We start from the raw sequence: 230,686 nt of genomic DNA on the forward strand, positions 1-230,686 counted from the left end.
TAATTGGCCATCTTCGACATTTGTTGCAGATAGAATTCTAATCCGGATGGGCTGTCTGCCTCATGCCGTATGCTCACCTTCATCAGGTCTTGCTTTAAATTCATATTCACGGCCAGATCACTGCTTTTAGCCAAACGCATCTCCTGAACGCTCATTTTTTGCTGCGTACTGTCGGGCAGTGCACCGTATAGGTTCATGACCGTATCTTTAGCCATGGCAAATTGAGGAGTTGCCGTAAGCGAATCAGACAACAAATTATGGAGAATAGCTACCGCCCGGCTCATGTCAAAATCATAAACCACCTCGCAGGTACCGTTCGGTCTGAAGTTATATCGCTCCACTATATCCACGCACGAATTGAGCGTAAAGGCGAGCGCAACTATAATGAAAATGTAAAGTTTTTTCATATAACTCATTCATAGGTAATTATACAAATATATAATGAAGGCTTGAAGTTTTTAAAAATATTGATCCGCCCCTTATTTTGTATATTTGCCAATTCATCATGGCACATCATATACCAGAGAATGGCACAATGCTTCCTTTAATGGAAGATTTTTACACCATACAAGGCGAGGGTTACAATAGCGGGAAAGCGGCCTATTTTATCAGGCTCGGCGGCTGCGATGTGGGTTGCCATTGGTGTGATGTGAAGGAAAGCTGGGATGCCGAATTACACCCCCTTACCGCTACCGACGCCATCGTTCAGAACGCGCTAAAATACCCTTCAAAAAATGTCGTGGTCACCGGTGGTGAGCCACTTATCTATAACCTTGACTACCTGACCGATCAACTGCATACGAACGGAATCAAGACGTTCATAGAGACCTCAGGAGCTTATCCGCTATCAGGTCAATGGGACTGGATCTGCCTTTCGCCAAAAAAGTTCAAAGCGCCTACGCCGGATGTGAGCGCTTTTGCACATGAACTTAAGGTGATCGTGTTCAATAAGTCCGACTTTGCCTGGGCCGAAGAGCATGCTAAGCGCGTATCGCCCAACTGCAAGCTATTCCTTCAACCCGAATGGTCAAAGCATGCCGAAATGACCCCGCTGATCGTTGATTATGTGATGGCCAATCCGCAATGGGAGGTTTCGCTGCAAACGCATAAATACATGAACATTCCGTAACAAAGCCGGCTAACTTTACGTAAAAGTCTTGTTATGCGGTGTCGTTTCTTTTACCTATTGCTGTTAACAGGCTTCTCTGCCATCGCCCAGAACCGGGAGTATACCTCGCATAATAGCGCGGCGGTCTCCTATTACCAAAAAGCGAATGGTTTTTTGGACAGACAAGATCGTGCTAACGCGATAGTACAATTAAAGAATGCGCTGTCTGTCGACAGCAACTTTATTGAGGCCAACATTCAGCTGGCCGATATGTATCGTAGTTTGCAGCAGCCTAAAGCTGCAGTTCCGCATTACCGCAAGGCACTTGACCTGAACCCAAACTTTGACCGGGGCGTCTATTTAAAACTCGGCGAAAGTGAGGTGAATATCGGGCAGTATAAACAAGCCCTCATTCATCTGGAGAAATTCATCACCTACCCTGACCTTACCGCCCAGAACCGTTTTTATGCACGCAAGCTCATTGCCGACTGCAATTTCAGCATCAACGCATTAGAACACCCGGTGCCTTTCAAGCCGGTGAACTTAGGACCCGAGATCAACTCGGCTAATGACGAATATCTTCCGGTCTCTACCGCCGACGAGCGCACGCTCATCTTCACCCGTAAGATCGCCAATAACGAGGACTTTTATAGAAGCATTAAACAAGCTGATAATAAGTGGAGCCGTGCAGCCTACTTAAGTAAACAGATCAATACTGCGGAGTACAATGAAGGCGCACAAGCGATATCACAGGACGGTAAATATCTTTTCTTTACAGGCTGTAACCGTCCCGACGGACAAGGACGCTGCGACATATATGTATCGCAACGCAAAGGCGATGATTGGAGTAAGCCCTTCAACCTGAGCGCGCCGATCAATAGCCCTGGCTGGGAGTCACAACCGTCCATCAGTGCCGATGGCCGCACCATTTACTTTGTGAGCAACCGAAAAGGTGGCTATGGAGGGTATGATATTTGGAAGTGTAGATTGGGTAACAAGGGCTGGTCTGACCCTGAGAATTTAGGCCCTAACGTGAACACGCCTTATGATGAGCAATCGCCTTTCATTCATCCCGATGACAGCACTTTATACTTTTGCTCCAACGGCTGGCCTGGATTAGGCAACAAGGACCTATTTGTGAGCAGGCTCAGTCATGCTGGGAAATGGCAAAAGCCTGATAACCTTGGGTATCCCATCAACTCCTACGGCGATGAGAACGGCATGAGCATTAGCACCAGTGGTAGCTACGCCTACTTTGCCTCCAATAGTTTGGGTGGTTACGGCGGGTTCGATATCTACATGTTCGAGTTACCTCCGGGTGCTCGTCCGCATGCCGTGACCTATGTGCAAGGTATGATCGTGGATGCTGTGACCAAACGCCCCTTGGAAGCCAATGTAGAGATCGTGGATCTGGCCACTAATATGCCGGTGTACCAAAACGCCACCACACATAACCAAGGCGACTTTTTAGCGACCTTGGTAACTGGGCGCAACTACGGGCTGACCATCTCAAAAAATGGTTACCTTTTCGCGTCCGAAAACTTTTCGCTCATAGGTCAGGAGGCTCATAAGCCTTTCAATATCGAAGTACCTTTGAACACTATCGAGGTCGGTCGGTCGGCTGTGTTAAAGAACATCTTTTTTGATATCAACCGGTATGACCTCAAACCCGAATCAAGGTCGGCGTTGCGCTACCTGATCGATTTTATGGCTATAAATCCAACTGTTAGCATCGAGATATCGGGCCATACCGATAACGTTGGTAATGACAAGATCAATCAGACACTATCAGAGAACCGCGCAAAGGCTGTTTACGACTACTTGGTGAACAACGGTGTGAATGCTGCCAAATTGAAATATAAAGGCTATGGCAAGCTACAACCAGTGGCAGCTAACAACAATGATGAGAATCGAGCTCGCAATCGCCGCACGGAGTTCAAGATCATTGCAAAATAGCCAGATCACTTGGCCTTTTCCACGTTGAACACTTGCTCTTGATATACCACTCCCCTGTTAGTGATACCTTGTACTATGACCTTGAAAGCATCTGTGATATCGCTGGTATAAAAGTTAACATGAGTAAGTTCATTCGCTTTTACCTTAAGCAGATATTTCCAATAAATGGTTGACACGTACTCGGGCGCTGAGGGATTGGCCACTGCGTAATCAGAACCATAGAACTCTTTGGCTATATATATGCCGGGTATGGTTTTGTTAGCCTCTTCCTTGCGCTTATCGGTCAAAATGCAACCTTGGTATAGGCGCCCCTGATAAACATGACCTAGTATTGGTGCCGAGCCCATGCCAGGGTGATTACGGCAATTCAAGATACCATACATGCAAACGTAATCACCGCACTCATTAGGGCCTGAATTTGGTCCATAAAGCGAGTTGTCTTTACGCGCGGATACGCCGACCGCTTTTAACTGTATGGTGCGCCCCAAGGTAGGCAGAACGAAATTATCGGTCTCAATAGTTGATAGTGGCCTTTCATAGCTTTGAGGGCGCCATTGATGAGCAAGTGTTTTGTTCAGCGCGACATAAGGGTCGTTGATAGTAAGCTGGTAAGACCTATCAGAGGTGGACAGAAATCTGATGGGCTTGTCCTGGGTGTTGATCAGCGACCGGTGATCAAGGTCGAAGTATCCCCGGCTATCCGTACTGAGCAACGAAGTAGATGAATCACGAAAGAGAATGATATTGCCCGGCTTTTTCAACGCCCTGCCATTGATGGTCAAGGTACCGTTGTAGGCAAGGGAGACGTTCTTTGATGCCGTATCAGCTGCCCTGGCATATAGAAGGTCGGGCCAGGTATACCGCCTCCAACCTTTGACCAGTAGTATTCGCTCCAGCACTTGCCTGTCTTGAGGAGCGTTACCAAGATAATGTTGCTTTAACGGCAGGTCGCCTATATCACTTTTCAAGTAAAAGTAGTTCTCGATATCGTTCTGCTTTTTGATCTCGATCCGGTTACTTTGCACGCAAGCCACTGATACCAGTGCCAGATCGGTACTATCACTCTTCATACCTAAGGCAAGGTCCACTTTTTCGCGTGTGTGGTATAGCTGCTTGTTGGTTTGGATAGTAAGATGCTGCTGATCACCATAATGTGCAAAGAACAGGCGTTCGGCAAAAGGGCGCCCGGTACTGTCGGTAAGCGTGACCTCGGCTATGCCGCGCGGCAGGTCATTCAGCGCGACCTGCACTTTGCGTGGTTTTAGCGCATCCACCCTCACGGGTACACAAAAAAATTCCTGCTGGTAATTGTGCACGTTCAGGTAAACCATTCCGTTGACACTGCTGCGCACATAAAGACCAAGCGTGTCATTCACGATGGAATTGACCAAGCTGATACCCATACCATTTGGCAAGGCATCAGGAAGCCGGTACACGGTATCCTTTTGCGAAATAGCCACCAGTTTCATGGTGTAACGATGTCCAGGGTTGGGTATCAATTTAAAGCTACCCAAGCCATAAGCATCAGTACTTAGGGTGTCGATCGGTTTACGGTCATCGAACAAGATACCTGAAACACGGAGAGGCTGGTTATTGTCGCCCAACGCCTCCCATCCTATCCTTGTTGGTATGTGCTCGATCAACTGGCCTCCTTCGGGATAGAACCGTACCTTGGCCATACCCCTGGGCCTTGGTAAGGGCATATACAGGTACTGACTGCTCTTCTTGGACCTGATCGTTGTCTTGACCATATTCTTGCCCGGCGGTACCGTTATGGTAGTTAGGCCTGCCTTGTCTGTAACGGTGCGCGCTTGTATCACCGCAGCATCATTGCCGGTAAGTAAATAGCTCACTTGTGCATTGGCCAACGGCAATAGGTCGTTCCCGTTGACCACCAGCTGAACATTGCGCGGCTTATTCGACGCACTTAAAGCGGTATCTTGTAATGAAAGTATGGCTTTGAAAGTAGGCGCGGTGGTGGTCCTAATGGTAATTGGCTGGGTGAACAACGCATCGGGTTTACCGTTCACCTGCCTATTGGTGTAAACCATGAACGTGTAATTACCAGGCGGAATGGTATCGCTCAGCAAGATGTTCCCAAAACCAACGCTGTTGTTCATCACGAACCGCTCTTGTACCGGTATCTCGTGGTCCACATCGTTCACCAAGCTAACCGACAGTGTGTGGTGGTCATCAGGCCTATCGCTGCTAAGCAGGTAGGCCGTGAACCAAACGTTCTCATTGTTGGTGTAAATGGTCTTATCAAAATGAACAAATAGTTTGGCGGAAGGTACCGTTCGCCGGTAAATGTCCATCTTGCGCTGAAGAGTATCCCACAGCCGTGTTGGATGTTGGCCCATGGCGTTGATACAGCACATCAGCATCATCAGTATACAGGCACCGGTGTACCAGTTTCGTTCACGCCATATCATAAAATTCAGGTAGAGGCAGAATGCCCGTGGCAATGATACAAAAAAAGGGAACCAAACGGCTCCCTTTCAATAATTTATGGTTCGAGCATTAGTTGCCCAGTTCCGACATGAATTTGATGCGCATCAATTGTATCTCTTCGCGGGTGTAATCGTTAACGCCCAGATCAACTAGTGCATCATCTATCGAATCTACCTCTGCGGTGCGGAAGTAGTCGTACACCTCTTCCTGCTTGTCCTCATCGATCACCTCATCAATGTAGTAGTTGAGGTTTAACTTAGTTCCCGAGTTAACGATAGATTCCACCTCACGCAGGATCTCCTCATAACTCAACCCTTTTGATGATGCGATATCTTCGAGGTCTAAATGACGGTCGATGTTCTGAATGATGTAAACCTTCAGTGCAGAGCGGTTGGCAGCACTCTTGATCACCATATCCACCGGACGGTCGATATCATTATCCTCAACATATTTTTTGATCAGCTCTGTGAACGGGCCGCCAAATTTTGCGGCCTTACCTGCACCCACACCCGATATCTGTTTCAACTCATCGGTGTTGATCGGGTAATGCGTGCACATCTCCTCTAACGATGGGTCTTGGAAGATGACGAACGGCGGCAAATTCTTTTGCTTGGCGATCTTCTTCCGCAGATCTTTCAGCATTTGAAGCAATTGCGTATCCAAAGCGCCGGTGCCGGTCTTTGGTCCGTCATCGTGGTCGTCATCGTCGGCTGCCTCCATTGGTTTGTTGAGCACAAAACGCAGGCTGAAAGGATTGTCCAAAAAGTTGTGGCCCTTATCGGTCAGCTTCAGCAAGCCATAGTTATCAATGTCTTTGGAAAGGAAATTATCCAGCAGCGCCTGACGTAACAATGAGTTCCAAAGGTTCTTACCTTCTTCTTTACCCGAGCCGAACACATCAAGCAAATGATGCTCATAGTGATGCACGTTAGGGCTATCGTCTCCCATCAGCACATCAGTGATATGATGGTCGTCGAACTTTTCGCCCAGTTGTTTGATCAGGCTCAGTGCACGATGTAATTGAGCTTCAGCATCAAATGTACTGCGCTCGCTGCTACAGTTATCGCACATGCCGCTGCATTTTGACGCGTCAAAGTCCTCACCAAAGTAGTGCAGGATCTGCTTACGGCGGCACACGGCCGACTCAGCATAATCGATCACTTCCTTCAATATCTGCGTACCTATCTCACGTTCCGAAACAGGCTTGTCCTTCATGAATTTTTGCAGCTTATCTACATCCTTTTCGGAGTAGAAGGCCACACAGATGCCCTCGCCACCATCGCGGCCCGCACGACCGGTCTCTTGGTAGTAGCCTTCCATGCTCTTAGGCACATCATGGTGGATCACGTAGCGCACATCAGGTTTATCGATGCCCATACCGAAGGCAATGGTAGCAACGATCACTTCTACATCTTCCATCAGGAACTTGTCCTGCGTTTCGGCACGCACTTTGGCATCAAGACCAGCATGGTAAGGCAAAGCTTTAACACCGTTCAGGTTAAGGGCCTCGGCCACTTCTTCTACCTTTTTACGGCTCAGGCAGTAAACGATGCCTGACTTACCCTGATGTTGTTTAATAAATTTAACGATCTCTTTAAGCACATTGCGTTTGGCACGTACTTCATAGAACAGGTTAGAACGGTTGAACGATGATTTGTACACCGTAGCGTTGTTCATTTGCAGGTTCTTCTGTATATCGTGCTGAACCTTAGGCGTGGCCGTTGCCGTGAGGGCGATGATAGGTATGTTCTCGCCAAGGTTAGCGATCACCTGGCGTATCTTACGGTACTCGGGGCGGAAATCATGCCCCCACTCCGATATACAATGCGCCTCATCCACCGCCACGAACGACAGTTTGTTCAAACGCAAAAAATCGATATTATCTTGCTTGGTAAGCGATTCGGGAGCTACGTATAGAAGTTTGGTCTTGCCCGCAAGTACATCCTCTTTTACTTTAGCGGTCTCGGTCTTGGTAAGTGATGAATTAAGGAAGTGGGCCACACTATCAGAATTACAGAAGGCCCTTAGCTGATCCACCTGATTTTTCATCAGCGCGATCAGCGGTGATATCACGATGGCGGTGCCCTCGGTCATTAAAGCGGGCAACTGATAACACATTGATTTTCCACCGCCGGTGGGCATGATCACAAAGGTGTCATTACCGGCCATGATGTTAGTTATGATCGCTTCCTGCTCACCTTTGAAGTTATCAAATCCAAAAAAGTTCTGCAGGTTATCAAAGAGCGATTTTTTTGTCTCGATCATTATAGGTCAAAAAAAAGAAAATAAAGTTCACACTTTCAAGGCTAAAAACAGTTTATTAATGCCGGAGCGGCAGCACAGAGAGTAAACTTAAATTTGAACTCAGATGATGTTTTAGCCGTTTTTGCGCCTTGACAAATATTAACTAAATATAAAGGTAATTTATTATTAAAACCGAATATTTTTTACATTTTTGACGGCGTTGTTACACAACACAATACCCTGCATCGACATGAACAAAAACTATTATGCCATCATTATGGCAGGTGGTATCGGCAGCCGCTTTTGGCCTATCAGCCGCACCTCACATCCTAAACAATTCATTGATATTTTAGGCACCGGAAAAACGCTGATCCAAAACACTTACGACCGCTTTTTGAAGATCTGCCCTAAAGAGAATATCTATGTAGTGACCAACGAGATCTATACCGACCTCATTAAGACGCAACTGCCCGACATGACCGATGCGCAGATCCTGACCGAGCCGGTAATGCGTAACACCGCCCCTTGCGTGGCGTACGGTTGTTACAAGATCGAGAGCATGAACCCTGATGCAGTGATCGTGGTTGCCCCTTCAGATCACCTGATCCTGAACGAGGCCGGCTTTGTAAGCTCTATCGAGGATTCGCTAAAGACCGCCGAGGAGCACAAGTGCCTGGTAACGCTGGGTATTATGCCATCTCGCCCTGATACTGGTTACGGTTACATTCAATTCAACGAGGAAGTGATCGATGGCAAATTCCACAAAGTGAAGACCTTTACCGAGAAACCTACGCTGGACATTGCCAAAACCTTCATTCAAAGCGGCGACTTTTTGTGGAACGCAGGTATCTTCATCTGGTCGGCCAAAGCCATCGTTGATGCATTTGACAAGCACCTGCCTGACATGCACGAGATATTTGCCGATGCACGTTCAGTATACAACAGCGATAACGAGCGTACACACGTGCATGCTGCCTACCAGCGTTGCACCAACATATCGATCGATTATGGCATCATGGAGAAGGCCGACAACGTGTACGTATTGCCATCTGAGTTCGGTTGGAGCGACCTGGGCACCTGGGCTTCGGTATACCAACTGGCCGATAAGGACTACGTAGGTAACGCGGTCATCCCTGCCGAGAAAGTCATCATGTACGATTCATCGAACTGTATGGTGAACATGCCTGATGAAAAACTGGTGATCATTAAAGGTCTGCATGATTACATCGTAGTAGAATCGAACAATACCCTGCTGATCTGCCCTAAAGATGACGAGCAGAATGTGAAGCAGGTAGTTGCTGATGTGAAGCAAAAATTTGGCACCAAATACATTTAAGCATTTGATCTGAAGATCAAATGTCTGATAATAACGACCGCCTCGTACTTGATTTATGAGGCGGTTTTTCGTTTAGGACATTTCCGTATGATGTTCATACTTTGATATGCCGATCACAAATCGTTATTTGGTTGTAATAAACTAACCTTACAAAACATGAAAGCGATCCACCCATGGATCAACTTCAACGGCAACGCCGAAGAAGCGTTCACTTTTTACCGGTCAGTATTCGGTGGCGAATTTATCAAGATCACCAGATTTAAGGACCTTTCGGGTCCTGACATCAACATCCCAGAGGATGAAGCAGAAAAGATCATGTACATAGGCCTGCCGTTGGGCAAGAATAATGTATTGGTAGCCAATGATATCCCATCGGCGCTGGGCAAGGTAAGTGAAACAGAGAATCGATCGAAGATATATGTGAACGCAGAAAGCCGCGAGGAAGCTGATCACATCTTCAGCGGCTTATCGGCCGGTGGCGAAGTGGAAGGACCGATCGGCGATAGCCCGTGGGGTACCTACGCCGGAATGTTCAGAGATAAATACGGCATTGAATGGATCATCGAATTCGACCCAAGTCAAGGATAGACCAGTGTTTATCTTCTTTTGGGCGGATCCCCATTATTGGGTCCGCTGTCTTATCGCTTCGTAGAGGATCACCCCTGCCGATACCGACACGTTGAGTGAGCCTATCTCGCCGAACATGGGGATCCTGGCCAGATGGTCGGCTATGCGGATAATGTCGTTCCGGATACCATCTTCTTCAGATCCCATAATGATGGCCGTTGGAGCAGTGTAGTCAGGTTTGTAAATATAGTCGTTGGTCTTTTCCGTACAGCAAACCAATTGAAGGCCTGATTCCTGTAGAAAGCGCACCGTTTGCATAAAATTGTCATGGCGGCAAACCGGGATCTTGTATAATGCGCCGGCCGAGGTCTTCACCGCATCGGCATTGATCTGGGCCGAACCTTTTGCCGGTATCACGATTGCATGCACGCCCGAACATTCAGCGGTACGCGCTATGGCGCCCATATTACGTACGTCGGTTATGCTGTCTAACACTAATATCAGCGGCACCTCCCCTTTCTCGAATACCTGCGGAATGATATCTTCCACTTTTTGATAAATGATCGGTGATATCACCGCCACAGCGCCTTGGTGATTCTTGGGCGTCATGCGGTGCAGCTTCTCGATCGGCACGTATTGCACCGGTAACTGGTACTCGTTAATGATCTGCTTCAGCTCCTGGAACAAGCCGCCGGTAAGACCGCGCTGCAGGTACAGCGCCTCTATCTCCTTACCCGATACCACCGCTTCAATAATGGCGCGGATGCCAAAAATAAGGTTGTCGTTCTTTTTGTGAGCTGTATAGTTACCTGCCATATAAGCGCTAAATAATGAGGCAACAAAAGTACGCATAATTATGCTCAAAAGCCGTTATTATTATAGTCCTTGTAAGCCCTAAACATAACTAATACGAATAACATTTTATGTTTTTGAACACTAAGCAGTTAAAAATCTTTCCACACTTAAAGTGAATAAATTAAATATATCCGTGAAGAATGGGCATCTGTAAATTTCTATTTTTGCTCCCCCCGGTATTTTGGGGAACGATTACACACCATGATATTTGAGAACAGTAACAAGACCAACAATGGCGACCGCCGCACCCGAAACTTTACCCAGAACAATATGGTGTCGGGCAAGTTGCCACCTCAGGCCCGCGACCTGGAGGAAGCAGTGCTGGGTGCTTTGATGCTGGAAAAGGATGCCTTATCATCGGTGATCGACGTGTTGAAGCCTGAGGTATTTTACGTGGAGAGCCATCAAAAGATCTTTGCCGCTATACGTACCTTATTTGAAAAGACATCTCCTGTTGATATCCTTACCGTGACCGCGCAACTGCGTATGCAGGGCGAACTGGAAATGGTGGGTGGCGCGTTCTACATCACCGAGCTGACCAACCGTGTAGCATCGGCCGCTAACATCGAATACCACGCGCGGATCATTATTCAGAAATACATTCAGCGCGAACTGATCCGTATCAGTACGGATATCATCAATATCGCTTACGAAGATACTACCGATATATTAGAGCTATTGGACAGGGCCGAAAAGAACCTGTTCGACATTGCCCAGAACAACCTCCGCCGTGACTCTCGCAAAATGGACGACCTGATGCAGGAGACCCTGAAAGAGATCGAGGAGTTAAAGAATAAAACGGATGGTCTTACCGGTATAGGTACCGGCTTTACCGATCTTGACCGGATCACTTCGGGCTGGCAAAAGTCTGACCTGGTGATCATAGCGGCTCGTCCGGCGATGGGTAAAACGGCCTTCGTGCTAAGCTGCGCACGTAACGCCGCAGTGGATTTTAACAAGCCGGTGGTCGTGTTCTCGTTGGAGATGTCGTCAGTACAGCTGGTAAATCGTTTGATATCAGGTGAGGCCGAGATCGAGCAGGAAAAGATCCGTAAGGGTAAGATGGAAGAATGGGAATGGCAGCAGATCCACTCCAAGATCGGCCGTTTGGAAGCTGCCCCATTGATCATTGACGACACCCCGGGTCTGAATATCTTCGAGTTCAGGGCCAAATGCCGTAGGCTCAAATCACAGCACGATATCCAGCTCATCATTATTGACTACTTGCAACTGATGACCGGTAAAGTTGACGGTAAAGGCGGCGGTAACCGTGAGCAAGAGATCGGTAGTATATCGCGTGCGCTTAAGATGGTGGCCAAGGAATTACAAGTACCGGTGATCGCCCTTTCGCAGTTGAGCCGTGCCGTTGAGAGTCGCCCTGGAGGATCTAAACGCCCTATGCTGTCCGACTTACGTGAATCGGGTTCGATCGAGCAGGATGCGGATATGGTATTGTTCCTTTATCGTCCTGAATATTACGGCCTGGAGTACGACGAAGATAACAACCCGACCAAAGGCGTGGGCGAAGTGATCATTGCCAAGCACCGTAACGGTGAGACCGGTACCGTGCGTTTGAAATTCGTGGGCAAGTACGTAAAATTCACCGACCTCGAGACCAGTATGGACAGCTACTTACCGCCATCAGGCGCATCATTAGGCATAGCACCGTCACAAGGCTTCGACAGCAACCCCGGCAATATCATCATTCGCCCATCGAGAATGGACGATATGGATGATGATGCTCCATTTTAAAATATCAACCCCAACAGGACGCCTATCAAGATCACGATGGGCGTTTTCATTTTAGTGAAGTATAGCAGGCAAAAGGCCCCTGCCATTACCAGGTAAGCCGTCCAGTTGAGGCCAAATGGCGCGACCAGCAAGATCAGTGCAGTGCCCATGAAACCTACCGCCACCGCATTGATCCCGCTCAGCGAATTCTTGATCCGGGTGATCTTTTTAAGATCTTCCCAAAAGGGCACGATGAACAGGATGAGGATCAACCCTGGCAGGTTGATGCCGATAACGGCCACAATGCTGCCAATGACCTCCCCTGCTATTCCGTAACCTTTGTTGCCTAATGTGATCGCCCCGACGAACGAGGTGAATGCGAACGTAGGCCCCGGCAAGGCTTGTTGAAGGGCATACCCTGATAAAAACTCAATGTTGGACAAGTAGTGCTTCAATTCAACAAATTCGGTATACATAAGGGGGACCAACACCTGCCCTCCGCCAAAGATCAGTATCCCGTTGCGGTAAAAGTTCTCGAACAAACGTACCGGCAAACTGAAAGGCGACGTACGGTTGATGAGTGCACCCAGTGCCGCAAAGAACAATAAGATGCCGATGAAATACCCCACTTTACGCGGGTTGACATTGGAGAAAAGCTTAACCCGAATGGCATCTTCCACTGGTTGTGTTTCTAATGCAGAGGAAATGATCCCGCCCAGCAAGATCAGTATCGGAAACGCATATGGATTTTGCAAGATGAGCGTAGCAATGAGTGAGCCGATGGCCAGGTACATGCTCACCTTGGTCTTGATGATCTTTTGCGCAAAGGTGACCGCTGCATAAGCCACTATACCCACGGCCGCAGGTCGCACATATTGCAATACGGCATCCGACCGTCCGCTTGCCGCAAAGGCCTTGTACTGGATCGCGGCAATGCACATAATGGCCGCTGAAGGTAACACCCATATCAAAAAGGTGATCAGCGCCATGCCCAGCCCTCCTACCTTCCAGGCTATACCAATAAGTGTTTGTGTTGATGATGGTCCCGGCAGCACCTGCGATAAGGCGCTCAGTTCCATCAATTCATCCTCGGTGATGTACCGACGCTTCTCTACAAAATCGCGCAGTAAAATGGCCACATGCGCTTGCGGTCCGCCGAAAGTGCTCAGGGTATACACCAATGCGTCGCGCAGGAAAAGTAGTTTGCGGGAGGTCATCAAATGTGCCATTTATTGATGTTTAGATGCGCGCCTTTACTTGTACATCTGCACATCCTTTCATCAATAGTCATCGTCGTCATACAAGCCCGATGCTTGGTTATATGCCGACCGCAGTTCGGCCAAGGCATGGTTATCGCGCTTTTGTTGAGTGATCATGATACCTTGCTGATAGATGCGCAAAGCATCTTCCTTACGGCCAAGGGTCTCATAAAGCTTACCCAAATGGTAATAAGTACCTGTGTAATTCGGGTGATTGGTCACCAGGCCTTCGTAAAACTGAAGCGCCTTTTCGGTATCGTTCAGTCTGAGGTACTCGGTGGCCAGGGCGTACTGCAAGAACTCGTCGTTGGGTTCGGCCTCAAAAAATTCAAGAAGCTTTTGTAAGCGGGTCTCCTGCATTTTAAACTCTGTGTTTTTTACCGTATTTTTGCTTACAAGCCGGTCATCGATACCAGCTATTGCTACAAATGTAACGTTTGGCAGCAATTACATCAACCTTATTAATGCATTGCGTTGTGCCCTTGTTATTTACAATTAAATGTCACCGGCTGATCAACAAACCCGCCCCGATCAGGTTAATGATGTAATTTACTTTATTTAAATGGTTAGCGGCATCGTTTATGCTATGCTATCTGCAAAGGCTATATAGTTGTGATGGGTAATAACACTAAAAAGATCGAACTGGATATCGTTGGTTTATCATACAGCCAAACCCAATCAGGTGCTTATGCACTGGTTTTGGGCGAGGTAAATGGCCGCCGCCGCTTACCGATCATTATTGGGAGTTTTGAAGCGCAGGCCATCGCTATCGAGATCGAGAAGATGACACCTAGCCGTCCGCTTACCCATGACCTGTTCAAGAACTTTGCGCAGGCTTATAACATCAAGGTGCAGGAGATCATCATCTATAACCTGGTCGATGGTATCTTTTATGCCAAGCTCATGTGCACCGATGGAAAGAAGAACGTGGAGATAGACGCCCGCACATCTGACGCTATTGCCATGGCCGTACGTTTCGAGTGCCCGATATACACCTATGAGTTTATCCTTTCTACCGCTGGTATCGTGATAGAGGGTAACGACTTTGTTTACCTCGAGAACATCAGCGAGGCCACTGAGGACAAGACCGAGACCACCGGCAATACAACTAATTACCGCTCCCTGAGCGTGGATGAGCTAAAAAGCCTTCTATCTGAAGCTATCAACGAGGAGGCTTACGAGAAGGCCGCCAAGATCCGCGACGAGCTGAACAAGCGTAAAGCATCGTAGTACTACATCCCTCTTATCTCATTCATCTGTAAGTTTTCAAGTGCCTTAAACAGACGGCAACGGCGGCATTACCGTATTGTGTATTTTGGATTTTAGCATTTGGTAATATTTGGTTAATTTTCGGCTCTAATTAACTAACTATTATTCTTTTTAACTGCGCCATACTATATGAATATTAGGTTCCGCTTGATACTGATGAATTTTATGCAATTCTTTATCTGGGGGGCCTGGCTGCTCACCATTGGTGCATATTGGTTCCAGAACAAGCATTGGTCAGGAGCGCAGTTCGGCGCTATCTTCTCTACCATGGGTATTTCGGCCATCTTTATGCCGGCCCTTACCGGTATCATTTCCGACCGATTCATCAATGCCGAAAAGCTTTACGGCATTATGCATATACTGGGCTCGGCAGCTTTGTTCTGCCTGCCTATGGTCACAGACCCATCAACGTTCTTTTGGGTGATGCTGATCAATATGTTCTTTTACATGCCTACGCTTTCATTATCCATCACGGTAGCTTATTCGGCTTTAAAGGGTGAGGGTTTGGACGTGGTGAAAGACTATCCACCTATTCGTATATGGGGTACTATCGGCTTTATCGTGGCCTTGTGGACCGTAAGCCTTACCCACAACGAGACCTCGGCCAATCAATTCTATATCGCGTCGGCGATAGCGCTGGCTTTGGGTCTGTATGCCTTTACACTTCCACCGTGTCCTCCTTTGCTGAAAAGGACAAGCAACAAGTCGTTGGTGGATGCTTTGGGTTTAAATGCTTTTGCCCTGTTCAAAACGCCTAAATTCGCGATCTTCTTTGCATTTTCGTTATTATTGGGTGCGGCCCTCCAGCTTACCAATGCCTATGGAGATACCTACATTCATGATTTTGCTTCGGTGGATGCTTACAAGGACACCATCGCGGTGAAATATCCGGCGATCATCATGTCCATCTCGCAGATATCGGAGACCTTGTTCATCCTGGCTATTCCCTTCTTTTTGAGGAAGTTCGGTATCAAGTATGTGATGTTGTTCAGTATGCTGGCCTGGGTGCTGCGTTTCGGATTGTTCGCGTTCGGCGACCCTGCTCAGGGCTTGTGGATGATCATCGCTTCATGCATCGTTTATGGTATGGCTTTCGATTTTTTCAACATATCGGGCTCATTGTTCGTGGAGACGCAGGCCTCACCTGAGATACGCGGCAGTGCACAAGGCCTGTTCATGATGATGGTGAACGGTTTCGGTGCCTTTTTTGGCAGCATAGCCAGCGGCAAACTGATCGATGCGTACTTCACCCTACCCAACAACGGTAAGGATTGGCATGGCATCTGGCTCAGCTTTGCGGCCTACGCCCTGGTGATCTCGATCATCTTCCCATTCGTATTCAGGTACAAGCATAATGCGGCTTTGGAGGCTGCAATTAAGCACGCTTAACACCGATCACCAATTTCATAATTTCAACCGATGATCAGCACTTTTGGTGTTGATCATCGGTTGAACCCTTACTTTCAAGTGTTACATTTCACTGTTACAGCGTTACATTTGGTGTTACATTTCCTTAAAAATGTCGCTTTTTCTAGAAAAAGTTGGGTTTTTACGAAATTCGCAACGCCAAAAAGTGGGGAAATTTGGGGAATTCTGTTACATGGATGTAACAGCTAAAACGCCGTTTTGGATTGAGATCAGCCGACCTCCTACCTCACGCACTCCGCCCTCAAAAAATCGTCGCAACTTATTGCTGACCGTTCAGTTTGCGGATCACCCTGGCTGGGTTGCCTACGGCTAAGGAATTGTCCGGAATATCTTTGGTCACCACGGCTCCGGCACCGATCACGCAGCCATTGCCTATGGTCACGCCCGGGCAAATGATCGCGTTGCCACCTATCCAGCAGTCGTTGCCTATGGTCACCGGTTCGCCGTTCTCTTTACTGCGGCGCAGCTCGGCATCCAGTGGGTGGCTTGCGGTGTAGATCTGTACGCCGGGCGCGCAAAACACGTTATCACCGATATTTACAGGCGCCACATCCAGCACCACACAATTCACATTAAAGTACACGTTGTCGCCACAAGTGATGTTGTAGCCGTAATCACAATGAAACGGCGGCTCTATATAAAGGTTGCCCGGTTGGTTCGGGATCAATTCCTGAAGAATGGCCCTGGTGTTGTCACTTACCACATATTCGGTCACATTGAGGCGATGAAGTAATCGCTTACAATCGGTACGGTCCTTTACCAGTTCGGGGTCATTAGCGATGTAATACTCGCCGCTGATCATTTTTTGTTTTTCGGTAAGCATGGAGGATATGTGTATACAGCGTTGAACTTGGATTCCTGATCTGTAATTATAAACTTGTCATGTTGAACGCAGTGAAACATCTTATACCACTCACAGATCGCGAGCTTCTTTAACGTTTAAGTTCCTTCGCTTTGCTCAGGATGACAGATGGGATGACGATGGTCTGTGACAAAACACGCTACGGCCTTCATGGCGTGTAGGTTCCTTCGCTTTGCTCAGCATGACAGAGTGGATGCGGTGACCTTACTTTTTGTCGATCACTTTAGCCACCAGGAAGTGTTTGCCGTCCTGCTCGGGTGCGTTCAGCAGGGCCTCTTCATGGGTGATCTCTTGTTTCACTACGTCAGGGCGCAGTACGTTCACTTCATCGGTCATGTAAACCAGTGGTTCCACGTTGCTAGTGTCCACCTCGTTCAGCTTGGCCATAAAGTCCAGTATCTTGTTCATGTCGCCAACAAGTTCCTGCGTTTCCTGCTCGCTCACTTCCAAACGGGCCAGGTGGGCTATCTTGGCAACGGTATCTTTATCTATTTGCATAACTTTCAAATGTATGATTTATCAGGCTATATACCTCGTCGCGCAGGCGGTCAGCGTCCTCCACGGTCAGGTTAGCGGTCTCGATCGGTTTATGTACTTTGATATGGCATATCCCCGGCCTGCTGCCCCGCTCCAGACCAGTGTCCCAAAGCACGTCCCAGGTATTTAGCGAGGTGACCGGTATAATAGGTATCTGGTGCTCAATGGCCAGGCGGAAAGGCCCGTTCTTAAATTCGTGCAGTTTAGGTGGAAAATCGTCCGGGATCTTACCTTCAGGAAAGATCACCATGCTCATACCCTGCTGTAAACGCTCGGCCGCGCTTTTGAACGCCCTGAACGATGACATCTTACTCTCGCGGTTCACCGGAATGTCTATGGTTTGAAAGAACAGCTTGGTCACCATGTTCTTGAGCAGTTCCTGTTTACCAATAAAGCAAAAGTTGTTCTTCACCATCAGGCTCATGGCCGTAATATCAAGGTTGGAGGTATGGTTCGGGCAAATGATGTACGGGCGGCTCCAATCTATCGGCTGCTCATACTCGAATTTGTAGAAGATGCCGGCAATGGTAGAGCTACAGAACCCGCATACCTTGCGGAAAAAGTTCATGGCCGGATAGCGCTGGGGCTTGCGCGAAAAGAAGTACAAAAAAGGCCAGAAAATGATGAAGAAAGCGGCCACACTGTAGCGGTAAAAACGGGCGTGGAGTTTCTTCAATGGAATTTTCATGACCGTCAAAAATATAAAAATTCCTTACTTTCGCGCCATTATGGAAACTGTTGTTAGTGGTATTCGGTCTACAGGTAACCTGCATTTAGGTAACTATTATGGTGCTATCCAGAACTTTATCAAAATGCAGCACGAGTACGATTGCTATTTTTTTATAGCCGATCTGCACTCGCTCACCACACACCCTACCCCTGCCAACCTGCACGGCAACGTGAAACAGGTACTGATCGAGTACCTGGCGGCCGGCATCGACCCCGAAAGATCGACCATATACGTACAAAGCGATGTGCCTGAGGTGGCCGAGCTGTATCTGTACCTCAATATGAACGCGTACCTGGGCGAATTGGAACGCTCAACCTCGTTCAAAGATAAGGTACGGGCTAACCCCGACAACGTGAACGCCGGATTACTCACCTACCCGGTGCTAATGGCGGCCGACATCCTCATCCATAAAGCTACTAAGGTGCCGGTGGGTAAAGACCAGGAGCAACACCTGGAAATGGCCCGTACCTTTGGCAACCGCTTTAACCGTTTATACAACAACGAGTACTTCCCTGAGCCCTATGCGTTCAGCTATAGCGATAAGCTGGTGAAGATACCGGGTTTGGATGGCAAAGGTAAAATGGGCAAATCTGAAGGCGAAGGCAATGCCGTTTACCTGAGCGACAGCCCCGAAGTGATCCGCAAAAAGGTAATGAAAGCCGTTACCGACAGCGGCCCCACCGTTGAGAACCAGCAAAAGCCCGACGAGATACAGAACCTTTTCGACCTGATGAAGGTAGTATCGACCGCAGACACTTACACGCACTTTGATAACCTGTACAATACCTGCCAGGTACGTTACGGCGACCTGAAAAAGCAACTGGCCGAGGACATGGTGAATGCCACCGCGCCGATCCGCGATCGCATCAACGACATTGCCAACGATGCCGAATACCTGAGCCGCGTAGCCCGCTTAGGCGCCGACAAGGCCCGCGAAAGCGCATCACGCACCATCAAAGAGGTGCGCGAGATCATTGGGTTCAGGAAGTTTTAACACCCCACCCAAACCCTCCCCAAAGGGAGGGCTTCAATTAAAAAACTTATATTAGCACAAATAAAATCAAGGTACTCCCCTGTGGGGAGGATACAGGAGGGGTCACATGCACATAGCGATCGTTGGAAATATTGGCGCCGGTAAAACTACTTTAACGGGTTTGCTGGCCAAGAATTACGGATGGGAACCACAGTATGAGGCGGTGGATGATAATCCTTATCTGGAAGACTTTTATGCCGACATGAAGCGCTGGAGCTTTAACCTGCAGATCTACTTCTTGAACAGCCGTTTCAGGCAGATCACCGATATACAGCAAAGCGACAAGAACATTATTCAGGATCGTACCATTTATGAGGATGCCTACATATTTGCAGAGAACCTGCATGATATGGACCTGATGGACACCCGCGACTTTGAGAACTACCAATCCATTTTCGAGAACATCACTTCGTTCATCAGGCCACCTGACCTGTTGGTTTACCTGAAAGCCTCTATACCAAAGCTGGTGAATAACATACACCGCCGTGGCCGCGAGTACGAGATCGGTATCCGATTGGATTATCTATCCAAACTGAACGAGAAATATAACAAGTGGATAGACGGTTACAACTTAGGCAAGCTGCTGGTGATCGATATGGATAACCTCGACTTTGCCAATAACACCGAAGACCTGGCCACCATCATCGAACGCATAGAAGGACAGATCAACGGGTTGTTTTAGACCCGGTCAGTGAGTGGTTGAATGGTGAATAGTTAAGTTGTTCAGGGCTCAACCAACTTCGCTAACCATTCAACTCAATAAACCTCATAACCACTAACTATTAGCCATGAAGATCTTAGGCATTATCCCTGCACGTTACGCCAGTACCCGTTTTCCGGGTAAGCCATTGGTTGATATCACCGGTAAGGTGATGATCCAGCGCGTTTATGAGCAGTGCGTAAAATGCCCGAGCTTGGACGAGGTGATCGTGGCTACGGATGATACCCGCATTTTAGATCACATTCACTCTTTTGGAGGCAAAGCGGTAATGACCTCGCCCGACCACCAAAGCGGCACCGACCGTTGCGCCGAAGTGGCGGCCAACCATCCAGAGTACCAGATCGTGATCAACATACAGGGCGATGAACCTTACATCGACCCGGTGCAGATCAGTAAGGTGGCCGCGTGCTTTACCTCGACAGATACGCAGATCGCCACGCTGATCAAAAAGATCACTGATGCTGCTGACCTACATAATAGTAATTCGCCCAAAGTGATCGTCAACAAACTGTCGGAAGCTATTTACTTTTCGCGGTCGGCTATACCGCATTTGCGCGGGCACGACGCCGGGAACTGGTTCGGCCATTTCGACTACTTTAAACACATCGGCATCTATGGTTTCCGGTCGGAGGTATTACAGGCCGTGACCAAGCTTCCTATCTCATCTTTAGAGAAAGCCGAGAGCCTCGAGCAATTACGCTGGATCGAGAACGGTTACCGGATCAAAGTGGCCGAGACCGAATTGGAAACGCAAGCGGTAGATACGCCCGAGGATCTGCAAAAGATCTTGAATAAGTGATCGGCGAGTATTAGCTTTGAGCACTAATTGATCACTATGCTTAAACCTTTCACCATCCTGGCAACAGCAATGTTGCTTGTGTGCGGTATAGCCGCCCATGCCCAGGACACTGCGACGGTCCACGTTGATACTTCCTCTACCCCCAAATTTCAAGACATTATCGTCACGTCAGCGGGCGACACGATACCCTGCGAGACCAGGCATCCTTTTATGGGCGTTATGCGTTACCGTACGGCCGATATGCCCGAGTTCAAGAAGATCGACATCAAAGGGATCAAATACTACACTTTCCAAAATAAGGAGATACGGTTCAAGGCCGCTTTGCTGCCCAAAAAGTCAAAGCCTACTTTTTTACGACTTGTAGAGGAAGGGAAGATCACCTTGTATCTGCACGAGGTATATCATTACATTTACATGGGGGCATCATACACCACTACCACCTGGTATGCCACCAAGGGCGATGATGTATTGAAAGAGATCAAGACCACAGGCATATCCGGAAAGTCAAGGAAAGAGCGCCAGGCCGTATTTGCTGATATGCTAGCCGACCAACCCATCGTACTGAAATTATATGAGGATGCCGATAGCTTCACCTTCAGCACACTGAGAGGTATCGTTAATTTGTACAACTCGGGGCGTGCTATAGCCCGGCAGTAACCAGCTTACTTAACGCTTCAAACATTCATTGGCTTGGCAGGTTTCTATGTTTACATGACACCAGCTAAGCTTTTTATTTTCAGCCTTTTCATCATCACGTGCGCTTCGTGCAGCAGAACTAAAGGTCCGTTGGCCATTTTTAAAAAGCTTTCGCCACATGACACCTATGCACAACGCTTAAAGGATGCCGGGCTGGATAAGAGCGCCATGGGCTCCGCCTGGTTGCAAAAGAGCACCGAGGTATCTGCCAAAGCGCTTAACATCAGTGTTCCGTATAAAGAGACCGGCTACTTTGCCGCTGAAAATATTCCATCGGCGTCCTTACGTTTTGATGCGCGACGGGGGCAAAAGATAAGGGTATCGCTCAGCAAAAAGCCTCAGCAGAACTTTGCCATCTATCTGGACCTGTACCACGAGGTGAATACGGCCGAGACCGAACTGGTAGCCTCGGCCGACACTAACTGTACGGGTTTCGACCACGAGATCGAGCGTAATGGTAAGTACATCTTGCGCCTGCAGCCCGAACTGCTTAAAAGCGGAGAATACACGTTGATCATCACGTCTGGGCCGTCGCTTAGTTTCCCCGTATCGCAAACTGGCAAGCCTAACATCGGCAGCTTTTGGGGCGATGGCCGCGACAATGGTGGACGCAAGCATGAAGGGGTCGACATATTTGCGCCTAAACACACGCCTGCCATTGCCGCATCTGATGGTACGGTATCGAACGTTGGCGAGAACAGGTTGGGCGGCCTGGTGGTTTTCATGCACCCCACCGATCGCGATTACACGCTTTATTATGCCCACTTGGATAAGCAATTAGTGCAAAGCGGCCAGCAGGTACGCATTGGCGATACCATTGGCCTGATAGGTAATACCGGTAATGCCCGCACCACGCCGCCACACCTTCACTTTGGCGTCTACACCAACGGTGGTGCCATTGATCCGCTACCTTTTGTTGACCGAAAGATCAGGGAACCAAAACCCATAACAGCAGCTACTGATGTGCTTAATGCAACGGTTCGTACCTCTAACAGGAACAGCAACTTATACATCGAACCTAACACCACCGCTTACATCCGGCAAAGCATACCGGTGAGCACCGTGATGCAGGTGGAGGCCGCTACTGACGGTTGGTACAAGATCAGCTTGCCTGATGGCACCAACGGCTACATACAAAGCCGTGAGGTGGCTGCCACCACTACCCTGCGCAAGCTCAGCTTAAAGCAACAACAGCCATTGTTGGATGCGCCCGACAGCGCAAACGCCGCCCAGAGGTCGTTACTCCGAACTGGCGACCAAGTGAACATCAAAGGCTCGTTTCGTAACTATTATTTGGTGACCGACAGCCGCGATAATACCGGTTGGATAGAAGCCGTACGGTAACCATTTTACAGCAAGCCAGTTATGTTTTAAAGGCCATGTTCCTGACCTTTTGGTGACCACATATTTTTACACACACCCGTCCTACCCCAAAAAAATTCTTACTTTTGCATCCCGTACACATACCATTGGTTCGGGAAGAGCTGTCCCGCGCCATGACCCATCATTATCATGACGAAATATATATTTGTTACGGGCGGCGTTACCTCGTCGTTAGGAAAAGGGATCATTTCGGCCTCTTTGGCTAAACTCCTTCAGTCGCGCGGTTACCGCGTTACCATCCAAAAATTTGACCCTTACATCAACATCGACCCGGGAACACTGAACCCTTATGAGCATGGTGAGTGTTATGTGACCGAGGATGGCGCCGAGACCGACCTTGACCTTGGCCATTACGAGCGTTTCCTCAATACCCCTACTTCGCAATCCAACAATATCACTACCGGCCGCATTTACCAAAATGTGATCAACCGTGAGCGCGAAGGTGCTTTTTTGGGTAAAACTGTACAGGTGGTACCCCACATTACCGACGAGATCAAACGCAACTTCAAGATCCTGGGCGAGAATGGCGAGTACGACATCGTGATCACCGAGATCGGTGGCACCGTGGGTGATATCGAATCCTTACCATTTGTGGAGGCAGTGCGCCAGTTCCGTTGGGAAGTAGGGTCGAGCAATTCATTGGTGATCCACCTTACCCTGGTACCTTTCCTGGCCGCAGCCGGCGAATTAAAGACCAAGCCCACCCAGCACTCGGTAAAAATGTTACTGGAGTACGGTATCCAACCTGATATTCTGGTTTGTCGTACGGAGCACCATCTGACCGCCGATCTGCGTAAAAAGATAGCCCTGTTCTGTAACGTGAACATCAACGCGGTGATCGAGTCTATCGATGCACCGTCGATATATGACGTGCCGTTGCTGATGCTGAAAGAGCAATTGGACAAAACGGTATTAACCAAACTGAAACTTCCTAACAAGAACGAGCCTGACCTGGAAAGCTGGAAAGACTTCCTGGGCCGTTTGAAGAACCCTACTGCCGAGGTACGTGTGGGCTTGGTTGGCAAATATGTGGAGCTGCCTGATGCTTACAAATCCATCGTGGAAGCTTTCGTACACGCCGGTGCCAAGAACGAATGCAAGGTGAAGGTGAGCTACATCCACTCCGAGCAACTGACCCCTGAAAATGCGGTTGAAAAGCTGCGTGGTCTGCATGGTGTGTTAGTGGCCCCTGGCTTTGGTCAGCGTGGTTTTGAAGGTAAGATCGAGGCGATCCGTTATGTACGCGAGAACAATATCCCGTTCTTTGGTATATGCCTGGGCATGCAGTGCGCCGTGGTCGAATTCGGTCGCCATGTGCTGCATTTAGAGGCTGCCAACAGCGTGGAGATGGACGGCCATACCACCTACCCGGTGATCAGCATGATGGAAGACCAAAAGAACGTGACCAACAAAGGTGGCACCATGCGCTTAGGTGCTTACCCTTGCGACCTTAAAAAAGGCAGCAAGGCGGCAGCCATCTACGGTAAGCTTCACATCAGCGAGCGTCACCGCCACCGTTACGAATTCAATAACGATTATTTGAAAGATTACGAGGCAGCCGGCATGATCCCTTCAGGTATCAACCCGCAAAATGGTTTGGTAGAGATAGTTGAGCTCAAGAATCACCCGTTCTTTGTAGGGTCGCAATTTCACCCTGAATTAAAGTCGACAGTTGCTGATCCTCACCCACTTTTTGTTAACTTTGTCGCCGCTTCGCTGGCTTATGCCCGCAAGAACTAATTAATTGTACGATAAATAGATAATGGATAGAAATACGTTAACAGGGCTGGTACTGATCGCGGCGATACTGATAGGTTCGTTCTTTTTGATGAAGCCTTCTGAGGAGGAGACCAAAAAAGCACGTCAGATCGAGCACCTGGATTCCCTGAAAAAAGCCGGCGCATTAAAGAAGGCCCCTGCCGTGGCCAAGAACGACACCGCTAATAAAGTGGTGGATAGCGCAGCTTTGAAAGCACCTTTTGGCGCCAGCACCGTAGGCAGCGAGCAACTGATCACTTTAGAGAACAAGGACGTTCGCGTAAAGTTGAGCACCCGCGGCGGCCGCGTCTACAGCGTTGAGCTGAAGGAATTCAAGACCTACGATAAAAAACCGTTGATCTTGTTCGACGGCACCAATAACGAGTTCGGCCTGAAATTCACTGCCGGTAGTACCGTGGTGAACACCAACGAGCGTTACTTTACCCCTACCGGTACCGATGTTAAGGTGGCCGGTACCGACAGCAGCTCAGTGACCCTGCGTTTGAGCTACAGCCCAACGCAATATGTTGATTACGTATACTCACTGGCACCTACCGGTTACAAACTGGGTTATACCATCAAGCTTACAGGTCTGGATAATGTGGTCGCCAACAGCAAAGCGCTTAACCTGAACTGGAGCGCCAGCCTGCGCAAGCAAGAAAAGGACATTAAGCAGGAACGTCAGTATTCTACCGTTTACTTCAAGAACACCGAAGATAACCCTGACTACCTGAGCCTGACCAAGGACGAGACCAAGCAGATCGCCGATCAAAAGATCGAGTGGGTATCCTTCAAACAACACTTCTTCTCGAACGTGCTGATCGCTCAGCAAGGTTTCGATAAGGTGAACCTGGCTGTTAGCACCGATATCAATTCGCCCGACGTAAGGCAAATGAAAGCTGGCCTCACGCTGATCAGCAATAACACCGGTACTTATCCAATGGAGTTCTACTTCGGTCCTAACCGTTTCAGCACCCTGCAAAAGCAAGGTCATGAGCTGGAGAAACAGATCGATCTAGGTTGGGGTCCGTTAAAATTCATCAACCGTTGGGCCGTTATCCCGGTATTTAACTTTTTGCAGAATTTCCACTGGAACATGGGCTTTGTGATCCTGGCCCTTACCGTATTGCTTAAATTGGTATTGTCGCCACTCACCTACAAATCATACCTCAGCATGGCTAAAATGCGTGTGCTGAAGCCTGAGATGGACGAGATCAAAGCTAAAGTTGGTGAGGACAACCCTACCCTGTTACAGCAGGAATACATGAAGCTGTACAAGAAGGCTGGGGTTAATCCGCTGGGTGGCTGCTTGCCATTGGTACTGCAAATGCCGATCATCTTTGCGTTCCTGCGCTTCTTCCCGAGCTTGTTCGAGCTGCGCGGCCAAAGCTTTTTATGGATGCATGACCTGTCTACCTACGATGCTTTCATCAACTTCGGTTTCACTGTACCGTTCTTAGGTGACCACCTGAGCTTGATGTGTGTGCTCATGACCATATCAACGTTGATCTACACCTACTTCAACAACCAGATATCAGGTGCTACCGGCCAAATGAAATACATTGGCTACATCAGCCCGATCATGTTCCTGGGCTTCCTGAACAGCTACCCTGCCGGTTTGAACTATTACTACTTTCTGGCCAACATGTTCACCTTTGCCCAGCAGTATATCATCCGCCTGTTCGTTGATGACAAAAAGATCCATGCACAGATCCAGGAGAACAAGAAAAAACCTGAGGATCCTAAAAAGAAGAAATCAGGTTTTCAGGCCAAGCTTGAAGAGATGATGCGCCAGCAACAACAAGCGCAGCAACAGCAAGGAAAAAAAAAGTAATTAAGTGAGTAGAGAGTAGTGAGTGGTGAGTAGTTGCCGCTCTTACAGATAAATAAGAGGCCGGAGCTGATGCTCCGGCCTTTTTTGTCTGAACCGGAATTTGAAGAATTTATACAATTTACAGAATTGCCTCCAAAGGCCTTCTAATGATAAAGAGATAGTTTATTATGAAGATTCTTAAATTCCGAAAATTCTGGTTCAGACAAGTTCTTAAAATTCCGGTCACTTTTTCGAACTAATAATATTAGCATCGCTATCTTTTTGTATTTTTGAATTGAGATGTATGCGATAGTTGATATTGAGACCACGGGGGGGCATGCCAGTGCGAATGGCATCACGGAAATTGCCATTTGTATACACGACGGCCGCGAGGTGGTGAAGCGTTACCAAACGCTGGTGAATCCGGGAAAACATATCCCGGTGTACATCCAGGCGCTTACGGGTATCAGCGAGGATATGGTGCAGGATGCCCCTACTTTTAAGGAAGTGGCTTACGATATCTTTAACCTGCTACAAGGCCACATCTTTGTTGCCCACAACGTCAATTTTGACCATTCTTTTGTTAAATATCATTTGGCCGCTGCCGGTTACGACCTGCAATGCAATAAGCTTTGCACCGTAAGGTTGAGCCGTAAGATCATCCCCGGCATGACATCATACAGCCTGGGCAAGCTTTGTCATCAGTTAGGTATCGGTAACGATGCACGCCACCGTGCCGCAGGTGATGCCAATGCAACGGCCGAGTTGTTCACCTTACTACTCAATAGCGATACGCATGGCCATATCCCTGATGCCTTAAAACAGCGTTCAAAGGAACAGACGTTGCCACCCAACCTGCACCGTAAGTTCATCGAGAAGCTGCCGGCCACACCGGGCGTTTATTATTTTCATGATAGTAAAGGCAAAGTGGTTTACGTAGGTAAGGCCATCAACATCAAAAAGCGGGTGAATAGCCACTTTGCGGGCAATAACTCCGGCCAGCAACGGCAGGATTTTATGCGCCACATACACCAGGTGAGCTACCAGGAATGCGGCACCGAATTAATGGCTCTGCTCACCGAGGCGGTGGAGATCAAACGCCTTTGGCCAAAGTTCAACCGCTCGCAAAAAAATCTTGATTTCAATTTTGGAATTTATACCTACGAGGATCAGCGTGGCTACCTGCGTATGGCGGTCGATAAGCGCCGTAAATACTCTACCCCTTCGCACACGTGCAGTTCATTATTGGAGGGCCGCAACCTGCTTACCCGACTGATCGAGCAGTATGAACTATGTCCGAAATTATGCTTCATTCAAAATAATAATGACACCTGCGTAAGCACTGCCGGTGAGCGATGCGCCTGTACCGGGCACGAAAGCGTTGAAGTTTACAATGAAAAGGTAGAGCGTGCGATCAGCGGATTGGAACAAACCCTACCCACCTTTGCCCTACGCGATGAAGGTCGTAAAGACGATGAGCACAGCTGTATTTTGATCGAGAAAGGGCGTTTATATGGCATGGGCTACATATCACATTACTTTGAAGCGAATACCCTGTCGCAGCTCAAGAACTACCTTACACCCTACGCCGGTAACGATTACATGCACAACATGATCATCAGCCATGCGGAACGCTATCCCTGGAAACGTCTTTCCTTCGATGCCGTGATGGCCGAACAATAATGAGCGTATTTGTGGTATCATTGACATCGGCCCACCATCAACCATAATTACATGAGACCAGTTCTGCTATTGTCCTTATTGCTTTGGCTGTTCAATAGCCCTCCGCACACTGGATCGCGTCAAGCATTCTATACCGACAAGTCTAACGTTAGCGTTGGTAAGCATAGTAATGATCAGCCCAAGCTCATGGAGCGTTTTGCCGATAGCCTGCACATCGGTCGGAAAGGAAAAGCGAAAGTAGAGATCAATAAGTACCGGTTGGCAGACAGCACCTATGTGACCGTCAAATTCTTTATTAGAAAAGGCTCGGCGTGGTCATTACGCAATGATCTGTCTTACCCGTGCGATGCTCCGGGCGGATTGGAAACACAGCTCAGCGACTTTAATAACGATCGGCTCAATGATCTTACCTTCGTCTCTGCAGCGTCGGCAAAGGGCGCTAACGAGGTGAGGCGGCTCTTCATATACAACGACAAGCGACAGCAATTGATCCCAATAATCAACTCGCAAGACTATCCCAACATGCTTTATAATAAACAGCTCAATTGCATAGATGCCTATTTGGTGTACGGCGGTAGCAGCACGGTGTTCGCACGCCTGCAGGGCAACCGGTTGAGTACCTTTGCTCGTGTAGACAATATGGACAACTACAGCAAGGTATACGTGATCAGCCCTTCCGGCAGGGAACGATTGATCCGTAAAGACAAGCTTAATGACCCCGATGATGCGAACATCAGGTACGTCAACTACAAGCCGTTACAAGCAAATGAATGATCAGCCTGCCATGGCGATGTAGTAATCGAGCGCGTCGGTAGGGATCTTTCTTTTTTGATACGCGTTTCCCATCAACCTCACTTTTAATGGCTCGGTGATCCCTTTCAAGTACACCATCCGGCTTTCGGCCTCTTCCTTTCGGTCGTTCAGGAGGCGATACATATCTTCCGACACCAGCAGGTCATTATTCAGTTCCTTGGTCTCGCTTTGCAGGCGGGCCGCAATGTTCACGGGCAAGCCCATCACGGTGAGGCGCTCGCTTTGGTCCATATCGTATTCGCCTACCAACACCTGGCCTTGATGCAAGCCTACGCCTATCTCGAAGTCAAGGTCAAAGTAAGGTTTAGCATAAGTGGTATTGAACACCTCCAGGTCATGGAAGATCGCCATCGAAGCGTTCATAGCGGCCTTAACGGCATCCTCTATCGGCCTGTCCATCCCGAACACGGCATAAATGCTATCGCCCACGGTCTCGATGATGCGACCACCGGCCTCACGTATCGAATCATTAAAGAGCACGAACAGTTTACGGATCACGTAGATCACATCATAAGGTGAGCGCTGCTCCATAAAGGCCGTAAAGTTGCGAATATCAAGGAACATCAGCGCCAGCTGCTTCTCCTCGCCCAGTACGGTGCATTGCGGTATCTGCTCGGCAGCACTCAAAGCGGTAGTTGTAGCATGGTGGTCTGCACGATATACGATACTGCTACCGGCCAGGCGCGACCAACCTACGTTAGGGTTATTTTCAATAGGTGGAAGCGTGGTCACGGGTGCTGTTTCTAAAACAGCGGTACGTCTTTTGGAGCAGGGTACGTTGAATCTCATAGGTAGTATTATCTTTTTGATACCTTACAAAAGTAGGCCGACGGTGAATGTTGCGATCGCAATATTCAAACAATAACTTACACAATTCACACATCCGGCCTTAAATGTAATTGCCATGACCGAACGGAGAAAACTGTGACAATTGGGCGGTACGACGGAGCTATGGTACACGCCGAAGCTCGCCCTCAACATTTATTTTACAATACCTGAACCATTGCGATTTGGGGATGCCGACGCACATCGTTATCATTGTGATCACAACCTTAAGGCTATGTTTTCCGAACCATCCTACCTGGCAGCGCGCATGGCGGCCGAGACCATTGAGACACACTTTGCCGAACATTTGGCAGCTGCGCGCAAAAGCGGCGAGACCTACGTGGCCACGGCCTTGGATGCCCGCATCATTGAATCGGTGATCGATACGGCCTTTTGGGCCAGCCTGCGCCGTGAGGAAGGCCATTCGCCCGCCATATCACTGGCTCTCTTGATGCCTGAAGAGGCCGGTAAGCCCCTCATATTTGGCCAGCGGTTAAGGTTAACTCCCAACAACCTCGTGAAGCTGGCGCCAGCCGTAGAGCAGCCCGGCATCCACTTAGGGGTATGGCACGAGAACGATGAACTTTATATATGGGGTACCACGCATACCGTGCCGGGCATTTGCTTTGTGCTGGAGGTGGTGGAACCCGGGCTGCTGGTGGTTAAGCATAAACGTTTGGCCGGCTTTGGCAAATTCGTGAACGTGGCGGTGTTACAAGGCGACCAGATCAAGGTACTGGATGAACGCTCGATGGGTATAGGTGAATGCCCTGCGCTCATGGCCTCGCTCATGAACATGTCGCTGCCATCATTAATGGGCGAATCCTTTAATATTTTGATCCAATTGGCTGCTGCCGTGCGTATCCATCGCCGGGGCGGGTTGGTATTGATCGTGCCGCGCAACAGCGAGACGTGGCAACACTCGATCGTGCACCCGATCAAATATGCGGTAACGCCGCCCTACACCGTGCTGGCCGATCTGATGGAGCAGGACGACGACCTGAAAGAGACCTTTGAGTGGCAGGAACAGTTGCTGCAAGCGATAGATATCATTGGCGGTTTCACGGCGGTAGATGGCGCCACGGTGATCACCCAGCAGTACGACCTTTTAGCCTTTGGTGCAAAGGTGGCCCGCTCGGCGGCAAGTGTACCGGTGGAACAGATCATTATGACCGAACCGGTGGCAGGCGTTCAGGCCACTCGAATACATCCGGCGCAGAACGGCGGCACACGGCACTTAGCGGCCGCTCAATTCGTGCATGATCAGCATGATGCCTTGGCTTTGGTGGCCTCGCAGGATGGGCAGTTCACCGTATTTGCCTGGTCAGAAAAATTGCAGATGGTGCATGCGCATCGTATCGATGTACTGCTACTTTAGTTACTTTCGGTTATTTTCTCATCCAGGATGCACCTTTCAATGTAAAAGGTGCCAAAAGGTATCATACACGCTATCAACACCTTCCAAGTGGTTCGGCTGAATTGCCATTTTTGCTCTACCCCTACGCTTAGTGTATTGAACACGTATAGCAGAAACAGTGCGCCATGTATGGGGCCGATGGCCTTGACCATGGCCGGATCATGTGCCATGTATTTAAGCGGAACAGCCACGAACACCAATACTATAAGCGATATCCCTTCAATATAACCGATCAATTTGAGGCGACCTATATTGCTTTTAAACAATTGTAGCATTATATTCTAAATTATAGTGAACGAAACAGAGGACGTTGCGCAAGTGGCGAGAACGGCCACGGTATGGCAATAAAGATGATCATGAGTGCGATCCCATAGCCGATCAATATGGTCTTGAATTTTTGGCGATCGGTATTTTTACGCTTGGCTAATGCTGAGGCGATGGTGATCACTATAATAGCAAGCAGCATGAGTGATATGTGTATGATACTGAAGAACACAGGCTCGGTGATCCGGTCGCTACCTACCAACCCGGCGAAAAAGGCACTTACTGCAGGGCTCTTTGAATATAATATCATCCCCGCCACTAATTGAATGTGTGCCAGCGTGGCTGTCCAATGTCGCCATGCATTATCTGTTGCGTTATGATCGCGGTGCTCGGTATACCCCCGATAAGCTCTAACGATGCTATAGATCAACGCGCCTAACACTAACCATCTTAGTGCAGAATGTAAGAAGAGAAAAAGAGTATACATATTTCAAGTTCGCAATAACGACCAAAAACATACCATTTAGTATGTTATTACCTAAATTTTTTATCTGAGTTTTTCCAGGTAGTTTTTAAACTCTTTAAGATATATCTTATAGGATGGCCTCCCTAATAATTTGCCCATGTTACGCACGCCACTGTAACCGGCCAGCACAAATGCAGCTACCTGCCGCTCATCAACGTCGGCCCTTATGCGCTGTGCCTCACGCCCTGATCTGATACATTGCTGAATGGCACTTTGCCATTGTTCAAATAATCTCAGTAAAGCCTTTTGAAACGATATATTCACGGCCGACATCTCATCCACTAAATTTACGGCGGGGCATCCATACCTGGCGTCGGAAGCTTTTGAACGGAGCAACAGACCGTCCATCATTCGGTATATCTCTTTGACCGGATCTTTGGCATTAAGCAGTGGGGTTACCATGCTGCTTAACATACCAGGGTACATTACCTCGTTGATCATCGCCAGCCCCATTTCATCCTTGTTTTTAAAGTGATAAAAGAAAGCTCCTTTGGTGACCTGCGTGGTGGCAATAATGTCGTCAATACTGGTGTTTTGATACCCATTGCGGTACACCAGCGCAAAAGCTTGCTGCAGAATATTTAAACGGGTATTTTCAGCCTTTGATAACATACTAATTAGTATGTTACAAACATAAACATTTTGATCGGTCGAGCAAAGTTTATCAGTAAACAATTGATATTGATCGAAAGACCTTCAAAAGGTCGGTTCTTTATCGAACAAAAAAGGGATGTCCCCGAACAAGTCGCTTTCCCCCAAAAGCGCCGTAAGTTCGTCGGAACATCCCTAATATTTTATATCTGCTGCCGGCCTCTTATGCCGCAGCTTTTTAACTATCTACCAGACGTAAGTGGCTACCGAGCCTGCTTTTAACATGGTGGTAGCTACAGAACCGTTGTAGTTGATGTTGAACGTTTTGTCGGCATCAGTTTTATTGATCGCGATCAGCACTGTTTTACCTTCAGGTGTACGGAATGCCACGTTGGGCACGTCATCACTGCTGTTGGTAGCGATCCTTACCGAGCCCGGCCTTACGAACTTAGCAGCATGTGCCACTACGTAATACGCTGGGTTACGGGTCACGCTATCTTGATATAGCGTGATACCACCGAGGCAAGAGGTACAACCACCCCTATCGGTATGCGGGTCGTTATTTGGGTCGGCGGCTAAGTTCCACTCGATAACCGTACGGCTCCAGTTGCGTGTGGCACCTATGGTGAGCTTGGTGATATGGTCGCGCACGTCACGGGCAAAGTTGCCCGGCGCGCCCATCCATTGCTCGGTGAAATACAGGTTCTTGTCAGGATGTGCATCATGCACCTTGCTCAGCGCATCGATCTTACCGCCGTACAGGTGAAAGGCCGAGCCATCGATGTACTTCTTGGCTTCAGGGTCGTCAAGGATAGAAATAGGGTATTCAGGCTTATCGCAATTGTGATCGTAGATGATGATTTTGGTCTTGATACCTGCCTTACGGAACACTGGCCCTAATGCCGTCTTCACAAATTTGGCCTGATCAGGCGCCAGCATCAACATGCTCGGGTTATTACCCGGGTGCAGCGGCTCGTTCTGTACGGTCATTGCATCCACGGTGATGCCGTTGGCTTTCATGACCTGTACATATTTGGCCAGGTACCTGGCGTAAACCTCAAAACACTCAGGCTTCAGGCTGCCGCCGCGGGTATCTCCGTTATCCTTCATCCAAACCGGGGCCGACCATGGCGACGCCAGTATACCGATCTTAGGGTTAACGGCCAATATCTCTTTAAGCACAGGCACCACGTTCTCTTTATCCGGCCCAAGGTCGAATTTCTCAAGCTTGAGGTCGGTCTGCCCTGCCGGAATATCGTCGTACGAGAACACATGATCGTTCAGGTCCGACGCACCCACACTCAATCTCAAATAGCTGATCCCAATGTTATTACCATCGGTAGCGAACAGTTCTTTGATCAGCGCTTTCCGGCTTTGCGGACTCATCTTCATCATCAACTGAGCACTGCCTCCGGTCAGCGTGAAACCAAATCCATCGATCGACTGATATTTTTCTTTATCGTTCACAGTGACCGTGGTCTCACCTTTATCAACGGCCTTGCTAAATATGAGTGGCTGCGCTTGCTTTTGGAACATAGCCGAGCGGTCGGCATTGGTGAGCCAAACCTCGGCCTTTTTTTGTGCATAGGAGCCGGCAGTAGCGCACAGGATCAGGCCGGCAGTAATCAGGTATCTGGTATTCATATTATTGTATCACTAAGGTAGCTATGGAATGAGGCAGCGCTTTGGTATTCACCCCTTTGCCTTTAACCCATAAGGTGTAGTTCATTTCAGTATCTATCGGGTTCATCACCACCACTGCGATCTTGCCATCGGTGTTCAGGTAGGCAGTGGTCAGTAACTTTTCGCGGCTGGCCGAACTCACGATACGCTTGGCACCCGGACGAATGTATTTACTGATGTGGCCGATATAATAGTATTCGCTGGTGTAGTGCAGGCTACCATCGCGGGTGTCGGCGTGTATGGGTGCAAAGCAAAAGTTACCTACGTGGTTAGGGCCGCCTTTTTCGTCGAGCAATACGTTCCAGTCGGTCCAGGCCACGGTGCCTGCGTTCAGGTCGTTGATCATCGAGTATCCGTATCGTTCGCCTAAGCTCCAATCATCTAAGCGGTTAAAGTCAAATTTCTCTACGCACCCCTCGGTGAACACCAGGTTCGTGTTCGGGAAAGCCTCATGTACACGGCGAGTGCTTTCAAAGTTCATTCCGGCGCCGGTCCAGGTCTCGTACCAGTGGTAGCCCACGCCCCAAACGTATTTGGCGGCCTGAGGGTCCTCTAACACGGTGCTTGCACGCTGGTACAGCAGGTCGCGGTTATGATCCCAAATGATCAGCTTTTTATCGGCCAAACCTTCTTTTTTAAGCGTCGGGCCTAAATAATTCTTGACAAAATCGCGCTCTTCTTCCGCTGTGAATACGCACGATTCCCATTTTTGAACAGCCATCGGTTCGTTCTGTACGCTGAGAGCCCAGATCGGGATGCCTTCCTTTTCATAGCTTCTGATGAACTTGGTGTACATCAATGCCCATGTCTGGCGATACTCAGGTTTCAGCTTACCACCGCGGAGCATGTTGTTGTTATCTTTCATCCAGGCTGGAGGACTCCATGGGCTCACGAACATTTTAAAGCCGCCAGCCACTTTCTGCGCATCCTTGATGAATGGGATACGATATTTTTTATCATGGCTGATGTCGAAGCTCTTTAACGACGCATCGTTATCTTTCACGTAGCTGTAAGTATCACTTGAAAAATCGCAGCTTTGGATGTGGGTACGCGCCCAACTATAGCCAATCCCCTTTTCCTTATCATAGTAAGCGGTCAGGAACTCTCTTTTCTTTTCAGGCGATAGCTTCGCGTAGGTCTCCGCTGCCGCATCGGTAAGGGCGCCACCAACGCCGATCATGGTCTGGAAGGTCTTAGATGGGTCGACAAAGATCGAGATCTGTGTCTCTACCGGTTGCTTTACCGGTGCCATGTTCAAGGTCTCGGTCAGTTTAAAGCGATCATCAGTGCCTTTGGCGGTCACGTACACTTTCACCTGATCACCGATCTTGGCCGGGGTCTTTTTAGCTGCCGTTCGGGTCTGTGCACCGGCAGTAACGGCCGAGGCCATCAGCAGGGGCATCAAAATACTGTTCTTCATATTAAGTGTTACCATATAAATGTGGCTACGGCGTTATTGCCTAATGTAGCCGTGGTTGTCTTTCCGTTGAATTTGATGTTGAAGCTCTGTTGGGCATTGGAGCTATTGAGCACGATGAGCACCTTTTTACCGTCGGCTGTTTTAAAAGCCACGTTAGGCAGGTTGGCCACCATATTGGAGCCGATACGCCTCGCCCCCGGCCTCACGAATTTGGATGCATGCGCAATGATATAGTAAGGCACATTACGCGTCACTGTGCTACCGCCAATGGTCAATGCTCCTAAACAGGTACTGCAACCGCCGTTGGTGTATGGACGGTAGTTAGGGTCGGCGGCTAAGTTCCACTCCAGTACGTTTCGGCTCCAGTTGCGGGTGGCACCAATGATCAGGTTGTTGATATGCCAGTTTAGATCACCTGTGAAGTTGCCAGGGCCACCAACCCATTGCTCGGTGAAATAGATATTCTTGTTGGGGTATGCATCATGCACTGTCGATAGCGCACTGATACTGCCTGCATAAAGGTGGAACGCTGACCCATCTACATACTGGTTAGCAGCAGGGTCGTTAAGTATAGTTATCGGATACTCAGGCACGTCGGCATTATGATCGTAAACAATGATCTTGGTGTTGATACCGGCAGCTTTAAATTGCGGACCTAAATATCCCTTGATGAACGCCGACTGATCAACGGCCTGCATCACCAGGCTCGGGTTATTGTACGGATTAAGCGGCTCGTTCTGCGGAGTAACAGCATCTATCGTGATGCCCTCTGCCTTCATGGCCTGTATATATTTGATAAAATACCTGGCGTATACATCATAGTACTCCGGCTTTAGGTTGCCGTTCTTGAAGCTGTTGTTGGTCTTCATCCAGGTAGGCGCGCTCCATGGGCAGGCCAGTATCTTGATGGCCGGGTTAATGGCAAGGATCTTTTTCAGGATCGGGATCAGGTCCACCCGCTCACGGTCGATACTGAATTTTTGCAGGTCCATATCTGTGGCCTGCCCTGCCGGAAGGTCATCATAGGTGAACGGCTCGGCACTCAGGTCAGATGCACCCAGGCTGATACGGATGTAACTCACGCCGATGTTGGAGGCATCCGTAGCAAATAGTTCTTTGATCAAGGTGTCTTTTTGTGCGGAAGGCAAGCTGTTGATCAGCGTGGCGCTACCACCGGTTAGCGTATAGCCAAACCCATCGATGGTTTGGTAAGCCTGCGTGGTATCAACCTCTATAGTGGCGTTGGTGTTGCTGTTGGTATTGAACAGCAAGGCAACGTTCTGTTTCTTAAAATAATAGGCCCCGTCAGGGTGTGTGAGCCACATGGCCACATCTGTTTTAACGGGCGTAACAACAGGTTGTGGCGTGGGTGTTACCTCACCGCCGCTGCTGCCATTACCGCTTTTTGAACACCCCCAAACCATTATCCCTAACGCAGAGGTCAGGACAACGGCAGTAATATTTTTATTTATTTTCATGATGATGAAAGTTTTGTTTACCTGGGGGAGTAAAAAATGGATAATGTATCTGCTTGTTGATCAGTGTTGGTTGATGAATGCGATGATCTGCTTTGTTTGGTCAGGATACACCGCGATCTTGTGTGTATGTAAATAATAGGCTGATACCTGTTTTGCCGCTGTGGCCTGGTAGGTGATCAGTTTTGATGGCATTGCCGGCATATGGCAGTCGATACATTTCGTATCAATAGCCGCCCCCAGCTTGGGCGCCATCTTGCAATAGTTATGGGTCTCGGTCTTGTGGCAGGTGATGCATTTTTGGGCAAAACTCAACTTACCTGTAACCTCTTTTTTGTGCGGGTCATGACAAGTGGTACAGGTCATTACCGCGCTGTTGGCGTAGCACTTACTCAAGGCTAAAAGGTTGGCCTGGTTGCCGTGTACATCAGGTGTGTTACTGCTGTTACCAAATGGCAAGGTGTATCTCGACAAGGTATCGCCCGGCTTGAAACCGAACGTGCTTTTTTGCATTTCCCTGTCGTTACCCGAATGGCAAACGGCACAAACATCTACCTTTTGCTGCCGGGTCAGGGTATCATACCTCACCATAAATTTGGCTTGCTTATCATTCGGGTTCTCCTGGTGATAGGTCACATGCTGTGCTGCCGGGCCATGGCAACGCTGGCAATCAATGCCGTATATCAAGGTCTTTTGATCAAATTCCTGTGTTACGGCAAGGCTTCCAGCCTTAACGAATCGCTTTTCAGCATAGCTGGAATGACACTCCAAACAACGGCTCACGATGGCTCTGTCAAAATTGGCCTGCTGTAACGGGAAGCCCGGGCTATTGGCCCAATTGTGTATCTCGTTGAAGTACGACAAAGGCAACTGCTTCAACACATCTCCGTCCCAGCAAGCAAAGGTGAACGCCTTGGCTCCTGCCCCGAACACCACATCGGTCCTTGCTGATCGTTGTTGTTTTCCGTTCCAATAAGCGGTTTGGTATTGTCCATCAGCCTGTTTCTCTACCCGTATTTTCAGGCTTTCATTAAATACGAACACGCTGCTATCGGCCTTTAGACCGTTGGGCAGTTGGTGATCGGTCAATGATTTGGAGGTATTGAAGTGGCTGGTATGCGCGTAGCTTTTGGACAGGTCTTTATGACACTGCATGCAACTTTTAGGGTCGGCGTATGCTGCTCCTCGACTATCGGTCTTAGTACTGGCCTTACCGGCACACTGAATTAGCGCAACGGATAAGGTAACCAGCAACAGGACACCCAAAACCACACCCAACCTCAAATTTGCCCTCATGTAGTGATCAAAAGATCAAAGCCAGGGCAGTCACAAGGCTGCCCCGGCTTTGGTCAGGTATTATTTGGTTCCTCCCCATTCTTTGTTCTGCTCGATCTTAGTATTGTTCAGCTCGCTTTGAGGTATAGGGAACACCTCGTGACGGCCGGCCACAAAACCTTTAGATTGCAATACACTGGCCGCTTTGCCCCATCGTACCAGATCCAGCCAACGATGACCTTCACCAGCCAGTTCCAGGCGGCGCTCTTTCTCAATGTTATCTTGAGTAACAGCTACCGGGTTCAGGCCTACACGGGCACGCACGGCGTTTAATAGTTGGTAAGCACGGCTACCCACGCCTACGCCTGCACCGGCGTTCATCAAACATTCGGCCTCTAACAGGTAAGTATCAGCTAAGCGGATCTCATAAATATCCTGAGGGAAATTAAGATCGTAGTTGGTACCCACGGTGGTCTTGTTCGATACACGGGCGGCGAACTTTTCCAGGAAGAAGCCTGTGTTGTTGTAACCCGGAGTGTAATTAGCCAGGTTATTATTCTTCAAGCTATCGAGGTTAGCTACGGTAGCCATGTTACGCGGATCGTAGTGAATGAAGTCAAAGAATGCTTTAGTGAACACCAGGAAGCTGTAACCTGAGTAATAGTCAGGCGCGGTGCTTACCTTTTGGCTGTAGCCACGCGGACCGCTGATAATACACAACAGGTTACCTTCGCTTTGACCGGCATCGTTCCAGTTACCTTGTGAATTAGCGCTGTGCACGATCTCAAGTACCGATTCGGTATTGAACTTATTCAACGGTTTGAACAGGTCGCCGTAGTTGCTCAATAGCTTGTAACCGTAAGTAGTATTGGTTTGGCCAGGTGCTGTACCATTCACCAATGCTAACTGGTCAGCAGCTGGCTGCCATTTCTTTTGCCACAGCAACACTTTGCCCAATACAGCTTGTGCGGCGCCTTTGGTGATACGGCCACCTTCGGTAGCGGCAGGCACAGTGTTAGGTAACGCTGGGATCGCATCGTTCAAATCCTTTTCAATGTAAGCATAGATCGCTGTTGGAGTGGTCTGCGTTACATTGTACAAGTTGGCTGGGTCTACCGTTCCCTCGATCAGCGGAATATTCTTGAAGAAACGAACCAGGTCGAAGTAGAATATCGCACGCAAAGCCTTGGTCTCGGCAATGTAGCGAGCCTTCAGGCTGGCATCCATCTGAATGCCGTTGATCTTGTCTAACAATACGTTAGCGCGGTAGATACCTGAGTAACCTCTGTTCCACAGGTAGCCTTGTGGGCCAACCTGAGCAGTTAGGGTATAGTTCGACATTACCTGAAGGTCATTAATGTCTGATGGGCCACCACCACCGGCAAGCTGGTCATCACCAGCTACGTCCATAATGGCGATCTTGTCATACAATCCACCTGATTGGAAACCGAAACGATCATATACTGACACCAGCGCAGCAAATGCATCGGCCTGTGTTTTATAGTAATTATCAAGTGTGATACGTTCCTGTGAATTTACCTCAAGCTCTTTTTTACATGAGCTGAACAACTGTGCGCTAACGGCAAGTGCAGCTATATATAAATATCTCTTTTTCATTGTTTGTCTTTTAATTAGAATCCAACATTTAAACCGAACAGAAATGAACGAGCCTGTGGATAGGCACTACGGTCGATACTGAATTGTGCACCGCCACCAGCATCGCCGGTAACACCCAGCTCAGGATCATAACCGCTGTACTTGGTAATAGTGAACAAGTTCTCGCTCAGTACATACACACGCAGTTTGCTCATGTGGATCTTGCTGGTAATGCTTTTCGGGAAAGTGTAACCCAATTGAATGGTGCGCAGGCGGAAATAAGCGCCGCTCTCCAAATAAAGGCTGGTAAACTTAGAATAGTTGCCGTTAGGGTCGCCATCAACTATACGAGGCAAAGTAGCGCCGGTGTTGCTTGGGGTCCATGCGTTCAAATATTTGGTTTGGTAGTTGGCTGCCGAGATATCCAAACGGCGCAGGCCCTGGAATATCTTGTTGCCACCCACACCGCTACCAAAGGCGGTAAAGTCAAAGTTCTTGTAACCCAGGTTCAAGGTCAAGCCGTAGCTCATGGTCGGGTTAGGGTTACCCAGGTAAGTACGGTCATCACCGTTAATGATATTATCGTTGCTCAGGTTAGCGAATTTCACGTCACCTGGTTTAGCGTTAGGTTGCAGTTTGGTCACGCCATCGGCACCTACATAGCTATCAACTTCGGCCTGGCTTTGGAAGATACCCGCCATTTGATAACCAAAGAATTGTTGGTAAGGCAAGCCCAGACCGGTACGGGTGATGTTACCTAAGTTTTGGAAGGTCGCGCTGTTATCTTCCAAGAACTGGTTGCCCGGGATCAGTTTAGAAACTTTGTTCTTGTAGAACGACATGTTGCCATTGAAACCGAAACGGAAGTCACCAAAATTCTTCCTGTAGCCCAGCTCGAACTCGATACCGGTGTTCTCCACATCGGCGATGTTCTGCGCAAAGCTGCCGTAACCGGCATAGCCAGGGATCGGTGGATTTTGCAGGATACCTGTTGTCTTTTTCTTGTAAGCATCAACGGTAAGGGTCAGGTTCTGGAACAGGGTAGCATCAAAGCCGATATCGGTCTGTGAGGTTTGCTCCCATTTCAGGTCAGGGTTGGCCGGAGCGCCTGGGCTATAACCGATGTAGATCACCTCGCTTTGAGTGGTACCGAAAGTATAGTTACGGCCACCACCAGCACCTACCAGCGGTACGTAAGAGAAATCGCCGATGCCATCGTTACCGGTAACACCGTAGCTACCACGGATCTTCAGGAAGGTTAACACATCGTTCTTAGGGAAGAAAGACTCAAGTGTTGGTACCCATCCCACTGAAGCCGAAGGGAAGTAACCGAACTTATTATTAGAACCGAAGCGTGACGAACCGTCGCGGCGGATAAGAGCCGAGAACAGGTAACGCTCATCGTAGTTGTACTGCAAACGCGAGAACAACGAGTTGATGCGGTGGTCGGTACCGTCAGAACCGCTTGCGGTACGGTTAGCAGCCAACGCATTGAAACGGAACGAAGCCTCATCAAAGGTAGTTGCAGGGATGTTGGTGTAAGTAACGGTCACGCCACGAGCGTTGTTGTCTTTGTACTCGCCCATACCCACCAATAAGGTCACATCATGCTTATTGAACTTGCGATTGTACGACAAGGTGTTCTCGATGTTCCAGTTGATGGTGTAAGTGTTGGAACGTGATAGTGATGATACACTGATCGGTGTTGAGGTATTGTAGAAAGCTACCGGGGTGAAGGTGTCGCCACCGTAGAAGGCCAGCTTGGTACCTAAGCTTGAGTGGAAACGCAGACCCGGGATAGGCTCCAGATCAAGGAAAGCGTTACCTACGATGTTATGATCCCAACCGTAGCTGCCACGACGATTTTTGATATACGCCAATGGGTTCTTCATTTCCTGCAATACGTATGGTGATATACCGTACAAACGGCCCATATCGTCACGGGTAGAAGCTGCAAGGTTAGCAGGGCTTGAAGCGATGTAAGCTGCTTGTGAAGTTGGGTCGGTGATCACTGCGGGAGTGGTCGGGTCAAGGTTAACGGCAGAGCTTAATACACCGCCGTACTCACGGTTACTTTCGCCAAAGTTACTGTTCACCGCATGGCTGTAACCCAAGTTCTCACCAAAGCTGATCCATTTTGCCGGACGATAAGTTGAGTTGATACGGATGTTGGCACGATTCCACTTAGAGATGTCCTTGGCTACGATACCACGGATGTCGTTATATGAGAACGAAGTGAAGAAAGTAGCCTTCTCGCTGCCGCCGCTCACGCTGAACTCGTGGATCTGTTTTGGTGCGCTGCTAAAGATCAGATCTTGCCAGTTGGTGCCCACACCTAATGAATTAGGATTAGCGAATGCTGGTGCCTTACCGGCAGCGATCAGCGCCTGATTACGCAGGGTAGCATATTGAGTAGCGTTCAGCAGATCCAGTTTTTTGGCTGGCGATTGAGTACCATAGTAACCGCTGTAGTTGATGTTCAATGTACCGGCTTTACCTTTTTTGGTAGTTACCAGGATAACACCTGCTGCGGCACGTGTACCGTAGATCGCGGCCGAAGCAGCATCTTTAAGTACCTCGATCGATTCGATATCGTCCTGATTCAGGTAGCCGATACCACCATTGTCGATCACCACACCGTCGATCACCCATAAAGGTTCGTTCTTACCGTTACCGAACGAAGTAAAACCACGTAAACGTACGGTAGAGGCCGAACCCGGCTGACCAGAGTTAGAAGCGATGGTCAAGCCTGATGCCCTACCTTGTAATGATTGCTCTACGCGGATCACGGGTTGGTTGGCAAGGTCTGACGCTTTAACGCCTGATATAGCGCCGGTAACAACGCTTTTCTTTTGAGTACCGTAGCCCACAACTACCACATCATTCAGGTTGTTATTGCTTTCGGTAAGGGTAACGTTAACCACGGTCTGGCTACCAATGGTAACGGTTTGCGGGGCAAAACCCACATAAGTAAAGGTCAGGGTTCCGTTAACGGCCGGAGTGATGGTGTATCTACCATTCACATCAGTAACAGAGTTATTGCTGGTGCCGTTAGCCTTAACGGTCACGCCAACAAGCGCCTCACCGTTCTTGTCGCTTACTTTACCGGTAACTACCGACTGGGCCATCGCGGCCATCGAGCATACCAGTAAGCAGATGATGAGTGTAAAAAGTTTTCTCATAAATTGTTCGGTTAAAAATTTAGGGTCCAAATTGAATTCAGGTCATGACCTGGAAAATTAAAGGATGGCGATAGCATTAGCCGTAAGCCCCCTGGCAGCGGATCGATCGGTACATGTGTTGTCGTGTTGTTTAAATTGGTTCGTACTTAAATGAGCCTGATCGGAGGGATCAATGTCATTCAACGGATCAAAAGTATTGAAATGCGATCCAAAAAAACAAGAGAAAATATTTATAAACTACTGATAATAAGTTATTTATAAAGTTTTTAATACGCTTGATGCACATCGTTCCAAACGCAATGTGCATTGATATACAGCAGAATGTGATGTTTTGGCACCACTTGCCTCTAAACCATAATACGTTTCAGTACCCTGCAAAAAAATTATTCACATTTTAACTTTTTTCACCATTTGGATGGGCACTTGATGATTATATGTCGCAAGGTTATATCTTTACGAAAAAATGGCCCTACGATCATTTTTAAGCGTATTTTTTACACTTAACCGTTTTTGTAGCGCTATTGACATGACCAATTATTAAGGCCTCAAGTAGCCCGATATTTTAACAAAATTTACTTATGATCAGAGTTTTTACCTGTCTGTTCGTATACTTTATCACGTCATTAGGTTCGGTTAGCGCGCAGGTGCCCGTTACCATTGATCAGGGCACTGATCAGCATATATTTATGCGCACAGAAGTAGAGGTGTTAAAGGAAGACGGCCATGAATTGACACTGGCCGAAGTTCAGCAGATCGACCGTGCACACGGCTTTACGCTTAATCATGAGTACTATCCCCAAAACCTTCCCAAGATCAACTATTGGTATAAGGTAAAAATTCATGTTACACAGGATATAGCTGAGAATGCCTCACTGATCGAATTCTTTGACCAAACGGTCAATGATATCACTGCCTACCTTCCACTTGCGAACGGTGGCTACTCCAAGTACCGAGCTGGGGCCGATATGCCTTTTGACACCCGGCTGTACAAGCATAAGAATCTCGAATTCAAGCTTGAGCGTTTAGCCAAAGGTGACCATATCCTGTATTTCCGTGTGCGATCACAAGACGGTGCCAACATGCTGATCGTATATCGCAGGCTTGACTATTTTGTACGCTATGCCACCACCGAATACCTTACTTACGGGCTCTTTTACGGCATCATCCTCATCTTCAGCTTCCACAACCTGCTCATGTTCATGGCCGTCAGGAAGCGGCAATACCTATATTATATATTGTATATACTCAGCGTGGGCCTTTACGAGATGACCACCGATGGTATAGCCTTTCAATATATATGGCCTAATGCCCCGCACTGGAATCAATATGCGTTCGGTGTAGCACTGTTCAGCTTGAGCATATTTGCATTGGAGTTCACCAAAGCACTGTTGCACGTTAAACGGCGCGCGCGCAGGCTGTATAAGATCATCAACACGGTGATCGTGCTACGTACCTTATTCTTCTTATACTGCCTGTTCTTCAATAAAAGTCTCTTCTATTTAAAGGTGGTCGAATTTGTTCCACTGATCATTGCATTTGCTGCGGGTGTGCGGATATGGTATACAGGTTTCAAGCCTGCACGTTTCTTCGTGCTGGGCTACACTTTTTTGACCATTGGTTTTGTGATCAAAGGTATCACCGTGTTAGGCTATGCCCGAGTGATCCCTGGGTTGATATCTAACTATAGCCTCGGCTTCAGCTTTATACTTGAGATGCTGTTCCTATCATTTGCGATAGGTGATCAGGTGCGTATCATGCGTAAGGATAAGGAAACAGCTCAAGATGAGACCATCCGCCAGATGGAGATCAACAACGAATTAAAGGATTCGATCAACAAAGAACTGGAGGTCAAGGTAGCAGAGCGAACCAAAGAGGTGATCGAAAAATCGGAAGAGATATTTAAGCAAGCGCATACGATCGAGGAACAGAACAAGGAACTCCTGGACATCAATACCCAATTGGAACAACAGGCGGCCGAGATCACGCGGATGAACGTTTTGCTTGAGAACGACAACATCCAGCTCAAGACCAACATCGAGAAAGTGACCGATGCTCGGGCGATGTCCACAGAACTGTCGTTCGAGGAGTTCAGCGCTAAATATCCCGATCAGGAAACGTGCAATAAATTCCTGGCCGATATCAAGTGGTCAAAAAGCTTCAATTGTATCAAGTGTGGTAACGAGTATTATAAGCATGGCCGCGCACCTTACAGCCGCCGTTGCACCAAATGCAATTATGAGGAATCGGTATTGTACAACACCATCTTTCAGAACAACCGTATACCTATCAATAAGGCGTTCTACATCGTTTACCTGATCTACACTACCAAAGGCGCTATATCATCCTACCAATTGTCTGAAAAACTGCAGATACGCCAAAGCACTTGCTGGCATTATGCCCTGCGCATCAAAAAAGTGTTGGAAGACCACAAAAGCCGTGGCAAAAAGAACACCAATCAAGGCTGGAGCAAATTGATACTGGAGATACCGCCAGCCAAGACGAAAGCGAACGTTGCACCCGTGATCGAGAAATAGAAAAGCCCGCCGGGCGATGTCCGGCAGGCTGTCTCAATGATAAGTGAAGGTATGTTTAGTTCATTTTAAGGTTAACGCCGCCGCCTGATGAACGTACGGATACCATGGCTCCGCCGCCATTGTACTCGCCTTCCAAACGGTTCTTTTGTTTGATGCCATTAAAGGTACCCGCCAGGTCGGCGTTCACCCTGGAGCCACGCAGATCAAGGTTCAAGCCTTTATCAGCAGGCACCAGCAGGTCGATATGACCGGCACTGGTATTCAGTTTTACGAATTTGCCCACCTGCTCAAATTGTGCGTGGATGCTGCCGCCCGAAGTCGAAGCGTCGACGCTGCAGTTCAAACGTGACAGGTTAATGCTTCCGCCTGAGGTGCTGGTGCGTAGTTCGCCGCCAATATCTTCAGCATTGATACTTCCGCCACTGGTAGATGCCTCTATCATGCCCTTTAACCCTGATAGCTTCAGGGCTCCACCACTGGTGGTAAGCTCCATCTTGCCTTCGCAATCATTGGCTCTGATACTACCTCCGCTGGTCACCAGCTCTATATCCTGTTTACAGTTCGACACATCGATACTACCACCGCTGGTTGAGCCCTTGATATGGCCATTCAACCCCATGAGATGCAGGCGACCGCCACTGGTGCTGAACTCCTGATCACCGTCAAGATCGGTCAAGGTGATCGCGCCGCCGCTGGTGTTCAGCATGGTAGCTACTGCCTTAGGCACATAAACCTTGAATGATATACTTAGCGCCTTACGCCAGTTCAGGATGCCTGAGCGGCGTTTGGCTGTGGCGTGTAACTCATGATCAGTATCAGTGATCTTCAGGTCATAGTTGTCGGCCAGGCGCTGTAAAAGCTCTTCTTTGCTGATATCTTCGTTGTAGTTGCTCGGCGCTACGTAAACTTCCAAACGTGCTTGCGAGGCATCTGTTCCGGTGACCGTGATACTACCTCCGGATGTATTGACGAACACTTGCTTGATGTTTGCTGCCGACAGCGACCGTGTTTGGTACGGCTGGGCGTTCCATTTTTCCTGTGCTTTAAGACCTAGGCTTGCTAATAAGATAAAGGCGATGGTAGTGATCTTTTTCATGTTCGGTTCACGTTAAAGGCAAGGTGATGACCAATGCTGTGATACGTTATGCCAAGCGCATACCAAACCTATAAAGCATTGATATTCAAGATATTATATTTATCCGAAGGCAAATACCGTACGAACATGAACAAAAGGTGTGCGGGAACGATACGATCGAAGGTCGGCGAGATCACGTGCTGACATGATGAATTATAGACACAACAACGAAAAAGCCCCGCTAAGCTTTTGCTTAGCGGGGCTGCTATGGTTAACGGCTTCTCGTTTGGTCTATCAGAACGGATAACGCACAAATGCCTCGATGGCCTCGTATTCGGCCAGGCCTAAGTGGTTATAGTTGGCTGCCGTTTCACGGTTGCGGTCCTCGGCACGTACCCAAAACTCACGCTTGTCATCACCAGGGAATACCGGGTGATCTTTTTGCGACTGGTGTTTGAAGATCGCGTTACGCTTGCGCAACACTTCCTGAGGCGATAACGGCACGGCCATCTCGATCTCGTAGGTCTCAAATTCATGCCACGCGCCACGGTATAACCATAACCAGCAATCTTTTACCCACTCTTCAGTTTGCTTTAGGCGTTGCAAAGCGGTAAGGATGATATTGAAGCAAACCACGTGCGTACCATGTGGATCGGCAAAATCGCCTGCGGCAAATACCTGGTGAGGTTTTACCTTTTGCAACAGGTCAACGGTCAGTTGTATATCTTCTTCACTTACCGAGTTCTTTTGCGTTTTACCGGTCTCATAGAACGGAAGCGCCATAAAATGGATATGGTCGTCTTGCAGGCCTGCGTAGCGAGCACCAGCGATAGCCTCTGTTTTACGGATAAAACCTTTAACGTTACGTATCTCCTGGGTGTCTAACTGGTTCGGGCGCTTTTGCTCAATGAACTGACGCATGTTCTCATACACCGAGCGCAGCTGGCTGTTATCGGCACCCATACTGTGTTGGAAGTCGATAGCGAATTCTACATAACGCAGCACATCGTCATCCCAAACGGCAGTGTTACCCGAGGTTTGGTAGGCCACATGTACGTCATGCCCCTGATCTACCAAACGGATGAAAGTACCACCCATCGAGATCACATCATCGTCAGGGTGCGGTGAGAAAACGATCGAGCGTTTTTTGGCAGGCTCAGCACGTTCAGGGCGTTGTGAGTCATCAGCATTAGGCTTGCCACCTGGCCAGCCTGTAATGGTATGCTGTATCTTATTAAAAATATCAATGTTGATGTTGTATACAGGCCCCTGCTCTACTGCAAGTTGCGCCATACCGTTATTATTGTAATCCTCTTCGGTAAGTTTTAAGATCGGTTTGTCAAGCGTTTTGGCCAGCCAGATCACCGCTTTCTTTTTAAGCTGATCGGCCCACACGCAATCCTTAACTAACCAAGGTGTATCAAAACGGGTAAGCTCCGAAGCGGCTGCCTCATCCAACACGAACTCAACGTTGTCAGACAATTGCAGGTAGGTAGCTGGTACATCGCCTGATATCTCGCCTTCTACCGCCTTCTTAATGATCGGTGCTTTTTTGGCGCTCCATGCCATCAGGATGATTTCGCGAGCTTTGAAGATGGTACCGATACCCATCGTGATGGCTTTGGTAGGTACGTTCTCTTTGCCACCAAAATCACGGGCGGCATCACTACGGGTCAGATCGTCAAGTGTTACCAAACGGGTACCCGAGTTAGGTGCCGAACCCGGCTCGTTGAAACCGATGTGACCAGTACGACCGATACCTAATATTTGCAGATCAAGTCCACCTAAGGCTTCGATCTGCTCCTCGTAGTCCATGCAAAATGCTTGAATAGCATCTATATCCAGGGTGCCATCAGGAATATGCACGTTGGCCTTTTCGATATCGATGTGATCAAAAAGATTTTCGTTCATGAAGGTCACGTAGCTTTGTACAGCATCCGGCTTCATAGGATAATACTCATCAAGGTTGAAGGTGATCACATTTTTAAAGCTCAAACCTTCTTCCTTATGCATTCGTACCAATTCCTGGTAAACCTTGATCGGCGTTACACCGGTGGCCAAACCTAACACGGCCGGTTTGTTAGCTTCTTGCTTGTTACGTATCAGATCGGCTATTCTTTTGGCCACTTGTTTGGCCGCTTCCTGCTGGTTGGGGTATACCGTGACGGGGAGCTTCTCGTACCTTGTTTCTTCTAATAAATTTAACCTTGCCATATGTGGTGATATAATTCTTGTGATGTGCTATGTATCATGGTCGCCGTTCGGTCAGTGCCGGTCGGTAAGGGCGTGTTCTTTGTAATTCATATTGGTAAATAATGTCGCCAAGCTCTTTGAAGAAGGGGTAACCGATCTTCTCGTAACGGTCGCCGGCAGTGGCATCAAGGTTTAGATCGATCACTGCGGCAAGCATCAGGTCTACATTATTTTTGACGTCGACAATATAAGCGTTATCCGTAAGGAAATTATATGCCCATCCCGCTTTGTTGTAATAATGGATGTATGACGGAATGCTACCTTTTCCAGCGCGGTAGCTAAAGAACTTTCCATAGCTGTCGAAGTAAGCACGGGCATCGTAAGCAGGCGATACACTTTGTGATGGCAGCATGCTCATGTAACGGTACAGAAAAGCGCGATCATCATCAGTGAGCTTGAAGCGCTGCGCTTTTTTGACCGAGGCCGGGAACAGTATAGCCTGCAACACTTGCTGCTGATCGCGCAAAGGGAAAGTGTTGTGCGTGGCCAAATTCAACGTATCGGCTTTTACCGCACCGTTAGCTTCTACTAATTTGCGCGGGATGCGATGGTCTTTGGTAAAGTCGAACTTAAAGGTACTGTATAGCATGGGCTGCTTGTACAGTGTATCATTACCTTTTACAAAGCTGATCGGGTTGGTGTAACGGTGGTCCTCGTCGGGCATCACGAAAAAGCGCCGTGGGATGTGCGTATCCGTATAGCCCATCTGTTGTAAGCGCTCATTGATGGTCTGCTGCCCAACGAACTCGAACAACCGGCTGTAAGCGTCATTGTCGCTTACCAGGAAAACTTTTTTAATATACTGACCGATGCTGGGAAGCTTATTAGTGGCCGAAGTGTCAACACGCGTCGCCGACTGTCCTTTGTGAGCGCTATCGGTGAGCATGGGGGTCTCTTTATCAACACCCTTGCTGTGCAGCCGGTCCAGCTTTTCAAGGGCCAGTGCTGCGGTAGGCAGCTTAACGGTAGAGGCCGGATAAAAATACCGGCCGGGATCTACGTTATATTCATACCTGGTGAAAGCGGGCTTGCCCTTCCTGTCTCGGTCTATCCGATTATAGATGATCTGTACGTGATAGACCTCCGGATGATCCAATATGTGACGAAATGCAGGAGAAGCCTTGGCATACAATAACTGCTGGAGCCACGCATCGGTGTGGGGCTGTGCCTGCGCTTTGGTGATGCAGGCGGCGATCAGCAATATCAGGTATGCAGGCTTCGACCAACTCATTTCACCGACCGCCTTTTTTTAACGGTTTTGCTTTTGATCATCGGCTTAGCTGCAATGACCGGTTTGGGGGCCACTTTGGCTTGTTCTTTTAAGATCGAGCGATAGACGGCTTCCTGTATGTTGCCTCTTACGTTCATGTTGAGCAGCTTCGTGTTCTCGCCGCCGTCGGGGTTCACCCTGTTGGACATGAAGATGTAGAGCAGGTCATATTTAGGGTCGGCCCAAACGCCTATGCCCGTGTATCCGGTGTGGCCGTATGCCAATGGTGAGGCGCTTAACGCCGGGTAAGGCGACTTGCTCGTGACGTTATCTTTCTCAGGCTTATCGAAGCCTAACCCTCTCCTGCTGATGTTGCTATGGTAAGCGGTGAAGTAGTCGATGGTCTCTTTTTTGAAAAGACGTACACCGTTCAATTCGCCACCATTGAGTAGCATGATGTAAAGTTTGGCCAGATCATACGCATTGCTGAACAAACCCGCATGGCCGGCCACTCCACCGAACATCGCTGCCCCCGGATCGTGTACATCACCTAATAAATGCTGCAACCTGAACATCTTTTCGTTCTCAGTAGGCGCGATCGTATTTAAGGCAACATGCTCACGCGGTTTGAAGGCGGTGGTGGTCATTCCCAAAGGAAGATAGAACGTTTGACGTACATATTCATCCAATGTTAAGCCAGTGATCTGCTCCACTACCTTACCCAAGAAGATAAAGTCGTTATCGCTGTAGACATATTTGTTCGGCGCACCCAGCTTGCTGGTGAGTATTCGTTGTTTAAGCGTATCGATCCAGTTGCTGCGCATGTACATGTGATCAGCTACCCTTACACTATACAATGCATCTGGCTGAGTGCGATAGAAACCCGGTTTAGGTTTTCCGGTCTTGATGTCGATCGTTTCGCGATAAAAAGGGATGAAGGCCACCAAACCAGCCTGGTGGAGCAGCACGTCGTTAAGCTTAAGCGCTGCCTTATCGGTGCCACGCACCCATGGCAAGTAATCACCCAGAGTACGGTTCAGGTCCAGTTTACCTTCCTCATACAATTTCATTACCGATATATTGGTGGCGCTGATCTTGGTCACCGAGGCCAGGTCAAACACCGTTTGCGGCGTCATAGCTTGTAAGCCATCATAATTCATGTGGCCATAACCTTTCAGCATACCAATTTTGCCTTTACGGGCCACCAATACTACGCAACCTGGTGTGGCGCCCTTGGCGATCGCATTGTTTGCAATGCTGTCTATGCGGGTCAGGGCCTCGTTGTCTAAACCTATGGTCGAAGCGTTCACCAATGGCAAGTACGAGCTGTTGGTCACTCCTGTGCCGTATGCAAATTTACCAACGGTCACAGGAAGTTTGCCCTTGGCTACCAAGCGGCCGGCCAGTAATTCAGAAGCTACATCGTGCATCAAGCTATCATCCTCATAACAGGCGATCAGGTTGCGGGCGTCCTGTAGGTTTTTGATCGCGTATGGATTACCGAATGCAAGGCTTACTACGTTGTTCTTTTGTTGTAACGAACGCATCAGGTCAACAGCAGGTTCGCTGATTCCAAAGTTACGGGCAGGGTATTTGGTGTATTTGTGAAGGCCAACGACAACAGTTGAATAGTTATCCCCTATCTTGCTCAGGATGTCGGCTGCTTTGGCCGCATCATCTTTGTAACTCAAATAGTAAGTGTCGGCATTGTAGCTGCGCTTCAAATTGTCGGCAAAATGGTTAGGTGCATCAATGCCGATGCCTACATAAGCGATCTTTTTGGTATTGTCTAAAACCGGCAAGGTACTGTCGCCTTGCGCCACGATGGTGATCGCGTTGGCGTACACTTCTTTTTTGATCGGTACGATGTCTTTATTCAGGTCGGCTGCGATGTTTACTGTGTCGATCGCCGTAAACACATCGAGGCCTAAGTTGTATTTGGCCATGAGGACCTTTTTCACCTTGGCATCAATATCATCCCAGGTCAGTTGATCATGCCTGATGGCCTTGCGTACCTTTTTGATGCTTCCTTTTACATCACCCGGCAAGCAAAGCATATCGTTACCGGCGATCAGCGACTGTACGGCCGCCTCGCCCTGCGGATAAAACTTCGCCACACCCTTCATCTCCAATGCATCGGTAAAGGTCAGGCCATTGAACCTGAGCTGGTCGCGAAGCAAAGTGGTCACGTTATTTTTGGAGAGCGATGTTGCCTTGTTGCGTGTAGTATCAATAGCGGGAATGTATAGGTGTGCCACCATCATACTACCCACGTGCTGATCGATCAGGGTTTTGAACGGGTACAATTCAAGCGAATCCAATTGGACCAGGCTCTTCTGGATGACCGGAAGATCCAAGTGCGAATCGACAGCCACATCGCCATGGCCCGGGAAGTGCTTGGCACAGGCCATCACGCCATTATCCTGCATACCAGCCATAATACGGCTGCCATACAAAGCCACTTTATATTTATCCTCACCGAACGACCTGAAATTGATCACCGGGTTATCGGGATTGTTATTGATGTCTACCACCGGCGCATAGTTGACCTGTATACCGGCACGCTTACATTGCAGGGCAATGGCACGGCCAACATGATAGGCGATCGCCCCATCACCTGTAGCACCAATGGTCAATTGATCAGGGAACGGCTTCACATCGCCAAAGCGCATGCCTACACCTGTCTCTCCATCTATACACACCAGTAATGGGATCTGGCTTGAGGCCTGTAGCTTATTCAAAACCTTGGCCTGATCTACCGCATTGCCCTGAAACAGGCACACCGAACCGATCTTGTATTTCTTGATCAGCTTTTCTATATCCTCCGTAAAGAATACGACATCCTTGCCCCTCTTTTCTGACAGGCGCATCACCATCAACTGGGCGATCTTTTGCCTGCGCGAAAGCTTTTTGAATTGCTGATCCACCCATTTTTGGGCGGCAATGGTATCGGGGCGTGGTTGCTGCGCGAATGATTGCAGGCTCAGTGGCAATAGTATGCTCAGTAAGGCAGCGCGGGTGACCTTTGTCATAGTAAAATTAGATGGATGAGGCATTACAAATATGCAAAAAAACGCAACACATAAAGTGTTTGAGTTGAACTTTATTGCATTTAAGCTCCTTCAAAACGGCAAACATGCAACATAATGCGATCGTGAAATATCAATGATGCATAAAAAAACCCGGTAATGAACCGGGTCTTTATTAGGTAAGGAAATTATCTGTTAGTGCTGAAGTCTAACTGCGGACGACTTGCAGATGTTGTGGAGGTAACGTTGATATCGCCCCTTGCGGTGATGGTATAGATCTTACCACCGTTCAAGGCTACCACCGAGGTCCCGTTACGTGTGATCACGTTAGTAGCAGGCGCAGATGGATATCTGGCATATAACTCATACGAACCGATCGGCACGGCCACAAAATCGCTACCCGATTTGTAGGCAATGCTATTAGCAGCTTGCGCTTCGGGCGAGGTGGTGGTAGCGTTAGACCTGATGTACAAACTCATGGGCTGAGCCGCGTTCGAGATCGCGTTCACAAAACGAATGTAAGCAACAGTGCTGTTAAATGCAGGAAGCTTATCCTCCACTATAAAAGCATCAGACTGTTTTTGCGAAGTACTATAGATGCCGCTCATGTACAGCGTGTAATTTTTACCGTTGCTCAAAGTGGTAGAAGGCACGGTCGCAATGGCAAGATTTGCATCAGCAGTGGCAGTTGATGGAATTTGTCCTTTAATGGTGTAAGTACCACCTGCGATCACCGAGTAGCCCGACTGCGGATATACTGAACCTGTTGCCGTACCGGTGGTGGTCTCGGCTCCTGCAGTACTTAACGCTCCGGTCACCTTCACATCGTTGGCAAAAAAGTTCACACCCGGTGCACCTACGCCAAAATTGAAATATTTGATCTGTGCTGTTTGACTTGCATCTACCGGTGCATCTATCTTTTGTATACTGTCCTTTTTACAAGATATCACCGTTGCCGAGATCAGCAACGCCGTTAAACCTATATAAATCTTCTTCATTTGATTAGTTTTTTTGAGTGATCCACATTTCCTTGGTGTGATAATCTCTGGCTAAAGCGCCAATGGCGTTCAGTGCTGCACTGTTGTTCACGTACTCTGAGTTGTACCTTGGACGTACGCGATATGCAGGTTTACCACCGTTATCGGCGTATAACGTCGTTGGGAACACATAGTTCTCATAAACGGCACGACCAGTAGCTGGATCAGTGTCAACATTGTAATGGTAGCGGCGCATATCCATCCAGGTCTCCACAAAACCCCATCCCCACAAAGCGATGTACTTTTGGTTCATGATCTGCGCCAGGGTTAGGTTAGCAGCAGTTGGGATCACTGTTGGTGAAGCCAGGAAAGTAGCTTTCTCTGTGGCGCTGATCGCTGGCGGAGTAGCACCAACATCTGCCTGAGATATGTTCACGTAATCGATATGTGCCGATACGCCCTTAGTGTAGGCATCTAAAGCAGTTGCCCTGTCACCTTTTTTGAACGCAGCTTCAGCTTTTATGAACTGCAATTCAGAGTAGGTCATGATCGGGTAACGGCTCTTGTCGTCAAAAATGTAACGGGTTGGCGTACCAACAGTAGGTAGTGAGGTGTAACCCCAAATATTGTTGGGAGCTGTGCCGGTAGCAAATGAAGCAATACCCGAACCGGTCACCACGCCACGATAGTTACCATCTTGGGATGGTGACAACATACGTGTCAATCGTGGATCCTGAACACCGCCGGTAACGGTACCGTTCATCATATTGAGGATGTAAACGGTTTGGCGATAGGAGGTGTAGTTGTTACGTGTTGGGCCTATAAAGTTACGGTCATCGTTAGATACACCGGTGTATTTAACCCCTGCATTATCACTGTTGCTGGCGAACGATTTATCAACAGCAGCAATAACGTCATCAGGTTTGTAAGAAGATTTGTTGCTAAAGTGATTTAAGGTCATGGCGTACAAACCGTAAGCGAACTTTAACCATTTGGTACGGTCGCCCCCGTAAACGATATCGGTCTTGCCTAAAAAGCTGGCATCTACGGCACCGTCGGTACGCTGAAGATCGGCTATAGCCATGTTCAGATTACGGATCACCTCACTGTAGGCGAACTCCTGTGAGTCATAGTCAAAATTGGTACGGGTTTGATCAAAAGCTTGTTTGATGATGATCTCGCCATGCATATCGGTCAGTTGCAACCAGCCCCATGCTTTTAAAGCGTAACCAACACCTGCAAGATCCCAGCGCTGCTCGGCCTCACTTTTATTAATCATGTTGATTAGGTTAACACCTAAGCTCCAATACACGTCGCGCCATAACTGGCCACCGTTGTCAGATGAAGGATCATAACCTTGCAGATCCCAACTTGAACCGGCACCTGTGGAGGTGATGTTCTGGGTGTAACGGCCGATCAAACGTCCGTCATAAACCGGTGACGTAGCCACCCAGTGCAGCATCGGCGATAGTAACAGGTTGGCTGTTACATCCTGCGGCGCATTGGGGTTGGTGTTAACGTCGAGATATTTTTTACAGCTGCTTGCCGATACAAGACCTGCAGCCATTAGTACGATAAATATTTTTTTCATTGTTGAGGTCTCCTAAGTTTACAGTGATACTTTCACACCGAAGTTGATACCGATAGGTATCGGGAAGTTACCAAAATCGATACCCTGGCCGCCTGAGCCACCTACTGCTGCTGTATTACCACTCACAATTGGATCAAGTCCTTTGTAATTGGTTAGGATGAACAGGTCGGTACCGGTCAGGAACACGCTTGCGTTCTTCACAAAATTCTGTCTTTTGATCAGTTTATCAGGTAAACGGTAGCTCAAAGTTACGTCCTTCAGCCTGATCCAGTTGATGCGTTTTTGTATGAACAACTCCTCGCTCATGCTGGTGTAATAAGTGTTCTGCGTGTTCGGTGTGATCACGATGTTGTTCGGTGTAGGATTAGCTGAGTTCTCACGACCATCCTGTAACACACCTTGTATCACACGTGGAGTGGTACGATCAAGTGTTTGAGTGCTCAAACCCAAAGTGGTCAGGTAGTGCTCGGTAGCGTTGAACACGTCGCCACCCTTACGCATATCCAACAGGAATGACAGCGAGAAGGTCTTGTAAGTAAAGTTGTTGGTTAAACCGATGCTAAAGTTAGGGTTACGGTCATAACCACCTGCAATGTTCACGGTAGAACGTACCGGCAAACCAGTGGTCGGGTTGATCAGGATCTGGCCGGCGTTGTTACGAATGTAAAAAGTACCGGTAAGGTTACGGGTAGATGAACCCAGGATCACACCATTACGGATACTGTTGTACAGGTAAGTATCAGAGCTGTATGATTCGGTCACACCAGCAGGTAAAGCGGTCACGATACCTTTATCGGCAAAGAAGTTAGCCAAAACGTTCCAGCTGAACTGCCTGCCCACGAAAGGTGTACCACGCAGGGTAAGCTCGATACCCTTATTTAAGGTCTTGGCACCGTTACGGTTGAACAGAATGAAACCAGTGGCGTAGCTAAAGCGCAGGTCGTTGGTGATCTGATCGCTGGTGGTCTTGCGGTACAAGGTCAGGTCTAAACCTAATCTGTCATTCAGGAACGATAACTCGGTACCCACCTCGAACGATTTAGCGAACTCTGGTTTAAGGGTTGGGTTATCACCAGTAAAGCCGTAACCATAACCACCGCCAACAGTAGATTTACTTTCGTAGGTCGATTTGTAAGCGTATGGTTTAGTGTCCTTACCTACTGCTGCAAAGGCCGCACGGATCTTACCCGAAGTAAAGATGCTGCGTAATCCTTTAAAGGCATCGGTGAACACAAAGCTGGTAGATACCGATGGATAGTAGAACGAGTAACGACCGCCTTCGAATGGAATGGTAGAGGTACGGTCATTACGTAAAGTACCGGTCACATATAAGTAATCGTTGTAGTTGAAGGTCACTTTACCGAAGAAGCTGGCTAACCTGCGTTGAGTGATGGTGGTACGGGCGTTCTTGCTGCCTGGTGCACCGTTGTTCAACGACACGAAGTTAGGGTCAAGGAAGTTCTCCATGTAGCCTGCGTCAGCGGTCGATTTCCAGTCAAGCAACGAGTTACCTAAAGTTGCATCAACTTTCAAACCTTTGGCAATAGTTTGCGGAGTAAGGTTCAACAAGTTCTGCATGGTAAAGTTGCGGTTCATATCATCAAGCACATCCAATATACCATTGCGAGAGTATCCTGACGCACTTTCAGGGTGCCTCATCACCATGTAACGGGTGGTGTAAGCATCTATACCCATGTTGGTCTTGAAGTTCAACCACTTGAATGGAGTGATCGTTAAGCCAACGTTGGTCGTGATCCTGTCGTTCTTGGTATTATTGATGTTCTTGTTGATGCTGAAGTATGGGTTATCCAACTCGGTCAAACCTAATGTACCGATCAGCCCCAGCGTACGGCGGGTGCCTGATGGATTCAGATAGTTTTGAGCATCGTCGGTGCGTGGCCATGAAAGTAAAGCCAATAACGGACCGTTAGAACCTTTTAAAGGCTGGTCGTTACTTGAGTTGCTATAGGTCATGGTCAAGTCGGTCTTCAACCACTTGTTCACGATAGCTTGTGAAGCACCTGTGATGTTCAACCTTTTGTATTGTGAATTTGGCACCACACCGTTCTGATCAACGTAAGAAGCTGACAAACGGTAGTTGATATTGTTGGTACCACCCGAAGCCGATAAGTTATGGTGCTGAGTGAAACCGGTCTTGAAGAAATTACCTACGTTATCATAGAACTTAGTACCAGCTGCCCATTCCGGACCAAAGTACTCGTAACCACCGGCCAACGAGGCCAGCACGTTGCCCGAGCCGTTAACACCTAACCCATAAACGTTTTGGATCTCTGGTGCTTTACGCAGCATCTCGACCCTAAAGCTGTTGCTGTAGTCGATCTGGCTGGTACCGGCTTTACCTCTTTTGGTAGTGATCACGATCGCACCGTTACCGGCATCGATACCGTACAAAGCCGCAGCTTCCGGACCTTTCAGTACCACTACGCTTTCGATATCTTCAGGGTTGATATCGGCGCCACGGTTACTAAAGTCAAGACCTCTGTTGCTGAAAGCAGTGGTAGAACCAGGAGCATCAGAAGCAAAAGCAGCGGTGCTGATGGTCTTGTTATCAATTGGTAAACCATCCACCACGAACAATGGCTGGTTGCTACCGCTGATAGAGCTTACACCACGGATAGTGATCGAGCTTGACGCACCCGGTACGCCTGATGAACTGGTCACCTCCACACCGGCCACACGGCCTTGTAAAGAGTTGATAAAGTTCTCACGCTGGGTGTTAGCGATGTCGGCACCTTTAACGGTCTGTTGCGAGGTACCCAATGTACGTTTTTGAGTGGTTTGACCTAAGGCCGTTACTACCACCTCGTTCAGGTTCTTGGAGTCAGGACCCATTTGCACATTAATGGTAGCACCATCAGCGGTCACAGGTTTTTCCTGGGTGAAGTAACCCACGAACGAGAACACCAGGGTTTGCCCCGCCTTGGCGTTAATAGAATAATCGCCGGCCAGACCTGATTGCGTGGCCTGATTACTGCCTTTGACCTTGATGGTAACACCCGGCAACGGTTGCCCATCGTCTCCCGAGGTCACCTTACCTGTAATGCGCGATTGAGCCAGCACGACGGTGGAGCTCAGGCATAGCAGGAAGAAAAGGATAGATAAAAGTTTCTTCATACACGGTTAGTTTAATTTGTTTCAGAAAGCATAGTTTATATATATACAATTAAAAAGAGAACGCTGGACCGGCTTACTGCCCATTTCTGTACTGGCCTCACCCCTTCCTAAAGTGATCCCCGTACATGGCACAGTACTGATCTTAATTAATAAATAATTGGCTATTGAACGTTAAGCAAATAACGAGATATCGACACCTATTTAAGCTTTTTCTAAGCTTTCAGAACCGCAAAGACCTGCAAACACCTCCGACATCTTGCTCAAATATAAACAATTTACCACACTGGCATAAAATAATTCGCACATTTTAGTTCAAACATGCAAAAAGATGCACAGTTCGACACCACAACGCAAAATATTTGAACAAAATCGATACTTTTAACAATGAATGACGATAAAATTTAAGAAAATCAAGGAATATTGCTCTAAAAGATGATGAATTATCAACAAAGTGTGTAAAATTAACACTTTTCACATCAGTTCTACAGCGTCTGCGTAGCGGGTGAGTGACGCATCTTTCGGATCAAGTTCGGTGATCAAATGTTCGATCGAATTCATGGGGCAAACGGTCATTTTTTCGGTCGAATCCAGCTTACCTGAAATGCTTAGCACCACCGATCGGTTGGCTGATTTCAACATCGCTTTTTTAACCTGCACCACCTCAAGGTCCGAGTCGGTGATCCCTTTGTCAATGTCGATAGCGTTAGCCCCTAAAAAGCACAGATCCACCTGTATCTCTGATAGCTGGTTGACCACCATTGATCCGGTGTTGATGTAAGAATCTGATAGTAGCCTCCCACCCAACAGGATCACCTCGGCGGTCGAGTACTCGATCAGCTCAAGCGCAACCAGCGGACTGATCGTAATGAAGGTGCATTGCAGTGTTTTGGGTACCAACCTGGCTAACTCCAGTATGGTGGTCCCTCCTCCTAAAAGCACATACATACCTTCTTTGATCAGGGTGAGCGCCTTCTTGGCGATCTGCATCTTGGCCTCTTTGGCGTAAGTGGTGTTTTGGGTAGAAGTATGCAAAAAGGATTTAGACACCGCGCCGCCATACACTTTCTTGATCTTAGCACTTTTAGCCAGCTCATTTAGGTCACGGCGTATGGTATCTTCTGACACATCGAGCTTAACACTAAGATCGGCAGATAATACTTTATTATGCAGGTTGATCTGCTTGATGATAAAGTTATGGCGTTCTTCTTTCAGCATATAGGTTTACAAGGTTAGCGGGAACCAAATATAGTATTTTTTACTATTTGCATGTTGTTGCGTTTTTTAAGATACGCCTGTGCTCATATTATGCTCAGTACCACTATATTTGAAGCTCATGCACGTTTATGCAGCGTAAACAATTCATCTCTTTGCTCGCGCCCCTTACTGTAGCCATGTCGACCGTCAAGGCCTCTGCATCGTTAAGTGAGCGTTCGAGAAAGTTCAAGGTACCGCCTTATCTTCAACCCGGCGACCTGATCGGGGTGACCTGCCCTGCCGGCCAGATCAGTACAGAGGACGTCATGCCTGCGGTGCGTGAAATGGAGAAATGGGGTCTCAGGGTGCGTATCGGTGCAACGGTTGGCCAGCGCGACCATGCCCTTGGCGGTACTGATGATGAACGCGCTACCGACCTGCAATACATGCTTGACGACCCTGGCATCAAAGCCATCATGTGCGCCCGGGGTGGTTACGGTGTGGTACGCATCATTGACCGTTTGAATTTCGATGGCTTCAAGGCGTCACCAAAATGGGTGATAGGCTTTAGCGACATTACCGTACTTCATGAGCACATCCATCAAAACCTGCGTTATGCAACGCTGCATAGTAAGATGTGCAATAGCTTCCCCTCAGATATGGCCAAAGCCGATGCCATCCAGATAGATACCATCGCATCCATCCAGCAAGCACTTGTGGGCAAACCCATGAGCTATACCGCTCCTGCCGCTGCTGGCAACCGCTTTGGCAAAGCTACCGGAGCGCTGATCGGTGGTAACCTCACCATCGTGGCCAGCATGACGGGAACCCATTCTGACATCGACACCAAAGGCAAGATCCTGTTTTTGGAAGATACGGGCGAGTACCTCTATAATATAGACCGCATGATGTACAACCTGCTGCGGAGCGGCAAGCTTGATCATTTAGCCGGACTGATCATTGGCGGCTTCAAACTCAAGCCTGAAGAGGGCGACGAGTTTGGGAAAGACCTGGTGACGATCGTTACCGAAAAAACAGAAAAATTCGATTATCCTGTGTGTTTTGACTTCCCGGTCGGACACCAGCGAAACAACTTTGCTTTGAAGTGTGGCGTTCTGCATCAGTTCGAAGTATCCGCTTCGGGTACCACATTACGTTCACTGTCCTGATCTTTTTTTTCAGGTGTCGACATAACATTTTGCCCCTTCCCTCTTCGAACAACTTTAATAGGAATGGCGTAGCAACCGCTATACACCTTCCTGAACTTCAATAACTACCACTTTACTGTGCTGATCTTTGCGATCATTGATCACTCCGATCAGGAATATCGCAGCAAGCATCATGCTTTGAATATAAATACGCTAAAACAAAACGTGTGCAAACATATTGAGTATGCCTATGTATTAATGTTAAGTTGATTTTATTGCCTCACACAATATTAAAGACCCATTAAAATAGGCCACACTATCGTGTATGCCGCATCCTGTTAACTAAATATTTATAAGCATGAAAAGAACATTTACAAGGGCCTTTTTCCTTGTTTTGCTATGTATCTCATCCGTTGCTGCAATGGCTCAAGACATTACAGTGAAGGGTAAGGTGACCGATGGCAGAGACAAACAACCGCTTCCCGGTGTTACCGTAAAGGTACAAGGCGGTACCGCCGGCACTCAAACCGATGCCGAAGGTAATTACACCATCACCGCTCCTGGTGGCGGCACACTAACTTTCTCATACATTGGCTACGCCTCACAAGATGTAGCTATCACAAACCGTACCATTATTAATATAGAGATGGGTTCATCGGCACGCTCACTCGAACAAGTGGTAGTAGTAGGCTACGGTACACAGCGCCGCCGCGATGTTACAGGAGCTGTGGCCAACATATCGGGCGAACAACTTGCCCGCCAGCCGGTGCAAACACCAACACAGGCCTTGCAGGGTAAGGTGAGCGGTGTGCAGGTGATCGGCTCAGGTCAGCCTAACTCGCAACCGCAACTGCGCATACGTGGTACAGGTTCGGTTCTGGGTGGCGCCAACCCGCTATATGTAGTAGATGGTGTGCTCACCGATGATATCCGTAACATCAACAACAATGATATATTGAGCATGGATGTGCTCAAGGATGCCTCGGCCGCTATATATGGTGTGCGTGGTGCCAACGGTGTGGTGATCATCACTACCCGTAAAGGCAAAAAAGGTCCGCCGGTGGTGCGCTATGACGCAAATGCCGGTTTCCGCGAATTATCTAATAAGATACAGATGGCCAACCGTGAGCAATACATTAACTACTTGCGCGATGCCAATCCAAGCATACTCACGCAGGACGCTGCACCGCTTACCATACCTGGCACTACCGACTGGTATGATGCTGTGTTGAAAAAAGGACTGCAAATGAGCCATAACCTCTCTGTAAGTGGCGGTAGCGATAATTCCACCTACTTTGTAAGTGCCAATACGTTCACTGATGATGGCTTGATCAAGACCAATGCTTTTGACCGCTACAGCTTCCGCACCAATCTGGACATCAAGATCACCGACAAGATCAACTTTGGTACTAACATGGCACTGACACGGAGCAAAGAGCGCCCAACGGCTTTAGAGGGCGTTTACAGTAGCGTGTATCGCGCCGCGCCCGTGATCCCGGCCATTAATGATGCAGGCCGCTACGGCAACACCAGTTTGTGGAACAACATGGGTAACCCTTTGCTGAGCCTCAACAACGCCAACAGCCAAACCATCAACAACCGCGTGCAGGGTAACGTTTACCTGGAGTACAAGCCGATCAAATCCTTAACGTTGCGTACCGCGTTCAATACCGATGCTTACTGGAACAAGCAACGCAATTATGTGGGCAAATTCTCGAACGATGCCAATACCTTTACCGTTGCAGGTGGATCACAGTTGGTGAACAACAGTACCTTGTTCATCCAAAATGATCAATCGTTCTGGACGGTGTGGGACAACACCGCTACCTGGAAACAGACATTTGGCAAACATGACATCACCGTGTTAGGTGGTTATACCCAGGAGTACATCAAGACAGACCTTTTCAGCGGCACCCGTCGTGACGTACCCGCCGACCAGGACCTTTGGTACCTGGACGTGGGCAACCCGGAGGTTGGCGCCACTTATGCCAACAGCGGTACCCTATTCCGTCGTTTGTCATACCTCGGTCGTGTGAACTATTCATATGCCGGTAAATATTTATTGACCGCCTCATATAGGGCCGATGGTAGCTCGCGCTTCAGCAAAAAATTCGGCTACTTCCCTACCGTGGGACTGGGCTGGGTGATCAGCGAAGAAGGTTTCATGAAGGACAGCAAACTGATCAACAACTTGAAATTGCGTGCCAGCTGGGGCCAGTTGGGTAACGACAACATCAGCCAGGGCTTGTTCGTGACCACCGCTACGCCTAACCTACCCTACTTTTACGGTAACAGCTTGAACCTGGGTACGGCCATTCAGGACATTAAGGATACGAACCTGAAATGGGAACGTACCAACCAATTGGATATCGGTTTGGAATACGGCCTATTCAACAACCGCCTGACCGGTGAAATGGATTACTACAAAAAGAAGGTGAACGATGCCTTGACCAACGTGACCATCCCAGGCATATTGGGTGATCCGGACGCCATCTATGTTACCAATGCTGCATCATACCAGAACGAAGGTGCCGAATTCTCGATCCGCTGGAATGACAAGATCGGCAAACTGGGTTACAACATTGGCGGTAACATCAACTACAACAAAAATACGGTGGTCGGCCTTAACGGTGGCCAGGCCCTGTTGGGTGGTGGTATAGGCAACCAGGGCAGCATAACCCGCACCGATAATGGCCAGCCTATCGCCAGCTACTACGTGCTACAGCAAACCGGCATATTTCAGAACCAGGCACAGATCAACGCTGCGCCAGCATATAACCTGAACGGTTACTCCAAAACGATCGGCGGCATGATGTTCGCCGACACCAACGGCGATGGTACCGTTGATGCGAACGACCGCATTTACGCCGGTTCATACCAGCCAAAATGGTATGGTGGCTTCAACCTGGGCTTAAATTATAGCAATTGGGACCTTGCTGCCGACTTTTACGGCAACTGGGGCAACAAGATCTACAATGGTCGCAAAGCATTCCGCGCCAACGGTGCCGATAACGTAGAAGCGAATTACGTGACCAACCGCTGGACACCAAGCAATCCTTCTAACGTGAACCCTCAGGTGATCACACAGAACATCCCAGCCTCTACCTATTTCGTTGAGTCGGGCGCCTTTTTACGCTTGAACAACCTGACCTTGGGTTACACCATCCCGGCCGATGCCTTAAAAAAGATGAAGATCAACCGTATCCGCATGTACCTCACCTCGCAGAACTTGTTCACCGCGAAACGCTACAGCGGCTTCACACCTGAATTGTTGAATACCGACATCCTGGCTTCGGGTGTCGACCTTAACGGGTACCCGACCACCCGCACCTTTGCATTTGGGCTTAATGTTGAATTTTAATTTGACCACCATCCATGAGAACTCTATATAGAAATACGGCCGCCTGCTTCATTGGTGCGGCACTGATATGCACCAGTTATTCGTGCACCAAATCTTTAGATATCGACCCTCAGGGTCAGATCACCCAGTCGCAGATAATAAGCGACCCTAACGTGGCCGCCAACCTGGTTACGGGCATATACAATATCTTTTTCGCAGGCGATGCCTTTGGGAACGATGTTCGCGGCTTTCAATACGTCATTTTAGGCGACATCGCGTCTGACGATGCCGACAAAGGCAGTACCCCTGCCGATTATGGCGATGCGGCGACCGTTGACGCACTGACCACCGGCGCCAGCAACGGCGTAGTGAACAACATTTGGAAAGGTTACTACCAGGCCATTGCCCGCGCTAACCAGGCACTGGCGCAACTGCAGAATGCTCAATTTGATACCACCACCAAGAACAAGCTGATCGGTGAGGCGCGTTTCCTGCGGGCTTACTTCTACTTTAACTTGGTACGCATATTTGGTGGTGTCCCATTGCTTGACCGTGTACCGGCCGCCAGTGAGGCTAACAGTCCGCAGTTCCAAACCCGCGCCACGGCTCAGGACATTTACAAATTCGTGATCGATGATCTGACCTTCGCGGCGGCTAACCTGCCTGTGATCGCGAACACCAGCGCCGATGTGGGCCGTGCCAGCAAAGGCGCAGCACAATCACTGCTTGCCAAAGTTTACCTGTACAACAAAGATTATCAGAACGCTTACCTGCAATCACAAGCGGTGATAACCAGCGGCACTTATCGTTTACAAAGCGATTTTACCACCCTGTTCCGTGCGGCCAGCAACAATAGCGCTGAGTCGATATTTGAGATACAAGCAGGCCAGAACCTGGCATGTAACGCGTCGATCGATCGTTTCTCTACTGCGCAAGGTCCACGGGCCGGAGGTAAGAACGGCTGGCAGGATCGTGGCTACGGCTTCAACAACCCATCGGTAAGCCTGGTGAACGAGTTCGAGTCAGGTGATGTAAGGAAGAACGCTACCATTATCACCATCAATCCGTCTAACGGGGCCAACTCTGTCGGTACCGTGCTTTTTGATGGTTTGCGCATCCCAACACAAGATTCGGTACAGAACTCACGTTACAACTACAAGGCATATTACAGCCGCGAGGCTGAACCTAACTGCGGCAACTTTGATCGTTTACCTAAACATGTAATGGTGATCCGTTATGCCGAGGTACTCCTGATCAATGCCGAAGCAGCTTTGCAAACCGGACAATCAGGCGTAGCCCTTACCGATGTGAACCTGGTACGTGCCCGAGCTAAAGTACCTGCACTGACCGGCGCACCTACCCTGCAACAGATCTGGCACGAACGCCGTGTGGAGCTGGCCATGGAGCAAGATCGCTTCTTTGACCTCGTTCGTCAGGAATCGGTGCAACCGGGCCGTGCGGCGGCAGCTTTTGCAGCAGATGGCGGCAAGACCTGGTCATCGACCAAGGCGCTGTTCCCGATACCACAGCAACAGATCGACCTGAGCGGTGGTAACCTGAAACAAAACCCGGGTTATTAATAACATTTAAACTCATGCCGGGTCAGAGAGATGCTCTGCCCGGCATGAGCCTTTTTATTGAAGCGTGTGGCAATGCCGCACTTACATCAGAAACATCTTTTATGCAAGCAGCTTCCTCCCTTATATGCTTTTACCTCCTATTGCTGATAAGCATCGCGCCAGCCCATGCACAGTCCCGCGTTAAAAAGAGACTTACCGATACCCAGCTACTCGACCTGATCGAACGGCAGACCTTTCAATATTTTTGGGATGGCGCCGAACCTACCTCGGGCCTGGCCCGTGAACGCTACCATGTCGATGGCGAATACCCACAGAACGATAAGGACGTGGTGGCCACCGGTGCCGCCGGTTTCGGGGTGATGAGTATCGTGGCGTCTATAGACCGTCATTACATTACCCGCAAGGCGGGTTTTGAGCGGTTGAAGAAAGCGGTCAGCTTTTTGGAAAGAACGGAGCGCCTCCACGGTGCATGGTCGCACTGGATATTGCCCGATGGCAAGGCCAAGCCCTTTGGGAAGGAAGACGATGGCGGCGACCTGGTAGAGACCGCTTACCTGGCGCAAGGCCTGTTGACCGTTCGCCAATATTTCAGGAACGGCAATGCGGCTGAGAAACAACTGGCCGCCCGTATAGATAAGCTTTACCAAGGCATTGAATGGGACTGGTACCGTAATGGCGGCAAGAACGTGCTGTACTGGCACTGGAGCCCTACCGTTGGCTGGAAAAAGAATTTCCCGCTCGAAGGTTACAACGAGTGTTTGATCACCTACATCATGGCGGCCGCTTCGCCTACGCATACCATACCGGCCGAAGTTTACCACCAGGGCTGGGCACGCAGCGGTAAGATCGACACCAACCGATCGGTATATGGCTACAAGATCCGCCTTAAACATAACGGCGCACCTTTCGGAGTGGGACCATTATTTTGGGCGCAATACTCGTACCTCGGCCTGAACCCTAAGGGGCTGACCGACCGCTACGCCGACTACTGGACCGAGAACAAGAACCATGCACTGATCCACCGCGCTTACTGCATCGAGAATCCGAAAAATTTTAAAGGTTACGGTGCCGATTGCTGGGGCCTGACGGCCAGCTATTCGGTAAATGGTTACGCGGCTCATAACCCGTCTGAAGACCTTGGTGTGATCGCGCCGACGGCTGCACTGGCCTCCTACCCTTACACGCCGGCTTATTCGCTCAAGGTGATGCGTCATTTGTATGAGGACCTTGGCGATAAGGTTTGGGGGAAGTACGGTTTTTATGATGCGTTCAGCGAAACGGCCAACTGGTATCCTAAGCGTTACCTGGGCATTGATCAGGGACCGATCGTAGTGATGATCGAGAATGGCCGTTCGGGTTTATTGTGGAAACTATTCATGAGCTGCCCTGAAGTAAAGGCTGGGCTTAAAAAATTGGGATTCAATTCGCCGTACATCAAATGAAGACGTACTATTTTTTCTTATTCTCTTTGCTGATGGCGACGGGCGTGATGGCGCAACCCACGCAGAACCGCACCTATTGCAACCCACTCAACCTTGATTATACCTACATGATCTACAACGCCGATCAGGGCCTGTCGTACCGCTCGGGTGCAGACCCGGCGGTAGTAAAATTCAGAGGTGAGTATTACATGTTCGTGACCCGCTCGCTGGGGTACTGGCACTCGGTCGACATGACCAACTGGAACTTCATCGTTCCGGAAAAATGGTACTTCCAGGGCAGCAATGCACCTGCCGCTCATAACTACAAGGATTCGGTATTGTACGTCACCGGCGACCCATCAGGCTCCATGAGTGTTTTGTATACTGATAACCCTAAAAAGGGCGACTGGAAAGCCTGCCCTTTTATCCTGAACGACCTGCAAGATCCTGACCTTTTTATCGATGATGATGGCCGCGCCTACATGTTCTGGGGGTCGTCCAACACCTACCCTATCCGCGGGCGAGAGCTGGACCGTAAGAACAACTTTAAACCCATCGGTCCGACCACGGAGCTATTCAAATTGGATGGCGACAAGCATGGTTGGGAACGCTTCGGCGAGAACCACTCCGACACTAAGCTTAAAGGCTACATGGAAGGCGCCTGGCTCACCAAGCACAACGGCAAATACTATATGCAGTACGCCGCACCTGGCACAGAGTTCAATGTTTATGGCGATGGCGTTTACGTGGCCGACAAACCATTAGGTCCGTACACCTATGCCCCTAACAACCCGGTATCATACAAGCCGGGCGGTTTCATCAACGGTGCCGGGCATGGCAGTACGGTGTTAGGTCCGGGCAATAAGTATTGGCACTACGCCTCCATGGCCGTATCGGTCAACGTGAATTGGGAAAGGCGTTTGTGTGCCTTCCCGGCTGGCTTTGATGCCGATGGGCTTATGTATACGAACACCAACTACGGCGATTATCCGCATTACGCACCCGCCATGCCATCGCGCAACGGTGAGTTCACGGGCTGGATGCTGCTATCCTACAAAAAGCCCGTCACTGCGTCAACTTCGAAAGATGCAGATCATGCGCCCGAAAAAGCTTTGGATGAAAATGTAAAGACCTTTTGGCTGGCCTCGGCTAATGATGATAAGCAATGGTTGCAGGTAGACATGCAGAATGTTGCCACTGTAAATGCATTGCAGATCAACTACAGCGACCACAAGGCAGATCTGTACGGACGTGTACCTGGTCTGCGCCATCGTTATTGGGTGGAAAGCAGTACTGATGGAAAAAATTGGAACACCATCATCGATAAAAAAGAGAGTTTTACCGATAATCCTAACGACTATGTAGAGTTGGAAGCGCCGGTGAAGGCACGGTACGTTCGCTATCACAATGTCAAGGTACCTACCGGCAGTTTGGCTATTTCTGGCTTCCGTGTATTTGGCAAGGGAACCGGTAAAGTGCCGGGTACGCCTGCGTCCTTTAAAGTGGCACGCAAAGCCGATCGTCGGGATGCCCTCCTCACCTGGAATGCTGTGAAAGGCGCTCAGGGTTATAACATCAAATGGGGCATCGCTCCCAATAGATTGTATGATTCGTGGCTGGTGTATGGGGTCGATCAATTAGACCTCAAAAGCCTGGGCACCGATCAAATGTATTATTTCACTGTTGAAGCGTTCAACGAGAATGGCATCAGTAAGCCTACCTCCGCTCAGCGCGTAAATTGATATCTAACTATGATGAACTTTAAAAAAGCATTATCCCTGATCTGTATAGGCACTGCGGGTGCTACGCTTGCCTTTGCGCAAACCAAACGCCCGGCTGTTAACACCGATGAGGCCAAAATGAATGCCTTTGTAAGCCAGCTAATGGCTAAAATGACCGTTGACGAAAAGATCGGCCAACTCAATCTGGTGACCGGCGGCGAGGCCACCACCGGATCGGTGGTAAGTACCGACGTAGAAAGCAAGATCGCCAAAGGGCAGATCGGCGGCATATTCAGCCTTACCACCCCGCAGCGCATCCGCAAAGCGCAGGAGATCGCGGTGACCAAAAGCCGTTTGAAGATACCGATGATCTTTGGCCAGGACGTGATCCACGGTTACAAGACCAGTTTCCCGATCCCTTTAGCGCTGGCCGCCAGTTGGGACCTTGACCTGATCCAGCGCACGGCCCGCGTAGCCGCCACCGAAGCGACGGCCGATGGATTGAACTGGGCCTATTCGCCCATGGTCGACATCGTTCGTGATGCGCGCTGGGGCCGTGTAGCCGAAAGCTCGGGCGAGGACGAATACCTGGGCTCACAGATCGCCAGGGTAATGGTAAAAGGCTTACAGGGTGACCTTAAAGGCAATAATACCATGATGGCTTGCGTAAAGCACTTTGCCTTATATGGTGCTGCCGAATCAGGTCGTGATTATAACACAACCGACATGAGCCTCGACCGCATGTACAACGTTTACCTCAAACCTTACAAAGCGGCTATTGACGCGGGTGCAGGCAGCGCCATGGTATCGTTCAATGATATCAACGGCACACCGGCCACGGCGAATAAATGGTTGCTGACCGATGTATTGCGCAAGCAATGGGGCTTTAAAGGGTTTGTGGTATCTGACTATACCGGCGTGAGCGAACTGATCGAGCATGGCCTGGGCGACCTGCAACAAGTATCGGCCCTGGCCTTGAAGGCCGGCACCGATATGGACATGGTGAGCGAAGGATATTTGAAGACCCTCAAAACTTCCCTGCAGCAAGGAAAGGTGACCATTGCCGACATCAATAACGCCTGCCGCTTGGTGCTGGAAGCCAAATACAAACTCGGCCTGTTCCAGGATCCGTACAAGTATTGCAGCGAGGAACGCGCCAAGACGGAGATCATGACACCGGCCAACATGAAATTCAGCCGCGATGCCGCCAGCCAAACCTTCGTATTGCTCAAGAATGCTAATAAGACCTTACCGCTTAAAAAAGCGGGGAATATAGCCGTGATCGGTCCGCTGGGTAATACCGGCGCCAACATGCCGGGCACCTGGGCAGTTAACGCCGACCTGGCCACTACCCCGTCATTGTTGGAAGGCTTAAAAGCAGTGGCCGGCAATAAGGCCAACATCACCTACAGCATGGGATCTAATTTAACGGCCGACGCTACCTTGCAAAAGAATGGCACCATGTTCGGCCGCGAGATACCACGTGATGACCGCCCTGAGGCTGAAGTGATCGAGGATGCCGTAAAGGCCGCTAAAAAAGCCGACGTGGTGATCGCAGCACTGGGCGAAGGTTCCGAAATGAGCGGTGAAAGCTCGAGCCGTACCGACATTGGCATCCCTGATGTGCAAAAACGTTTACTGGAAGCTTTACTGAAGACCGGCAAGCCGGTGGTACTGGTGTTATTCACCGGGCGCCCGCTCACCATCAAATGGGAAAGCGAGAACGTGCCGGCCATCCTGAATGTGTGGTTCGGGGGCAGCCAGGCCGCATATGCTATTGCCGATGTATTGTTCGGCGATGTAAATCCTTCAGGTAAACTGCCGATCACCTTCCCGCAAAATGTGGGTCAGGTGCCGATCTATTACAGCCACAAAAATACCGGTCGTCCGCTGGCCAAAAATGGCTGGTTCACCAAGTTCCGTTCGGACTATTTGGATGTAAGCAACGATCCGCAATACCCATTCGGTTTCGGGTTGAGTTACACCACCTTTAGCTACAGCGATGTGAAGTTAAGCAGTGCCACCCTGCGCCCGGGCAGCACCATTACCGCTACGGTGACGGTCACCAACACCGGCAGCATGGAAGGTAAAGAGACCGTGCAGTTGTACACCCGCGACTTGGTGGGTAGTACCACAAGGCCGGTAATGGAGCTAAAAGGCTTTAAAAAAGTGAGCCTTAAACCGGGCGAAAGCAAGCAGGTGAGCTTCAACATCAGCGAGGAGGACCTGAAATTTTATAATGCACAGCTTAAGTACGTGGCCGAACCGGGCGACTTTAAAGTGTTCGTTGGACCAAATTCGGCCGATGTTAAAGAGTCGAAGTTCACACTGTTGAGCAAGTGATCGCCACTATAGCGATACCCTAATGCCGAACACATCCTTCAAGGCCTGTTTGGCCGCATGATAACCACACATCCCATGAACCCCACCTCCCGGTGGGGTTGATGAGGAACAGATATATAAACCCTTGGCCGACGTGCGGTAAGGAGACCACCTGAGGGCCGGGCGGGTGAACAACTGCCCGATGTCCAGTCTGCCGCCGTTAATATCTCCCCCTATGTAATTGGGGTTATGCTCCTGCATTTGCACACTATTGAACGTATGCCTGGCCAGTATACGTTCTTTAAAACCCGGTGCAAAACGTTCCACCTGAGTTTCAATAATGTCGGTCATATTCCGTGTAGAGCCGTTGGGTACATGGCAGTAGGCCCAAGCGGTATGCTTGCCTTGTGGGGCACGAGTATGATCATACAAGCTTTGCTGTGCAAGCAACACGTAAGGCTTATCAGTATGACGGCCTTGCTTTGAGGATGCCTCCGCTGCTACGATCTCTTCTAATGTTCCGCCTAAATGTACCGTACCTGCCTTGCGGCAGTCATCAGCAGTAAAAGGTATCGGGGCATCCAACGCCCAATCTATTTTGTAAACGCCATCACCATAGCGGTAACGCTCTAATTGCCATTTATAAACGGAGGATAGCTGATGACCGGCTATCTGCAGTAACTGCCTCGGAGTAACATCAAAAAGCACCGCATGTGCCGATGGCAATTGCGCCATGGAGGTGATGTAAGTGTCGGTCTGTATACGCCCCCCAATAGACGTATAATAGGCAGCCATGGCCGAGGTTATAGATGCCGAACCACCTTCAGGAATGACCCAGCCACCTGTATGCCCGTTGGTGAGCAGCACTAAAGCGATGGCAGCGGTGGTCAGGTTGGTCAGCGGTTGGATAGCATGCGCGGCCATACCAGCGATCAGTCCACGCGCTTGGATGGTCTTAAATTTGTGAGCGAGCGTCGTAGCAGGCAGCAACGCCTTGAGGCCGAACCGCGCCAGTGCCAGCGGATGCTGAGGCAATTTGAGCGGACCCAGTATATCGGGAGCCAGTAAAGGCCAATCCTTCACGAGGGGTTTGATCAGATCAGTATATGTGTGGGCGTCGGCACCCAACCTACGGGCGGTATCCTCAACAGAGCGGGCCAGTATAGCGGCCGAACCATCATCAAAAGGATGTGCCGCATCGATACCGGGATACAAAAAACGCAGACCATGCTGATGAAGCGGCAGCGTGCTTAAGAACGGCGACCCTAAAGCTAACGGATGAATGGCCGAACAAACATCGTGTTTGAAGCCGGGCAGCGTAAGCTCTTCGGTACGCATTCCTCCCCCAATGGTGCTTTTGCCTTCGATCACCAGGGTGCTCAGTCCCTGCTGTTGCATCAAGATGGCAGCCGCCAAACCATTAGGTCCGGAACCAATGATCACCGCATCAAGGTCGCGTTTTGGAAGTTGCATCAGATATTTTTACAGGCCATGTAAAGGTACAAAGCCCTGTCAACTGAACAACTAAATGGATAAAATGCTTGAACGCATAACGTTATCTCACCTTTAATAGAGGCGTGAGGACGGATTCGAACCGTCGTACAAGGTTTTGCAGACCCCTACCTAACCACTCGGCCACTCCGCCATGGTCACCTTTAGGCCGTGCGTTTGGCTGCCAGGTAATTATTTGACCGGTACACTGAACTCAGGATCTGCTGCGTAGGCACAGCAGTGTCGATCTCGGTGTTATGGTGATGGTAAGTGACATTGAAAAAGTGATCCACCACAAAGAGAGATGGTAGCGGCACATTGCTGTTCAACCCCGCGTAAAGATCCCAGGCCGGGCTGTCTTCTGAGTACACCCCAAAAGCCTTGGCGATCTGCGCATCAACGTCGGTATGTACCGGCAACAACAGGTTATGGTTCCACAGTAACTGCTGCAATGTGCTATCATCGCCATCAGCATCGACCACTACGATGCTGCCGTCCTGGTATCTCACCTCGTTACGGATGGCATTCAACTGCTTCAGGTGCTCCAAGCCTACCGCACCCCATTGTGCCGAATAAAAGTAGACCACCAGGATCTTGCTAAGCGCCGGTGTTTTGGTGTAGCTGTTATTTCCTAAGTACGTTGGTGCTCCGGCACCGATGGCAACGTTATCGCCGGTAACGGCGGGAGTGAGTTTTTTATATTCGGTACGACCGAACTCTGTTTCTATATTGACCTCTAAATGATCGAATGCTGGGTATTGGGTGTTGGTAGCTGACATGATGAAAATGATAATAAAATAAGACAATGTTGAGGACAGACATCAGGTGGCGGAGCAAGTTCCACAACGCTTAAGTGCTCCCACTTTTCCTCGGTGCTCGGCCGATCTAGCGACAACAACACATGACCCAGCTTGAGCGGCTGTTCATGTACAATGGGCGTTGTGTGGCTAATACTCTCATGGTTCTATCTTTTATTTTCGTGTCTTGATGATACAAATATATATAATATCTACAGATTTAGTAGATTTAATTAAAGAGATGATGTAATTGTTTGATGTTCAGTAAGAAATTTTTATACGGAATCTCATTCTTTTATGCCATTACATCTTCTAAAAAGTGTTTCACCGATGTAACGATCCGGGCTTTTTTGGCATGATACGAAGGCCAGAATATTTGAGAAAAACCTGTAAAAATCTGTAAAGTGTTCTGTCTGCCTTGTTCATGAGGCTTAGTTTCGATGAACAACACGAGATGTAACAGTAACGATGACAAGCGTGCGATCGGGTAGTTCAGGGGCGATGTTGTTTAGGGTTTGTTGGCACTATATCTCTAATTTTCGTTATGTTTGGCAGTTAATTAGCTATAAGCATCACAGCCGCACATGAACAAATTCTGGACGTACTTAAAGACCAAAGATTTCAGGAATCACTTTTTAGGCGCTATAGGATCGTTACTGGCCGTTATACTTATCGCTTACCTGAGTTTGGGTTATTATACTCATCATGGTGCAGGCATACCTGTACCTAAACTAAAAGGCCTTGCCGCCGAGAATGCCTTGGCGATTTTGGAAGATCAAGGGTTTAAATATCAGATCGATTCGGTATACATACAAGATCAGCCACCAGGCACCATCATTGAGCAGGACCCGGATGCCGGTACTAATGTAAAAGAAGGCCGTACCATATACCTGACAATGGTGACCACCCAAGCCCCTCCCGTTGGCCTCCCCGACCTCGAAGAAAAGAACTATCGTGAAGCACTGGCCGTACTGGCCAATGCCGGGCTGAAGGTTGGCGATACCACCTACCGTTCAGACATAGCCCGTGATAAGGTATTGGAAGTGCATTTTGGCGGCCAAACCATTAAGACCGGCCAAAAAATACCTAAAGGCTCGATAGTTGACCTTGTATTAGGCGATGGCGCCGGTGCCACCGAGGTGGACATCCCCGACCTGACGAACCAAGACCTTGATGCAGCACGTTTTGCCCTGCGAGGCGCAGGTTTGACCGTGGGTGTGATCACCTATACAGGCAGCATAACCGATTCTACCAACTTAGTTGTGGTATCGCAATATCCTATGCGTACTGATTCGACCAGCAAGACCAGCATCGGTACCCGAGTTAATCTTACGGTTACCCAGGCTAAAGGAACACCCAATGAGCAACCAGCCACCCAGCAACAACCTCAACAACAAGAACCACCAGTACAACCCTGATGAGGAGATAGATGCTCAGGAGCTATCGACTCGTCTTGAAAATAAGGATGAGTCCTTGCTGATACTGGATGTGCGAGAGCCTATCGAGTTTCATACCTACAATATTGGTGGTACCAATATCCCGGTAGCACAATTAGAGCAGGCGCTTGAGCGTTCGAACTGGAACAAGAGCCTTGAGATCATTGTTATATGCCAGGCCGGAATCAGAAGTGAGGCCGCCTGCAACATTTTACAACAACACGGCTTTGAACATGCACGCAACTTAAAGGGCGGATTGTTAGCTTTGCAGCGGCTAAGGTCAAAAGCCTGACTGAAGCACATATGCTATAAAAGCATAACCATAAAATTTACATCTGCAATCAAGAACATATATTCATCCATATGGCTACTAAGGAACCGCGTACGGGCGGAACATTTAAAAAATTCATTATAGCACTTGTCGTGATCGTAATATTGGCCCTGGGCGTTACCGGGTTAGTATACTACCTGCGTTGGTTCGGCCCTAACGTTACCGATAAGCAAGAATACCTTTACATCCATACCGAGGCCACCTTTCCCGACGTATACCGCACCATCCGCGAAGAAGGCATCGTGAAGGATACCACCACCTTTTTATGGTCGGCACATAACATGCATTACGTTGACCGCGTAAAGCCAGGTAAATACAAGCTTACACCCGGCATGAGTAACCGCAAACTCATCAACATGCTGGCGTCGGGAAACCAGGAGCCGGTCGATCTGAAGTTCAAAGGACTCCGACTTAAGACCCAGTTCGCAGCGGCCATCTCTAAGCAATTAGAGCCTGATTCGATCGCGATCATCAGCTTGTTGGATTCAGCTCGCTTTGTAGAGAAATATGGTTTTAATACCGAAAATGTTTACACCATGTTCTTGCCCAATACTTATCAAATGTATTGGAACACCTCTGCGCAACAGTTCTTCGAGCGCATGAATAAGGAGTATGAAAAATTCTGGACGCCTGAACGTAAGCAAAAGGCCGCAGCTATTGACCTTACCCCTATTCAGGTGTCTATACTAGCCTCGATCGTTGATTGGGAAGCACTGCATGACGACGAAATGCCGACCATAGCCGGCCTCTATCTCAATCGCCTGAAAAAAGGCATGTTACTCCAGGCCGACCCTACCGTGATATTTGCAACCGGCGATTTTACGATCAAACGGGTATTGAACCGTTATCTGAGCACGCCATCGCCTTACAATACTTACCGGGTAAAGGGATTGCCTCCGGGCCCTATCATGATGCCATCTGTGAACGCTGTTAATGCGGTGTTGGACCACAAAACTCATGACTACTTGTATATGTGTGCCAAGGAAGACTTTTCGGGCTACCACAACTTTGCCAGCAATGAGGCCGAGCACAAAGCCAATGCGCGCCGTTTCCAACAGGCACTGAACGAAAGGGGCATCAAACACTAATGTTCACCCACACCACCAAATTGCGGGTCAGGTACGGCGAAACCGACCAGATGGGCTACATGTACTATGGCAACTACGCCGAGTTCTTCGAAGTAGGTCGTGTGGAAATGCTGCGCAGCCTCGGCTTGACCTATAGCGGCATGGAGGCCGACGGTATCATGATGCCTGTATTAGAGATGAAGTGCAAATACTTACGGCCCGCACGCTATGATGAAGAGATCAGCATTAAAGTGACCATGGATAAGATGCCCGGTGTGAAGATCCATTTCCGGTACGACCTTTACAACGAGCAGGAGGAACACATCCATACGGGTGAGACCTTACTGGCATTCATCAAGATGAGCACCAACCGGCCAAGCTTACCACCGCAACAATTCTTAGACAAACTTAAACCGTTTTTTGAGTAATTTTGGTCAAATGACCTGGCTGCATCGTTTCTTACTCAAAACCAGTTTATATCGCGCTTTTTTGGAGTGGACCAAGTCGGTGATCTTACCGGGGTTCAGGCCACTGCCGTTATATACCATAGCTGTGTTCTTCATAGGTGAGCTCCGCAAAAGCGCACTGATCAACCGTGCATCATCACTGGCGTTCAACTTTATGCTGGCCTTTTTTCCGGCCACCATCTTTTTATTCACGCTCATCCCTTTCGTGCCTATATCCCACTTTCAGGATACCTTGTTGCACCTGATCGAAGTGATCCTCCCGCACAATGCGTATCTGGCGTTCGAAAGTACCATGAAGGACATCATTAAGAACCAGAATGGTAAATTGCTATCGATAGGTTTCCTGTCGGCCCTTTACTTTGCATCCAACGGGGTATATAACCTCATGCAGGCCTTCAATAAATCATCACTGGTATTGGAGGATCGTACCTGGGTCAAACGCCGGTTGATATCTGTTGCCTTAACTATAGTGATCAGTTTTTCATTACTGTTCGCCATTGCGATCCTGATAGCCGGACAAGCCTTACTTAAGTTCCTGCAATCACACATGTTCCAAAGCTGGCACTTCTGGTTGCTGCTTATATCCCTGAGCCGATGGATCATTGTGATCCTGATATTTTTTGTGGTGGTATCGACCTTGTACCGTTACGGACCGGCCCACAAGCGTCGCTGGAAATTCTCGAGCCCAGGATCCATATTAGCCACTGCATTGGCCGTGACCACGTCACTTGGCTTCTCTTACTACATCAATAATTTCTCATCATACAATAAAGTGTACGGATCGATCGGTACGCTGCTGGTCATGATGATCTATATGCAACTAAATTCGCTCATTATCCTCATCGGTTTTGAATTAAATGCCAGTGTAGACCTATCAAAAAGGAGCATTAAGATCATTAAACCGCGTTTTAACACCTTTAGGACACCACGACAGCGGTCGTCACAATAAATTAATGATCTGATAATAAAAGTGTTATCTGAAACGTTAGCAAAAATTCAAAAATATTGAACATTGAGTTTGGCAATTCGGTCCAGATTTGTACTTTTGTCCCCGGAGAGATGGCAGAGTGGTCGATTGCGGCGGTCTTGAAAACCGTTGACTGTTAAAGGTCCGGGGGTTCGAATCCCTCTCTCTCCGCTGAAAGAATAAAAACGAAAAAAGCCTTAAATCAATTGATTTGAGGCTTTTTTTTCATGCCCTACCAGTTCAGGAATGACTCCCTGTTCTCTTGCGCGAACTCGGTGAACGAGCGAGGCTGATGGCCGGTTAGGCGAAGCACCTCCTCGCCAAGGTCGTGATCATGATTCTTGGCCACCACCTCTGCGTATTGTTGGATAAGCCCATTGGCTAACCAACGGGATGCTCCGGTCGCCCTTAATAACACACGGAACGCAAATGAAGGCAGGTGAACATAACGCACTTTTTTGCCTATCGCTTTAGCGATTGTCGAAGCGGCATCTTTCATATTCAATACCTCCGGACCATTCAAATAGTAGGTAGCCCTTTTGTGGTCACCTTCGGTCAACACGTGGTAGGCTACCCTGCCTATATCCTGCGCATCAATGTACCCTACCAGTCCCTTACCCCCTACCTGCGGCAGGTATCCTTTAGAGATGGGTTTGGTCATGGTCAAAAAGTTCTGCATAAAAGCGGTCGGCTTCAGTATCGTCCAGGGCATTCCCGATGCACGCATGTAATGGTCAATGTGTGCATGGGCCTGTGCCCAGGGTACGGACGACCGTAAATTTGCGTCGGAGGCTGATACCCTTACAATGTACGTTATCTGCTCTTGCCTGGCCACATCGATCGCTCGCTTTTCACTTTCAAGCTGATCTTCATTGGGCGGACTGACCAGGAACAAGGTGGTGCAGCCTTTCATGGCCGATCTAAGACCCTCTGCGTCTTTGAAGTCGCCAAGCACTGCATCCATGCCTTGAGCACGTAATTTTTGCAATTGATCCTCTTTCCGGCACATTGCCCTGAAAGCTTTCTTATTCTCACTAAGCAGTTGACAAAGCTTTTGTCCGATCACGCTTGTTGCTCCTGTTACTAAGATCATAACTTATTTATTTATAAATCAATTAAATATTAATACTGAGTTCTTTAGACACCTCTAACTATTCTGCAAACCGCAACCCAAAAGTGAACACCGGTCACTTTTGGTATAAAAATTTTTATGCCTTCATTCCATTCACCACAATGTCAGCATAGATCTCCAGCAGATCCTGTCGTTTCAGTTTGACGATCTCTTCTATAAATACCTTCTTCGCTTCTATAAAATTCATCAACCCCATACAACTCCCCCATATGATGTATGTGCAGTAAGAAGGATCCAATTCTTTTTTGATGATGCCCACTGATCGGCAACGCTCTAAATACTCGGTAAAATAGTTCTTGATCTCAGAACTGATACTGAGGTAGCTCTGTATATTGCTTTTAAAGTCGGGGCGTTCCATGTACACGAACAATTCAAAATACTTCGGATACTTAAGATAGTACCTGTAGAACGCCATCACCAGATCCTTTAAATTCTTTAAAGGATCACCTTCCTGCTCTGCGCAAGCCTTAAAATGCTCGAGCAACACACTTAATGCTTTTACGCTAAGCTCGGCAAGCACATCGTCCTTACTTTTATAGTACTTGTATATGGTCCCTTTAGCAACATCAAGGTGTGCGACCATCTTATCGATCGTGAGATCCTGAGCGCCCACCTCTAATAATACGCGGTCGGCAGCATCAATGATCTGTTGCTCTCTTTGCGACTTGGGAAGATGTTTTGTTCTCTTGACCATAAAATGACCGTCAGTCACTTTTCAACCATTAACAATTTGCTTTGTTTGAAATTTTCTTTCAGCAGCGATCTTTAGCTGTAAATTATCTTCCAAAATGATGATCGGCAAAGCGCACAAAGTTCTCCCAATCGTAAAGATTTAGGTCGTGGATGCCGGTGCGGAAGTGATAGCCGATAAATGAGTTGATGATCGGTGTATTGACCGGTGGTGGTTCGGTGGGAATGTTGACCAACCTTTGATAGAGCTTATACACCGGTAAGGCATTCACCAACGAAAGATATGAGCCTGGAGGGTCGGCCCACCGGTCTTCGGTGGCGTTGGTGGTATAAACCGGACGCGGTGCCAACAAGGCGATCAACATATGCTGATCTACCGGCAGGTCATCTACACGGTCGCTATATTGTTTATAGGTATTGGCGAACCAATAGCCGAACTGCTTGTTGATCAGGCTAACGGTCTCACCGTATCTCCGACGCGCCAAGGAGGCACCGGTACTGCCTGAACAACTGCTGAATATAAGTGCAAAACGTTGATCGAGTGCTCCAGCCCATAGTGAGGTCTTCCCTCCTCTGGAGTGCCCTACTAAAGCCACCTTATGAGCATCCACATCCTTATCGGTCTCAAAATAGTCCATTACCCGGCTGGCGGTCCAAGCCCATGCACCGATAGCTTTCATACCGTCTTCTTGGGTTAATAGTTCGGGGAAGAGCTGATCAAGCACCCCATGCTGGTAGGCGTCCTTTTTGTCGGGAGCAGCATCACCTACCTGAAAGGCCGCTATGGCATAACCTTTTTCGATCAGTAACTCGGCCGGCCAAAAGGTGCTTTTCACCGCTCGCGTGGGGTCGGTGTTCCTTTTACTGCGGTTATTGATGAGCAAGAACACGGGCGCAGGCTTTCTCATATTGTTAGGAACGAACAGCACCAGCGGTACGGTCACCTGCTTACCCTTATTCCAGATGTGAATGGCCACCTCTTTCAGGCAGGCCTTACCGCCCATGGCATCGGCCACTTTGTTGGTCAGCACGTACGTGGCACTATCAAGATCTATGGGGGTTTGCCCATACACGTTGGCCTTGAACAGGTTCACGATCTCAGGCCTCCGCTCCTTTTCCCAGTCCTTTTTGTTCTTTACCAACTGCCCATTAGCCTTCAAAAGCACGTTGGGCAACGTATACGACGGAACAGCGGCCTCATCATAGTTCACGGTCTCGCCCATAAATCTATCTGTTTTTTGGGCAAAGGTTGGGGTAATGGTCAGTATATGAAGTAACGGTGTGATCGCTATCCAACGGAATCTTTTCATTTGAATATCAGGTTGTGTATCTACATTCCTCATATCACCAATAGCGCTTTCATTCGAACAAGGCGAATAAAAGCGCTACCAGGTAGTGGGCATATTTTTATTTGATCTGCACGTTCATCAACTTCAGCCATCCTTCGGCCGTCATGTCACCGTTAACGGCGAGTTTGATGCCGGGCTTGTTGTCTTTTTGAGTATCGACGATAGCCACCGCCCAGGTGTAAGTACCTGCCGGCAGCGTCACGCCGGCCTTTAGTTCATACCTTGAGGGTGCATTCTTGAGCCAGGTAGAAGGCTCGGCCTTGTCATCTACCAATATCTTTTTGACAGCACCTGAGGCATCAAGCAAGGCAAAGGCGACTTTATATTTGTAGTTCCACTGCGGGATATTGTTAGGGAAATATCCCCAGCCCATGTTTCGCCAGCGGTGCGTAATGGTCGCCTCTTCCCCACTTATCAAATTGTCGGGTAGGTATACCTGATCGGGGTACAAGCGGTAGCCCCCCTCGGAGGTAAAGCGCTGCACCAATGAGAACGACTTGGTGAACCAGCTATCGATCTCGCCTACCCGGAAATCCATCATATTCACTGCAGCTTCTAACGACGTATCGAACTCACCCTGGCGCACATCCTCAGGATGGTCCTGACGATACTTTTTGCTGGGGTCGGTCCAGTAGCTGTGTGTGCCGGTGGTGATCCAGCCACCTTCCATAATGATCGGGCGTTTGAAGTTCCATGTCTTGGCAAAAGCTCGCTCCCAGCTCTGGTAGTAGTCGGTCATACCAAAAGCGTCCTGACGAAGACTGTAACCCTTGTTAATGGCTTTTACCAGTAATCTGTCGCTGTTCACATTGGCCGCACCCCAACTGGCTGGGTGCCCCACCAAACGGTGGTAGTTGATCACTAACGGCACCTTGGTAAAGTTCTGGCTGTACAGATCGGTCACCCAATCAAAGGCTTCCTCTTTGAGCTTTTCGGTATTGGCGCTAACGGCAGCACCTATCTCCTCGTAGATCACGTTGTGTGCCTCGCCCCATTTACCTAAGCCATACGCATCAATGAACGCCGTTTTTTGCGGGTCGTTGAAGTCTTTGGCCAGCTCTGTGATGAATTTAGCATAGTACTTTCTAAATATTGCGTCCTGCGGGTAAGGCGTTCTCCGCTGTGGGAACGATGAGTTCTCGAGGTAATACTTAGCACCGGCATCGAACACGAACTGTGGGGTATTAAGGCCCTGATCACGCCCATCTACCACGATTCGGAAAGCGATCGGCACCCCGCGAGACGCTGCCCCCCTGATCAGTTTGCCCAAACCCGAATTGGGCTCGCGCCAGGCATAAACTCCATCGCTGGGGTTCAGCTTGGCCCAGCTGGTGCGCACGTAGCATGCCGATGCGTAGTCTATAGCCTTGACCGTTTTGCCCAGGTCGGGTACATAATAGGTGTTGTCCCAATACTTCTCATCATCGGCTCCTGCGTACATCACCCACCCATTCAACGGGTTCCTGAACACGGTGCTGCGGTTGTAATTGGGTTTTACTAAAGTACCAGATATAGCGCTAGTGTCGGTCTCTGCATCTTTTTTGCAGGATATGGAAAGCACGCATAGCAATGCGGCTAACACATTAAGCAGCATTGGTCTTTTTTGGGATCTTCTCATTTTAGGTTTATATGGTGTGATGGTGTAGCCTATCTCCTGTCGGCTAGTATGGTCATGTTGCGCAGGTCAATGATTAAAACATTGGTTCCTGTAGGTATGGTGTAGTAGGAATTTCGCTGTGCACTTGTTGATCCGCCTGACAGAGGGGCGGACGTTCCCAGCGTTAATGATAACTCCTGTGCAGCACCCGCCGCAGTGAGCGGAGCACTGAACGCATAAGCCAGGTTCTTGTTATTATCGTTGCCGCCATACACGATGAATTTGGTTTTGCCAACGCGGCCACCGGTGTACACCAGCACCTGCGGATCGGCAAGGCTTACGTTACAGTCCATTTTTATAGGTGTACCAAAGCTATTGATGGCACCGTGCATCCAAAGTTCGGATACGGTGGTAGTGAAGGTGCTCCACTGCACCACCTTGGGGCTAAGCGCTTTTGCCGGCGAATAAATAGTAGCGGTTCCTTTTTGCATATTGATCACTATACGGTACTCACCCGCGGTCTCGATCTTCCAGGCGAATGGTGTTTCGCTCAGTTTAACGCCGGTAGCAGTGCCATCCTTCAATGCTGTGCTCCCATCATTGGCAGTGGCATAAAAGGTCTTGCCGCTGTTCTCCATCACGATGTTCAGGTCGCCAGGCTGCAGTTTGAGCAGGTAAGCATACTGGTTTGGATCTTCCAGCGTTTTTTGCATCTCGATCCTTTCAGCGCCTACCGCGCCGCCGCCTAAAGCCACCCTGGCCGGCACCACGTTCACGGTGATGGTACGTACTTCGGGCGCTTCAAAGGTCGGGCCGCCTTCCCATTGCGCGGTAACCCTGAACTCCAGCGTGAACGGTTTATTGGTAGCTACCTTCCACTTTTGAGCAGCCCAGTTCAGGAGCTGCTCAGACGTGAAACTTTTGCTAAATACGCCATCATCCTCATAAGTGGTGATCGCGGTAGCCGAGCCAAAATTATTGCCCACCACATCCAGCTTGGTGATGTAGGTCACCATGTGATCGTCTGACTGTGGTCGTGCTTTTTCCCACGAGAAGGTGATGATGTCTTTCGCGCGGTCATTTTCATCCAACGATATCTTCTCGGCCGAAGGACGCACCGTCAATGTTTCCTTTACCCTTTCAATGTCATTGATCTCGTGCTTGCAAGCCGCCAGCAGGGCCAGCACCAATACCATACACCCTGTTTTGAACAGGTATTTAGCTTTTTTCATGCGATTACTTCTTTGTGATATATAAGTGGTTCGGTATAAATTCTATCGCTATCTGCCGTAGCCTGGGTTCTGTGGGAACGGTGCGTCACGGTTGGCATCAATAATAGACTGTGGTATAGGCCATAGAATGTTGTTGGCCGTGATCTTACTGCTTATAGCCGTATTGTAAGTACGCACCCTTTCCACCAACTTATTCGTACGCACCAGGGTGAACCTACGGCTCTCCTCTCCTATCAATTCGCGTATGCGCTCATCCAATAGCATATCCATGGTCATTTGGCTTGCGTTGATCACTGATGCGCCGGCACGTTTGCGTACCTCGTTCACAGCTTCGGCGGCTTTACCTGGATTGTTCTGCCCCAGATAGGCTTCGGCCAGCAAAAGGTAGGTCTCGGCCAAACGGAACTTCATACGGTCCTTGTAGCTGCCGGTCAGGCTCAGGTTCTCGGCACGGCCGTAAAAGAACTTGGTAATGGCTGGGAACAAGCTTTTGGTCGAGAACCAGGTCTGTTCGGTGATATTGGCTTTTTTGCCCACCAAAGAGGTCTCGTTAGGATTGTTGTAGTACCAGTTGCGTTTGATGTTGTAGTTGGAGTTGCGGATATCGGTAGACTCGAAAATGCCGGGAACGTTGCCGGTAGCGCTGGTACCTGCTGTACCTACCCACCATTTCATGGGCGTTAATTGTGCTAAGCCACGTCCGCCTAAGGTGTCGGCCAGTACAAAACCGGTGATATCGGGGTACTTAGGATTCCAGGCACGGCGGGTCCAATCGTCAGAGTTGGTGCCGCCGCCAATGGTGTTGAATTCAAATTGCAGCACCCAGATGCTTTCCCGGTTACCGTTCTTCAAACGGTTCTGGTTGTTCTCCACGAACAGATCGCTAAAAACATCGCCTGGCTTGTCCTTGGCTGTGCCAAAACGGTTCTTCATGAGGCTATAGTTACCGCTGTTGATCACCGCTAATGCCGCTTGCTCCGCAAGTGGATACTGACCTTGCATGAGGTACATCTCGCTCAGTAAATGCAAGGCGGCCCATTTGGTCAGTTTGCCATCCCTTACCTGGTCAGGGTTAGTAGGCAGGTTATCCGATGCGAACTTCAGGTCATCAACGATGTGGCCCAGCACTTCAGCCTTAGGCGTGCGGGTGAAGTTGAGTTTGAAATCATAAAGAATGGTTTCTACGTAAGGTACATCGCCGTACAGGTACACCAATGTACGGTAAGCATAAGCCCGGAAAAAACGTGCTTCGGCCTGGAAACGTGCCTTGTCATTGGGCGAATCCCAATTGGTATTCTTATCTGCATATACCAGCATCAGGTTGGCCGACGAGATCAGGCTGTAGGCCCAGTTCCAATAGGTACCCACAAAGCGCTCGGCCGGAGTAAGCGTGAGGTTGGCGAAAGCCGTGAGCGAGGCATCGCTGTTGATCACGTCGGCAATGTCGGTACCGGCCTGTAGCGCCTCATATGGGCACGCGCCGTTGTGCAAATAAGCGCCACCCTCACCAAAAGTGTTATACTCTGAGCGGGTCAGTGCATACAGGCCCGCACTGCCCACTTCAAAGCCATAGGTGCTGGTAAAGGTATTGGTAGGCGCCAGTTCGGTCTTGAGTTCCTCGTTCAAAAATTTTTTACACCCGCCTAATGACACGAGTACGATAAGCGATAAGCTTGCTTTGATGATCTTTTTCATGTGTTACGATCGCTTTGATTAAAAATTCACGTTTAAGCCAAATACTAAAAGGCGGGCAGTTGGGTACGATGCCATCCACGTATTATCATAATTGAGTACCTGCCTGATGTTAGAGAAAGTGTACAGGTTATTGACGCTTAGGTTCATGTCAACACCGCTCAGACCTAACTTGCGTGCTACGCCGGTGTTGAGCCTGTAACCGAAGGTGATGTTCTTGATCTGCACGTAATTCACCTTTTTGTAAAAGCCATGCCCAAAGGTGTTGTTATAGCCAGGTGATACAATAGTAGCGCCTGGGTTCTCTGGTGTCCAGTAGTTAGCATTGTGTACATAGTTGGTGATGCCGAAGGTCCATGAGCCAAGATTGGCCACGTTATCATCGCGCCAAACACCGAAGGTTCCGGTGGCCAATGCCGACATATAGAAGTTCTTGTAGCTTAAACGGTTAGCTAATGACGCCGTGTAACGTGGCATTTTTGAACCAATGATCACCCTGTCGCGCGTATTGATGAAGCCATTGCCATCAACATCCTGCAATTTGGCCGAGCCGGGCGCTGCACCGGTCTGTACCTCGCGCTGGGCACCACTGGCGTCAGTATAAAAGAACTGATCCCCGCGTTGCCATATGCCCACCATGTTGTAGTCGTAAAAAACACGCAGTGGCTTACCAATGAACCAGTTGTTGTTGATATCGTCCAATCCGTCGCCACGCAATTCAATGATCTTGTCGCGGTCAAAAGAGAACACCACGGTAGAGTTCCATTTGAAATTCTTATGATCGATGTTGGTGGTGTTCAGTGTTAACTCTAAGCCTTGGTTCTGCGTCTCGCCCACGTTGTCCCAAATGCGGCTGTAGCCATTCATGATAGGCACGGTGCGGGTCATGAGTAGGTCTTTGGTCCGCGAACGGTACGCATCGATACTACCGCTGACCCGGTTGTTGAATATCTGAAAATCGATACCGATGTTACCGGTATAGGTGGTCTCCCATTTCAGGTTAGGGTTGCCTACGCCATCGCCCGCCAAATACGCGGTGTTAACAGCGGTGCCACCATCGCCCCAAATGTATTTTACACTCGAGTACAAACGATCGAGCGTACGGTAAGGTGTGATGGCCTGGTTACCGTTAGCACCGTACGAAAGGCGCAGCTTTAGCATGCCCAACCAGTTCACCTTGTTCTTCAGGAAGCTTTCCTCGCCAATATGCCAGGCCACTGCTGCCGAAGGAAAGAAAGCATACTTGTTATTGATACCGAAAACCGAGGCACCGTCAGACCGGCCCGTTAAGGTGGCGATGTAGCGGCCTTTGTAGCCATAATTCAAACGCCCCATGTATGAGATCAAGGCCGTTTCAGAAAGGCTTGAGGTATTGGTGACGTTACGTGCAGCGGTATTCATCATGAAATAGCTGGTATCATCGGTCACGAAGCCTTCGGCACTTTGCGACGCGCTCACGCTTTTGGTTTGCTGCATACTGAACAGGCCTGTTGCGTCAAAGCGGTGATCGCCCACCTGGCGCTCGTATTTCAAAATGTTCTCCCAGGTGTAGTCATTATAATGGCTGTTGCTGATACTGGCCCTGCCGCCCACCAAACCTGCCTGCTCACGACCGTCGAAGGTATCGCGGCCATAATACGTGCCTGTAAATACGCTGCGGTAATTGTAACCAAAGTTGGTGCGGGCCGATAGCCCCTTAAGCGGCAACTGGATATTGGCATAGGTAGACAAGAAAAAGTTACGGTTGATGCGGTCCTGATCAGCATTGACATTACGCATCGGATTCACGATCAGTGAGTACTCCATAGGTTCGGGCACGTAATAACCGGCGGCGTCCTTGTAGCTGCCGTAAGGGCTCTGCTTAATGGCATGCTCAATATTGGGTTGCACGCCGCCATCGCTCCGTTGAGTGAATTGCGTACCCACTCCTATGGTGAGCCATTTGTTGAATGTTTGATCAATATTGGCCGTCATGTTCAACCGGGTAAGCGTGGAGTTATACACCACACCATCCTGTTTTAAAGCGGCAACGGCAGCCATATATTTGGTAGCCTCCGTACCGCCCGATATACTGATCTGATGATCAGTGGTGATGGCCTTACGGAAGATGTACTTTTGCCAGTCGTTGGTGATGCCTTTGGTGTAATTGCCCCGCTCGGTAACGCTGATGATGTTACCGGCCACCGGGTCAAGCTGATCGCCCGTGTAGCCTTCGCGCAAGCGGCCTATATCCTGCTGGAAGCGAATGTATTCATTAGGTCCCATTACATCGATGCGTTGCATGGGTTCAGCCACTCCGATCTGGCCACGGTAACTCACCGTTGGCTTACCGGCCATCCCCCGTTTAGTTTGGATAAGGATCACCCCATTAGAGCCCCGCGAACCATAAATAGCCACCGCCGACGCATCCTTTAGTACAGTAAGGTTCTCCACGTTATTAGGATCAATATCCACCAGCGAACCGCTATAAGGTATACCATCCAGAACGATAAGCGGCGAGTTGTTGGCCGAAAGCGAGTTCTCGCCACGGATAAGCAGCGACTGATCTTGCCCCGGTGCGGCGTTGGATGTGGTGATATTAAAACCCGCTACCTGACCGACCAGACGGTCCATCAGGTTGGGGGTAGATACCATGCCCAACTGCTCCTTGCCTACCACGGCCAGGCCGCCGGTGAGGTCTTTCTTTTTGGCGGTACCGTAACCTACCACCACCAACTGGTCAAGCATCCTGTCGCCGCTCATGACCACGTTCAGCACACCTGACGTTGGCACCTTGAGTTCTTGTGCATCAAAACCTACATAGGTGAATACAAGGGTTGCCGTGGGCGATACCTGTAAGGTAAAGTTACCCTGGGTATCGGTCTGGGTGCCGGTAGAACCACCTTTGACCACCACCGAAACACCGATGAGCGGGGCCTTGCCTGAGTCGGTCACCTTTCCGGTAACTTTTATCGTATTTTGTTGGGAATAACCAGAATTTGCTGCAAATATCAGCATCACCAGCATTAGCCAGCGTTCGAATTTGATGTATACTTCTTTTCTCATTTACAATTTTTATAGGTGTGTATTTACTTCGCAATTGCCCTTAAAGGCCGGATAGGTGTTCGTTCATTCTTGGGTTCGTCTTCAAGATTGGTTCGATAGATAACAGGATCACAGGGCGCTTTGGAAGCCGCTCAGCCCCTTACGACAAGTGATCCCTCACGGTCAATTAAATTTTAGATGAATGCTTAATTGGCTATCGGTTAACCGATAGCTTCGGCTACATGGTAATTCATGCGCCCTGAGCGGGAATGGATAGAAACGGATAAATAAAAGCAGTGTAGATCATTTGCCATAATTTGGGGTCGTTTGGTTCTTGTTGTTGATGTAACTGGTGAAGCAAATTTGTTAAGTAATCGCGCCACCGTAGCCCCACATATCCGTCATTTAGGGGGTACTTTTTCGCCAAATGATGAATAATCACCCTATTCGAATGACAACCTTGACCAACTTTCAAAATCACAAACACCTGTCCAATAAACGTTTATATTAAATAGCCTTGTCATCAACCGGGTAATACTTCTTGATAGCGATCTCCCGGAAACATGAGCCATATTAATTGGAAATTAAACCAGCATAAAATAAAAAAGCAGGCACCTATGTGATGCCTGCTTTTTTATTCGAGACAGCGATATTTACTGCGCCGTTATCTCAATGATGGAACTGGTGAGCGCTTTTAAATGCCAGCTATTGAGATCGAGGCCTACTTTCATCAGGAAGTCGCCGGTGTAAACGCGGCCATTATCAGGCAGGATCGGTTTGGCGCCGGTCATCATGTTGATCTCTTCCACCTTGTATCGCTTTGCGGCATCAAGTCCCTGAAGTTTTACCCGGTTAACGGTCTCCCGTTCGCGAATATTCAAATTATAGTTGAACAGTACTCCCTTTGACCTGGCGCTGTCCACATACATGAGCACTGCACGGTTCTCCTGATAAGGCGAGATCAAACGATACAGGTCACCGTACCAGATCACGTCACTTAAACGCTTGTAGTTCTTGATCGCCTGCTTGCTGAAGGTCAGTTCTTCTGCGGTCATTTTCTTCACGTCGATATCGTAACCCAGCTTGCCCATCATGGCCACATCGGTACGGAACTTTAACGATTGTTTACCCCATGAGGTAACGTGAGATGCGATCACATTAGCTGGGTAAAAATTGCTGTAACCCCATTGTATATAAACGCGTTCCAATGGGTCGGTATCATCACTCGCCCAAAACTCAGTGAAGTATTTCAGTGCTTCATAATCGATGCGGGCACCACCGCCCGAACACAACATGATCGGCAGGTGTGGATGCTTGGCACGCAACCGCTTGAACACCTGATACAAATTAAGCACGTAGTCCGCATACAGGTTCGACTGCTTGTCCTTCAAATAAGGCGACCAGGTGTTGGTCATGATGCGGTTACAATCCCATTTAATGAACGCCAGACCCGGGTTCTTGGTGATCAGGTCGTCCATGGTCTGGTACACAAAGTCGGCCACCTTGGGGTTGGCCAGATCGAGCACCATTTGGTTGCGCTGCTCGTCCTCTTTACGGTTAGGCAGGCGCAAGATCCAGTCGGGGTGCTTTTCGTAAAGCTCACTTTTGGGGTTCACCATCTCAGGCTCGATCCATATGCCGAACTTGGTTCCCTTTGCTTCGGCCTGTTTAATCAGATTCCCTATGCCGTTGGGCAATTTGGTCTTGGTCGGTTGCCAGTCTCCCAGACCGGCCTTGTCATTACTACGAGGGTATTTGTTTCCGAACCAGCCATCGTCCAATAAAAAAAGGTCGACACCGAGGTTCACCGCATCATCGAACAGGCCGCTCAGCTTCTGTTCATCAAAGTTAAAAAAGGTGGTTTCCCAATTGTTCAATAGTACCAGGCGTGGCTTGTGCCCGTCCATAACATCATGATCACGTGCCCAGGCGTGCAGGTTACGGCTGGCCTGTCCTCTTCCATTGGCCGAATAAGTAAAGATGAAAGCTGGCGTGGTAAAGATTTTGCCAGCAGCCAAACGGTAGGCCGACGCATAGGGATTGATCCCCGATATGACACGTAAGCCGTTGTTTTGATCCGTCTCGAAGTGGAAGCGAAAGTTGCCTGTCCACGCTAAGGTGCCGACTATGACCTCGCCCGTGGTCTCGTCCGAAAGCTTGCCTAACGACAATAGGAACAGCGGACTTTGGTACATGGCTGCCCGTGTGCCCAACTTAGAGTCGATCTGTTTGATGCCGCTTGTCAGCTTCGATTCTTGCATCTTCATTTCGGCGGCCCAATCGCCGTGGTACTGGGTCAGCCAGTATTCGCGCGCATCAAAGTTGAGCATTGACGATGCATAGTCATTAAGCACGATCTCGCCCTTTTCCCCATTGATGATCTCGGTCCAGCTTTTGATCACATCCTCTTTTATGAAGGCCTGATAATGAAGTTTTACGGTGATGGGATGCTTAGGATCTTTAAGCGTAACGATGGTCTCCGTGCAACCTGCGGTCGGCCTTTCAATACTTTGTTTTGCGAACAACAGTTCGATCGACGGGTCACCATCAGCGTGGGTCACTCTGATCGCAGGTTGGAAAGAGTCTTCCATACCTCCACCTACGTAAACTTCTCTGCCTTGCGGCAAGGTCATGTTGTCGGCACTATTAAGGAGCCTGGCCCCCAGATAATTCTGATACACACGACCGTTTTTGCCTACGCTCATGATCAGCGACGTATGATCGGTCTCAACAATGATGCGCTGACCCAGCTGGGCCTGTGCAGTACCACATGCCAGCAGCAGCGCAATAAAAAGGTTGTACTTATTCATCAGGTATAATTCTATTAATGTTAATTGGCGGTTAGGGTCAATGTCTGGCTCTTGAGGCCGGTGGCCGACGCCTTGATCCGCACCTTGCCGCTCTTGCGGGTGCTACGCAAAACTAACAAACAGCGTCCATCGTTCACACGGCGGTGATCAGCAACAAAATGCTCATCGCTCATGCGGTCATTATTGGCCACGCCGGCTATTGTAGCTTCGCCACTCACCTTAAATTTAATATCGTTCGTGGCGTCCTTAACCACTGTTCCTTTACTATCCACCACGGTAACGGTCACATAGGCCAGGTCAAGGCCATTGGCCTTAAAGTGCGCAGAGTCCGTTGTCAAAATGATCTTCTCAGCCTTTCCTGCTGTTGTGGCAACATCGGTGGCGATGGTTTTGCCATCCTTGCGTGCTACCGCCTTGATGGTCCCTGGCTCATAGTTGAGCTCCCAGCTGATCTTACGCTTAGGGAAGTCTTTCAAATACTTGACTCCTACCGACCGATCGTTAACGAACAGTTCTATCTCGTCACTGGTAGTAAAAGTATACAGTGTGAGCTTCTGTCCGGCCTTCCAGTTCCAGCTGTCACTCATTTTGATCGTGTTCATAAACACATCGTTCCACACACGCGATTCACTTGCCGAGGCATCGAATACCGCGATCTTCACCATTGGCTCCTGAGTGTACAGACTTTTGATATAGTACGTGATAGGCTTCCAGTGATCACACCAGTCGATCAAACCGTTCCAGCCTTTCGACGGCCATTTGAACGATTCGCCAATGTAATCGGTACCGCCCCAATAGAACTGTCCGCAGGCGTAGCTATGGTCATAGTTAAAAAAGTTCTCGCCACCGTTATCAGTGGTCATTTCGCTGGCCAAGTAAATGAGCTGTGGGAACCTAGCACGATCGCGTTTGTAAAAGCGGGTCATGTAGTTATCGCTCATCACATCCATGTGGAAGGCCATGGGCGCAGGGCTATCCTCATCGCGTGAGGGGTACAAACCGCTGGTCACCTTGCGTGACGGGTCGAGCCGATGTACGATATCAACCATTTTATTGAGCTGGACCACAAAGGCCGTGTCCTTATATTCCTGCTTAACGGCCACCTCGTTACCAACGCTCCAGATGATCACGCTTGGATGAGATCGGTCACGCTTAACGAACCAGGCCAGATCAGGCTGCCAGTGCTGCTTAAAATCCTCGCCAGGGCCATAATACTCGCTACTCCACTTATCAAAAGCTTCATTGAACACCAAGATGCCCAGTTCATCGCACATATCCAGCACTGCTTTGGTATATGGATTATGCGCGAGTCTGACCGCATTAACGCCCATTTTTTGCAAGCCGAGCAAGCGTCGCTTAAAACCTTTATCGAACGCTGCCGCACCGAGCGGACCAAGATCATGGTGAATGTTCACGCCATTGAGGAAAACCTTGCGGCCGTTCAGGAGAAAGCCTTGCTCAGGGGTAAATTCGATCGTGCGGATACCGAAACGGCTATCATGCACATCACGTAGCTGGTCGCCCGCGCTTACATAAGTTTTAAGGTGATAAAGTTTAGGTGAGGTGATGTCCCAAATGACCGGGTTACTAATAGTGGTGTTTTGTTGGTAGTTGTAGGTTTGATGTGCCCCTAAAGGTACGACGCTCACCATCGAGGTCACCTCTTTGCCTTCGGGCGAGATGATCACTGTTCTCAGTGTGGCCAACACGTTGGTATCGGCTTGGTTGACAACCTCGGTCTGTACCGAGATCTTGGCCTTGTCATTACCTATAAACGGCGTGGTAACATAAGTACCATTCTCTGCAACGTGCAGGGCATTGTTGATGTGAATCCATACGTTACGATATATGCCTTCGCCCGTATACCAGCGCGAACTTTGCTTGTAAGTATTGTCATACCTCACAGCAATAGTGTTACTACCGCCTGCCATCACGTGCTGGGTCACATCGTAAGTAAAGCCGGTATAACCGTTGAGGTGTTTACCCAGGTATTTGCCATTCACCCAAACCTCCGCTGCACGATAAACGCCCTCGAACTCCAGGGTGATCACCTTGCCTTTGGCACTGGCCGGTACGAACAAGTTTTTGCGGTACCAGCCTATATGTCGTGGACGGAAACCGTTCTGCCTTGTGCCGCTAACCGTATCAAAACCGCCCGCAATGCTGCCATCATGCGGAAGGTTCACCTGCTGCCATTTACTATCCGCAAAGGTCTTCTCCTTAGCTGCCGGTACATCCCCTATCATGAACTTCCAATCGAAATTAATGAGGCTGTCGGTACGGGTAGCCGCCTTGGCAAAGGTCGAGATGAAACCCAATAGAACGATCAAAGCATACCTTACCAATGACCTGTTGAAATTATGCATAGTACTGGCTTTGAGTTTATTGAAGTTCGATATCGGCCTGAAGCTTGATGTCATCAGACGCAGAACCGATCATCACTTTGAACTTTCCTGGTTCAGCATCCCACTTCAGTTGCTGGTTGTAAAAAGAGAGCGTTTCCGCGTTAATGATAAAAACAATGGTCGTTGATGCGCCAGGTTCAAGTGCCACTTTGCCATAGCCCTTGAGTTTTTTGGTAGGCTGTACCACTGAGGCTACCGGGTCATGGATGTACATCTGCACCACTTCTTCACCCGCGCGGGTGCCGGTATTCGTCAGTGTTAGGCTTGCGGTGATCTTACCATTCTTTCGCATGGTCGATCGGTCAAGTTTCAGGTCTGAATATTTGAAGGTCGTATAGCTTAAGCCGTGACCAAAGGCATAACGCGGCGCGTTGGGCACATCGATGTAGCCGGTCTGGTACTGGAATACGTTAGAGTTGTATGGGTGGCCCGTTTTGTAATCGTTATACGTTAAAGGGATCTGGCCGACCGAGCGCGGGAAGGTCACCGGTAATTTTCCTGATGGGTTTACCGCACCGGTCAGTACATCGGCTATCGCATTTCCGGCTTGATCACCCAGGAACCACGCATACAGTATGGCGTTGGCCTTGGCAGCTATGTTCGAGAATATGAGCGGGCGACCGGCCATCAGCACTGCCACTACCGGCTTACCGGTGGCCTGCACTGCCGAGAAAAGCTGATCCTGGCTACCCGGTAGGCCTATATCAGCCCGTGAGCGCGATTCGCCGCTTTGGTCGTAAGCCTCGCCCAAGGCCATGATCACCAGATCAGCGTCTTTAGCTACTTTGACCGCCTCGGCAAAGCCGGTGGTATCATTGGTCTTGATGGTGGAACCTTTTGTATAAGTGATCTGCACTCCATTTCCTATTTTTTGCTTCAGTCCGCTAAGTAAGGTAACAACCCTATCAGCATCATTAGCACCGGCCCATGCGCCCTGCATATCCCGTTTTGAATCGGCCAGCGGACCGATCACAGCTATCTTTTTGAACGAGTTTTGTATAGGCAAAATGGAGGCTTCGTTCTTTAACAAAACGATAGAACGTTGGGCTACCTTAAGCGTTGCCTTAACGTGTTCAGGGTTATTTAATTCTGCCTTCTCACGTTCTTCATTACAAAAGCGATAAGGATCATCGAAAAGGCCCAACTCAAATTTTTTAGCCAGGATCCGCTTTACTGCATCGTCGATCAGTTTTATACTTACTTGTTTGGTATTAACGAGCTCTTTCAAATGTTCGATGTAGCTATAGCTCATCATGTCCATATCGCAGCCGGAAATTATCGCTTTTAGAGCGGCCTGCTTTTTGTCAGGAACGTAACCCCATTTGATCATCTGGTCTATCGAGCCCCAATCACTTACTACAAAACCGCTATATTTCCATTGCCCTTTCAAAATGTCGCGCTGTAAGTAGTTGCTGGCCGCGGTGGGTACGCCGTTAAGGGTATTAAAGGAGCTCATGAAAGTGGCAGCGCCTGCGTCAACGGCAGCTTTGAATGGCGGCAGGTAGGTTTCCCAAAGCTGGTGCTCACTCATTTCCACGTCGTTGTAATCACGACCTGATGATACGGCTCCGTAGGCGGCAAAGTGTTTGGCGCAGGCCATCACGGCGTCCAACCCACCCAGTTTATCGCCTTGAAAGCCGAGCACACGCGCCCTTGCTATGTCGTTGCCTAAATAGGTATCTTCACCAGCGCCTTCCATAATGCGACCCCAGCGCGGATCACGAGCCACATCCACCATAGGTGCAAAGGTCCAGTGCAAACCAACGGCAGCGGCCTCTTTTGCCGCGATGTGCGCCGATAGACGGATAAGGTCCATATCCCAGGTGGCCGATTCGGCCAGTGGTACCGGGAAAATGGTCTTATAGCCGTGTATCACGTCCATCCCAAAAAGCAACGGTATCTTCAAACGCGACCTCATGGCCTCCTCCTGTACATGGCGCGTGTTCTGCACGCCCTGCACGTTCAGCATGGAGCCTACTTTGCCCTGCCGTATGTCGTTCAGCATATTGGCGTTCTGCTTCACCAAGGGACCGGTCACCTCACGGCCTGAGTATTGGTTAAGCTGACCGATCTTTTCGTCAAGGGTCATGAGGCGCATCACCGAATCTACCCGCTGGTTAACGGTTTTGCGTTGTGCCTCGGCATTCAATTGGATTCCGGCGATGGCCAGAGCTATAAGGCTGATCTTTACTTTATACATTAAGATGTTATTATTCGATAGATAAGGGAAGTTTTAAGGCTTGATGACATTGACAGGTGCCTGCGGGTGCAAGATCGAGTTGACCTTTTGGGTGATCACTGTTTTAGGCAGCGTTACGCTGATGGTCTGTTTGATCTGCCTTGACGAGCTTCCGGCTTTCAGCTGGTAAGTGCCCGCTTCGGCTACCCAGGCGTTTTGCGCATTATCGAACGAGGCAAGGTATGATACCGGTATATCGAACGTAATGGTCTGTGTCGCACCGGGCTCTAACAGCCTCGTCTTGGCGAAGGCCTTAAGTTCCTGCATGGGCTTGTCCATGGTTTTGGCAGGGGCCGAAATATATAACTGCACCACCTCTTTACCCGCCACCTTGCCGGTATTGGTCACGGTTAGCGATGCGGTCACCTTATCTTTAATGGTTGATGAATTGACCTTGATCGGCCCGAAACCGAATGTGGTGTACGACAGACCATAGCCGAACTCATATGCCGGCTCTTTTTTAAAGGTATCAAAGTAGCGATAGCCCACATATATGCCTTCCTTATAATATACGTCGGTCGGTTCATCAACAGGTGTGCCCGGAAAGCTGCTGGCCGATGAAAGGTCATTATAGTTTTGTGCAAAGGTATCAGGCAATTTTCCTGATGGGTTCACTTTGCCGCTCAGCACATCGGCAATGGCATCGCCACCTTCCATACCCGGCTGCCAGGCCAGTAGTATCGCGTCAGCCTTGTCTTTCAAGCCTTTGGTATCGATAGGTGCGCAAATATTAAGCACGATGATCAGCTTTTTATGCTGGCGATGAAACGCTTCGGCGGTGCGCTCGATGAGTGAAAGTTCACTTGGTTTGAGGTAGTAATCATGATCAAGGTCACGGTCCTTGGTCTCGCCGCTGTTGCGGCCAATGGTCAGCACCGCTACCGCACATTCAGCTGCCTTTTTATTGATCAGCTCGTCAGTTACCGGGAACTCTTTGCTCCAGTTACGCCAATTGGAATTATACTGTGCATAGGGTCCTGATAGCTCTTTGTCCAGTTCAAAACCAGCATTGGTCAAACCTTTGGCCACCGATACAGTGTAAGCCTTATTCACATCGCCACTACCCATACCACCGGCTATAAGCGCATAGCTGATGTTACCGAACAGTGCCACCTTACCCTGCTTTGATGACAACGGTAAGGTCTGTGCATCATTCTTAAGCAATACCTGACCTTCGCTGGCGGCCTCTCGGGATACCAAGGCATGCGCTTTCAGATCAGGCGCATTACTGAATTTATAGTTGGCAAAGCTTGGCGTACGCACAATGATGTTCAAAATGCGTTCGACATTGGTGTTCAACACCTTTACCTCAAGCGAGTCATTTTTAACGGCAGATATGATGCGCTGGATCTGTTTATTATTGCCGGGCATGATCATGTCATTGCCGGCTTTCATTTGCTCGGTCCAATTCTTGGCCTTGCCACCCCAATCGGTCATCACATAACCCTTAAAACTCCATTCATTGCGCAGCAAGGTGGTAAGCAGGTCATGCCTTTCTGAAGTATGGGTCCCGTTCACTAAGTTGTAGGATGACATGACCGTCCACGGCGATGATCGCTTGATCGCGATCTCGAAACCTTTAAGGTATATCTCGCGCAGGGTGCGCTCGTCAATATGCACATCTACACCGGCACGGTCAGATTCCTGGTTATTAGCCACAAAATGCTTGATGGAGGTGCCTACCCCATTCGATTGTATCCCGTTGATGATACCGCCCGCTATCTCACCGGTGAGCACGGGATCTTCAGAGTAATACTCAAAGTTACGTCCGCCCAGCGGGTTGCGGTGGATATTGACTCCAGGAGCAAGTATAATATCGGCCCCGAACTCTTTGACCTCGTTGCCAAATGCCCTTCCAACACGTTCTACCAACTCGGGGTTCCAGGTGGAGGCCAGCGTGGTGCCCGACGGGAACGCGGTAGCAAAGTACCGGTGCTCATCATTCTTACGTTTCACATCCATGCGCACCCCTGCAGGCCCATCGGCCAACACTATAGCGGGGATGCCCAGACGCGGTATGGCATTGGTCACACCGGCAGCTCCGGGTATCCTGAAATTGGTGCTGCCCACCATTGAGCCATCGGCAAAGGCAGAGGGAGCTGCATCGCGCCCTCCCCCTATCACCATTAACACCTTTTCTTCAAGGGTCATGGCGGCAACTACTTCTTTAACGGTATTCTTTCCCAGCTTAGGGGCTTTGTCTTGTGCGTAGGCGGTCAAACTGGCCAAACCAACGGTAATAAGCGCGCCCACAAGCTTCAGGGGCATGGATCTTTTATTGAACATTATAGACTATTAATTATATCCTGGATTTTGGGTCAGTTTATCGGCTTTATCTATCTCCGCCTGTGGGATCGGGTACAGATAATTCTTTGCCGTGAACACCCGGTTCTCGATCACAAATGGTGAATACGAGAGCGCGGTACCCGACTTAGTGATCTTCATGCCGCGTATAGGGCCGTTAAAATAGGTCTCGCCCAGTTTCCAGCGGCGCACGTCAAAGAATCGCTGCTCTTCAAAACAAAATTCCACACGGCGCTCATTACGGATGCGTTCACGCATGGTGATCTGGCTCAAGCCAGCAGGCAGCACAGGCATCCCCGCACGAACACGTACCGCGTTCACGGCATCGTACACCGGTTGAGTAGGTCCTGATACTTCGTTAAGCGCCTCGGCGTACATCAGCAATATCTCGGCATACCTAAATAATACCCAAGGGCGGCGCACGTTGGTGATCGTGTTCACGTTGTAGGTGGCATTACTGCTCAGGAACTTGCGCATGTAATAACCTGACTTGGTGTTATTCACGTTAGTAGGCACGTTGTCCAAACCACCTTCAAAGGTCTCGACCGGGCGGCTCAGGCTGCCTGTTTTAAAGGTCGACCCATTCACGATGATGAACTGGTTCAAGCGTGGGTCACGGCCAGTGTATGGCGCCTGCGGGTTGTAACCTGAAGTAGGGTCTGTGATAGGCTTGCCGTTGGTCATCTCAAAAGCATCCACCAGATCCTGGGTAGGGTTGGTACGGCCCAAACCACCTGTAAAACCGATCGGGGCATTGTTCGACTCGATGGTGTTCACCGAGCCTGCCGGGGTAGCAAATATCACCTCCTTATTGTAAGAAGTGGCCGTGTTGGTGTAATCCCAAAGGTTAGGATAATCGGCAGCGCTTAACAACCCATGCTTGTTAAGGTCCATCAACGCTTTAGCTGCACTGGCAGCGTTTTGCCAACGGTTAACGTCGTTACTGGTGTTGTATAGCGGGCTGGCATAGATCAGCAGTGTCTTTGCTTTAAGTGCCATACCTGCTGCCTTGGTAGCGCGGCCATAGTTGGCAGCATCCCAATCACGAGTGGAGGCGGCCGCGATCTGGTTAATAGCCGAATCACAATCGGTAGTGATCGAGCGCACCACCTCCTCTACCGTGTTGCGCGGTAAATTCAGGTCCTCACCTACCACGAACGGGCGGGTGGCCAGTACGATCTGTCCGTACCTTTTGAACAGTTCATAATGGTACATGGCCCTTAGAAAGAATGCTTCTCCACGCAACCCGGTCAGATCACTTACCGGGTAAATGGTACTGGTAGGTGACCTTTGTAAGAACACGTTCGCTACCCGCAATCCGGTATATAAGTTAGTGTACTGATCGTCGAATGTGCGCAATGGCCCCCAGGTGCCGTTATTAAATATATTGATAACACTGCTTAAGTTGGAGTTCACTGCCTCATCGCTTGCGCTAGCCAGTATAGCACCGCCATCCAAATTGTAACGACCCAGCAAATAATTGTAGCCTTGATTGAGGTACTCGCGCACCCGGCGGTCAGTTATCCAAATGGATTCTTCGGTGATCGGGCCTTCGGTGTATGATGGCTCGAAAAAGTCCTTGCTGCAACCCGAAACCGCCATAAGCAGCAGGATAGCGCCGTATATATGATGTAAATGCTTCTTCATGATGTATGAGCTTGATGGATCAAAATTTTACGTTAAGGCCCAGTGTATACGTTTTGACATAAGGGTAATTGGATGCCCTCCCAGCTGTAGGAGTTTCCGGGTCGATACCGAATTCCTTCAATTTGGAGAAAGTAAGCAGGTTATATCCGCCTACAAAGAATCTGGCACGTTGCATGTGCAACTTATAGGTGAAGCTTTTAGGCAACGTTAAACCGAGCTCCACGGTACGGAGTTTCAAGTAATTGCCCGAGCGCAGCCAAAGATCAGAAGCGGCATTGTTGTTACCATTATCACTAAGTGCGAGGCGAGGAAATTTAGCAGTGGCAGCGGTAGCCGGGGTCCAGGCATCAAGCGATAACTGGTTGAGCGTGTTAGGACCCGCATAAACCGCCGACTTAATATCTACCGTACGGCCTGATACGCCCTGGAACTGGGTGCTGATATCAAATAGCTTATAGCTGATATTGAAGCCAAAACCGTAATACACATTAGGGATATCAGTGTAGTTAGTTGCGATGGCATCGCGGCTGTCAATGATGTTATCGCCATTGATATCCTTATACTTGATATCGCCCGGAACTACTAAACCGGAAAGCGATTGCTTAGGGCTTGCGTTGATCTGACCCTGCGACTGGAACAATCCATCAGAAACGTAAAAGCGTTTGTTGCTATATGAAGCCACGTTGCCAATGTTATAACCGACAGGCGACTGGTAAGAGATGGTTCCTCCCGGTAATGACTGCTCTAACAATTTATTGGCAGCGTAGGTCAGGTTACCATTGATGCTCACCTTGACCTCATGGAACGACCTTTGATAGATACCGTTCAAATCAACACCCTTACTGTTCACTTTGCCCGAGTTAACGGCACTTACCGCTACACCTAATATGCCTGGCAGGTTGGCACTGCCCAATATGTCGGTACGGGTCTCGTTGAAATAGTCGGCCGATAAGTTCAGTGAGTTATTGAAGAGACCAAGATCGGCACCAACGTTCAGGCGGTCAATCTTTTCCCAGGTGGTCAATGGGTTACCGGTAGGGCTTACCTCGTAAGCAGTGGTAGTGCTCGAGAACGACGAACCTAAGATTGGACCGGCACCACGTGTGAACAATGCGCGGTAAGGTAGGCGCACCACGTTCCCATTTGAATCATAAGTTGGACCGATGTTGCCACTGCGACCGTATGAGGCACGCAGCTTCAAATAGCTAAGTGGCGACTTGTTCTTGAAAAAGTCCTCATCAGACACCAGCCAGCCGATCGTTCCGGCCGGGAAGAAACCGAACCTGCGGCCGGGCGCGTAGTTCTCAGAACCCGAGTAGCTGCCGGTAAAGCCCAGGAAATAGCGGTTCTTGTAACCGTAATCGGCACGGGCAACGAACAAGCGCTCGTTGTAATCTATACGGTCTACCGCGGCGCTGGTGGCTTGCTGAGCCCTAACAGAAGCGTTGACCTTGTGATCACCTACTCGGCGGTCATAATCAAAACCAGCCCATATCTCGTTGTTCTTGGTACTGGTACCAAAACCCGCGAATTGGTAAGCCAGTATGGCCGGGGTACGGTATGTTTGAGCCGGGGTAACAGTTTGGTTAACTACCGAATAGTTCTGCGTAAAACCGTTGGTATAGTTACCATAGTTATCATACGAGAAGAACACATTTGCTGACAGACCCGGTGTCAGGAAGTCGAGCTTTTGTTTAGCAGATATGGTGGCCTGCAGCACGTTGGTGATCGCCTTATACACACCACTATTTTGCAATTGGCCGAGCGGGTTCACCTGGTATACCGAGGTGCCGCCGTAAGTTCCGTCCTGGTTCTGTATCGGGAAGGCATTTGGCGGCAATGTGAACAGGCTATTAAGCACTGCCGCTGTGCCGCCGCCGCCACCACCGATCGGGTCATTCCGGCGCTCACTGCGTACACCCGCCAGTAAGGAAAAGCTCAAGGTCTTGGTCACTTCATAATCCAGGTTCACCCTGAAGTTGTAGCGCTTGTAATTGGTGTTGGAGTTGTAATCATCGGTGTTGGTCTCTTTGAACAGACCGTTCTGATCATAATAGCTCACGTTAGTAAAATACCTGATCTTATCACTTCCGCCTCCTAATGATACCGCATAACGTTGTACAGGTGCCGTCCTGTTCAGGAACCGGTCGATGTAGTTATTGTTCGGGTACAGATACTGATCAGTACCATTACGGTAGGCGTTAAGCGCCGTTTGGTCATAAGCCGGTGCCTGACCGGCGTTGGTCAACGCTTGGTTGTAAAGCGTTGCGTAATCAAAAGAATTTAACGGTCTCACCAGGTTCTCCGTTCTCAGGAATCCGCCCTGAATATCAAAGTTGACATAGTTTTGATTGGCTTTACCATGGCGGGTGTTCACCAAGATCACGCCGTTGCCGCCAATAAGGCCGTACCAGTTCAACGCGGCGGCATCTTTCAATACGGTCACACTTTCTATCTCATTAAGGTCCATGTCGCTAAAATCACGCTCCACACCATCAACCAGTAAAACAGGGTTAGCGCCTTGTGCATAAGATGACTTGCCACGTACCTGGAAGCTAAAATTCTCCGTACCGGGTTGATTCCCGGTTTGCTGAACCAGAAGACCACTGAAACGGCCGGCCAGCATACTCGATAAGTTACTTACCGGGATCTTTGGAAGATCATCGGTCTTTAAAGCGCTAATCGCGTAATTAAGCTCCCGGCGGGTGCGCTTGCCGAAAGGTATATCAATGATCTCATCATAGTAAGCGGTATTGTTAACAGCGGTAAGCACGATGTTGAGCGGCGTTCGATCTTTTGCCGCCACGTGCAGTTCTTTATAACCATCGCGTTTGAACACAAGCGAGTCGTCGGCCATGCATTTGATCATGAATGTGCCACTCCTATCAGAGCTTGTGCGCAACGTTGTGCCCATCACCGCTACTTCCACAGCGTTGAGTGCAGCACCATTTGAGTCATTGACCTTACCACTGTAGGTCTTGCTGCTCAGTGTTTGGCCATGTGCCCCTACGCTGATCAGCACTGCCGAAAAGGTCAGGAACGAACCGAAACACTTTATATATTTTGTCATGTTGTTTCTTTGTTTAATGTCACCAATTAGTTCCAGCCTGGGTTTTGCTTCAATGCACCAGAGGTCTTGTTCATTTCAGCACGAGGGATAGGGTACAGATGCATATAGTCCTCAAATACCTTTTGAAAAGCAGGAAGCTCCACGACGTTGTAAGTAAAAGAATTGTCAGGGTTCTTGATCACTTTCATGCCTTTCATCGGTTGAGCCACTATAGCGGGGCCTTTTTTCCAGCGCAGGATGTCCCACCAACGCATGTCTTCAAAGGCAAATTCAACGGCACGCTCGTTCCGGATGCGGTCACGCATTTGCGCTTGAGTTAAGCCGGCCGGTAGCTTAGGCATACCCGCACGCTGCCTGATGGCATCTACCGAATTGTATACCGCCTGTACGGGGCCTTCGGCCTCGTTCAGTGCCTCCGCGTAGTTGATCAGCACCTCGGCATAGCGGTAGTAAACAAAGTTGAGCAGCGCACTGGCCGTTGAACCTGAGCGTGATGTTTCGGGCCATAGGCGTTTCAGGTAATAGCTGGTCTTGGTGATCGAGATAGCGGTGCTTATATCGGTACCGTAGGTGATCACACCTGCGGAGTTAGGATTAGTTTGCCAGGTTTGCACTGCTCTACCCTGCCATGTGGCGCCATTGTAAAGGATGTTGACATAAAAGCGGGGATCACGGTTGGTGTAAGGTGCCTGCGGATTGTACCCCGATGTAGGGTCGGTGATCGGCTTACCGTTGCTCATCTCATAAAGGTCAACGTGGTTCTGTGTAGGTGACAGATTGGATTGCTGACCGCCGTAGCTGATCGGCACTAAAAAGTCGCTGATGTAAGTACCGATGTACGAACGTCCACCGCGTGGCCATATGCGGATGTACTCTTTTGATGATGACACTTGTAGCACGTTAGCGTAGCTGGTCTCCAGCGCGAATTTGTTCAGGTTGATGATAGCCAGGGCAGCATCTGCCGCTTTTTTCCACTTGCCCAGGTCGTTGCTCGAGTTATTGAGCGGACTGGCCGCGAACAACAATACGCGAGCTTTAAGCGCCATGGCTGCAGCACCTGTTGCACGGTTGGCCTGTGCAGCTGGGTTAGGCCAGTCGGCGTTGGTTTGTGGCAACAAGGCTATGGCCTGGTCAAGATCATTCAGGATCTGGTCAAGTGTGGCCTCAAAGGATGCACGTGGCAGATCATCGGCCGCTTCGGTAAAGTCTTGCGCTTTGGTGAGCAATACTACGCCGCCAAAACGTTTGATCAGTTCTGAGTAGAAATAGGCACGCAGGTATAGCTGCTCACCTTTGATGAAGCTGGCGTTGTACTCGGCCGTCCATGGTGTTTTCTCCATGTTTTCCAGGGTAACGTTCACGTTGCGTATGCCACGGTACATTTGTGTGTAGATGGTATTCACGTCAGAGGCGCCGCCATCTAAGAATAGTCCACGATTCATCACCGCTACCTCGGTTTGAGCATTGTTAGCGATGGACTCGTCGGTGAACTGCGAGGTCATGCCTTTGTAGCCGCTTAAACGGCCGTAATCATTTATACTAAAGGTGTAGCTGTTATCGGCATAGCGTGATGCCAGCAGCGGATCTTGGAATACCTTTTCAATATCGGTTTGGATACCTACGTCGCGTTGTAAAAAGTCTTTTTTACATGCGGTGACAGATATGATGGTTATCGCGATCAGTGATAGCTTTAAGATTTTCATGTTCAGTGATTTAAGAACTTAGAAAGATAGGTTCAGTCCAAAATTGACGATCTTGGTGGTCGGGATCACGGTGGTGGCATAGTTGTAAGTACCCCCTACGATGTTGTTCTCAGGATCAACTCCGTAGAACTTGGTCCAGGTCACCAGGTTCTGACCACTCAGGATCAACGTCAAATTGCTTAGCTTCAGCTTATTCACGATCTTTTTGGGTAAGCTGTAAGCCAGCTGTACGTTACGCAACTTGATGTAAGAAGCATCCTGCAAAAAGTAATCGTTCAAGGTTTCGTTAGGATTGGGTGCCAATCCCGGACGCATGGCAGGCCACGTTGGATTCGGGTTGGTCGGTGTCCAGCGGCCCAGCATTGGCTTGTAGTACTGGTTCAATCCGCCACCATAAAAGATCACGTTCGAACTCACGTTATCAACCGCGTTAAATTGCACCGATAACTGGAAGCCTTTGTAACCTGCCTGCAAATTCAAGCCTGCATTGTACTCAGGTACGTTGGGATGGCCGATAGGCATTCTGTCCAAACTGGTGATCTGGCCATCGCCGTTAAGGTCGGCATACTTAAGATCGCCAGGGATCGACTTAACGCTCGTCACGTTGTTCACCGGGCTGTTGTCAATATCGGCCTGGTTTGCATAGTAACCTAATACATGGTACCCAAAGTAGGTACCGATAGGTGAACCGGTGCTGCGCAGGTTGGCAAGTTGTCCAGGTGCTTCGTCCAATACCTTTTGGGTGTTGCGGGCGAACATGAAGTTTCCGGTAATTGAATAGGTAAGTTTATGGTCGCGGTTCTGGTAAGTGGCCGATAGCTCATAACCACGGTTCTTATTCACACCGTAATTAGTGTTCGGAACAGTGGCGCCATATGTACCAAAGCTCGTATTGCCACGGCTGATCAATATGTCAGAGCGGCGATCGTCGAACACATCGGCAGTGAAGTTCACCTTATCATTGAACAGGGAAACATCTAAACCTAAGTTACGCTTAAGCGATATCTCGAAGCTGACCATCGGGTTACCATACTGCGTTTGGGTGTAGGTAGGTGCGCTGTATACACTGCTCGGGTTACCGAACGGCACTGAGCTACCAGCGCCAAAGTTGTCCTGGTAATAGAAACGGCCGGTACCCGGACTCGGGATACCTACTCTACCAATAGTGGCGCGCACCTTAAGCAAGGTCAACCACTCGAATTTCCTCATGAAATCTTCGTTGGCGATGTTGTAACCTAAAGTCGCCGCGGGGAAAAAGCCATAACGGTAGCCTGCTGCGTAGTTCTCCGATCCGTTGTAGGTGGCATTGGCAGTGAAGTAGTATTTGTTGGCGTAATTGTAGGTGACCTGCGATATGATACCCTGGTTAGCGAATGGAGCACTAGCGTTTACCGAGCTTTGTAACTCGCGCTGCCCGATCACGTTGGCACTAACGATATGCTCGCCAAATGAACGGTTATAGTTAAGGAATAACTGCAGGTTGGTTTTGGTGAAACCGGTACGGGTATAGGCCGGCGCTCCTAAAAAGTCGTTGTAGGAGGTTGAATACGGCGTTAAGGCCAGCGTGTTACGGTTCAATTCATAGTAGCCAGTGCTACCGCGCTGAAGTTTACCTGTGTTAAAGGTAGCATCATAACCGAACTGCGCTTTAAAGGCCAGCCCCTTGGTCACGAAGTCTAACTTTTGGTTAAAGGTGAATATACTTTCAGACACGTTAACGTCAGTGAACGCATAACCACCGTAAGTTAAATATGCGTACGGGTTAACGCTGTTGGTACCCAGCAAATTCATGTTCACGATGTGGTTGTAGGTATTGTCGAGCCCTATGATACGTGGGTCGCTTGAGTTAGTATACTCTGGGAAGAAGGGTAATCCCCATGAGGCGATCTTTAACGATCGGCCTACCAAACCCTCGATACCATTGGCTACCACGCCGCTTGGCTCGTTTGATTCGCTCATACCGGCCGGGCTGTAGCGGTGCTCATTACGGCCGGCAAGGTTCACCTCAAAGTTGGTGGAACTGGTGATGTCGAAACTTACCCTTGCCCTGAAGTTGTAGCGGTTGTAACTTGGTGTGGTGCTGTAGTTCAACGGCGTTTTGAACTTTTTGAAGTTACCATCCTCAAATTGGTGGCCGAACGAGGTGAAGTACTTTACTTTCTGAGTACCACCTGAAACGGTCAGGTTCTGTTGGTTCTGGGTCCAGCTATCGCGGATCAGTTCAGAGTACCAATCCACATCAGGGTACAACAATGGGTTGCCACTGCGGTCCTTGAACTTTTGCAGATCGGCATCACTAAAAGTGCGCGCTTCGCCTACGTTGATCTGGCCTTCAGTATACACCAACGCACTCTCATAAGCACGTAAGATCTCAGGACGAGCGGTCGGGCTCACGATACCTACGTTGGTGGTAAAAGTTACCCGGGCAGGTCCTTCTTTACCGCGCTTGGTGGTCACTACCACTACGCCGTTGGCACCTTTTAAACCGTATAGAGCTGTCGACGCAGCATCTTTAAGGATGTTGATGTTCTCGATCTCGTTCGGGTCAATGTCGCCAAAAGTGGTACGCTCTACGCCATCTACAATGATAAGGGCAGTTGCCGTTGGCGATACCCTGCCCCTGATATACAAGTTGGCAGTATTAAAGCCCGGGCGACCCTGTGATTGCTGAACGATCAGACCCGGTACGGCGCCAGCCAGCGCCTGGGTCACGTTGGTCACCGGAGCTTTTAATATCTCTTTGCCAGATATGGTACTAATGGCAGCAGTAACATCGCTACGGCGCTGCGAGGTGTAACCGTTCACCACTACCTCGGTCAGTGAGTTCTGCTTGGAGGCAAGGGTGATGCTGAGCTGTTGGTTGTTACCCACGGCCACTTCTTTATCACCAAAGCCAAGGCTCGTGATCACCAGTACGGTGCCTTTAGTTGCGTTGATGGTGAATTGTCCGGTACCATCTGTCTGCGTGCCGCTGGTGGTACCTTTTATCTTGACGCTTGCCCCAACAATGGGTTGCCCGCTTTCATCTTTCACAGTACCTTTTATCGGGGTGCCCGCCTGAAAGAATACCGCATGCGCTGATGCAGCATTACTCAGCGCCGGGCTGCTGGCCACGGCCTGACCGTGGGCACAGATCAGCAGCGCGACAGCCGATGTGATGGCCGTTGCATGCCGGGTCAATAAGTGGCGCGTGCTCTTGAATTGATGTGAGTACATTTTTTTATCATAAGTTTAAATTAGTTAATAGAGTAGCTGCTGCGCAAGCGCAGGTCAGCATTGCGCCACAGTGTATCCACTGAGCGATCAGCCTACGCATAGGCTAATACTGGCCGCAAAAAAGGGATCAACGTGTAGGTGTCAACAACGAAGTATTGTGCACTTGTTGTCAATTGGCCCATTCATGCAGGTGACATGAACATGAAGCCAGCAGGCCTGATCTGAACGTGAGGTTAAGGCCGCAGAAGGTTGTTGTAGATCTTCTACCATAATTAGTATCTGTTTGGTTTTGAATAATTGGTTGGTGAAGCAAATTTGTCGAGTAAATGCATAACCGTAGCCCCACAGATCGATCAATTAGGGGGTACATTTTCGTCAAATGATCAAAACCATCACGTTATATGCCTCTGTATATCCCTAGCTCGCCATCATGAACGAAAAGTTCGGTGCTTTACCTCAACGTCTACCGTAAAGGCCGCTAACTTAAGGCAGGCCTACTTTAAAAGCCAAACATTGGGAGTAGCTAAAATTTAATCTACTGGTTTGGAGCGAGATCTTTTTGCCTCTTGCTTAAAATTTAGCACTTATCTGATGGATCTGCCCCCCATGCGTTCGGGCGAATGGTCACAAATTCGGGTTCTCAAATATTTCTGTTTTATGAACCTAACAAGAAGGAAAAGATCAGTCCTGTTCTCGGTATTTATCTCAGCCGGCCTTACGCTCGGAGGCATGATGAATGCTCATGCGCAGGTCTCAAAATTTAAACCAGGAGCCGTGTGGCCCGACAATAACGGCGTACACATCAATGCGCACGGCGGCGGCGTTCTTTATCAGAACGGCACCTACTACTGGTTCGGCGAGCATAAGATCGGTGGTGAGGCTGGCAATGTGGCTCATGTGGGCGTGCATGCCTATTCCTCAAAAGACCTATATAATTGGAAAGACGAGGGCATTGCCCTTAAAGTATCTGATGACAAGACCAGCGACATTGCTAAAGGCTGTATCCTCGAGCGTCCTAAAGTGGTGTACAACGCCAGGACCAAAAAATATGTGATGTGGTTCCACCTGGAGCTTTTAGGTAAAGGCTATGATGCCGCCCGCACTGGCGTTGCCGTTGCCGATCGGGTGACCGGCCCGTTCAAATTTATACGTAGCTACCGCCCTAACCCGGGCCATATGCCCTACTATCCAGCCGGCACGCCTGTTGCCGAACAGATCAATGCTCAACATCCGGCCAATAAAAGTGATAGCATTTTTATGCGCGACTTCCCGGGCGGTCAAATGGCCCGTGATATGACCGTTTTTGTGGATGATGATGCCAAGGCCTATCACGTATTTTCATCAGAAGAGAACAACACCTTGCACCTTGCCGAGCTTAGCGACGATTACACCAGCCATACCGGCAAATTCGTGCGTGTCTATATCGGTCAGTCGACCGAGGCCCCGGCCATATTTAAAAGCAACGGTAAATATTATATGATCGGGTCGGGCTGCACAGGCTGGGCACCTAACCCTGCACGCTGGTTCACAGCAACTTCCATATGGGGGCCATGGACCTATAAGGGCAATCCATGTGTAGGGTCGGGCGCACAAAAGACCTTCGGTGGTCAAAGTACCCATGTGTTACCCGTTGCAGGTAAGAAAAATGCTTTTATCTTCATGGCCGACAAGTGGGAGCCAAAGAATGCGATAGACGGTCGTCATTTATGGTTACCCATTGTGTTTAAAGGCGATGACATTGAGATCAGCTGGCGCGACGAATGGAGCCTCAACTATTTTGATGAGCAGCCTGATCAAAAGCAAGCCACTCAAAAAACCAAATGACCCTGAAACAACAGCTTTTTACGACACTGATAGCGCTTATTGCGCCGATATATCTGTCAGCGCAAACGGTGAAGCCCGATACCGCCGGCGGTTACCGCTTAGTGTGGGCCGACGAATTTGATCGTAATGGGATGCCCGACAGTACCAACTGGGGCTACGAGCGCGGATTTGAGCGCAATGAGGAACTGCAATGGTACCAACCCGATAATGCCTGGTGCGAGAATGGCCGGCTGATCATAGAGGCCCGCCGCGAGACCAAAGCGAACCCAAGGTATGAGGCTAACAACACCGAGTGGCGTAAGAACCGAAAGGAGGCCAATTACACTTCATCGAGCTTAAGGACGCGCGGAAAACGATCATGGCAGTACGGACGCTTTGTGATGCGCGGTAAGATCGATATCAGCAACGGCATGTGGCCGGCCTGGTGGACCTTGGGCGTTAAAGGGCACTGGCCGGCCACCGGCGAGATCGATATCATGGAATACTATCGTAAAAAGGTGTTGGCCAATATGGTATGCCTCGGACCCGAATATAAGGACGAATGGTATAGCCGAACACGCAATATCGACTCGTTAGGCGGCGAGAGATGGGCCTCACAGTTCCACATCTGGCGTATGGACTGGAGTGAAAAGGCCGTGGCTCTGTATGTGGACGATATGCTGATGATAAGCGTGGAGACCGACAAATTGGTGAACAAAGATGGCACCGGCATTAATCCATTCAAACAGCCGCACTATATGTTGCTGAACCTCGCCATTGGCGGCCAACAGGGCGGCGACCCATCGAAAACTAAATTTCCTAAACGCTTCGAGATAGATTATGTACGCGTTTATCAGAAAAAAGGCGAATAGCCGCAAATTAATACTTATAAACTACTAAACATGAGATCTTTTAACACGATACTGGTCATATCCATGTTCACCATCACGAGCGTGAACGCGCTCGCGCAAGGCACCAAGAAAGCCAGGGCGGCCCAGGTGGTGAAAGACATGCAGCAGGTCGCCGACTGGCAGATCAACAAGTGGAACACCGACGGTTTCAAATACCCCAAGGCCGATTGGACGCTGGGTGCATGTTACACCGGCATATTCGCATTAGGCGACCTCCCGGGTAACGAAAGATACCTTAAAACATTGACCAAGATCGTAGAGGACATTAACTGGAACACCGGGCGTAAACGCTTTTATGCTGATGATTATTGCGTAGCGCAGATCTACTCGCAGTTATACATGCGCTATAAACAGCCCAAAATGATCGCTCCTTTCAGGGCCCTGGCCGATAGCATAGTTGCTCAGCCTCACACTGAACCCCTTAATTGGAAGAACAATATCGCCATGCGCGAATGGGCCTGGTGCGATGCCTTATTCATGGGCCCGCCCGCCTTGAGCTACCTCAGCCTGGCCACCGGTGATCAAAAGTACACTGATACGGCCATCAAATTATGGTGGAAGACCACTGAATTCTTGTACGACCCTGCCGAGAGGTTGTATTTCCGCGACGAGACCTACTTGAATAAAAAGGAAAAGAACGGTCAGAAGGTATTTTGGTCGAGAGGTAACGGCTGGGTAATGGCCGGGCTGGTTCGCCTGCTTGAAGGTACCCCTGCCCGTCACCCCGATCGCAAAAAACTGGAAGTTCTGTATAAGGACATGGCCTCCCGTATAGTATCACTACAGCAACCCGATGGCAGCTGGCACGCATCACTACTCGACCCAGAAAGCTATCCCATCAAAGAAATGAGCGGTACCGGCTTTTACTGCTATGCACTGGCCTGGGGTGTTAACCATGGCCTGCTGAACAAAAGGACCTACTGGCCTGCAGTTGAAAAGGCATGGGCGGCGCTCAGGTCATCGGTACAGCCTGATGGCATGTTAGGGTACGTACAACCGATCGGCGCAAGCCCTGACAAGGTAGATGCCACAAGCACCGAAGTATACGGCGTTGGCGCTTTCCTGCTCAGCGGAAGCGAGATCTATAAGAATATCTTGAAATAAACCCAACCTATAACTTACACAGTGAGGCTCCTTGTCCGGAATGGACAAGGGGCTTTTTTATTGGCTACACAACAAGGCGGATAAGTGGTTGACATCGATGCTGCCTGCCATTGTCCATTACAAGTTCACTTTGATCTTCTTCTTGAATACCTTGCGGTGGCGTTTGGCAAAATCTGACGGGGTCATGTTGAACAACTTGACGAACTGCATCCTGAAATACTTGGCATTGTTGAAGCCGGTCTCAATGGCCACCTCGTTGATGTTATATTCTGTGTCGATCAATAGCTCGGCAGCTTTACGCAGCCTGATCAGTCGTATAAAGCCATTGACCGTGTACCCCGACATCGACTTTACCTTGCGATAAAGGTTGGAGTGGCTCATGCCGATCTCAGATGCGAGCACCTTGATACTGAAGTTAGCGTCGGTAATGTGTTTTTCTACAATTGATATACATTTTTGCAGAAATTCCCGGTATTCTTCAGAAATAGCGACATCGTTAGACCGCAGGGTAACTTCATTATAAAAATAGCTGCGCAGGTTATTACGGGTATTGAGCAAATTAGCAACACGCGCCAGAAGTAGCTCTTTTTCGAACGGTTTGCTGATGTAATCGTCGGCACCACAATCAAGCCCCTTGAGCCGGTTCTCTGACGATGAGCTTGCGGTAAGCAGGATAACTGGTATATAGCTCAATGACACGTCCTGGCGCAGCCAATCGCACCATTCGATACCCGTCATGCCCGACATCATCACATCACACAGCACCAGGTCAGGAAGCTTATCTTTGACCATGGTCATGGCCTCTTCCCCGCTTGCGGCCTCATAGACCACGTATTGAGGGCTGAAAACGGAGCGGATATAGCTCCTGATCTCGGCATCATCATCAATGGTCAGTATCGCCTTACGGTCAGTGAAGATATTCTCAGCCTTGAACTCCTCCTCAGGCTGCATTTCGGCGATCAGGGCATGGTCTTCCGTTACCAACTCATTGATAAAAACAGCTTCAGCATGAGGTGCTGATATGACCACATCCTCGCCAAAGTGCTCCTTCCCTTTCACCAAAGAGAGCGTGAACGTAGTGCCTTTGTCCAGTTCGCTCTGGTAGGTCAAACCGCCCTGATGCTGATCGGTCAGCTGGCGCGCCAAGTACAAGCCGATACCAAAACCCGCTTTGATAGGCCTGCCGTCGGTCCTTAATTGGTAATACTTTTCAAACAAACGATCACCCTCATGCTGCGGTATGCCACGTCCGGTGTCCGTAACGGCTATCTCTACGCCTTCATCGGTCTCCTGTATGCTGATGGTCACGCTTCCAGCCGGCGGTGTGAATTTGATGGCGTTCGAAATAAGGTTGAATAAGATGATCTCCAGCTTTTCGCTATCTGCGTAGATCATCAGCTCACCATCCTCTGGTGCCTGAAACTCATATTGTAAACCTGCCGACCGTGCCTGTTGCTTAAAACATAAGTATACCTCGTTACACAGGCGGTAAATATTGACCGGAGATACGGTCAACTGAACGGTCCCTGAATCGGCTTTACGGAACAGTAATAGCTGATCTACCAAGCTTAACAGCCGCCTTGCATTACGGTAGACCGTGTTCAAGGACTTATCATCGGTATTCAGCCTCAGCATATCACGTATAGGATTGATGATAAGTGATATAGGCGTACGGAACTCATGCGATATGCTGGTAAAGAACTCCAGCCGTTTCTCGTTGATCTCGCGTTCCTTTTCCTGAATGATCTTTTGCTTTTTGGCATCGGCCACAGCTAATTTCACTTCATACCTTAAACGGGTCTGCTTGATGCGATACGAAATAAAGATGTACACCAACGATGCAAAGATCAGCACATAGGCCACGTACGCCCACCAGGTAAGATACCACGGTGGCATGACCTCCAGGCGGATAGACACTTCCTTCTTGAGCCACCGTCCGTCGCGATCGGTACAATTTACCCTAAAGGTGTAGCTACCCGGCGCCAAATTGGTATAGGTCGCACTTCGCACGTTGCCCGAGTTGATCCAGCCTCTGTCCCACCCTTCCATTTTATACCGATAGTTTATTCGTTCGGCATAAGGGTAGTCAATGGCCGTAAAATCAAAGGTGAATATCGCCTGATCATAAGGTACTTTGAGTTCGGTGACCTCATTTTTGTCCCGTTTGGCAATGTACTGCGGCGAGCGTGAGATGGGCTGGTTATTGACCTTCAATTCCGACATCACGATATTGGGATCTGAGCGAGTTTGCGAGATACTTTCTGGGTGGAAGATGCATAACCCTTTGATACTGCCGAACGCTAACTCTCCTGACCGCAGTGCCAAAGAAGCATTAAAATTGAACTCGTTAGTGGGTAAACCATCAGCCTGCGAGTAAGTGTTGAAGCGTTTGGTATTAGGGTTAAAGCATGAAAGCCCATTGTATGTACTGATCCACAGGTTGCCTAAACGGTCCTCCTGTATGTTCAGTACGTGATTATTACCCAATCCATCATCGGTGGTATAACGTTTTACTATCCGCTCGCTCTTGCGGTCAAATTGTACCAGACCAGCCTCGGTACCTACCCATAAGTTACCTGAGCGGTCCTCAAATATGGAACGTACTGGCTTGCCGATATCATAACGTTGGTATTTCTTATTATCCAGGTCGAGCCTTATCAGGTCAGACCAATCGCCTCCCCAATACTGGCCGCTACGGTCGGCTTTCAGCGCTAACAGATTGGTCAGATTTTCATCATAAAGCTCAAAACGGTCGGTTTTGGGATCGAACAGGTACATACCGTTCTGTATGGATCCGGCCCAGATGCGCCCTGCCTTATCTATCTCAAGCAGCCAAAACGTGGATGATGAACGCTTGTTCACCGTATTGATACCATAGTATTTCTTAAACCGACCACTTCCGCTAATGTACCGGCCGATCCCGCCGTCATACGAGGCAAGCCATATATTACCTTGAAGATCTTTTTTAATGCTGGTAATGAAATTTCCTGGCAGCGAGCTTTCGTCTCCCTGGCGATGTGTGAAGTTGTTGAAGTGGTTAGATGACCGGTCCCAAATGCTCAATCCGCCTCCGTCGGTACCGATCCACATCTTTTGCGGCGACTCTTCCAGTAACGATAGTACAAAGTTGTTGACCAGGCTGTTAGGTACCGTGGGATCGTAAGCGATATTCTTGAAGTTGGCGATGTGCGGATCAATGATATTGATCCCTCCACGCAACGTACCTATCCATTTCCGGGATTCCTTATCGCAGTATAAGGCCGCAATAGCGTTACTGGTAAGGCAATGCGAGCTTTTACCACTGGTCAGATAACTGAACTTGCCCGTACGGGTATTAAGGATGTTCACTCCACCTCCATCGGTAGATACCCATACCTCATCCTGACCGCCCTTGATGATGCTGGTAAAGCGCTGAGAGGTGAGCTGCCCAACCGTGGCCGTGTAGGTCCTTTCGATCTTTTTAGAAACTGTATTATAACTGCTCAGGCCTATTGAATTGGCTATCCAAAGCGTAGGGCCATCGAACAACATGCTGTACGCCGAATGGATATTGGTATCAACAAGTGTTAGCTTTTGTGTGGTGTTATTGAACTTGTAAAGACCGCGATTTTCAATGATTAGCCATAGCTCGTTAGAAGGGCTCATGGCCAACGACGAGATATTGTAGTGAGCACCTGCGGGTAGCTGGATCAGTTGGCCAACATTAGCAGCGTTTTTGTTAAACAAGACCAGCCCTTTGTATTCGGCCGATACGAACACGTTGCCGGTGTGATCGGTCTTGATGTCTTTGATGTTACCAGTAACCGGCGCTGTGCCGGTGCCGCTTTTATATCTAATGGTATTGAATCTTCCTGAAGCCGGATTGTAAAGGCTAAGTCCTTGTTGGGTACCGATCCATAAACGATAGTTTTTATCCTCACTTATGCAGTTCACCCAGTTATGTACAAGGGTGTTGGTGTCGGTGCTCCTGCTTCTGAAAACTTTAAATTCGTAGCCGTCATAACGGTTCAGGCCATCGTAAGTGCCGAACCACATGAATCCACTATGATCTTGATATATGCTTCGTACCGCACTGTTAGACAGGCCATTCTCGATACCCAGATAACTGATCACCGGCTTTTGCTGCGCACTGGCTGTGCCCACCATTGATACCGCAAAAAAGCCGAGCCACCACACACATCTTAAAACATCAAATAGCCTCATACGCAAACCCCAAAAGAATATAATTGGTAGGTGCAGCATTATACAACATGCCGTTACTGTGAGAGCAACGGTATGGCATCAGGAAAACATCTTTACTTAGGTCTATAATACTGAACGCAATGCCAAGATATGAAATATTTGGCTATTGCAGGTCACAGACCATCAACGATCATTTGTAGCCGTCCAGTTTTACCGGTAATAAGGTAGGGAATGTCCACGCGTAATCGTGGCGGGCATATACGATCGGGCGATGGGGGGCCACGTAGGCATCATACCTACTGTCGGGGTATATGAAGTGCATGGCCTCAAGTAAATTGGCCGGCCAAAAATCAACAGCAGGATTGGTCGACTTGCCAATATTAGGATCTTTGAACCACGGCCACTCTTCAGGGTGCTGATTGTAGTAGAACAGGTAATCCATCGCTTTTTTTATGGAGGCCCCATCCTTTTCAAGGTTGAATAGATCCTCGCCGGTAATATTGTGGATCACCCACATGGATGCTGTCAATGGCGCCAGTGAAAAATAAGCGTACCATATACCGTTCGCTCCGCGCTTCACCTCTTCAACCATGTGCCCGTCAGGAGCGATCTTGTTGAAAAGGTCAGCCTTGATCATTTCTGTCGTCTTCTTAATATCGTCAATATCATTGATAAAGGTATCGCCCAGTACTGTGGCAAAACGTGCCCAGTCGCCCGAGTTATTATTACGGTAACGAATGCTGTGTGCGGCGTTGATGAAAACATTTTTGACCCAGGTGGTGAACGTGGCTTTATCAGCAGCTTTCCAACCTTTGTAAGGCTTCATCAACTCAGCTGCTATAAGCATGGCCGATCCTGAATAGCTCATCACCAACGAGCCATCCAGTTCTGAATACGCCTTGTTGATGTTGCCCCAATTGTTAAAAAAGTAAATGGCCTTATCGGCATATACTTTTTTTCCGGTGAACTGCCAGGCCAGGGCACAGCTGTAAGCGCTGAAGGCATCGGTTTGTAACGCGAGCGATCGCGACTGGTGCTCAGCTTTTTTTTGGTAGAAACCAGGCACATTGAAATCTGCTATGGCATGATGCTCTACCAATAAAGCGCTATCAGCCTTACGGAGCAGTTCCTTGTAGGCCGACACATAAGGTTCGCGTTTAGCTTTGATCTGCTGCTTTACATAGTCGAGCTGCGCTTTTGGGTGCATGCCCGATGGCTCATCAGCAGCAAAACCATGGATCGTGATAACGGATAAAAGGCAAACAAAGACCCATTTGAGTGGGCGGCAAAGCAAAGAATCTCTCATAATTGAAGTTGGGTTGATAGGTAAGCGCTGAACTTTGGGTCAGCAGCCTCTACTGGTTCTCAAAAGTAATTACCTTAGCTTTACTAATAAAATCGCCGGTCGTGTTTGCTCAATTTGCTTACCTCAATTGACGATTTTATGCCCCTCACATTTACATATCAGCTTATTTTACACCTTTGACAGCTCGCATGGCTGCAGCCTTCAATTTTGCTGCGAATGCTTCGCTCACACTTTGCGGCTTAAATTTAAGCTTGTTCACCGGCTCCTTGAACAAGACGGCATACCACGCCAAACCTCCCAGATATTTGCCGGCATCATTTGAATGATGCGAGTCAAAGTTCAGCTTGTTGTTGCTCCAGCTGTACCCTGCGTTAAGTGAGTTGTGTTCGTTAGGCAGTGCTGGATAAGCGGCCGTCTTGGGATCAAAAGTATCGTCTTTTTTAAAGGCAGTAGATGGGTCACTGCTGATCAGCCAGAACGCATCGCCGTTTGGAATGATACCAATACCAAGTTCTTTGGCTATCTCGTGATATGCAGCACGTGATCGGTCATACATCTCTTTCTCGGTTTGAGCCAGCTTACCGTTCGCTACCTCACCGAATGACCCCGAGTCGGAGCGGTAAGCCCATGTTTGATGCATCAGTACACGCGCCTTGGGTTGATACTGCCTGATCAGGTCATACAGCTGACGGGCGTAAGGCCGGTAAGTATCTATATTGCCCGACAACATCGAATATTGCTGCATGGTGATCACATCCCATTTGCCGTCGGCTAAAAGCTCACGCAATGACCTGTTCCCTAGATAAGGCTTGCCTTTAGGGTTATCGGGCTCCGTACGGTTCAATTCCGCCAGTTGCCAGTGCCTTTGTAGCGGACAACCTGGAAGCTCGGCATGGCCGAACTCTATGGCATGTCCCCCATCTTTTGCCAGCTGTGGTAGATAAGTGGACGCATTTTGCGAAAAACTATTACCGATAAGCAGTACCCGCAGTACCTTTTGGGTGGTATCGCCATGTGCATATACATTGGCCCCGAAAGCTATGGTCATCAATACTATGGCTAATGACCATTTTAAAAACCTCTTCATATTCTCTGTTATGTTTATTTTTATGGTTGACCTCATTTTTTGCGTAACTCTTGCTCTTGTTTTTCCTGGTAAAAGCTACGCATCACATACCAAGCTTTCTTTTTAAAACCTTTATCTGATAGCAGCCCTTTCCGGTTCCAGCCTTCCTGATATTGCGCATGCATACGGAAAGGCGTCCTAAAATCGGCCAGTATCCACGGACAAGTACCTCTTAGGAATGGTATCTTCCTGAACATTTCGATATTGTAACGATACAGTTGTTCCTGATGTTCTTCCGTCCATAAGCTGGCGGTATCTTTAGAGCCATGTTGGCCGTACATCGCCTCGCTGCCAAATTCCGAAAATATAAGCGGTTTATTATAATTACTTTTCCATAACACGTTACCCGGCTCCGCAGGCCAGCTCTGGTACCAACCCATATATTTATTCACCGCAAGCACATCCAGGTACTCGCTCAGCGGATCATCTATCAGTATCTCATTCCCGGTGGTCTTGAAGTGGTCATATGCCGACGAGATCAACCTGGTCGGGTCGGCCCTCCGTGCATCGGCCGCCATTTGTTTGAGCGTGGCATTACGCTCAGGTGAGGGGGCGGTCTCATTCGATAGACTCCAGATGATAACGCCGCAGCGATTCTTGTCCCTGCTGATCATTTCCTGAAGCATGGCATTAGCCTTTCCCAAGATCTTGGGATCACTGAACTGGATGCCTTGCCAAACAGGTATCTCCTCCCACAACATAAAGCCCATTTCTTCGGCTAATCGTACGGTCTCTTCACTTTGCGGATAATGAGCCAGCCTGATAAAATTACAACCCAGTTCCTTGGCCCAGGTCAGCAACATGCGCGAATCGGTTGGCGATGATGCCCTCCCCTGCCGCTGCGGAACCTCTTCATGAAAGCTGATACCGCGTAAAAAAACAGGTTGTCCATTCAACATGATCTCGGTTCCTTTCACTTCAATGCTACGGAAACCGATCCTGTCTTCTGCGGTGTCGGTACCGCAGGTTATCTTGACCGGATAGAGCTTTGGTCGTTGCGGCGACCAAAGCATCAATTTGACCGTGAGATCGATGAACGCACGGCCTTTGTCATCAGTATCGAACACCCTATTGATCCCAGCTTCGGGTATGGATAGGGTGACATGTTGCTTTTTCGGCTCACTAAACTGCACCCAACCTTCAATGTGGTCTTTGGAGCCCTTTTTGAGCTGAACAAAGTAGTCGGCGATATATTCATCGGGTGTTTCGGCAATGATCACACTTCGGGTAATGCCACCGTAGTTCCACCAATCAAATTTGCGTGCAGGAATGGCATCCACCCGGCGCTCGTTATTCACTTTGACCACCAATAAGTTAGTTCCATTCTTTATCTGACCGGTCACCTCAAGATCAAAGGAAGTGAACCCTCCTTCGTGAGCGCCCACCTTGTGCCCGTTCAGGTAAACCTCGCTCCGGTAACTTACGGCGCCAAAGTGGAGGAACACATGCTTGCCAGCCTTTTTTGTGTAAGTAAAGTCGCGCTTATACCAAACGGTGCCCTCATAATATTTAAGTTCGCTCCTTTGCGAATTCCAATCGCCCGGCACGTTGAGCGTTTGACTGTTATCGAACGAGAACTCTACGAAGTCGTTGGCTCCGGCAGGCTTTTTATCCGTACTTATGGCGCTTGCGTTACCGCTGTCATACCAGTCAATGATCACGTTCCACTTTCCATCGAGGTTCTGAACATCGCGGCCGGTTAAATTGAGCTTGTTGTTTTGCGCATTGCTGATCAGAGCCGCTATCAGCAGGCAGAAAAGAAGTTGGTGCTTTAGTAGAGTTACTTTCATTATCATTTTTGTGGTCCGACCAAATAGAGAGATGCTATCAGCATCACTTGAACAAGCGATACCTGATAGCATCTGTCCGCCAACGGTCCACCTTTAGCTATTACTTAATTCAAGGCGAAGGTCTCCCAACCACTGACCGTGGCCCGGTTACACTTCATCACCGATTGACCATCTTCTGATGAAATATATTTTCCGTTATTCCCTTTGAGTGATATCCTGCCGTTGGCATTCACGACCCAGTCGAATTTCTCCTGATCACTGATCGTTGTTTTCTTGCAGGTGATGCCAGTAGTGGCACCATCTTCTGACGACACGTATTTGTCCATACTTTTCAGTGCTACCTTTCCGGAGCCCGCATCGATCACCGTGAAAGTTTCCCATGTAGACGCCGTTGGGCGGTTGCACATCATAGATGATTGGCCATTTTCGCCCGAGGCAAAAAGGTTGTTAGACCCACGCAACCTTATCGCCTGGCCGATAGGTGGCGTGCTGACCGCTGCCTGAACCTGCAGGTTTCCCAATTTGAGCCAACCGTTAGCGATACTGCCGGTAACGGCCAATGCTATGCCCGGTTTGTTAGCGTCGGTCTTGTCAATGATCGCCACGGCCCAGGTATAGGTGCCAGGCTCAAGGTCTACCGATGTGGTTGTGAGGTCGTATGTGGTAGGTGTGCCCTTGATCCATTTAGACGGATCACTATTGTTATCAATGAACAGTTTTTTCACCACGTTAGAGCCATCAAGAAGTGCGAACGCCACTTTGTACTTGTAGTTCCACTGCGGGATGTTGTTAGGGCAATAACCCCATCCCATATTCACCCAACGATGGCTTAGCTTAGCGGTAGAGCCGGCTGCGATGGTAGCTGGCAATGATATCTCATCAGGATATAAACGATAGCCGCCCTCGGTCACGAACCGCTTTACAAGCGGAAAGCTGGTTTGGAACCAAGTAGCCACTTCTCCAACCCTAAAGTCCATCATATTCACCGCTGCTACGGCCGACGCGTCGAACTCGCCCTGGCGAACGTCCTCCGGGTGACCTTCTCGATACTTACCGCTTGGGTCTATCCAATAACGATGAGTACCGGTAGTGATCCAACCACCCTCCATAATGATCGGTCGTTTATGCTTCCAGCTTGTCGCAAATGAGCGTTCCCAGCTCTGGTAGTAATCGGTCATACCAAATGCATCATGCCTCAGGCTGTAACCTTTGTTAATGGCTTGTTGAAGCAAGGTGATCGAGTTGGCATTAGGCGCTCCCCAACTTGCCGGATGACCCACCAAACGATGATAATTGATCGCCAACGGAACTTTGGTAAATTGTTGGGTATACAGGTTGGTGATCCAATCGAGCACCTGTGCTTTCAAGGTTTCGGTATTGGCGCCGGTAGAGGTGGTCGGGTTCTCGTAAATTGTATTATGCGCTTCGCCCCATTTACCTAAGCCATAAGCATCTATGAATGCGGTCTTTTTCGGGTCATTGAAATCACTGGCCAGCGCGGTCACAAATTTGGTGTAGTACTGTTTGAATACTGGATCTTGCGGATAAGGCGTACGCCGCAACGGGAATGAAGCGTTCTCCAGGTAATATTGCGCACCTGCATCAAATACGAATTGCGGAGTGTTCAGTCCCTGATCTCTGCCATCCACCACGATGCGGAAAGCTATAGGAACGCCGCGGGCAGCTGCCCCCCTGATCATCTCCCCTAACGCTGAGTTAGGATCACGCCAGGCATACACCCCATCGGCCGGGTTGAGTTTTGCCCAGCTCGTACGCACGTAACAAGCTGAGGCATAATCCAGCGCTTTGACAGGAGCCGGTTCGCCCGGCACCACATAGGTCTTGTCCCAGTACACGGGATCAGTACCACTGGCATACAACACCCAACCATTTAATGGATTGCGAAGTACCGCCGTACTATTATAAGTAGGCGTTACGATCACGTTGCCATCAATGGCTGTCACGCTTTTCTTTACAGCATCATTGCCCACGTCGGGATCATTGGGGTCTAACCTTTTAGAGCACGCCACTGATTGCAGACACAGGTAAGCCATCAACGCGACCTTGCCAGCCTTTTTGAAATTTGATCTTCTCATGATCTATTTAATTATTGGTTTGTAATTGGCAAAAAGAGGTCGACGGCTCTTTAAGCAACGAGCCATTCGTCGTTAGTGTAAGTTCAGCACATCTTCTGCATCAGAAGGCTCGGCTCAAACGATCAGTGATCAGGAAATCATCAGGTAGATGTTGTTGAACACCACAAACGTAACGACCTCAAAGAGCTTCGTACATCCACAAATTCACCAATTAGAGGTCAAATTTTCACCAGGATGAGTGTTGATGAGATAGAATGGTCCGGTACTACTGGTGCCTATTAAAGTTTAAAGACCATCAGCAACCGTGAATATCTTACAACTATTATGTCCCGCAAGATGACCCGCGTATACTACCGTTGTAGATCCCGCATCATCAGTAGACTCCGCTGACCAAGGGTTGATAAAAACAAAACGCCCACTGATCAGCGGGCGTTTTTGGCCGTGGAGCTTAAAACCCCTGATTCTGCGGATAAGGTGTTCCGGTGATCACCCGGTCGATCTGGCTTTGGGGGATTGGCCTTAGGATGTGTTTTTCTTGAATGTTGGGAGCAGCGTCAGGGTTGTACAATTTTACTCGCTCTACCAGTTTATTGGTCCGTACAAGGTCAAGCCAGCGGGTCTGCTCGCCGCAAAGTTCACGGGCACGTTCATCAAGTATATAGTCAAGGGTCATGGCGGCAGGCTGCACGGTCATGGCGCTTACCGTACCCGTTGGGTATGCGGCTCGTTCACGTACCACGTTAACATACTTGGCCGCACTTACGTTATCGCCTAAGGCAACGGCAGCTTCAGCGGCAAGTAGATAGGTCTCCGCTAAACGATAGACGATCACCGGCCTTACGGACGGATCATTGATACCGGCCCGTTTAGTATCCTGGTATTTAAGCATGGTCGGGAATAACTGCAAGGTGTAGTTGCGCGGTGGAACCAGCAGGTAACGCGAGGCGTTGATCTTGGCGTTAGTAACGTCTACTCCTGGCATATAAATGGCCGTATCGCCTAATGCATATTTAGGCACGCCGTTCACTTTCGGGATCTTGTCGGCCGAGTTGGACAGCCATACTGATTGAAAGGTCTTATAGTAGCGGGTGTCATTGGTCTTGTCGGCAAAGCAAACGTTGCCCAGCCAACTGGTTAGTTGTACCCGAGCATAAGGTCGACCGTATGCCATCGACCGCACCAAGCCCGGGAAATTCTCATATCCCATCACGTAGTGAAAGTTCAGTTCACTGCTGGTACCGTTATAGGTCAGGTTGGGGGTGTGCTGAACGCTCCACAACACCTCACGGCTGGCCTCGTTGCCTTCGGCATAAACGGAGCCGAAATCAGGCAACAAGCCAAGATTCAGCGTGTTAAGGTTGTCGATCAAACCTTTAGCGGTATTGTAGGCATTCTGAAAATCGTCAGGTTGTTTAGCTGTTGAGTAAGCCCTTGTAAGGTACACCTTTGCCAATAGATGTGAGGCTGCTGCAGCGGTCGCTTTGCCCGGTAGCACTCCGTTCTGTGTTGGGCTGGGCGGCAAGGCTGCTATGGCGTCCTTCAGATCCTGAATAATGAAGTTATAAACGTCGGCTATAGGTGCTCGGGTGGCGCTGGTGCTTGGTTCGCTGATGAAGTTCTTGGTAAGTGTTACCGGACCAAAGAAACGGACCAGTAAAAAGTAATAGTTGGCTCTCAAGAATTTGGCCTCGGCTATCTTCTGAGCCACTAAAGCTGCACTGATACCTGTTACCTTGGCGCCATTGTCGATCACCCCATTACAGGTATTGATAAAGGTGTAACAAGGGTTCCATACGCCTGACAAGAATCCACTGCTGGCATCGTAACTGCTGGCATACACGTTAAAATTGGAGTTACCGCCACCGCCCGATTTGAATTCATCGGTACCGGGAACGGTCATGGTCATAAAATTTTCAGACCCCCACAAGTTACGGTTGCCCGCATAGGCGGCATCCAACCCCGACTGAAAGCCTTGAGCAGTACTGAAATATTGAGGGGTAAGCCCAGATCTTGGCTCTTCGATCAGCTGTTTCTTGCAGCCAAAAGCTATGCTTGCTAAAAGTAGGGTAGCTATGATATGGTGTTTATACGATCTCATGTTGCATTAGAATTAAAAGGAAACGTTCAAACCAAAAAGTAGAGACTTGACCGGCGGTGTGTCAACATTAAGTGTACCGGCCGACTCCGGGTCAGCACCGCTGAATTGGTTATGCAGCGGCGAGAAAAGGATGATCGCATCGTTAAGCGAGGCATTTATCCTTAACGACTTGGCCCTGATCTTTGATGCTATGCCTGGTGGCAAGGTGTATCCCAAGCTGATCGTCCTGAGTTTCAAGTACGAGGCGTTATAATATCCCAGTAGGTCGCCATAGGCAGGCGAACCCACATTGAAATTTGGTTTAGGATACTTGTTAGCGCCATTGGTCGGCGTCCAATATTCAACGTTGAGGTTATTAGCCTTTCCGTTCAACGCGTTCACGTTGCTCGACGGCTGCAAAAAGGTAGCGATCTGTGTACCACCTACGCGGTAAGAGGCTACCACGGCCAGGTCTACGCCGCGATAGCTGAAACGGTTGGTAAAACCGCCATAAAATTTAGGCTGACGGGTACCCACTACGGTACGGTCGTTAGAGTTGATCACCCCATCACCATTCAGGTCGGCCACGCGAATGGTACCGATCACTGATCCTGCTCCGGTCATGGTCAGGTTCAAACGACGGGCCTCAGCCGAGTCAGCTGGGGTATTTTGCCATATGCCCACACGCTGATAATTGTACAATGATTCAATGGGTGAACCCACAAAACGGTTGCTACCCACGTCCCTGGTCACTCCGTTCTGTAACGCAACGATCTTGTTGCGGTTGAATGAAATGTTAAAATTGGTGGTCCAGCCAAAGTCGTTTCGTGAATTGGGTTTGATGTTGACAGAATTGATGGTCACCTCCAGACCTTTGTTCTCTGTTTTACCTACGTTGGCAAGAAATTGAGCCGTATAGCCCGTAGTGATCGGCAGATTTTGCGGCAGGATCAGGTCGTTGGTACGCTGATGATATACATCTACGCTACCGTTAATGCGGTCCTTCAACAGGCCGAAGTCTAAGCCGAGGTTCAGCGAGGTGGTATATTCCCAGCCGAGAGCAGGGTTAGGCACATTGTTAGGGTAAGTACCGGTAACGTTGGTTGTGCCATAGTTATAATTAAAGATAGCCAAGCCTCCTAAAGTTTGGTACGGACTAACCGCCGCATTGCCCACCATACCATAACCGGCACGCAGCTTCAGGCTGGTAATGGCATTAATGCTCTTCATAAAGTTCTCCTCCGAAATATTCCAACCTGCTGCGGCCGATGGGAACAGGTGATATTTGTTACCGGGTGCCAGCGTCGATGAACCGTCGGAACGCATGGTCAGGGTAAGCAGGTACTTACTCTTGAAATCGTAATTGATGCGGCCCATGAACGATACGATGGCGAACTTGCTGTAAGCACCCGTAGCTTTATAATTGGAACCTAACTCTGGGTTAAAGTACTGCACCTGATCGGCCAGGATATTGTTGTAGGTCAGGTTGATGGATGATTTATTGTCCTGCTGATAGCTGAACAAGCCTGTACCGGTAAAGTGGTGGTACTTGGCAAAAGTGTTCTCATACACCAAGAGATTTTCCAGCGTAAAGTTGCGGTAATCATAGCTGGTGTTGCGTGCGGTAGAAGGGCCGCTTAGGTTTTGGAACGTAGCACTGCCATAAAAATCACCGTAGTTCTCGGGGGTCAGTTCAACGCCGCCATTGAACCTGTACTTAAAGTGCTTGGTGAATTGAGCCTCACCATAAACGGTGGTAAAGGTATTATAACGGGTACGATTTTGTACCACTGCGCCGGGTACAAGGTTAGCCAACGGGTTATAGATCAGTGAACCACCACCCGGGAACGGGATCAAATTGCCTGCGGCATCATACGGTACCGTAAGCGGGCTGGACTGTAAAGCCTGTGATATAGGATTGATGCTCTCGCCATTGGTACGGCTTACCGAATTTAGCGAGCTCACTCCTACCTTGAATATTTTGCCTAACTGCTGATCAACACTCATCTTAAAGCTGTAACGCTGGAATGACAAGCCCGGAAATATACCGGTCTCATTAAAATATCCTGCAGAGATAGCGTACTTGGTTTGTTCGGTACCGCCCGACACGCCAACCTGGTGGTTGGTACGAAAGCCGTTCTTAAAGATAAGTTTTTGCCAGTTGGTATTGGTGCCATTCTGCCTGCCGGCAAGTTCGGCCGGAAGGAAGGTGATCCCGTCAGTATAAAACTTAGGGTCGTTGATGCCGCTGTAAGGGTTAGGCGCATTCACAACGTTCGGATTGTTGGCGTTGTAGGTCCCCCACTTTTTGTAGGACTCATACTCCTGCGGTTGCATCACATCGTAGTATCCCAATGTTTTCATCACCCCTGCATAACCACTGTAGGTGACCGTCGGCGTGCCTGTTTTGCCGCGGCGGGTAGATATCAGGATCACACCATTAGCACCCCTCGAACCGTAGATGGCGGTCGCGGAGGCATCCTTCAAGATCTGCACTGATGTTACATCGTCTTGATTCAGGTCGTTGATGTAGGTACCATTGTAAGGTATCCCATCCACCACGTACAGCACATCATTGCTGGCGCCACCTAAGGAACGCTGCCCACGAATGGAGATCGATGGCGTTGCCCCCGGATGGCTGTTGCCATTCCCTTTTTGGATATCCAGGCCAGGAGCCTGTCCTTGTAAGGCACTAACGAGGTTGCTCACCGGTACGCTTTTCAAAGCCTCTTCATTCACAGAAGCGATCGAGCCCGTCACATCAGCCTTTTTTTGCGTACCATATCCCACTACCACTACCTGGTTCATTTCTGATATCTTCTCTTTCAAGATGATATCCAGCTTGGTCCGGCCACCTACCTGAACTTCCTGCATCTCAAAGCCAATGGCAGTGAAGACAAGTATTTGGTCACCATTTGGCAGTTTCAACGAAAAGGTGCCATCAGGACTGGTCATGGTGCCGCCTGTTGACCCTTTGACGGTCACCGAAACGCCGGCCACGGGCTGTGAACGGCTATCTTTTACAGTACCGGTCACCGTGATCACAGCTGGAGCAGCTACAGGAGCAGCACCCCTCTTTTGGATGACCACCGTTTTGAGATAGATCACGTAAGTGAAAGGCTCGTTCACAAAGATCTGATCAAGCACGTCCTGCAGCGGTGCCTTTTTTACCGACAGGTTCACCGGTTTGGCCTCGTTCATGACGCCTGAGTTGTAGATGAAATTGTAGCCCGTTTGCTTATTCAAGTGTTCAAATACCTTACTCAATGGAGCGTTCTTTACCGATAAGCTAACCACCTGAGCATAGGTGGCAGCACTTACCTGCAAAAAACCAACGGCTAATAAAATGATAACGAGCTTCACTATACGACTGATCTTATAAAGCATACGGGAGCGGCTCCCGCACATGAATGCGTGATAAAATTTATACATTTGGTCAAGTAGGTTTATTTATAATTGATTGTTCGCACGATCGATAGATCACCTATGGCTTAACGGCAAGATCACCGGGGGCGCGCCAACGCTCCTGGTTTTCATTCATCCGGCGATCATCTCTTTATATCACTATGGAGTAAATGTTCAGGGCATCACCGTTATCCTCCTTCCATCGATTTTGAAATGAATGGTTCCTGTTAATTCGAGGGTCTTCAATAGGGAGGAGATATCTTTGAACCGGGAAACAGATCCGCCAAAATTCTGGCTGGTCAACTGCCCCTTATAATCCACATCAACATCATACCATCTGGATATTTTACGCATAATGGTGTGGATGTCCTCGTTGTTGAAGGTGAATACGCCATCTTTCCACGATACGATATCATTCACATTCACCTGCTTTACACTGAATCTTTTGGCACCATGTGATAGTAAGCCCTGCTGCCCAGGATCCAATAGGGTGGTCGCGTCGTTGGTCTCGAGGCGTACCGCGCCTTCGATCAATGTGGTCTGGATGGAGGTCTCGTCAGGATAAGCCATCACATTAAAATGCGTCCCCAACACATTCACGTTCACTCCGCCTGATATCACCTTGAATGGATGTTCCCTATTTTTAGCCACCTCAAAGTAAGCCTCGCCAGTGAGCTCCACTACCCGATCCTTACCGTTGAACACGGTTGGAAATTTGATGGACGATGCCGCATTGAGCCATACTAACGTACCATCTGAAAGGGTGATCTGGTATTGGCCGCCACGAGGCGTGGCAATGGTGTTGTAGGCAGTAAGGTCATTCTCTTTTACGGTATGATCAGATTGGTAAATCACTTGGCCTTTATCCATCTTGGTGACCTTGGCCCCACCCTGATCAGATAACGGGCCTTTGTTCGAACCGTCAAGATCGACCATGTTACCGTTAGCCAGGATCAGGATAGCTTTGTTGCTGCCAGGTTTGATGATACTCTTGACAGGCTGCTGCGTGGTCAGCTGAGCCCTTTGTTCGGTATTGCCACGCATCGCTTTGAATAAAAGTAGTGCCCCTACCGAGATCAGCACCAGTATTGATGCGGCAACGGCCAACCTGCCCACTGGAACGCTTTTTTCACGGTCATCCATTTTAACCTGCGCCATGAGCCCTTCTGTCAGCTTTTGTTTTACCTCGTGCTTATCTCCCATTTGAGCCGTCCACGGGTGTACCTTTAACTCGAAGTCATCTTTATGCTCCTCAAGTTTTCGCAGTTCCTCAGCGGTGCATTCACCGGCCAGGAACTTTTCATAAAGCACTAAGAATTCTTCGCTGGTCATTGGTATGTTATAGTAAAAAGGCGCCTGATAGGCGCTGGCTTAATTGGTACCACTATATAAGAGCCTATTTTATGGCACCGACTCATACACGTGGCTTGACTTTTTTATAAGCATACATCCAAAAAGCAAGTCAAGTCATACAATACACTGATTATAAGCCATTTAAACTTAAAAAAAACTCCATGAGTATTTTAAACACCACGGGCAGTTGTTTTTAAGAAATAAAATTCCATAGCTTTATAAAACCAATTATATGTCCGGAAAGAACCTTTCTGATGAAGCCCTATGGAGCTCCATCAGGTCAGATAACGTAGCTGCATTTGAACTGCTGGTAGAGCGGTATTGGGAGGCGGTGTATACCACAGCCTATTCGTACCTGGAAGACCGCGACCTGGCCATGGAGATAGCCAACGATACGTTCATGAGCATCTGGCAAAAGAAAGGACACCTGAACATCTCATCGTTCAAAGCTTACCTGACCACCAGCGCACGCTATCACGTTTACAAGATATTAAGAGAACGTAAAACGCTTAGGCTGGCGTACGTGGCCGACTATGATGGTCTCTCCTACCTCAATGCCCAACATAACGAGGGCGAGGAAAAGATCCGCTACCTGAACTTAAAAAGCGAGATAGAGGAAGCCTTACAGGCGCTACCTGCACGATGCCGGGAGATATTTCTGTTAAGCCGATTAGGCGAACTGACCAACACCGAGATCGCCGAAAAACTTTCTATATCCAAAAGAACGGTAGAGAACCAGATATCCATCGCACACCGTTACCTGCAACAAAACTCAAAGGATATCGCCCTTGGTCTGCTCCTTGCCTTCATGATACAGTAAGGTGTTAGCCCCCTCCGCTTATATTTTTCAAACGCATTTGTGTGAGCTACCTGGGTAAGCCGGGCTCTATATGATCGATAACCGATCATAACACCTCATGCGCAAGCGCCCTTTTTGTATCTCTTTTACGGTTTTAGCCGGAGCTGTGAGTCAGCGAGACCGAGCGTGGCGAAGGCTTTGGTGTTATGTTATCCCAACCATATCTTATGAACAAGATCTACATTGCGGCACTTGCCGTTACCACATCTTTTTGCGTGCATTTAAGTGCTCATGCGCAGGTCAGTAACCCGCTACCCGAGTGGGCTATTGGCGGCTTCGTTAGGCCGTTAAAAGCCAACCCCATCATCGCGCCCGATAGCAGCTCGACCTTTAAGGACCCAATGACCGGCGCCACCCTACGATGGGAAGATAACGATACGTTTAACCCTGCCGCAGCTATCAAAGATGGCAAGATCGTGGTGCTTTACCGATCTGAAGATAAGACCGGCGTAAGGATCAGTACCCGTACCTCGCGCCTGGGTTATGCCATAAGCGCAGATGGTTCACATTTTAAACGGAACAGCGAGCCGGTATTCTACCCCGACAATGATGACCAAAAGGAGTTTGAATGGCCGGGAGGCTGTGAGGACCCACGCATAGCCGTGACCGAGGACGGCACTTACGTAATGCTGTACACCCAATGGAATCGCAAGGTGCCTCGCCTGGGATCAGCTACTTCTAAAGACCTTGTGCATTGGAAAAAAAATGGTCCCATATTTCAGGATGCTTGGGAAGGTAGGTTCATGAACATTCCTACCAAATCGGCCTCTATACTGACAGAGATCAAAAAGGGCAAGCAAGTGATCACCAAGATCAACGGGCAATACTTTATGTATTGGGGTGAACGAAATGTGTACGCAGCCACCTCGACCAACCTGGTGGACTGGACACCTTTAGTTGATTCGGAAGGTAAATTGAAGATACTTGCCGCTCCTCGAAAAGGCTTTTTTGATAGCGATTTTACAGAATGCGGCCCACCGGCCATACTGACGCCCAAAGGCATCGTATTGATCTACAATGGCCGTAATCACAACGGCGAGCGAGGTGACAAGCGATTTAACGGCGGCACTTATTCCGCCGGCCAAATGCTGTTCGACGCCGCTGAGCCGACCAAGCTGATAGGGCGCTTAGATGTACCTTTCTTCAGGCCAATGGAGGCCTTTGAAAAGAAAGGTCAATATGCAAGTGGGACCGTGTTTGTGGAAGGTATGGCGTGGTTCAAGAACAAATGGTACTTGTACTATGGCTGCGCCGACTCGAGGGTGGGCGTTGCTATACAAGACCCTAAAAGGTCAAAGGAAGGCGACCCGCTCTAATGGTCCTTATACCAGCTTAAAAAGGACACAACAGCCACATCGAAAATATATTTATACATTGTGTTTATTGTCAGTTATTTATAAATAATAAATAAACTAACAGTTGATATTATTGAACAATAATGACCTGCTTTGAACTGTCGAAGTCACCGACAAATACGATCGCTGGACAGAGCAGATATACCTTTTCGCTATCAGACGCTACCCTGTATGGCAGATCCACCTTCACCCGGGTGTCATCAGTGAAATAGACATTGTTTTTAAGTTTAAAGGTCGCATCTACCTTTCTCGCTATGTCGACCGGTAAATTGTAGGTGACCACAACATCACCCGTGTTGCCGTTCAACAGCACGTAACCTTTTTGAGGTGTTCCTGGGCTATAGTCTTGCGAGCACGGGTCAATACCGATCACGCTGGTGGCCACCAATGACCTAGAGCGCTCTGAGCTTTTTTTGCAGCCTGTAATGGCTACAATGCTTAAAACCAACAGAAGTAAAGGTTTAATAAAGGTCCTCATGGTCAATGCTTTACAACCTATACGTTGGATCCATTGTTAATGTAACACCTGCGCAAAAATTCCATTAAAAAAGGTCATAAGCTTAGCTCACTATGCAACTGCCGTGTAACTGTAGTGTTGGTTAGCTATTTTACTTACATTGCATTTATAGCCGATACAGTTCACCAATGGATATCAAAGACAACACCCCTACCCAGGAACAAAAAGAAACGATCAAAAAACTTCATAACGAAGATATCAAGCGGACCAAGATCAGTTTTTATATCGTAGCCGGTGTGCTCTGCATTGCCGCCACTTTTTTGATCCGCTTCAAAGCTTTTGATTTTATTGGCGGGTATCACAAATTACTTGGCAACCTGCTGATGGCAGGCGCGTGCAGCTTCGGTATACTGATCATCTCCCGGTTCGTGCAAAGCCAGATCGCCAAAGGCACCTTGGAAAAAGGACTGATCTATAACCTTATTCAGTTCACGCGGCTGGTCACCTTCATCGTGATCGTCTTCATCTTTATCTCGTTCCTCAATGCTAACTGGTATACGGCAGCAGTGTCACTGGGTTTGATCTCGTTATTACTGGGTTTCGCGTTACAAACGCCTATCGCATCGCTCATCGGCTGGTTCTATATCGTAATGCGAGGACCATTTAAGGTGGGCGATCGTATACAGGTGGGCAGTTTCAATGGCGACGTGGTCGAGATCAATTTCCTCGATACCACGCTATGGGAATTTGCCGGAAACCTGATGACCAGCGACCTGCCTAGCGGTAGGCTCATACGCTTCCCTAATAGCCTGATCTTTCAAAACCAGGTATATAATTACTCCTGGCAAAAATATCCACTGGTCTGGAACGAGATATCCTTTTACATCACCTTTAACAGCGACCTCGACTGGGTGGAGAAAAAGCTGCGCGAGGTGACCTTGCAACAGTTGGATGCCAATACCAAAGACCACGTACAGGACATGCGCGACGAGATATCAGACACCCCGGTAGATGATATCGATTTCGAGGAATTCCCTTTCGTGAACTATCGCATACATGAAAATAACTGGGTAGAAGTGGTGCTGATCTACATCGTTAACCCTAAGCATTCTTCGCACATGCGCAGCAAGATCGTTAAAGCCGTTATTGCCGAGATGCTAAGGTCTCCTGAAAAGGTCTCGTTCGTGGCCGAAGGCAGTTGACCGGACCAGTTGTAACGGCCCGGTCGACAGCTTCAGTAACGTTTAAATGGTCGGTGTACCACCGGTCACCTGTATGGTAGCGCCGGTCATGTAGCTCGAATCATTGCCCGCAAGCAATACGTAAGTAGCGGCCAGTTCGGCGGGCTGGCCGGCCCGCTTTAACGGTACGTTCTCACCGAACTTACTCACCTCCTCAGGCGGAAATGTGGACGGTATCAACGGTGTCCAGATCGGGCCCGGAGCCACGCAGTTGACCCTGATGCCCTTTTCGGCCCATAGCTGTGCCATGCTTACCGTAAAGTTCTGTATAGCGCCCTTAGTAGCGGCGTAGGCTACCAGTACCGACTTTGGCTGGTACGCGTTCACCGAGGTAGTGTTGATCACTGTACTACCGGGCTCCATATGTTTTTCGGCAAATTTGCACAGGTAGAACATCGGGTAAATGTTGGTCTTGAACGTTCGGTCCCATTCCTCGCTGCTAACCTCCTGCAACGACTTGCGCGACATTTGGAACGCTGCGTTATTCACCAGGATATCGATCTTGCCAAAGGCGGCTACCGCTTCATCAATGATCTTTTGGCAGTGCGACTCTTCTCTGATATCGCCGCTTACCAGCACTGCTTTGCGGCCGGCATCCTCAATCAACTTTGCGGTGTCTCGCGCGTCGTCGTCCTCGTTCAGGTACGAGATCAGCACATCGGCACCTTCACGGGCAAAGGCAATAGCCACTGCACGGCCAATGCCTGAATCGCCGCCGGTGATGATGGCCTTTTTACCCGCGAGTTTGCCTGAACCTTTGTAGGTGGTCTCCCCGTGATCGGGCTGCGGGTCCATTTGTTTGGTGGTGCCGGGTACGTCCTGTACTTGTTCAGGGTAAGGTGGCTGTTCAAATTTTTCGGTAGGATGTTGGTCTGTCATGAGGATAGATACTTTAGTTGTTGGATGTTTCGAATGGTGATCACTGATCTTGTTTTCGCTTCTCTTCTTTTCCCTTGCTTTTGCGGATGATCAGCCAGAGGGCCAAACCGAAGAAAATGAAAGCGAACGCTATTAAAAAAGGTACATACATGATCTTGACTATTTATGGTTGATACTAATTCTTCTTCACTTCTTTGTGATGGGGCTTGATAATGCTTTTCAGCCCGCGGGTGAGAAAACTTTCGTCGGGCTTGTCTTTGTGTTGCTCCAGGCCCGACATGGCCGAGGTCATACCATCAAGCGTACTTTTCCACAGCAGCCCGAAAAATGAGCCCCTCGGCTCTCTGATCACATTAATGGGCCCCTCTCTGAACTTACCGTTCTTTTTAGGATTGTCGTTAGGCGTGAATGTATTGGCCAAAAAGCTCAAAAATCCTCTCTTCTTAAGCGTGTCTGCTTCCTTGTCCCGTTTAAGCAGATCAAGCTTCATCCCCTTGTAGTACAGGTCGAGGTGGCCTTGTGCATGGCTGTTGTCGGCCTTCAGTTCCATCAACATCTTGTTGATCACCCCTTCCCTAACTGAGATCTGAGCCAACGGCCTGGCCAGTGGGTTCAATGCAGCAGCGGTCATGCGGCCCATTTGTGAGGTCATAATGAACGCTCCGTCAGTACTGCCAAGATCAAATTTGAAGGTAGTGCTGGTGAGCCCGGCTCCCATTATTTTAGAGCGTGTATAACTGGTGAGGTAATGCTTTTTCCTGATCCGCTCTTGGTCGTTGGTGATGTTGTATATCCTGCTTTCGATACCTGTCATAAATAGCTTCGAATTCTCGCCTGAACGGCGGGCAGCTATCATATACTGAAAGTAGCCGTTATGCATGAGCATGGTATCGATCGTAATATTAAAGGCCAGCTGCTTTAGCTTTTGATGCGGATGCGGCCTTCCCCGCACAGGCGGCCGGCGCTTGGGCCAGTGATAATCGTTAAGTACTTCGCCCCAAAAGCTGCCCACAGTGGCTTTGCCTATGTGGAACCGCTGATATTGCCAAATCTGATCAATGTCAATGTTGCGCAGTGCAAGGTGCTTGTAGATCAGATGTATCCTATCTTTATCATACTTAGCTGCACGGTAAAAAGCGGTCCGTCCCAACCTTGGTGACACCTCTACCAGTTCGGTGGTCATCAGCCGGGCATCAGGCATCAGATCACTACCTGAAAAAATGATGTGATACAAACTATCGGGCGTAGCGATGCGGATCTTATCGGTATGATAACTAACAGTTTTATGTTCATTTTCTCCGTTGAGTGTCGACCGTTCATAGGCACGGGATCCATCGGCTTTGATATTCCAATGTTCAAATGTGGTCTCTTTCTCGTTGGGTCCGTTCCGGTCTACCCAGGTAAAAAGCAAGTTCTGTACATTCATGGTGCTCACCGCACTGACCTTGAGTACACTCTTGGCCGCTTTTAACAAAGCTGAGGACTCGTGCGTTCGATCTTTTTCGTTCCATATTCGCCGTTTATTAATGATACGGGCCACCGGATGGTATAAGGTAACGCTTTGTATATTGAACCGCCGACCTGCCGATGTTTTCCTGAAACCGAACTGGTGTAAACGCAGGCTATCGATGCGGAGGTGGATGATGGTGTTGGGCAACTTGCCGGCTTTAAGCAGGCGTTTCTCCACATTGCTGTCAGGAATGATCTTGACGCCGGTCAGCAGCCCTTTGCCTTTGTCTATGTCCAATTCGAAACGATCATACTGTAACTGGTAAAGGCTGTCGCTGGCATCGATCACCATCTTTTTGATCTGATCAGTTAGCAATGGCTTAGCGATCTTGCTATCAGGCTTTGCAAGGTCTTTTTTAAAATATTGCCAACCCGCATATACTATTACTGCCAGCACGATCACACTCCCTACAACCCAGATCAATATTTTACTGCCTTTATCTTTCATGTAAGCTTGGTATTCAAGTATTGGATAGGCTTTCGGTAGTGATCTACTTGGTCAGATGATCGCTCGCCTTAACGGCCCCGCTCATCAAACACATCTATTGGATGCAGAAATGGACTGTGTGCGGTAAAGAGACCTGCACTAAGCGAAACCAGCCCCATCGATACATATGGCCACCACGTCATCACGTAAAAATGATAGATGAAGGGCGCCATGATCAGGATCACTCCCACAACCATGTCCAGGAACAGGTGCAATTGCATGGGAAACACCTTGACGATGCCCACCTGGTGCTTACTAAAAAACGCCATGACCAGTTGCATAGAACCGAATACGACCGGCAAAAAGATGGCCGCGCCACCGTATTTATATGCACCGGTGATCCATGGCAGTGCGGTGATCAGTACACCGCCTATCACATCCAATATAGCATGTGCCCAAAGAGGAATAAAGGTCTTCATATTTTGGGGTTAAATAGGGGGCCATAGTTATGGCCCCCATTTCACTATTCAACTAAACTATACCTATGGAAGAACAGTATCTTTAATATTTTCGAGTATTCCTTTATCAGTTCCGCCCTGCATTTGCTGGCTTTGCGCATGTCCTTGCGGATCAGGCGGACCAAGCACAGGTTCCTGACCATGTGGCATGGCTTGTACGTAGCTAAATTCGCCTTTGCCATCTATAGAGGGTCCGCTTACCCAGCGGGCGTCAGGAGGTGTCTGTTTTTCGATATTGGTGGATATGAATTGATATTCGAACTGACTGACCTGCTCACTCAGCGGGAAGGTGTTGGGAATAGGCAGGTTGGCGTTCACGCCACCAAGATCTTCCAATACGGCCAGCCACTGGTTCTGGTGCATGGTATCGCGTGCGATCAGGAAGGCAAGCATGTCTTTCATCCCTGCATCATCGGTCAACTCCCACAGTCGTGTGGCCAAAACTCGACCCGTAGATTCGGCCATTACGTTGGCATACATATCAGCGGCTATGTTACCACTGCCCACTACCCATGAACCATTGAATGGAACGCCATTGCTATCTACCGCCATGGCCGCTAAACCAGATGATAGCACATGCCTTGGGTCCATACCGCCCAGTATGCTTCCTACAATAGGGTTCTCCCCTGCTACTTTGTCCTTTAATTCGTTGGTGGCACCTTCCAGGTTAAGCGCTACCGCGGTGCTGAGCATCTCTATGTGCGATATCTCCTCGGTACCGGTATCCAGCAGCATGTCGCGATACTTGTTCGGCCCGCGGGCACCCCAGGCCTGGAACAGGTATTGTAAACACACTCTGATCTCGCCCTCGATGCCACCTATGGCTTGTTGAAGCAGTTTTGCGAATGCCGGGTTAGGCTTGTCTACTCGTACAGTGTACTGTAGCTTGTTGTCATGATAGAACATACTTGTAGTATTTATTGATGAACGTTAATGTTGCTTTCCTCAATTGAACAGCAAGTATGGAAGTGACCTTAAAGACTCAATAAATGGTCACGTGTGGAGCGTTAAATATAGTGGAACAACCTCATTCGGGTGGCCTTTGTTTTAATTATTAATTAAATTTCTTTGAACGATCATTTACATCTCAAAAATATTTCTTGCTTAAAACCAACCGCCCACCTGACCGTTGATCTGAACATACCCGCCGTTCCACGCCACGTTCATGTGGTCCCTTGTTTCCGTTCGATCACTACTGAAAGATCTTATATCCTTTAAATAACCGTACATCATGAACGATAACAACTTATGCCCTGTGCCCAAAGGCACGCTTTTGATCATTGGCGGACACGAAGCCAAAGGCACCGACCGGGCCGAACCATTTATTCTGGAAACGTTCGTGAAGCTGGCCGGTGGCGAGCACGCGATCAGTGAAGTGGTCACCACCGCCTCAGCCGAAGGTGAAGGGTCATTTGAACCGTATGCTGAGCTATTTCGAAAATTGGGTGCGAGCAGTGTAGGTCACATTCATCATGACGAACCTAAAGATGCCCTGGGAAATGAATATCATGAACGACTGCAGGCGGCAACAGGTGTCTTCTTTTCAGGTGGCGACCAGCTCAAGCTGACGTCAATATATGGCGGTACACCCTTGCTGATGCAGCTAAAGCAGCGTTATATTTATGACCCTTTGATATTGGGCGGTACAAGTGCCGGAGCCATGGCCATGTCGACCCCAATGATCTATGCCGGCACTGACCAGGATCAGCTAACCGTTGGTAACGTGAAGATCGCCGTTGGCCTGGAGTTCCTGAAAGACGTTTGTGTGGATACGCACTTTGTGGACCGCAGCCGCTTTGTACGAATGGCGCAAGTAGTTGCCACCAACCCTACCAGTATAGGCATAGGCATTGAAGAGAACACGGCGCTGATCGTACGGGACGGAAAGGACTGCCGGGTGATCGGTACCGGTGTCATCATTATTATTGAAGGCTTTAGGATCACCCATTCAGATATCACGGAGGTGAACCGAAAAAGGACGGTATTCATTGATGACCTGACCGTACGCATACTTGCTAATGGAAATACCTATGAGATACCAAAATTCGACATTCCGCATTTTTAGAGATATAGAGACTCTAACGCACCCTTAATGTCACTTTGCTGAGTTTCTATAAACAAATTATCGATCGTTTAAAACCTATTTATTTCTTTATAGTTAATCAACATATACTTTCCGTATGCGCCGACATTATCCATCCGGCGTTCCCTCTTATCCGTTGCGCTGTCCATTTGATCACCCGGCATACTCAGATCATTTATCTGCACCTATGCCTTTACATCGATCGTTCATGAAACTGATCTCAACACGTGTACACGGAGTACTCGATATTATATTGGCTCTGGTGTTTCTGGCTTCGCCTTGGTTATTCGGTTTTGCCGACTTACCGATACCTAAGTGGACCGCAGTGGCCGTCAGCGTGGCACTGCTCATTATGGCGTCACTCACCCGGTACGAACTTGGCTTGTTCAACATCATACCGATGCCTGTTCATCTGGTCATAGACCTGCTGGTAGGAATAATACTAGTCGCCTCTCCTTGGATCTTAGACGTTACCGGTGGGCCCCGGGCTGTCTTTGTCTCGGTCGGGGTGCTGGAAGTCCTCTCAGCTGTAATGACCCGTAATCGCCGACCATAGCCCGCGACGGCATGATCACACCTTGAAGTCAAAAAAACGATGTAACATGAGCAATGTAGTACCTATGCAGATCGTACGCAGCGAGCAGACCGATATGGTGATCAGCAAGTTGAGGGAATGTTTACCCGAAACCGCCACCATTCGCATTAACCGGGATAGGCTGCTCTGTGAATTGAGGCACAATACCGCTTTCAAGCATCTCAGAGGTGTTATTAAGGAGGTACAAGCCTATGTACAGGCGATCAAGTGTACCGAACTCGAGAACAAATATCTGTTCTTTTATTGCGCTAACAGCAAGAGATCCTTAATGGTAAGTATGCGCCCGATCTTTTCGACCGAACGCTCTCTCTATATCACTGACCAACAAACCACTTCCCATGCAAAATTCAGGAAATAAACATCAACGGAAAAAGAAGAAGGACCTGCTGACCTTAAAAGATATCAAAGCGGGCGTGACCACCTTTGGCGCAGCGCAAGGTCCGCGTAAGGCATTAGAAACACCTGAAGGCAAGAACAACGGTGCGCTTCCGCAGGCGTATGAGGACCAACAGCCTTATCATCCTTAACTAAATCTTGACCAACAACATCTAACATTTTAAATATCAACATTATGAGCAATGACAATAACATGGCGCCAGGACAACAAAACTTCCCTTCCAAAGAAGATCCGCAGGGCAACCCGCACAGGCGATCAACAGAGGAGATCGTTGAAGGAGCCCGGACAGAGGACCAATTAGACGAATTTAAAAGCAACGCACCAAAAGGCGGCACAGAACATCATGAAGGTGCGGCGCCGGGGCCACTTCATCCCGAAAAAGAATAAGATAATCAGCACTATCAACGCTGAACGGCCACGAGCAGGTGTTCCTGCGTCGGCAGTAAGCCTAACGCCCCTTGGTGGCGGATGATGCTTTTACTGGTAGCGGTCATCTTTTATTCATTGCCAGGGCTTAATGATATACGTATGCCTGAACTTGGGTATCAAATAATGAAAACCTGCGCCCTGTTCTTGCGTTGAATGATAAGGTCCGGTATTAACGGACACACTTCTTATACAGCCGCTCATACTAAACGCATTTTAGCCGTTCGAACACTGCGTTGATACATCATCTTATTTAAAAACAACGAACTATGTTAGCAATGAACTATCGTGGTCCGTACCGTATTCGTGCGGAACAACGGCCCATGCCTGAGATCTTACATCCGGAGGATGCGATCGTTAGAGTGACCCGAACCTGTATTTGCGGGTCAGATCTTCACCTTTATCATGGTATGGTACCTGACACTCGTGTTGGAATGACCTTCGGCCATGAATTTACCGGCGTTGTAGAAGAGGTTGGCCCAATGGTGCAGAACCTTAAAGTTGGCGACCATGTGCTGGTGCCGTTCAACATCGCCTGCGGAAAGTGTAATTTTTGCAAGCAGGGGTTGTACGGCAATTGCCACGAATCCAACCCGATGGCCACAGCTGTTGGGGGTATCTTCGGCTACTCCCACACCGCTGGCGGTTTTGACGGTGGCCAGGCCGAGTACGTACGCGTTCCCTATGCAGATGTTGGCCCAACGGTGATCCCGCCCGAAATGGATCCTGATGATGCCGTACTGCTTACCGACGTGGTACCAACAGGTTACCAGGCCGCCGAAATGGCCGGCATCAAACCTGGCGATACGGTAGTGATATTCGGCGCCGGCCCCATCGGCATCATGGCCGCGCGTTGTGCCTGGTTCTTTGGCCCGTCAAGGGTGATCATCATCGATCATGTTGACTACCGGCTCGAATTCGCACAGCGTTATGCCAAGTGCGAGGCCTACAACTTTAAGTCATTAGGCGATCCGGTAGTGTTCCTGAAAAAGACCACTGACTGGTACGGCGCCGATGTTTGTATCGATTGCGTAGGCTGCGAAGCCGAAGGCAATACACTGCAGACCTTGAGCGGACGTATAACACTGATGCAAGCGGGCTCGGCTATTGCCCTACAATGGGCCATTAACTCGGTCAAAAAAGGTGGTATCGTTTCAGTGGTGGGTGTTTATGGTCCGCCGTTCAACCTGGCTCCTATTGGCAACATCCTTAACAAAGGTATAACGCTGCGCGCTAACCAGGCTTCGGTGAAAAGGTTGCTACCCAAACTGATCGAACACGTTCAGGCAGGGCGGTTAGACCCTAAAGGCCTCATCACTCACCGCATACCGCTCGAAGAAGTGTCAGATGCTTACCGCATGTTCTCCTCCAAACTTGATGAATGTATAAAAACCGTGCTGATACCTTCAGCTAAAGCTTGATAACATGAAAGATATTAAAGACCACACAGATATACCCGGATGGGGAATGGATGCCGACCCGGAGAACGAGCCGACCTATCCTATGAAGAATTACACCGGCGATGACCATAACCGCATCAACTATGAACGCTCTGAACAGCAGCCACCCACGGTGGAAATACTGGTGTCGACCGAGCGGCCCGCGATCACCAGGGTGTTCGGCACTTCGGCGCCACCATCAGGGCTGAGTGGCATGATCCGTAGGTATGCGTTCAAACACAGCGAGGATCGCTACCGGCACTGGATACCGCTCATACTGGCCGACCGCATTAACACCATCGAAGGACTGATCGATGACGTGACCAAAGGACACATACCCAACGTGGCCAAGGAACGCGGCTGGCGCATGGAACTCGAACATAACGCTAAGGGCTTTTTAGGTAAAACCTTACTGTGCTCACTCACCGCTACAGCTGTTGCAGTTTACTTATTGAATAAAAAGAAGTAACGCTTTATTTGTTGATCGTAATTGAATGCATATGAGTAAGATGAAGGCTGCCCTCAAGAACGAAAAGGGCGAATTCGATGTAGAACAGGTGGACCGGCCCGAGATACCTCATCCTGATTGGGTGCTTGCCCGCATAACGGCCACTGGTATATGCGGAACCGACCTCAGACACTGGAAAAAGGAAGAACCCGAACTGGTACACAAGATCATGGGGCATGAACTTGCCGCCGAAGTGGTTGAAGTGGGAAGCGCCGTCACCAACGTAAAGCCGGGCGACCGCGTAGTGGTAGAGACCCTGCTGGGCGATGGCACGTGCGACTGGTGCCGTGTGCAGCAGTACAACCTTTGCCCCAACCTTTACCCGGTACGCATGGAGACCGTGTCAAGGGCCTTTGCAGAATACCTGATCGGACCTGCCGAAAAGTTTCACCTGTTGCCTGATCACGTTAGCGATGAGGAAGCCACTGTGCTGGATACCTTTTCGGTGGCCTTGCACGCCATTCAGTTGAGCGGCATTAAGCTTAATGATGTGGTGGTGGTGATCGGTGCCGGCCCCATTGGCCTGGGGCAGTTGCAATTGGCCAAGCTCAGCGGTGCCGATGTGATCATTACCGATGTGGTGGATCACTCGCTTGAACTGGCGCGTGAACTGGGCGCCGACCTGGTGATCAATTCTGAAAAGGAAGACAGCGCCAAGCTGATCAAAGAGTTCACCGATGGCCGCGGGGCCGACATCGTTTTTGAGTGCGCCGGAGGACCGTCAATGCCTATCACGCTACCTCAGGCGGTGTCATACTCGCGCATTGGCGGTAAGATCGTTATCGTGGGCGGCTTCGACAAGGGAGAAATATCCATTCCGCTGGAATGGCAAAAGATCCAAATGGCGCAGATACAGATCATCCCGAGTGCCAGCTATGCCTTCTGGGGTATCTATTCGGAGATGAAGATGTGCCTTGACCTGCTGGCTAAAGGAAAGTTGAACGCCAAAAAGATGATCACTCATAAGTTCCAGTTAGATGAGATCAATAAGGCTTTTGAGACCGCGCAGGATAAAGAACACACCGGAGCGGTGTTCGTTACGCTCAAGGTGTAAAGCGCCTAAACATTTATTGGTCCGTACAACAAAAAAGGCCGCTGATCAGCGGCCTTTTTTGTTGAAGTATTTGTTTAGATGATCTGCAACCGCGGCTTGATCTTCAATTCAACCACCTCGGCACGCTCAGGCAAGGTGACCGCAAAAAGGACGGTGCGGGCAATGTCCTCGGCTAACATCATCGCGTGTTGCTGCTCCTGCTTTTGCTGATCAGGCACCGATACGGGCTGCATGTCGGTACCTACCGCTCCCGGCTCGATCAAGGTGACCCTGATGCCTTGCTCGTTCACTTCCTTCCTCAAACTTTCAGAAAAGCCCTGTATAGCGGCCTTCGTAGCCACGTAAACTGAACTGTCCTTTTCCCTTACATCGGCACTCATTGAACCGATGTTAACGATGTGGCCATTCTTTTGCGGACGCATCCTGTCCAGCGCATAGTGGGTGCAGGCCAGGTAGCCCAGCAAATTGGTATTCACTACGCGCTGCCACTCCGTATACTCCCCGTCGCTGATGCCCTGGTAGGCTAAAGCTGCGTTGTTGATGAACACATCGATGCCTCCAGACAATTCATCAATGGCCTTGAATAATTCGATTATGCCTTGCTCGGTCGACAGATCAGTGGCTATCCCATTCAGGCTGCCGGCCAGTTCCATACCAGCCACATCCTTCAACACATCGTCCAAATGCGCCTGGTCTGACCCCGCGATCAGTACATTGGCCCCTTCACTGGCCAGCAATAGCGCCGTTGCCCTGCCTATACCTGTGGTACCTCCGGTCACGATGATCGTTTTCCCTACTACACTTACCGGTGCGTACACCTGATCGTTACTCATACTCATATGTTTATGTTTAGTTATTTCAAGCTTATGGTCACTTCCTGGTCACCATGGATCATAAATTCTGTCATATCTTTTCCTGCCTGATCGATCATTTCCTGATCAGCTTTATTCTGTACCGCGATCTTAAAGGCCGACAAAGGTTCGCCCTCTGCCGATACGATGCATAGCCTGCAGGTCAGCTGATCTGAGCCAAGTACTTTGAATCTGATCGCCTTTCCTTTCTCTTTAGCCTGGATTACCGGATAGTCTATAAAAAGCAGCATATTGGTCCCTGATAGTTTGAGGTACTGCCTTGGGATGATACCGAACGCCAGTCCGGCGCCGTAAACCTCCTGCCCTACCGAGCCCGATGGCTCCCAGCCATCATGTATGTCCTCTAACGCGATCCATAAATTGGGATCCACTTCGCCCGTCTTCACTTCATCGGCCAGCATCTCTTTGGGCAGCATGGGTGGGTAATAGAATGCGGCGCGGTTAACCGTGTGCTTTATAAATTCGGCCAGCAGCAAGTTCACCGAGGGGAGGATATCCAAACCATCGGCATAAGCAAACAGATCGTGGGCACCGGCATACGCCTCCTGCTCTTCATAGACCGCGGTGTACGGTGCGTCATTAAGTGGAAATAAGGCAAAGAACGTTGGCAAATTCTTACTAAAACCGTAGTTACGATCCCACAGCGCCACGTTCTTAAATATGTTAGCCAGGAAGAGATAGGCCAGATCCCGATACCGTTCTTTCTTGGTTTGCTTGTACAATAAGATCATGGCCTTGGCCGAGAACATGGTGTTATTGGCCTGGTAGAATACATCGAATCCGTATTGCGTAAGTGTGCGGGCAGCTTTCTCGGCCTCCTTAAAGTACTTATCGTCACCAGTGAGTTCCCATATCTGCAGCATCACGTGTGCGTACAATCCGGCCACATCCTTTTCGCTTCCCTCGCCTTCTTTGGTCTCGGCTTTCACCACTTCGAGGGTATCCATTTTGTAGAACACCGGCCATTGATACTTGAAGTGGTGTGCTACCTTGATCGCATAATCGGCCGATGGGATGAGCAGTTCTTTTGCCTGCTCGTCACCGTCCTGGGCCAAGCGGGCCAGGTTTAGTAGCGGATGGTGCAAATACCATGAATCCATCACCAATGGCGTCTTTTGCTCCTCCGACTTATCGAGCATGTCCTCCTCTGACGGAAGCCAGCGCATCACCGTGTCCAGCTTCTCATCGTAAAAAGCGGGTAGTCCATCCATGATCTCCTTTTCCATCCCGCACTCTTGGCCGCTCCACTTGATATACTCACGTACCGGTAGCAGAACGGCGAGCTGCACCATGATCTCGGGCGGGGTATTGTAATCGCACACGTAAGCATTAAGATATGGGTGCCCGCTCCGGTGCGACCAGCAACCTTTATTGTTCTGCAGATCATTCAACACTTTAGGTAGGATCTCTAAATAGTCCTGATACTTGGTCTCCGGTACGGGCAACAGCACATATAAAGCTGCTTAATGCGTTCAGGAAGCCCTTAGCTATCGCGAACTGATCGGCCGGCACCTCTGGGGAGAAGGTGATGAACGCATCTGACAATACGTATTCCTGACCAGCCTTTAACGGCTTACTTGCTGCGGCGGGTAGTTGCAGGCCTAATTCAGGCCACTCCCCGCCTACTACCTCTGCAGCGGACGTTTGGGTGTCCTCATTGTAGGGTCCTAAAGCGGTCAGGTTCTGCAAGTACAAAAAAGATCCGGCCTCTGGCTTTTTGTATGCGCCATATAGCAGTCCTGAACGGGTCCCCACCTGCTTAATGAACAGCTCGCCTGATGTGTCCAAACCGTTAGCACTGTAAAAAATGACGTCTCGTGGCCAAAACGGCATCAGCAAATCATTTGACGTGATCAACGAAGCTGTGTAATGTAAAGTGGGCTGTTCCGTATCAGGCATATCCACGGTAACGGTGTACTCGCCGGCGGCCGACCGTAATTTTACCGTAATGCTTCGCTCATTGGCCTTGTCAACATTTATACCTATAAAACCATTAGGCGAATAGGCGGTGCGGAAAGCCACACGGGCATCCTTGTTCAGCAGAGCGATCACCCATAGTGAATCATCAAGCGTACGTAACTCGAAGGTCAGTTGCCCGTGTTGGTAACTTTGTAAAGGTTCATCTTTAACGCTGATCAGTTGAAGGGCGGCGGTTGCGGCCCAGATAGATGTCGGTTCTGTAATGGTCATATATAATTTGGATCTTGGTTGATCGTTATTGATCTTCGAGCACTGCTGGGGTCCAAACATGATGGCCGCAGCTTTCGCAATCGGTACTGTCAGGCTCGAACGGCTTTTGCCTGGTGAAGCCACAATTCTCGCAGGCCAGGCACTCATCAGATCGGGTGAAGCGTGCATACAGGTCATGGTCCCAACGCGGGATCACGAATAAGCCCGGCCGCGATCGTTCATGAGTGGTAATGGTGAACGTGCCGTTAGCTTCCATTTAAAGCCGCTTCACCTGGCCCAGTTGCTTAATGCCGCTGTGCCTTAACTGCGCCACAAGCCGCTCGCGGGTCAATCTCACACGTTTCATCTCGTTAAGGTCCATTATTGAGTTACGTACCAGTACGGATATCTTCCCTTGTGAAAAGATCTCAAATTTGCTGTCCTTGAACGCTTTGGCGGCTATCCAGCGGCTTACCAACACCACGATGACCGCGATCAAAATAGCCGGCAGCAAACCCCGGTCTGGCGCTTGCAGTGGTATACCGATGGTTGCGGCCAGGGTGACCATGGCCACCAGATCATTGCGCCCTAACTGTGATGACATGCGCTTACCCATCAGCCGCATGGATACCATGAGCAACAGGTAGATCACAAAGGCGCGGATCACCAGCTCGATGTAAAATCCGGCAGGTACATCGCCCACCAGCCACCTCATCCAGTCCGTTATTTTGATGTCTTCGGGTTTCATGGCTTATAATACGGCGTTAGTGAACTCTTTTTGATGGCAATTGGTGCAAGCGTCTTGCTGTACAGCCGCCTTCACGGCGCCACAACTGATACACACCTGTATACCCTGAGCATTTTGCGTCGCTACGGTCTCTCCATCGTCGCCCGCCTCATCATCAGGCGAGTAAAGCGGTAGCCCTGCTCTGGGTGAGTTTAGCTTGTAAATGCTGAGCAGACCACAGGCCTCCAGATATACCCGGTCCACAGCACCCAGGTTAAATATGCCTTCGGAGCGCATCTCAGCGAACAGTTGTTGCCTGGAGATGCGTTCCTCGCGCAATTGATCGACCTTTAGTACGCCGTTGCTGACCAGCAGGCTGGGTTTGCCCTGCGTAACGTTCTCGATCCAATGGCTGCGGTAACCTAAATAGCTCACACCGCGCTGAAAACCCACTGCACATAATAAAAGCAGCAAGCCCTGCAATATGCCACGGTCGGGAGTTTGCATAGGTACCGATACGATGGCACCTAAAGTGAGCATTACGGCCATTTCCATAACCGTAAGTTGGCCACTCATGCGTTTGCCCAACAAATTGACCATGATCAGCAAGAAAAAGTAGGTGATCAGCGTGCGTAACGCTACCTCCAGCAAAAATTCAGGAGGTGCCTGGCCAAATAGTATCCGGCTCAGGTCATTAAGATGTATCTCGTCCTTTTTCATAACAATTCATGGTCACACCAAATGATGATAGCATTATTACCTGAAATGAACTGAAAATAAGCCACGGGACACTGGTAGTGCCGGGTCAGGAAGTAACTGAAATATTACCTTTATAGAATACAGATCATTCGAAAAAGTTTTAAAAAGAGTGCCTGTGCGTGCAGTGGCTATACCAATTGCGTGCTGCTCGTTCAACTATCGGACCTGATACAATCGTTCACTTATTCATCATCCAACACCCGGCATTGATATAGGTGGAGCGATAAATGGACAATCTTTGGGCCCTACTGCTCAACTTTTCGCTGCAAATGGAGGATCAGCAGATCAGCTGCGGCGTTGATGGTCTGGTGAATTACTTCCTCACATGAACCTTTAAAAACGTACCGCTCAGATATGAGTTCACCTTTAATGAGAGCTGACACGAACATAGTACCCACCGGTTTCTCTTCACTCTCGCTCCCACCTGCTGTGGTCAATCCAGTAACGCCCACGTAAATGTCGGCATCGATGAGGTCGGCAGTGCGTCGGGCTATCTCATCAGTAACTTCCCTTGATTCGGGACTGAACTCTTTGATCATCTCTTCAGATACCCCAAGTAAGGTTTGTTTAAGCGACGCATCGTAACACACGATACCCCCTTTAAGCACCTGCCCAGAGCATGAGGTAAGGGCAAACTCAGAGCATAACCAACCGGCGGTAGCACTCTCGGCAAAGGCAATGGTCAAGCCATGATCAGCGATCACCTGGCTACAGGTCTCTATACGTTTTTCGGCCATGTTAAATTAGATGTTACAAATTGGTCAAGTTCTGCATTTGTAACAGCCGGATACACCTACAGGTTTTATAATTTAATTAATAAGAAAACATAGTTGTATATAACCTGTTGCATCTATGTTCTCACGATGCTCGCCTACCTGATAAGACGGCCGGTGATCATCGGAAACTCATCCGCGGCGCTTAATGATATATCGTCGGAGGCATTCATTAGCAAATCATTTCATTAACTCATAATTAGATCAACATGACAGATCTACAGCACAGCGAAGGCAAAGTAGCCAAAACCATTGAACAGCAAACTGCTAAGTTACCTTCAGACGTATTCTTATGGGCGGCCCTGGCCTCCATGGGCGTATCATTGACCTTAAAGATCATGAGAAAGAAGCACACTGCTTTATTCGTAGGCCAATGGGCAGCACCGTTCCTGCTATTAGGCGTTTACAACAAGATCGTTAAGGTAGAAGGACACGACTGATACGAATCGATACAACAGATCACTGACCGGTCATTTCACTTGAACGCACGAACGTTACAACAGTGAAATGACCGGTCATTTTTTGTTCTCGGGGTAGGTCAGTGAGGCGGCTATTCCAAATACGGCATGGGCGATCACTAATTGCTTGTAGTATTTCTTGAGGTTTACGCCTGGCGGGTTTGGGTGAGCCTTAAAGGTACTATGCCACACCGCAGCACCCACTAAACCGCTAAGTGCTCCATAAACAGCACCATTCAATATACTGGGCTTCGTGCCCATCCGTTCCAGGAACTCATCATATCCGGTTGCAAATAACACGCCCACCCCGTAATGTCCTACCCAACCGGCGGCCTGTGAGGTCTTCTCATCTAACGGGGTGATACAATCAATAAGTTCGCCCAGTATTTTAGCCTCGTTATAGTTGTGGCCATCCAATTTGGATACCACTTCGCTAAACAACGTCATGAAAGTAGTACCAGCGACAGCTGCTGTTAAGATCCGTTTGATGCTCATGGCGGTAAATTTATGGTTCTGAGAGTGCGCGAACGAAGATCTCGGTAGCCCTACAAATTATGCACATTATAAGAACTGAAGCGGCCGATAAATTGTTTTATTCCTAAAAGTGGTATAGTGAAATATCTTTGTTATATCTTTCCCGAAATATGGCCCCCAAATGATGTTGATAAATATATTTTATTCTGGCACCATAAGGTAAAACCTATAGCTATACCAACTGTTATCAAGCCTGAAAAACGCCCTTAAAACGCAGAATAAAGCGTTCACTAATGATCCACATATTTCCTTTTGTTAAGGATCTGTTATATTTGTTTTAAAATGTGCATCCTGTAAAGGTGTATTAATTTAAATAGAAATGCTTTCTCAGTACGCCCAGCAAACTATGGTGAACACGCTGCCGATCGCGGCTTGCGTTTTCACCGGTACAAACCACACCGTGAGCGCGGTCAACCAACTCATGCTGAACGTTTGGAGTAAAGATGCTTCCATCATTGACAAGCCACTGCTGGAGGCTATTCCCGAGTTCCGTGATCAGGAGTTCGCTTCCCTGCTTGACCAGGTCTTTCGGTCTGGTGAGGCATACCGCGACCCTAATAACGAAGCCGAATTGATGATCGATGGCGAGCCCCGCACCTTTTATTTCGACTTATCCTTTAAACCACTACATGATAAGGATGGCACCATTTACGGCGTAGTGAACACCGCTGTAGATGTGACCGAACGCGTGATCAGTGAACGGACACTCGAACAGACCGTTCATGAGCTAACGGCGCTCAATGAGGAGTACCTTAGCCTGAACGAAGAAATGGAGGCCACCAACGAGGAAGTAAGGTCAGCCTATGAGCAGCTTGATGCCTCGCACCGCTCTTTAGAATTTTCGGAACAACGCATGAGCCTGGCCGCTGAGGCTGCCGAACTTGGGTTGTTCGACCTTGATATACCCAATTATAACCTGCATTGGGACAAACGCTGTAAAGAACTCTTTGGCCATGACCCTGATGCAGAGGTATCTTATACCAACGATTTCGTCACCGGGCTTCACCCTGAAGATCGCGACCGCATTTTACAGGCAGTGGCCGATGCTTATGATCCTGCTATATGCGAAGGCCGTTACGACGTAGTATACCGTACAGTAGCCGTTAACGATGGCCGGATCAGATATGTAAAGGCACTTGGCCAGGTATATTTTGATGAGCAAGGTAAGCCGATGCGCTTTATTGGCAGCGTGATGGACATCACCACCGAGACCGTTGCTTTGCAGCAATTGAGGGAAAGCGAAGCTAACCTGCAGCACGCTAATGAAGAGCTACAAACTACCAATGAGGAACTGAGTTTGCTCAATGAGGAGTTCCAAAGCCTGAACGAAGAACTTGAGGCCGGAAGCGAAGAACTGCGTACTACTAACGAAGAACTTTACGAGACCAAGGAGCAACTAGAACGTTCGGTAGCCCAACTGGCCGAATCGGAAGAACGCGTTCGCCTGGCCACTGAGGTGGTGAATATGGGCACGTTCGACCTTGACCTGATCTCACAAAAACTGATCACCTCCGAGCGTTTCGCACACATCTTTGGGTTTGCGCAGCAAGTGACCGCTCCTGATTATGTATCGGTCGTTCATCCTGATGATATGCCTGTCCGCATTGCCGCTCATGAAGAAGCATTGATCACCGGCAGGTTATTTTATGAAGTGAGAGTGATATGGCCCGACAAAAGCATCCATTGGGTACGTGCCGAAGGTAAGATCCTGAAAGATGACCAGGGTCGCCCAATGAGGTTGTTAGGAACATTATTAGATATAACCGACCATCGCCGTGACATGGAGTTACAGCGTAAACTCAAAACACTGGCCGATAACAGTTCCGATCTCATGTCAATACTTGATCTGGGCGGTGTGAATACCTATTTGAATGACGCGGGTAAACAGCTGTTAGGCTTTGCATCAGACGAGGAGGTGATGAGTACCCCTATCGATGACCTGCACGCACCTGACGATCTGGCCTACGTACGCGACGTGATCTTACCTGCTACTATGGCCACAGGTGGGTGGACGGGTGTGATGAACGTTCGTCACTTAAAGACCGGAGAGGTATTCCCGGTGATGAACTGCTCCATTCGCATTGATGACCCGGTGAGCGGCAAACCTATCGCTGTAGGCGCCATCATGCGCGATCTGCGTCCTGAGATCGCCTCACGCAGGGCTTTGGCCGATAGCGAGCAACTTTTACGCAACGTGACCTCAGCAGCCCCTACGGCGCTTTGGATGGCTGATAATGAAGGTAGTATTACTTACGTGAACCAGACCTGGCTGGAGTGGACCAGCTGTACGGTTGAAGATAGTTTGGGTATTGGTTGGCTTCGTTGCATTATGCAGGAGGATCGCCAATTGGTATCCACCAAATTCTTCCAGGCATTAGCGGAGAATGAACGTTTTGAAGTGGAGTTCAGGTTGGTTGCCGGCAATGACCAGTTGCGCTGGTGCCAAGCAAGCGGCAGACCACAATTCGATAGTGAAGGTCATTTTAAGGGTTACGTAGGTGCCTGCATCGATATAACTGCACAAAAGCAATTACAACAACACAAGGACGACTTTATCAGTATAGCCAGTCATGAATTAAAAACACCCGTGACGAGCTTAAAGGCCTCATTGCAGTTGATGGATAAGATCAAGGATAAGCCTGACAATGGTATGCTGCCTAAGCTGATCATGCAATCGCGCCGCAGCGCCGAACGTGTAGGTGTACTGATCAATGACCTGTTAAGCGTAGGCCGTTTACAGCAAAAAGAGATCAGCCTCGACCGCTCCAAATTTGTCATATCGCAAATGTTGAGCAACTGTGCCAGCCCGATCAATATCGCCGGGCATTTCAAGGTTCAGATCAGCGGCGAGATGGAACTGGAGATACAGGCAGATGAGCATCGCGTGGATCAGGTGGTGACCAACTTTCTGACCAATGCAATGAAATACGCACCTGATTCGCCAAGGATCGATGTATCTATCGCCCGCAATGATAATTGGGTGAAGATCGCGGTGACGGACCACGGTCCGGGTATACCTCCGGATAAGCTCGGTCGCCTTTTTGAACGTTATTATCGTGTAGACCAGAACCTGCAGACCGTATCAGGTCTGGGACTTGGCCTCTACATTTGCAAGGAGATCATCGAGAAACACGGCGGCGAGATCGGGGTGACCAGCGAACTGGGCAAAGGTTCTACCTTCTACTTCACCCTCCCACTACATTCCGAAGTGGTAGGGATATTAGAATAAAGTACTTACAAATAGATGCTATACAACAAGGCCTCACGCTTGATCATAAGCGTTAGGCCTTTGTGCTTTATTAAGGTCTTCAGAAGATCCCTTTCAAATGCCTTGGGCAAATTTGAGGTCAATACCGCAATTAGCAATTTTTATCACAGTGCAGCACACCAATTAGCGCCAAACATGGGTATCATGACTCGGTATAGACAAAAAATCTATATCGTAATTAAGAAGGGTCGATGTGTGTCGCGTGGTGAATATCGTCAAGATGGAACCTATACGATGATTAACGCTGTAAGACTACCGCTACACTGCTATAGTCAGCAGCTATTATAGGATGCCGTAAACTTTCCATGAACGACAAAAGCCCCGAGGTCTTGTTGACCTTGGGGCTATTTGTAGTAAAGGTTGGCACCGACCTACTCTCCCACGTTTTACCGCAGTACCATCGGCTCAGGCGGGCTTAACTTCTCTGTTCGGAATGGGAAGAGGTGGACACCGCCGATATAGGCACCTGAATATCTTAATGTTCGTTAGGATAGTGAGTATCTGGTATCAGGTATCAAGACATTTTATCTTGTTACTTGCTACTATGTACTTGTTACTCCACGGAACAATGACATATTATTGGAAGAAGTGATCTTATTATACTGAGATCAGATTACAGTACTATTTGTGTTTTTGAGTTCGGTGGTGAGACCGGAAAGATCTCACCACCTTATCTGTTATTGAAGAAAGCGTCGGGCAATTAGTATCACTCGGCTATGATGTCACCACCTTTACACCTATGACCTATCAACGTGGTAGTCTTCCACGACCCTCAAGGGAAGTCTCATCTTGTGGCTAGTTTCGCACTTAGATGCTTTCAGCGCTTATCTATTCCGAACGTAGCTACTCTGCAGTACAGCTGGCGCCATAACAGATTCACTAGAGGTTCGTCCAACCCGGTCCTCTCGTACTAAGGTCAGCCCCACTCAAACTTCCAACGCCCACAACAGATAGGGACCGAACTGTCTCGCGACGTTCTGAACCCAGCTCGCGTGCCACTTTAATCGGCGAACAGCCGAACCCTTGGGACCTTCTCCAGCCCCAGGATGTGACGAGCCGACATCGAGGTGCCAAACCTCCCCGTCGATATGAGCTCTTGGGGGAGATCAGCCTGTTATCCCCAGCGTACCTTTTATCCTTTGAGCGATGGCCCTTCCATGCAGAACCACCGGATCACTATATCCGTCTTTCGACCCAGCTCGACTTGTCTGTCTCACTGTCAAGCAAGCTTATGCTATTGCACTCCGCGTACGGTTACCAAGCGTACTGAGCTTACCTTTGAAAGCCTCCGTTACCTTTTTGGAGGCGACCACCCCAGTCAAACTACCCGCCAAACAATGTCCTCCGCTTTGCGGAGTTAGACACCAGATACAGAAAGGGTGGTATTTCAACGTTGACTAACCGACTCCTAGCGAAGCCGGATCACAGTCTCCCACCTATCCTACACATCCTGTACCCGATATCAATGTTAAGTTGTAGTGAAGGTGCATGGGGTCTTTCCGTCCCGTTGCGGGTAACCGGCGTCTTCACCGATACCACAATTTCACCGAGCTCATGGCTGAGACAGCGCCCAGATCGTTACACCATTCGTGCAGGTCGGAACTTACCCGACAAGGAATTTCGCTACCTTAGGACCGTTATAGTTACGGCCGCCGTTTACCGGGGCTTCGATTCAATGCTTCGCCTTGCGACTAACATCCCCTCTTAACCTTCCGGCACCGGGCAGGTGTCAGGCCTTATACGTCATCTTTCGATTTTGCAAAGCCATGTGTTTTTGTTAAACAGTCGCCTGGGCCTTTTCACTGCGGCTTGCATTGCTGCAAGCGCCCCTTCTCCCGAAGTTACAGGGCCATTTTGCCGAGTTCCTTAGCCATGAATCACTCGAGCACCTGAGGATCCTCTCCTCGACCACCTGTGTCGGTTTGCGGTACGGGTCTTTATGACCTGAAGCTTAGCAGGTTTTCTTGGAAGTCTGATTACCATCACTATCCACTCGCCCGAAGGTCTGCGGTACTATCAGCTTTCAGCAAACAGGGCGTACTTTACTACCCCGCCTATACCTACGGCCTTTAACGTTCTATTCCGTCAGAACGCGGATGTGTCACTACTCCGTCACTGCATCGCAGTCATAAAAAGTACTGGAATATTAACCAGTTGTCCATCGGGATCTCCACTCGGATTACCCTTAGGCCCCGACTAACCCTGATCCGATTAGCGTTGATCAGGAAACCTTGGTCTTTCGGTGGGCGGGTTTCTCTCCCGCCTTATCGTTACTTATGCCTACATTTGCTTTTCTGCAACCTCCACATGCACTTGTCGTGTCATGCTTCGCCGGCGGCAGAATGCTCCCCTACCAGTACACTTAAAAGTGTAATCCATAGCTTCGGTATACTATTTAATGCCCGTTTATTATCCATGCCCGGCCGCTCGACTAGTGAGCTGTTACGCACTCTTTAAATGAATGGCTGCTTCCAAGCCAACATCCTAGCTGTCTGTGCAGCCGGACCTCGTTAGTTCAACTTAATAGTAATTTGGGGACCTTAGCTGATGGTCTGGGTTCTTTCCCTCTCGGCCCTGGACCTTAGCACCCAGAGCCTCACTGCAGCGTATATTATTCAGCATTCGGAGTTTGTCTGGATTTGGTAGGATATGACTCCCCCGCACCCAATCAGTAGCTCTACCTCTGTATAACTTTACCGCCACGCTGTTCCTAAAAACATTTCGGGGAGTACGAGCTATTTCCCAGTTTGATTAGCCTTTCACCCCTACCCACAGGTCATCCGGAAACTTTTCAACGTTTATCGGTTCGGTCCTCCAGTACCTGTTACGGCACCTTCAACCTGCCCATGGGTAGATCACAAGGTTTCGCGTCTACCTCCTCTGACTGCACGCCCTATTCAGACTCGCTTTCGCTTCGGCTTCGTGTCTTAAACACTTAACCTTGCCAGAGAAGAGTAACTCGTAGGCTCATTATGCAAAAGGCACGCCGTCACAGAACAGGTCTGCTCCGACCGCTTGTAAGTACACGGTTTCAGGTTCTATTTCACTCCCCTGTTCGGGGTTCTTTTCACCTTTCCCTCACGGTACTGGTCCACTATCGGTCTCTCAGTAGTATTTAGCCTTACCGGATGGTGCCGGCAGATTCCTACAGGGCGTCTCCGACCCCGCAGTACTCAGGAACTCACTAGGTCATCATTTATTACGCGTACGCAGCTCTCATGCTCTATGGCGGGCCTTCCCATGCCCTTCCGCTTCTATTTGATGTAACCATGTCGTGGTCCTACAACCCCCAGTATGCCGTAACATATTGGGTTTGGGCTGTTTCCCTTTCGCTCGCCACTACTCAGGAAATCACTATTGTTTTCTCTTCCTCTGTTTACTTAGATGTTTCAGTTCAACAGGTTCGCGCTTTTGCGATCATCCTTCAGATGATCAGGTTTCCCCATTCGGACATCTCCGGATCAATTCATATTTGCTGATCCCCGGAGCTTTTCGCAGCTTATCACGTCCTTCATCGCCTCTGAGAGCCAAGGCATCCCCCGTGTACCCTTCTTTACTTTCTTCTACGCACCCCGCTTTTGCTCGGGGCGGTATGTTTTATTTAGATGTTGCTCTGGTATCAAGTAGTTAGTATCTCGTATCAAGACCGAGGTCCTGCTACTTGCTACTTCGTACCTGCTACTGATCTCAACGTCCTTCACTGTTGTTTGATTCAGTTTTTACAATTACTTCTTCCAATATGTCAAAGAACTTTCGTACGCATCTGTAACGTCATCCCCTTGTGAGATGACTGTAGTGTACAATGTGGAGAATAACGGATTCGAACCGTTGACCCCCTGCGTGCAAGGCAGGTGCTCTAGCCAGCTGAGCTAATTCCCCTTTCAAAAAGATGTCGTTACCCTGTAGTAGTCTCGAGCAGATTTGAACTGCTGACCCCTACATTATCAGTGTAGTGCTCTAACCAAACTGAGCTACGAGACTATGGTTTGATGTAGCCACTTTACTGATATGGCCTCTTCTTTTTTAAGGGTTTCTCTTTCCTCTTCTTTTTTAACTTCTTAAGAAATACATGTGCGTAGCAGTTTCACTCTTTATCAAGGTTACTTCGACCTCTCTCTTTTCACTTGGATACTGCTCCAGAAAGGAGGTATTCCAGCCGCACCTTCCGGTACGGCTACCTTGTTACGACTTAGCCCCAGTTACCGGTTTTACCCTAGGACGCTCCTTGCGGTAACATACTTCAGGTACCCCCAGCTTCCATGGCTTGACGGGCGGTGTGTACAAGGCCCGGGAACGTATTCACCGCGTCATTGCTGATACGCGATTACTAGCGAATCCAACTTCACGGGGTCGAGTTGCAGACCCCGATCCGAACTGTGAACAGCTTTTTGAGATTGGCATCCTGTTGCCAGGTAGCTGCCCTCTGTACTGCCCATTGTAGCACGTGTGTAGCCCCGGACGTAAGGGCCATGATGACTTGACGTCGTCCCCTCCTTCCTCTCTACTTGCGTAGGCAGTCTGTTTAGAGTCCCCACCTTTACATGCTGGCAACTAAACATAGGGGTTGCGCTCGTTGCGGGACTTAACCCAACACCTCACGGCACGAGCTGACGACAGCCATGCAGCACCTAGTTTCGTGTCCCGAAGGACTGATCCGTCTCTGGATCATTCACTAACTTTCAAGCCCGGGTAAGGTTCCTCGCGTATCATCGAATTAAACCACATGCTCCTCCGCTTGTGCGGGCCCCCGTCAATTCCTTTGAGTTTCACCCTTGCGGGCGTACTCCCCAGGTGGAATACTTAACGCTTTCGCTTAGACGCTGACCGTATATCGCCAACATCGAGTATTCATCGTTTAGGGCGTGGACTACCAGGGTATCTAATCCTGTTTGATCCCCACGCTTTCGTGCCTCAGTGTCAATCACACTTTAGTGAGCTGCCTTCGCGATCGGTGTTCTGTGACATATCTATGCATTTCACCGCTACTTGTCACATTCCGCCCACTTCAACTGTATTCAAGCCCGGCAGTATCAAAGGCACTGCGACAGTTAAGCTGCCGTCTTTCACCCCTGACTTACCAGGCCACCTACGCACCCTTTAAACCCAATAAATCCGGATAACGCTTGGATCCTCCGTATTACCGCGGCTGCTGGCACGGAGTTAGCCGATCCTTATTCTTACCGTACATTCAGCTTCTCACACGTGAAAAGGTTTATTCCGGTACAAAAGCAGTTTACAACCCGTAGGGCCGTCTTCCTGCACGCGGCATGGCTGGTTCAGACTTGCGTCCATTGACCAATATTCCTTACTGCTGCCTCCCGTAGGAGTCTGGTCCGTGTCTCAGTACCAGTGTGGGGGGTCATCCTCTCAGATCCCCTAGACATCGTCGCCTTGGTGGGCCGTTACCCCGCCAACTAGCTAATGTCCCGCATGCCCATCTTTATCCTATAAATATTTGATCACATTGAAATGCTTCATCGTGATGTTATGCGGTGTTAATCTCTCTTTCGAGAGGCTATCCCCCTGATAAAGGTAGGTTACATACGTGTTACGCACCCGTGCGCCACTCTCACAGGGAGCAAGCTCCCTGATCCCGTCCGACTTGCATGTATTAGGCCTGCCGCTAGCGTTCATCCTGAGCCAGGATCAAACTCTCCATTGTAAAATGTTTTGTTCGATACATGACCCTATTCTCTCAAATAGAAATCTGTATTAATAATGATAAGCCCTAAAGCTCATCTTTGTATCTTTATACAGTATCCGAAAAGTTGGTTTATTTGTTGACCTGAAAGGTCTTCTTTAACTTGACTTGGAGTTACCGACATCTCTCGATGTCTCTCCCGCTACGCTACATGTTACTTCTTAAAAGAACTTTGTCGCTTCCCCGTCTCGGTTCAGCTTTTATATCTTCTCACCATTGCGGTGGCCGATCTTCATTTGTTTTGTTTCGCTCCTTCCGGAGCTTTCAGAGACATCGTGCCTCTTACTTCTTGTTCCCTTTCTTTCTGAACTTTCGTTCGTTCCGTTTGGGAGTGCAAAGGTAGAAAGCTTTTTGTTATTTGCAAAATTTATTTTTATTTATTTTGCGGGGCTTTCTTTTCGTTACCGGTCGCCTCTCAGCTCCCTTTCACCCTTTACCTTTTTAAGAACTTTTTCCCTCCGGCTCGTTCGCCTTGGGGCTGCAAAGATGCGAACTTTTTACTATTCATGTCAAGCCCTTTTTGCAACTTTTTTTTCCGTCCTTATTCCTCAAATAACTACCCCTACTCGCTTGCAGGGCATCAAAGATAGAAATATATTAACACATGCCAAACAATTAATTGATGTATTTGTACGGCCGCCCAATAACCAACTGAATGTCAGCGTAAAATTCCGACCGCTCAATGTTAGGACGCAAGTCATTTAACAGATCATGCCTCTCCTATTCCCCATCGGTATCAAACAACAAATATCGAAACATCATCACTTTTGCCGTAAAAACCTACCTTAGTATATATCCTCTGATCATTTATGCATCAAAAAGACTCCTATATATTATATGCGCTGCTGTTGGCGTTTACCATTCAGGTGTATGCACAGGACCCCGCCAAACCTAACGCTGTAAAGATGGCCACCTCAAAAAAGGGACGGGCCAGTTGCTGTACAAGCAAAACACCTCCACGCTTTGGGCTAAGGTCTGCCACATCCACGCAATTGACCAACGCAACTGATCGTACACACCAGCGTAAGCATGACTAAGTACATGGCATTATCATCTATCAGGTCATATATAAGCGGCGGCTTGCTGATCGCTATTATATATATAATATCATCATGCCATGGCAATGGCACGCATCAGATAACGGATACGTCGGCAGATTCAAGTACCGCATCTGCGGGCCATCATCCTACAGCAACCGGTATTGACACTTCCACCGCCGGCATGATGCTGATCAATGGTGGCTCATTTATGATGGGTGGCGACGGTCCGCAGGCTGCCGATGATGAGCTGCCCAAGCATGAGGTATCGGTCAGTTCATTCTGGATGGACCAGCACGAAGTGACCAATGCGCAATTTCAAAAGTTCGTTACCGCTACAGGCTACGTCACCACTGCTGAGCGCAAGCCCGATTGGCAGCAATTGAAACAACAGCTTCCTCCGGGCACGCCCAAGCCGCCCGACAGTCTGCTCATGCCGGCCTCGCTGGTGTTCACCCCTCCTGCCCACGCTGTGGAACTCAACGATCCGTCGCAATGGTGGAGCTGGGTGCCGGGTGCCAACTGGAAACATCCGGGGGGTGAAGGGAGCGATATAAAAGGCAAAGACAATTATCCCGTAGTACAGGTGAGCTGGGACGACGCCGTGGCGTATTGCCAATGGGCCGGCAAACGTTTACCCACCGAGGCCGAGTGGGAATACGCTTCGAGGGGCGGCCTTCAAAATGCCATATACCCCTGGGGCAATGAGCCTGTTGACCGGGGGAAACCCAAAGCCAACTCGTGGCAAGGGCACTTCCCTGATCACAACACCGGGCGCGACGGATTTGCCGATCTGGCGCCTGTTGCCAAGTTCGCCCCTAACGGATATGGCCTGTATGACATGGCCGGCAACGTTTGGGAATGGTGCGCCGACTGGTATCGTAACGACCAGTACCGCACCATGTCCGAACGTAGTAAGGACCCTAAAGGCCCGGCCACCAGTTACGACCCCGACGAACCTTACGCCCAAAAGCGGGTGACCCGTGGCGGATCGTACCTATGTAATGACAGCTACTGCTCGGGTTACCGGTCGGCCCGGCGTATGAAAAGCACTTATGATTCGGGGATGAGCAACCTGGGCTTCCGCTGCGTACGTGATCAGAAGTGACCTGTTATAAAACCCGGACACAACCCTGAGTGCTGCCGATTATCTATAAGATAAAATTCTATCCTACTAAAACAAATAAGCTGATCCCCTACTTGTAGACTTAGTTTTTTCACTACCCTATAATCGTTCACACTTGGATCAAAAGATACACATTGGCATACTGGGCGGTGGCCCAAGTGGCCTGTTCATGTTCAAACGCCTGGTAGAAAGCCAGCGCACCGATATCGTGATACACGTTGTCGAGCAAAAGGACCAGTTAGGTTCAGGAATGCCCTACAGCCCGCAGGGCGCTAACGATGAGCACGTGACCAACGTATCGGGCAATGAGATACCTGAACTGGTGACCTCCCTGAACGACTGGATCCATACCGTTCATCCGGATACCCTCCGTAAGTACCACATCGACCCTGAACGTTTTAATGATTACAAGGTGTTGCCACGCCTGTTATTCGGGTATTACCTGGCAAGCCAGTTCCGGATGTTGCAGCAGCAGGCTAAAGATGCTGGCATGGAAGCGCATATTCATTACAACACCAGCGTTAACGACGTGACCGACCACCCCGATATGGGCAAGGTGTATGTAGATACTGATCAGGGCCCCATGGAATTTGACCGCGTGATCATTTGCACCGGGCACGTTTGGCCTAAAAAGGACGAAGGGCGGATACCAAATTATTTCGACTCGCCATACCCTCCGGTCAAGTTAGCCTTGCAGCTTGATCACCCTGTAGCTATTAAAGGGGCATCGCTTACCGCCATCGATGCGTTACGAACCCTATCGCGCCATAACGGAACGTATGGCCGCACCCAGGATGGCCGCTTATGCTATACCCTGAACCCGGAAAGCCAGGGCTTTAAACTGGTGATGCACTCGCGCAATGGCTTGCTGCCGGCCGTTAGATTCCATCTGGAAGACCCTTATCTATCGGCCGAGGCCAAACTAAGTCCTGAAGATGTTGCGGCCGACCGAGCAGCCAACGATGGCTTCCTCTCGCTTGATAATGTTTTTGAGAAGGCGTTCAAAGACAGCTTCAAAGAAAAACGCCCGGCATTTTATGAGCAGATCAAGGACATGGGTGTAGAGGACTTTGTGGACAGGGTAATGTCATACCGGCAGGATAAAGCCCCCTTCGACCTGTTCAAGACCGAATACGAGGAGGCAGAAATATCTATAGAGGAGCGCGAATCGGTGTATTGGAAAGAGATGCTGGCCGTGCTAAGTTTCGCTATGAACTATCCGGCCAAATACTTTTCGGCCGAAGACATGCTGCGTTTGCAAAAAACACTGATGCCGTTGATCTCGGTAGTGATCGCCTTTGTGCCCCAAAGTTCGGTAGAAGAAATGCTTGCCCTGCACGAAGCGGGCGTGTTGGAACTGATATCGGTAAGTAATGACAGCGATGCCGAGCCGCACCCCGAGGGCGGCGCCGTTTACCATTATGGCGAAGGTCGTGATGAGCACTTCAAAACTTTTGTGAACTGTGTGGGCCAGCCGCACTTATATTATGACGATATACCTTTTGCCGGTTTGCGCGAAAAAGGTTCGATCAGCGCCGCCAAGGTACAGTTCAGAGATGCGGAGGCCGGGCTAAAACAGATGAACGAAGGCAACAAGCAAGTGACAACCGATGGCAAAGGCAACTACTACCTTAAAGTAGCCGGTGTGACCATTAACGACCACTTTGCACTGGTTGACGATTACGGCGCCTATAATGAACGTATATATATGATGGCAGTATCATGCATGGGCGGTTACAACCCCGACTATTCGGGCCTCGACTTTTGTGAGAAAGCTTCGGCTTGTGTGATGGAGACCTTGTTAGGATAAAAATTGCTAAGAGGTCAGATGACACTGTCAGACCTGAAGGCCAATTTTATTGTGACAGCAGAGCCGATCGAAAAATGCGTAGATCGATAAGGCAATTGAAAGAAGATGATTTGACCCATTTACCCTCAATGAATTCGTGCACACCTCAGGGGGCGAATGCCGAGTTCTTTGAGGGTAAATAAAATGCCTTTATCTACATGCTGAACACCATGGATGAGGTCATGATCCATGAAATGTTCGGTCGTTGAACGATATGTAGACACCTTTTGCCGGCAATGTGATCAGTGATGCTGAGCCACGGCCGACACGCAATCAAGGCATTATGAGGTCATACTGTGATAGGTTGGTTCAGGTATTGCGTTTCTTTATTTCGGTATCGAGTTGATTCTTGTAAGCGATCATAGGCAAGAACATCATGGCGCAACCGCTGGCAATGGCAATAAACGGCGCACCCTTCTCTACCCGGATGGCCAAATATATCAACGTGCCGCAAGCCAAAAGCATGACCAGGCCCAGGCCGATCAACACTCCTTTGGATCGTTGTTTACGGTCTTGCAACTCCTGCAGCGTCAGTTCGGTGAGCGCTTTACGTTTTTGCATGTGAACTTGAATTATAAATGATAGTTTAGCACCGCTAATATAACACATATCACCGAAAGGTGATAAACTATTATTCAATTGTTTTAATTAGCAGCATTTTATTTTTACCATGGAAAAGAAGCGTATTGCTGGAACGGTCAGAAACAAGGAAAGGACCAAGCAAAAACTTTTAGATGCCGTAGGCGAGCTATTACATACCAAAGGTTTTGCCGGATTAAAGGTGAATGATATAGCCCGTACCGCCGGATTGGATAAAAAGCTGATATACACTTATTTTGGCGGCTGTGATGAACTGATCGATGAATACGTACGTACCCAGGACTTTTGGAGCAACGTGACCGAGGAGGATGCCGGGCCCATACCTGCCGACGGCGGAAAGACCTTTACCAAGGCCATGCTCTCCTCCCAATTTGATCAGGTATATCAAAACAAAGAATTGCAGAGGATACTGTTATGGGGCTTACTGGAAGACCGGCCATCGCTCAAAAAGCTGGCACAGGATCGCGAAGACGTAGGCACCGTATTGTTCAAACATTTGACAGACCCGCACTTTGGAGATCAGGCCGAACGCTTCAGAGCGGTAACAGCCTTGCTGATATCAGGCATCTATTACCTTGACATTTATGCCACCACCAATGACGCCACCTTTTGCGGCCTCGACCTCAAGAGCGACTCCGGTAGAGCAAGGATCAAAGAAGCCCTCTCCTTCCTGATCGATAAAACATATGAGTAGGTGACCTTGCCGATGTGATACGCTTAAAAAAATGGAGACTTAGTGTACGGAAAAGGTGTTACACGATGTAACAGAATTCCCCAAAATTCCCCACTTTTTGGCGTTGCGAAAATGGCAAAAACCCAACTTTTTCAAGAAAAAGCATACAAAAAAGCAGAATGTAACACCAAATGTAACACTGAAACACATAAATGTAACACACCGGTCGTGTGTTCACTTGTCGCCAACCACCCTCCCGAACGGTAAAACAACGAACAATTACGAATTTGGTGATCCTTCCTTTTACAAACTTTTTAATACGCTTACCGTGTACTCTATTTGATCAGGGTGTACATCCAGGTGCGTCACGAACCTTACCCGGCGTTGGTCAGTGCTATTGCATTTGATGCCTTTAGCCGCCAGCTTCTCCACTATCACATCTGCCGGTTCAACGGTATCGAACAATACGATGTTGGTCTCCACCGGAACCACGCCGGTCACCCAGCTGCATTTACCGAGTTCATCAGCCAAGATGTGCGCGTGTTGATGGTCGATCTTCAACCTACCGATATGATGGTCAAGCGCGTAGCTGGCGGCAGCGGCTAAAAAACCCGCCTGGCGCATTCCACCGCCAAATACCTTGCGTAACCTGCGTGCATACTTGATGGTGCTTTTGCTACCCAGCAACACAGATCCCACCGGAGCGCCCAAACCTTTTGATAAACAAACCGATATGCCATCAAAGTATTGGCCGTAATCGGCAGCTTTATCACCGGTATGCACCAGTGCGTTGCAGATACGCGCACCATCTAAATGCAATTTCAGCCCTCTATTACGGCAAAGCTCGGCTATAGGAGCGATCTGCTCCAGTGTATAGCATTTGCCACCGCCTTTATTCACGGTGTTCTCCAATACTACTAGGCTGGTATTTGGGTAATGGATATTTTCGGCATTGATCTCGGGCTCGATCATTTCGGGCGTCAGGATGCCACGTTCGCCATTAAGCAAACGGGTGGATACGGCCGAATTAAAAGCGATGCCACCACCCTCATAACGGTACACATGGGCGGTTTGATCGGCGATCAGCTCATCGAGCGGCTGGGTAAAGCATTTGATGGCGATCTGGTTGGTCATGGTGCCTGAAGGGCAGAACAGGCCGGCCTCCATCCCGAACATGGCCGCGGCCTTGGTCTCCAGTTCGTTGATACTTTCGTCCTCACCAAATACATCATCGCCTACGCGGGCACTCCACATGGCTTCCAGCATACCCTGGGTGGGTTTGGTAACAGTATCACTACGCAGATCGACGGTCATCATATTTCAATTAAAATATCGTTATTTGTTCAATATCAAGTTATGCGTTCAATTTTAGTTATTTTATTGCTTATGCTGACGTTTGTATCAGCAAGATCACAAAAATGGCAACCCGGCTATTTTATGGACATCAAGAACAATAAAGTGCCGGGTCTTCTCCAACTTGGCGGTGGCGGCAAAGGCCCTATCAAGAACGAGGGTTTCATTATTTACAAAGATAACGCAAAGGCCAACGAGATCAAGCTAAGCGCCAGCGACCTTAAATACTTTGTGATGGGTAAAGACAGCTTCATCGTTGCCCATCCCCCATCTTATGAATCGTGGAGCCAGGAACTCGATTTTGTTCGCGTTGAACTGGATGAACCACTGAAACTTTACGTGTACGGCGGTGGTGCCAGCCGTGGAAGCGGTGGCGGTGGCTTTAAGGTGAGGCCGAGCATCTCAACAGGTTTTGGCACCGGCTTCGGCGGATACGGTGGCGGCGGCATAGGTATTGGTATAGGTAGTGGCGGCGGCGGTGGCGGCTACAGTAAAGGTGCTACCTATTACTTCGGTGAATCGGCCTCACAGATCACCCAGGTAACACCCATGAACTTCAAGGACGTCATGAGCGACATCATGGCCGATGAGCCCCAGGCGGTGGAGCTGATACAAGGCGGCAAGACCAACCTTGACCATATGCAAAGCCTGATCAAGTATTACCGTGATCTTAAAGCTCTTCACGCTAAAGAGAACAACTGATCAGTCGGCGGTCTGCAAGGCGGGTCGTCGTTCGACTTCCTTTTCTGGCGTAATACTAAGCCCCGCAAAGTCCTTAACGATAAGTTCGTAGCTGATCATTAACCATACAACAATACACGGCCAGGCCTTCATCACATATTTGTTGATGTAGCCCACACGGATCGGCCTTGGGAAAGTGTCCGTTGGTCCTAAACCGGTGAGGAGCACAAGCAGTATGATCAAAATGATATTCCTGGTACTGAAAGGCTCCTCCTGCATAAAGATCCATATCAGTGCTCCTGAAACGGCGATGATATAAGTGGGATGCTCGGATCCGGTACTGAAGAGTACGATCAGCATCAGGGCCGAGGCCAATACCTGGTACCTGAAACGCACGTGTTGATACTGTTCAAAACGTAGCAAAGGGATGCCAAAGGCAACCACACCGAACAACAGGAACGGCCAGTTAGGTATGGTAGCGTCCTGCAACAAGTGCCTCACTGTACCCATTACTGATATATCCTGCGAGCTGGTCAGATCCACGTTGAAGCCATTCTTTTCATGCAGCGAGGTGAACCAATCAATATACGACTGAACAAGGAACTCTTTGCTGGTGATGAGCAAGGGCAGAGCAAAGAATACGACCAGCCAAAACAGCCCCCAACCAATAAACTTGAGTTTATGCTTGGAGAACAGGAAAAATGTGAGCGCCACCACAGGATACAATTTGACCAGTATCCCCATAGCGATAAGCATAGTAGCCCATTGCTCGCGCTCCTGCTCGATCAGTAAAAAAGCAAGGATGATGATGGCCGCAATAATCGCGTTGAACTGGATATAATGTGCTGCGTTACCGAACTCCACCGCACTGAACAGCATGATGAAGGTCTTTTGCCTGATGGTGAATGGCAATTGATGAATGGCCCACATGAGCACCGCTGCATTCATCAGCGTAAAAAGCAGGAACCCGGGTCCATCTGGTAATAGTGCGAATGGCGCAACCAGCACGCCGAACAGTATACCATAGTGATTGCTGTCGAAGTATTCCTTTGGATAGTAATCGTAAAGGTTGGTTTGCGCTACCGTATGATAGTAAACGTACTTAAAGATGGAGTAGTTATTATAACGGTTATTAAAGTACTTGAACGCCCATATAATAACGGTACTTAACAAATACACACTGCATACGATCTTGTAGTATGCTGCTTGGGTCAAACGCTTAGCCATTGTAACATTAGGGTTACAAATTTATTAAAAAAAAGAAACGGTAATAGAGGATGAAATTAAATTCTGCTTAGATCTGCTGGGCGATCACAAAGCCGCAAGCCCAGGCCCATTGGAAGTTGTATCCGCCCAACCAACCGGTCACGTCCACGCATTCGCCACCAAAATAAAGGCCCGGTATACTTTTAGCCTCTAAGGTCTTTGATGATAATTCGTCAGTATCCACTCCACCGCGCATCACTTCGGCTTTATCGTAACCTTTATCACCTGCCGGCTTCACTTTAAAATCGTGTATCACCTCAGCTATCAGTTCCATGTCGCTTTTGGTGAGCGATGCTATATTCTTTTGAACAGGCAGCATAACACCCAAGGCCTCAGCGAACTTTCGGGTGTATAGCGAGGCTAACAAATTCAACAATGTTTTCCGCGGTTCACTGATGCGCTCAGCGGCGATCAATTCGTTAATATCCTGTCCAGGCAGCATATCCATGCTGAACACCTCGCCTGCTTTCCAGTAGGATGATATCTGCAGAATGGCGGGGCCGCTCAATCCCCAGTGGGTGAAGAGAATATTCTCTTCAAAGCTGATACGGTCGTTGCTTACTCTACAAAATATGCTGTTACCTGATAACCGCTCGTACCACCCTTGATCTTTACCGGTTATGGTAAGCGGAACTAACGCTGGCATAGGCTTCACTACTTTTAAGCCAAGGTTGCGGGCAACCTTTAATCCAAGGTCACTAGCGCCCAATTTTTGTACCGGTAAACCTCCGCTTGCCACCACCAACTTAGGCGTATGTATCATGCTTTGTTTGCCTTTGCGCTCATAAATCACATTGAAACCATGATTTACCTTCTCTACACTGATCACTGTAGTGTTCAGCCAGATCGGCTGTTCCAGATCATAGCAAAGGTTCGTGAATACCTCAACGATATCTTTTGCCTTATTTGTGGTTGGGAATAATTGGCCAAGCGTTTTTTCGTGCCCGGTGATCCCGTAGGTCTCAAAAAAGTTGATCGTATCATCTACCGTCCACTGCGAAAGCGCCGAGCGGCAAAAATGAGGGTTGGCCGATAAGAACTGCTGAGGCCCCGCATACAAGTTAGTGTAGTTACAACGCCCTCCCCCGCTGATCAGGATCTTGGCTCCCGCGCGGTCATTCTTTTCCAGGATCAGGGTACGCTTTCCTAAAAAGCCCGCTTGTACCGCGCACATCAGGCCACAGGCACCCGCGCCGATAATTATGGCATCAAAATTTGTTTGTTTTGTTAGATTTGCACACATGAATGAAGTGTCGCAAATATCGGAATTTGGAAAGATCTTTATCTTCCTGATCACGGGCTTTGTTCTGATCGGTATGACGTTGTTCCTCAATAGGTTGATCGCACCACGTAAACCCAACCCTGAAAAGTTGACCTCTTACGAATGCGGTGAAGAGCCTACAGGAAGCGCGTGGTTACCCTTCAATCCCCGGTTCTATGTCATCGCGCTCATCTTCTTGCTGTTCGATGTAGAGATGGTATTTATTTTTCCTTGGTCTACCGTTTACGCCAATGCCGACCTTATCGCGGCAGACCAGCGCTGGGGCGTATTCACTTTTATTGAGATGCTGGCCTTTGTGGGCATACTGATATTAGGACTGGTTTACGTTTGGCGCAAAGGCGATCTGGAATGGATAAAACCGCACCAGATGATACCACGAACCAATATTCCTATCCCTTTAACGGTCTATGATAAAATAAATCAGGAGCAACAAGCGTTCAAGGTTAAAGCATTTACATCAGACACTGATCCGTTGCCCATAAAGGAAAACACTGAAAAGCCTGCTGCTACAGCAAGCCCCATAAAGCGCCCGATGTTCAAACCCACTTTTAAAAAGCTAGTAGATGAGTCCGGAAATGAGTGAAGAAGGTGGCGTGATCGTGACCAAACTTAATGATCTGCTTAACTGGGCCCGCCTGTCATCAGTATGGCCTATGAGCTTTGGCATCGCCTGCTGCGCTATCGAGATGATGGGGATGTATGCATCCACTTATGATGTGGACCGATTTGGGGTGTTCCCAAGACCATCGGCCCGACAGTCAGATGTGATCATTATCGCGGGTACCGTTACCTTTAAAATGGCCGAACGGATCAAACGCCTTTATGAACAAATGCCTGAGCCCCGTTACGTGATATCCATGGGTTCATGTTCTAACTGTGGCGGCCCGTACTGGCAACACGGTTATCACGTGGTAAAGGGTGTTGACCGCGTGATACCGGTGGACGTGTACGTGCAAGGTTGTCCGCCTCGTCCTGAAGCATTGATAGGCGCTATCTTAGAATTACAAAAGAAGATAGAGACCGAGCAGCTCATTACTATTTGACCGACCGGCCATCGTGCCACTACCTTACCGATCATATGGCACTTATTTACAGATAGGTATGGCCATATATTTTAACGTTTATTTCTCTTAACGTGTAACTTACCGATCGCGGGTACCGTTAAAGAGGGCAAATCCAAGTGATATGAATATACGATACAAAGCTTTTGCGTTAGGCACCGCATTTTTAGGTGCAGTTACGATGATGAGTGTGGGGTGCCGCAGCTATAGCGATGTTGCCGCCCATTACTCTAACAAACACATCAAGGAGAACAATAATCAAGTAACGGCTCAGATACCCGAAGCCAGCGAACTGGGTTATATTTTAATGGCCTTATCAGACATTGGTAACACCGATAACGAAATGATCGATAAAGGCTCGCCTTACTATCAGGAGGTGATGTCCTATTTTGGCCGTTTTAAAGATCATAAAGCGGTAAAGCTGATCAACCGCGACCTGAAACAGGATCCGGCGATCTTTACCCACCTGCGTAACGGACTTTACGCCTACCGTTTTAACGACCGTAACCGTATGGTGCTCAAGACCGACTACCGCATTGACCTGAACCCTATCGACCTGCGCGTGTACACCGGTGCCATTGAAGACTTTATGAAAGACAGCAAATTCCGCAGCTTTTATAAACAGCACGAGGCTTTCTACAACGACATCATCAAGCAAGAAAGCGCTCAACTGACCATGAACGCTGTATCTGCCAACATGACCAAACGCTACCGCACGCCTTTCAACAGCTACCAGGTGATCATGTCGCCGCTAATGAAGGGTTATAACAGCAGCGTAGAGCTCGACGGTCGTGGTTTCAGAGAATGCCTGATCTTTGCGCAAACGGCTAATCAAGTGATGTTATATTCGGCTAATCAAGCCGTTGTACAAAATGCTTACAACGATTAATTGATCCTTATTTCAGTATGATACTTTAGCCCTGGCATTTCTTGCCGGGGCTTTTTTTATTTTAAGCCATGAAAGCCTTATCTATCACAAGCCACATAAATGTCTGCTTCTTCGTTATGATGGCATCCACTAACACGAAACTTCGTTCAGCACAAGTAATAATTACCCAAAAATTGCATTTTTCATCGCTAAAGTATTGACATGCACAGATATATGATTATCTTTATACACCTATTAATTAAACTATGATGACATCCCGCTCTTTTTGCGGCATAGCCGCTTTGTTTTCATGCATCTACGTTACCACGATGGTAAGCAGTTGCAAAACTCAGGACGTATCCTCCCACTACACTTCTAATTACATCAAGAGTAACCAAGGTTCGTTGAACGCCGAGGTTCCGGAGGCATTTGAACTGGGCTATACCATACTGGCCTTGACCAACATGGCTCAAAAGGATACCACGCTGATCGACAAAAGCACACCATACTATAAAGAGGTGATGGCTCGTTTTGGCAAATTTAAAGACCACCGTGCCGTGAAAGTTCTGGACCAAACCCTGAGCAAACATCCGGAAATGTTCAATAACTTCAGGAATGGCCTTTACGCCTTCAAGATGCACGATGGCCGGTTCGTGGTAAAAGAGAACTACCGTATAGATGTGAACCGTTTTGGCTTCACCCGTTTCGAACATCTGTTCCAGGATTTTTATTCGGACACGCATTTCGATAAATTCTTTGCCGAGCATTCTTCGCAGTATGCAGGCATGGTGGCCAAAGCCAACTCGTTCATCAACTATGATGCGGCTCAAAAAATGTTTAAAGACCATAAGAACTACAAACTGATCCTATCGCCATTGATGAAAGGCCATATAGGCACCATGGAGATCAGCAGAGGCCAGTATACAGAACTGGTGATATTCCCGTACATGCATGCTAAAGGTATAGCTTACACCGATCCATCACAAATGATCGCTAAAGCATCAGAATGATCTTTTAAAATATCGTTTCAAAAGGGGTTCAACATCAATTGGATCCCTTTTGTCGTTATTGCGCGTCGGTGACGGCTGTGATCCAACACATAACGGTCATTCGAGCCTTGATCCGCGATGGTCTGGCTGGCCAACGAGGCGGGTAAGAATGTGATTTGAATAAATTGCTTAGGCATTTTCAAAGATTTGCTTTAAAATTGTACCTCTGAATATGAAAGCATTTTATGGCGATCTGAGGCTTGGTATCTTAGGCGGCGGTCAGTTAGGACGCATGCTGATACAACAGGCCATCAATTACAATGTCACGGTCAAGGTGCTTGACCCCGACCGCGAGGCTCCTTGCCGCAAACTTTGCGACGAATTTGTGGTCGGCTCATTGAACGACTATGAGACCGTTTACGCCTTTGGCAAAAAGGTGGACCTGCTCACCATCGAGATCGAGAAGGTGAACGTAGATGCACTGGAGCAATTGGAAAAAGAAGGCGTGATAGTTTATCCGCAACCACGCGTGATCCGCCTCATCCAGGACAAAGGCCTGCAAAAGCAATTCTTCAAGGAGAACGACATTCCAACGGCCGACTTCCAGATCATTGCCTCGCCTAAGTATTTGCAAAATGCTACCATTCCTTTCCCATACATTCAAAAACTCCGTAGAGATGGATACGATGGCAAGGGCGTATACAAAGTGGTTGACGAAAGCTACCTGGAGAACGCTTTCACCGAGCCCAGCCTGATCGAGCGTTGGGTAGATTTTGAGAAAGAGATCGCTGTGATCGTAGCGCGTAATGAAAAAGGCGATATCGAGACCTTCCCTATGGTGGAAATGGAGTTCAATCCTGAAGCTAACCTGGTAGAGTTCCTGATCGCACCTTCAACATTATCGTTCGAGGTACAACAGGAAGCAGCCAATATAGCCAAAAAGATAGCCGAAAGCCTGAAGATTGTGGGATTGCTGGCAGTAGAAATGTTTTTGGATAAAAGTGGTCAGATACTGGTCAATGAGTTAGCTCCACGTCCGCATAATAGCGGCCACCAAACCATCGAAGGTAATGTGGTTTCACAATTTGAGCAGCATTTGCGTGCCATATTCAACCAACCGTTAGGTAATACTGATTGCCTGAATAATGCGATCATGATCAACGTTTTAGGCGAAGCCGGATATGAAGGACCGGCTGTTTACCAAGGCATTGAAAAAGTTTTAAAATGCCCGGGCGTGTACGTTCACCTTTACGGGAAAGCGCTGACCAAGCCATTCCGCAAAATGGGCCACGTGACCATTGTAAATGCTGACAGAGAAAAGGCGATAGAAACAGCGCGTTACGTGCAGAACACTTTAAAAGTGGTCAGTTGATCTGACCGTTAATACATTAAGACCATCATCATGGATCAATATAAAATAGGCATAATCATGGGCAGCAAGTCGGACCTTCCGGTTATGCAGGATGCTGCCGATGTGCTGACAGAATTGGGTGTGGCCTACGAGATCACCGTGGTATCGGCCCACCGCACACCAGACCGCTTGTTCGATTACTCGAAGACCGCTGCGAACCGTGGCCTAAAGGTGATCATAGCAGGTGCGGGTGGTGCTGCTCATTTACCGGGCATGGTGGCTTCTTTGACCCACTTGCCGGTGATCGGTGTTCCCGTTAAGTCGAGCAATTCGATCGATGGTTGGGACTCCATCCTATCTATCTTGCAGATGCCTAACGGTATTCCTGTGGCAACAGTAGCGCTCAACGCAGCTAAAAACGCAGGATTACTTGGCGCTCAGATCCTTTCCACAGCTGACAATGCTTTAGCCGACCGACTGATCGCGTACAAACAAGAACTTGCCGACAAAGTGACCGATTCGGCCACAGCCATGAAAGGCGAAGGCTATCCATCGGGCTATTAGGTCTTAGATCTTCTAATTACTCTTTGAATGTTGAATTGGTCTGAAGTATGACCTCCGGATCAATTCAACATTGGGTTCTCCGGAAAGTTAGCGATGTGGGCATAGCGCTGCCCTAAGTTGATCACCACCTCGCGCCATAAGTTATGCTCATCGCTGCTGAACACCATGTCAGGGTCGAACTTGTTGGCCACTATCCAGGTGTCCCCGGTTATCTCTTCATCTAACTGACCGGGTGTCCAGCCTGAGTAACCGGCAAAAAATCTTATCTCACTCTCGTTGAGCTGGTAGCTGTTCACCAGCTCCTTTACTTGTTCAAAGCTTCCGCCCCAGTAAATGCCGTCCCATATCTCGGCGCCGCCCTCTATCTTGTCCGGACACCGGTGAATAAAGTGTAACGTGTTATTGGCTACCGGTCCGCCTACGTACACGGGGAGTTCTGAGTACGCTACATCAGGCAACACATCACTTAATTTATACTCACTTGGCTGGTTAAGCACATAGCCCAGCGTGCCCTCTTCCGAATGTTCGGCCAATAATATGACCGCCCTCTTAAAGTTAGGGTCGTTCATAAAAGGTTCGGATATGAGTAAGCGTCCTGAGGCTGGTGTAATAGTACTTAACATAGATGTCGGTTTATTACAATAACGATATGCGGTTCATCATGTTTCATTTTTGTATTTGACAGGTAAATGATATGCGCATTTAGTAAGTTTGCAACAATGGATCAAAAAGATATACAGAACCTGAGGCAGGATTACCGGGCCAGCACTTTGTTGGAGAATGCCACCAAGGCCGACCCGATCAAACAATTCGAGGCTTGGTTCAATGAGGCCATTGCGGCCCAGGTGTTGGAGCCCAACGCCATGACGCTGGCCACCGCCACGCCCGATGGCCGCCCGTCGGCCCGTATCGTGCTCTTAAAAGGTTTCGATCATAATGGCTTCAGCTTTTACACCAATTACCTGAGTCGTAAGGGCAAGGAGATCGCGCGTAACCCGCAGGCTACCCTGCTCTTTTTTTGGGGTGAGTTAGAACGCCAGGTACGCATAGAAGGCACCATCGAGAAGCTGAGTAAAGAAGCATCTGAAGAATATTTTCACTCAAGGCCACATGGCAGCCAGTTAGGTGCGCTAGCCTCGCCACAAAGCCAGGAGATAGCCGACCGTGATATACTGGAGAACAAGTACGCCCAATTGACCGCCGAGTATGACGGCAAAGAGATCCCAAAACCGTCATTCTGGGGTGGCTATATACTCAAGCCTCAGCAGATCGAGTTTTGGCAGGGCCGTTCGAGCCGTTTGCATGACCGTATCCTATACAAAAAGGCCGATAAAAAGACCTGGAAAAAAGTACGCTTAGCACCATGATGCTCGACGATATTAAACGATTGCTTACCGAGCGCTTTGGCGCGGATGTGATCACCGGCGAAGAGACCGGCGGCTTGCAACCCGCCCTGCTGATCGCGCCTGAGCGTATCGCTGACGTTTGTTTGGAGTTGCGGGACAATCCCGCCACATACTTTGACTTTTTATCTTGCTTATCGGGCGTGGACTACGGCGTGACCGCCAACCGTTTTGGTGTGGTATATCATTTGGCATCCATACCTTACCGCACGCAACTGACGCTCAAGATCAGCGTTGAGCATGGTCGTGATACGGAAGACCTGCCCTCTTTTCCAACCGTGTCTAACGTTTACCGCACAGCCGAGTGGCACGAACGTGAAGCATATGACCTGGTAGGTATAAATTTTGAAGGCAACCCCGACCTGCGCCGCATCTTGTTGCCCGATGATTGGGAAGGCTTCCCACTAAGAAAGGATTACAAGAATGCAGAGTATTATAAAGGCATCAAGATAGATTGATCCTGATAAATAGCTTAGATAGGCTGACAATGCCTGGAGACCAAGAATGAATACCGCCCTCGAAAGATATCATCAGAAAATAGCAGCCGCCGCAACGCAGGACATGGTGCTGAACATGGGTCCGCAACACCCATCTACGCACGGTGTGTTACGCCTCGAACTCATCACTGATGGCGAGATCGTAAAGGAGGTGATCCCGCACATGGGTTACCTGCACCGCTGTTTCGAGAAGCACGCCGAATCACTTACCTACCAGCAAACCATTCCTTTTACTGATCGCATGGACTATCTGGCCTCTATGAACAACAGCCATGTATGGGTTATGGGGGTCGAACGCATGCTGGGAATCGATAAGGATATTCCGAAACGTGTGGAATATATCCGGGTGCTGGTATGTGAGTTGAACCGTATCGCTTCGCACCTAATCGCCATCGGCACTTATGGTATTGATATTGGCGCGTTCACACCCTTTTTATGGTGTTTCAGGGACCGGGAGCATATTATGGGTATGTTAGAGTGGGCATCGGGCTCACGCATGCTGTATAACTATATTTGGATCGGTGGTTTGTTCTTTGACCTGCCGGTAGGCTTTGAAGAACGCTGCCGCGAGTTTATCGAATACTTTCGGCCCAAACTGGCCGAGCTCAATGAGCTGTTGACCGATAACCAGATCTTCATCAGCCGTACGGCCAATGTGGGTGTGCTACCTTTAGATGTCGCCATTAACTACGGTTGCTCGGGGCCTATGCTACGCGGTTCGGGATTGAAGTGGGACCTGCGCCGGGTGGATAACTATTCGGTGTATCCTGAGCTTGATTTTGACGTTCCAGCAGGCACAGGGGAAATGGGTACCAAAGGCGATTGCTGGGACCGATACAAGGTACGTGTAGATGAGATCGAGCAGTCGGTCAAGATCATTGAGCAGTGCCTTGACCGTTTGCAAAAGGAATTAAGACGTACACCTGATTTTGACCCTCGGGCCAAGCTCCCACGCCGCCTGGCACCAAAAGCTCAGGACTATTACATGCGTGGCGAAGGCTCCAAAGGTGAGTTAGGTTTCTACTTTATCACTGACCCTACCGGCAAGTCAGAGATACCTTTCCGTGTTAAAGCCCGCGGACCAAGCTTCAATAATCTGTCCGTACTTCCCGAAATATCAAAAGGCATCATGATCGCCGACCTGATCGCCATCATTGGCTCGATCGATTTTGTGTTAGGTGAACTTGATCGTTAGATCTTGCCACTTCTTTGACGAAATAATATATCTAAAAGCAAAAAGCCCAATGCTCGTCGCATTGGGCTTTTTGCTTTTTATATGTTGATGACCGGCTTGAGATCTTATCGACTCATAAAGATCATCAATTATATACCTTCACCATGAACACGAAGTTCTGCAGCTTTTTAAATTGCTGGGCCTGATCCAAACCAGACATACCTCCTTTTTCGTTAAGTACGATCTTATTGTCGGTGCTGTCTTTAGAGATACGACGAGCCACCCGGTACAGATAGCGTGATTTAACGGCGTAGGCGGCACCTTCTGTCTGCGTCTCTTTACTACTGATGATACCGATCACGTTACCTTTCTTGTCAAGCAATGGTCCACCACTATTGCCTGGGTTCAATGGCAAGGTCACCTGGTAACGCACGGTATCGCCCATGTGTCCACTTGCCGAACTTACGTAACCACGACCTAACACCACCGAATCTGATGGGTAACCAGCGGTATACACATCCTCACCCACGTCGCTACGTTGCTTGCGAAAGGTGTAAGGGATCTTACCTAAACCACTGAAAGAATTATCATCGATTTTCAAGATGGCGATATCATAGGCAGGCTCGCTGTAAACCAACTTAGCGTGGTAGGCATCGCCGGCAGAATTCTGTACATAAACCGAATCGGCGCCTTTGATCACGTGGTAATTGGTAGCGATGTAGCCGTCAGACGACAACGCAAATCCAGAACCCTGGAACTGGCTCTTGGCCACGATGCGTTTGCTTTTGTTGATGTTATTCAGAATGGCCTTGTTGTTACGTACAGCGCTCTCGGCGGTACGTTTGATGTTGGCCATCTCGGCACGCAACTCCAATACATTAGAGGTTGTCTTGTTAAACGATCCTGAGATATAAAGTGTTGCCAATATGGCGAACACCGCGATCGAAGCGGCCACCGATATTTTAGAATGATGGTTACGCCACATACGCACCACCCAGTTCGGATGAACGGTCAGTTCGTCGGCAAGTGCATGTACATCGATCTCATTGTGAATAGCGTTCAGGCGCTCCTCAAGTTGTACGCGCTGGCCGTATTGTTTGAGCAGGCCAACAAAACGTGCATGCTCGGTCACCCGGCTTTCGATCGCCTGGTTCTCCTGCCTTAAAGCCTCAAAACGCTCCCTCTCCTCTTCGGTCAGTTGGCCGTTAAGGTAGCGTTCGATCAATTCTGTCAGTTGTGTATCACTCATTATTATTCTTGCTGAAAGAACAGCTTTTTAAGCCTTTGCAGGCATTTATACTTTTGGGTCTTGGCGTTATCGGCGTTCGTGTAACCAAAGCGTTCACAAATGTCCTGCATGCTAAGATTATGGATGTAGAAATCCTCGATGATGGTCTTACACGGCTCACCAAGTAATTTTAGCGCTCCTTCCATTTTACTGAACTCCAACTCCCGTTCACTGTGCAGGTCATTCTCCTCCTCTACCGGCAAATGATCTTGAAAATCCTTGATATCGCCACCGTAGCGGCTCATCTGGTTCAGCCGTTTGAGCCAAAGCTTGCGACACACCGAATACAAAAATGTCTTCAGTTTGCTGCTCAACTCAAAATTCCCGCTTTTGACCTTATTATAAAGAACTATGATAGCCTCCTGGTATACATCCTTAGCATCGTCAGCTGTACCGTTGTTATTGATGATCAGCTGTAACACCATCGGGAAGTAAGCCACATATAGCCGTTTAAGTATGCTCTCCGAATCATTTAAGATCCCGAAGATCACCTCGCTATCTGTTGGGGCTGAAGTATTTATCGCTTTACTCACTATTTAATACTCTTAATGCGAAATTGTAACCCATTATTTTAAAAAAAATATGAAAGGCCATCAAAGTGTGGGTTACCTTTTTGCTTTGGCGGGATCAATAATAGATCAAAAATAAAACACTACTATGAAAAATCTGATAAAGATCGCTTTAATGACCGTTGTTATAGCGGGCATGACCTCATGCTACGGTGGCAACCCAAAAGGCAAGACCGATTCTGTAGCCACCACGGGTATAGATACCGGTGCATCTACCACCGTTGACACCTTACCTAAAACGGTAGATACTACAAAAACTGATACCGTTAAACCTTAATATTTGCAGATACGATGAGAACCATTCACACTTATGCCCTTGCCATAGTGGCTGCGGCCGCCATGCTTACTTCATGCAACGGCAACGAAAAGAACAAAGAGACCGATTCATTACACGTTGACTCTTCGGTGAGCGTAAAGACCGATACCACTGTAAAGATCGACACTTCTGCTAAAGACACACTGACCACACCGGACAGCGTTAAGCTGGTAGTGCCTAAAAATGACACCGTTGGAAAGACAGTTACCAAAGAGGTGACCGTTAAGAAAAAGGTGATCAAAAAGGACAACTGATCCACTAATTTCACCGGTGATAAAGTTTTTTGAATTTTTTTTCAAAACGTGGGTTACCTTTTCCATTTACCGGTATTAAAGAGAAACTATTAATCACTTTTTAAAAAGAATTAAAAATGAAAAACGCATTTAAATTTGGCTTTTTAGCTTTAGCTATCTCTGTATCAATGGTTGCTTGCAAAGGTTCTGGTTCTTCTGAATCAGCTGACTCTACTAAAGATTCAACTGCTGTTGATACTACAGTTAAAGTTGATAGCGCTGCTGTTGACACTACTGTTAAAGTTGATAGCGCTGCTGTTGATACTACTAAAAAAATGTAATATCTGCCAAAAGCAAATAAAAAAGGCCTGGGTTTTTACTCAGGCCTTTTTTATTGGTGATCAGCCGCACCCCGCGGCAATGCTTCATAAACAAGAAAGCCTCCCGATCTAAGGAGGCTTTCTTGTTTACGAAGTTATTTAGTTCTACTAAGGTCGGAAGACCGCAGTGGAAAATATACCGTCTTTATTTCTTTTTGGTGGTATCGGTCTTGGCTGTATCAGCAGCAGCGGCTGGAGCAGCGGCAGTAGTAGCAGCAGGAGCGCTCATGGTCATGCGTGCACTTGGTTTACCTTTTGGCATAGTAGCACCACCCGAACCGGTGTAATCCAACAATGTGGCTCCGCCTGTGCTGGTCACTGTTTTAGAGGTATCCAGGTTCGATACTTCATAAGTGTTGGTTTTGGCCGAATCTGGGGCGTTGTGGGTAGCGTTACCGGTATGGCAGGCCTGAAGCATTGCAGCGCCGCCGGCAAGCATCATAACTAAAATTGCTTTTTTCATTAATACGCTTGTTGATGATGTTTTGAGCCGCAAATACTGCGGTTCTATATTTGGTGCCAATATACGAATAACGCTTATTTAGTAAGGTAGCTAAATAAAAAAGTTGGCAAGGTGTTATAAAGACCATGCCGTTCTACTCTCTCGAGCGAACGGCATGGGTAGATCGTATTTGGTCGACGTTTAGGATACCGAAGCGCGCTCCGCATCACGCAGAGCTTTCACCTTATCGTGAGCAGCTTTCAGGATCACGTCCTGCTCGGTCAGCATATCGATCAGGTAGGCTGGTAAATGGTCGCCTTCCGTAGCTGAGCGATAAGCTTTTTGAGTGGCGTCCTCACCGAACTCGCACTCTTCCAGCACGCTTTTTTTATCGTGACCGGTAAAGAAGGTCTTCACGCTGATCCAGGTACGGTGAATGTCGCCGCTTGATGAAGTGGTGTTCTCGATATCCTTAGCATACGTTTGGATCTCGGTTCCCAATGCTAATTTGCATTTGTGGCTATCGCCAATAAATTTGGTGAACAGCTCTTTCAATTCAGGATCCTCAACCTCGGTGGTCGCTTTTTCGTATCCGGCTATGCGGTCGTTGTGGATCTTGATCAGATCGTTCAAGATCTCCACTGTTTTTTCGGTATTTTCCATAGTATGTAGTTTTGAATAGTTGTTAGATAAACACGGCTTACAAAGGCTTTGTTTAGCCGTTGTTGCCTCTTCCTCTAAACAATGATATGATCCAGATGATCACTGCGATCACTACCACCACCGCGATCACACCCACTACTGCACCGGCTTTGAATATGCCTGTTATAACATCGCAGCTGCTCAAGCTCATTACCAGGGCGAGCAGCACTAATACGTTCAATTTTTTCATGATATCGTGTTTTAATAAGTAGATGTTGAGTAAATAACAGTTAAGCGTCAATTGTTTTATATCATGATGCATTACTTACCAAAAAAAGCCCTTTGTTCATTACAACAAAGGGCTTTTTGAACATTACGACCGCTCGTTATTTCTTCAAAGCATTTTTCAGCTGATCAGCAGCATAGGTCATGGCCTCTTTAGCACCGGGTACCAACGCACCCATACCAAAGAATTCGTGGGTCACCCCGTTATACACCTTGTGATCTACTGTAACGCCTGCAGCTTTCAACTTAGACGTCAGCATCTCACCATCACTGGCCAGTGGATCTAACTGAGCGTTGATGATAGTGAATGGCGGCAAACCAGCCAAATTAGCGCCCACCAAGTTGATGCGTGGATCTTTAGCCTCGCTCATGTTGTTGGTGTACTGCTGCGCGAACCACATCATCATTGGTTTATTAAGCGGCTTGGCATCTTTGTATTTGTTATATGATGTGCTGTTCATATCAGCGCTGGCGATCGGGTAAACGCTTAACACGTGCAACGGGGCCTGTATCTTTTTGTCGCGTGCCATGATGGCCATGTTGGCGGCCAGGTTACCACCGGCACTTTCACCGGCAACAGCTATCCTTTTAGGGTCGCCTTGAATTGATGAAGCATTTTTAACTACCCATTGATAGGCCTCGAAAGAGTCGTTATGCGCGATCGGGAACTTGTGCTCAGGCGCTAAACGGTAAGCTACCGACACCACCACGGCCTGCACCTGATCAGCAAGCGCTTTTGCCGATGCATCGTACACATCGATGTTAGCGATCACATAACCACCGCCATGATAATAAACGATCACCGGAAGTGGCTCTGAAGCGCCTGAAGGAATGTATATCCGAGCGTGTATATTTCCACCGCCCGATACCGGTATCTCCTTACCAACGGTATCTACCTTCATCTGCGGCATCGGAATGTTGTGTTGCTTCATCAGGTCCATCACTGCATCAGTAGGTGTGTGGTTCTTGCGTGCTTCCACCGCGGTAAGTTGGGGGATCGGCTTGTCATTGTAGCTGGCCAGTTTTTCCAGAACCGCCTGCATCTGCGGCTCTATCTCAGGTGCCCACATCGGCTTCGGTCCTTTTGGTTTAACGCTGTCGGGAGTACCCGCGCCTGTTTTCACCAAAGTATCAGTGGTCTTGGTGGTGGTCGAGGTGCTATCAGTTGTGGTAGTACTTCCAGATGGGTTGCTACACGCCGTAAATGCCGACACAGCTGCTATAGCTAACAAGGACATGCCTTGTTTTATCGGGTTGGTGGTCAAGTTTTTCATAGGTATGTTAGATATTTATACTTATGTAACCATTTATGATGATCATTGTTGGTCATTGAAAAAATATCTAACTCTAACTCGATAATTTACTTACTCCTTAAAGAAGTACTTACAATATATTCGATTTTAAATGATCGATGTGCCCTTTGATACCTTTACTTTTTCGTCCACCTAAAAGCTGCATCACGGCCGATGAAAGCAGACCGCCTACCAAATAATAAGCTACTGATAATATTTTGGTCTCATTGGTCCGGTTACTGTGCTTGGGATCTAGGCCCATGGGTTCAGGTAACGCCACGGCGCCTATACCGGCAAGCGAACCTAATACAGCGCCTTTAAGCAAGGTCTTCTCTGCCCCTATTCCAGCCGCAGCATAGTAAATGGTATTACTTAAGATATCTCCGGCCATGGTCAGCTTGTAAAGTGTGGCCTCATCCGGTTTCTCTACATTGAACTTATCTAAGATCTTCGTTAATGATTCCATGCCCAACAGATCCATGCGCGGGGCTTGTTTATCATACTTTTTAACGATCTGGTGTATGACGGTTACGGCACAGGCACCTGCTAAACCTCCAACCAATGCATGTGTAGTTTTCATGATATCTTTTATTAACTAAAGGTTCATACCAGCGATTTTGTTCATACACCCATCTATTTTTCTATACTTGCAACGCATTGACCCATTTATACAGCATATGTCCATTCTTTCGCTACAGCACGTTACCATCAAACATCTTCAACATCAGTTGCTAACCGACATTGATCTTAATGTAAAAGATAAGCAACATTGGCTGTTGGTAGGTCCAAGTGGGTCGGGGAAGACGGTACTGTTGAACGCCATGGCCGGGACCCTTAGGCCCAACCTTGGCAATGTGGAATACGACGATAACGTCAAAAAGCATATTTCGCTGGTCACCTCGAAACACCATTTTAAGGATGTGACCAATACCAGTACTAACATATACTATCAGCAACGGTACAACTCGAGCGACCCTGATCAAACAGCCACCGCAGGTGAATATTTGCAACAAAAAGCTGCCAGGCACTTCGGTTACTGGACCACTGATTTGGTTACCGAACTGTTGAACTTGCGGCCGTTGTTGCACAAAGAACTGATCAAGCTATCGAACGGTGAGACCAAACGTTTACGACTGGCACACGCCCTGCTCGATCAGCCGAAATTGTTGCTGCTCGATGACCCATTGTCAGGTCTTGATCACGACACCCAGCAAAACTTTGATCATATCCTGCAAGCGATAATTGATCAGGGAACCACGGTGATCATGTCGGGCAGTGGTTTCGAGATACCTTCCCCCATCACCCACCTGGCCCTATTAGACAAGGGCTCCATCAGCAAGACCATGCCTGCCAGCGAATACGACCCTAATGCTGAGCTACCACCGATGAAGATCGAACGAGAGCGTATCGAGTCACTGGTTCACGATAGGCAGCTTGGCAAGTATGAGCACATTGTCAAGATGACCAATGTGAACATCCGTTACGGCGATAACCAGATACTGGATCAGGTGAATTGGATCATCACTCCCGGCGACCGTTGGGCCTTGTTCGGTCATAACGGCGCAGGTAAATCTACCTTGTTAAGTTTGATCAACGGCGATAACCCGCAGGCCTATGCTAACGACATCGTATTATTCGACAAGAAGCGCGGCAGCGGCGAAAGCATATGGGATATCAAAAAGAAGATAGGCTTTCTTTCACCCGAGCTTTATCAATATTTCCCTAACGACCAGTCGGGCTTACAAGTAATAGAGTCGGGATTTTATGATACTCAGGGACTGTTCCGACCAAGCAGCCCGGCAAAGGCTAACATCGCCAAGGAATGGATGAAGGCCTTACAGATAGACCAATATGCTCGCACGCTTCTTAAGCATATGCCGGCCAGCGTACAGCGATCATGTCTACTGGCCAGGGCGCTCATCAAGGTACCCGACCTGCTCATTCTCGACGAACCCTGCCAGGGCCTCGACAAGCAGCAGCGTATCCACTTTAACCAGGTGATAGATGTGATCGCGGCCAGCACTCCGCTTACTATGATCTATGTTACACACTATGCCAACGAGCTACCATGTTGTGTTGACAAGGTGTTAAAGCTGGTCAAAGGCAAAGTAGTGAGCAGCTAACATCAGCACAACATCATATTAGCTGAGGGATTGGGTTTTTGCTGTATACAGGTTATCTTTGTGCATGAATACTGCCGATCTGTTACAGCGCGCACTCCGGTTCGACTTTTTGAGCCATGAAGAGGGCGTTCACCTATACCACCACGCGACCACGCCTGAATTGATGTACGTTGCCAACGAGCTGCGCAAGATCCAGGTGCCCCACGGTAAGGTGACCTGGCAGATAGACCGTAACGTAAATACCACTAACGTTTGCATTGCCAATTGTAAGTTCTGCAATTTCTTTCGTCGCCCAGGTCACGAGGATAGCTACATTACCGATATTGAGACCTACAAAAGAAAGATCGAAGAGACCTTCCGTTACGGCGGCGACCAGCTTTTACTGCAAGGCGGCCACCACCCTGATCTGGGCCTTGCCTTTTACGTTGACCTATTCAAACAACTTAAAGAACTCTACCCTAACCTCAAACTGCACTCATTAGGTCCACCCGAGATCGCTCACGTGTCAAAACTGGAAGGCATGAGCCACATCGATGTGCTTAGTGCCATGAAAGAGGCTGGCCTGGACTCCCTGCCAGGAGCGGGTGCCGAGATCCTAAATGATCGCGTTCGCCGCCTGATATCAAAAGGCAAGTGCGGTGGCAAGGAATGGCTGGACGTGATGCGTGCTGCACATAAGATCAACTTGCCTACTTCGGCTACTATGATGTTCGGCCACGTGGAGACCATTGAAGAGCGTTTTGAACACCTAGTTTGGATCCGTGAAGTGCAGTCAGAAAAACCTGAAGGAAATTACGGCTTCACTGCCTTTATTCCATGGCCATTCCAAGATGATGGCACACTACTGCGTAAAGTGCGTGGTATCACCAACAACGTCACAGGCGATGAGTATTTGCGCATGATCGCTTTGAGCCGTATCATGTTGCCTAACGTGAAGAACATTCAGGCCTCATGGCTTACCGTAGGTAAACAGGTAGCACAACTTTGTTTACATGCCGGCGCTAACGATTTTGGATCGATCATGATCGAGGAGAACGTCGTTTCCGCAGCGGGCGCACCGCACCGCTTTACCGCACAAGGCATCCAGAATTCCATCCTCGAAGCAGGTTTTGAACCGCAGCTACGCGACCAGCGTTACAACTGGCGCGAGATGCCTGAACAATTGGAAGAACAGGTGATCAATTATTGATCCATCTACATAAACAAAAAGCGGCGATACCATCAGGCATCGCCGCTTTTTTATTATATTGAACTTCGATTAGCGTAAGAAGTTAACAAGGATATTGTTCACCACGTCAGCGCTGGTCAATGGTTCGTCAAATGCTTCTGAAGCAGCTTTCGCACTACCGAATGACGTTAAATTAACACCAGCTTGTGAGGTTTGGTTATCATTAGCGTATATCGGGTTAGTTGCAGCAGTAGCAGCTGATGATACGGTGATCGCACTTGCAGTAGTACCGTCGCCAGTAATCCATGGGCGGAAGTCGGCAGTTACTGAGCTTGATGCACGCAGGGTACGTAAACGACGCAGGTAAGCGGCGTGACGAGCCTCAACTGAGTGAATGTTCAAAGCAGCGGTCAGTACCACTTGGTTACCTTTCAGGAAACCTGCCTGGCCTTTGTATGCACGTACGCCGGTATCCTCAAATGCCTGAGCGGTTGCCAGGAAGATCGGATAGCTGCTGAATACAGTAGCGAACGGGCCGTTACCAGCACCTTTAGCACCCGAAAAGTCGAAGCTTGCTGATACGGTACCGGTAGTGATCGCGTTGGTAGAGCGGGCTTTGTTAGCTGCTGATACGTTCGCGTCGGTCAGTACCGATTTGATGAAGTTAACGTGGTTGTTCTCATCGGCCTGGATCAATTTGATCGCATCAAGGTCACCTGATGGGATACCGATCTCACCGGCACGAGCTACCGCAGTGTTATAAAAACAAGCTTCGGTCAGCTCAGCGGTCAATGCAAAGTTCAACACATCATTTACCGAAGGGTTGGCTGATTGACCGTAGGCTTTCTTGAACAAGGTACTAAATGCGAATGGCAAGGCGGCAACCGCTACTTTTGAACCAAAGCTGGTGATGTTCTTGATGGCCGAACGGCGCGGGCTTACCCTGTCTGCAAATTCTGGATCTGCCGCCTGTATATCTGATATTAAATTAAGTAAATTCATGACTGTAAATTCTTATTTATTGAGGTTATCGGATCAGGCGCCTAAAGCTGGTGAAGCTAACGGCAGACCGCTAATGAACTGGTTGGCTTGCGCCAGAACTTGTTTAGGGGTTTGTGATTTTTCCAAACCTGTAGACATGTCAAGGATGGTACTATCGGCAAGGTTTTGACCTAACAAGTTGCGGATCAACGCAGCATGACGGGCCTCAACCGATACGATCTTACCGGCCAACACTAAATAATCGGTGGTTTGGATCATGTAACCCACGCCATTGTAGGCAGCTACACCAAGGTCCTCAAAAGTTTTTGCAGCACCCAGAACCGAAGCACGATCAGCGAAGTTGATCTTCGAGAAGTTAGGGGTTAGGCCCGGGATAGCGTTACCGGCCAAAGCTGCTTTAAAGAATTCACGGTGGATCACTTCGTGATCACGGATGTCGGTCAACAGGTTACGCTCTTCGGTAGTGATGCCTGAGTAAGGTGAGCTTAATACCTGTACGTAGAACGCTGCCTCTAACTGCTCAAGAGCATAAGCATAGTTCAATACGGCAATGTCACCGGTACCAAGATCAACGGATGTTGGATCGTTGGCAGTAACGTAAGGATCATGACAGGCTGCAGTTGCTAAAACACCTGCGGCAACAGCTCCTGCACCGGCAAACTTCAAGAACGAACGTCTGTGCATACCTTTGCCAGCAAGAACTTCATCTTGTGTTGTTGTTTTCATAAGTAAATCAGTTAATAAAAAGTTTATTAGATCGTTAATACTACAATGTACGGAACTTTAAGTTTCGTGGTTTTCGCAAAATCTTTACATTTCGTTTACTTTTGTAAAATGACTGGTTTAGAACAGGATATCGAGGCATTGATCTTCGCTTCCGAACACGGTATCAGGCCCGAAGAGATCATGTATTGTTTACAGGCCGCTCACGGTATCGAAATGAACGATGACGACGTAACGCAAGCTATCGCCAACATTCAAAAACGATATTCAGACGCTTCTTTAGCCATAGAGTGTGTCAGAATCAACAGTGGCTACCAGTTCCTCACCAAAAAGGCACATCACCAGGTGATCGCCCAGTTGCAAATGCAGCGCTCGAAAAAGAAATTGAGCCAGGCGGCTTTGGAGACCCTGGCCATCATTGCCTATAAGCAGCCCGTCACCAAAGTTGATATAGAACAGATACGTGGCGTGAATTGCGATTACTCTATACAAAAACTACTGGAAAAGGAACTGATCGTGATCGCCGGCAAGGCCGAAACGGTAGGCAAACCGCTACTATACGCTACAAGCCATCTTTTTGCCGACCACATGGGTATCAACAGCATCAACGACCTCCCGGCCCTGGCCGAACTGAGCAGCCCGGCAAATAGCATTGGAAATGAGCAGGAATAATTTTTTTGCGCACTTTTACTGCAAGTGATCTTTTATTATTTTTGAGGTACGAACTAACGATGACAACCTTGATGGGCCAGTCCTATCATCAGAACAAAGTATCAAACCAAAAAATTCTCCCATGCAAACGCCTAAAAAAACTGCCAGCGCAAGCACTTCCCCTAAGGGCGGATCATTAAAGGACTCGGCCGATGATCCGGCTGAGCGGAAGCGTTTTAATGACGATGACGACTTTGACGATCTTGACGACGAAACTTTAGAAGACCTGGACTACGACAATGCCAGCCGCTTCGATGATGATGACGACGACGACGATTATTAAGATCATCATGATAAAATATTGAATTACAGCATCGCGGACCGTGTACTGCGATGCTTTTTTATTTAGCTACCTTCCACATCGCCCATGACCATTACTCAAGTAACCGATAAACGCACCCAAAACGCCTTTTTAGATACGGCCCGGTATATCTACCGTGATGACCCGAACTGGATATGCCCGCTCGACAACGATATTGAGGCGGTTTTCGACTCGTCCAAAAACCCGTTCTTTGCGTTCGGTAAGGCCGTGCGGTGGATACTGACCGATGATGCAGGCCGGCCGTTAGGTCGTGTAGCTGCCTTTGTGAACGAGAAGAAGGCCTATAATTACGAGCAACCTACCGGTGGCTTGGGCTTTTTTGAGTGCGTAGATGATCAAAAGGCTGCCTTCTTATTATTCGATACCGCCAAGGCTTGGTTGCAGCAGCAGGGCATGCAGGCCATGGATGGCCCGATCAATTTTGGTGAGAACGATATGTTTTGGGGTTTACTGATCGATGGTTTTGTGCCGCAGTCATACGGTATGAACTATAACCCACCGTATTATAAAAAGTTCTTTGATGATTATGGCTTCATTACTCAGTACGAGCAGATCACCAACCACATTGATGCGCATAAGCCTTTTCCTGAGCGTTTTACCAAGATAGCTAATTGGGTGTCGCAAAAGCCGGGCTACCGTTTTGAGCACCTCCGTAAAGGCGAGATCGACCGGTTCGCGGCCGATTTTATGGAGATCTACAACGATGCCTGGAGAGATTTTGAGAACTTCGTCCCTATCAAGCGGGAGACCATCTTAGAGACCTTTCGTAAGATGAAGATGATCATGGATGAGAACCTGATCTGGTTTTCGTACGTGGATAATGAGCCAGCGGCATTTGTAGTGGTACTGCCCGATGCCAACCAAATGATCAAAACCCTTAACGGCAAACTCACGCTGATCAACAAACTTAAATTCTTGTACTACCGCTGGAAAGGCGTTAACCGCATGAGGGCCGTGGTAATGGGTACCAAGACCAAGTTCCAAAAGCACGGGCTTGAATCGGCAATGTTCATTAAATTAAAAGAGTATGTGCTTTCGCTTAAACAGTACGATGAGATGGAACTCTCGTGGGTTGGCGATTTTAACGAGAAGATGATCGCCCTGCATGAGGCGATGGGTGGCGTGTTCGGCAAGAAGCATGCGACCATGCGCTACATCTTTAGGTAGCCTGTCTACCACTTGAAGTACTGACAATGATCTGCCATTTTCGTAAAAAGAAGGCTGATCAGATGCTCATCGCGGCTTTGGAACACAAATACTCGGTTATTTGAGTGTTACATTTTGGCCTAAATGCGTTACAAAAGGTGTTACATTCTCACATTTTGTTGTTTTTTTTGAAAAAGTTGGTTTTTTATGAAATTCGTAACGACCAAAAGTGGGGAAATTTGAGGAATTCTGTTACATCAATGTAACACCATCTCAATACACTAAGTAGATACTCAGCATGGAAATTAACGGCTTACTTAACGCCATCATCGAGAGATGAAATGAGCAAGTGACCACAACATGTGATATCTTATGCTTATAGCACGATCAAGGTTGCTTAAGAAGAAAAAATAGTAAAATTAAAGCCGGTAAATATTAAATACTTACCGGCTTTTGTATGCTTAGGCTGTTGCCTTGCTTTGGCGTAATTCTTCGAACAGCTCTATTACCTTTTTCTGCAGATCGATCACCTCGGTCTCGCGGTCCATCAGCTTCTTGTTCACGTTCTCCAACTCGTTAACGTACTTTTGCTCGTACTCAGCGTCGTTGAAGGTCAGCAACTGAACTACCGACATCTCAAACAAATTAGCTATTTGCTCCAGTCGGGACAGGTTGATGTCTGTGATACCGGTCTCGATCTTCGAGAATGCCGGAATAGAGATATCAAGTCTTTTGGCTACATCTTCCTGGCTCCAACCCTTTTGGTGCCTCAATAGTCTAATTTTTTTGCCCAGTGTTTTCATCTTTTAATTTAAGGATAGGGGTTTCTCAATAGTTAATAAAGTTACAATAATATTTGAATATATGAATTATCTTTTATTTATTTTAATAAACCATTAGATAACCCATTTAGGTCGATACCACCAAAGTTGCCAGAGCTCATCAAAAGCAGGTTCTTGCTTGTCAGATCCTGGCTTAAAATGTAGCTCTTCAATGCATCAGGATCATTAAAGAACAGCAAGTCATCTCGGTCAAAAGCGCTCTTGACCACCGATTCGTCATAAGGCTCCATCTTTTTTTGTACAAAGGTTTGCGCATCAATGAAAACTACGGCCGTATCAGCCTCGTCCATACAACCTGCATATTCGCTCAAAAAATCCTTGTTCAAGCTGCTGAAGGTATGCAGCTCCATACATGCCAGCAATCCGCGATGCGGGAACTGCGACTTTACGGCCTGTATAGTGGCCCTCAGTTTAGATGGCGAATGCGCGAAGTCCTTATAAATATTGGTCACCTCGTTCTTGCCCAGCAGCTCTAAACGGCGTGCCGCACCCTTAAAGGTGAGCATGCTATTGTAGTAATCGGCAGCGCTGATGCCCAACTCACCGCAAATGCTGCGAGCTGCTTCGAGGTTAAGCAGGTTATGCTCGCCAAACACCTGTAGCGGATATTTATTATCCTCGTAAACGACCGACGTGATACCATTGACCACCTCATACTCGGGTAGTTGATAGGCGGTCTTGGTCACCGGTGAATTATTCGCTTCGATCAGCTTGTTCAGCACCTCATCGTTACCGGCATAGAAAACGCTTCCACCGGGCTCGATGGTGCGGATGAATATCTCGAACTGTTCGGTATAATCTTCAAAAGTTGGGAACACGTTGATGTGATCCCAGGCTATACCGCTGATCACCGCAAGGTTGGCCTTATACAAATGGAATTTAGGGCGGCGGTCTATGGGCGATGACAGGTATTCGTCTCCTTCGATCACGATCAGCGGAGCATCGCTCAACTGTACCATGGTATCAAAGCCCTCCAATTGTGCGCCTACCAGGTAATCAAAAGTTTTGCCGGCCGCTTGTAAGGCATGCAGTACCATAGAGGTAATGGTCGTCTTACCGTGGCTCCCTCCTATCACTACACGCAGTTTGTCTTTCGACTGTTCGTAAACGTATTCAGGGTATGAATAGATCTTGAGACCCAGCTCCTGCGCTTTAAGCAGTTCAGGGTTATCTATACGGGCGTGCATACCCAGTATCACAGCGTCAATGTCGGTGGTCAGCTTTTCAGGGTACCAACCGGTACTTTCAGGTAATATGCCGTGTTTAGCCAAACGTGAGATGGATGGCTCAAATAACACATCATCAGAACCGGTGACTTGAAAACCTTTTTTACTTAACGCAATAGCCAGGTTGTGCATAGCGCTACCACCGATGGCTATAAAATGTACCCTCATGTAAAGCTTAAAGAAAATAGAAGTGTTGCACAAATAAAAGCAAAAAGCCGCAAGTGTTCAAATAAACTTGTTATTAAAAATGCATATAAACAAGTTAATTTTATATGCGGCCATATTAACCTTTAGCAGAATTATAATTCGTTTGTCATACCGCATAAAAACTTAGTTTTTGGCCGAACACTACTTATCTTTGTACTGTAATAAACAACATTACAGAATGAGCGGAAGGTTCCAGATAGCGGTGCATATACTTACCTTGCTTTATGCAGCGCAGGGCGAGCTATTATCATCGGAATACATGGCCGGAAGTGTGAACGTGAACCCGGCATTGATCCGTAAAGAACTGAGTGCATTGATCAAAGCCGGGCTGGTGGCCAGTAAAGAGGGAAAGAACGGCGGTTACTATTTAGGTAAGCCTGCCCACCAGATCACCATGGCGCAGGTGTATGATGCGGTGGATCCAAAAGCCATTTTAGGCCAGGCACGTAACATGCCCAACCCGGCCTGTACTATCGGTAAACAGATCAATGGGTATTTTAAGGTGATGGATGATGAGGTACAGCAAGCGGTTCGGGACAGGTTGAACACCCAAACGCTCGATACCTTCTACAAACGTTTTGAATAGATATTTTTTTAAATTAAACTGTAACATTAATAATTACAATTATGAAAGTAGCGATCATAGGTGCCACTGGTTTTGTAGGCCCCAAAGTAGTTAACGAAGCATTGAGCCGCGGCCATGAGGTAACCGCATTCTCACGCGACCCTTCAAAGCTTGATGTAGAACCTGAGCATTTGATCAAACAATCGGTAGATGTGTACGACACGGATATACTGGCTCAGTTGCTGGTAGGCTTTGATGCCGTGATCAGTACCTTTAATGCTGGGTGGACCAACCCTAACCTGTACGATGACTTTTTAAAAGGTTCGCGCTCTATTCAGGAAGCTGCTAAAAAGGCCGGTGTAAAACGTTTCATCACCGTGGGTGGCGCCGGCAGTTTATACATCCATGGACAGCAATTGGTCGATTCGCCGCAGTTCCCGGCCGATTGGAAGGCAGGCGCCACCGCCGCCCGCGACTACCTGACCGAATTACGTAACGAACAGGAATTGGACTGGACCTTTGTAAGCCCGGCCATCAACCTGCACCCCGGCACCCGCACAGGGGTATTCCGCCTGGGCACTGAGGAACCGGTGTTTAATGCTGAAGGCAAAAGCGATATTTCAGCAGAGGACCTTGCCGTAGCCCTGATCGATGAGTTGGAGAAAGGCCAGTTCATTAAGCAGAGGTTCACTTTGGGATATTAAAGGTTCTCTACGGTCATGTCGAACTTGTTTCAGCTTCTCAAGGATAGGTTGAGATTATGCAAGTGGATCGCTTTGCATGAGGGATGCTGAAACGAGTGCAGCATGACATAGGTGATCAACACACTCGCCCACTTGTCATCCTGAGCGAGAGCGAAAGATCCTATACAAGCGATATATAGACCATGAACTGGTCCAGCGGATAGGATGCTTCAGTACATTCAGCATGACATGGTTTATTTATCTTACAACCAACCCTCCCGTCATGCCGAACTTGTTTCGGCACCTCACGGATAGGTAGAGACCTTGCAAGGTGTACACTTTGCGTGAGGGATGTTGAAACGAGTTCAGCATGACTGTTGAGGCGGCTAAGCCATAAAAAAGGAGCGGCAAGTTGCCGCTCCTTTTTTATGCTTTAATGAATTTTGCTGCCGTCCAATGACCGGGGCTGGCCTTGTGAGTAACATATTCAAGGCCCTGGCTTTGGGCTTCGGCCTTAATGATGGCCAGGTCGGGGCTTTCATAAAAACCGCTAACGTATAACTCACCGGCAGGTTTAAGCACCTCGGCATAGCGCTGCATCTGATCGACCAAAATATTGCGGTTGATGTTGGCCAGGATGATATCGAACTCTTCATCAGGTATCTCCTCTTTAGAACCGCAGATGATATGCACGCCTTTGACATGGTTGAGCGCCGTGTTCTCAAAAGTACTTTTGTAACACAGCATATCATAGTCGATCGCTGTCACGTCAGCTGCACCTAACTTGGCAGCCAAGATGGCCAGAATGCCTGTTCCGCAACCCATGTCAAGTACCTTTTTGCCGCTCATCTCGTTCTCCAGCATCAGCTGCATCACCAAACAAGTGGTATCATGATGGCCGGTACCAAAGGCCATTTTAGGATCGATGATGATCTCGTGCGGATATGATGAGTCGGCCTCATGAAAAGTGGCCCTCACACGCACCTTGCCATCCACCTCTATCGGCTGGAAGTTGCTTTCCCACAGCTCGTTCCAATTCTTTTGCGGGATCAGATTCACCTCGTAGGTGTAATTTACCATATCGCTATAGAACTCCAAACGTTCATCCACGGCCGAGCGGTCGTAGTCGTCGGTCTTGACATAGGCTTTAAAGCCGTTCTCGGTCTCCTCAAAAGTATCGAACCCAAGGGTCGACAGTTCATCGATCAACAGGTCCTGATGATGCGGCTCGGCATCATGCAGCGAAAATATCAGCTCGTAATAGTTCATGTTATGATCGTTCACGGGTTACAAGTAGCGGGTTGCGGGTCGCTGCGTTGTACTTTACCCGTAACTCGCAACCCACTCCTCGCAACACAATTAATTGAAAACCTTAACGATATCTAAAAAGTCGCGCGATTTTAATGATGCACCACCGATCAAACCACCATCAATGTCAGGCTGAGCAAATAACTCTGGCGCATTTTTAGGGTTGGCGCTTCCACCATAAAGGATAGTGGTATCGTCAGCTACCTGTTGGTTGTATTGATTGGCGATCTGCTCGCGAATAAAGGCATGTATCTCCTGAGCCTGCTCGGCAGTAGCGGTCTTCCCGGTGCCAATAGCCCAAACCGGCTCGTAAGCCAACACTACCTGACCAAATTCTTCGGTAGACAAGTGGAACAAGCCTTCCTGTAATTGGGTCTTGATCACGTCAAAGTGCTGCTCAGCTTCACGCTCATCAAGGGTCTCGCCAATGCAGAAGATCGGCTTCAGGCCGTTCTTTAACACGGTATCGGTCTTGGCGGCAAGCAGTTGGTTATCTTCACCAAAGTACTGGCGACGCTCTGAGTGACCTAAGATCACGTAAGCCGCCCCGGTAGAACGGATCATTTTGGCCGACACCTCGCCAGTGTAAGCACCCGACTCGTTCTGGTGAGCGTTTTGAGCGCCAACGGCGATCTTATCATATCCTTTGGCCAGTTGCACCAGGCTGTGCAGGTGTATGAATGGTGAACAGATCACGGCTTGTTGCTGTCCGGTCACTTCGTCTTTTACCATGTTGGCTATCTCCGAGAATAACGAAAGTCCTTCGTTATAATCAAGGTTCATTTTCCAGTTTCCGGCAACGATCTTTTTTCTCATTTTTCAGTTGTTTTTAATGGAACGATCGGAATGATCGTGTAAGGTCAAATATGTCTTGCAGTAGTTTTTTTTCAGTATCGTCAAGCACCAGTTCGCGGCGTGAATATACGCGCTCTACGGTCTCATAAACTTTTGTCATGCGGTACAGCTCAAATCCATCGGCCCCGCCCCAGCTAAAATCAGGAACGAAATTAGGCGGATAGCCTGCTCCGTAAACGTTAGCGCTCACGCCAACTACGGTACCCGTATTGAACATGGTATTGATGCCGCATTTAGAGTGATCCCCCATGATCAGTCCGCAAAATTGCAGGCCTGTGCGGCGGTAGTGTTCCGTGCTATAGTCCCAAAGCTTTACCTCGCTGTAATTATTTTTGAGGTTGGAGTTGTTGGAGTCGGCCCCTATATTGCACCACTCCCCCAGCACCGAGTTACCTAAGTAGCCCTCGTGCCCTTTGGAGGTATGCCCCCATAGCACGGCGTTGTTGATCTCGCCTCCCACGCGGCAACGTGGGCCAATAGTGGTAGCGCCATAGATCTTGGTACCCAGCTTGATCTGCGAATCGTGGCACAGCGCCAGTGCGCCGCGTACATGCGTACCCTCCCACACCTCACTGTTGCGGCCTAAATAGATCGGGCCGTTCTTGGTGTTAAAGGTGCTGCATTCGGCAACAGCATCATCCTCCGCAAAAAAATCATCACCCAGGATCACGTTAGTACTGCTGATGGTAGCGCTGGTACGGCTCCTGGTAAGCAGCTGAAAATCGCGCCTCAACTCGATGTCGTTCTTACGGAAGATGTCTTCGGGGCGATGAACGCTCACTACCGGATGCTCATGCTTTTTAATGGTACCGAAAGAGGCCATCGGGTCAAAGCTTTTGGCATCGCTCTCGTCCAACTTAACGGCCACCAACTGATCATGATGATACAGGGCATCGCCGGTGTTGAGAGCGCTGATGGCCTCTAACAGGTGCTCATCGGGGCAAATGCAACCGTTAATGAAGATGTTATGCTGAGCCACCTGCACGGGGAATTTGCCCTGCAGGTAAGGCTGGGTATGGAACGAGAAGGTATCGTTTAGATGTTTAGCCCATTTCTCGGCTATGGTGAGGATGCCTATCCGCAGATCGGCCACCGGCCGGGTGAACGTTAATGGCCTTAAGGTAAGATGTGCGTTATCGTCAAATAAGATCAGAGGCATGGGGCCAAAAATAAAAAAGTCTCCTGAGGTATCAGGAGACTTTTCAATATTATTTGTGCTAAAATATTACTTCTTAGCGTAACGGCTGCGGAATTTATCGATACGACCTGCAGTGTCAACCAGTTTCATTTTACCGGTGTAGAACGGGTGCGAGGTGTGCGAGATCTCTAATTTAACCAGTGGATATTCGTTACCGTCTTCCCATTTAACGGTCTCACGGGTATCGATGCATGATTTAGTGATGAAAGAGTAGTCGTTAGACATGTCTTTAAAAACCACTAATCTATAGTTCGAGGGATGCAGTTCTTTCTTCATTTATATACTTTCCTTTCAAAAGAGGTGCAAATATAGCGAATATTTTATTAGTAGAAATAGTTGGGGGAAATATTTTTAGTGAGTGGTGAAGGGTGAGTGGGATAATGGTTAAGTGGTTGATCTGGTGAGTGGTGAGTAGTGAGCGGTGAGCGGTGAATGGTCGCACAGTTCACAATCTTGCAATTAGTATCGCCATTACAACAACTAACCACTCACAACTTAGCCACTCATTATTCCCCCCACCCTAAAATGGCAAAAACATGACGCACTCTACTGCCGTGGTCTATATTAACTATAAAAGAATGCTTACATTTGTATTGTAATCATACGGATATGAACCTTCCCATATATTTAGACAATAATGCTACCACCCCAATGGATCCAAGGGTACTGGAAGCTATGATACCTTATTTCACGCAGAAATTTGGTAACGCAGCAAGCCGTAACCACCATTTTGGCTGGGTAGCCGAAGAGGGTGTCGACTACGCCCGCGAGCAGGTGGCCAAACTGATAGGTGCCAGCGAGAAAGAGATCATTTTTACATCGGGCGCTACCGAGTCAGATAACCTGGCCATCAAAGGTGTGTTCGAGATGTACAAAGATAAAGGCAACCACATCATTACTGCGGTTACCGAGCACAAAGCCGTACTGGATGCCTGCAAGCACGTAGAAAAGCTGGGCGGTAAAGTGACCTACATTGGTGTTAAAGAGGACGGTTTGATCGACCTTGCCGAACTGGAAGCCGCCATGACCCCCGAGACCATCCTGGTATCGATCATGTATGGTAACAACGAGATCGGCGTTATCCAACCGGTTAAAGAGATAGCCGCTATCGCTCACAAACATGGTGCTTTATTTATGACCGATGCTACCCAAGCGGTTGGCAAGATCCCTGTCGACGTAAATGCTGACGGTATCGACCTGCTGGCGCTTTCGGCTCACAAAATGTACGGCCCTAAAGGTGTTGGTGCATTGTACGTACGCCGTAAAGGACCACGTGTTAAAGTTACTGCCCAAATGGACGGTGGCGGTCACGAGCGCGGTATGCGTTCGGGTACGCTGAACGTTCCGGGTATCGTTGGCTTAGGTAAAGCATGCGAGATCGCCCGTTTAGAGATGGACAGCGAAGCTGCACGTTTATCAGCCTTGCGTGATAAATTACAAGCTGCTCTTACCGTACTGGAAGAAAGCTATGTGAATGGTAATCAAGAACATCGCTTACCACATGTGGCCAACATCTCTTTCAAATATGTAGAGGGTGAAGGTTTGATGATGGCTATGAAAGATTTGGCGGTATCATCAGGTTCAGCTTGTACCTCGGCTTCTTTAGAGCCATCATACGTACTGAAAAGCTTAGGCTTGTCTGACGATCTGGCACACTCTTCTATCCGTTTTGGCTTGGGTCGTTTCACTACCGAAGAGGAAGTTGACTATGCGATCGAGGTGACCAAAAAGGCCGTTACACACCTGCGTGACCTTTCTCCGCTGTGGGAAATGTTCAAAGAGGGTATCGACCTGAACTCTATCGAGTGGGCAGAACACTAAGAAATCGCTGAGTTCTGATGCCCGATGTCGGGATCCCAGGACTGGCATAAAATTAGATATAACAATAATAACCGGTCTCAGGCAATTGACACCCGGCAACACATAACTAAAACATAAAGCTATGGCTTATTCAGATAAAGTAATTGACCATTACACCAACCCGCGCAACGTGGGTACTTTAGATAAAAGCAGCCACAAAGTGGGTACCGGCCTTGTTGGTGCACCTGAGTGCGGCGACGTGATGCGTTTGCAGATCGAGGTAGATGATAACAACGTGATCACCGATGCTAAATTCAAGACCTTTGGTTGCGGTTCGGCTATCGCCTCTTCATCATTAGCTACTGAGTGGTTAAAAGGAAAAAGCATCGACGATGCGATGGCTATCGATAACATGGACATCGTTGAGGAGCTTGCACTTCCACCGGTAAAGATCCACTGCTCGGTTCTGGCCGAGGACGCTATCAAAGCTGCCATTAACGATTACCGCGTTAAGAATGGCTTAGCTCCTATCGAACTGGAAAAATCGCACCACTAAGCTTTTGTATCAAGTAGCTGGTATCAAGTATCAAGACCTTTCTTTATGATAAGCGCATTGATATCTGACCGTTGCTTGATCAACTAAGGACATCATTGGTAGTAGCGGATCATGGCTTGATACTCGATACCTACTACTTAATACTAAACGAAAGATATGGTTACCGTAACAGATAAAGCAAAAGATAAGATCGATCACTTGATGCAGGATGCTAACCTGGATGCGTCGTACTTTCTACGCGTATCGGTACAAGGTGGTGGCTGTTCAGGTCTGTCTTACAACATGGACTTTGACAATGAAGAGAAAAAGGGCGACCAATTCTTTGAAGACAAAGGTCTGCGTATCGCCCTGGACATGAAATCATTCTTGTACCTGGCTGGGACCGAATTAGACTTTTCGGATGGTTTGAACGGCAAAGGTTTCAATTTCATCAATCCTAACGCCAGCCGTACCTGCGGTTGCGGCGAAAGCTTCTCGGTATAACAGAGAATATTCATACAAAAAAAGCGCTTCCTTATGGTAGCGCTTTTTTTGTTTTAGCAATTTTAGACAGCTAATATCCTCCGTCATGCCGATGCATATAGGCATTTCTCAGGATAGTTGGAGAATTTACAAATTGTCTACCTTGCATGTGAGATGCTGAAACAAGTTCAGCATGACCTTACTCTTTTAACCTCCAACCAACCCGTCATGCCGATGCATATCGGCATCTCTCAGGACTGGTCTACAACATCCAAGATGTATACCTTGCATGAGGGATGCTGAAACAAGTTCAGCATGACGTTATCCCTATGACACTACTCCACCACACCCGTCATGCCGATGCATATCGGCATCTCTCAGGACTGGTTTACAACATCCAAGATATATACCTTGCATGATGGATGCCGAAACAAGTTCAGCATGACAACGGTATAGGGAGCTTTGATCCTAAATGCTCGCTGAGTACGGCATGGCATCATTTTACCCTCGATACTATTCCTCACCTGCTTTACCTTCACAATATCCGCTTGTATATCTATCCAAGTTAAGCTAAGTTTGTTTTAATTATAGCCTAACATAAACTTAATGAGTACGGTTAATAGACCAACCACTGTTCCACAACTTATACGCCATATCGTTGCTCACATCCACCCTGATACGCACACGTTCTTGACACATAAGAACGACGGTAAATGGGTAGATATCAGCTATCGCGAAGCCATTGAATACATAGATGCTATATCGGCCTGGTTACTGCACATCGGCATACAAAAAGGCGACCGCGTGGGTCTGGTGATCGAGAACGGTCCGGAATATATTTACTTTGATCAGGCGCTGCAACAGATAGGTGCCGTGAATACCTCCATCTACCCTACCCTGACCGAGGCCGAGACCGAGTACATCATCAATGATTCAGGCTTGAAGACCTTACTGGTGGGCACGCACTTCCTCCTACGCAAAGTAATGAAGGTGGCCAACAATTGCCCGTCGCTCATCCGCATCATTCCGGCGTTTGACGACCACCAAAAGCTGACCGAAAAGGCTAATCTCAACGCCGGCATCGTTGACCTCACACATGTCATCGCCGAAGGCCGCAATTTGGTTGCCCAATACATGGCGCAGATCAATAGCTGCCGGGAAGCTATACTTCCGTCCGATCTGTCGTGCCTGATCTACACATCGGGCACTACCGGCACGCCTAAAGGGGTGATGCTGATGCATAGCAACTTTGTGGAAACGGTTTGGGCCGGGCTAAAACAGATATCGAACGTAGAGAAGGACGATACATTTTTATCGTTCCTTCCCCTGTCGCACGTATTTGAGCGGGCCGCTACCTACTATATTTGTATGGGTGCCGGTTGCCGAATTGCCTTTGCGCAAAGCCTGGAGATGCTGGCCCGCAACATGGTAGAGGTTCAGCCCACGATCATGAATTGCGTGCCGCGCCTGCTGGAGCGTATACACGATAAAGCCATGAAGAACGGCGCCGACGCTGGCGGCTTAAAGACCAAGATATTCAACTGGTCGTTCGCCATTGGTAAAAAGCACCGCGAAACGTTGGAGAGCGGCAAACGACCAGGCATGATCCTGAGCTATGAGCGTAAACTGGCCGAAAAACTGGTATTCAGCAAGATCAAAGAAAAGACCGGCGGGAAGCTGAAGTTTCTGATATCAGGTGGTGGTGCACTGCCAAAAAATGTGGGTGAGTTCTTCGGTAATGTGGGCATACCCGTGTTGGAAGGTTATGGCTTGACCGAGACCACCGGCCCGGTATGTGTCACCGAATTTGACCGCCAAGTGTACGGCACCGCCGGTCGCGTATTGCCCGGCTCCGAGATCGCCATCCAAGACATCGAGACCAAAAAGATATATGCCGCACGTACCCATGATACCGTTGACCCCAACTTCACCTCCGAAGAGGGTGAGATCATCATTAAAGGTGTGGCCGTAATGAAAGGATACTGGAACAAGCCCGAGGAGACCAGCGTAGCGATCGACCAGGATGGCTGGTTCCATAGCGGGGACATTGGTCGTTTTTATAAGGGCTACTTGCAGATCACCGACCGGTTGAAAAATATGCTGGTGAACGCTTACGGCAAGAACATTTATCCTACCCCGGTCGAGAATACTTATTTAAAGAGCCCTAAGATCGAGCAGATATTCATTATTGGTGATGCACGCGAACACGTGACCGCCATTGTGGTACCGCCAAAAGAATTACTGCAAGAGAACTTTGCCCTTAAGGAGGACTGGTTCGCTCAGCCATCGGCCTTTGTTGATGACCCAGCGATCATTGACTGGCTGAACCAGGACATCCGCAAGCTGAGTAACGAACTGGCCAAATTTGAGCGGATCAAGCAATTCAAGGTCAAACGCAACCCGTTCAGCATGGAAGAGGGCGAACTGACCGTGACCATGAAAGCCAAACGCAAAGTGATCGAGAAGAAGTATGCGCAAGACATTGATGAAATGTACTCTCAGGAAGTGGATGCGGACTGAAAGGCAATAAATAATATATTTGTCTATGAGACTAAGAGAAATTGCTAATATAATAAGTGAATATTTACCCTATATAAATGACACATCGCTTAAGTATAATCAAAGTACCGGCGTTTATAGTATTGATAATCTTGTTCGATTTAGAATTGCATTAACAGAGATTGAAAAAACAGGGGTTTTAGATTCAGTCATAAAAGTGCTAAAGCAGCACCCAATTTATGCAAATACATCTGACATTCTTTCAATCACATCACATGAGCATAAGTTCTTATCAGATAATATATCCTTGTTAAAATTAGGATTAAGAAACCTTTTAGACTCTTGAAATGAAAGAATACCTCCTGTTACAGGAGAAGATTTTATCAGTATAAAATTACCTGATGTAAAGGACTTTGATGAACTTTCAAAAACATTCGACTTATTAAAAAAATCAATTTCATTACCGATAACTAATAACGATATCAATGGAAAAGTAGAAATACTAAATTTTGACAACGGATCATTATGGATTGATATTGCTGTCGGATCGTCGATTGCTGTTTTTTTAATTGGTTCTATAGCCTGGGCTGGGGCGGTAATTAGAAAAAAATATGCCGAAGCTAAAATAGCCGAACAATTTGTCGCTTCGTTAGACAATAACAACGAACACCTAAAAAACATCCGAGAAGGTGCAAAACGGCAGATTGATTCATTGATTGCAATCGAAGCTGCGGCAATCGCTAAAGAGTATTATTCGGACGATGATAAGGAAAATTTAGAACGTTTGAAGCTCTCTATATCAAGTATGTCTGATTTGATTAGTAAAAACGTAGAGATTCACCCGAGCCTCCTCGCCCCAGAAAAGGCGGTTAATCTTTTTCCGCCATATAAAAATTTGGAATCTGTTCAATCCAGAATTAAACAGATTGATAAAGAATAAGCAGGCATTTACTTGCCCCAAAACCGCTTTTCGCAATTAAAATATATTATAACTTCCTACTTCCTTAAAAACTTCCCTCTACGATATCGCCATAAAATTCAGGCACGCTCATACCTGCGGCTCGTACTTGTTGTGGGATCAGGCTGTTGGCCGATTGACCGGGCGTAGTGTTCACCTCAATGAAATAAAAGTCGTCGGTGTGCTCGTCAAGGATGAAATCGATGCGCACCATGCCACGGCAGTTCAGACGTAAATAGACCTCGGTCAGTATAGCGGCTATCTCCTCGTTCTTATCTTCAGGCAGATCGGCCGGTGTGATCTCTTCGGTGATACCAGGCGTATATTTGGCCTCATAATCAAAGAACTCTTTCGAACTCTTGATCTCGGTGGCCGGTAATACCACCAGCCTGCCTTTCAAACGGGCGATACCCCGGCTGAACTCTCGGCCTTTGATGAACTCCTCGACCAGGATCTGGTCATCTTCATGAAACGCCTTATCTAACGCCGCAGGCAGCTCGGCCACATTGTGCACCTTGCTCATACCTACGCTGCTGCCACCGTTGTTAGGTTTAACAAATAGCGGGAACTTAAGCGCGGCAGCGATAGTGCTTACATCATGCATATCGCTTTTGAACAACTTGACCGACTTGGCCGTGTGCAGGTTCGGTACGCCCTGTACCAATGCCTTGGTATAGGCCTTATTCATGGTGATGGCCGATGTGGTGGCATCGCAAGTATTATATGGAATATCGATCATATCCAAGTAGCCCTGTAGCTTTCCATCCTCGCCCGGGGTGCCGTGTACGGTGATGAAGGCCATGTCGAAGTTGATCTTGTTGCCGTTAAGCGTCAGGCTCAGGTCGTTCTTGTCCACATTGATCACCTGGCCACCTTCGGCCTGATGGATCCATTGATCGCGGTTGATCAAAATAGTGTATACATTATATTTTTCGGGATCGAGATTAGCCGCTATGTTCTTGGCGCTATTGATCGATACCTCGTATTCGCCAGTGTAGCCACCAGCTAAAAGGGCAATGTTCTTTTTGCTCATGATGGTCAAATATATAAAAAGCCCCATCCAAAGCCAACGGAAGCCCCCTCTAAATCTCCCTCGGGAGGGGAGACTATAGAACCAATTACTTTTTTTCAAAAGCCCTCCCTTCCGGGGAGGGTTTGGGTGGGGCTTTTCATATATTTGCAAAATGCCTTATAAAGAACGCGACATCAACAAAATGTACTATACCATGGGCGAGGTTACGGCCATGTTCGGCGTTAACCATTCGTTGCTGAGGTACTACGAAAAGGAATTTGATGTACTGCAGCCCAAAAAGAACAAAAAAGGCAACCGCTATTTTACCACCGAGGACATCGAGAACCTCAAGATCATCTTCCACCTGGTGCGCGACAAAGGCTTCACCATCCAAGGCGCAAAAGACCACATGAAGAGCAACACCAACGAGGTAAAAGATCAGCAAACCATTCTCAACTCCCTGGAGAACCTAAAGAAGTTCCTGTTAGAGGTGAGGGACGCGTTGTAGGTAATATCAATCGCATGCCTTGCGAGCGTAGCATGGTAGCTGCACGCGTAGATCAGTTACTGATCTACTTCAATGGGTTATTGTGAGCGTAGCGTGGCGATCGCAATTAAACAATAAACGGTGGCCTGTCAGCACGCCCGGCCGGGAGCAGGCCAGTGCGGTGGCAGGGATCGGGCTGACTTGAATTTTTGCTTCTTTTGTTTCAAGACAGAAAAAGTAGCCTTAGCGGCAATGAGCGTCACCGAGCGATAGGTCCAGAACGAGCAAGTGGCCCTACTATCCACTTATTTTCCCTTTCCTTCCTCAAACCCAAAACAACCTTCTATCTTCGATCCTTACAACTACTCAACAATAACATGGCCTCAGGTTTTTTTGCGATACTGGATGATATTGGCGCTTTAATGGACGATGTTGCCGTGGCCACCAAAGTGGCGACCGGTAAAACGGCCGGCATATTGGGCGACGACCTTGCCGTTAACGCCGAAAAAGCCACCGGTTTTTTGTCCTCCCGCGAGTTGCCGGTATTATGGGCTATAACCAAGGGTTCCTTCCTGAACAAGCTCATCATCGTTCCGATCGTGTTGCTGCTTAACGCTTTCTTTCCCATTGCGATCAAGATCGTATTGGTGCTGGGCGGATTTTATCTGGCTTACGAAGGCGTGGAGAAAGTGATCGAGTTCTTGTTCCACCGCAATAAGGCCGGCCACGAAGTGATCGCCGAGCGACAGGACGACCAGGACGCCGAAAAGACCAAGATCAGGTCGGCCATCACTACCGACATGATCTTATCGATCGAGATCGTGATCATTGCTTTGAGTTCTGTTATCGATAGCAGCCTTACTACTCAAATATTGACGGTTTCTATCGTATCTATATTAGCCACCGTAGGTGTGTACGGCATCGTGGCCATCATCGTAAGGATGGATGATACCGGTTATAAACTTATCAAATTGGGCAATAACAAGGGCATGCTGCTAAGCGTAGGTAACGGATTGGTGAAAGCGCTGCCGGTGATCATCAAGATACTCAGTGTAGTGGGTACCATAGCCCTTATCCTGGTATCGGGCGGCATCTTCTCGCATAACATTGAGTATGCTCATCATTTGTTGCCTTCTCTTCCATCGTTCCTGAAAGACCTACTGCTGGGCATTGCCGGCGGACTGATCACCGTAGCTTTAGTGATGGCCGGTAAATGGTTGTATAAAACGGTGAAGCCAGCTGCATAGCTATTGAGCCGATAATCGTACCTTAGGAGCAACTTACCCGACCGACCTGCTCGCATGCTCCGCATTCAAAAAAGTGAGATACCGCTTTTCTACTGGCTGCTGCCTTTTGTGGCGGGTATCATTTTGGGCTTGTGGCCGGTCTCTCCCAATGTTGACAGCTTTGTTGAAGCGACCTTGCTGATCAGTGCAGTGCTCTTCTTAGGATCGGGCTTACTTTACGATACTGCGAAGCTTCACCGATGGCCTTGGATAGGTGGCCTGTTATTGAACATCCTGCTCATTAGCGGCGGATGGTATGTGATGCGACAGCATGACCAGCTTAGCTCCACTGATCATTTCTCCCGAACGAACGCTGCATACATGATCGTACGTATCACCGACGAACCGCGCCAAAAAGGGATATACACCCGTATGGTGGCTCAGGTACAAGCTACGGTAGATCCCCGGACCATTCAACATCCTGCTACCGGCAAAATGCTGCTTACCCTGGCAGCCGACAGCAACAGCCACTTATTGCGTTACGGCGATCAGTTGGTCATACCCGCTATCTATAAGCCCATTGATCCGCCTTTTAACCCGGCTGAATTCAATTACAAACGCTATCTGGCCCATCAGAACATCTACCATCAGGCTTTCATTACAAGGACAGGCTTGCGTATCATCGAACACGATACTGGTAACCCGATGGTCGCTTTCGCATTGAACATGCGCCAGCGGCTGGTAAGGTCAATGAAGATGTACATTCATGACCAGCAAGCCGCCGCCATTGCGAGCACTTTGCTGCTTGGTTATAAAGCCGACCTAAGCGAGGATGTGCTTCAGGCTTACTCTAAGACCGGCACTATCCACGTGCTGTCGGTCTCCGGTGCACATGTGGCGATTTTCTTTGTACTGATCAGCTTCTTGCTTCGTCCGTTTAAGCATCACCGATACGGTAAGCTGCTCAACGCGGTGCTATCCGTCACCCTGGTCTGGGCTTATGCCATACTTACGGGCCTGTCACCTGCCGTGTGCAGGGCTGCGCTGATGCTGAGTATGCTGATCATTGGCAAGGCCGGATCAAGGCAAGTGCATGCGCTGAACATGCTGGGCTTTTCGGCATTTGTATTGCTCGTTTATGACCCATTGCTCATCACCGATGTTGGCTTTCAGTTGTCTTACCTTGCGGTGTTCGGCTTGGTGGCTGTGCAGCCGGTGATCGCCGACCCTTGGGAAGTGGAGAACAAGTGGCTAAAAAAACTGTGGTACTTATGCTCTGCTTCACTTGCCGCGCAACTGGTCACCTTCCCGCTAAGCATTTATTATTTCCACCAGTTCCCGGTATACTTCCTGATCAGTAACCTGCTTATCATACTTCCATCGGAAGCGATCATGATGGTAGGCCTGGCGTTTTTGCTCACGACCTTCTTCCCGGCCATTCACACCCTCAGCGGTTGGCTCGCATACTTGCTCGAGCATTTGATCTTGTTCATGAACGCCATATTAAGTTATATCGAACACTTACCTTTCGCCAGTTGGGGTAAACTTTGGCTTAATGGCGCCGAACATCTGCTGCTATACCTGGTGATCACATTGCTCATCGTGTACATCACTTATCGTCGACCATACCAATTACTTAGCGGTGTGGCCTGCTTACTTGTACTTTGTACCAGCTTGAGTTGGAAAGCGATCAATTCGCAGCAACATGACCAGCTGATCTATCTCAACCTTAAAAAGAACACCGGTATCATATTTAAAACGCGGGACCAAGCCGTTGTGGTAAGTGACCTGCTCCCTACCGACAAGAAGTTCAATTACAGCATCCGCCCTTGTTTGGATAGTCTCGGCGTTGAGCGAATGACGGCGGTGCCACTATCTGCAGACCTAAAGACGACGTACTTGCAAAAAAGGGGTCCGCTGATCCAGTTCCAAAAAAGAACTCTACTACTGATTGAACCTTTGCTGCAAAAAATGGTCATAGCTAACAAACTAACGGTGAACGACATCCTGTTGACGCATAACCCACATACCGATATTGCACCCCTGTTGCGTAACTACCGCTTTGAGCGTTTGATAGCTGATGCTAATACCAGCAAACAGCGCAGCGAGCGTTTAAAACATCAGGCCGACAGTGCCGGCGTGAATTTATTTTTATTACGACGTAACAAAGCCCTGATAACGCTATCTAAAGAATAATTTATACCTTTAATTTGATTCAAGCACATAAATAACATCATGAATAGATTTTTCACCGTTGCGATGGGTGTTGCCCTAAGCACCCTGGCCCTGAGTGCCAGCGCACAAAAAAACTACACCGAAGGTTTGGCTACTTATACCGGTAGTGCAGGCGGTCAAACATTAGAGGCCAAAGTATATTTCAAAGGCGATTCATCAGCTACGGTAATGCAACAAGGTCCGGCCAACATTAAAGTGTTGGGCTTTAAAGACGAGTACATGGCCGTTTTGGTCGATGTTCCTGTAGCTAACATCAAAAAAGCTGCTGTTGCCAGCCCTGGCGAATTGGAAGACATCATGTCAAAACTGCCAAGTTTTACCTTCACTCCTGGCACCGAGACCAAGCAGATCGCTGGTTTCAACTGCAAAAAAGTTGTAGCTAAGGACACCAAGACCAATACTTCATTTGATGCATGGGTAACTAACGACATCAGTGCACCGGCAAGTGCTTACAGTCAATTATATGCAAAATGCGGTGGTTTCCCGGTACAATTCACGATCACTCAACGTGGCCAAAACGTGACCAACACCCTCAAGAGTATCACTGATACTAAAGCACCTGCTGGTACTTTCGGTATCCCTGCTGGTTTCGATAAGATCACGATGACCGACCTGAGCGCCATGAGCGGCGGCAGATAAGCCATTCTTTTGAAAACTAAAAAAGCCATCCATTACTAAATGGATGGCTTTTTTTATGTATTTGCTTGAAAAAAGCTCACTTTTTATTCAATTCGTCGTTCAGTTTTTTGCTCAGGTTATTGAAGTAACGTTTAATGCCAAAGCCGATCACCCACTGTATTCCCCGGCTGGCGTTAGTGATGAATACCTCTTCTGCCTCGTTCAGAATATCGGGATTGATCTGCGCCTCCGTTACGGGTATCTCGTGCTCCTTGCATATTTCCATCACGGCCTGGCGCATCACTCCGGCCACACAACCTTCGCTTAGGGCTGGCGTATACAAATGGTCGTTATACCAAACAAAAACGTTAGAACTGGTTGACTCACATAAAAAGCCTTGCTGGTTTAGCAGAAACACATCATCCAGCTTATGCTGCTCTTTGTACAGTCCGGCCATCACATAAGGCAACGAGTTACACGTTTTGTAGTTGGATAGATAGTTCAGCGGCTTCAGAATCTCGGTGTACACATCCATTAGTAGGCCTTTTTGGTTGAGCAGATAACCGGTCTTACCATCGGGTACCATCTCCAGGCACCATCCAGAGCGGTTATCGGTGGGTGTGTACAAACCATCAGCGTCTCTGTAAACCGTAAGCCTCAGGCGGCCGTTGCGGGCTTTGTTCCAGGTAGCCAATTCTTCGGCCTTCTCTTTTAAGAACCACGCATCAAGGTAAGTATAGCCTTCGAGCTTTAGCGCTTTCATGCCATTTTGCAGCCTATCGGCGTGTAATGCTGCGAATTTGAGTTGCCCGTCAATGAACCGCATACTTTCAAAAAGACCATCGCCATATTTAAAAGCACGGTTGCCAACGGTAAGGAGGGGGCTATCAGCTGCTACCAGCTGGCCATTAAAATTAATAAAATGAGGCATCATGCGCTTAGAGAACAGATCAGCCGGCATTTTGCTCTACTCCGGCGGCAATATATTTTCGCCACTTTTGGAGCACAGCTTCCATATCGGCAGGTATGGGGGCTTCAAAATGAATACGTTCACGGGTGGTCGGGTGCACAAAGCCAAGCGTTTGCGCATGTAGGGCCTGGCGGGGCATCAGCTCAAAGCAATTCTCTACAAATTGCTTATATTTACTAAAGCTGGTCCCTTTCACGATCTTATCGCCGCCATAGGTAGCATCACTGAACAGCGGATGCCCAATATGCTTCATATGCGCCCGGATCTGGTGTGTGCGGCCGGTCTCCAATTGGCATTCGATCAGGGTAACGTAGCCGAAGCGTTCGAGCACTTTGTAATGGGTCACCGACCACTTGCCTTTGGTCTCGTCGTCATAAATGCTCATAACACGCCTATCGGCAATGCTACGGCCAATATAACCGGTCACGGTGCCGTCCTGCTCTATATCGCCCCAGGCTAATGCTACGTATTTACGGGTGATGGTGTGCTCATAGAACTGACGCGCCAGCCAGGTCATGGCCCGTTCGTTCTTGCTGATGAGTAACAGACCAGACGTGTCCTTGTCTATGCGGTGTACCAATCCTGGCCTTCCATCATTACCCGGCAAGGTAGGCAGTTGCTCAAAATGGTACACTAGCCCGTTCACCAGCGTGCCGGTGTAGTTATTATAACCCGGGTGTACCACCAGGCCGGCAGGTTTGTTCACCACCAGTACATCATCATCCTCGTAGGTGATGTCTAACGGAATGTTCTCAGGGTAAACTTCAGTATCGCGTGGCGGATGAGGCAACACCACCGATATCACATCCAATGGCTTAACACGATAGCTCGATTTGGCCAGCTTATCGTTCACCAGCACGTTTCCCAGCTCAATGGCATTTTGGATGCGGTTGCGCGAAGCGTTCTCGATACGGTGCATCAAAAATTTATCGATGCGTAGCAGGGATTGACCTTTGTCCACCACGATACGCAGGTGCTCATAAAGGTCCTGTTCTTCTACGTCAATCAATTCGGTTTCGCTTGCCATCGCCTGCAAAAATAACGTTTTTACACTGCGGGGACTCAGGTAATTTTTTTATTACATTTGGTCATGAAAAAACCATTACTTCCCCTAATTATGGTGCTTTCGCTTGGCCTCTATCAAGCTAAGGCACAGGATGGTGTATCTCAATTATTAAGAACGGCACCTGACGATGCCACTAAACTATTGAATGCCTACGCTGATCCCCTTTTTAAAGGGTTAGGTACCGGCATCAACAATGGATGGGCCAATACGGCCAAGTCAAAAGGGCTGCTGCATTTTGAGCTAAGGGTGTCGGCCTCGGGTACGTTTACTCCTACAGGCGATAAAAGCTTTGATGTTACACAGTTGGGCCTATCCAACAACGTACGTTTAGCGCCCGGTAGCCCAAGCACCAGCCCTACATTTGGCGGTAACAGTGGCGCCACGCCGGCCAAGCTTGACCTGTATAGCAACAACGGCAACAAGGTGGATCAGTTCACTCTGCCCGGCCGCATCACTCCTATAACTCCTGCACCTCAGGTACAACTGACCTTAGGGTTAATCCACAACACCGACGTCACCATACGTTACATCCCTAAAGTGAAGTTAGGCAGTGATAATATTGGCAAACTTGGCCTGATCGGCTTTGGCCTAAAGCATAACATCATGGAAGATATATTTGGCGGCATTGGCGGCAAATTGGTTCCATTTGACCTGGCCATTGCCGCAGGTTACACCCGTTTGAACTATGAGCTGCCTTTGGAAGTACGCCCAAGCTCGGGCAAGGTGCCCGACGCCTCAAGCGTAGGACGTACCGATTTTAGCGATCAGCGACTGGAGGGCCACTTTAACGGTTTCAACTTACAAGCGATCATCTCTAAAAAACTGGTGTTCTTTACTCCATTTGCCGCCGTAGGCTACAACACTACCCGTGCTAACGTGGCTTTGGCCGGTAACTTCCCCGTAACCAATGGTTTGGCCACTTACACGGTCTATACCGACCCTATCACGATCAAGCGCAATGCCATAAATGCCTTTAAAGTAGATGCCGGTTTTCAGCTTGATCTGGCCATCTTCAAATTTTACGCATCAGGAAGCTTAGCTAAATATAAGTCAGTTACCGCAGGTATCGGCTTAAGTCTGTAAATTTGACCATGATCGATCTGGAGATATTTAGCCCGATACACCGCTGGGAACATCCGGTATTCAGCAAGGCGGGGCTGAACGTCTTTATTAAGCGCGACGACCTTATCCATCCGCTTATATCGGGCAACAAATGGCGCAAGCTTAAATATGCGCTAACCGATGCCTGCTCAAAAAACAGAACGCACCTCGTCACTTTTGGGGGTGCGTTCTCCAATCACCTGCTGGCTACCGCAGCAGCCGCGGCCCGCTTTGGCTTCATGAGCACCGGCTTTGTGCGCGGAGAAGCCGTTGAGAACGACACGCTCTTTTTATGCCGTCTGCATGGCATGCAACTCATCTTTGTTGACCGTACGAGCTATCGCGATAAACATTCGGTTTATAATGAGCACTTCGGGGATAATGATGCTGCTTACTTTATTGATGAGGGCGGCGCCTCACCACATGCGGTTAAAGGGTGCAGTGAACTGGTGAGTGAATTGCCCATTACCTATGATCATTTATTTTGCGCATGTGGCACAGGTGCCACGGCAGCGGGCATCATTACGGGTCTGCAACAACATGACCTCCACACTCGATTTCACGCTGTGCCGGTGTTGAAGAACGGCGAGCAGATCCGCCAGGAGATCGATCAGTATTTGCACGAGCCGTCCAATTATACTCTTCACACTTCGCACCATTTTGGCGGCTACGCCAAGACCACTCCTCAGTTGATCAGCTTCATTGAGGAATTCATCCGGTCTACGGGCATCTTAATTGAACCAGTATACACTGGCAAAATGCTGTATGCTGTACTGGATCTTGCCACAAAGGGCACCTTCGCATCGGGAAGTAATATCCTCACCGTACACAGTGGAGGAATATTCGGGCTCCTAGGTATGAAAGATAAGTTCTAAAGGTTGCTCATATACAGGCCCCCTGTGAGATTACCGATACTCAAAATCATATATCTCTTATTTAGCTTTCATTAAAATGTTATTTGCCGAGCGGGGCCGATCAGTTCCAAGTTTTTGTATTTAACAAATTTTAATATTATCGAACCACATATTGCATTGGTGTAATAATCGTGCTACAGGGTCTTTTTATGACGTTTCAGTTATCTTTTTTTCGTTGGTAGATACTATTATTGTACTTGTGCGTTTATTAACAATATAGGTAAGTCTTAACCTAACTATTTAAGCATATCTATAGCTGGATGATCCAGCAACTTGATCAAATATATTTAAGGGAACTACTACTAACTTAAACATGAGCAAACAAACTGAAAAACTGAAAAAACAGTTGCTTGAGATCTCGGACGTGATCAATGCCTTCAAATCGGAAGCGGTACAGGTAAAGATCGTTGAAAGATTATTGGACACGATGATGGAGGGAGACCGCGAGACCGAGGAGAACATTAACCGCGGCCGCATTCGCCATTTCGTGTCGGACGAGCATCCACGCCAGCGCGAGAGCTTGCGTAAACCTGGTGCTACCAAGGTACTTAATCAATTATTGCAAACAGACTATTTTGACCAGCCGCATTCGATATCTGATATAGCGACCCACTGCAAAGAGCAATATGATTCAGATTTTAAAACATCTGAGCTGTCGGGCATCTTACTTAAGCTGGCCAACGAAAGCAAGTTACGCCGCGAACGCAGTGAAGAGAACAACCGTTTTGAGTACGTAAGAGCGTCATAAGCCCCACAGTCCCCTAAAGGGGGAGTTTCAAAAAGTTTAAAGCCCGACTTGGAGATCCGAGCCGGGCTTTTTTATATTGTGTTGTTAATTTCTTATTTGGACTCCCCCTATAGTGAGCTGGGGCCTACCTCAGATCGAATAAGCTATCGACACCCAGTATCTTGCGTGAAAGGAATCCTTCCGCATACTTGGCCTGTATCTGCCTACCGAACTCACGGTCACGGGCCTCTACATTGTTAATAAACTCGGGGGTGGAGATGTAGGTTTGCGGTTCGTCTATCCAGTCAGGGTTGTGGAACTGCGAGCCGTAGGCCATGATGCTGGCCTTTTTCGTTTCCCAGTGATCGGTCACATCGATCAGAATGTTGGGGATGATCAGCATATCCTGCACGAAGTGCAGCAGATGCTTAGGTCGCCAGGCTTCCTGCGGTTGGCCCTTATCAAATGTCTCGATCTTTCGTAATCCGGCTAAAAAGCAGGCGGTTTGCACCAGGTCACTTGCCCTGCCATGATCAGGATGACGATCATAATAAGCATTGGTGATCACGATCTCGGGCTGATAGCGGCGTATCACCTCGATCACTTTGAGTTGATACTCGCGGGTGTTCTCAAAAAAACCATCGGGTATGCCCAAGTTATCCCGAACGGCCAAACCAAGTATCTCCGCGGCGGCCTGTGCTTCTTTCAGGCGTATCTCAGCCGTGCCACGCGTTCCTAATTCGCCCTGAGTAAGATCAACAATACCGCATTTCTTTCCCATAGCATTATGCTTGAGAATAGTGCCGGCACAGCCCAATTCGGCATCATCAGGATGCACGGGCAGCGCTAATATATCAAGCTTGATCATAGAGCCATCATCACTTCCCTGCTCTCCAACAACTGGCCTATACGGCGTTTTAAACGTGCAGAGGTGGGCTTGGTAAAGGGGTAAAAGAAATCGACCACGTGGCCGTTACGATCGATCAGGTATTTGTGGAAGTTCCATATCGGGGCCACACCTACATGACCGTTCTCCTTTTTACTGCTCAGGAATTTGAACAGTGGATGTGCATCTGCGCCTTTAACCTTCGTTTTCTCGAACACCGGAAAATGCGTGCCGAAGTTGATGCTGCAGAACTTACCAATCGAACAGCTTTCGAGCGGCTCCTGCTTACCAAAATCATTTGATGGGAAGGCCAGTATCTCGAGGTCCTGTCCGGCAAATTCGTTCCTTAAAGTTTCAAGATCTTTAAGTTGTGGGGTAAAACCGCATTGGGAAGCGGTGTTAACAATTAATAAAACCTTATTTTTATAATTGCTCAAGTTCACTTCTTCACCGTTCAGCTTTTGTACGCTGAAACGATAAATACTTTGATCGTTCATCTAGTATCTGTTAGAATAATAACCTGCCTGGCGTAGGATCGCTTCAACGTCGCGTTCCTGGTCCTGGTCGTAAGTCTCTTTCAAATTGTGGCCAAATATACGAGCTACAGATTGAAACATAAAGGCCTGCAAGCCACCTTTTAGTTGCTTGGCCAATTCATAGCTGGTGGTCCCTGTCTCCCGGTCTATCAACTTGATCAGTATCTCACCTTGAGTGATGGTGAGGTCCTTGATCTTATTGTTAAACAGGTCTTTTACTTCCTTTTCACATTTCTTTACCAACTCCTTTTGTATCTTTTTATCTGCTGTAAGTGCAAGGTCGCGCTGTAACTGGCGATATTTATCACCCGCAATGCGTGCATAGGGTATAACTTTGTAAACGTTGTACTTTAAACGAAGGTAGGCTTTGCGGTCGCTTTCGCTGGCAAATATGCGAGTACCGCTCACGGTGAACTCTGGTAACACCACCCATGGCACTAATTCGCCATCGATGTTTGTCAGGTACGTTTTGATGGTATCATTTTTGCCCACCTTAGGATGAGGCGGTAGTGTTTGAGACATTGACCGCCCCATAACACAGCAAAACAATAGCACCAAACCAATATATTTCATATATTTACGTAATACAAAAATAGTGCTATTTTTTTACTGATCCCAAATATGCCGTTATAATTTTATTCACAACGGCAGTTTGACAGTACATCTACAATCGCTTATAAATGAAAGATTTAGTGATCGATCTGGAAGCTGAGAAAGCGGAGATACTTAAACGATACCGTGCTTTGCTGCGTGCATCAAGGTCAACCCTGCAAAAAGGGGATAAACGATTGATCCGCAAGGCCTTTGAAATGGCCGTCGAAAGCCACAAGGATATGCGTCGCCGTTCGGGCGAACCATACATATACCACCCTATCGCGGTAGCCCAGATCGCTGCCGAGGAGATAGGCCTGGGTACCACCTCTATCGTATGCGCATTGCTGCACGACGTGGTTGAGGACACTGACGTAAGTTTGGAGGATATCGAGCGCGAGTTCGGTAAAAAGGTGGCCAAGATCATTGACGGGCTCACCAAAATATCAGGTGTATTTGACACCAATAGCTCTTTACAGGCTGAGAACTTCCGCAAGATGCTGCTCACGCTGGCCGACGATGTAAGGGTGATCCTGATCAAACTGGCTGATCGCCTGCATAACATGCGCACCATGGAGTTCATGCCGCGTGATAAGCAGCTGAAGCTATCGTCAGAGACGGTATACCTCTACGCTCCTCTTGCGCACCGCCTGGGTTTGTATGCCATTAAGTCAGAGTTGGAAGACCTTTCCATGAAATACATGGAGCGGGAGACCTACCAATTTATCAAAAAGAAACTGAACGAGAAAAAAGCCGAGCGCGAGAAATTCATCGCCGATTTCATCCAGCCGATCAAGCAATCATTGGCTAACCAAGGTTTGCATGCCGATATATTTGGTCGCCCTAAATCGATCCATTCTATCTGGAATAAGATGAAAAAGAAATCGATACCTTTTGAAGAGGTGTACGATCTTTTCGCCATCAGGGTGATATTGGATAGCTCGCCTGAAAATGAGAAGGCCGACTGCTGGAAGGCCTACTCCATCGTGACCGACTCGTACCGCCCTAACCCTGATCGTTTACGCGATTGGGTGTCATCACCAAAGGCCAACGGCTATGAGTCGTTACATACCACGGTGATGGGTCCGCGCGGGCAATGGGTGGAGGTGCAGATCCGTACCAACAGAATGAACGAGATCGCCGAGAAAGGCTTTGCAGCACATTGGAAGTACAAGGAATCATCGTCAGACAGTGGTTTGGACCAGTGGATCCAAAAGGTACGTGAACTGCTCAGGAACCCTGACGGTAACGCCCTCGACTTTTTGGACGATTTTAAGATGAACCTTTTCAGTGATGAGATATTCATTTTTACACCAAAAGGTGCACTTATCCAGTTACCATCTAACGCCACCGCACTCGATTTTGCCTTCGAGATACACTCCGATGTAGGCGCAAGCTGTATTGGTGCCAAGGTGAATCACAAGCTGGTGCCGCTGAACTATAACTTGCAGAACGGTGACCAGGTAGAGATCATTACCTCGAGCAAGCAAAGCCCTAAAGAGGACTGGCTCAACTTTGTGGTGACCGCAAAGGCCAAAGCCAAGATCAAATCGTCATTAAAAGAAGAGAAACGCAAGATAGCCGAGGACGGCAAGGAGATACTCGAACGTAAGCTGAAATCGCTTAAGATCACTTACAATACCGAAAACATCCATAAACTCACCAACTACTTCAAGCTGCTTACCAGCCAGGACCTTTTCTTCAATGTGGCCAAGGGGCTGATCGATATCAAGGATCTGCGTGAGTATCAGAACGCCGAAAAGGTAGTGGATAACAAGCCGCAAGACAAGATCGAGAACGAACAGGTACAAAGCCTGATGCGCACCATCAAGGCAAAGGATAGTGACATACTGCTGATCGGTGAGGACATGCAAAAGATCGAGTACAAACTCGCCACCTGCTGTAACCCGATACCGGGCGATGATGTGTTCGGTTTCATCACGGTGACCGAGGGAATCAAGATACACCGTACCACCTGCCCTAACGCTGCTAAACTGATGGCCAACTATGGTTATCGTATCGTGAAGGCTCGCTGGACCACCCAGCATGAGCTGGCATTTCTGACCGGACTGAGGATCACCGGTATCGATGATGTGGGTCTGATCAACAAACTGACCACGGTCATCTCTACCGATTTCAAGGTGAACATGCGTTCGCTTACGGTAGACAGCGATAATGGGATCTTTGAAGGCACCATTATGGTGTATGTGAATGATACCGAGCACCTTGACAACCTGATCAGGAAATTGAAACAGGTGAAGGGCGTAACGGGCGTAACCCGTTTCGATTCGGCACCTACCATGGTCGACAAAGCTTCCTAAACGAACATATCACCGAAGCGATCGGCAAGTATCAGAGCCATACCAGTGATCAAAAACATGACACGGTCATCTTGGCTCTGGTTTCTTGGCTGTTGCTTCGGTTTTCTGTTCAATTAATCCTAACTTTGACCTGTTAACCTATTTAGATATTATGCCTTTACAGGAAACCATTGATATGGTTAAAAAGATCTTCGAGGCTTACCTTGAAAATAAGAGCTTGCGTAAAACGCCCGAGCGTTTTGCCATCTTAGAAGAGATCTATTCCCGTAACGACCACTTTGACGTGGAGTCGTTATACATCCATATGAAAAATAAAAAGTACCGGGTGAGCCGCGCTACGGTATATAATACGCTGGAGCTTTTGGTATCGTGCGACCTGGTGACCAAACACCAGTTCGGTAAGAACATGGCCCAGTTCGAGAAATCATACGGTTATAAGCAGCACGACCATATCATTTGCATCGACTGCGGTAAGGTGGTAGAATTTTGCGATCCGCGTATACAACAGATACAAAGTATGATGGGTGATCTGCTTAAGTTCGATATCAAACACCACTCTCTTAACCTTTACGGCAACTGCACCAAATTGAAAGAAGGTGTTTGCGAAAGACGTAACGACCAGTAACAGCATTTGATGGTGAGTAAATGATCTCACTTAACTGTTGACAGTTGTGCATTATATCTTACTTTTGCAACTTAAAAAGTTGACCATAATTTAATAAGAAAAACATATATCAGGGCCGGATCTGTTCTCTGTCTCCTTTAAGGTCGGTAAGCGACCATGAACTTATCAGTTCATCAAGGGATAAGCGAAAAGATCCGGCTGCCTGTTTTAAACAAGATCAAATGACTGTTGATGTTTTATTAGGCCTCCAATGGGGCGACGAAGGCAAAGGAAAGATCGTTGATGTTCTGAGTGCCGGTTATGACCTTATCGCACGTTTTCAGGGTGGTCCCAATGCAGGGCACACTTTGGAATTCGACGGTAAAAAGTTCGTACTGAACACTATCCCTTCGGGTATCTTCTTTGACAACACCATGAACCTGATAGGCAATGGTGTGGTGATCGACCCTATCACCCTTAAAAAGGAACTTGATAAGCTAAAGGATGCCGGCCATGACCTGTTGGCCAAAGGCAACCTCATGATCGCTAAAAAAGCACACCTGATCCTGCCTACACACCAATTGCTGGATGCCGCTAACGAGAAAAAGATGGGCGACGGCAAGATCGGTTCCACCTTAAAAGGCATCGGTCCTACTTATATGGACAAGACCGGCCGTAACGGTTTGCGCGTTGGTGATATTACGCTGCCCGACTTTAAAGAGCGTTACGAGAAACTGGTGGCCAAACATACCAGCATGCTTACCTCGCTGTATGGCGATGTGGTCGATTTTAGCGAGCGCGAAGCCGCTTTCTTCGAAGCTATCGAACTGATCAAACAATTCCAGTTGGTCGACTCCGAGCATCTGGTGAACGATTACCTTAAGCAGGGCAAAAAAGTTCTGGCCGAAGGTGCCCAAGGCGCCATGCTGGATATCGACTTTGGTTCGTACCCATTTGTTACTTCATCTAACACCACTACCGCTGGTGCTTGCACCGGCTTGGGTATCGCTCCAAGCAAGATCGGCGAAGTGATCGGTATATTTAAGGCTTACTGTACTCGTGTAGGTGGCGGCCCCTTCCCTACTGAATTAGATAATGAATTGGGTGAGGAACTGCGTCAGTTAGGTCATGAATTTGGCGCGACCACTGGTCGCCCGCGCCGTACCGGCTGGATCGATCTTCCTGCATTGAAATATGCCATCATGCTGAATGGTGTCACTCAGCTGGTAATGACCAAGGCCGATGTATTAAGCGGTTTCGAAAAGATCTACGCTTGTACGCACTACAATTATCAAGGTGAGACCATTGACTACATGCCATATGACATTTGCACCATTAAGCCTGAACCGGTATTGACCGAGATCGAAGGTTGGCATGAGGATATCACCGGCATTAAAGAACTGTCAGAAATTCCGGCAAAGCTACAGTCATACATGGATTTCCTGGAACAACAATTGGGCGTTCCGGTAAAGTACCTTTCAGTAGGTCCGGACCGTGTACAAACTTTGGTGATGCATTAAGCATAGCTACGAGAAGTATTACAATATTTTCATTTTTTAAAGGCCGGTTATCCGGCCTTTATCGTTAAGCCCTATTTTTGCATCATGCAGATCAGCATCAATAATATCGAGCACTTCAAGCGTCAGGCGCTCCATTGGGCCAACAGTTTTGATGTTTGCTGTTATTTTGACTCTGACCATTACACATCGCCCCTTTCCAAATTTGATGTACTTATCGCCGTTGGCGTTAAGGACGAGCTTACTGCTAAAGTTGGCCAAGCCTTTGACCAGCTGCGCGGGTTTCGCGATCGCTACCAGGGTTGGGTCTTGGGCTACTTAAGCTACGACCTCAAGAACGAGATAGAGCAGCTTACCTCCACCAATGCTGACCATTTACATTTTCCCGACCTTTATTTTTTTGCTCCAGAGCATTTGCTGCTTATCAAGGGCGACAAACTACACATCATTAGTGCCGATGCTGAACGGGTTTACGGCCTTATCACAGAGGTGGAGTTGCCAATACCGGAACCAACGCCTAAAATTCAGGTGAGTTCACGCTTCAGTAAAGAAGAATATTTGTCAGCGTTCGAGCAGATTAGGCAGCACATCGTAAGGGGCGACATCTACGTCACCAACTTTTGCCAGGAATTTTACACAGAGGATATTTGTGTAAACCCCTTGTCGGTATTTGAGGAGTTAAATAAACTATCGCCTACTCCTTTCGCTACCTTCTTCAAGCATTATCAGCAGTTCATCCTTTGCGCTTCACCTGAGCGCTTTTTGGCTAAGCGTGGGCGAAAGCTTATCTCGCAGCCCATTAAAGGGACAGCCAAACGCGGCAACACCGAAATTGAGGATCACAGCATCAAGGAACAGCTGCGGCATGACCCTAAAGAACAGCAGGAGAACGTAATGGTGGTGGATCTGGTGCGCAATGATCTTACCCGCTCGGCAAAACCGGGAACCGTACGGGCAGAAGAGTTGTTCGGCATTTACACCTTTCAGCAGGTACATCAAATGATCTCGACCGTGACCTGCGAGTTGCAAGAAGGCCTATCGGCTATTAACGCCATACGCAACAGCTTCCCCATGGGGAGTATGACCGGTGCGCCCAAACTGAGCGCCATCAAACTAATGGAGCAGTATGAGCGCACCAAGCGTGGCGTATACTCTGGTGCAGTGGGTTACATGAGCCCTGATGATGATATGGACCTCAATGTGGTGATCCGTACGATACTATATAACGCCGATAACGGCTACTTATCTTTCCAGGTGGGCAGTGCTATCACCTTCGATGCTGTGGCCGCTCAGGAGTATGATGAATGCCTGCTAAAGGCACAAGCGATCATGAAGGTGCTGAAAGCCGACATTGATCAATAACACGATAAAATAATAAGGCCTCTGTCGATCACGACAGAGGCCTTATGGTTCTTAGTTCATCTTAGAACTGAGGTTCAGGCTGAACATCGCCATGCCCCTCTTCATCTTTTCGATGCTTTTCTAATTCCTCAAGTTTCTCTTTACCATAGGCCACCTTGGTGATCAGGTAATACAGTACCGGAACGATAAATATGGCCAGCGAGGTAGCCGCCAACATACCGCCGAACACGGTCCAACCGATCGTTTTACGTGCCTCGGCACCTGCACCTGCTGCGAACAGCAACGGCACAACACCCAGGATGAACGCCAGCGAGGTCATGATGATCGGGCGTAAACGGAGGCGTACCGCCTCCAACACCGATTTTTCGAGACCATGTCCCGCATCTACCCGTTCCTTGGCAAATTCCACGATCAGGATCGCGTTCTTGGCCGAGAGACCGATCAGCGTGATCAAACCGATCTGCGCATAAACGTTATTATTCAAACTCGGGAAGAAGGTCAGGAAAAGGATCGCACCGAATGCGCCCAGTGGAACGGCCAGCAGTACCGAGAATGGTACCGACCAGCTTTCATAAAGGGCCGCCAGGAACAGGAAAACGAAGCCGATGGACAATGCGAAGATGTATACCGTTTTAGAACCCGATAACAACTCCTCACGGCTCAAACCCGAGAACTCATAACCGTAGCCTTCAGGTAATGATTCTGCGGCGGTCTCTTGCAAGGCCCTGATCGCGTCACCACTACTGTAGCCAGGTGCAGGGCTGCCGTTGATCTCGGCCGAGCGGAACAGGTTGTAGTGCGAGATAAGCGGTGCGTTCTCGATCACCTGATGCGTGATGAGGGTACTCAATGGCACCATTGTACCCGTAGAGTTACGAACATGGAACTGACCAAGGTTCTCTATGCTGGTACGATAAGCCGTATCGGCTTGTGCCACCACGCGGAAGTTACGCCCATAAATGGTAAAGTCGTTGATGTATGAACTACCCAGGTAAACCTGTAAGGCGTTATTGATATCGCTGATCTGCACGCCAAGACGTTTTGCCTTCTCACGGTCTACCGTGAGCTTGTAGGCCGGCGTACGGGCGGTAAAGAACGAGAATGAACGAGCGATCTCAGGACGTTTACCCAGTGCAGCTATGAAATTCTGCATGTTCTTTTCAAAGGTCTTGATGTCGCCACCCGCTTGCTTCTCTTCAAAGATAAAAGAGAAACCTGCCGTGTTACCCAAACCCGGGATGGCAGGCGGTTGGATAACCACCACGCTCGCCTCTTTGTATTTAGCCAAACGTTTTTGTAAAGTAGCCACGATGCCGGTCGCATCCTCGCCATCACCCTTGCGTTCGTCCCAAGGTTTCAGCTGCACGAAGATGGTAGCACTGTTAGATTTACTGGCAAAGTTCACCGCGTTCAAACCACCTAATGCGGCGTAGTGACCGATGCCAGGGATGCTATCCAGCGTTTTCATCATCCGTTGAAGGTTGTCTACTGTACGTTGGGTAGATGAACCTTCAGGAAGGTCATAGGTCACAAAGATACGGCCCTCATCCTCAATAGGTAAGAAGCCCGATGGTTTGCCCTTGAATAGGAACACTGTGCCCACGATGATACATACCAGCAGGATGATGGTCAGCTTAGCACCTTTGATGCTGCGGTGAACACCGTTACCGTATTTCTCCGTCACGCGGCCGAACCAGTTATTGAACTTGTAGAAGAAGCGGTCGAGCCAGCCTTTCGAGTTCTCATCGATCTTGTGCGGTTTCAACAGGATGGTACATAGTGCAGGCGTCAATGAAAGCGCCACGAAAGCCGAGATCAGTACCGAGATCGCGATAGTGATAGCGAACTGCTGATACAATCGTCCTACGATACCCGGCACAAAACCCACCGGTACGAACACTGCCGCAAGGATCAGCGCGATAGCGATAACCGGGGCGGATATGTCTTTCATGGCATGCTCGGTAGCTTCCTGTGGCGACATTCCCTCCTCATCCATATAATGCTGCACAGCCTCGACGACGACGATGGCGTCATCCACCACGATACCGATAGCCAGTACGAAACCGAATAGCGTAAGGGTGTTGATAGTAAAGTGTAGTGGAATAAAGAAAATGAACGTACCCACGATAGATACCGGGATCGCCAATACTGGGATCAGGGTAGCCCTCCAGCTTTGCAAGAACAGGAACACCACGATCACCACCAGTCCTAACGCTTCTACCAGTGTATGGATAACCTCCTCAACTGATACCTTCACCACAGTTACTGATTCAAATGGCACCACGTAGGATATGTCTGCCGGGAAGGTCTTTTTCAATTGCTCCATAGTGGCGTATACCCCATCGGCGGTCTCCAATGCGTTACTATTAGGTGCCTGGTAAACCAGCAGATATGAGGCACGTTTGCCATCCACAAAAGAGTTACCGGTATAGTTAAATTTACCCAACTGCACACGTGCCACGTCCTTTAAGTGCACCAGAGCACCGGTATTTGGTTGTGTACGCACGATGATGTTACCGAACTCCTCAGGTTTCACCAAGCGGCCCTGTGTAAGAACAGTGTACTCGAAAGTCTGCCCGTTAAGTTGTGGAGGCGCACCAACGGTACCTGCCGCCACCTGCACGTTCTGCTCTTGCAAGGCTTGAGTCACATCTGCCGCGGTCATGCCATAGGAAGCCAGCTTATCAGGCTTTAGCCAAATACGCATACTGAAGTCATCGGCACGGGTAAATACGTCGCCCACCCCTTTGGTACGGAGTAATGCATCACGAATGAACACGTTGGTATAGTTATCTACATAAGTAACATCATGCGTTCCTTTGGGCGAGTACATGGCCACCAGCATCAGGATGCTTGGGTTACGTTTACGTACCGTTAAACCTAAACGTTGTACCTCTTGAGGCAAGGTAGGCTGGGCGATACTTACCCGGTTCTGCACGTCGAGGGCCGCTATATTAATGTCGGTACCGACCTCGAAGTTCACGGTCATACTCATTTGGCCGTTGCTGGTACTGTTACTTTGCAGGTAGGTCATGCCCGGCGTACCGTTCACCTGAACCTCTACCGGCGTGGCCACCGTTTGTTCCACCGTTAACGCATCGGCACCGGTATAGTTACCGGTCACCTGCACTGTAGGTGGCGTGATATCGGGGTATTGCCCAATAGGCAAGCTGGTAATAGCCAGTATACCGACCACCACGATCACTATCGATATCACAATAGCCGTGACCGGTCGTCTTATAAATACATCTGCGATCATTTTCTTCTGTTTTAAAGCTCACCCTATATCGGTGGGCCTTGAAGGTCAATTTATCTTGATACCTCCGATCGGAGGTTCGATCTTACTATTGCTTAGGTTTCTCTGCTGGCTGTTTGCCACCTTGTGCACCGGCCCCACCACCTTGCGCGCCTTGTGCACCGGCAGGCGGACCTAATGTGATCTTGCCGCCATCACGCAAACGTTGGAAGCCGTCGGTCACGATCTTGTCGCCGGCTTTCAATCCATCCATGATCACCACATTGGCGTTCACCCGTGGGCCTAAGATCACCTTTTGCTGCTTGGCAATAGTATCTTGCGCCAGGAACACATAGTACTCGCCCATTTGCTCGGTAACGGCCTTATAAGGGATTTGCACACGTTGCCCTGACTCATCGTTCAGTACATTGAGCACAGCGCTCATACCATCACGCAGGCTGTCCTGCGGGTTGGCAAATTTGACACGTACCTTCACGGTACCGGTCAAGGAATTAACACCACGGTCGATCGCGTATATGGTACCTTTTTGGTTGTACATATTACCGTCGCTCATCTTCAACCTGAAAGTGGTATCAGTGGTGTGTTTTTGCAAACGATAGAAGCGTTCTACTGACTGCTCATTAATAGTGATATCAGCACCTATCGGGTTCTCACTTGAAATGGTATTCAACAATGTGGTACCCGGAGCTACCTGAGCACCTAACCTAACCTGTGATATACCGATACGCCCGGTGAACGGCGCTCTGATCTGCGAGTAACCGTAATCGGTTTGCGCTGAGGTGATACCCGCTTTGGCCGACGCCACCTGGCTTTTGGCCGTAGCTAAACTGGCCACCGACTGGTCATAGGTTTGGCGAGCAACCGCATCCTGCTTAAGCAAGAACGCATAGCGGTCAGCATCCTTTTGTGCACGCACTAAGTTCGCTTCGGCGCTTTGCAGGTTAGCCCTGGCCTGTTGTAATGCAGCTTCGTATTTGCGGCGATCGATCTCATATAAAACCTTTCCTTTAGGAACTACCTCACCTTCCTTAAAAAAGATACCGGTGATGTAACCGCTTACCTGCGCACGCAGTTCAACGCTGTTGAGCGCCGTCACGGTGGCCTGATACTGGTCATAATAAGTGGTAGGTACCACCTGGGCTTCGGCAATGTACACTGGCGTGGCTGGAGGGGCAGCCGCCGCCGCGCTCTTTTCATCTTTGCTTTTACAGCCGGTCCAAAGCAACAAGGCTATCGACGCTGCTGACAAGGTATATATTGTTCTCATATATGTATTCTGTGTGATGATCTGTTTATCGTACCGGCAACGTTCCTAAAGCTCTTTGCAGGTCTATCTTGCTCGACAGCAACTGGAACATGGCGTTATAGTAGTTCAATTCGGCAGTGCGAAGGTCGGTCTGCGCTACAATGAGGTCTAGGTAGGTCTTGATACCTTCGCGGTATTGCAGACTTACGACCTTATAAACATCCTTGGCCAGGTCAACGTTCTGACCTAAGGCCTGCCAGTTGACCAAGTTACTTTTGTAACCCGCCAATGCCTGGGTGTATTCGGTACTGATTGCGTTGCGGGTGTTCTCCAACTCGAGGTCGGTACGTTTCACTTGTAAGCGGGCTTTACTCAGGTTCTGCAGGCGTTTGGTTCCTGTAAAAATGGGCAGATTGAGCGACAGACCCACCAATGATGTAGGGAATGCGTTAGAATATAACTGCGAAAAATTATTATTGAAATACAGGAGATTATATGAACCAACCGCTGATAGAGAAGGCAGGAATCCATACTTGTAGTAGCTCACATTCACGTTCTGGAGATTCTTTTGCGTTTCCAGTAAGCTGTACTCGATACGGTTACGAACGTTGAGCGACTGCAGGGTATCTACAGTCATCTCTTGCGTTAAGCGAGTGGAATCATAAGCGGTGTTCAGCGGCTTGTCAGGTTGGTAACCCATCAGCTGCTTTAAATAAGCAAGCCTGCTATTCACACTCTCTTGCAATTGCTTACGCGTAGCCAAAGAGTTGTTGAGGGCGATGGTAGCCTGTTTGGCATCTATCTTATCGGTAACGCCGGCCTGATAGCGCGAAGTAGCGTCTTTAAGGTTCCGCTGCAAACGAATGATGTCTCCCTTGATGATATCGAGCTGGCGTTGCGACAACAATACATCATAAAATGCCTTACTCACGTTTGCCACCACATCGATCTTGGCGCTTTGGGTATTTTGCTTATAGTATTGGCGTGAGAATTTTGAAGCTTTAGAGGCTTGCAATACCTCATTATTATAAATGACCTGACTGGCGCTCAAACCGAGGGACGAAACGTTGTTGGCGATCGCGAGCTGCTGCGTGCCAACACCCACGCCACCAGTACCCGTTCCCGTACCGCCAGTACCGTTACCGCCGGTACCCGTACCACCAGTTCCGGTTCCGGTGCCTGTTCCTGTGCCAGTGCCTCCTGTTCCGGTTCCGGTCCCGGTACCACCGCCTACACCGGCGGCCAAGTTAGCGTTCCGTTGCAAATAGTGTTGGAAACTGCCGGTGGAGTTCAACTGCGGAAGCCAGGCAGATAGACTGATCCTGATATCACGCTCGTTGATCTCTTCGTCGATATTGGCTTGTTTTACAGCAGGTTGATTGCGCAAAGCATAGTCAACACACTGCTGTAATGTAAGTGTTGACGTAACTGTGTCTCTGACAGTTTGTGCTAATAGCTGGTAAGGTATTACGGGCAAAGCGATGATCGCGAACAGCCCCGCAAGTTTTTTCATATGTAGCGGCATAGGCTCAGTATCACAGAACGTGACGCCGAACTAAAAGTTTTTTATTAAAAAAGTATTAAGGGGCTGCAATATTGCACATTTTGCCGCTGCGAACGCGGCTATCATCAAAATTTTACATTAATAAGGCATTTTTGGCGAACGGTTGAAAAAGTGTAAAATTTCCAAACAATTTGAAAATACGTACTGTGCAATTCTAAAATTTTTGATTACTTTGCCTGATAGTAATATTTAGGTGTGGACACATTATTTAACATTGATTAATAATACCATAACTTACTTATTAGAAAATTTTAAATATCGACCTTAGGAATATCTGCTTGGAGATCGATATTTTTACAAAAAATTTAAGCAGGGTTAATACATGCGCAAAAGACTACATGAGAAGATAGCTCAGTTCACTGACGTGAAGGCTGTGAGGGAAAGGGGCGTGTATCCTTTTTTCAGGCCTATAGAGTCGGGACAGGATACTGAGGTGTTCATTGATGGCCAACGAGTACTGATGTTCGGGTCGAACTCCTATTTAGGATTGACCAACCACCCGAAGATCAAAGAAGCTTCAAAAAAAGCAACAGATAAATATGGTACAGGTTGTGCCGGTTCAAGATTTTTGAACGGTACGCTGGATATTCACATCGAGTTAGAGAACCGTTTAGCTGCTTATGTAAATAAAGAGGCCGCTGTTCTTTTCAGCACCGGTTTCCAGGTGAATTTGGGTGTATTATCATGCATCACTGGTCGTAATGACTATTTGATACTTGATGAGTATGACCACGCTTCTATCATCGATGGTAGCCGCCTTTCTTTTTCCCGTGTGATCAAATACGCACATAACGATATGCAAGACCTTCAGCGCAAACTGGCCTTATTGCCAGAGGAAGCTGTAAAGGTGATCGCTGTTGACGGTATATTCAGCATGGAAGGTGACATCGTTAAGTTACCTGAAGTTGCTGCCCTGGCTGATCAGTATGGTGCTAACATATTTGTTGACGATGCGCACAGCCTTGGTGTGATCGGTGCTAATGGTGCCGGTACCGCTTCGCACTTCAACATGAACGATGATGTTGACCTGATCATGGGTACCTTCAGTAAATCGTTCGCCTCGTTAGGTGGCTTTATCGCTGCTGATGCCGAGACCATTGATTACCTGAAACACCGCGCCCGTTCATTGATGTTCAGCGCCAGTATGCCTCCTGCATCTGTTGCCAGCGTGATCGCTGCCTTAGATATCATAGAGAGCGAGCCTGAGCGTATAGAAAAACTATGGGATAATACCAATTATGCCATGAAATTACTGTTAGAAGAAGGTTTTGACCTGGGCCCTACCGAGAGCCCGATCCTGCCGATCTACATTCGCGATAACGACAAGACCTTTATGGTGACCAAGTTGCTGCAAGACAATGGCGTTTTCGTTAACCCTGTTGTATCGCCGGCCGTCCCTTCTGATTCTTCGTTATTACGTTTCTCTTTAATGGCCACCCACACGTTCGCACAGATCGATGAGGCGGTAGATAAGATCTCACGCGTATTTAAAGAAGTAGGCGTAACAACAGTAAAAGAAAAGATATGACACAGATCATTGCGGTAAGTTCTAAAAAAGAACTTGCCGCCTTTATAGACTTTCCGCACGACCTGTATACCAACGACAAGAACTACGTGCCGGAACTGTTCATCGCCCAACGCGACCTGTTAACCACCCACCCCTTCCATAAACACAACAGTCTGCAATGCTTCCTGGCTTACCAGGACAAAAAGATCGTAGGCCGTATAGCTGCCATTCTTAATAACGCTCACAACGAATTCAATAAAGCCAATGATGGCTTTTTTGGTTTTTTTGAGTGTATCAATGACCAGGCTGTGGCTAACCTGTTGCTTGAGACCGCCACCAAATGGGTGAAAGAGAAAGGAGCTAACAAACTGGTAGGCCCTACTAATCCATCTACCAACGAGACCTGCGGCCTTTTGGTCAAAGGCTTTGACAGTGCTCCTGTAGTGATGATGCCTTACAATCCATCTTACTACGTTACCCTGTTAGAGAATTATGGCCTTACCAAACAGGTGGATCTGCTTGCCTGGGCTTGGAAAGGACAGAACTACAACGATAAATCCTTGCAAATGCTGGACCGCTTAAAAGAGCGCTTACAGCGTAACAGCAATATCACGATCCGCAAGATCAACGTCAAAAAATTTAAGGAAGAAGCCGATAAATTGCGCGATGTATACAATCATGCATGGGACAAGAATATGGGCTTTTTCCCGATGACCAACGAAGAATTCGACTATACCGCTAAAGACCTCAAAATGATCCTCGACCCTGATTTTGCCTATGTAGCAGAGCAGGATGGCAAGATCGTTGGCTTTGGCGTAGCCATACCGGACCTTAATCAGATACTGCGTACCATCAAACGCGGTAGATTGTTACCTACCGGCATATTCAAGCTTTTACTAAATCAAAAGAAGATCAACGGTATCAGGATCATGCTCCTTGGTGTGGTAGAAGGCTATCGCAAATTGGGTATCGAAGCTTGCTTATACGGTACCATCATTAAGGAATATCGCCGTAAAGACTATAAATATGCTGAGGCATCATGGACATTAGAGAACAATGACATGGTGAACCGTGCGATCGAAGCCATAGGTGGCGACCCTTACAAGACCTACCGCATCTACGAAAAGACCATATGAAGCAACGGGTACTAATTACCGGCGCCAGTGGTTTTGTTGGTTTTCATTTGATAGAAGCTGCTTTAAAGGCCGGCTATGAGGTTTACGCCGCTGTACGTAAGAGCAGCAAGGTGAACCATTTGAAGGATCTTGACATACAGTATGCCTACACCAACTTTAACAGTGTTGAAGCGCTACAAGAGGAGATCGAGCAGAATAAGTACGACCACATCATTCATGCCGCAGGTGTAACTAAAGCTAATTCTGCTTCCGAGTACGATGCGGTGAACACAACCTACACGGTTAACCTGGCAAAAGCAGCGGTAGCAAGTAAGCGCATCCAAAAGTTCGTTTTTGTAAGTAGCCTGGCCGCTGTTGGGCCCCTGCCAAGTATTGAGGGCTGCCTTAATGAGGAAAGTACCCAAGCGCCGGTGACCGCCTACGGTCAAAGCAAAAAGCGAGCAGAAGAGGCACTAAAGAACATCGAGGGGCTTAACTATGTGATCCTTCGCCCTACTGCTGTGTACGGCCCTCGTGATAAGGACATCTTGATCGTACTTAAGCAATTTGCCAACCGTTTTGAGCCCTACATCGCCAAAATGGACCAGCACCTTAGCTTCATCTACGTAAAAGATCTGGCGCAAGCTTGTGTATTGGGTCTGTCACATGGCCAACGGGAGGCTTACCTTCTATCTGACGGTAAGCGTTATGACCGTTACGAAATGGCGAATATTACAAAACGCTTACTTAACATCAGCACTTTTAGGATACATTTGCCGCTGCCGGTAGTAAAAGTAATTGCTCAGATGGCCGAAAGCGTTAGTCGGGTCACCAAAAAAGCATCCGCACTTAACGTGGAAAAGCTAAACGAACTTACCGCTGCCAACTGGATCTGCAGTATTGACAAAGCCCGTCAGGAGCTTGAGTTTTCACCCAAGTACGACCTGGAAAAAGGCCTTGAAGAAACGCTGACCTGGTACAAGGCCAATAAGTGGCTTTAGTTATTTGAACAGCGCCCACTGAACAGGGCTGAAGCCCGACATCCCTCGTATTTTTCTTTTCTTGATCGTGAGAAGATAAATGCAGCGATAATTACGAAATCGTTTAAGTAAATAAAAATGGTCATATATTTGGAATTATAAAAACACATGACCAAAAGATATAAATGGTTTTGACCATTTAAATAGATCAATACAACAAAAGTCACTAAAATGGAAAACAACGTTAAACCCGCAAATGGCAAACTGGGCATACTCATCCCCGGATTAGGCGCAGTTGCTACCACCCTCATTGCGGGTGTTGAAGCAGTAAACAAAGGTTTGTCGAAACCGATAGGTGCCCTTACCCAAATGGGCAACATACGCTTAGGCAAACGTACCGAGAACCGTTACCCGAAGATCAAAGAATTCGTTCCACTTGCCGACCTCAACGATATCGTTTTTGGCGGATGGGATGTATACTCAGACAACGTGTACGAAGCTGCCGTTAAAGCCGAGGTATTGGAAAAAGGCCTAATTGATTCTGTAAGAGCAGAGCTGGAGCGTATAGTGCCGATGACCGCGGCATTTGATAAAAGCTACGCCAAAAACCTGGACGGCACGCACATT

At 48.6% G+C, this 230,686-nt stretch carries 183 protein-coding genes, 4 tRNA genes and 3 rRNA genes (2 of these 190 running past the window's edge); 90 read left to right on the forward strand and 100 right to left on the reverse strand.

Translation table 11 applies throughout. The features are described 5' to 3' along the window. Positions 1-407 carry the 5' portion of a hypothetical protein gene (locus LLH06_RS11455; RefSeq protein ID WP_228169429.1) on the reverse strand. Its footprint begins 349 nt before the window's first position, so 407 of the gene's 756 nt are visible here — the first part of the coding sequence; it begins with the start codon at positions 405-407; its stop codon lies off the left edge, out of view. A gap of 98 nt (positions 408-505) precedes the next feature. On the opposite strand from LLH06_RS11455, the gene LLH06_RS11460 reads away from it, so the two are divergent. Together LLH06_RS11460 and LLH06_RS11465 are read left to right on the forward strand one after the other, a co-directional pair. Continuing rightward, positions 506-1,129 carry a 7-carboxy-7-deazaguanine synthase QueE gene (locus LLH06_RS11460; protein WP_228169430.1) on the forward strand — a complete coding sequence of 208 codons (624 nt, stop codon included), beginning with the start codon at positions 506-508 and terminating at the stop codon, positions 1,127-1,129. 33 nt (positions 1,130-1,162) lie between these two features. Then, on the forward strand, positions 1,163-3,064 hold the full coding sequence (locus LLH06_RS11465; protein ID WP_228169431.1) for an OmpA family protein: 1,902 nt from the start codon (positions 1,163-1,165) through the stop codon (positions 3,062-3,064). Between the two features lie 5 nt (positions 3,065-3,069). Here the strand turns inward: LLH06_RS11465 and LLH06_RS11470 are convergent, their stop codons facing one another. Together LLH06_RS11470 and recQ are read right to left on the reverse strand one after the other, a co-directional pair. Continuing rightward, complete coding sequence (locus LLH06_RS11470) at positions 3,070-5,496, reverse strand: hypothetical protein (RefSeq protein ID WP_228169432.1); 2,427 nt, start codon at positions 5,494-5,496, stop codon at positions 3,070-3,072. Positions 5,497-5,584: 88 nt separating this feature from the next. Next, the gene (gene recQ, locus LLH06_RS11475; protein WP_228173287.1) at positions 5,585-7,777 is read right to left on the reverse strand and encodes a DNA helicase RecQ; all 2,193 of its coding nucleotides are present in this window, start codon (positions 7,775-7,777) and stop codon (positions 5,585-5,587) included. Positions 7,778-8,009: 232 nt separating this feature from the next. On the opposite strand from recQ, the gene LLH06_RS11480 reads away from it, so the two are divergent. Both LLH06_RS11480 and LLH06_RS11485 read left to right on the forward strand, forming a co-directional pair. After that, the gene (locus tag LLH06_RS11480; RefSeq protein WP_228169433.1) at positions 8,010-9,095 is read left to right on the forward strand and encodes a mannose-1-phosphate guanylyltransferase; all 1,086 of its coding nucleotides are present in this window, start codon (positions 8,010-8,012) and stop codon (positions 9,093-9,095) included. A gap of 156 nt (positions 9,096-9,251) precedes the next feature. Beyond that, a complete protein-coding gene (locus LLH06_RS11485; protein WP_228169434.1) occupies positions 9,252-9,683 on the forward strand; it encodes a VOC family protein in 432 nt (143 codons plus the stop codon). A 33-nt stretch (positions 9,684-9,716) separates the two neighbouring features. Here LLH06_RS11485 and rlmB read toward each other — a convergent pair whose 3' ends face one another. Beyond that, positions 9,717-10,478, reverse strand: coding sequence for a 23S rRNA (guanosine(2251)-2'-O)-methyltransferase RlmB (gene rlmB, locus LLH06_RS11490; RefSeq protein ID WP_394800331.1), 762 nt, complete (start codon positions 10,476-10,478; stop codon positions 9,717-9,719). Between the two features lie 240 nt (positions 10,479-10,718). Between rlmB and dnaB the strand changes: the two genes are divergently transcribed. Next, positions 10,719-12,269, forward strand: coding sequence for a replicative DNA helicase (gene dnaB / locus LLH06_RS11495; RefSeq protein ID WP_228169436.1), 1,551 nt, complete (start codon positions 10,719-10,721; stop codon positions 12,267-12,269). Here dnaB and chrA read toward each other — a convergent pair. Both chrA and LLH06_RS11505 read right to left on the reverse strand, forming a co-directional pair. Continuing rightward, complete coding sequence (chrA, locus tag LLH06_RS11500) at positions 12,266-13,477, reverse strand: chromate efflux transporter (protein ID WP_228169437.1); 1,212 nt, start codon at positions 13,475-13,477, stop codon at positions 12,266-12,268. The two genes, dnaB and chrA, sit on opposite strands and share 4 nt — an antisense overlap. 51 nt (positions 13,478-13,528) lie before the next feature. Continuing rightward, on the reverse strand, positions 13,529-13,867 hold the full coding sequence (locus tag LLH06_RS11505; protein ID WP_228169438.1) for a tetratricopeptide repeat protein: 339 nt from the start codon (positions 13,865-13,867) through the stop codon (positions 13,529-13,531). Positions 13,868-14,122: 255 nt separating this feature from the next. On the opposite strand from LLH06_RS11505, the gene LLH06_RS11510 reads away from it, so the two are divergent. Continuing rightward, positions 14,123-14,737, forward strand: coding sequence for a bifunctional nuclease family protein (locus LLH06_RS11510; protein ID WP_228169439.1), 615 nt, complete (start codon positions 14,123-14,125; stop codon positions 14,735-14,737). A 168-nt stretch (positions 14,738-14,905) separates the two neighbouring features. Beyond that, entirely contained in the window at positions 14,906-16,165 is a 1,260-nt protein-coding gene (locus LLH06_RS11515) for a nucleoside permease (protein ID WP_228169440.1), read from the forward strand. 298 nt (positions 16,166-16,463) lie between these two features. On the opposite strand, the gene LLH06_RS11520 is transcribed toward LLH06_RS11515, so the two are convergent. The 3 genes from LLH06_RS11520 to LLH06_RS11530 all read right to left on the reverse strand — a co-directional run bounded on the left by LLH06_RS11520 (position 16,464) and on the right by LLH06_RS11530 (position 18,291). Further along, entirely contained in the window at positions 16,464-17,027 is a 564-nt protein-coding gene (locus LLH06_RS11520) for a sugar O-acetyltransferase (protein ID WP_228169441.1), read from the reverse strand. Between the two features lie 243 nt (positions 17,028-17,270). Further along, the gene (gene gatC, locus LLH06_RS11525) at positions 17,271-17,564 is read right to left on the reverse strand and encodes an Asp-tRNA(Asn)/Glu-tRNA(Gln) amidotransferase subunit GatC (protein ID WP_228169442.1); all 294 of its coding nucleotides are present in this window, start codon (positions 17,562-17,564) and stop codon (positions 17,271-17,273) included. Then, on the reverse strand, positions 17,551-18,291 hold the full coding sequence (locus tag LLH06_RS11530; protein WP_228169443.1) for a lysophospholipid acyltransferase family protein: 741 nt from the start codon (positions 18,289-18,291) through the stop codon (positions 17,551-17,553). Before LLH06_RS11530 ends, gatC begins: the two co-directional genes overlap by 14 nt. 40 nt (positions 18,292-18,331) lie before the next feature. Between LLH06_RS11530 and trpS the strand changes: the two genes are divergently transcribed. The 9 genes from trpS (at position 18,332) to LLH06_RS11575 (ending at position 28,993) form a co-directional block, all read left to right on the forward strand. Further along, the gene (gene trpS / locus LLH06_RS11535; RefSeq protein ID WP_228169444.1) at positions 18,332-19,327 is read left to right on the forward strand and encodes a tryptophan--tRNA ligase; all 996 of its coding nucleotides are present in this window, start codon (positions 18,332-18,334) and stop codon (positions 19,325-19,327) included. A gap of 106 nt (positions 19,328-19,433) precedes the next feature. After that, the gene (locus tag LLH06_RS11540) at positions 19,434-20,048 is read left to right on the forward strand and encodes a deoxynucleoside kinase (protein WP_228169445.1); all 615 of its coding nucleotides are present in this window, start codon (positions 19,434-19,436) and stop codon (positions 20,046-20,048) included. A gap of 106 nt (positions 20,049-20,154) precedes the next feature. Beyond that, positions 20,155-20,886, forward strand: a complete 732-nt coding sequence (gene kdsB / locus LLH06_RS11545; protein WP_228169446.1) for a 3-deoxy-manno-octulosonate cytidylyltransferase — start codon at positions 20,155-20,157, stop codon at positions 20,884-20,886. Positions 20,887-20,922: 36 nt separating this feature from the next. Then, positions 20,923-21,543, forward strand: a complete 621-nt coding sequence (locus LLH06_RS11550) for a hypothetical protein (RefSeq protein ID WP_228169447.1) — start codon at positions 20,923-20,925, stop codon at positions 21,541-21,543. A 33-nt stretch (positions 21,544-21,576) separates the two neighbouring features. Then, positions 21,577-22,926 (forward strand): peptidoglycan DD-metalloendopeptidase family protein, encoded by a 1,350-nt coding sequence (locus tag LLH06_RS11555; RefSeq protein WP_228169448.1) that lies wholly within the window; start codon positions 21,577-21,579, stop codon positions 22,924-22,926. Between the two features lie 168 nt (positions 22,927-23,094). Beyond that, the gene (locus tag LLH06_RS11560; RefSeq protein WP_262909319.1) at positions 23,095-24,705 is read left to right on the forward strand and encodes a CTP synthase; all 1,611 of its coding nucleotides are present in this window, start codon (positions 23,095-23,097) and stop codon (positions 24,703-24,705) included. 22 nt (positions 24,706-24,727) lie between these two features. Beyond that, positions 24,728-26,557 (forward strand): membrane protein insertase YidC, encoded by a 1,830-nt coding sequence (gene yidC / locus LLH06_RS11565; RefSeq protein WP_228169449.1) that lies wholly within the window; start codon positions 24,728-24,730, stop codon positions 26,555-26,557. Between the two features lie 279 nt (positions 26,558-26,836). Next, on the forward strand, positions 26,837-28,219 hold the full coding sequence (locus LLH06_RS11570; protein ID WP_228169450.1) for an exonuclease domain-containing protein: 1,383 nt from the start codon (positions 26,837-26,839) through the stop codon (positions 28,217-28,219). Positions 28,220-28,270: 51 nt separating this feature from the next. Further along, positions 28,271-28,993, forward strand: coding sequence for a hypothetical protein (locus tag LLH06_RS11575; protein ID WP_228169451.1), 723 nt, complete (start codon positions 28,271-28,273; stop codon positions 28,991-28,993). Here LLH06_RS11575 and LLH06_RS11580 read toward each other — a convergent pair whose 3' ends face one another. Beyond that, complete coding sequence (locus tag LLH06_RS11580) at positions 28,994-29,821, reverse strand: adenylate/guanylate cyclase domain-containing protein (protein WP_228169452.1); 828 nt, start codon at positions 29,819-29,821, stop codon at positions 28,994-28,996. Between the two features lie 271 nt (positions 29,822-30,092). On the opposite strand from LLH06_RS11580, the gene LLH06_RS11585 reads away from it, so the two are divergent. Continuing rightward, positions 30,093-31,235, forward strand: coding sequence for a putative sensor domain DACNV-containing protein (locus LLH06_RS11585; RefSeq protein WP_228169453.1), 1,143 nt, complete (start codon positions 30,093-30,095; stop codon positions 31,233-31,235). On the opposite strand, the gene LLH06_RS11590 is transcribed toward LLH06_RS11585, so the two are convergent. From LLH06_RS11590 to LLH06_RS11630, 9 genes are all read right to left on the reverse strand, one after another. Next, a complete protein-coding gene (locus LLH06_RS11590) occupies positions 31,232-31,549 on the reverse strand; it encodes a DUF3817 domain-containing protein (protein WP_228169454.1) in 318 nt (105 codons plus the stop codon). The two genes, LLH06_RS11585 and LLH06_RS11590, sit on opposite strands and share 4 nt — an antisense overlap. An 11-nt stretch (positions 31,550-31,560) precedes the next feature. Beyond that, on the reverse strand, positions 31,561-32,025 hold the full coding sequence (locus LLH06_RS11595) for a hypothetical protein (protein ID WP_228169456.1): 465 nt from the start codon (positions 32,023-32,025) through the stop codon (positions 31,561-31,563). Between the two features lie 60 nt (positions 32,026-32,085). Then, positions 32,086-32,676: a TetR/AcrR family transcriptional regulator gene (locus LLH06_RS11600; protein ID WP_228169457.1), complete on the reverse strand. Its 591-nt coding sequence runs from the start codon at positions 32,674-32,676 to the stop codon at positions 32,086-32,088. A gap of 225 nt (positions 32,677-32,901) precedes the next feature. Beyond that, positions 32,902-34,299 carry a glycoside hydrolase family 30 protein gene (locus LLH06_RS11605; protein ID WP_228169458.1) on the reverse strand — a complete coding sequence of 466 codons (1,398 nt, stop codon included), beginning with the start codon at positions 34,297-34,299 and terminating at the stop codon, positions 32,902-32,904. A 1-nt stretch (position 34,300) separates the two neighbouring features. After that, positions 34,301-35,758 (reverse strand): glycoside hydrolase family 30 protein, encoded by a 1,458-nt coding sequence (locus LLH06_RS11610; protein WP_228169459.1) that lies wholly within the window; start codon positions 35,756-35,758, stop codon positions 34,301-34,303. An 8-nt stretch (positions 35,759-35,766) separates the two neighbouring features. Beyond that, a complete protein-coding gene (locus LLH06_RS11615) occupies positions 35,767-37,236 on the reverse strand; it encodes a glycoside hydrolase family 30 protein (RefSeq protein WP_228169460.1) in 1,470 nt (489 codons plus the stop codon). Between the two features lie 60 nt (positions 37,237-37,296). Continuing rightward, positions 37,297-38,529, reverse strand: a complete 1,233-nt coding sequence (locus tag LLH06_RS11620) for a cytochrome c3 family protein (protein ID WP_228169461.1) — start codon at positions 38,527-38,529, stop codon at positions 37,297-37,299. A gap of 60 nt (positions 38,530-38,589) precedes the next feature. After that, the gene (locus LLH06_RS11625; RefSeq protein WP_228169462.1) at positions 38,590-40,125 is read right to left on the reverse strand and encodes a RagB/SusD family nutrient uptake outer membrane protein; all 1,536 of its coding nucleotides are present in this window, start codon (positions 40,123-40,125) and stop codon (positions 38,590-38,592) included. Between the two features lie 14 nt (positions 40,126-40,139). Further along, positions 40,140-43,286, reverse strand: a complete 3,147-nt coding sequence (locus LLH06_RS11630; protein WP_228169463.1) for a SusC/RagA family TonB-linked outer membrane protein — start codon at positions 43,284-43,286, stop codon at positions 40,140-40,142. Positions 43,287-43,864: 578 nt separating this feature from the next. Here LLH06_RS11630 and LLH06_RS11635 point away from each other — a divergent pair. Continuing rightward, the gene (locus LLH06_RS11635) at positions 43,865-45,820 is read left to right on the forward strand and encodes a 7TMR-DISM family protein (protein WP_228169464.1); all 1,956 of its coding nucleotides are present in this window, start codon (positions 43,865-43,867) and stop codon (positions 45,818-45,820) included. A gap of 55 nt (positions 45,821-45,875) precedes the next feature. Here the strand turns inward: LLH06_RS11635 and LLH06_RS11640 are convergent, their stop codons facing one another. From LLH06_RS11640 to LLH06_RS11675, 8 genes are all read right to left on the reverse strand, one after another. Further along, a complete protein-coding gene (locus tag LLH06_RS11640) occupies positions 45,876-46,916 on the reverse strand; it encodes a DUF4097 family beta strand repeat-containing protein (RefSeq protein ID WP_228169465.1) in 1,041 nt (346 codons plus the stop codon). A 273-nt stretch (positions 46,917-47,189) separates the two neighbouring features. Beyond that, positions 47,190-49,109 (reverse strand): glucosamine-6-phosphate deaminase, encoded by a 1,920-nt coding sequence (gene nagB, locus LLH06_RS11645; protein WP_228169466.1) that lies wholly within the window; start codon positions 49,107-49,109, stop codon positions 47,190-47,192. Between the two features lie 34 nt (positions 49,110-49,143). Beyond that, positions 49,144-50,379 carry a serine hydrolase gene (locus LLH06_RS11650; RefSeq protein ID WP_228169467.1) on the reverse strand — a complete coding sequence of 412 codons (1,236 nt, stop codon included), beginning with the start codon at positions 50,377-50,379 and terminating at the stop codon, positions 49,144-49,146. Then, on the reverse strand, positions 50,376-53,390 hold the full coding sequence (locus LLH06_RS11655) for a glycoside hydrolase family 3 N-terminal domain-containing protein (RefSeq protein ID WP_228169468.1): 3,015 nt from the start codon (positions 53,388-53,390) through the stop codon (positions 50,376-50,378). The genes LLH06_RS11650 and LLH06_RS11655 overlap by 4 nt, the downstream gene beginning before the upstream one ends. A 185-nt stretch (positions 53,391-53,575) precedes the next feature. Then, complete coding sequence (locus LLH06_RS11660) at positions 53,576-54,385, reverse strand: DUF4397 domain-containing protein (protein WP_228169469.1); 810 nt, start codon at positions 54,383-54,385, stop codon at positions 53,576-53,578. A 4-nt stretch (positions 54,386-54,389) separates the two neighbouring features. After that, a complete protein-coding gene (locus LLH06_RS11665; RefSeq protein ID WP_228169470.1) occupies positions 54,390-55,955 on the reverse strand; it encodes a RagB/SusD family nutrient uptake outer membrane protein in 1,566 nt (521 codons plus the stop codon). 18 nt (positions 55,956-55,973) lie between these two features. Further along, entirely contained in the window at positions 55,974-59,090 is a 3,117-nt protein-coding gene (locus LLH06_RS11670) for a SusC/RagA family TonB-linked outer membrane protein (RefSeq protein WP_228169471.1), read from the reverse strand. Between the two features lie 471 nt (positions 59,091-59,561). Next, on the reverse strand, positions 59,562-60,305 hold the full coding sequence (locus LLH06_RS11675; RefSeq protein WP_228169472.1) for a DeoR/GlpR family DNA-binding transcription regulator: 744 nt from the start codon (positions 60,303-60,305) through the stop codon (positions 59,562-59,564). Between the two features lie 128 nt (positions 60,306-60,433). Here LLH06_RS11675 and LLH06_RS11680 point away from each other — a divergent pair, with 128 nt between their 5' ends. From LLH06_RS11680 to bglX, 6 genes are all read left to right on the forward strand, one after another. Then, positions 60,434-61,453, forward strand: a complete 1,020-nt coding sequence (locus tag LLH06_RS11680) for a S66 peptidase family protein (RefSeq protein ID WP_228169473.1) — start codon at positions 60,434-60,436, stop codon at positions 61,451-61,453. A 337-nt stretch (positions 61,454-61,790) separates the two neighbouring features. Next, on the forward strand, positions 61,791-64,793 hold the full coding sequence (locus tag LLH06_RS11685; RefSeq protein ID WP_228169474.1) for a SusC/RagA family TonB-linked outer membrane protein: 3,003 nt from the start codon (positions 61,791-61,793) through the stop codon (positions 64,791-64,793). A gap of 14 nt (positions 64,794-64,807) precedes the next feature. Next, entirely contained in the window at positions 64,808-66,352 is a 1,545-nt protein-coding gene (locus LLH06_RS11690; protein ID WP_228169475.1) for a RagB/SusD family nutrient uptake outer membrane protein, read from the forward strand. 101 nt (positions 66,353-66,453) lie between these two features. Beyond that, positions 66,454-67,794: a glucoamylase family protein gene (locus LLH06_RS11695; protein WP_228169476.1), complete on the forward strand. Its 1,341-nt coding sequence runs from the start codon at positions 66,454-66,456 to the stop codon at positions 67,792-67,794. After that, positions 67,791-69,515 carry a family 43 glycosylhydrolase gene (locus tag LLH06_RS11700; protein ID WP_228169477.1) on the forward strand — a complete coding sequence of 575 codons (1,725 nt, stop codon included), beginning with the start codon at positions 67,791-67,793 and terminating at the stop codon, positions 69,513-69,515. Before LLH06_RS11695 ends, LLH06_RS11700 begins: the two co-directional genes overlap by 4 nt. A gap of 12 nt (positions 69,516-69,527) precedes the next feature. Next, on the forward strand, positions 69,528-71,837 hold the full coding sequence (gene bglX / locus LLH06_RS11705) for a beta-glucosidase BglX (RefSeq protein ID WP_262909394.1): 2,310 nt from the start codon (positions 69,528-69,530) through the stop codon (positions 71,835-71,837). 6 nt (positions 71,838-71,843) lie between these two features. Here the strand turns inward: bglX and LLH06_RS11710 are convergent, their stop codons facing one another. From LLH06_RS11710 to LLH06_RS11720, 3 genes are all read right to left on the reverse strand, one after another. After that, on the reverse strand, positions 71,844-73,289 hold the full coding sequence (locus tag LLH06_RS11710) for a phytoene desaturase family protein (RefSeq protein WP_228169479.1): 1,446 nt from the start codon (positions 73,287-73,289) through the stop codon (positions 71,844-71,846). Positions 73,290-73,389: 100 nt separating this feature from the next. Beyond that, a tRNA-Cys gene (locus LLH06_RS11715) sits at positions 73,390-73,461 on the reverse strand. Positions 73,462-73,471: 10 nt separating this feature from the next. Further along, positions 73,472-74,086 (reverse strand): redoxin domain-containing protein, encoded by a 615-nt coding sequence (locus tag LLH06_RS11720; RefSeq protein WP_228169480.1) that lies wholly within the window; start codon positions 74,084-74,086, stop codon positions 73,472-73,474. Between the two features lie 602 nt (positions 74,087-74,688). On the opposite strand from LLH06_RS11720, the gene LLH06_RS11725 reads away from it, so the two are divergent. The 6 genes from LLH06_RS11725 (at position 74,689) to LLH06_RS11750 (ending at position 78,543) form a co-directional block, all read left to right on the forward strand. Then, positions 74,689-75,522, forward strand: coding sequence for a PASTA domain-containing protein (locus tag LLH06_RS11725; RefSeq protein WP_228169481.1), 834 nt, complete (start codon positions 74,689-74,691; stop codon positions 75,520-75,522). Further along, positions 75,464-75,832 (forward strand): rhodanese-like domain-containing protein, encoded by a 369-nt coding sequence (locus LLH06_RS11730; protein WP_228169482.1) that lies wholly within the window; start codon positions 75,464-75,466, stop codon positions 75,830-75,832. Before LLH06_RS11725 ends, LLH06_RS11730 begins: the two co-directional genes overlap by 59 nt. A gap of 71 nt (positions 75,833-75,903) precedes the next feature. Continuing rightward, a complete protein-coding gene (mltG, locus tag LLH06_RS11735; protein WP_228169483.1) occupies positions 75,904-76,959 on the forward strand; it encodes an endolytic transglycosylase MltG in 1,056 nt (351 codons plus the stop codon). Then, a complete protein-coding gene (locus LLH06_RS11740; RefSeq protein ID WP_228169484.1) occupies positions 76,959-77,366 on the forward strand; it encodes an acyl-CoA thioesterase in 408 nt (135 codons plus the stop codon). The genes mltG and LLH06_RS11740 overlap by 1 nt, the downstream gene beginning before the upstream one ends. Before the next feature lie 10 nt (positions 77,367-77,376). Beyond that, positions 77,377-78,354, forward strand: a complete 978-nt coding sequence (locus tag LLH06_RS11745; protein ID WP_228169485.1) for a YihY/virulence factor BrkB family protein — start codon at positions 77,377-77,379, stop codon at positions 78,352-78,354. A 104-nt stretch (positions 78,355-78,458) separates the two neighbouring features. After that, positions 78,459-78,543: transfer RNA gene (locus tag LLH06_RS11750), tRNA-Ser, on the forward strand. A gap of 61 nt (positions 78,544-78,604) precedes the next feature. Here the strand turns inward: LLH06_RS11750 and LLH06_RS11755 are convergent. From LLH06_RS11755 to LLH06_RS11825, 15 genes are all read right to left on the reverse strand, one after another. After that, complete coding sequence (locus LLH06_RS11755; RefSeq protein ID WP_228169486.1) at positions 78,605-79,465, reverse strand: SDR family oxidoreductase; 861 nt, start codon at positions 79,463-79,465, stop codon at positions 78,605-78,607. A 115-nt stretch (positions 79,466-79,580) separates the two neighbouring features. After that, a complete protein-coding gene (locus LLH06_RS11760) occupies positions 79,581-80,198 on the reverse strand; it encodes a TetR/AcrR family transcriptional regulator (protein WP_228169487.1) in 618 nt (205 codons plus the stop codon). An 82-nt stretch (positions 80,199-80,280) separates the two neighbouring features. After that, positions 80,281-81,504, reverse strand: coding sequence for an alpha/beta hydrolase family protein (locus tag LLH06_RS11765; protein ID WP_228169488.1), 1,224 nt, complete (start codon positions 81,502-81,504; stop codon positions 80,281-80,283). Between the two features lie 97 nt (positions 81,505-81,601). Then, positions 81,602-83,161 (reverse strand): DUF4832 domain-containing protein, encoded by a 1,560-nt coding sequence (locus LLH06_RS11770; RefSeq protein ID WP_228169489.1) that lies wholly within the window; start codon positions 83,159-83,161, stop codon positions 81,602-81,604. Between the two features lie 29 nt (positions 83,162-83,190). Then, the gene (locus LLH06_RS11775; RefSeq protein WP_228169490.1) at positions 83,191-84,372 is read right to left on the reverse strand and encodes a SusE domain-containing protein; all 1,182 of its coding nucleotides are present in this window, start codon (positions 84,370-84,372) and stop codon (positions 83,191-83,193) included. A gap of 48 nt (positions 84,373-84,420) precedes the next feature. Further along, entirely contained in the window at positions 84,421-86,067 is a 1,647-nt protein-coding gene (locus LLH06_RS11780; RefSeq protein ID WP_228169491.1) for a RagB/SusD family nutrient uptake outer membrane protein, read from the reverse strand. An 18-nt stretch (positions 86,068-86,085) separates the two neighbouring features. After that, the gene (locus LLH06_RS11785; protein WP_228169492.1) at positions 86,086-89,109 is read right to left on the reverse strand and encodes a SusC/RagA family TonB-linked outer membrane protein; all 3,024 of its coding nucleotides are present in this window, start codon (positions 89,107-89,109) and stop codon (positions 86,086-86,088) included. Between the two features lie 632 nt (positions 89,110-89,741). Continuing rightward, positions 89,742-91,898 carry an alpha-galactosidase gene (locus LLH06_RS11790; RefSeq protein ID WP_228169493.1) on the reverse strand — a complete coding sequence of 719 codons (2,157 nt, stop codon included), beginning with the start codon at positions 91,896-91,898 and terminating at the stop codon, positions 89,742-89,744. Positions 91,899-91,918: 20 nt separating this feature from the next. Beyond that, positions 91,919-94,264 (reverse strand): glycoside hydrolase family 2 TIM barrel-domain containing protein, encoded by a 2,346-nt coding sequence (locus tag LLH06_RS11795; protein WP_228169494.1) that lies wholly within the window; start codon positions 94,262-94,264, stop codon positions 91,919-91,921. A 16-nt stretch (positions 94,265-94,280) separates the two neighbouring features. Continuing rightward, positions 94,281-96,503, reverse strand: coding sequence for a glycoside hydrolase family 3 N-terminal domain-containing protein (locus LLH06_RS11800; RefSeq protein ID WP_228169495.1), 2,223 nt, complete (start codon positions 96,501-96,503; stop codon positions 94,281-94,283). Positions 96,504-96,536: 33 nt separating this feature from the next. Continuing rightward, on the reverse strand, positions 96,537-98,810 hold the full coding sequence (locus LLH06_RS11805; RefSeq protein ID WP_228169496.1) for a glycoside hydrolase family 3 N-terminal domain-containing protein: 2,274 nt from the start codon (positions 98,808-98,810) through the stop codon (positions 96,537-96,539). A gap of 27 nt (positions 98,811-98,837) precedes the next feature. Further along, positions 98,838-100,493 (reverse strand): RagB/SusD family nutrient uptake outer membrane protein, encoded by a 1,656-nt coding sequence (locus LLH06_RS11810; protein WP_228169497.1) that lies wholly within the window; start codon positions 100,491-100,493, stop codon positions 98,838-98,840. Positions 100,494-100,512: 19 nt separating this feature from the next. After that, complete coding sequence (locus LLH06_RS11815) at positions 100,513-103,563, reverse strand: SusC/RagA family TonB-linked outer membrane protein (RefSeq protein ID WP_228169498.1); 3,051 nt, start codon at positions 103,561-103,563, stop codon at positions 100,513-100,515. A gap of 26 nt (positions 103,564-103,589) precedes the next feature. Continuing rightward, a complete protein-coding gene (locus tag LLH06_RS11820) occupies positions 103,590-105,266 on the reverse strand; it encodes a RagB/SusD family nutrient uptake outer membrane protein (RefSeq protein ID WP_228169499.1) in 1,677 nt (558 codons plus the stop codon). A gap of 18 nt (positions 105,267-105,284) precedes the next feature. Beyond that, entirely contained in the window at positions 105,285-108,482 is a 3,198-nt protein-coding gene (locus LLH06_RS11825) for a SusC/RagA family TonB-linked outer membrane protein (RefSeq protein ID WP_228169500.1), read from the reverse strand. A 657-nt stretch (positions 108,483-109,139) separates the two neighbouring features. Here LLH06_RS11825 and LLH06_RS11830 point away from each other — a divergent pair. The 3 genes from LLH06_RS11830 to LLH06_RS11840 are packed head-to-tail and all read left to right on the forward strand — an operon-like array spanning position 109,140 to position 112,300. Continuing rightward, the gene (locus tag LLH06_RS11830; protein ID WP_228169501.1) at positions 109,140-110,306 is read left to right on the forward strand and encodes a glycoside hydrolase family 43 protein; all 1,167 of its coding nucleotides are present in this window, start codon (positions 109,140-109,142) and stop codon (positions 110,304-110,306) included. After that, a complete protein-coding gene (locus LLH06_RS11835; protein ID WP_228169502.1) occupies positions 110,303-111,157 on the forward strand; it encodes a glycoside hydrolase family 16 protein in 855 nt (284 codons plus the stop codon). Before LLH06_RS11830 ends, LLH06_RS11835 begins: the two co-directional genes overlap by 4 nt. Before the next feature lie 30 nt (positions 111,158-111,187). Then, the gene (locus LLH06_RS11840; protein WP_228169503.1) at positions 111,188-112,300 is read left to right on the forward strand and encodes a glycoside hydrolase family 88/105 protein; all 1,113 of its coding nucleotides are present in this window, start codon (positions 111,188-111,190) and stop codon (positions 112,298-112,300) included. Positions 112,301-112,417: 117 nt separating this feature from the next. Here LLH06_RS11840 and LLH06_RS11845 read toward each other — a convergent pair whose 3' ends face one another. From LLH06_RS11845 to LLH06_RS11880, 8 genes are all read right to left on the reverse strand, one after another. Beyond that, positions 112,418-116,446, reverse strand: a complete 4,029-nt coding sequence (locus LLH06_RS11845; protein ID WP_228169504.1) for a hybrid sensor histidine kinase/response regulator — start codon at positions 116,444-116,446, stop codon at positions 112,418-112,420. A 226-nt stretch (positions 116,447-116,672) separates the two neighbouring features. Continuing rightward, complete coding sequence (locus tag LLH06_RS11850; protein WP_228169505.1) at positions 116,673-117,788, reverse strand: alginate lyase family protein; 1,116 nt, start codon at positions 117,786-117,788, stop codon at positions 116,673-116,675. A 163-nt stretch (positions 117,789-117,951) separates the two neighbouring features. Then, the gene (locus tag LLH06_RS11855) at positions 117,952-118,875 is read right to left on the reverse strand and encodes a DUF4886 domain-containing protein (protein ID WP_228169506.1); all 924 of its coding nucleotides are present in this window, start codon (positions 118,873-118,875) and stop codon (positions 117,952-117,954) included. A gap of 32 nt (positions 118,876-118,907) precedes the next feature. Then, a complete protein-coding gene (locus tag LLH06_RS11860; RefSeq protein WP_228169507.1) occupies positions 118,908-120,704 on the reverse strand; it encodes a glycoside hydrolase family 2 protein in 1,797 nt (598 codons plus the stop codon). A 104-nt stretch (positions 120,705-120,808) separates the two neighbouring features. Beyond that, entirely contained in the window at positions 120,809-122,800 is a 1,992-nt protein-coding gene (locus LLH06_RS11865) for a fascin domain-containing protein (protein ID WP_228169508.1), read from the reverse strand. A gap of 448 nt (positions 122,801-123,248) precedes the next feature. Continuing rightward, positions 123,249-124,898: a RagB/SusD family nutrient uptake outer membrane protein gene (locus tag LLH06_RS11870; RefSeq protein ID WP_228169509.1), complete on the reverse strand. Its 1,650-nt coding sequence runs from the start codon at positions 124,896-124,898 to the stop codon at positions 123,249-123,251. Positions 124,899-124,910: 12 nt separating this feature from the next. After that, positions 124,911-128,309: a TonB-dependent receptor gene (locus tag LLH06_RS11875; RefSeq protein WP_228169510.1), complete on the reverse strand. Its 3,399-nt coding sequence runs from the start codon at positions 128,307-128,309 to the stop codon at positions 124,911-124,913. 147 nt (positions 128,310-128,456) lie between these two features. Beyond that, the gene (locus tag LLH06_RS11880) at positions 128,457-129,614 is read right to left on the reverse strand and encodes a FecR family protein (RefSeq protein ID WP_228169511.1); all 1,158 of its coding nucleotides are present in this window, start codon (positions 129,612-129,614) and stop codon (positions 128,457-128,459) included. 253 nt (positions 129,615-129,867) lie between these two features. On the opposite strand from LLH06_RS11880, the gene LLH06_RS11885 reads away from it, so the two are divergent. Continuing rightward, entirely contained in the window at positions 129,868-130,455 is a 588-nt protein-coding gene (locus LLH06_RS11885) for an RNA polymerase sigma factor (protein ID WP_228169512.1), read from the forward strand. A 206-nt stretch (positions 130,456-130,661) separates the two neighbouring features. Further along, complete coding sequence (locus tag LLH06_RS11890) at positions 130,662-131,810, forward strand: glycoside hydrolase family 130 protein (protein WP_228169513.1); 1,149 nt, start codon at positions 130,662-130,664, stop codon at positions 131,808-131,810. 109 nt (positions 131,811-131,919) lie between these two features. Here the strand turns inward: LLH06_RS11890 and LLH06_RS11895 are convergent, their stop codons facing one another. Then, the gene (locus LLH06_RS11895) at positions 131,920-132,327 is read right to left on the reverse strand and encodes a hypothetical protein (RefSeq protein WP_228169514.1); all 408 of its coding nucleotides are present in this window, start codon (positions 132,325-132,327) and stop codon (positions 131,920-131,922) included. A gap of 167 nt (positions 132,328-132,494) precedes the next feature. Here LLH06_RS11895 and LLH06_RS11900 point away from each other — a divergent pair, with 167 nt between their 5' ends. Beyond that, positions 132,495-133,508: a mechanosensitive ion channel domain-containing protein gene (locus LLH06_RS11900; RefSeq protein WP_228169515.1), complete on the forward strand. Its 1,014-nt coding sequence runs from the start codon at positions 132,495-132,497 to the stop codon at positions 133,506-133,508. Positions 133,509-133,550: 42 nt separating this feature from the next. Here LLH06_RS11900 and LLH06_RS11905 read toward each other — a convergent pair whose 3' ends face one another. The 4 genes from LLH06_RS11905 to LLH06_RS11920 form a co-directional block, all read right to left on the reverse strand. Further along, the gene (locus LLH06_RS11905) at positions 133,551-134,426 is read right to left on the reverse strand and encodes an SDR family oxidoreductase (protein ID WP_228169516.1); all 876 of its coding nucleotides are present in this window, start codon (positions 134,424-134,426) and stop codon (positions 133,551-133,553) included. A 175-nt stretch (positions 134,427-134,601) separates the two neighbouring features. After that, the gene (locus tag LLH06_RS11910; RefSeq protein ID WP_228169517.1) at positions 134,602-136,383 is read right to left on the reverse strand and encodes a hypothetical protein; all 1,782 of its coding nucleotides are present in this window, start codon (positions 136,381-136,383) and stop codon (positions 134,602-134,604) included. A 68-nt stretch (positions 136,384-136,451) separates the two neighbouring features. After that, positions 136,452-136,841 (reverse strand): SPW repeat domain-containing protein, encoded by a 390-nt coding sequence (locus LLH06_RS11915; protein WP_228169518.1) that lies wholly within the window; start codon positions 136,839-136,841, stop codon positions 136,452-136,454. Positions 136,842-136,904: 63 nt separating this feature from the next. Then, on the reverse strand, positions 136,905-137,786 hold the full coding sequence (locus LLH06_RS11920; RefSeq protein WP_228169519.1) for a manganese catalase family protein: 882 nt from the start codon (positions 137,784-137,786) through the stop codon (positions 136,905-136,907). 325 nt (positions 137,787-138,111) lie between these two features. Here LLH06_RS11920 and LLH06_RS11925 point away from each other — a divergent pair, with 325 nt between their 5' ends. The 8 genes from LLH06_RS11925 (at position 138,112) to LLH06_RS11955 (ending at position 143,382) form a co-directional block, all read left to right on the forward strand. Beyond that, on the forward strand, positions 138,112-138,945 hold the full coding sequence (locus tag LLH06_RS11925; protein WP_228169520.1) for a cyanophycinase: 834 nt from the start codon (positions 138,112-138,114) through the stop codon (positions 138,943-138,945). Between the two features lie 226 nt (positions 138,946-139,171). Then, positions 139,172-139,519 (forward strand): SPW repeat domain-containing protein, encoded by a 348-nt coding sequence (locus LLH06_RS20825; RefSeq protein ID WP_449560082.1) that lies wholly within the window; start codon positions 139,172-139,174, stop codon positions 139,517-139,519. A 46-nt stretch (positions 139,520-139,565) separates the two neighbouring features. Then, positions 139,566-139,916: a hypothetical protein gene (locus LLH06_RS11930; protein WP_228169521.1), complete on the forward strand. Its 351-nt coding sequence runs from the start codon at positions 139,566-139,568 to the stop codon at positions 139,914-139,916. Next, positions 139,897-140,085 (forward strand): hypothetical protein, encoded by a 189-nt coding sequence (locus LLH06_RS11935; protein ID WP_228169522.1) that lies wholly within the window; start codon positions 139,897-139,899, stop codon positions 140,083-140,085. Before LLH06_RS11930 ends, LLH06_RS11935 begins: the two co-directional genes overlap by 20 nt. Before the next feature lie 44 nt (positions 140,086-140,129). Continuing rightward, positions 140,130-140,342, forward strand: coding sequence for a hypothetical protein (locus LLH06_RS11940; protein WP_228169523.1), 213 nt, complete (start codon positions 140,130-140,132; stop codon positions 140,340-140,342). A gap of 308 nt (positions 140,343-140,650) precedes the next feature. After that, positions 140,651-141,802, forward strand: coding sequence for a zinc-dependent alcohol dehydrogenase (locus tag LLH06_RS11945; RefSeq protein ID WP_228169524.1), 1,152 nt, complete (start codon positions 140,651-140,653; stop codon positions 141,800-141,802). 4 nt (positions 141,803-141,806) lie between these two features. Continuing rightward, positions 141,807-142,289 (forward strand): hypothetical protein, encoded by a 483-nt coding sequence (locus LLH06_RS11950; RefSeq protein WP_228169525.1) that lies wholly within the window; start codon positions 141,807-141,809, stop codon positions 142,287-142,289. A gap of 31 nt (positions 142,290-142,320) precedes the next feature. After that, complete coding sequence (locus LLH06_RS11955) at positions 142,321-143,382, forward strand: zinc-dependent alcohol dehydrogenase (RefSeq protein ID WP_228169526.1); 1,062 nt, start codon at positions 142,321-142,323, stop codon at positions 143,380-143,382. A 74-nt stretch (positions 143,383-143,456) separates the two neighbouring features. Here the strand turns inward: LLH06_RS11955 and LLH06_RS11960 are convergent, their stop codons facing one another. The 7 genes from LLH06_RS11960 to LLH06_RS11990 all read right to left on the reverse strand — a co-directional run bounded on the left by LLH06_RS11960 (position 143,457) and on the right by LLH06_RS11990 (position 148,646). Continuing rightward, complete coding sequence (locus LLH06_RS11960) at positions 143,457-144,221, reverse strand: SDR family oxidoreductase (protein ID WP_228169527.1); 765 nt, start codon at positions 144,219-144,221, stop codon at positions 143,457-143,459. A 14-nt stretch (positions 144,222-144,235) separates the two neighbouring features. Further along, positions 144,236-145,705, reverse strand: coding sequence for a glycoside hydrolase family 88 protein (locus LLH06_RS11965; protein WP_228169528.1), 1,470 nt, complete (start codon positions 145,703-145,705; stop codon positions 144,236-144,238). Beyond that, the gene (locus LLH06_RS11970; RefSeq protein WP_228169529.1) at positions 145,650-146,444 is read right to left on the reverse strand and encodes a hypothetical protein; all 795 of its coding nucleotides are present in this window, start codon (positions 146,442-146,444) and stop codon (positions 145,650-145,652) included. The genes LLH06_RS11965 and LLH06_RS11970 overlap by 56 nt, the downstream gene beginning before the upstream one ends. Positions 146,445-146,469: 25 nt before the next feature. Further along, the gene (locus tag LLH06_RS11975) at positions 146,470-146,700 is read right to left on the reverse strand and encodes a hypothetical protein (RefSeq protein ID WP_228169530.1); all 231 of its coding nucleotides are present in this window, start codon (positions 146,698-146,700) and stop codon (positions 146,470-146,472) included. Beyond that, positions 146,701-147,171 (reverse strand): DUF421 domain-containing protein, encoded by a 471-nt coding sequence (locus LLH06_RS11980; protein WP_228169531.1) that lies wholly within the window; start codon positions 147,169-147,171, stop codon positions 146,701-146,703. A gap of 3 nt (positions 147,172-147,174) precedes the next feature. Beyond that, entirely contained in the window at positions 147,175-147,870 is a 696-nt protein-coding gene (locus LLH06_RS11985; RefSeq protein WP_228169532.1) for a DUF421 domain-containing protein, read from the reverse strand. Positions 147,871-148,154: 284 nt separating this feature from the next. Then, entirely contained in the window at positions 148,155-148,646 is a 492-nt protein-coding gene (locus LLH06_RS11990; protein WP_228169533.1) for a CinA family protein, read from the reverse strand. Positions 148,647-148,891: 245 nt separating this feature from the next. Here LLH06_RS11990 and LLH06_RS11995 point away from each other — a divergent pair, with 245 nt between their 5' ends. After that, on the forward strand, positions 148,892-149,122 hold the full coding sequence (locus LLH06_RS11995; RefSeq protein WP_228169534.1) for a hypothetical protein: 231 nt from the start codon (positions 148,892-148,894) through the stop codon (positions 149,120-149,122). A 75-nt stretch (positions 149,123-149,197) separates the two neighbouring features. Here LLH06_RS11995 and LLH06_RS12000 read toward each other — a convergent pair whose 3' ends face one another. Next, positions 149,198-149,635, reverse strand: a complete 438-nt coding sequence (locus LLH06_RS12000; protein WP_228169535.1) for a hypothetical protein — start codon at positions 149,633-149,635, stop codon at positions 149,198-149,200. A 358-nt stretch (positions 149,636-149,993) separates the two neighbouring features. Between LLH06_RS12000 and LLH06_RS12005 the strand changes: the two genes are divergently transcribed. Continuing rightward, complete coding sequence (locus tag LLH06_RS12005) at positions 149,994-152,903, forward strand: PAS domain-containing protein (protein ID WP_228169536.1); 2,910 nt, start codon at positions 149,994-149,996, stop codon at positions 152,901-152,903. A 397-nt stretch (positions 152,904-153,300) separates the two neighbouring features. Here the strand turns inward: LLH06_RS12005 and rrf are convergent. The 5 genes from rrf to LLH06_RS12030 form a co-directional block, all read right to left on the reverse strand. Beyond that, a 5S ribosomal RNA gene (gene rrf, locus LLH06_RS12010) occupies positions 153,301-153,412 on the reverse strand. Between the two features lie 210 nt (positions 153,413-153,622). Next, positions 153,623-156,506, reverse strand: a 23S ribosomal RNA gene (locus tag LLH06_RS12015). A gap of 241 nt (positions 156,507-156,747) precedes the next feature. Next, a tRNA-Ala gene (locus LLH06_RS12020) sits at positions 156,748-156,821 on the reverse strand. Positions 156,822-156,848: 27 nt separating this feature from the next. Then, positions 156,849-156,923 (reverse strand) — tRNA-Ile (locus tag LLH06_RS12025). 159 nt (positions 156,924-157,082) lie between these two features. Then, positions 157,083-158,604 (reverse strand): 16S ribosomal RNA (locus LLH06_RS12030). The 16S, 23S and 5S rRNA genes sit together here with 2 tRNA genes alongside, the layout of an rRNA operon. An 848-nt stretch (positions 158,605-159,452) precedes the next feature. On the opposite strand from LLH06_RS12030, the gene LLH06_RS12035 reads away from it, so the two are divergent. The 3 genes from LLH06_RS12035 to LLH06_RS12045 all read left to right on the forward strand — a co-directional run bounded on the left by LLH06_RS12035 (position 159,453) and on the right by LLH06_RS12045 (position 162,616). Next, positions 159,453-159,680, forward strand: a complete 228-nt coding sequence (locus LLH06_RS12035; protein ID WP_228169537.1) for a hypothetical protein — start codon at positions 159,453-159,455, stop codon at positions 159,678-159,680. A 4-nt stretch (positions 159,681-159,684) separates the two neighbouring features. Beyond that, on the forward strand, positions 159,685-160,788 hold the full coding sequence (locus tag LLH06_RS12040; RefSeq protein WP_228169538.1) for a formylglycine-generating enzyme family protein: 1,104 nt from the start codon (positions 159,685-159,687) through the stop codon (positions 160,786-160,788). A gap of 133 nt (positions 160,789-160,921) precedes the next feature. Further along, positions 160,922-162,616 (forward strand): FAD/NAD(P)-binding protein, encoded by a 1,695-nt coding sequence (locus LLH06_RS12045; RefSeq protein WP_228169539.1) that lies wholly within the window; start codon positions 160,922-160,924, stop codon positions 162,614-162,616. 348 nt (positions 162,617-162,964) lie between these two features. Here the strand turns inward: LLH06_RS12045 and LLH06_RS12050 are convergent, their stop codons facing one another. After that, positions 162,965-163,216 (reverse strand): hypothetical protein, encoded by a 252-nt coding sequence (locus LLH06_RS12050; protein ID WP_228169540.1) that lies wholly within the window; start codon positions 163,214-163,216, stop codon positions 162,965-162,967. Between the two features lie 109 nt (positions 163,217-163,325). Here LLH06_RS12050 and LLH06_RS12055 point away from each other — a divergent pair, with 109 nt between their 5' ends. Further along, positions 163,326-163,949 carry a TetR/AcrR family transcriptional regulator gene (locus LLH06_RS12055; RefSeq protein WP_228169541.1) on the forward strand — a complete coding sequence of 208 codons (624 nt, stop codon included), beginning with the start codon at positions 163,326-163,328 and terminating at the stop codon, positions 163,947-163,949. 282 nt (positions 163,950-164,231) lie between these two features. Here LLH06_RS12055 and LLH06_RS12060 read toward each other — a convergent pair whose 3' ends face one another. Further along, positions 164,232-165,245, reverse strand: coding sequence for a threonine aldolase family protein (locus LLH06_RS12060; protein ID WP_394800278.1), 1,014 nt, complete (start codon positions 165,243-165,245; stop codon positions 164,232-164,234). 69 nt (positions 165,246-165,314) lie between these two features. On the opposite strand from LLH06_RS12060, the gene LLH06_RS12065 reads away from it, so the two are divergent. Continuing rightward, the gene (locus LLH06_RS12065; protein WP_228169542.1) at positions 165,315-165,983 is read left to right on the forward strand and encodes a hypothetical protein; all 669 of its coding nucleotides are present in this window, start codon (positions 165,315-165,317) and stop codon (positions 165,981-165,983) included. On the opposite strand, the gene LLH06_RS12070 is transcribed toward LLH06_RS12065, so the two are convergent. Both LLH06_RS12070 and LLH06_RS12075 read right to left on the reverse strand, forming a co-directional pair. Beyond that, positions 165,984-167,189, reverse strand: coding sequence for a glycosyltransferase family 87 protein (locus LLH06_RS12070; protein WP_228169543.1), 1,206 nt, complete (start codon positions 167,187-167,189; stop codon positions 165,984-165,986). It lies immediately after the preceding gene. Positions 167,190-167,256: 67 nt separating this feature from the next. Beyond that, entirely contained in the window at positions 167,257-168,471 is a 1,215-nt protein-coding gene (locus tag LLH06_RS12075) for a BaiN/RdsA family NAD(P)/FAD-dependent oxidoreductase (RefSeq protein WP_228169544.1), read from the reverse strand. Here LLH06_RS12075 and LLH06_RS12080 point away from each other — a divergent pair. From LLH06_RS12080 to purE, 6 genes are all read left to right on the forward strand, one after another. Next, entirely contained in the window at positions 168,470-169,093 is a 624-nt protein-coding gene (locus LLH06_RS12080; protein ID WP_228169545.1) for an NADH-quinone oxidoreductase subunit A, read from the forward strand. The genes LLH06_RS12075 and LLH06_RS12080 overlap by 2 nt on opposite strands. After that, positions 169,074-169,553, forward strand: a complete 480-nt coding sequence (locus LLH06_RS12085) for an NADH-quinone oxidoreductase subunit B (RefSeq protein WP_317206675.1) — start codon at positions 169,074-169,076, stop codon at positions 169,551-169,553. Before LLH06_RS12080 ends, LLH06_RS12085 begins: the two co-directional genes overlap by 20 nt. 142 nt (positions 169,554-169,695) lie before the next feature. After that, positions 169,696-170,460 (forward strand): DUF4932 domain-containing protein, encoded by a 765-nt coding sequence (locus tag LLH06_RS12090; protein WP_228169546.1) that lies wholly within the window; start codon positions 169,696-169,698, stop codon positions 170,458-170,460. Positions 170,461-170,705: 245 nt separating this feature from the next. Then, positions 170,706-171,449 carry a DUF4932 domain-containing protein gene (locus LLH06_RS12095; protein WP_228169547.1) on the forward strand — a complete coding sequence of 248 codons (744 nt, stop codon included), beginning with the start codon at positions 170,706-170,708 and terminating at the stop codon, positions 171,447-171,449. A 211-nt stretch (positions 171,450-171,660) separates the two neighbouring features. After that, positions 171,661-172,800, forward strand: coding sequence for a 5-(carboxyamino)imidazole ribonucleotide synthase (locus LLH06_RS12100; RefSeq protein ID WP_228169548.1), 1,140 nt, complete (start codon positions 171,661-171,663; stop codon positions 172,798-172,800). 30 nt (positions 172,801-172,830) lie between these two features. Then, positions 172,831-173,343: a 5-(carboxyamino)imidazole ribonucleotide mutase gene (gene purE / locus LLH06_RS12105; protein ID WP_228169549.1), complete on the forward strand. Its 513-nt coding sequence runs from the start codon at positions 172,831-172,833 to the stop codon at positions 173,341-173,343. Positions 173,344-173,402: 59 nt separating this feature from the next. Here purE and LLH06_RS12110 read toward each other — a convergent pair whose 3' ends face one another. Further along, the gene (locus LLH06_RS12110) at positions 173,403-173,966 is read right to left on the reverse strand and encodes a YqgE/AlgH family protein (protein WP_228169550.1); all 564 of its coding nucleotides are present in this window, start codon (positions 173,964-173,966) and stop codon (positions 173,403-173,405) included. 96 nt (positions 173,967-174,062) lie between these two features. Between LLH06_RS12110 and pdxH the strand changes: the two genes are divergently transcribed. The 3 genes from pdxH to LLH06_RS12125 are packed head-to-tail and all read left to right on the forward strand — an operon-like array spanning position 174,063 to position 176,438. Beyond that, complete coding sequence (pdxH, locus tag LLH06_RS12115) at positions 174,063-174,710, forward strand: pyridoxamine 5'-phosphate oxidase (RefSeq protein ID WP_228169551.1); 648 nt, start codon at positions 174,063-174,065, stop codon at positions 174,708-174,710. Beyond that, the gene (locus tag LLH06_RS12120; RefSeq protein WP_228169552.1) at positions 174,707-175,204 is read left to right on the forward strand and encodes an NADH-quinone oxidoreductase subunit C; all 498 of its coding nucleotides are present in this window, start codon (positions 174,707-174,709) and stop codon (positions 175,202-175,204) included. Before pdxH ends, LLH06_RS12120 begins: the two co-directional genes overlap by 4 nt. A gap of 46 nt (positions 175,205-175,250) precedes the next feature. Continuing rightward, positions 175,251-176,438 carry an NADH-quinone oxidoreductase subunit D gene (locus LLH06_RS12125; protein WP_228169553.1) on the forward strand — a complete coding sequence of 396 codons (1,188 nt, stop codon included), beginning with the start codon at positions 175,251-175,253 and terminating at the stop codon, positions 176,436-176,438. A gap of 124 nt (positions 176,439-176,562) precedes the next feature. Here the strand turns inward: LLH06_RS12125 and LLH06_RS12130 are convergent, their stop codons facing one another. Together LLH06_RS12130 and LLH06_RS12135 are read right to left on the reverse strand one after the other, a co-directional pair. Further along, the gene (locus LLH06_RS12130) at positions 176,563-177,666 is read right to left on the reverse strand and encodes a S1 family peptidase (RefSeq protein ID WP_228169554.1); all 1,104 of its coding nucleotides are present in this window, start codon (positions 177,664-177,666) and stop codon (positions 176,563-176,565) included. Positions 177,667-177,668: 2 nt separating this feature from the next. Then, positions 177,669-178,238 carry an RNA polymerase sigma factor gene (locus tag LLH06_RS12135; protein WP_228169555.1) on the reverse strand — a complete coding sequence of 190 codons (570 nt, stop codon included), beginning with the start codon at positions 178,236-178,238 and terminating at the stop codon, positions 177,669-177,671. A 124-nt stretch (positions 178,239-178,362) separates the two neighbouring features. Between LLH06_RS12135 and LLH06_RS12140 the strand changes: the two genes are divergently transcribed. From LLH06_RS12140 to LLH06_RS12150, 3 genes are all read left to right on the forward strand, one after another. Further along, positions 178,363-178,551 carry a hypothetical protein gene (locus LLH06_RS12140; protein WP_228169556.1) on the forward strand — a complete coding sequence of 63 codons (189 nt, stop codon included), beginning with the start codon at positions 178,363-178,365 and terminating at the stop codon, positions 178,549-178,551. 14 nt (positions 178,552-178,565) lie between these two features. Continuing rightward, positions 178,566-178,844 (forward strand): hypothetical protein, encoded by a 279-nt coding sequence (locus LLH06_RS12145; RefSeq protein WP_228169557.1) that lies wholly within the window; start codon positions 178,566-178,568, stop codon positions 178,842-178,844. Between the two features lie 116 nt (positions 178,845-178,960). Next, positions 178,961-179,164, forward strand: a complete 204-nt coding sequence (locus LLH06_RS12150) for a hypothetical protein (RefSeq protein WP_228169558.1) — start codon at positions 178,961-178,963, stop codon at positions 179,162-179,164. A gap of 184 nt (positions 179,165-179,348) precedes the next feature. Here LLH06_RS12150 and LLH06_RS12155 read toward each other — a convergent pair whose 3' ends face one another. The 5 genes from LLH06_RS12155 to LLH06_RS12175 form a co-directional block, all read right to left on the reverse strand. Beyond that, the gene (locus tag LLH06_RS12155; RefSeq protein WP_228169559.1) at positions 179,349-179,666 is read right to left on the reverse strand and encodes a hypothetical protein; all 318 of its coding nucleotides are present in this window, start codon (positions 179,664-179,666) and stop codon (positions 179,349-179,351) included. Positions 179,667-179,846: 180 nt separating this feature from the next. Continuing rightward, a complete protein-coding gene (locus tag LLH06_RS12160) occupies positions 179,847-180,308 on the reverse strand; it encodes a PA2169 family four-helix-bundle protein (protein WP_228169560.1) in 462 nt (153 codons plus the stop codon). 52 nt (positions 180,309-180,360) lie between these two features. After that, the gene (locus LLH06_RS12165; protein ID WP_228169561.1) at positions 180,361-180,537 is read right to left on the reverse strand and encodes a phosphatidate cytidylyltransferase; all 177 of its coding nucleotides are present in this window, start codon (positions 180,535-180,537) and stop codon (positions 180,361-180,363) included. Between the two features lie 136 nt (positions 180,538-180,673). After that, on the reverse strand, positions 180,674-181,846 hold the full coding sequence (locus LLH06_RS12170) for an alpha/beta hydrolase (protein ID WP_228169562.1): 1,173 nt from the start codon (positions 181,844-181,846) through the stop codon (positions 180,674-180,676). 109 nt (positions 181,847-181,955) lie between these two features. Further along, complete coding sequence (locus LLH06_RS12175; RefSeq protein ID WP_228169563.1) at positions 181,956-182,444, reverse strand: hypothetical protein; 489 nt, start codon at positions 182,442-182,444, stop codon at positions 181,956-181,958. A 97-nt stretch (positions 182,445-182,541) separates the two neighbouring features. On the opposite strand from LLH06_RS12175, the gene LLH06_RS12180 reads away from it, so the two are divergent. Continuing rightward, complete coding sequence (locus LLH06_RS12180) at positions 182,542-183,987, forward strand: ATP-binding cassette domain-containing protein (RefSeq protein ID WP_228169564.1); 1,446 nt, start codon at positions 182,542-182,544, stop codon at positions 183,985-183,987. A gap of 64 nt (positions 183,988-184,051) precedes the next feature. Beyond that, positions 184,052-185,176 (forward strand): CofH family radical SAM protein, encoded by a 1,125-nt coding sequence (locus LLH06_RS12185; RefSeq protein ID WP_228169565.1) that lies wholly within the window; start codon positions 184,052-184,054, stop codon positions 185,174-185,176. A 69-nt stretch (positions 185,177-185,245) separates the two neighbouring features. Here LLH06_RS12185 and LLH06_RS12190 read toward each other — a convergent pair whose 3' ends face one another. Both LLH06_RS12190 and LLH06_RS12195 read right to left on the reverse strand, forming a co-directional pair. Next, positions 185,246-186,157: a ferritin-like domain-containing protein gene (locus tag LLH06_RS12190; RefSeq protein ID WP_228169566.1), complete on the reverse strand. Its 912-nt coding sequence runs from the start codon at positions 186,155-186,157 to the stop codon at positions 185,246-185,248. Between the two features lie 33 nt (positions 186,158-186,190). Then, on the reverse strand, positions 186,191-186,883 hold the full coding sequence (locus tag LLH06_RS12195) for a ferritin-like domain-containing protein (protein WP_228169567.1): 693 nt from the start codon (positions 186,881-186,883) through the stop codon (positions 186,191-186,193). Positions 186,884-186,991: 108 nt separating this feature from the next. Between LLH06_RS12195 and scpB the strand changes: the two genes are divergently transcribed. From scpB to LLH06_RS12210, 3 genes are all read left to right on the forward strand, one after another. Beyond that, a complete protein-coding gene (gene scpB / locus LLH06_RS12200; RefSeq protein WP_228169568.1) occupies positions 186,992-187,552 on the forward strand; it encodes an SMC-Scp complex subunit ScpB in 561 nt (186 codons plus the stop codon). Between the two features lie 121 nt (positions 187,553-187,673). Continuing rightward, positions 187,674-187,874, forward strand: a complete 201-nt coding sequence (locus tag LLH06_RS12205) for a hypothetical protein (RefSeq protein ID WP_228169569.1) — start codon at positions 187,674-187,676, stop codon at positions 187,872-187,874. 84 nt (positions 187,875-187,958) lie between these two features. After that, on the forward strand, positions 187,959-189,080 hold the full coding sequence (locus LLH06_RS12210; RefSeq protein WP_228169570.1) for a GNAT family N-acetyltransferase: 1,122 nt from the start codon (positions 187,959-187,961) through the stop codon (positions 189,078-189,080). A gap of 440 nt (positions 189,081-189,520) precedes the next feature. On the opposite strand, the gene LLH06_RS12215 is transcribed toward LLH06_RS12210, so the two are convergent. Together LLH06_RS12215 and LLH06_RS12220 are read right to left on the reverse strand one after the other, a co-directional pair. Further along, entirely contained in the window at positions 189,521-189,862 is a 342-nt protein-coding gene (locus LLH06_RS12215; RefSeq protein ID WP_158826323.1) for a helix-turn-helix domain-containing protein, read from the reverse strand. Positions 189,863-189,939: 77 nt separating this feature from the next. After that, positions 189,940-191,295: a UDP-N-acetylmuramate--L-alanine ligase gene (locus LLH06_RS12220; RefSeq protein WP_228169571.1), complete on the reverse strand. Its 1,356-nt coding sequence runs from the start codon at positions 191,293-191,295 to the stop codon at positions 189,940-189,942. Positions 191,296-191,512: 217 nt separating this feature from the next. On the opposite strand from LLH06_RS12220, the gene LLH06_RS12225 reads away from it, so the two are divergent. Further along, the gene (locus LLH06_RS12225; protein WP_228169572.1) at positions 191,513-191,920 is read left to right on the forward strand and encodes an RrF2 family transcriptional regulator; all 408 of its coding nucleotides are present in this window, start codon (positions 191,513-191,515) and stop codon (positions 191,918-191,920) included. A 41-nt stretch (positions 191,921-191,961) separates the two neighbouring features. Beyond that, positions 191,962-192,603 (forward strand): NAD(P)-dependent oxidoreductase, encoded by a 642-nt coding sequence (locus LLH06_RS12230; RefSeq protein ID WP_228169573.1) that lies wholly within the window; start codon positions 191,962-191,964, stop codon positions 192,601-192,603. Between the two features lie 405 nt (positions 192,604-193,008). On the opposite strand, the gene prmA is transcribed toward LLH06_RS12230, so the two are convergent. The 4 genes from prmA to LLH06_RS12250 all read right to left on the reverse strand — a co-directional run bounded on the left by prmA (position 193,009) and on the right by LLH06_RS12250 (position 196,219). Then, positions 193,009-193,866 (reverse strand): 50S ribosomal protein L11 methyltransferase, encoded by an 858-nt coding sequence (gene prmA, locus LLH06_RS12235; protein WP_317206677.1) that lies wholly within the window; start codon positions 193,864-193,866, stop codon positions 193,009-193,011. A gap of 75 nt (positions 193,867-193,941) precedes the next feature. After that, a complete protein-coding gene (gene tpiA, locus LLH06_RS12240; protein WP_228169574.1) occupies positions 193,942-194,706 on the reverse strand; it encodes a triose-phosphate isomerase in 765 nt (254 codons plus the stop codon). 13 nt (positions 194,707-194,719) lie between these two features. Then, positions 194,720-195,904, reverse strand: coding sequence for a putative sugar nucleotidyl transferase (locus LLH06_RS12245; RefSeq protein WP_228169575.1), 1,185 nt, complete (start codon positions 195,902-195,904; stop codon positions 194,720-194,722). Positions 195,905-195,970: 66 nt separating this feature from the next. Further along, positions 195,971-196,219 (reverse strand): type B 50S ribosomal protein L31, encoded by a 249-nt coding sequence (locus tag LLH06_RS12250; RefSeq protein ID WP_228169576.1) that lies wholly within the window; start codon positions 196,217-196,219, stop codon positions 195,971-195,973. Between the two features lie 333 nt (positions 196,220-196,552). Between LLH06_RS12250 and LLH06_RS12255 the strand changes: the two genes are divergently transcribed. The 5 genes from LLH06_RS12255 to LLH06_RS12275 all read left to right on the forward strand — a co-directional run bounded on the left by LLH06_RS12255 (position 196,553) and on the right by LLH06_RS12275 (position 201,606). Then, a complete protein-coding gene (locus LLH06_RS12255) occupies positions 196,553-197,764 on the forward strand; it encodes an IscS subfamily cysteine desulfurase (protein ID WP_228169577.1) in 1,212 nt (403 codons plus the stop codon). A 121-nt stretch (positions 197,765-197,885) separates the two neighbouring features. Beyond that, positions 197,886-198,299 carry a Fe-S cluster assembly scaffold IscU gene (iscU, locus tag LLH06_RS12260; protein WP_157539333.1) on the forward strand — a complete coding sequence of 138 codons (414 nt, stop codon included), beginning with the start codon at positions 197,886-197,888 and terminating at the stop codon, positions 198,297-198,299. A gap of 156 nt (positions 198,300-198,455) precedes the next feature. Continuing rightward, complete coding sequence (locus LLH06_RS12265) at positions 198,456-198,782, forward strand: HesB/IscA family protein (RefSeq protein WP_228169578.1); 327 nt, start codon at positions 198,456-198,458, stop codon at positions 198,780-198,782. A 585-nt stretch (positions 198,783-199,367) separates the two neighbouring features. Continuing rightward, entirely contained in the window at positions 199,368-201,281 is a 1,914-nt protein-coding gene (locus LLH06_RS12270; protein WP_228169579.1) for an AMP-dependent synthetase/ligase, read from the forward strand. 25 nt (positions 201,282-201,306) lie between these two features. Further along, positions 201,307-201,606: a hypothetical protein gene (locus tag LLH06_RS12275; RefSeq protein WP_228169580.1), complete on the forward strand. Its 300-nt coding sequence runs from the start codon at positions 201,307-201,309 to the stop codon at positions 201,604-201,606. 658 nt (positions 201,607-202,264) lie between these two features. Here LLH06_RS12275 and LLH06_RS12280 read toward each other — a convergent pair. Then, positions 202,265-203,251: a D-alanine--D-alanine ligase gene (locus tag LLH06_RS12280; RefSeq protein WP_228169581.1), complete on the reverse strand. Its 987-nt coding sequence runs from the start codon at positions 203,249-203,251 to the stop codon at positions 202,265-202,267. A 151-nt stretch (positions 203,252-203,402) separates the two neighbouring features. Here LLH06_RS12280 and LLH06_RS12285 point away from each other — a divergent pair, with 151 nt between their 5' ends. The 4 genes from LLH06_RS12285 (at position 203,403) to LLH06_RS12300 (ending at position 207,817) form a co-directional block, all read left to right on the forward strand. Next, positions 203,403-203,738, forward strand: coding sequence for a MerR family transcriptional regulator (locus LLH06_RS12285; protein ID WP_228169582.1), 336 nt, complete (start codon positions 203,403-203,405; stop codon positions 203,736-203,738). Positions 203,739-204,094: 356 nt separating this feature from the next. Further along, positions 204,095-204,964 carry a DUF808 domain-containing protein gene (locus tag LLH06_RS12290; protein ID WP_228169583.1) on the forward strand — a complete coding sequence of 290 codons (870 nt, stop codon included), beginning with the start codon at positions 204,095-204,097 and terminating at the stop codon, positions 204,962-204,964. A gap of 54 nt (positions 204,965-205,018) precedes the next feature. Then, positions 205,019-207,139, forward strand: coding sequence for a ComEC/Rec2 family competence protein (locus tag LLH06_RS12295; RefSeq protein ID WP_228169584.1), 2,121 nt, complete (start codon positions 205,019-205,021; stop codon positions 207,137-207,139). 39 nt (positions 207,140-207,178) lie between these two features. Next, positions 207,179-207,817 carry a DUF4412 domain-containing protein gene (locus LLH06_RS12300; RefSeq protein ID WP_228169585.1) on the forward strand — a complete coding sequence of 213 codons (639 nt, stop codon included), beginning with the start codon at positions 207,179-207,181 and terminating at the stop codon, positions 207,815-207,817. Positions 207,818-207,893: 76 nt separating this feature from the next. On the opposite strand, the gene LLH06_RS12305 is transcribed toward LLH06_RS12300, so the two are convergent. Together LLH06_RS12305 and LLH06_RS12310 are read right to left on the reverse strand one after the other, a co-directional pair. After that, positions 207,894-208,757, reverse strand: coding sequence for an aminotransferase class IV (locus LLH06_RS12305; RefSeq protein WP_228169586.1), 864 nt, complete (start codon positions 208,755-208,757; stop codon positions 207,894-207,896). Further along, positions 208,747-209,793 (reverse strand): RluA family pseudouridine synthase, encoded by a 1,047-nt coding sequence (locus LLH06_RS12310; RefSeq protein ID WP_228169587.1) that lies wholly within the window; start codon positions 209,791-209,793, stop codon positions 208,747-208,749. Before LLH06_RS12310 ends, LLH06_RS12305 begins: the two co-directional genes overlap by 11 nt. A gap of 63 nt (positions 209,794-209,856) precedes the next feature. Between LLH06_RS12310 and LLH06_RS12315 the strand changes: the two genes are divergently transcribed. From LLH06_RS12315 to LLH06_RS12325, 3 genes are all read left to right on the forward strand, one after another. Then, positions 209,857-210,915 (forward strand): DUF6588 family protein, encoded by a 1,059-nt coding sequence (locus LLH06_RS12315; protein WP_228169588.1) that lies wholly within the window; start codon positions 209,857-209,859, stop codon positions 210,913-210,915. Between the two features lie 8 nt (positions 210,916-210,923). Next, a complete protein-coding gene (locus tag LLH06_RS12320; protein ID WP_228169589.1) occupies positions 210,924-211,808 on the forward strand; it encodes a 1-aminocyclopropane-1-carboxylate deaminase/D-cysteine desulfhydrase in 885 nt (294 codons plus the stop codon). A 352-nt stretch (positions 211,809-212,160) separates the two neighbouring features. Next, positions 212,161-212,595 (forward strand): hypothetical protein, encoded by a 435-nt coding sequence (locus LLH06_RS12325; RefSeq protein WP_228169590.1) that lies wholly within the window; start codon positions 212,161-212,163, stop codon positions 212,593-212,595. A gap of 124 nt (positions 212,596-212,719) precedes the next feature. On the opposite strand, the gene bshB1 is transcribed toward LLH06_RS12325, so the two are convergent. Genes bshB1 through LLH06_RS12340 form a run of 3 tightly spaced genes read right to left on the reverse strand, consistent with a single transcriptional unit; the run spans position 212,720 to position 214,518 of the window. After that, a complete protein-coding gene (gene bshB1, locus LLH06_RS12330; protein WP_228173292.1) occupies positions 212,720-213,439 on the reverse strand; it encodes a bacillithiol biosynthesis deacetylase BshB1 in 720 nt (239 codons plus the stop codon). Next, a complete protein-coding gene (locus tag LLH06_RS12335) occupies positions 213,439-213,957 on the reverse strand; it encodes a glutathione peroxidase (RefSeq protein ID WP_228169591.1) in 519 nt (172 codons plus the stop codon). Before LLH06_RS12335 ends, bshB1 begins: the two co-directional genes overlap by 1 nt. Then, on the reverse strand, positions 213,958-214,518 hold the full coding sequence (locus LLH06_RS12340) for a DUF4294 domain-containing protein (RefSeq protein WP_228169592.1): 561 nt from the start codon (positions 214,516-214,518) through the stop codon (positions 213,958-213,960). A 158-nt stretch (positions 214,519-214,676) separates the two neighbouring features. Here LLH06_RS12340 and LLH06_RS12345 point away from each other — a divergent pair, with 158 nt between their 5' ends. The 4 genes from LLH06_RS12345 to LLH06_RS12360 all read left to right on the forward strand — a co-directional run bounded on the left by LLH06_RS12345 (position 214,677) and on the right by LLH06_RS12360 (position 220,391). Further along, a complete protein-coding gene (locus tag LLH06_RS12345; RefSeq protein WP_228169593.1) occupies positions 214,677-216,908 on the forward strand; it encodes a RelA/SpoT family protein in 2,232 nt (743 codons plus the stop codon). A 151-nt stretch (positions 216,909-217,059) separates the two neighbouring features. After that, positions 217,060-217,533 carry a Fur family transcriptional regulator gene (locus LLH06_RS12350; RefSeq protein WP_228169594.1) on the forward strand — a complete coding sequence of 158 codons (474 nt, stop codon included), beginning with the start codon at positions 217,060-217,062 and terminating at the stop codon, positions 217,531-217,533. A 221-nt stretch (positions 217,534-217,754) separates the two neighbouring features. After that, entirely contained in the window at positions 217,755-219,032 is a 1,278-nt protein-coding gene (locus LLH06_RS12355) for an adenylosuccinate synthase (protein ID WP_228169595.1), read from the forward strand. 84 nt (positions 219,033-219,116) lie between these two features. Beyond that, the gene (locus LLH06_RS12360) at positions 219,117-220,391 is read left to right on the forward strand and encodes an anthranilate synthase component I family protein (RefSeq protein ID WP_228169596.1); all 1,275 of its coding nucleotides are present in this window, start codon (positions 219,117-219,119) and stop codon (positions 220,389-220,391) included. 61 nt (positions 220,392-220,452) lie between these two features. On the opposite strand, the gene LLH06_RS12365 is transcribed toward LLH06_RS12360, so the two are convergent. The 3 genes from LLH06_RS12365 to LLH06_RS12375 form a co-directional block, all read right to left on the reverse strand. Then, positions 220,453-223,650: an efflux RND transporter permease subunit gene (locus tag LLH06_RS12365; RefSeq protein ID WP_228169597.1), complete on the reverse strand. Its 3,198-nt coding sequence runs from the start codon at positions 223,648-223,650 to the stop codon at positions 220,453-220,455. Between the two features lie 85 nt (positions 223,651-223,735). Further along, positions 223,736-224,914, reverse strand: a complete 1,179-nt coding sequence (locus LLH06_RS12370; RefSeq protein ID WP_228169598.1) for an efflux RND transporter periplasmic adaptor subunit — start codon at positions 224,912-224,914, stop codon at positions 223,736-223,738. 25 nt (positions 224,915-224,939) lie between these two features. Then, complete coding sequence (locus tag LLH06_RS12375; protein ID WP_228169599.1) at positions 224,940-226,406, reverse strand: TolC family protein; 1,467 nt, start codon at positions 226,404-226,406, stop codon at positions 224,940-224,942. Positions 226,407-226,779: 373 nt separating this feature from the next. On the opposite strand from LLH06_RS12375, the gene spt reads away from it, so the two are divergent. From spt to LLH06_RS12395, 4 genes are all read left to right on the forward strand, one after another. Then, positions 226,780-227,985, forward strand: a complete 1,206-nt coding sequence (spt, locus tag LLH06_RS12380; RefSeq protein ID WP_228169600.1) for a serine palmitoyltransferase — start codon at positions 226,780-226,782, stop codon at positions 227,983-227,985. Continuing rightward, the gene (locus LLH06_RS12385; protein WP_228169601.1) at positions 227,982-229,100 is read left to right on the forward strand and encodes a GNAT family N-acetyltransferase; all 1,119 of its coding nucleotides are present in this window, start codon (positions 227,982-227,984) and stop codon (positions 229,098-229,100) included. The genes spt and LLH06_RS12385 overlap by 4 nt, the downstream gene beginning before the upstream one ends. Beyond that, complete coding sequence (locus LLH06_RS12390) at positions 229,097-230,080, forward strand: NAD-dependent epimerase/dehydratase family protein (protein WP_228169602.1); 984 nt, start codon at positions 229,097-229,099, stop codon at positions 230,078-230,080. Before LLH06_RS12385 ends, LLH06_RS12390 begins: the two co-directional genes overlap by 4 nt. Before the next feature lie 210 nt (positions 230,081-230,290). Further along, positions 230,291-230,686 carry the beginning of an inositol-3-phosphate synthase gene (locus LLH06_RS12395; RefSeq protein ID WP_228169603.1) on the forward strand. 927 nt of this gene lie beyond the right edge of the window, so the window shows 396 of its 1,323 coding nt (coding positions 1-396); its start codon is at positions 230,291-230,293; its stop codon lies off the right edge, out of view.

The organism is Mucilaginibacter daejeonensis (assembly GCF_020783335.1).
GTDB classification, from domain to species: Bacteria; Bacteroidota; Bacteroidia; order Sphingobacteriales; family Sphingobacteriaceae; genus Mucilaginibacter; species Mucilaginibacter daejeonensis.

Bases quoted from the DNA above. Each gene is read 5' to 3' on its own strand.
- LLH06_RS11460 (WP_228169430.1), top strand. From the start codon at position 506: ATGGCACATCATATACCAGAGAATGGCACAATGCTTCCTTTAATGGAA.
- LLH06_RS11465 (WP_228169431.1), top strand. From the start codon at position 1,163: ATGCGGTGTCGTTTCTTTTACCTATTGCTGTTAACAGGCTTCTCTGCC.
- LLH06_RS11470 (WP_228169432.1), bottom strand. From the start codon at position 5,496: ATGATATGGCGTGAACGAAACTGGTACACCGGTGCCTGTATACTGATG.
- LLH06_RS11480 (WP_228169433.1), top strand. From the start codon at position 8,010: ATGAACAAAAACTATTATGCCATCATTATGGCAGGTGGTATCGGCAGC.
- LLH06_RS11485 (WP_228169434.1), top strand. From the start codon at position 9,252: ATGAAAGCGATCCACCCATGGATCAACTTCAACGGCAACGCCGAAGAA.
- rlmB (WP_394800331.1), bottom strand. From the start codon at position 10,478: ATGGCAGGTAACTATACAGCTCACAAAAAGAACGACAACCTTATTTTT.
- dnaB (WP_228169436.1), top strand. From the start codon at position 10,719: ATGATATTTGAGAACAGTAACAAGACCAACAATGGCGACCGCCGCACC.
- chrA (WP_228169437.1), bottom strand. From the start codon at position 13,477: ATGGCACATTTGATGACCTCCCGCAAACTACTTTTCCTGCGCGACGCA.
- LLH06_RS11505 (WP_228169438.1), bottom strand. From the start codon at position 13,867: ATGCAGGAGACCCGCTTACAAAAGCTTCTTGAATTTTTTGAGGCCGAA.
- LLH06_RS11510 (WP_228169439.1), top strand. From the start codon at position 14,123: ATGGGTAATAACACTAAAAAGATCGAACTGGATATCGTTGGTTTATCA.
- LLH06_RS11515 (WP_228169440.1), top strand. From the start codon at position 14,906: ATGAATATTAGGTTCCGCTTGATACTGATGAATTTTATGCAATTCTTT.
- LLH06_RS11520 (WP_228169441.1), bottom strand. From the start codon at position 17,027: ATGCTTACCGAAAAACAAAAAATGATCAGCGGCGAGTATTACATCGCT.
- gatC (WP_228169442.1), bottom strand. From the start codon at position 17,564: ATGCAAATAGATAAAGATACCGTTGCCAAGATAGCCCACCTGGCCCGT.
- LLH06_RS11530 (WP_228169443.1), bottom strand. From the start codon at position 18,291: ATGAAAATTCCATTGAAGAAACTCCACGCCCGTTTTTACCGCTACAGT.
- trpS (WP_228169444.1), top strand. From the start codon at position 18,332: ATGGAAACTGTTGTTAGTGGTATTCGGTCTACAGGTAACCTGCATTTA.
- LLH06_RS11540 (WP_228169445.1), top strand. From the start codon at position 19,434: ATGCACATAGCGATCGTTGGAAATATTGGCGCCGGTAAAACTACTTTA.
- kdsB (WP_228169446.1), top strand. From the start codon at position 20,155: ATGAAGATCTTAGGCATTATCCCTGCACGTTACGCCAGTACCCGTTTT.
- LLH06_RS11550 (WP_228169447.1), top strand. From the start codon at position 20,923: ATGCTTAAACCTTTCACCATCCTGGCAACAGCAATGTTGCTTGTGTGC.
- LLH06_RS11560 (WP_262909319.1), top strand. From the start codon at position 23,095: ATGACGAAATATATATTTGTTACGGGCGGCGTTACCTCGTCGTTAGGA.
- yidC (WP_228169449.1), top strand. From the start codon at position 24,728: ATGGATAGAAATACGTTAACAGGGCTGGTACTGATCGCGGCGATACTG.
- LLH06_RS11570 (WP_228169450.1), top strand. From the start codon at position 26,837: ATGTATGCGATAGTTGATATTGAGACCACGGGGGGGCATGCCAGTGCG.
- LLH06_RS11575 (WP_228169451.1), top strand. From the start codon at position 28,271: ATGAGACCAGTTCTGCTATTGTCCTTATTGCTTTGGCTGTTCAATAGC.
- LLH06_RS11580 (WP_228169452.1), bottom strand. From the start codon at position 29,821: ATGAGATTCAACGTACCCTGCTCCAAAAGACGTACCGCTGTTTTAGAA.
- LLH06_RS11585 (WP_228169453.1), top strand. From the start codon at position 30,093: ATGTTTTCCGAACCATCCTACCTGGCAGCGCGCATGGCGGCCGAGACC.
- LLH06_RS11590 (WP_228169454.1), bottom strand. From the start codon at position 31,549: ATGCTACAATTGTTTAAAAGCAATATAGGTCGCCTCAAATTGATCGGT.
- LLH06_RS11595 (WP_228169456.1), bottom strand. From the start codon at position 32,025: ATGTATACTCTTTTTCTCTTCTTACATTCTGCACTAAGATGGTTAGTG.
- LLH06_RS11600 (WP_228169457.1), bottom strand. From the start codon at position 32,676: ATGTTATCAAAGGCTGAAAATACCCGTTTAAATATTCTGCAGCAAGCT.
- LLH06_RS11605 (WP_228169458.1), bottom strand. From the start codon at position 34,299: ATGAATACCAGATACCTGATTACTGCCGGCCTGATCCTGTGCGCTACT.
- LLH06_RS11610 (WP_228169459.1), bottom strand. From the start codon at position 35,758: ATGAAGAACAGTATTTTGATGCCCCTGCTGATGGCCTCGGCCGTTACT.
- LLH06_RS11615 (WP_228169460.1), bottom strand. From the start codon at position 37,236: ATGAAAATAAATAAAAATATTACTGCCGTTGTCCTGACCTCTGCGTTA.
- LLH06_RS11620 (WP_228169461.1), bottom strand. From the start codon at position 38,529: ATGAGGGCAAATTTGAGGTTGGGTGTGGTTTTGGGTGTCCTGTTGCTG.
- LLH06_RS11625 (WP_228169462.1), bottom strand. From the start codon at position 40,125: ATGAAAAAGAGATATTTATATATAGCTGCACTTGCCGTTAGCGCACAG.
- LLH06_RS11630 (WP_228169463.1), bottom strand. From the start codon at position 43,286: ATGAGAAAACTTTTTACACTCATCATCTGCTTACTGGTATGCTCGATG.
- LLH06_RS11635 (WP_228169464.1), top strand. From the start codon at position 43,865: ATGATCAGAGTTTTTACCTGTCTGTTCGTATACTTTATCACGTCATTA.
- LLH06_RS11640 (WP_228169465.1), bottom strand. From the start codon at position 46,916: ATGAAAAAGATCACTACCATCGCCTTTATCTTATTAGCAAGCCTAGGT.
- nagB (WP_228169466.1), bottom strand. From the start codon at position 49,109: ATGGCAAGGTTAAATTTATTAGAAGAAACAAGGTACGAGAAGCTCCCC.
- LLH06_RS11650 (WP_228169467.1), bottom strand. From the start codon at position 50,379: ATGAGTTGGTCGAAGCCTGCATACCTGATATTGCTGATCGCCGCCTGC.
- LLH06_RS11655 (WP_228169468.1), bottom strand. From the start codon at position 53,390: ATGACAAAGGTCACCCGCGCTGCCTTACTGAGCATACTATTGCCACTG.
- LLH06_RS11660 (WP_228169469.1), bottom strand. From the start codon at position 54,385: ATGAAGAAGATTTATATAGGTTTAACGGCGTTGCTGATCTCGGCAACG.
- LLH06_RS11665 (WP_228169470.1), bottom strand. From the start codon at position 55,955: ATGAAAAAAATATTTATCGTACTAATGGCTGCAGGTCTTGTATCGGCA.
- LLH06_RS11670 (WP_228169471.1), bottom strand. From the start codon at position 59,090: ATGAAGAAACTTTTATCTATCCTTTTCTTCCTGCTATGCCTGAGCTCC.
- LLH06_RS11675 (WP_228169472.1), bottom strand. From the start codon at position 60,305: ATGCTGAAAGAAGAACGCCATAACTTTATCATCAAGCAGATCAACCTG.
- LLH06_RS11680 (WP_228169473.1), top strand. From the start codon at position 60,434: ATGCAGCGTAAACAATTCATCTCTTTGCTCGCGCCCCTTACTGTAGCC.
- LLH06_RS11685 (WP_228169474.1), top strand. From the start codon at position 61,791: ATGAAAAGAACATTTACAAGGGCCTTTTTCCTTGTTTTGCTATGTATC.
- LLH06_RS11690 (WP_228169475.1), top strand. From the start codon at position 64,808: ATGAGAACTCTATATAGAAATACGGCCGCCTGCTTCATTGGTGCGGCA.
- LLH06_RS11695 (WP_228169476.1), top strand. From the start codon at position 66,454: ATGCAAGCAGCTTCCTCCCTTATATGCTTTTACCTCCTATTGCTGATA.
- LLH06_RS11700 (WP_228169477.1), top strand. From the start codon at position 67,791: ATGAAGACGTACTATTTTTTCTTATTCTCTTTGCTGATGGCGACGGGC.
- bglX (WP_262909394.1), top strand. From the start codon at position 69,528: ATGAACTTTAAAAAAGCATTATCCCTGATCTGTATAGGCACTGCGGGT.
- LLH06_RS11710 (WP_228169479.1), bottom strand. From the start codon at position 73,289: ATGCAACTTCCAAAACGCGACCTTGATGCGGTGATCATTGGTTCCGGA.
- LLH06_RS11720 (WP_228169480.1), bottom strand. From the start codon at position 74,086: ATGTCAGCTACCAACACCCAATACCCAGCATTCGATCATTTAGAGGTC.
- LLH06_RS11725 (WP_228169481.1), top strand. From the start codon at position 74,689: ATGAACAAATTCTGGACGTACTTAAAGACCAAAGATTTCAGGAATCAC.
- LLH06_RS11730 (WP_228169482.1), top strand. From the start codon at position 75,464: ATGAGCAACCAGCCACCCAGCAACAACCTCAACAACAAGAACCACCAG.
- mltG (WP_228169483.1), top strand. From the start codon at position 75,904: ATGGCTACTAAGGAACCGCGTACGGGCGGAACATTTAAAAAATTCATT.
- LLH06_RS11740 (WP_228169484.1), top strand. From the start codon at position 76,959: ATGTTCACCCACACCACCAAATTGCGGGTCAGGTACGGCGAAACCGAC.
- LLH06_RS11745 (WP_228169485.1), top strand. From the start codon at position 77,377: ATGACCTGGCTGCATCGTTTCTTACTCAAAACCAGTTTATATCGCGCT.
- LLH06_RS11755 (WP_228169486.1), bottom strand. From the start codon at position 79,465: ATGATCTTAGTAACAGGAGCAACAAGCGTGATCGGACAAAAGCTTTGT.
- LLH06_RS11760 (WP_228169487.1), bottom strand. From the start codon at position 80,198: ATGGTCAAGAGAACAAAACATCTTCCCAAGTCGCAAAGAGAGCAACAG.
- LLH06_RS11765 (WP_228169488.1), bottom strand. From the start codon at position 81,504: ATGAAAAGATTCCGTTGGATAGCGATCACACCGTTACTTCATATACTG.
- LLH06_RS11770 (WP_228169489.1), bottom strand. From the start codon at position 83,161: ATGAGAAGATCCCAAAAAAGACCAATGCTGCTTAATGTGTTAGCCGCA.
- LLH06_RS11775 (WP_228169490.1), bottom strand. From the start codon at position 84,372: ATGAAAAAAGCTAAATACCTGTTCAAAACAGGGTGTATGGTATTGGTG.
- LLH06_RS11780 (WP_228169491.1), bottom strand. From the start codon at position 86,067: ATGAAAAAGATCATCAAAGCAAGCTTATCGCTTATCGTACTCGTGTCA.
- LLH06_RS11785 (WP_228169492.1), bottom strand. From the start codon at position 89,109: ATGAGAAAAGAAGTATACATCAAATTCGAACGCTGGCTAATGCTGGTG.
- LLH06_RS11790 (WP_228169493.1), bottom strand. From the start codon at position 91,898: ATGAATAAGTACAACCTTTTTATTGCGCTGCTGCTGGCATGTGGTACT.
- LLH06_RS11795 (WP_228169494.1), bottom strand. From the start codon at position 94,264: ATGCATAATTTCAACAGGTCATTGGTAAGGTATGCTTTGATCGTTCTA.
- LLH06_RS11800 (WP_228169495.1), bottom strand. From the start codon at position 96,503: ATGTATAAAGTAAAGATCAGCCTTATAGCTCTGGCCATCGCCGGAATC.
- LLH06_RS11805 (WP_228169496.1), bottom strand. From the start codon at position 98,810: ATGCCCCTGAAGCTTGTGGGCGCGCTTATTACCGTTGGTTTGGCCAGT.
- LLH06_RS11810 (WP_228169497.1), bottom strand. From the start codon at position 100,493: ATGAAGAAGCATTTACATCATATATACGGCGCTATCCTGCTGCTTATG.
- LLH06_RS11815 (WP_228169498.1), bottom strand. From the start codon at position 103,563: ATGACAAAATATATAAAGTGTTTCGGTTCGTTCCTGACCTTTTCGGCA.
- LLH06_RS11820 (WP_228169499.1), bottom strand. From the start codon at position 105,266: ATGAAAATCTTAAAGCTATCACTGATCGCGATAACCATCATATCTGTC.
- LLH06_RS11825 (WP_228169500.1), bottom strand. From the start codon at position 108,482: ATGTACTCACATCAATTCAAGAGCACGCGCCACTTATTGACCCGGCAT.
- LLH06_RS11830 (WP_228169501.1), top strand. From the start codon at position 109,140: ATGAACCTAACAAGAAGGAAAAGATCAGTCCTGTTCTCGGTATTTATC.
- LLH06_RS11835 (WP_228169502.1), top strand. From the start codon at position 110,303: ATGACCCTGAAACAACAGCTTTTTACGACACTGATAGCGCTTATTGCG.
- LLH06_RS11840 (WP_228169503.1), top strand. From the start codon at position 111,188: ATGAGATCTTTTAACACGATACTGGTCATATCCATGTTCACCATCACG.
- LLH06_RS11845 (WP_228169504.1), bottom strand. From the start codon at position 116,446: ATGGTGGGCACAGCCAGTGCGCAGCAAAAGCCGGTGATCAGTTATCTG.
- LLH06_RS11850 (WP_228169505.1), bottom strand. From the start codon at position 117,788: ATGAGAGATTCTTTGCTTTGCCGCCCACTCAAATGGGTCTTTGTTTGC.
- LLH06_RS11855 (WP_228169506.1), bottom strand. From the start codon at position 118,875: ATGAAGAGGTTTTTAAAATGGTCATTAGCCATAGTATTGATGACCATA.
- LLH06_RS11860 (WP_228169507.1), bottom strand. From the start codon at position 120,704: ATGAAAGTAACTCTACTAAAGCACCAACTTCTTTTCTGCCTGCTGATA.
- LLH06_RS11865 (WP_228169508.1), bottom strand. From the start codon at position 122,800: ATGAGAAGATCAAATTTCAAAAAGGCTGGCAAGGTCGCGTTGATGGCT.
- LLH06_RS11870 (WP_228169509.1), bottom strand. From the start codon at position 124,898: ATGAGATCGTATAAACACCATATCATAGCTACCCTACTTTTAGCAAGC.
- LLH06_RS11875 (WP_228169510.1), bottom strand. From the start codon at position 128,309: ATGTATAAATTTTATCACGCATTCATGTGCGGGAGCCGCTCCCGTATG.
- LLH06_RS11880 (WP_228169511.1), bottom strand. From the start codon at position 129,614: ATGACCAGCGAAGAATTCTTAGTGCTTTATGAAAAGTTCCTGGCCGGT.
- LLH06_RS11885 (WP_228169512.1), top strand. From the start codon at position 129,868: ATGTCCGGAAAGAACCTTTCTGATGAAGCCCTATGGAGCTCCATCAGG.
- LLH06_RS11890 (WP_228169513.1), top strand. From the start codon at position 130,662: ATGAACAAGATCTACATTGCGGCACTTGCCGTTACCACATCTTTTTGC.
- LLH06_RS11895 (WP_228169514.1), bottom strand. From the start codon at position 132,327: ATGAGGACCTTTATTAAACCTTTACTTCTGTTGGTTTTAAGCATTGTA.
- LLH06_RS11900 (WP_228169515.1), top strand. From the start codon at position 132,495: ATGGATATCAAAGACAACACCCCTACCCAGGAACAAAAAGAAACGATC.
- LLH06_RS11905 (WP_228169516.1), bottom strand. From the start codon at position 134,426: ATGACAGACCAACATCCTACCGAAAAATTTGAACAGCCACCTTACCCT.
- LLH06_RS11910 (WP_228169517.1), bottom strand. From the start codon at position 136,383: ATGAAAGATAAAGGCAGTAAAATATTGATCTGGGTTGTAGGGAGTGTG.
- LLH06_RS11915 (WP_228169518.1), bottom strand. From the start codon at position 136,841: ATGAAGACCTTTATTCCTCTTTGGGCACATGCTATATTGGATGTGATA.
- LLH06_RS11920 (WP_228169519.1), bottom strand. From the start codon at position 137,786: ATGTTCTATCATGACAACAAGCTACAGTACACTGTACGAGTAGACAAG.
- LLH06_RS11925 (WP_228169520.1), top strand. From the start codon at position 138,112: ATGAACGATAACAACTTATGCCCTGTGCCCAAAGGCACGCTTTTGATC.
- LLH06_RS20825 (WP_449560082.1), top strand. From the start codon at position 139,172: ATGAAACTGATCTCAACACGTGTACACGGAGTACTCGATATTATATTG.
- LLH06_RS11930 (WP_228169521.1), top strand. From the start codon at position 139,566: ATGAGCAATGTAGTACCTATGCAGATCGTACGCAGCGAGCAGACCGAT.
- LLH06_RS11935 (WP_228169522.1), top strand. From the start codon at position 139,897: ATGCAAAATTCAGGAAATAAACATCAACGGAAAAAGAAGAAGGACCTG.
- LLH06_RS11940 (WP_228169523.1), top strand. From the start codon at position 140,130: ATGAGCAATGACAATAACATGGCGCCAGGACAACAAAACTTCCCTTCC.
- LLH06_RS11945 (WP_228169524.1), top strand. From the start codon at position 140,651: ATGTTAGCAATGAACTATCGTGGTCCGTACCGTATTCGTGCGGAACAA.
- LLH06_RS11950 (WP_228169525.1), top strand. From the start codon at position 141,807: ATGAAAGATATTAAAGACCACACAGATATACCCGGATGGGGAATGGAT.
- LLH06_RS11955 (WP_228169526.1), top strand. From the start codon at position 142,321: ATGAGTAAGATGAAGGCTGCCCTCAAGAACGAAAAGGGCGAATTCGAT.
- LLH06_RS11960 (WP_228169527.1), bottom strand. From the start codon at position 144,221: ATGAGTATGAGTAACGATCAGGTGTACGCACCGGTAAGTGTAGTAGGG.
- LLH06_RS11970 (WP_228169529.1), bottom strand. From the start codon at position 146,444: ATGACCATTACAGAACCGACATCTATCTGGGCCGCAACCGCCGCCCTT.
- LLH06_RS11975 (WP_228169530.1), bottom strand. From the start codon at position 146,700: ATGGAAGCTAACGGCACGTTCACCATTACCACTCATGAACGATCGCGG.
- LLH06_RS11980 (WP_228169531.1), bottom strand. From the start codon at position 147,171: ATGAAACCCGAAGACATCAAAATAACGGACTGGATGAGGTGGCTGGTG.
- LLH06_RS11985 (WP_228169532.1), bottom strand. From the start codon at position 147,870: ATGAAAAAGGACGAGATACATCTTAATGACCTGAGCCGGATACTATTT.
- LLH06_RS11990 (WP_228169533.1), bottom strand. From the start codon at position 148,646: ATGGCCGAAAAACGTATAGAGACCTGTAGCCAGGTGATCGCTGATCAT.
- LLH06_RS11995 (WP_228169534.1), top strand. From the start codon at position 148,892: ATGACAGATCTACAGCACAGCGAAGGCAAAGTAGCCAAAACCATTGAA.
- LLH06_RS12000 (WP_228169535.1), bottom strand. From the start codon at position 149,635: ATGAGCATCAAACGGATCTTAACAGCAGCTGTCGCTGGTACTACTTTC.
- LLH06_RS12005 (WP_228169536.1), top strand. From the start codon at position 149,994: ATGCTTTCTCAGTACGCCCAGCAAACTATGGTGAACACGCTGCCGATC.
- LLH06_RS12035 (WP_228169537.1), top strand. From the start codon at position 159,453: ATGCATCAAAAAGACTCCTATATATTATATGCGCTGCTGTTGGCGTTT.
- LLH06_RS12040 (WP_228169538.1), top strand. From the start codon at position 159,685: ATGGCATTATCATCTATCAGGTCATATATAAGCGGCGGCTTGCTGATC.
- LLH06_RS12050 (WP_228169540.1), bottom strand. From the start codon at position 163,216: ATGCAAAAACGTAAAGCGCTCACCGAACTGACGCTGCAGGAGTTGCAA.
- LLH06_RS12055 (WP_228169541.1), top strand. From the start codon at position 163,326: ATGGAAAAGAAGCGTATTGCTGGAACGGTCAGAAACAAGGAAAGGACC.
- LLH06_RS12060 (WP_394800278.1), bottom strand. From the start codon at position 165,245: ATGATGACCGTCGATCTGCGTAGTGATACTGTTACCAAACCCACCCAG.
- LLH06_RS12065 (WP_228169542.1), top strand. From the start codon at position 165,315: ATGCTGACGTTTGTATCAGCAAGATCACAAAAATGGCAACCCGGCTAT.
- LLH06_RS12070 (WP_228169543.1), bottom strand. From the start codon at position 167,189: ATGGCTAAGCGTTTGACCCAAGCAGCATACTACAAGATCGTATGCAGT.
- LLH06_RS12080 (WP_228169545.1), top strand. From the start codon at position 168,470: ATGAATGAAGTGTCGCAAATATCGGAATTTGGAAAGATCTTTATCTTC.
- LLH06_RS12075 (WP_228169544.1), bottom strand. From the start codon at position 168,471: ATGTGTGCAAATCTAACAAAACAAACAAATTTTGATGCCATAATTATC.
- LLH06_RS12085 (WP_317206675.1), top strand. From the start codon at position 169,074: ATGAGTCCGGAAATGAGTGAAGAAGGTGGCGTGATCGTGACCAAACTT.
- LLH06_RS12090 (WP_228169546.1), top strand. From the start codon at position 169,696: ATGAATATACGATACAAAGCTTTTGCGTTAGGCACCGCATTTTTAGGT.
- LLH06_RS12095 (WP_228169547.1), top strand. From the start codon at position 170,706: ATGATGACATCCCGCTCTTTTTGCGGCATAGCCGCTTTGTTTTCATGC.
- LLH06_RS12100 (WP_228169548.1), top strand. From the start codon at position 171,661: ATGAAAGCATTTTATGGCGATCTGAGGCTTGGTATCTTAGGCGGCGGT.
- purE (WP_228169549.1), top strand. From the start codon at position 172,831: ATGGATCAATATAAAATAGGCATAATCATGGGCAGCAAGTCGGACCTT.
- LLH06_RS12110 (WP_228169550.1), bottom strand. From the start codon at position 173,966: ATGTTAAGTACTATTACACCAGCCTCAGGACGCTTACTCATATCCGAA.
- pdxH (WP_228169551.1), top strand. From the start codon at position 174,063: ATGGATCAAAAAGATATACAGAACCTGAGGCAGGATTACCGGGCCAGC.
- LLH06_RS12120 (WP_228169552.1), top strand. From the start codon at position 174,707: ATGATGCTCGACGATATTAAACGATTGCTTACCGAGCGCTTTGGCGCG.
- LLH06_RS12125 (WP_228169553.1), top strand. From the start codon at position 175,251: ATGAATACCGCCCTCGAAAGATATCATCAGAAAATAGCAGCCGCCGCA.
- LLH06_RS12130 (WP_228169554.1), bottom strand. From the start codon at position 177,666: ATGAGTGATACACAACTGACAGAATTGATCGAACGCTACCTTAACGGC.
- LLH06_RS12140 (WP_228169556.1), top strand. From the start codon at position 178,363: ATGAAAAATCTGATAAAGATCGCTTTAATGACCGTTGTTATAGCGGGC.
- LLH06_RS12145 (WP_228169557.1), top strand. From the start codon at position 178,566: ATGAGAACCATTCACACTTATGCCCTTGCCATAGTGGCTGCGGCCGCC.
- LLH06_RS12150 (WP_228169558.1), top strand. From the start codon at position 178,961: ATGAAAAACGCATTTAAATTTGGCTTTTTAGCTTTAGCTATCTCTGTA.
- LLH06_RS12155 (WP_228169559.1), bottom strand. From the start codon at position 179,666: ATGAAAAAAGCAATTTTAGTTATGATGCTTGCCGGCGGCGCTGCAATG.
- LLH06_RS12160 (WP_228169560.1), bottom strand. From the start codon at position 180,308: ATGGAAAATACCGAAAAAACAGTGGAGATCTTGAACGATCTGATCAAG.
- LLH06_RS12165 (WP_228169561.1), bottom strand. From the start codon at position 180,537: ATGAAAAAATTGAACGTATTAGTGCTGCTCGCCCTGGTAATGAGCTTG.
- LLH06_RS12170 (WP_228169562.1), bottom strand. From the start codon at position 181,846: ATGAAAAACTTGACCACCAACCCGATAAAACAAGGCATGTCCTTGTTA.
- LLH06_RS12175 (WP_228169563.1), bottom strand. From the start codon at position 182,444: ATGAAAACTACACATGCATTGGTTGGAGGTTTAGCAGGTGCCTGTGCC.
- LLH06_RS12180 (WP_228169564.1), top strand. From the start codon at position 182,542: ATGTCCATTCTTTCGCTACAGCACGTTACCATCAAACATCTTCAACAT.
- LLH06_RS12185 (WP_228169565.1), top strand. From the start codon at position 184,052: ATGAATACTGCCGATCTGTTACAGCGCGCACTCCGGTTCGACTTTTTG.
- LLH06_RS12190 (WP_228169566.1), bottom strand. From the start codon at position 186,157: ATGAATTTACTTAATTTAATATCAGATATACAGGCGGCAGATCCAGAA.
- LLH06_RS12195 (WP_228169567.1), bottom strand. From the start codon at position 186,883: ATGAAAACAACAACACAAGATGAAGTTCTTGCTGGCAAAGGTATGCAC.
- scpB (WP_228169568.1), top strand. From the start codon at position 186,992: ATGACTGGTTTAGAACAGGATATCGAGGCATTGATCTTCGCTTCCGAA.
- LLH06_RS12205 (WP_228169569.1), top strand. From the start codon at position 187,674: ATGCAAACGCCTAAAAAAACTGCCAGCGCAAGCACTTCCCCTAAGGGC.
- LLH06_RS12210 (WP_228169570.1), top strand. From the start codon at position 187,959: ATGACCATTACTCAAGTAACCGATAAACGCACCCAAAACGCCTTTTTA.
- LLH06_RS12215 (WP_158826323.1), bottom strand. From the start codon at position 189,862: ATGAAAACACTGGGCAAAAAAATTAGACTATTGAGGCACCAAAAGGGT.
- LLH06_RS12220 (WP_228169571.1), bottom strand. From the start codon at position 191,295: ATGAGGGTACATTTTATAGCCATCGGTGGTAGCGCTATGCACAACCTG.
- LLH06_RS12225 (WP_228169572.1), top strand. From the start codon at position 191,513: ATGAGCGGAAGGTTCCAGATAGCGGTGCATATACTTACCTTGCTTTAT.
- LLH06_RS12230 (WP_228169573.1), top strand. From the start codon at position 191,962: ATGAAAGTAGCGATCATAGGTGCCACTGGTTTTGTAGGCCCCAAAGTA.
- tpiA (WP_228169574.1), bottom strand. From the start codon at position 194,706: ATGAGAAAAAAGATCGTTGCCGGAAACTGGAAAATGAACCTTGATTAT.
- LLH06_RS12245 (WP_228169575.1), bottom strand. From the start codon at position 195,904: ATGCCTCTGATCTTATTTGACGATAACGCACATCTTACCTTAAGGCCA.
- LLH06_RS12250 (WP_228169576.1), bottom strand. From the start codon at position 196,219: ATGAAGAAAGAACTGCATCCCTCGAACTATAGATTAGTGGTTTTTAAA.
- LLH06_RS12255 (WP_228169577.1), top strand. From the start codon at position 196,553: ATGAACCTTCCCATATATTTAGACAATAATGCTACCACCCCAATGGAT.
- iscU (WP_157539333.1), top strand. From the start codon at position 197,886: ATGGCTTATTCAGATAAAGTAATTGACCATTACACCAACCCGCGCAAC.
- LLH06_RS12265 (WP_228169578.1), top strand. From the start codon at position 198,456: ATGGTTACCGTAACAGATAAAGCAAAAGATAAGATCGATCACTTGATG.
- LLH06_RS12270 (WP_228169579.1), top strand. From the start codon at position 199,368: ATGAGTACGGTTAATAGACCAACCACTGTTCCACAACTTATACGCCAT.
- LLH06_RS12275 (WP_228169580.1), top strand. From the start codon at position 201,307: ATGAGACTAAGAGAAATTGCTAATATAATAAGTGAATATTTACCCTAT.
- LLH06_RS12280 (WP_228169581.1), bottom strand. From the start codon at position 203,251: ATGAGCAAAAAGAACATTGCCCTTTTAGCTGGTGGCTACACTGGCGAA.
- LLH06_RS12285 (WP_228169582.1), top strand. From the start codon at position 203,403: ATGCCTTATAAAGAACGCGACATCAACAAAATGTACTATACCATGGGC.
- LLH06_RS12290 (WP_228169583.1), top strand. From the start codon at position 204,095: ATGGCCTCAGGTTTTTTTGCGATACTGGATGATATTGGCGCTTTAATG.
- LLH06_RS12295 (WP_228169584.1), top strand. From the start codon at position 205,019: ATGCTCCGCATTCAAAAAAGTGAGATACCGCTTTTCTACTGGCTGCTG.
- LLH06_RS12300 (WP_228169585.1), top strand. From the start codon at position 207,179: ATGAATAGATTTTTCACCGTTGCGATGGGTGTTGCCCTAAGCACCCTG.
- LLH06_RS12305 (WP_228169586.1), bottom strand. From the start codon at position 208,757: ATGCCGGCTGATCTGTTCTCTAAGCGCATGATGCCTCATTTTATTAAT.
- LLH06_RS12310 (WP_228169587.1), bottom strand. From the start codon at position 209,793: ATGGCAAGCGAAACCGAATTGATTGACGTAGAAGAACAGGACCTTTAT.
- LLH06_RS12315 (WP_228169588.1), top strand. From the start codon at position 209,857: ATGAAAAAACCATTACTTCCCCTAATTATGGTGCTTTCGCTTGGCCTC.
- LLH06_RS12320 (WP_228169589.1), top strand. From the start codon at position 210,924: ATGATCGATCTGGAGATATTTAGCCCGATACACCGCTGGGAACATCCG.
- LLH06_RS12325 (WP_228169590.1), top strand. From the start codon at position 212,161: ATGAGCAAACAAACTGAAAAACTGAAAAAACAGTTGCTTGAGATCTCG.
- LLH06_RS12335 (WP_228169591.1), bottom strand. From the start codon at position 213,957: ATGAACGATCAAAGTATTTATCGTTTCAGCGTACAAAAGCTGAACGGT.
- LLH06_RS12340 (WP_228169592.1), bottom strand. From the start codon at position 214,518: ATGTCTCAAACACTACCGCCTCATCCTAAGGTGGGCAAAAATGATACC.
- LLH06_RS12345 (WP_228169593.1), top strand. From the start codon at position 214,677: ATGAAAGATTTAGTGATCGATCTGGAAGCTGAGAAAGCGGAGATACTT.
- LLH06_RS12350 (WP_228169594.1), top strand. From the start codon at position 217,060: ATGCCTTTACAGGAAACCATTGATATGGTTAAAAAGATCTTCGAGGCT.
- LLH06_RS12355 (WP_228169595.1), top strand. From the start codon at position 217,755: ATGACTGTTGATGTTTTATTAGGCCTCCAATGGGGCGACGAAGGCAAA.
- LLH06_RS12360 (WP_228169596.1), top strand. From the start codon at position 219,117: ATGCAGATCAGCATCAATAATATCGAGCACTTCAAGCGTCAGGCGCTC.
- LLH06_RS12365 (WP_228169597.1), bottom strand. From the start codon at position 223,650: ATGATCGCAGATGTATTTATAAGACGACCGGTCACGGCTATTGTGATA.
- LLH06_RS12370 (WP_228169598.1), bottom strand. From the start codon at position 224,914: ATGAGAACAATATATACCTTGTCAGCAGCGTCGATAGCCTTGTTGCTT.
- LLH06_RS12375 (WP_228169599.1), bottom strand. From the start codon at position 226,406: ATGAAAAAACTTGCGGGGCTGTTCGCGATCATCGCTTTGCCCGTAATA.
- spt (WP_228169600.1), top strand. From the start codon at position 226,780: ATGCGCAAAAGACTACATGAGAAGATAGCTCAGTTCACTGACGTGAAG.
- LLH06_RS12385 (WP_228169601.1), top strand. From the start codon at position 227,982: ATGACACAGATCATTGCGGTAAGTTCTAAAAAAGAACTTGCCGCCTTT.
- LLH06_RS12390 (WP_228169602.1), top strand. From the start codon at position 229,097: ATGAAGCAACGGGTACTAATTACCGGCGCCAGTGGTTTTGTTGGTTTT.